We start from the raw sequence: 230686 nt of genomic DNA on the forward strand, positions 1-230686 counted from the left end.
TCATGGCGACATTGCCAAGTCTATCCGTTTCGGTGCTAGCATGGTCATGATTGGTTCCCTTTTTGCAGGACACATCGAAAGCCCAGGGAAAACGATTGAAGTCGATGGCGAACAGTTCAAAGAATACTATGGTTCAGCTTCTCAATACCAAAAAGGAGCTTATAAAAATGTAGAAGGAAAACGCATCTTACTTCCTGCCAAAGGGCATTTGCAAGACACTCTTACTGAGATGGAGCAGGATTTGCAAAGTGCCATTTCCTACGCAGGTGGACGCAAGGTAGCTGACCTCAAGCACGTTGATTATGTTATCGTGAAAAACTCTATCTGGAATGGGGATGCTTCTCACTAATGGACGCTTAGTCCATCCATAAAAAACTTGTTATTAGAGCAAATTTCTGTTATAATAAAACAAGTTTCCACCCTTAGTGTAATGGATATCACGTAAGATTCCGGTTCTTAAGATGGGGGTTCGATTCCCTCAGGGTGGATGTAAACAGCCTAAAAAAGCCTTTAAATAAGGCTTTTTTCTTTATATTGCCTCCAAAATTGGAAATTTTTTTTCAAAAACTACCCAAATCTTTCCTAGTTCCGTTTTAAAGTGACTCAGAGTTTTTTTTTTGTTATAATAGAAAAGATCGTAATTATTAGAAAGAGGTTGGTATGAAAGAATTACAAACTGTACTGAAAGACCGTTTTGCAATCGAATTTGCAGATAAAAAGCTACTAGAAACTGCCTTTACTCATACGAGTTATGCCAATGAGCACCGCCTCTTAAAAATTTCACACAATGAGCGCTTGGAATTTTTAGGAGACGCTGTTCTGCAATTATTGATTTCAGAATATCTGTATAAAAAATATCCTAAGAAACCAGAGGGAGATTTGTCTAAACTCCGTGCCATGATTGTACGAGAGGAGAGTTTGGCTGGTTTTGCGCGTGATTGCCAGTTTGATCAGTTTATCAAGCTAGGAAAAGGAGAAGAAAAATCTGGTGGGCGCAATCGTGACACCATTCTTGGTGATGCCTTTGAAGCCTTTCTGGGAGCTTTGCTTTTAGACAAGGATGTTGCTAGGGTAAAAGAGTTTATCTATCAGGTCATGATTCCCAAGGTTGAGGCAGGTGACTTTGAGATGATTACGGATTACAAGACACACTTGCAAGAGTTGCTCCAGGTCAATGGAGATGTGGATATTCGCTACCAGGTGACTTCTGAGATAGGACCTGCCCATGATAAGGTTTTTGATGTAGAAGTTCTGGTTGAAGGCAAGAGTATCGGAAAAGGACAAGGACGCTCCAAAAAATTAGCAGAGCAGGAAGCCGCGAAAAATGCAGTGGAGAAAGGGCTGGATTCATGTATTTAAAGGAAATTGAGATCCAGGGATTCAAGTCCTTTGCTGATAAGACCAAAGTCGTCTTTGACCAAGGTGTGACAGCTGTCGTTGGGCCAAATGGTTCTGGAAAGTCAAATATCACAGAAAGTCTGCGATGGGCTTTAGGTGAGTCTAGTGTTAAGAGCCTTCGTGGTGGCAAGATGCCCGACGTTATCTTTGCTGGAACTGAAAGTCGCAAACCGCTCAATTATGCTTCGGTTGTCGTGACTTTAGATAATGAAGATGGCTTTATCAAGGATGCAGGGCAAGTCATTAAGGTAGAACGCCATATCTATCGTAGTGGGGATAGCGAGTATCGAATTGATGGCAAGAAAGTCCGTTTGCGTGATGTACATGATCTTTTCTTGGATACAGGTCTGGGACGGGATTCCTTCTCCATCATTTCTCAAGGGAAAGTTGAGGAAATTTTTAACTCCAAGCCCGAAGAACGCCGTGCTATTTTTGAAGAAGCAGCTGGAGTTTTAAAATACAAGACTCGTCGAAAAGAAACAGAAAGCAAACTGCAACAAACTCAAGACAATCTAGACCGCTTAGAGGACATTATCTATGAGTTGGATAATCAAATCAAGCCCCTTGCAAAACAAGCCGAGAATGCCCGTAAGTTTTTAGACTTGGATGGTCAACGTAAGGCAATTTACTTGGATGTACTGGTTGCCCAAATCAAGGAAAATAAGGTCGAACTAGAGCTGACAGAAGAAGAGCTAACGCAGGTTCAGGAACTCTTGACCAGTTATTACCAAAAACGTGAAGAGTTAGAAGAGGAAAATCAAAGTCTTAAAAAGAAACGCCAGGATCTCCAAGCTGAAATGGCTAAAGACCAAGGGAGCTTAATGGATTTGACTAGTTTGATCAGTGACTTAGAGCGAAAACTAGCCTTGTCTAAACTGGAATCCGAGCAAGTAGCCCTCAATCAACAAGAAGCACAAACCCGTTTGGCGACTTTGGAAGACAAGAGAAAGGCGCTAAGTAAAGAAAAATCTGAAAAAGAAGCGAACTTAGAACAGTTAGAGGAAAGCCTAGCTGAAAACAACAAGGAACTCAATCGTTTAGAAGCGGAATTGCTGACTTTTTCAGATGATCCTGACCAGATGATCGAGCTTTTGCGTGAACGTTTTGTGGCGCTTTTACAAGAAGAAGCGGATGTCTCAAACCAACTGACCCGCATCGAGAATGAGTTGGAAAACAGCCGTCAACTATCTCAAAAACAAGCAGATCAACTTGAGAAATTGAAAGAACAGCTGGCTACAGCCAAAGAGAAGGCTAGTCAGCAAAAAGACGAGCTTGAAACCGCCAAGGAGCAGGTTCAGAAATTATTGGCAGACTACCAAGCTAGTGCCAAGGAACAAGAGGAGCAGAAAGCTTCTTACCAAGCCCAGCAGAGCCAACTCTTTGACCGTCTGGACGCTCTTAAAAACAAGCAGGCTAGAGCCCAAAGCTTAGAAAATATTCTAAGAAATCATAGTAATTTTTATGCGGGTGTTAAGAGTGTTCTTCAAGAAAAAGACCGTCTTGGTGGGATCATTGGTGCAGTCAGTGAACATTTGACCTTTGATGTGCATTATCAAACTGCCTTGGAGATTGCGCTTGGAGCTAGCAGTCAGCATATCATCGTAGAAGATGAAAACGCGGCAACTAATGCCATTGATTTCCTCAAGCGCAACAGAGCTGGTCGTGCAACCTTTCTTCCACTGACGACTATCAAGGCTCGTACGATTTCTAGTCAGAATCAAGATGCTATCTCTGCAAGTCTAGGATTTCTGGGTATGGCAGATGAGTTGGTGTCGTTTGATAAGAGACTAGAAGCCATTTTCAAGAACTTGCTAGCAACGACAGCAATTTTTGATACTGTAGAACATGCACGTACGGCAGCTCGCCAAGTTCGCTATCAGGTTCGTATGGTGACGCTGGATGGGACAGAGTTGCGTACAGGTGGTTCCTACGCGGGTGGTGCCAATCGTCAAAATAACAGTATTTTCATCAAGCCAGAACTAGAGCAATTACAAAAAGAAATTGCTGAAGAAGAAGCTAGTCTGCAATCAGAAGAAGCGAGTTTGAAGACCCTGCAAGATGAAATGGCGGTATTGACTGAAAGATTAGAAGCTATCAAGTCTCAGGGTGAGCAAGCTCGTATTCAGGAGCAAGGCTTGTACCTTGCCTATCAACAAACCAATCAGCAGGTCGAAGAACTGGAAACGCTTTGGAAACTTCAAGAAGAGGAATTAAATCGTCTTTCTGAAGGAGATTGGCAAGCGGACAAGGAAAAATGCCAAGAGCGCCTTGCTACTATCGCCAGTGAAAAGCAAAATCTGGAAGCTGAGATTGAAGAGATTAAGTCTAACAAAAACGCTATTCAAGAACGCTATCAAAACTTGCAGGAACAGATTTCTCAAGCGCGCTTGCTTAAGTCCGAACTGCAAGGACAAAAGCGGTACGAAGTGACTGATATTGAACGCTTAGGCAAGGAACTGGATAATCTGGATATCGAGCAAGAGGAAATCCAGCGCCTCCTTCAAGAAAAGGTTGATAATCTTGAGAAAGTGGATACGGATTTGCTAAGTCAGCAGGAGGAAGAGGCCAAAACTCAGAAAGCCAATCTTCAACAAGGTCTGATTCGCAAGCAGTTTGAGTTGGATGATATTGACGGTCAGCTAGATGATATTGCCAGTCATTTGGATCAGGCTCGCCAGCAGAATGAAGAGTGGATTCGCAAACAAACACGTGCTGAAGCTAAGAAGGAAAAGGTCAGCGAACGCTTGCGCCATCTACAAGGTCAGTTAACAGACCAGTACCAAATCAGCTACACAGAGGCGCTAGAAAAGGCTCATAAACTGGAAAATCTCAATCTGGCGGAGCAAGAGGTTAAGGATTTAGAGAAGGCTATTCGCTCACTGGGTCCTGTCAACTTGGACGCTATTGACCAGTACGAAGAAGTTCACAACCGTCTGGATTTCCTCAATAGCCAGCGTGATGATATTTTGTCTGCGAAAAACTTGCTTCTTGAGACCATCACAGAGATGAATGATGAGGTTAAGGAACGCTTCAAATCAACCTTTGAGGCTATTCGTGAGTCCTTTAAAGTGACCTTTAGACAGATGTTTGGCGGCGGTCAGGCAGACTTGATATTGACTGAGGGAGATCTTTTAACCGCTGGTGTAGAGATTTCTGTCCAACCACCAGGTAAGAAAATCCAATCTCTCAACCTCATGAGTGGTGGTGAGAAAGCCCTATCTGCTCTGGCTCTGCTCTTCTCAATCATCCGAGTTAAGACTATTCCTTTCGTCATCTTGGACGAGGTAGAGGCGGCGCTGGACGAAGCCAATGTCAAACGTTTTGGGGATTACCTCAATCGCTTTGACAAGGACAGCCAGTTCATCGTCGTAACCCACCGTAAAGGGACGATGGCGGCAGCGGACTCTATTTATGGAGTTACCATGCAAGAGTCAGGTGTGTCTAAGATTGTTTCGGTTAAGTTAAAAGACTTGGAAGAAACAGTAGACTAGTTACCAAATGATAGCATCTCTTAGGAGGTGCTATTTTTTAAAACTAAAGTGCTAAATTTTCTCTTGAGGTCAGTTCAGGCGCAAAAAACGACATTTGGGATTTCCTCTTAGCGAAAAGGCTTTCTCTATGATATAATAGTTTCATGATTACAACAGTACCTATTAAGAACGAAAAAGATATTGCAGTACCGGGGAAAACAGTCCTTGTACTAGGTTATTTTGATGGCATCCACAAGGGGCATCAGAAACTTTTTGAAGTGGCTAGTAAGGCCTCGATGAAGGACTATCTGCCAGTTGTTGTGATGACCTTTACAGAGTCGCCAAAACTTGCCTTGCAACCTTACCAACCTGAGCTCATGCTCCATATCGTCAATCACGAGGAACGTGAGCACAAGATGAAGTGGCACGGAGTAGAGGCTCTTTTCTTACTTGACTTTAGTAGCAAATTTGCTAGTTTAACGGGTCAAGAATTCTTTGATACTTATGTTAGAGCTTTAAAACCAGCGATTATCGTAGCGGGATTTGATTACACGTTTGGTTCAGATAAGAAAACTGCGGATGAACTGAAGGACTATTTTGATGGAGAGATCATCATTGTTCCTCCAGTCGAGGACGAAAAGGGCAAGATTAGTTCCACACGGATTCGCCAAGCTATTCTTGATGGAGATGTCAAGGAAGTCAATCACCTGCTCGGTACTCCGCTCCCATCTCGTGGGATGGTCGTTCACGGAAATGCTCGTGGGCGTACTATCGGATATCCAACAGCCAATCTGGTTCTAAGAGACCGAACCTACATGCCAGCAGACGGTGTTTATGTAGTCGATGTTGAGGTGCAACGTCAAAGATATCGTGGCATGGCGAGTGTTGGCAAAAATGTTACCTTTGATGGAGAAGAACCACGTTTTGAAGTCAATATTTTCGACTTTTCAGACGATATTTACGGTGAGACCGTCATTGTCTACTGGTTAGACCGTGTCCGCGATATGGTCAAATTTGACTCCGTAGAGGAACTGGTAGACCAACTCCAGAAAGACGAAGAGATTGCTCGGAACTGGAAGGATGGAGATTCTATCATTCAAGAGTCTCAGGTATAGAAAACGTCTGAAAAAGCTACTAGAAGGATTAGTTGTTTTGGTACTAGTTTTGAGAGCATGATAAAATGATCTTTCAGTTCCCAATTTTAGCAACTACTTATGTTCAGAATATAGACGAGGATTTATTATGCAAACGCAAGAAGAAATGAATATTCTGGTACCTGAAAAATTAGCAGAAATTGAGCGTGATTACGATGTCACAGTTTTGTGGGCTATCGAGTCTGGTAGTCGTGCATGGGGTTTTGAGTCTCCTGATAGTGACTTTGATGTACGATTTATCTACAAACACAAGCGAGATTTTTATCTCCATTTGAATGAACGGCGTGATGTTATCGAGTTACCAATTGACGATACTTGGGATGTGAGTGGCTGGGATTTAGACAAGGCTTTAAAACTCCTTTATAAGTCAAATCCAACACTGTTTGAATGGTTACAGTCTCCAATTGTTTATCAACAAACGGATTTTATCGAGCGCATACGTCCTCTTGCCAACCAGTATTTTTCAGAGAAAAAAATGCTTCATCATTACTTGAACACTGCTAGAACTCAAATGAATAAGTATCTTTCAGGAGACAAGGTCAAACCTAAAAAGTATTTCTATGCGCTGCGTCCTATTTTGGCTTGCCGTTGGATCGAAAAATACCATTCTATTCCGCCGATTTTATTTGATGATTTGGTCAAAGAATTACTTCCGTCCCAAATGCAGGAGCATGTGTCAAGATTGCTTGACATTAAGATAAACGGTCCTGAAGACATGGAAATTGAGCCTATAAAGCCAATTCAAGATTATATTTTAGATAATATCCAAGAACTGGATGCATACGTTCAAAGTGTTAGTGAGGAAAAGAAAGACTGGAAATCTCTAAATCAATTTTTCCTTGAAGAATTAAGGCATGATTGAGGTTGTTTATGGGGAAATGGACATGTAGATGCGGGCAAGCAATGAACGACCATAGGTCGCCCGATCCAAGTGCTTATTCAGTTTATTCGGATGAGTTGTTTGAAGAAATCATGAATAAAGCTGACGACCATAATAAAATTTCTTATGATGATATTTCTGAAGCATCCTTTTATATGTGGAAGTGCCCTGAATGTGGCAGTTTTATGGTTTTTGGCGAAGACGGAGAAACTCATCGTTTTACTTTTTATGAGCGCCAAGAAGCAGAAAAGGTTGAACCTCTCTTTGATCCGAATCAAGAGCTAAATCTCGTTGTTGTTGAGTTTCAGGAGGGAGGGAATGGCTATACTTATATCTGCGATGACCTAAATATCCATATTGGACATGCTGTAGTTGTCCCAGTGGGGAAGGAAAATACTGAAAAAACTGCTCTAGTTGTACAGAAGAATCATGCTCTACCAAAGGATATCACTTTTCCTGTTGAAAAGTTAAAACGTGTCATTCGTAGGTATTCACATTTCGACCCACTCACTTCGAAAATCGTTTGTAGAAATTTAATTAAGCTTGGAAGAATTCTTGATGCTTGTTCTAAAAACGCTAAACCTGCTAATCAGCAATATTATAGTATCAAAACCCCTTTAGGCTATTTCTGGTTAGAACTAAATGGAGTTCCGATTCCAATGAAAATCACACAGATTCAAGTCAGAGATAAAAAGTACCAAGTAGAAGGTGCGTTTTATATTAAGCCTTTAGAGATTAACTGTAGAAGATTCTATGAACTGGAATTATGTGAAGATTTTGATATTGATGCTTCTAGATGGATCGATGTTCTCTCGGATGAAAATGTTTGGGGCAATAGCTGGGAACTAAATGGTCTTCAATTTGGTATTACTGCAGGGGAATCTCCAGAATTTGAAGACGAAGTTGTTGCAAGAAAATATAGTCGTATCCCACTTTATTATGACTGGCACCCTGAATTTCAGGATTATTATGGTTTCAGTTTAGCCTGGAAAAAATACGAGTCTGATAGCGATTTGTCAATAGATTTCTATACAACGTAAGATGCAGGAGAATAAGCATGAATCAAGCATGGGAATTATTGTTTGAGGGCAAGATTGAAGAGGCTAAAAAATTAGTTGAAGCTGATTTTTCTTTGGAAACTTGCACTAATTTTAGTTTATTAAATTTGATGGGCTATATCTATCTTGAAGAGCAAAATTATAACGAGTGCTTAAGTATCTACCAGCGTTATATTGACTTAGCCCGAACTAAAAGTGACCAAGACAATGAACATATAGGCTATCATCAGTTAGCGATGGTTTACCGTGAAATGGGGCATTTTCAAAAAGCTCTACTCTATATCGATCAGGAAATGCAAATTATAAAAAAATATTTTCCCAATGATGCTTTGAAATTTTCTGTTAACAACTATGAACAAGGCTACCTTCGTTTAAAGTTGGGAAATCTAGAAGAGGCAGAAAGCTATATGAAAGAATCCCTAGATTTTGCTTTGACAACTGAGGACTTCATTGCTCAAGCCTGTGCATATAGAGGGATGGGAGAGATTTATCTCAAGCAAAATTCAAATAAATCACGAGATTATTTTTATCAATCTATTCAACTCTTTGAAAAAGCTGAGGATAAAATTGGAGCAGACGGGGTAAGAGCTTTATTACAAAATGGGAAGTAGTCCAACTGAGCTGAAGCAAAACAGTAAAAAGCGGAGATTCATGGTGCAGAAAAGAGGCTAGTTCATAACTTCAACAACTAGAAGTTATGGACTAGCCTCAAAAGTTTGACCCAAAAATCCAGTTATGGGACTTAGTGCATTTATATTATGGCTTCATTTTACAGAAACCGAAAGTAAATAACTACTTTAAATATAAAATTTTGTAACTTATCATAATTTTTTGAAAAAAGCTAGTAATTTGACTGAAAAAAATTTGCAATTCTCCACAAGAAAATATATAATATAGTTGAGATGGAAAAACGTTTTGTAAAAGGAGGTGCACATTATGTTCTTTGGATACTACTTCCGTTTTTGGTTCAGCATTTGGTGGCGTTAATAGAGGTTAGTGGTTGTTAAATTAAACTCAAATAGCTTTATGCCAGTAAGAAACTGAAATATTCAGTTTAATATGAGTTTTATTTTATCTAGTAAATTAACGTTTTCTATCACAACTCTATTGCAGTTAAGCTATGATATGTGATGATTGTCAACCCTATCTTGTTAACATTTTTATGGTCTCGAGAAATCTTATTTCTTGGGACTTTTTCTATTGTTTGAAAGGTTGCATGTTGATTTTGTTGAACTAGGAGAACAAAAAAGACAAGCTACTTTGAAAAGTAATTTGTCTGTTGCTGGGTTACTTTTTATTGAAACACGCGATAAACGTAAGGATTTTCTGGCTTGTCTACTTTTGTGAAACTCTCAACTTCCAGTGTTGGGAGTTTTTGTTTGAGTTCTTTATGGTAGTGGAGAGTGAGAGTTCCTTTGGCAGTAATCCAGGTATTGTCAGGATACTGGCGTGAGTTTCCCTTAGTCAGGAGTCCGTATACTCCAGAGTCGGCGATACAGTGGATGATTCCAAAGCGAAAGAGGAACTGGCTATCTGGATGGCTAGGATCGTTATAAACAAAGCCTGTAAACTCGATTTTCTTTCCTTCAAACTCTTGTGGGTAGTCATAGAGAACTTCCATGACCTCCATATAGTTTTCATCAGTGACTTGAATGGTTGGCTTGGAGAGGTATTTATCAGCTGTAGCCCTCATTTCCTTTTCATAAGCGGATTTGGAAAAATAGGTGCTGGTATCGGGTTTGAGGTATTGACTGGATATTCCTTCGCTTGCCTGAATGGCTGTGTTGATTCCCTCCGCAAGTGGGAAATGATATCCCTTAGCAGATACGGTTCTCGAGTCCAAACTTACTGTCGGAAAGGCAACTCCAATCAACAGAGGTAGTGACAGTAACAGGATGCTGATTTGTCTAGATCGACGACTTTCCAAATGGCTGTGAGAATTGATTTTTTCGATCCAGATATAGAATTGGACCAGAGCCAACAGAAGAGAAAGGACCATAGAGATATAGACTAGATAGGAATAGTGGAGGTTGATGTAGTGGCTGAGCTTGCCAGATAGCTGCAGATACAGGGTCAGAGCAAAATAACCTAGTAGAATGAAAAATCGGATCATAGCATCACTCCTATCATGTAAGAATAAAGTAAGACAAGCACTGCCACGATGCCTATGAATTGCCAGATGAATCGCGCTTTGAGATAGTGTTTCATCATGAGGAGATTTTTGATATCAAGCATGGGTCCAATGACCAGAAAAGCAAGGACTGGCGCTAGGCCGAAGCTCGAGAGGAGAGAAGCGCCGATAAAGGCGTCCGCCTCGCTACAAAGAGAGAGAAGAAAGGCTAGAAACATGAGCAAGAGAATCGCAAGGGTTGGACTAGCACTGATAGAAGTCAGGATCCGAGTCGGGACATAGACCTGCACGATAGTAGCAAAGAGACAGCCAAAGACCAAGTAACGCCCCATATCGAAAAACTCATCAATAGCTTGTATAAAGACCTGCAAAGCTTTTCTAGCAGGATTCAAGTGTGAAAAGTCATGTTCATGACAAGTAATAGAATTCTCTTTTTGAATGGGTTCCTTCCAGAAAAATCCTAGGAAAATTCCAAGCACCAAAGCAATCACAATAGCTCCCAGCGCTCGCAAGAAGGCAAATTTTATTGAATTGCCAAAGGCAGAATAAGTAGCGAAAAGAACGATAGGATTGATGATGGGAGCAGTCACCAGAAAAGGAACGGCCGTGTAGCTGGGCACTTTCTTTTCTAGAAAACGATTGATGATAGGAACGATTCCACACTCGCAGGATGGAAAGAGAAAGCCAATGAAGGTACCAAAAAAGATCCTCCCCCACCGATTGCGAGGGAGAAACTCATAGACCTTGTCAGGTGTGATATAGACTTCAATCCAGCCTGAAATGAGACTCCCAATCAGAACAAAAGGAAGGGCTTCGATTATGATGGAGAGAAAAATAGCTCCCGTTTGTAATACACTAGGAGGAAGAGATTGGAAAATCGTCATCTATTTTTTCTTCTCAACTTTTTCTTTTTTATCTTTGTCATCTGGAAAAGTGACTTGTGTTAAGTCAGGAAGTTTGGCAAATTCTTCAAACATCTTGTCCAAGTCATCCGTTTTTGTAAATTTAACAGCCATGGGCCTACCTCTTTTCTACATTCTACCTCTATTATACTATTATTTTGCGGAAATGGGATTATTTTTATTTTGATAATCAAAGAGGTAATAACAGATAAGACGAAAAAAGCCCAGTCCCTTATGGTATAATAGGTTTATGGATAAAAAATATGAAAAAATTTCCCAAGATTTGGGTGTAACCTTAAAGCAAATCGATACCGTTCTAAGTTTGACAGCTGAAGGGGCGACGATTCCCTTCATCGCGCGTTATCGGAAGGACATGACTGGTAGTCTGGATGAGGTGGCGATTAAGGCTATTATTGATTTGGATAAAAGTCTGACAAATCTCAACGACCGTAAGGAAGCTGTCTTGGCTAAGATTCAAGAACAAGGCAAGCTAACCAAGGAATTGGAAGAAGCTATCTTGGCTGCAGAAAAATTAGCAGACGTAGAGGAACTCTATCTTCCTTATAAGGAAAAACGTCGGACCAAGGCAACCATTGCCCGTGAAGCTGGACTCTTTCCTCTTGCTCGCTTGATTTTGCAGAATGTAGATGGTTTAGAGAAAGAAGCTGAGAAGTTTGTCTGTGAAGGATTTGCGACTGGTAAAGAAGCCTTGGCTGGTGCGGTTGATATTTTGGTCGAGGCCTTATCTGAAGATGTGACTTTGCGTTCACTGACCTATCAGGAAGTGTTGAGACACTCTAAAATCACTTCGCAAGTCAAGGATGAAAGTCTTGATGAAAAACAAGTTTTTCAGATTTATTATGATTTTTCAGAGACCGTTGGTAATATGCAGGGTTATCGTACCTTAGCTCTCAATCGTGGTGAGAAACTAGGTGTCTTAAAAGTCGGATTTGAACATGCGACGGAGCGTATTCTATCTTTCTTCGCTGCTCGTTTCAAGGTGAAAAATGCCTATATAGAAGAGGTTATCCAGCAATCTGTTAAGAAAAAAGTCTTGCCTGCTATCGAACGACGCATTCGGACAGAATTGACTGAGAAAGCAGAAGAAGGGGCTATCCAACTCTTTTCTGACAACCTGCGCAATCTCCTCTTGGTTGCTCCACTGAAAGGGCGCGTGGTTCTAGGATTTGACCCTGCCTTTCGTACAGGTGCCAAGCTGGCTGTTGTTGATGCAACAGGGAAAATGCTGACTACCCACGTCATCTATCCTGTCAAACCAGCCTCAGCTCGTCAAATCGAAGAAGCCAAGCGAGACTTGGCCGACCTGATTGCTCAATACGGTGTAGAAATTATTGCCATTGGAAATGGAACGGCCAGTCGCGAAAGTGAAGCTTTTGTGGCGGAAGTTCTTAAAGATTTTCCTGAGGTCAGCTATGTTATCGTCAATGAAAGTGGTGCTTCTGTCTACTCTGCCAGCGACCTTGCTCGTCAGGAGTTTCCAGACTTAACCGTTGAAAAACGATCGGCTATCTCTATCGCCCGTCGTTTGCAAGATCCCCTTGCTGAATTGGTAAAAATCGATCCCAAGTCAATCGGTGTCGGTCAATACCAGCACGATGTCAGTCAGAAGAAACTGTCTGAGAGTCTAGATTTTGTCGTCGATACCGTGGTGAACCAAGTCGGTGTCAATGTCAATACAGCCAGCCCAGCACTTCTCTCCCATGTAGCTGGACTCAATAAAACTATCTCTGAAAATATCGTCAAATACCGTGAAGAAGAAGGAAAAATCACTTCACGCGCTCAAATTAAGAAAGTTCCTCGCCTGGGAGCTAAAGCCTTTGAGCAGGCTGCTGGTTTCCTCCGTATTCCTGAAAGTAGCAATATCCTTGATAATACAGGAGTTCACCCAGAAAACTACGCTGCGGTTAAGGAGCTCTTCAAACGCTTGGATATCAAGGATTTGAATGAAGAAGCACAAAATAAGCTTAAGTCCCTTTCAGTTAAGGAGATGTCGCAAGAATTGAATCTCGGCCCAGAAACGCTTAAAGATATCATTGCTGACCTTCTCAAACCAGGTCGAGACTTCCGTGATTCCTTTGATGCACCTGTGCTTCGTCAAGATGTATTGGATATCAAAGATCTTGTTGCTGGGCAGAAGCTGGAAGGTGTGGTGCGTAATGTCGTTGACTTCGGTGCATTCGTTGATATTGGGATTCACGAGGACGGTTTGATCCATATTTCCCACATGAGTCGCAAATTTATCAAACATCCCAGCCAAGTGGTGTCAGTTGGAGATTTGGTAACGGTTTGGGTTAAGAAAATCGATACCGAACGTGAAAAAGTCAATCTGTCGCTCCTTGCTCCAGATGAATCTAACTGAGTATGTTAAGCATGTTTCCCTCGAAGACTTTGGTAGACCTTTTACACACCAAGCCCAGTGGAATTCTCGTCTGCGAACGACAGGTGGGCGATTTTTCCCTAAGGATGGGCATTTGGATTTTAATCCCAAGGTGTATAATGAACTTGGTTTGGAAGTTTTTCGCAAAATCGTGCGCCATGAGCTTTGTCACTATCACCTTTATTTTCAGAAAAAGGGGTATCGCCATAAGGACCGAGATTTTAAGGAACTGTTGAAAGAAGTGGATGGCCTGCGCTTTGTTCCCCCTTTGAAAGATCAAAGCACCTACCTAGTCTATCAGTGCCAATCCTGCCAGCAATCCTATCAACGCAAGAGAAGGATTGACACAAAACGCTATCGCTGTGGCGTCTGCCGTGGTAAACTCGTTATCTTAAATCAGCCTATGGACTGATGTTATTGATCCCGTTTTATGCTATACTACTTGTAAGAATACCGAAAGAGGAAACAATCATGAATACAAAATTTTATAAAATGAGACGAAATCGTATGGTGTCAGGAGTTTTAGCTGGTCTATCAGACAAGTGGAAACTTGATGTAACCCTAGTCCGCTTTCTCTTCGCCATTTTTACTATATCAAATTTTGGGATTGGTGTGATTATTTACATCATCCTCGCCTCTATCCTGCCAACTAAGGAAGAGATTGATGCGGAAATGTATGGAACAGGACCACGCAAACGCAAGAAAGCCGAGGCTATTGATGACAATGATGGCTGGTTTTGGTGAGATTTAACAGGAAGTATTTATTATTTGCACTATGTTACTTAAAAGAAGCAGCATAAATGACTGAAAATCCCTTGTGGTTATTTAGCCACAAGGGATTTTGGTATTTAAGTATATTCTTTTCCATCTTGAGAGAGATGAATTACCTGATCAGCCATTTTCCAGATACTAGCATTGTGAGTTGCGATGATAATTGTTCTATTAGCATTACGAAGTTCAAGGAGAATTTCCATAATTTCCTTGGAATTTTTTGGATCTAGCGAGGCGGTAGGCTCATCGGCTAAAATTAAAGGAGGATCTTTCAGGATAATCTTAGCAAGTGCTACGCGTTGAGCCTCGCCACCAGATAATTCATAGATTTTTTGGTTGAGGCTTAGATAATCTAGTCTGACAGCTTGTAGTGCTTGAAGAAGAAGTCTCTCTTTTTCTTGTTTCTTGTTCTGTTTTTTGCCAATCAGTCCCAGCTCAAGGTTTTCTCGAATGGTCTGACTTTCTAATAATCCGAAGTTCTGGAAGAGATAACCTAGCTCGTTACGATAGAATTCCTCATTTTTTAGTGAAGTCAAAGACTTTCCTTTATAAATGATTTCTCCTTTGTCGAAAGTCTCTAGTTTTGCAAGCATATTGAGCAAAGTGGTTTTTCCACAACCACTGTCTCCTATCAAAGCATACACTATACCACTTTGAAAATTCAGATTCAAGTCTGAAAAAATAATACGAGAACCAAATTGTTTCCAAATATGTTGCAATTCAATCATACTATCCTCCTTTGATAATGCTAGCATAGGTTTTACTTTCCTTCTTATCACAAATCTTCAATAGAAGAACGGCTAAACTTGAAAAGCTGAAAAATAGGATCAGGGTAATCCAGATATTCTTAGAAATAATGAAAGCTAGACCACTTCCAAGAAAGAGAGCTATTATTTGAGAAGTGATATATCTATTGTGTAATTCAAAGAAATAATAGCCTGCGATTTTTTTCAAGAATATGGTTTTGCGAAAGGCTTCAAAATAGAGCAGATTTAAACTTGTAAACAGCAAAATTGAAGTCAAAATAGCAAACATAGCACTCGCTAAGTTACTAAAAATTTCTATTTTAATTTTTTGATTTAACTGGAGATAGGTTTCCCTAGCAGACGATAGCCTTGAGACCATATGATCAAGTTGATAGTGTTTTAAAAGTTCTTGTGTCTGGTGGAGGTCTGTAAAATAGAGATATTCTAGATTTGTAAACCAGAAGATGGAGGAAGCCTTACCAAGTGCTTTAGGAGAAAGCACAAGAAAGATGGGATTTGATAACCATTGATCATAAGCAATATGAGCGGTATTATAGAGAAATACATCATTTTTTTGATTGGTATAAGCTATACTAACTTCGACAGTTTGATTAGACTTGCTACTGTATAATCGGTTGGTTAACTCTTGTTGCAAGGTTGATTTTATATCTTTTTCGTTTTTTTGTAGTTCTTCTGGGAGTATGGCAAGGATCTGTCCATCTTTGAGGGTGTTGATTTTTTGAAAGGTTTCTGATGTTAACTTTATACCTTCTTTTTTGAAGTAGTTAGGTGTTACATAGAGAATATTTTTTCCTTCCACACCATAAGGGTTATTTTCAGTTTCATTATGATTTGAGGTAGCTTGCTTAAGAGCTTGCTCAACTAGATTATGTTTAATAAGGAAGGCATTCTCATTATCTATAGCATGCTGAATAAAGTCAAACCATTTATCAGCATTTGTCTGCAGTTCATCTAAATTTTTCATCTGACTGGAGCGCCCTGTTTGAAGAGTAACAACATTGGAGCGTTGTTCCCAAGTAGCTTGTCCAGCCTCATTTTTCTCAAGGATATGATAGTAAGTAGACATACGTCCAAATCCTACAATAACCAGTAGAATGGCAAGTACCTGACCAAAGTAGAGAATGTGTAGGATTGACTTGATTGGTAATTTTCCTTTAATGATAGAGAGAAGATGAACTCTTTTCAAAGAAATAGTAAAAAGAATGGCAATTAGGAGACTAAGTAAGAAAAGTAGGCTATTGTAAAGAATAAAAAGTATTCCTAAAAAAGTTTGAACCTCATAAGGATATCCTAGGGAAATGAGCAAGACACTTGCTATCAGCAAAGCAGGTAGACCAAAAAGAAGGATATCAAGTCCGTCTCTTGCGAGAGAACGAAAGAAGAGATGGCTAAGTTGTTCTCCAGAAATCAATCGAATCCCTGACTGAGAAAGAGATTGAATCTGACCGATAACAATCAAAGCTAAGAAAGTCAGCAAAAAGATTAACATACTGGTAAGCTGATTAGGTTGGGTAAAGAGGGCAAGTACAAAGGATACTCTGTCATTTTCAAATGCATTCGCTTTTTCTAGTCCAAGTTCTTTCAGATGAGTGGCCAATTCTTGACTAGTTAGGGATCCGCTGATAATATTGTAGTTGTTGAGAAGATCGCTCTTGTGAATGCTTTCTTGACTTGCTGGAGGCATCCAGTCTGGGAGTTTCCCATCTCCAAAAACTTCGTAGTAAGTTTGTGATTTTCCATCACTATCTACTTCCCAAATGGTTCTTGCGATAAGACTATTATGTTCTTTAGCAAGACTATCTAATTCTTGTTTGAGGGTAGTATAATCGGCTTGTCCACTGAGTACAGCCACACCTGGAAATAGGCGTTGAGGAAGAGCTTCTTTCCAAAAGGACAGAGTCGCAATGAGAAAGAAAGTTAAAAGAAGATTGCTGATGAAGAGAAAAACACGTTTCATAGGAACCTCTTTCTAAAAAGAGGGGCTGAACCTCCCTCCTTATAGCAGTGATACGAATGATAGTTTAGCACTTTTAAAAATAATTATCAGAAAGCTAATTCTTTTACAAGATGTTAAGGAAAGCCTTTTCATAACTTAATTTTACTATTTTTTTAAGAATAAAACAAGCAATGACAGGACTTCTTATAGTAGCCATTTTCAAAAATATTCTTCAATCTTACAAAAATGTAAGATTAAAGTCTCTTTTGTAAGGTTAGGTTATGGCAGACCTCCTTTTTTTACGATAAACTAGACTCATAAAGAACAAAGGAGCAAAACCATGAAAAGAATCTTACATAAGAAAACAAGAAAACCAAGTCAAAAAGATATCGAGCGTGTTCAACTGGGATGCGCTATGATGCAAGCACAGTTTCAAATGATGGGATATTAAGAAGGAGAAAATCATGACACTTTTAGATGTAAAACACGTTCAAAAAATCTATAAAACTCGTTTTCAAGGCAATCAAGTAGAGGCCCTCAAGGATATTCACTTTACCGTGGAAAAGGGTGACTACGTTGCCATCATGGGTGAGTCTGGTTCTGGGAAGTCAACTCTGCTCAATATCCTAGCTATGCTGGACAAACCAACTCGTGGGCAGGTTTACCTAAACGGAACAGACACAGCCACTATTAAAAATTCACAGGCTTCAAGTTTCCGTCGTGAGAAGTTGGGATTTGTCTTCCAAGACTTTAACTTACTAGATACCTTGTCTGTTAAGGACAATATCTTGCTTCCGTTAGTTCTATCTCGAAAACCTATCACGGAGATGATGAAGAAATTGGTGGTGACAGCTGAAAATTTGGGCATCAACCAACTGCAAGAGAAGTACCCTTACGAGATCTCTGGTGGGCAGAAACAGCGGGTAGCAGTAGCCCGCGCCATCATCACAGAACCTGAAATTCTCCTTGCGGATGAACCAACAGGAGCCCTTGACTCCAAGTCATCTGCAGCCTTACTCGATGTTTTTGACGAAATCAATGAGCGTGGTCAAACCATTCTCATGGTAACTCACTCAACGGCAGCAGCCAGCAGGGCCAAGCGTGTCCTTTTCATCAAGGATGGGATTCTCTACAACCAAATCTACCGTGGAGACAAGACAGAGCGTCAGATGTTCCAAGAAATCTCTGATACTTTGACTGTTATGGCAAGCGAGGTGAATTAGTATGTTCCGATTAACCAATAAGTTAGCGGTATCTAACTTGATTAAAAACCGCAAACTCTACTATCCCTTTGCCTTAGCTGTTCTCTTAGCAGTGACCATCACCTATCTTTTTTACTCGTTGTCACTTAATCCTAACATTGGCAAGATCCGAGGGGGAGAAACTATCTCTATGACCCTCGCTCTCGGTATGGTGGTTGTTACCATCGCTTCTGGAATTATTGTTCTTTATGCCAATAGTTTCGTCATGAAAAACCGTTCCAAAGAACTAGGAATTTATGGTATGCTGGGTCTCGAAAAACGCCATCTAATCAGTATGGTTTTTAAGGAGCTTCTTATTTTTGGTTCCTTAACCTTGACAGCTGGACTTGGCCTAGGAGCTCTCTTTGATAAGCTAATCTTTGCCCTTCTGCTGAAGCTAATGAATATGAAGGTGGAGCTCGTTGCGACCTTCCAACCAACCGTCTTTATCCTAGTTATCCTTATCTTTGGCGCTATCTTCCTAGGTTTGATTTTTATCAATGCCTTTCGTATTGCACGCATGAATGCCCTTCAGCTCTCTCGTGAGAAGGCCAGCGGTGAGAAAAAAGGACGTTTCTTGGGCTTGCAAACGATTCTTGGATTAATCAGTTTGGGTTCAGGATACTACCTAGCAGTGACAGTTGAAAATCCTTTAACTGCACTCATAATTTTCTTTGTAGCGGTCTTGCTGGTAATCTTTGGTACCTATCTCTTGTTTAATGCAGGGATTACAGTATTTCTACAAATCTTGAAGAAAAACAAGCGTTACTATTACCAACCTAACAACATGATTTCCGTATCCAATCTCATCTTCCGTATGAAGAAAAATGCGGTTGGTCTAGCGACGATTGCCATCCTTTCAACCATGGTCTTAGTGACCATGTCTGCTGCAACTAGTATCTTCAAGGCTTCAGAAACCTTCAAGAAATTCATGAATCCACATGATTTTGGAATTACAGGACGAAATGTTGAAAAAGAAGATTTAGATAAACTTTTGAGTCAGTATGCTAGCGATAAGGGATTAACTGTCACCAAAAAAGAAGTCTTTCGTCACAGCAATTTTGGCATCGAGAGTCAAGATGGAACCAAACTCCGTATCTTTAAAAAGGGGAATAACTTTGTCCAACCAAAAACCATTTTCATGGTCTTTGACCAAAAAGACTATGAAATCATGACTGGTCAAAAACTCTCCCTTTCAGGTAATGAAGTTGGGTTATTTACCAAGAGTAAAGAACTTCAAGGGCAGAAAGAACTCACTCTAAATGACCAGACTTACACTGTTAAAGAAGAAATTAAAAATGATTTCGTTCTGGAACATGTGCCAAATCAGTTTAACATTCTCACATCTGACTACAATTATCTTGTTGTGCCTAATCTGCAAGCCTTTATTGATCAATATCCGGATTCCTCTCTCTTTGATCAACTTTATGGTGGTATGAATGTAACAGCTAGTGAGGAAGAACAGCTCAAACTCGCTGATGATTTTTCAAAATTCCTTAATAACTTTAATAGAGAATTAAACAAAGAGGGAAGCTATGTATACGGAAGTAATCTGGCTGATAGCAGTGCACAAATCAGTGCCCTCTATGGAGGTGTCTTCTTCATCGGTATCTTCCTCTCTATTATCTTTATGGTGGGAACAGTCCTCGTTATCTACTACAAACAAATCTCTGAAGGCTATGAGGACCGTGAACGCTTCATCATTTTGCAAAAGGTCGGTCTCGATCAAAAGCAAATCAAGCAAACCATCAACAAACAGGTGCTAACTGTTTTCTTCCTTCCATTGCTATTTGCCTTCCTACACCTTGCCTTTGCCTATCATATGCTTAGCCTCATCCTAAAAGTCATTGGGGTGCTAGATGCGACCATGATGTTGACTGTCACTTTATCCATCTGTGCTATCTTCCTCATCGTCTATGTCTTAATCTTTATGATTACCTCTAGAAGCTATCGCAAGATTGTGCAAATGTAAAAAAAGATACCTCGATATTTGTCGAGGTATTTCTTTATCTTAAATGCTAAAGAGTTGTCCGAACAGGTAAGTCACTCCCATGGTTAGAAGTCCGATACAGAGGTTACGGATCATAGCAGTTTTCGTAGGGGCCTTGCCTAGTTTAGCACTGGTATAGCCAGTGACGAGAAGGGAAAGGGCCACGATAAAAACAGTAGCAGGAATGCGATAGTCACTTGGAAAGATAGTGATAGAAAGCATAGGAGGAAGACTTCCCAGTACAAAGGCGATAAAGCTAGAGATTGCAGCATGCCAAGGATTGGTAAATTCTTCGTACTCGATACCGTATTTTTCCTCAACTAAGGCTTTGAGTGGATTTTTTAAAAAGGCTTTGTTGGTCAAAAGTTGTGCGGACGTTTCACACTCACCATTTTGCAGGTAAGCAGCATAGAGGGATTGTTTTGCAGATTCGATGTCCTTATCCAAGAGCAACTGTTCTCTGGCAACAGCGGCTTCTTCCGTGTCTTTTTGAGTGGATACAGAGACATATTCGCCACCTGCCATAGAAAAAGCACCAGCGAGAATAGCGGCCAATCCTGATAAAAAGATAATCCAGATATTGCTCGTCGCACTAGCAACACCGATAACGACTCCAGCGATGGAAATAATCCCATCATTGGCACCGAGAACACCTGCACGCAGGATATTGAGTCGGCCTGCAAAGTTTGCATCAATTTCATGTTTTATTTCAGTCATAGTCATCTCCTTTCTCTCCATTATAGAGAAAAGAGTAGGGGAATACAAACTTTTTAAACTATCTGAAAAAAGTTCTACGATTCTAATTTTTAAGCGCTTTGAAGTTTCTCCGAAAAAGTATTGCTATCCTACTGTACTAGTCCTTTTTCAGCTTATCTATGGTATAATAGAAGGTAGATTTATCAATTGGAGTATGAAGGATTTTATGATTAAACTTGTAGCAACTGATATGGATGGAACCTTTTTAGATGGAGAGGGTCGGTTTGATATGGAACGCCTCAAAAACTTGCTTATTTCCTACAAGGAAAAGGGGATTTATTTTGCTGTGGCTTCAGGTCGCGGTATCTTGTCGCTGAAAAAGCTGTTTGCGGATGTACGTGATGAAGTGATTTTTATAGCTGAAAATGGGAGCTATGTTGAGTTTCATGGAGAGGATATGTACGAGGCTACTATGTCTCGGGACTTTTACTTGAGCACTTTTGAAGCTTTAAAGAAATCGCCTTATTTTGATGAAAGAAAAATGCTGTTGACTGGGAAAAAAGCTTGTTACGTTTTGGAAACAGTGGATGAGACCTATCTCATGTTTAGCCGTCACTACAATGAGAACATTCAAAAAGTAGCAAGTTTGGAAGATATCAAGGATGAGATTTTTAAATTCACCACTAACTTTACAGAAGATACGATAGAAGCTGGAGAGGCCTGGGTCAACAAAAATGTTTCTGGTGTGAAAGCCATGACCACAGGTTTTGAATCCATCGATATTGTCTTGGACTATGTTGATAAGGGTGTGGCTATTGTTGAGCTGGCAAAAAAGCTGGGTATGACCATGGATCAGGTTATGGCGTTTGGAGATAATCTCAATGACCTTCACATGATGCAGGTTGTGGGGCACCCAATCGCTCCTGAAAATGCGCGACCAGAGATTTTAGAATTAGCAGAAGCAGTGATTGGCCATCATAAAGACCAGTCAGTGATGGCTTATATGGAGGGCTTGTAATGGCAGATATTAAATTGATTGCATTGGACTTGGATGGTACTTTACTGACAACGGATAAAAAGCTAACAAATCGTACCAAGGAAGTCCTCAAAGCTGCGCGTGATCGTGGCATCAAGGTCGTACTGACAACAGGGCGTCCTCTAAAGGCTATGGATTTCTTTCTCCATGAGCTAGGGACTGACGGTCAGGAGGACGAGTACACCATCACCTTTAATGGTGGTCTGGTACAGAAAAATACAGGAGAGATTCTCGATAAAACCGTCTTTTCAATCGACGATGTGGCGCGATTATACGAGGAAACTGAAAAACTCGGACTTCCGTTAGATGCTATTTCAGAAGGTACAGTCTATCAAATCCAGTCAGACCAAGAAAGTCTCTATGCCAAGTTCAACCCAGCCTTGACTTTCGTACCTGTCGCTTTTGAGGATCTATCTAGTCAGATGACGTATAATAAATGTGTGACTGCCTTTGCCCAAGAACCTTTGGATGCAGCGATTCAACAGATTTCTCCAGAATTGTTTGACCAATATGAAATTTTCAAATCGCGTGAAATGCTATTGGAATGGTCACCGAAAAACGTCCACAAGGCAACAGGTTTAGCGAAATTAATTAAACACTTGGGTATCGACCAAGGCCAAGTTATGGCCTGTGGTGACGAGGCAAATGACCTTTCCATGATTGAGTGGGCAGGTCTGGGAGTTGCCATGCAAAATGCAGTTCCAGCAGTTAAGGCAGTTGCCAATGTGATTACCCCGATGACCAACGACGAGGAAGCCGTTGCCTGGGCTATCGAAGAATACGTGCTAAAGGAGAACTAGAATATGGGATTATTTGACCGTCTATTCGGAAAAAAAGAAGAGCCGAAAATCGAAGATATAGTAAAAGAAGCACTGGAAAATCTTGATTTGTCAGAAGAGGTTGAAGAAAACCAAACGTCAGTCGAAGAAACTTCTCAGGAAGAAACAACAAGAGACAAAGTGGAAGAAACACTTGCTCAAGAAGAAATTCCACAGATCTCGACAGAAGAAGTTATTGAATCCGAATTAGTCGAGGAAACTGCTCAGGAAGAGCTTGAGTTAGAATCTGATGAATTGGAACAATTCCAAGAGCCGGAAGAGATTCCAGAAGAAGAGAACCAAGAAACTGAAGAAGAGCTAGCTTCTGAAGTAGTAGAAGAAGAACTTCCTCAGGTTGAAGAAACCGTTCAGGAAAAATATGACCGTAGTCTCAAGAAAACGCGTACAGGATTCGGAGCTCGCTTGAATGCCTTCTTTGCCAACTTCCGTTCTGTCGATGAAGAATTCTTCGAAGAATTGGAAGAACTGCTCATCATGAGCGACGTCGGTGTGCAAGTTGCTTCAAACTTAACAGAAGAACTACGCTATGAAGCTAAACTCGAAAACGCTAAGAAGCCTGACGCACTTCGTCGTGTCATTATCGAGAAATTGGTCGAGCTCTACGAAAAAGATGGCAACTACGATGAACAAATCCATTTCCAAGAAGGCTTGACAGTCATGCTCTTTGTTGGAGTGAATGGTGTCGGGAAGACAACTTCTATTGGGAAACTAGCCCATCGTTACAAACAAGCTGGTAAGAAAGTCATGCTGGTTGCTGCAGATACCTTCCGTGCTGGAGCCGTTGCCCAGCTAGCAGAATGGGGCCGTCGTGTGGATGTTCCTGTTGTAACAGGTCCTGAAAAGGCTGATCCAGCTAGCGTCGTCTTTGATGGGATGGAACGTGCTGTTGCAGAAGGAATTGATATTCTCATGATTGATACAGCAGGGCGTCTGCAAAACAAGGATAACCTTATGGCCGAGTTGGAAAAGATTGGTCGTATTATCAAACGTGTCGTTCCAGAGGCGCCACATGAAACCTTCCTAGCACTCGATGCTTCAACTGGACAAAACGCCCTGGTACAAGCTAAAGAATTTTCGAAAATTACCCCTGTTACTGGTATTGTATTGACAAAAATTGACGGAACTGCCCGAGGTGGTGTTGTTCTGGCTATCCGCGAAGAACTTAATATCCCTGTAAAATTGATTGGTTTCGGTGAAAAAATCGATGATATCGGGGAATTTAACTCAGAAAACTTTATGAAGGGTCTCTTAGAAGGCTTGATTTAATACAAAATAAATATCCTGCAAGTCAATCTTGCAGGATATTTTTGCTATTCTAAACGGCCATCTTCACGATAGGCGATATCTGGTTGCCAGGTCCATTTGGCTCCATACTTCTCAAGTAAGTCAAAGCTCGCTTGTGGTCCCATGCTTCCAGCTTTATAATCATAAAGTGGAGCACCGTTTTCTGCCCAGAGCTCTTCGATACGGTCAATCAATTTCCAAGAAGCACTTACCTCATCCCAGTGGCTAAAGTTGGTAGAGTTGTTGTTCAAGACATCGTAGATTAATTTCTCGTACGGATCTGGTGAGGCCCCAGTAGCAGTAGCATCTGTACGGTAATCCAGAGAGCTTGGTGCCAGGTTGAATTCTTCGCCGACTTGCTTCCCATTTAGGCTGAGAGAGAAGCCTTCAGTTGGTTGGATATAGATGGTCAAGATATTTGGTGCTAATGGTTCTCCAAAGATAGAGTCCATTTGCTTAAAGACGATATTGACATGAGTCCCTTTTTCAGTCAGACGTTTACCAGTACGGAAGAAGAATGGAACACCACGGAAGCGATCGCTGTCTACAAAGAAGGCACCAGATGCAAAGGTTTCTGTTGTAGATTCAGGATCGACATTTGGCTCGCTACGATAAGAAATGTATTTCATGCCATCGATTTTACCAGAGCGATATTGACCACGGATAAACTGTTCTTTCAATTCTTCCTCAGTTGGATGATAGAGGTTTTTAAAGACCTTAATCTTTTCAGCACGAATCTCATCTTTTGTAAAGCTAGCTGGTTTGTCCATGGCTAGAAGAGAGAGAAGTTGTAGAGTATGGTTTTGCACCATATCACGGAGGGCACCAGATTGATCATAGTAGCCGCCGCGTTCTTCAACACCCAAGCGTTCCGCAAAGGTAATTTGAACATTATCTATGTGTTCGCGATTCCAAACATTCTCAAAGATCATATTGGCAAAACGAACAGCAAAGATACTCTGAATCATCTCTTTACCTAGGTAATGGTCAATACGGTAGATTTGCTCCTCATCAAAGGCCGCAAGGAGCTCTTCATTGAGTTTGCTAGCTGTCTCGTAGTCTGTACCAAATGGTTTCTCAACGATCAAGCGCTCAAAACCTTTGCCGTCAACGATATTTTCAGACTTGAGGTGTTTGGCAATGGTACCAAAGAACTGAGGAGCCATTGATAGGAAGAAGAGTTTGTTGTGTTCAGCTTGGTATTTCTCATCAAGCTCAGCCTGTAATTCACGTAAAGCGATGTAATGTTCCGTATCATTCACATCATGGCTTTGATAGTAGAAGTGGCTAGCAAATTCTTGGGCTTGCTCGGTACTATCTGCCAAATCAAGGATGGACTCGACAACTACAGATTCAAAATATTCCTTACTCCAAGGTCTACGAGCTGTTCCGATAACAGCAAAATGCTCAGAGAGATTGCCTGATTTATAGAGTCTGAAAAGGGAAGGGTAGAGTTTGCGTTTAGCTAAATCTCCACTCGCACCGAAAATTGTAACAATAACCTTTGATGACATCTAGCTACCTAATTTCTATATTTTTTCCTAGTTGGACTAGGGATGAGATTTCCTCATTATCATAGTTTTTATTTTATCATAATTTTCAAAAAAAACAAAAAATCCAATACGCAAAAAAGTGTAAGGAGAACCTCACACTTTCGTTTTATACGTTTAAGACCTTGTCCAAAAACTCTTTTAGACGAGGGTGTTGCGGATTGTCAAAGATTTGATCTGGAGTTCCATCTTCCAGGAATTCACCATCAGCCGTAAAGATAACACGGTTGGCTACCTGACGAGCAAATCCCATCTCATGGGTTACGATAATCATAGTCATGCCTTGCTCTGCCAATTCCTTCATAACGTTTAGTACATCTCCGACCATCTCAGGGTCAAGAGCGGAAGTTGGTTCATCAAAGAGCATGATATCAGGATTCATGGCAAGTCCACGAGCGATAGCTACACGTTGTTTCTGACCACCTGATAGGCTATCTGGGTTAGCCTTAGCCTTGTCTGCAAGACCGACTTTCTCCAGCAATTCCATCCCCAATTTTTCAGCTTCTTCTTTGGTCATCCGTTTGTGTTCAATAGGTGCAAAAGTGATATTTTCTAGGACGGACATGTGAGGAAAGAGGTTGAAGTGTTGGAAGACCATTCCCACGTTTTCGCGAACATGGTCGACATTGGTTGATTTTTCAGTCAGATCATAACCATTTACTGTGATGTGACCACTCGTTACCTCCTCGAGAAGGTTAAGGCTACGGAGGAAAGTGGATTTTCCAGAACCGGAAGGACCGATGATACAAACAACATCTCCTTCATAGAACTTAGTCGTAATGCCTTTTAAAACTTCGTTTTTTCCATAATACTTATGCAAATCATTTACATCAATTTTTAGTTTTGCCATTAACGAATCCTCTTTTCTAAGCGTTTCGCTAGTCTAGTCAAAAGCGTGATAATTACAAGATAGAAGATAGCAAGGATTGCATACATCTTGAAACTTTGGTAGTTACGGGCGATGATGATCTTACCAGTTTGGAAAAGTTCAACTAAACCGATAGCAGATACGATGGTTGTATCTTTAAGAGCGATAACGAATTGGTTGACAAAGTTTGGCAACATCAATTTAGTCGCTTGTGGCAAGATAATCTTACGCATGGTTTTTCCATAAGAGATACCAAGACTGCGGCTGGCTTCCATTTGCCCAACTGGAACAGCTTGAATCCCACCACGAACGATTTCAGCGATATAAGCTGCCGCATTAAGTGAGAGGGCAATAGTACCAGCTACAAAGTCATTGATTGGACTTTGTTGGCCTGTAATGGACTCGATGAAGTTTGGAATACCCCAGAAGATGAAGGCTGCAAGAATCATCAATGGGATACCGCGAATAACGTCAACGAAAATCTCAGAGATTAGACGAAGAGATTTGTATGGGCTAACACTAAACATACCAAAGATAATCCCGATGACAATGGCAATTGCAAATGAAATAAGCGCTAGAGCAAGAGTGATTCCAAGTCCACTAAGAAGTTGTTTGTAGTTGTTTTGAAGCAAGCCCCAGATAGTTGTTTCGTCAACCGTACTTGTAGAAGTAGTTGTTGCTCCGCTAGCTAGATACTTGTCGAGAATCTTTTGGAATTCTCCGTTAGCTTTGAGGTTGGCAAGCCCCTTATTGAACATCTGGATCAATTCTGGATTGCTGCCTTTCTTAACTGCAAAGGCTGTTTCACCGATTGGAGTTCCAGCGATTGGTGTTTTCAATTTTTGCCCTTGGCTGATAGAATATTTGAGAACGGGCTCATCATCCATCACGGCATCGATAGCTCCAGTGTTGAGACTGTCATACATAGATGCGCCATCTGAAAAAGTTTTAATCTTGTAGCCGTATTTGCTTTGGTTTTCTGTTAGGAATGTTTGAGAAGCAGTTCCGTTTTTAACACCAACTGTCTTATCCTTGAGATCTTCATAAGAAGCGATGGTACTGGATTCTTTTACACCGAGAATCGTATTAGCAGTGTAGTAGGAATCTGAGAAGTCAAATGTAGCTTTACGAGCATCCGTAACAGACATACCAGCAATGATCCCGTCTGCTTGTCCGGCCTGAACAGCACTGATCGCTGCGTCAAAGCCTGGGTTAGTAATCTCAATTTCAAATCCTTGATCTTTGGCAATAGCCTTGATCAAGTCCATGTCAATACCAGTGTACTCGTTGCTTGAATTTTGAAATACGAAGGGAGCAAAAGATGAATCACTTGCAATAACATACTTAGATTTAACTGTGTCAGCTTTTACTACTCCTAGTGAGAAAATGGGAAATAAAATAAGCAAACATGCTAGGATTTTTTTCTTCATTTTTAGTCTCCTTTCTGAATATTTTTTAATTATAACAGAAAAAAAGCTAGAAGGCAAATTTTAATGATTTTTATGTAAGAAGATATGACATAAGAGTGCAAATTTGCTAAGTCAAGAGATAAAGAATCTAATGGAATTTATGGTAAAATAGAAGAAATAAAAGGCAGGCGAGGCAATTATGATCAATCGAATTACAGATAATAAATTTAAACTAGTGTCAAAATATGAACCATCGGGAGACCAACCCCAAGCGATCGAGCAGTTGGTTGATAATATCGAGGGTGGAGAGAAGGCTCAAATCCTCATGGGGGCGACGGGTACAGGGAAGACCTATACCATGAGTCAGGTCATTTCCAAAGTCAATAAACCAACTTTGGTCATTGCCCATAACAAAACCCTAGCTGGTCAGCTCTATGGAGAGTTTAAGGAATTTTTCCCTGAAAATGCTGTTGAGTACTTTGTGTCCTACTATGATTATTACCAACCAGAGGCTTATGTACCTTCCAGCGATACCTATATTGAGAAGGACAGCTCTGTTAATGACGAGATTGACAAGCTTCGTCACTCTGCGACATCAGCCCTTTTAGAGCGTAATGACGTCATTGTCGTGGCTTCAGTCTCTTGTATCTATGGTCTGGGTTCGCCAAAGGAATACGCTGATAGTGTCGTTAGTCTTCGTCCAGGTCTTGAGATTTCTCGCGACAAACTCTTGAATGACTTAGTCGATATCCAGTTTGAGCGCAATGATATTGATTTCCAACGGGGAAGATTTCGCGTTCGCGGGGATGTGGTGGAGATTTTCCCAGCTTCCCGAGATGAACACGCTTTTCGAGTAGAGTTTTTCGGTGATGAGATTGACCGTATCCGTGAAGTTGAAGCTTTGACAGGTCAGGTACTGGGAGAAGTGGATCATCTGGCGATTTTCCCAGCTACTCACTTTGTGACCAATGATGACCACATGGAAGTTGCGATTGCCAAGATTCAGGCGGAGTTGGAGGAGCAGTTAGCTGTTTTTGAAAAGGAAGGTAAACTGCTAGAAGCCCAGCGTTTGAAACAGCGGACAGAGTATGATATCGAGATGTTACGTGAGATGGGTTATACAAATGGGGTTGAAAACTACTCTCGTCACATGGATGGTCGTAGCGAAGGAGAGCCCCCTTATACGCTTCTTGATTTCTTCCCAGATGATTTCTTGATTATGATTGACGAGAGTCACATGACCATGGGACAAATTAAGGGCATGTATAATGGAGACCGTTCGCGTAAGGAAATGTTAGTAAATTATGGTTTCCGTTTACCGTCAGCCTTGGACAATCGTCCTTTACGCCGTGAGGAGTTTGAGAGTCATGTTCATCAGATTGTTTACGTTTCAGCGACACCTGGTGACTATGAAAATGAACAGACCGAGACAGTGATTGAGCAGATTATCCGTCCGACAGGGCTTTTAGACCCAGAAGTGGAAGTCCGTCCAACTATGGGACAGATTGATGACCTCCTAGGTGAAATCAATGCCCGTGTTGAAAAGAATGAACGGACCTTTATTACCACTTTGACCAAGAAAATGGCAGAAGACTTGACCGACTATTTCAAGGAAATGGGCATCAAGGTCAAGTACATGCACTCGGACATCAAAACCTTGGAGCGAACGGAGATTATCCGTGACCTGCGTTTGGGTGTCTTTGATGTTTTGGTCGGAATCAACCTGCTCCGTGAAGGAATTGACGTTCCTGAGGTAAGCTTGGTAGCCATTCTCGATGCTGATAAGGAAGGTTTCCTTCGTAATGAACGTGGCCTCATCCAGACCATTGGTCGTGCTGCTCGTAACAGCGAAGGGCATGTCATCATGTATGCGGACACCATGACCCAGTCTATGCAACGTGCCATTGATGAAACAGCCCGCCGTCGGAAAATCCAGATGGCTTATAATGAAGAGCATGGTATCGTCCCTCAGACAATCAAGAAAGAAATCCGTGACCTAATCGCCGTGACCAAGGCAGTTGCTAAGGAAGAGGACAAGGAAGTCGATATCAATAGCCTCAACAAACAAGAGCGCAAGGAACTCGTCAAGAAACTAGAAAAACAAATGCAAGAAGCCGTCGAAGTACTTGACTTTGAACTAGCAGCCCAGATTCGTGATATGATGCTAGAAGTCAAGGCGTTGGATTAGATAGGAGAAAACGAATGAAAATTTTAGTCATCAATGGACATCCTGACAAGGGAAGTTTCTGTCAAGAAATTTTTCGAACGATTGTAGAAAATATTGACTCAAATCACCATGAGCTTGAATCTATTAACCTAAATGAGATAGATTTTGATCCTGTATTACGATATGGTTATCGAAAACGGATGGAAGAGGACACTTTCATACTTCGCTCTCAGGAATTAATCCATTGGGCAGATCATTTCATTTTTGTTTATCCAATTTGGTGGAGTAGTATGCCTAGTCTATTGAAAGGTTGGATTGACCGTGTTTTTACACCAGGAATTGCATACTCTGCCAATAATCAGGGAAACTTCATCTGGAACTACTTGAGAGGCCAGCAGTTTAAAAAGTTATTAAAAGGCAAAACAGCTAGTATTTACGCAACCTCAATGGCACCAACATGGTGGTACAAAGTATTTTCAGGTCCGATTAACATTCCAGACAGTTATGGAATATCAGTATTAAAGAATGCTGTATTGAATCATTGTGGCATAAAAACAAAGAGGGTTTCAATCTTAGGAGAGTTAGGACGTGAAGTGAATACAAGTTCAACAAGAGAAAAATTTCTACAAAAAGTAGCAAAGGAAGTCAGACTGTTGGATTAAGGAGAAGAAAATAAATGACGGTTATTATCAAATCAATGGAAACTCCTGAAGAGATAGAAGGTAAATCCCTCGTTCACTGGCAAACGTGGAGAGAGGCTTATGATGACCTTTTACCTGCAGAATTTCAGGAGACGATGACATTAGAAAGATGTCGATTCTTTAGTCAAAAATATCCAGAAAATACATTGATTGCGATGGACAGCATGAAGGTAGTTGGTTTTATCAGTTATGGAAACTTTCGTAATGAGACTATTCAAGCTGGTGAAATTATCGCCCTATATGTTTTAAAAGACTATTATGGAAAAGGTATTGCCCAGAAGTTAATGACGGAAGCTCTGACTACTCTTGAACATTTCTCTGAAATATTCTTATGGGTATTAAAAGAAAATAAGCGAGCCATTGCTTTTTATCAAAAAATGGGTTTTACTGTTGATGGCCAAGAAAAAATACTTGAACTTGGAAAGCCTATCATTGAAATTAGAATGGTATTTAAGAGTTCAACAAAATCAGAGAGTTAAATGCAAGGACAGTTGTGATTTGTTTTCAGATTGCACAATGAACAAATGATTACGTTTTAGAATATATTTTTAAATAGGAAGAAGTTATTGTGAAAGTAAAAGAGACGAAGTATAAGAAGTCATCGGGGCTAGATTCTCATAAATTAGTAGGGTTCTGTCTTATATTTAGTTTGGTATTAGTGATAGGATTTGGTGTTAATCAAATTTTTAATATCTTACCAATTCCATTGCCCTACAAGGAAATCAATTATAGTTTTCCCTTGTATCTGAATCTTTTTTGTCTAGTTTATAGGGTATTTGACTATTTGTTTCTAGACTCGTCTAGAACAAAGGTGACCCTAAAAAAATTTATTGAATTATTTATCTATCTTAATAGTATCGGTTTAATTGTACATCTTTTTATAGGGGTTAGTGGGAAAAACAGTAAGGGTATTCTGCCTTCCCTCTTATCCTTAGATTACCGCTATATCTGGTTTCCAATTTCAACTTACCTGTTCTTTTTCTCCCTTGCTGGCTTAACCGTTCTATTGCAGAATCATATGAAAAAATGAGGAATATACCATGATGAAACATTTAACTTTTTTAGAATGGTCTATCTGATTTTACTAGCATTTGTCCTTATCGATTTTGCCTTTCAATATTTGGTTTATCATTCACCCCCATTCTTTGGGACAGTTGGCTTTTCCTTTTAATTTTTACTCTGTTTATTCACTTTTGGAGACCTTTGGTAATTCTTGATCTTCTTTTTGGGATAGTTGGAATACAATTTATTCCCATAGTATTTAATACAGGGCTCATTTTACCAGTTATTTTGGTTATGGCGCATAATATTTGTGATTATTTTAAGAACCGATATCATCTCTTAGAAGGAATCCGTAGCGCTTTTTGTAGTTTCTATATCTGGTTATTTGTAATTGTCGTTTTCGCCTTTACTCCAAATCCTCCTGTTCCAATCACTATTGATTATGAAGTTCAGGAACAAGAAATCGTCATTCAAAAAGGATATTTGCTTCATGAAGTATATTATTACCATGAACGAATAAATCCCTTCATTATGAAATCTAAAATCAAGTACGAAAAAGTCATTTAATATAGAAAGAGAGTCCTATGTCCTGTTCCAAATTAATGATTTTAGAGAGTATATTGTATTAAGCTCGAAAGATAATGGCAGATATGCTTTATTTGTATACATCAATCTGGCTCCTTTGAAATACTCAAAAGTAATTCTAGGTCCAAAGGTTACGGATGCAGACTATATTGCTCCTTATCTCAAACTTGCCAATCCTGATATAGAGATAGAAAGCTCGAAAATCCCTTATCGTTAAGTTTAGAAAAAATTAAAGCTTCAAAGAAATTATAATCTTTTTATTAATAAGGAGAAGCAAGTAATGAAAAAAATTTTACTGTTAATTTTCTTCATTGTAAATATTGTCCCTTTATTCTTTATTCTACGTTTTGCCTTCCTTATCTTTACAACAACTTATGATATTTTTCCTGAAGCAAATCAAGCGGAAGTAGAGACAGCAGTAAGAAGAACCCTTGATTTGTATGGTTTTAAAGGAGATATGAAGGTTACGAGGTTTTCTAGAGATAAATGGACTTCTGAAAAATACAAAATTGAATACAATTATAGTGAAGAAGTTGATGGAAGTAGAATCACTGTGAGTCATGCCTTGTTTTATCGTCCAAAGTCCTCAAAATACAATCCCCAAAAGACTGATGAAGAACTAGCCTATGATGGAACTACGAAAACCATGTTACAAGAATTTTCAGACATGGCTCATAAACTACTCAACCAGCATCCTGTCAGTGTCTCTAATAAAGACAAGGTAGAGAGTTTTTTTAAGCAATATGAAAATCCAAATCTAGAATATGTGAATAGTTACTGGAGTGTCGATACTGAATCTGAAAATATCCAAGACTATTATGCTCTCATTGAAAAGAACCGTAAGGAAGGGAAAGCTTTTCAAGGTTTATATGATCTCCCTATTGATGAATTCTTGGAAAAAGAAATGATTAAAGGATACATCATCTATCGCGATATTGTTTTAGAAGAGGGTGAGAAAGATTATTTTGATAGTGAAGGTGGACTGACAGAATTTATTTCAAATGGGATAGATAATGCCGAGTTGCCAGATGCCTTTTATGAGGTTTCTTACTACTATGGTGCTAAAGGATATCGTTCGGGCAGTAGTGTCCCTTTAAAGGTTCAAAACCATAAGATGCTCTATTATGGAAGTAATTTTAACTAAAAATTTTATATGTAATAATTTGTGTTAAAATAATAGACGAGATAATTTAAAAGTGATAGATATTAGTCATTAGTTAGTAGTTTGAATTTAAAGGAGAAATAAATAGTGAAAAATTCGAGTACTTTTAATAAGCTTATTTATATCGTCCTATTTTCCTTACTGATAGCATTTGTTACTGTTCATGTCCTATTATGGTCATTTGGTTTATCATTTACTCCTATTATTTGGAATATTTGGCTCTTTCTTCTAATTTTTACTCTATTTATTCGCTTTTTGAGGTCCTTTGCAATTCTTGATCTTCTATTTGGGATATTTGGACTACAATTTATTCCCATAGCGTGGAATACAGGGCTTTTTGTTCCAATTATCCTCTCTATTTCGCATATTTTTATTTACTTTTTAAAGGGGAAATATCGCTTCCTTGAAGGAGTACGTAGTGCGATTTGTAGTTTTTATATCTGGTTATTTGTAATTGTCGTTTTCGCCCTTATTCCAAATCCTCCTGTTCCAATCACGATTGATTATGAAGTTAGGGAACAAGAAATTGTCATAACAAAAGGATATTTACTTCATGATGTATACTATTATCATGAGTTGATTAATCCCTTTATCATGAAATCTGATATTAAATTCGAAAAAGTCATATAACAAATTAGAAAGTGAGTAAATTTATGTCCCGTGCGCAAGCAACCATTTTAACCAATATCTGTCTGATTGAAGACATTGAAACCCAGCGCGTGGTTATGCAGTATCGCTCTCCTGAAAAGAATCGCTGGTCTGGTTATGCCTTTCCTGGAGGTCATGTAGAAAATGGCGAGGCTTTCGCAGAGTCTGTCATTCGTGAAATCTATGAAGAAACAGGATTGACTATACAAAATCCCCAACTGGTTGGTATTAAAAATTGGCCTCTGGATACAGGCGGGCGCTACATTGTCTTTTGTTATAAGGCGATCAAGTTTACTGGAGCTCTTCAATCATCCGATGAAGGAGAAGTTTCTTGGGTAGAAAAAAACCAGATTCCTAACTTGGATCTGGCCTATGATATGCTACCATTGATGGAAATGATGGAAGCGCCTGATAAGTCGGAGTTTTTCTACCTCCACCGTACTGAAGATGGCTGGGAAAAGAAAATCTTCTAGTCTTTTACTAAATAACCTAGCTGATCCAAGGCCTCCTCGATATAGTGGAGGTCTTGTTGTGTTTCAGCTTCAACAAGGTGGTAATGGATGCCATCCGTCAATTCTGAAAGTGGTCTAAAGTCTGAATTCTCGACTTGTTCTAGAAAATGCTGGACATCTCGACGACAGGTAAGTTTGAGCAGGGTCTCAATTTCTCCATAAACTGGATGGTCAATCAAAGTATTCTGAACACGTCCGCCATTATCTACAATGGCTAGAAGTTCCTGCCCGATTTCTTCCAGTTCATGTTTCACTTTAAAGAGTTTGTGAACGTAGGGGCTGGCATCATTTTCTTTGTAGATATAGCCACGATTGGTGGATAGGATAGGAGCCCCATCTGCTCGAAGAATGGCGATGTCCTGTACAATGATCTGACGAGTGACATGGAAGTGCTCGGCCAAGGTTTGACCATTGAGGGCTTTTGGTGACTCTTTTAAAAGTTTGAGAAGAGCTTGTTTGCGGTCCTTTGTCATAGTTTTTCCTTTTAGCGACGTTTTCGAAGCACTTTATAGACAGCTAGTGCTAATGTATAGTCTACCATACTGTGGATAATTGTGCCAAATCCAACTAGGACAAAGAGGACATAAAACATATTTTCAATGTTTGTCCCTGAGGTAGCATAGAAGATGATACAAGCTAGTACTTCAGCGATAGCATGAACAACACCTAAAACAAAGTTAAAAATCCAAGACGCCTTTGGTTTATCCAAGGTTTCAGGAAATTTTTTCAAGTAAAATGCTCCCAAAGTACCGAAAACAATGTGAGAAAAAGCGCGCAGGACGATAACCATGGGATAGCCTGCCATCAGGAACCCGAGACTAGAAGCGATGATCACAAAACCAGCCATCAAAGGTGATAGGAACATGGCGATAAAGATGGCGATATGACTTCCCAAGGTATAAGAAGCGGGTGGGATGACGATTTTAAAAGGCATAATGATTGGAATCAAAATCGCGATTGCAGTGAGTAGGGCAGTCATGGTCATAAACTGCGTTTTTTTCCGTATATCCATAAGAACCTCCATTTAACTGTATATACACAAGTATAGTACAATAAATAGATAGACATGTCAAGAATTTATTTTGATTTTATTGAAAATTTTCAAAAGTATAGGTGATAGCTTCAAAGGATTTTCATATATTTTCAAAATTTTGAACTACTGACTCCTTGGTAAATAACCATTTATGAATAGAAGATGAGTCTTTACTGGTGAAAACTAAAACTCCACCTTCAAGACTGAAAGTGGAATTATGTTTATTTCTTCAAGGTTTCGAGACGTGGGACAATTGCTACTGTTAGAACTGCAGAGATGACAAGCTCAGCAATTGAGTTTGTAGAAATAACTGTTGCCAGGAGTTTTTGGATATTTCCATCGAAGACATTTCCAAAAAGAAAGAAGATTCCCCCAAGTACAAAAACTGTATTTGTAAGTGAACCGAGAGCACCAGCAATGATGAGACCCGTTCTGTTTTTCAATAATTTATAAACTAGGTAAGGAGTCAGACCAATCAAAATGCGAGGTAGGATGGCGATCATTGCGGAATAGATGTTTCCGTTTGGTACAAAAGGTGAGAATAGATAGCTGGTTGGAAGGATGGTAATCGTGTTAACCGTCAAGCTAAGTAGCCCCATCAAGAAACCAAGTGTAACACCAACTCGTGGGCCGTAAATAATACTAGCAATGATTACTGGAATATGAACGATAGTTGGTTTAATTGGAAATGGGAAAAGATTAAATAGGAGAGAGCTCAAAAAGTGGATAACGAGCATAACTGCAAAAAAGATAGCAATTGGAGCAATGTTAGAGCGTTTGTTCATTGAGAGATTCCTTTATTCTTTCTAAAATAATATCCAGGTCTGCCAAAGCTCCCCTTCCGTAGTCTCGGCAAGCTAGAAGGGATTCTTTAGGATAGATAAGCTTGTAGCCAAATGTTTCTAATGTCTTCAGGTTTGACTGAGTGGCTGGATGATCATACATTTTTGTATTCATAGCAGGAGCAATTAGTTTAGGAATGTTTTGGGGTAAAGCTAACGCTGTACTTGTCACCATGTTGTCCGCAAATCCATGGGCTAGTTTTGCAATGGTGTTAGCTGTAGCAGGGACTACGATAAAAAGATCGGCTTCCTTTCCACGTTCGATATGATTGACTTGATCAGGATAGGGTTCCTGCATGACATCAAGGTGGACTGGATTCTGTGAGAGCACCTGTAGTGTCAAAGGCTGGATAAACTCTCTCGCCGCCTCAGTCATTAAGACAGTGACATCGTGGCCTTGTTTTTTTAAAGAACTGACGAGATCAGATGATTTATAGGAGGCGATGGAACCTGTCACTGCGATCAGAATGTTTGCCATGGCTTTCCTTTCTATGAATCGTATGCTTGAATTTTCTCAAGGAGGAGTTTTGCAATTTCCTCTTTAGTTTGGACAATTTGAAGCTGATCTTTTTCAACAAAGATAGCTCGGTGCTGGTTTGCTGAGATTTGAGTAAGGTCATTTGCTATGATTAAGTCTGCCTGATTTTTGACAAGACTCTGTCTAGCTACCTCAATAAGATGCTCTTCAGTAACATCAACCAACAGTTTGAAACCAATCAGATGAATTGAAGAATTCCACTCTTTGACTAGAGAGATAATCTTGGGTGTTTTTTTCAAAAACAAAACCTGCACCTCATCAGTTGAAGAGATCTTAGCTTGATGATTCTGCTTGCTTAAAAATTCTTCTAAATTGGAGCTAGCCTGAACTTCCTCCAACCCTGTCATATAAACAGGAGTGTAGTCGGACACAGCCATCGAATGGATCAAGACCTGATAATCCGGAACATGCTCTTTCATCTCTAAAAGAAGATCATTCGTATTTTTGATTTCTAGAATGGTTAAATGGGGATGAGGTTCTGGTTTAAGAGCTCTGTTAGTAGTAATCAAACAAACCTCATGTCCAGCAGCAAGTAGGGTTTCGGTGATAATTTTCCCCAAGCGACCCGTAGAATGGTTCGTGATAGAGCGGACGCTATCGATAGCTTCACTGGTACCACCTGACGTAACTAAAATTTTCATAGGACTATTGTACAAAAAAATAAACGGTAAGTAAAATGAAAGCGATAAATTTTTTCTAAAACGAAGGAATACTATAGTCTAAAACTATAAAAGCATATAAAATTTTAAAAAGCACTATTATATCCCCTAAAATATTGATATTTACGAACGTTTTCAGAGTTTAAGGGTGTTAAAAATCTTATTTTGTGTTATAATGAATTATCACATTAGAGGTTAGAGGAGTTTGTTATGAAAACAGATATTGAAATCGCACAGAGTATTGAGCTAAAGCCAATCGTTGATGTTGTAGAGAAACTTGGTATTTCTTACGATGACTTGGAGCTATACGGAAAGTACAAGGCTAAGCTTAGCTTTGATAAAATTCGTGCAGTTGAGAACAATCCAGTTGGTAAATTGATCTTGGTTACTGCCATCAACCCAACTCCTGCTGGTGAAGGAAAATCAACCATTACCATTGGACTGGCAGACGCCTTGAACAAGATTGGTAAAAAAACCATGATTGCCATTCGTGAACCGTCTCTTGGACCAGTAATGGGGATTAAGGGTGGTGCCGCTGGTGGTGGTTATGCGCAAGTTCTTCCTATGGAAGATATCAACCTCCACTTTACTGGAGACATGCATGCCATTACAACTGCTAACAATGCCCTTTCTGCTTTGATTGACAACCACTTGCATCAAGGAAATGAGCTTGGAATTGACCAACGTCGTATCCTCTGGAAACGTGTTGTTGACTTGAACGACCGAGCTCTTCGTCATGTGACCGTTGGTCTTGGTGGTCCTCTAAATGGTATTCCACGTGAGGATGGTTTCGATATTACCGTTGCTTCTGAGATCATGGCCATTCTGTGTTTGGCGACTGATATTGAAGATTTGAAACGTCGTTTAGCAAATATCGTTATCGGCTATCGCTACGACCGTACCCCTGTCTCTGTAGGTGATTTGCAGGTTGAAGGTGCTTTAGCATTAATCTTGAAAGATGCTATCAAACCGAACTTGGTTCAGACAATTTATGGTACACCTGCCTTTGTACATGGCGGTCCATTTGCCAATATTGCCCATGGATGTAACTCTGTTTTGGCAACAAGCACAGCCCTTCGCTTGGCTGACTATACAGTTACGGAAGCTGGTTTTGGTGCAGACCTTGGCGCTGAGAAATTCCTTGATATCAAGACACCAAACTTGCCAACTTCTCCAGATGCGGTAGTCATCGTTGCAACCCTTCGTGCCCTCAAGATGAATGGTGGTGTAGCTAAGGATGCTCTTACAGAAGAAAATGTGGAAGCAGTTCGTGCCGGTTTTGCCAACTTGAAACGTCACGTTGAGAACATCCGTAAGTTCGGTATTCCAGCAGTCGTAGCTATCAATGAATTTGTAACTGATACAGAAGCTGAAATCGTAGCTTTGAAGGAACTTTGTGCCTCAATCGATGTACCAGTTGAGTTGGCTAGTGTCTGGGCTGATGGAGCAGAAGGTGGAGTAGCGCTTGCCGAAACGCTTGTCAAGACAATCTCAGAAAATCCATCCAACTATACTCGCCTATATGACAACGACCTTTCTGTCCAAGAAAAGATTGAAAAGATTGTCACTGAAATCTACCGTGGTAGCAAAGTAAACTTTGAGAAGAAAGCTCAAACGCAAATCGCTCAAATCGTTCAGAATGGTTGGAACAAATTGCCAATCTGTATGGCTAAAACTCAGTATAGTTTCTCAGACAACCCAAATGCACTTGGAGCTCCAGAAAACTTTGAAATTACCATTCGTGAGTTGGTACCAAAATTGGGTGCAGGTTTTATCGTTGCCTTAACAGGTGATGTTATGACCATGCCAGGTCTTCCAAAACGACCAGCGGCTCTCAATATGGATGTTGAAAGTGATGGAACTGTTCTAGGCTTGTTCTAAGATTTAGATGATATTAAAAGAGTTTGGAAATGCTATCCAAGCTCTTTTTCATGTCAAAGAATAACCTCAACTTCATTTGAAAAATACATGTTTTGTAAGCACTGATGAAAATTTTGCTTGTCAAAGTGTTCTCTGTTAAGTTTCTATTTTACCTGATTTCTGATATAATAGAAACATTGACTTCAAGAGTAAGGAAGAGAAAATGAACGCATTATTGAATGGAATGAATGACCGTCAGGCTGAAGCGGTGCAAACGACAGAAGGCCCCTTGTTAATCATGGCGGGGGCTGGTTCTGGAAAGACTCGTGTTTTAACTCACAGAATCGCCTACTTGATTGATGAAAAGATGGTCAATCCTTGGAATATCTTGGCCATTACCTTTACTAACAAGGCTGCGCGTGAGATGAAAGAGCGTGCATATGGTCTCAATCCAGCTACTCAGGACTGTCTGATTGCGACTTTTCACTCCATGTGTGTTCGTATTTTGCGTCGCGATGCGGATCATATCGGCTATAATCGTAATTTCACCATTGTAGATCCTGGTGAACAACGTACCCTTATGAAACGAATCCTCAAGCAGTTGAACTTGGATCCGAAAAAATGGAATGAACGAACAATCTTGGGTTCCATTTCCAATGCTAAGAATGACTTGATTGATGATATGGCCTATGCTGCCCAGGCGGGTGATATGTACACGCAAATCGTGGCCCAGTGTTACACGGCCTATCAGAAAGAGCTTCGTCAGTCTGAGTCCGTTGACTTTGACGACTTAATCATGTTGACCCTGCGTCTTTTTGATCAGAATCCTGATGTTCTGACCTACTACCAGCAAAAGTTCCAGTACATCCATGTTGATGAGTACCAGGATACCAACCATGCTCAGTACCAACTAGTCAAACTTTTGGCATCTCGCTTTAAAAATATATGTGTGGTTGGGGATGCAGACCAGTCTATCTACGGTTGGCGTGGTGCGGATATGCAGAATATCTTGGATTTTGAGAAAGATTATCCTCAAGCTAAGGTTGTTTTGTTAGAGGAAAATTACCGTTCAACTAAAACCATTCTCCAAGCTGCGAATGATGTCATTAAAAACAATAAAAACCGCCGTCCTAAGAATCTCTGGACTCAAAACGCTGATGGGGATCAAATCGTCTACTACAGAGCTAACGATGAACAAGATGAGGCTGTTTTTGTTGCCAAAACCATCGATGAACTCGGTCGCAGCCAAAACTTCCTTCACAAAGACTTTGCAGTTCTTTATCGGACTAATGCGCAATCTCGTACTATTGAGGAAGCCCTGCTCAAGTCAAACATTCCTTATACTATGGTTGGTGGGACCAAGTTCTACAGCCGTAAGGAAATCCGTGATATTATCGCCTACCTCAACCTCATTGCTAATCTGAGTGACAATATCAGTTTTGAGCGTATTATCAACGAGCCAAAACGTGGAATTGGACCAGGAACTGTTGAGAAAATCCGTGACTTTGCTAATATGCAAGATATGTCTATGCTAGATGCTTCAGCCAACATCATGTTGTCTGGCATCAAAGGAAAAGCAGCCCAGTCTATCTGGGATTTTGCCAATATGATTCTGGATTTGCGGGAGCAACTGGATCAATTAACCATTACAGAATTGGTTGAGGAAGTTTTAGAAAAAACTGGCTACATGGATATTCTGAATGCCCAAGCGACCTTGGAAAGCAAGGCTCGGGTTGAGAATATCGAAGAGTTCCTATCTGTTACTAAGAATTTTGACGACAATCCTGATAGTCAAGAAGAGGAAACAGGTTTAGATAAACTCAGTCGTTTCTTGAATGACCTAGCCTTGATTGCCGACACAGATTCTGGCAGTCAGGAGACATCTGAAGTAACTTTGATGACACTCCATGCAGCTAAAGGACTGGAGTTTCCGGTTGTCTTTATCATCGGGATGGAGGAAAATGTCTTTCCTCTTAGTCGAGCAGCTGAGGATCCTGATGAGCTGGAAGAAGAACGTCGTTTGGCCTATGTAGGTATCACGCGCGCTGAAAAGATCCTCTATCTGACCAATGCCAACTCTCGCTTGCTTTTCGGTCGTACTAGCTATAATCGTCCAACACGTTTCATCAATGAAATTAGCTCTGACTTGCTTGAATATCAAGGCTTGGCTCGTCCAGCTAATACTAGCTTCAAGGCATCTTATAGTAGTGGTGGAATTGCCTTCGGTCAAGGAATGAGTTTGGCTCAGGCGCTTCAAGACCGTAAACGCAAGGCTGCACCAAGCTCTATCCAGTCAAGTGGTCTCCCATTTGGTCAATTTGCAGCAGGCGCAAAATCAGCGTCTAGCGAGACAAATTGGTCCATTGGTGATATTGCCCTTCACAAGAAATGGGGAGAAGGCACTGTTCTGGAAGTGTCAGGTAGCGGTGCTACGCAGGAACTAAAAATCAATTTCCCAGAAGTGGGGTTGAAAAAGCTGCTTGCTAGTGTAGCTCCAATTGAGAAAAAAATCTAATTATCCATCCTTCTCACGAATAATAAAGTGAGGAGGATTTTTATGTACAGTATTTCATTCCAAGAAGATTCACTTTTGCCGAGAGAAAGATTGGTTAGAGAAGGAGTAGAATCTCTGAGCAATCAAGAATTGTTAGCTATACTACTCAGAACGGGAACGCGTCAGGCAAATGTTTTTGAAATTTCCCAGAAAGTCTTGAACAGTCTCACAAGTCTAACTGATTTGAAAAAAATGACCCTGCAGGAATTGCAGAGTCTGTCTGGTATTGGACGCATTAAAGCCATTGAACTACAAGCAGTGATTGAACTGGGGCATCGCATTCACAAGCATGAAACCCTTGAGATGGAAAGTATTCTCAGTAGTCAAAAGCTAGCTAAAAAAATGCAACAGGAACTTGGTGATAAAAAACAAGAGCACCTAGTGGCGCTCTATCTTAATACTCAAAATCAAATCATTCATCAACAGACCATTTTTATTGGAACTGCGACACGAAGCATTGCTGAACCACGGGAAATCCTTCACTATGCCATCAAGCATATGGCCACTTCTGTGATTCTCGTTCATAATCATCCATCAGGCGCTGTATCACCTAGCCAAAATGATGATCATGTAACCAAGTTAGTAAAGGAAGCCTGTGAACTGATGGGACTGGTATTTCTGGATCATCTGATTGTCTCGCATTCCGATTACTTTAGTTACCGTGAAAAGACGGATCTGATTTAAAGTTCGTTTACGACATAGTCAAACAATGTTTTATCCTTGGGGCGATTTTCAAATAGAAATTCTGGATGCCATTGAACACCAAGATAAGGGAAGCCATCTGTAGTTGTAACAGCCTCGATTATCTCATCCTTGGGATCAAAGGCCACAACCTTTAAATTTGGGGCCAAATCCTTAATGCTCTGATGGTGGAAGGAGTTGATATGAGAGATTTCTCCGTAGATTTCTCTGAGAACGGTATCTGGTTCGGTAGCAAGGCGTTGTGTTGTGTATTCGGCTGAACAGTCCTGCCAGTGGTCTTCGATATCTTGATGAAGTGTGCCTCCCATGGCGACATTGAAAAGCTGGGTACCTCGACAAACAGAGAAGACTGGCTTTTTCTGCTTAATGGCTTCCTTGATAAGAGCTAATTCAAACTGGTCTCTTTGAAGGTGGTAGTCATCGCTGTCAATTGTTTTGGGTTCACCATAGAATTTTGGATCGACGTTTTGCCCACCTGTTAGGATGAGTTTATCAATCATCGTGATGTAATGGCTTGCCATTTCTTGATCACCAATCGGTAGGATGATTGGAATTCCACCAGCGTTCTTGACCCCTTCAACAAAGCTTTTTGCTGCATAGCTCATCATGATGTCATCATCTGGATGAGCTTTTTCATTTCCTGTAATCCCAATAACTGGTTTATTCATAAATGCTTTCGCTTTCTAATCCTCTTTCCGCATAAAATAGAGGAGGGTTTGGAGTTCACTTGTCAAATCGACATACTGAACGACCACATCTTTTGGGAGGTGAAGGTGAACAGGGGAAAAGCTGAGAATGCCTTTTATACCTGCATCGACCAAAAGATTGGCAACTTCTTGTGATTTAACACTTGGAACAGTTAGGATAGCAGTTTTAACATCTGCGTCCTTGATCTTTTCCTTGATTTGAGATATACCATAGATGGGAATCCCGTCAGCAGTCTGAGTACCGACTTCAGGATGGTCATCCAGGTCAAAGGCCATGATAATCTTCATCTTGTTGCGCTCATGGAAACGGTAGTGGAGAAGGGCATGCCCCATATTACCAATCCCAACCAACATAACATTGGTGATAGAGTTATCATTAAGGAGGTCAGCAAAAAATGTCATCAGTTTTTTGACATCATAGCCAAATCCACGACGTCCAAGTTCACCAAAGTAGGAAAAATCACGGCGGACAGTCGCAGAATCAATACCAATGGCCTCTGCAATTTGCTTGGAGTTGGCACGTTCAATTTTTTCTGCATGAAATCTCTTGAAGATTCGATAGTAGAGAGAGAGTCTTTTTGCTGTTGCTGTTGGAATAGCAGACTGTTTAATTTTCACAAAATCACAACCTTTCTATTCTTCTATTTTATAGAAACATTGTGAAAAAATCAACAAAAACTAAGAAAATTCTTAGTTTTTGTCTGAAAAGTTAGTTTGTGATAGAAAACGATAGAGATTTCCGACTAATCCTCGGTAGATTGCTTTATCATTGAGGGTTAGTGAGGTTACCAAAAATGTATCAGGTATGGTCACGCATCCTGATAGGGCTAGCATAAGCTCTTCGTAATCGGCAAATTCAAGTGTGCGTTCTACTTGATAGCTATCTTTATATGTGAGATGATACATAGCAAATTATCTTTCTTCTTTTGTGAAGATTCCGCGTTCTACAAGACTGTCCATGAGGAAGTAGAACTTCTCTTGGTGGATATGGTGTTCTTCAGATTTAAAGATATTCACCAAACGAAGACCTGATTTGTCAGTGATATTAATTTTAACACCTGTAAGCTCTTTATTGATGATAATTTTCAGTTGGAAACCTTCACCACTGTTAGGAACTTTTTCAAGTAAACGAGTCAGTTCGTAGTTTCCTACTTTTGTTTCAAAGAAAGTATTGTCTTTTAGTGTAAACTTTTTGACAGATGGACTAAGTGTATAGTCGTAGCGGCAGTTTTGTAGTTTAATGGTTTTTTCGAATGCCATTAGGTTAATCTCCAATAATATTTTTTAAGGTTTGTGCCAGTTGTTTCAGTTCTTTCTCGGTATTAAGAGGAGAAAGACTGATACGGACAGACTCTTTTAAACGATGGGAATCGGGCCCATAGAAAGCTTCGAGTACATGACTGGTCTGCACAATACCAGCAGTACAGGCTGAACCAGTTGAAATTGAAATTCCTTCAAGGTCTAATCGGAGCAAGAGCAAATCATTTTTTTGACCAGGGAAACCGATATTGAAAACATAAGGCAGTTGTTCTTGACCTTCATTAAGATAATAGTCCAAATCTTCAATCTCTTCTAGAAAAGCAGTTTTTAATCCCTCTAGTTTTTGGTAATGCTCGGCTTGATGATCCAAGTCTTCTTTGAGAGCAGCAACCATGCCTACAATGGCAGCGAGATTTTCTGTTCCAGCCCGTTTCTTTTGTTCTTGGTCTCCACCGTGAAGGTAGGAATCAAAGTCCGCGGAAGATGCATAAAGAAAGCCGATTCCTTTTGGTCCATGGAACTTGTGAGCAGAAGCACTGAGGAAATCAATTCCTAATTCTTCTGGATGGATAGGGATTTTTCCGATAGCTTGAACAGCATCAACATGATAAGCAGTAGGATGGTCTTTTAAAACCTGTCCAATCTCAGCGATAGGTAAGAGACCACCCGTCTCATTATTAGCATACATAGTTGAAACGAGAATGGTATCGTCACGTAAAGCTTCTTGAATCTGCCCCGCTGTAATCTCTTGATTTACTGGTTGGATGATGGTAGCTTCAAAGCCAAAATGTTGAACAAGATAATCGATAGTTTCAAGGACAGAATGGTGCTCAATAGCTGTCGTGATGATATGTTTTCCTCTTTCTTGATGGCGGAGACAATAGCCGATAATAGCTGTATTGTTACTTTCTGTCCCTCCAGATGTGAAAAAGATATGTTGGGGCTTGGTTCCTAGTAAGTGAGCTAACTCCTGACGGGCTTCACGGAGCAGTTTGCCAGCATGGCGACCATGACCGTGAATACTTGAAGGATTCCCATGGGTTTCCTGCATGACCTTGGTCATTTCTGCGAGAGCTACTGTTGACATTGGAGTAGTAGCAGCATTGTCTAAATAAATCAAAGAATCACCTTATTCCTTTTTATTATATGCAAAGAGTGGGCTAACTGGTTTTCTTTCGTGGATACGGACGATGGCATCACCAATCAATTCGCTAGCGGTGATATAACATACATTTTCTGGAGTTCTTTCTTTGGTTGCTACAGAGTCTGTCACAAGGATTTCTTTAATGTTAGTCGCGTCTAGAAGTTCAGCAGCTCCTTCTACAAATAGTCCGTGACTAGATACGGCATAGATCTCAGTAGCACCTCCGCGTTCGACGATTTTTGCTGCTTCTGAAAAAGTACGTCCAGTATTTAGGATATCATCAATCAAGATGGCCTTCTTGCCTTCAACATCACCGATGATATAGCCTTGGCTACGCTCTGAATCGTCTTGAGCATAGTCAATGATCGCGATTGGGGCATCTAAATATTCAGCTAAGCTACGGGCACGTTTGACACCAGAGTTTTTTGGACTAACAACAACGACATCTGATCCCAGCAACCCTTTATCGCTGTAGTGTTTAGCAAAGAGAGGAATTGTATAGAGGTTATCTACTGGAATGTCAAAGAAACCTTGAACCTGAACAGCGTGGAGGTCAAGCGTTAGAACACGACTTACACCGGCCTTGACAAGCATATTTGCAACCAGTTTTGCAGTGAGGGGTTCGCGAGAAGAAGCGATACGATCCTGACGAGCATAACCAAAGTAAGGAAGGACAACGTTTATACTATGAGCACTTGCACGTACACAAGCATCAACCATGATTAACAACTCCATCAAGTGGTTGCTAACAGGGTAGCTGGTTGATTGGATGATGTAGACATCGTAACCACGGACACTTTCTTCAATGTTGACCTGGATTTCACCATCAGAAAATTGGCGAGAAGATAATTTTCCGAGAGGTACCCCAACTGTTTCCGCGATTTTTTGTGCAATTTCATGATTGGAATTAAGTGCAAAAAGTTTCATGTTGTTTCTATCTGACATTATAGACCGTCCTCTGTAAACTCTAAATATTTTATCTCCATTATTCTACCAAAAAATGGAGATTATTTCAGCATTTTTTCATGCTTTTAATAAAACGAATTAATTTTGAAGGAGCTTTTTGGTAAGTGATACCATTTTCTGAAAGAAATTGCTGAAAATCTCGTTTTCCTTTCTCGTGATCAGTGACTTCTAGCTCCAGTTCGTAGTCTGTATGATCAAAGTAGTGACTTTCATCTAGTGCCATTAGACCAATCGACGTTTCCATTTCGTAACGAATAGTTGCAAGACAACCCAGAACAAACCAGTCATGACTTTCAATGCCAATCTCAGCAAGTTTCTCCATAACCATCCCTTGAGGTAGGATCTGTTTTTCTAAATATTGTTCAGCTTCTGGAAGAGTCATTTTTTGATTGTATTCCATATTGCCAATAGTTTGAGGAACTTTCAAGGTCAACTCCGCCCAATCTGAAAAGGTGCGAATGCGCATGGCAAGCTTTTTTTCACGCAATTGGAAATCAGGTGTATCAATGTAGTAGTTTTTCTGTAGGACGGGTTGGATATGGGAAAACTGTTCTTTTAGATGATCATATTCCTCTTTTTTCAGTAGTGTTTTCAGTTCAATTTCTAAATGTTTCATTTTTCTAACCTTTTTTTTATCTTTGAAAGCGATTTATGGTATAATGGACAATGTATTTATTGTATATGATTGTAGTGAAAAAATCAAAAATTTTCAACAACACAATCACATACCAAAAGGGAGAAAATATGACCTTAGAATGGGAAGAATTTTTAGATCCTTACATTCAAGCTGTTGGTGAATTGAAGATTAAACTTCGTGGGATTCGCAAACAGTTTCGTAAACAAAACAAGCACTCTCCGATTGAGTTTGTTACTGGACGGGTGAAGCCGATTGAAAGTATTAAGGAAAAAATGAATCGCAGAGGGATTGGCTACGATACTTTGGAACATGACTTACAGGATATCGCGGGTTTGCGGGTCATGGTGCAGTTCGTCGATGATGTTCAGGAAGTTGTTGCGATTTTACGCAAACGCCATGATATGAGAGTAGTACAGGAACGTGACTACATCACGCATCGGAAGGCTTCGGGCTATCGCTCCTATCATGTGGTGGTAGAGTATACAGTTGACACCATCAGTGGTGTTAAGACGATTCTGGCTGAAATTCAAATCCGGACTTTAGCCATGAATTTTTGGGCTACGATTGAGCATTCGCTCAATTATAAGTATCAGGGGGATTTCCCAGAGGAGATCAAGAAACGCTTGGAGATTACAGCTAGAATTTCCCATCAATTGGATGAAGAAATGGGGAAAATTCGTGATGATATTCAGGAAGCACAGGCGCTCTTTGATCCTTTGAGTAGAAAACTAAACGACGGTGTAGGAAATAGTGACGATACAGATGAAGAATACAGGTAAACGAATTGATCTGATTGCAAATAGAAAACCGCAGAGTCAAAAGGTTTTGTATGAGCTGAAAGACCAGTTGAAAAAACATCATTTTATACTCAACGACACCAATCCTGACATCGTCATATCAATTGGTGGGGATGGGATGCTTTTGTCTGCATTTCACAAGTACGAGAATCAGTTAGATAAAGTTCGATTTATTGGCGTACATACAGGACATTTAGGATTTTATACGGATTATCGTGACTTTGAGTTGGACCAGTTGGTTACCAATCTCCAACTGGATACTGGTGCCAAGGTTTCCTATCCTGTTTTGAATGTCAAGGTGACACTTGAAAACGGAGAAGTTAAGACCTTCCGTGCATTAAACGAAGCCAGCATCCGCAGGTCTGATCGCACCATGGTTGCGGATATCATTATTAACCACGTTCCATTTGAACGTTTTCGTGGAGATGGTGTGACTGTTTCAACCCCGACCGGAAGCACTGCCTATAACAAGTCCTTGGGTGGAGCTGTCTTGCATCCTACTATTGAGGCCTTGCAGTTGACAGAGATAGCAAGTCTTAACAACCGAGTCTATCGAACACTTGGTTCTTCGATAATCGTTCCGAAGAAAGATAAAATTGAGCTTTTACCGACTCGTAATGACTATCACACGTTATCGGTTGACAATAGCATCTATTCTTTCCGAAATATAGAACGGATTGAGTACCAAATCGACCATCACAAGATACACTTCGTAGCGACGCCAAGTCACACTAGTTTCTGGAATCGTGTCAAAGATGCCTTCATCGGCGAGGTGGATGAATGAGGTTCGAATTTATCGCAGATGACCACGTCAAAGTCAAAACTTTCCTCAAGAAACATGAGGTTTCCAAGGGACTTTTGGCTAAGATTAAGTTTCGAGGCGGTGCTATTCTGGTCAATGATCAACCTCAAAATGCGACTTATCTCTTAGATGTTGGAGACCGCGTTGCCATTGATATTCCAGCTGAGGAAGGCTTTGAAACTCTTGAAGCCATTGATCGTCCTCTAGATATCTTGTATGAGGATGACCATTTTCTGGTTTTGAATAAGCCTTATGGAGTTGCTTCCATCCCCAGTGTCAATCATTCCAATACCATTGCAAATTTCATCAAGGGCTACTATGTCAAGCGGGAATATGAAAACCAGCAGGTTCATATCGTGACTAGGCTTGATAGAGATACATCTGGTTTGATGCTCTTTGCCAAGCACGGCTATGCCCATGCACGTTTAGACAAGCAACTGCAACGAAAGTCTATCGAAAAAAGGTATTTTGCACTGGTTAAAGGAGATGGTGCCTTGGAGCCAGAAGGGGAGATTATTGCCCCGATTGCGCGTGATGTGGACTCCATTATCACGAGACGAGTTGCCAAAGGTGGGAAATACGCCCATACATCTTACAAAGTTGTGGCTTCTTATGGGAATATTCACCTAGCCGATATTCGCCTGCATACTGGTCGAACTCATCAGATCCGAGTGCATTTTTCTCACATCGGCTTTCCTTTGTTGGGAGATGATCTCTATGGTGGCAGCCTAGAAGATGGTATTCAACGCCAGGCTCTGCATTGCCATTTCTTATCCTTTTATCATCCCTTCTTAGGGCGTCAGCTGGAGCTGGAAAGCCCTTTGCCAGATGATTTTAACAATCTTATTATTCAGTTATCAACTAATACTCTTTAAAATCTATTTTGAGTATAATTAATTATCTTAAAGGAGAAACTCATGGAAGTTTTTGAAAGTCTAAAAGCCAGTTTAGTTGGCAAAAATGCTCGTATTGTTCTACCTGAAGGGGAAGAACCACGTATCCTTCAAGCAACGAAACGCTTGGTAAAAGAAACAGAAGTTGTTCCCGTTTTGCTCGGAAACCCTGCAAAAATTAAAATTTATCTTGAAATCGAAGGGATCATGGATGGTTATGAAGTGATTGATCCACATCATTATCCTCAATTTGAAGACATGGTGGTTGCACTCGTAGAACGTCGTAAAGGAAAAATGTCGGAAGAAGAAGCACGTCAGGTCTTACTAGAAGATGTCAACTACTTTGGTGTTATGCTTGTCTATATGGGCTTGGTAGATGGAATGGTATCAGGTGCTATTCACTCAACAGCTTCAACAGTTCGTCCAGCTCTTCAAATTATCAAAACGCGTCCAAATGTAACTCGTACTTCAGGAGCTTTTCTTATGGTGCGTGGTACAGAACGTTACTTGTTTGGTGACTGTGCCCTTAATATTAATCCTGATGCAGAAGCTTTGGCTGAAATTGCTATTAACTCAGCAATTACTGCCAAAATGTTTGGGATTCAACCCAAAATCGCTATGCTAAGCTATTCTACAAAAGGTTCTGGTTTTGGTGATAGTGTTGATAAGGTGGTTGAAGCAACTAAATTAGCACACGATCTACGTCCAGACCTTGAGATTGATGGGGAATTGCAATTTGACGCAGCTTTCGTCCCAGAAACAGCAGCACTAAAAGCTCCAGGTAGCAATGTAGCAGGTCAAGCAAATGTCTTCATCTTCCCAGGTATCGAAGCAGGAAATATCGGCTACAAAATAGCTGAACGTCTAGGTGGTTTTGCAGCTATCGGTCCCGTTCTACAAGGATTGAATAAACCAGTCAACGACCTATCACGTGGATGTAACCCAGATGATGTTTACAAATTAACGCTCATCACAGCAGCTCAAGCAATCAATCAATAAGAAATGGAGTCTCTTCTACTAAAGGAAGAGGCTTTTTTAGCACAAAGAAAAGGACAGTTAGAAGCTTCTATGTTATACTAGATATATGTTAGATTTGAAAGAATACGGTGTTGACATGTGGCCGGAGGAGAAGATTTCCTCTTTCCGTGAGAAACTCCTCAACTGGTACGATGAAAACAAACGGGATTTACCATGGCGTAGAAGTAAAAATCCTTATCATATCTGGGTTTCTGAAATTATGCTTCAACAGACTAGAGTAGACACAGTTATTCCCTACTATGAACGATTCTTGGACTGGTTTCCAACTGCTGAAAGTCTGGCGAATGCGCCTGAAGAGCGTTTGCTAAAAGCATGGGAGGGGCTGGGCTATTATTCTAGAGTGCGTAATATGCAGGTTGCGGCCCAGCAGATTATGACTGACTTTGGTGGTCAATTTCCAAACACCTGTGAAGGAATTTCTAGTTTAAAAGGGATTGGTCCTTATACTGCGGGAGCAATTTCCAGTATCGCTTTTAATTTACCTGAGCCCGCGGTCGATGGCAATGTTATGCGGGTTTTGGCACGTTTATTTGAGGTTAATCATGATATAGGAGTTCCCAGCAATCGAAAGATTTTTCAGGCTATGATGGAAATCTTGATTGATCCAGAACGGCCAGGTGACTTTAACCAAGCTCTGATGGATTTAGGCTCTGACATAGAGGCTCCAGTTAATCCTCGACCAGAAGAAAGCCCTGTTAAGGAATTTAGCGCAGCCTATCAGAATGGAACTATGGATTCTTATCCAATTAAAGAACCCAAGAAAAAGCCTCTCCCAATCTATCTCAAGGCTTTGGTTGTGCGCAATAATCAAGATCAATATCTACTCGAGAAAAACGAAAGTGAGAAACTGCTAGCTGGTTTTTGGCATTTCCCCTTGATAGAAGTAGAGGAGTTTTCACAGGAAGAGGAACAGCTGAATCTGTTTGCTCAGGTCGCTGAAAAAAGCGTTACTTTCGGTCCAACACCCCAAGAAAGTTTTGAGCAAGATTATGATTTAGAAGTTGATTGGTCTTATCAAGTATTTGATCAAGTCAAGCATGTATTTAGTCATCGTAAATGGCATATTCAAATCCTAGCGGGTCAGGTAACAGATTCGAAACAGTTTGATGACAGAGAAATTCGCTGGATCTCCCCTCAGGAATTTTCTGATTATCCATTTGCTAAACCTCAACAAAAGATTTGGCAGGCTTATAAAACAGTTCTTGAAGATGAAGGCTGGAATTAGCCATTTGTGCCTTCTTTACATTTTTTTGTTATAATAGATAGAGAAAAGGTGAACATATGAAAAAAATATTAGTTGTAGATGATGAGAAACCAATCTCAGATATTATTAAGTTCAATATGACCAAGGAAGGCTATGAGGTTGTAACAGCCTTTAACGGCAGAGAAGCCATCGAGCTATTTGAGGCGGAGCAACCTGATATTATTATTCTAGATTTGATGCTTCCTGAGATCGATGGTTTAGAAGTTGCTAAGACCATTCGTAAGACTAGCAGTGTGCCTATCATTATGCTCTCGGCTAAGGATAGTGAGTTTGACAAGGTTATCGGTTTAGAACTTGGGGCAGATGATTATGTCACAAAGCCCTTCTCAAACCGTGAATTGCAAGCGCGTGTGAAGGCCTTGCTCCGTCGTACAGACCTCGCTTCAGTGGATAGTCAAGAAACTGATGAAAAGAAATCCCAACCCCTACAGATTGGCGATTTGGAAATCGTTCCAGATGCTTATGTAGCTAAGAAATATGGTGAGGAATTAGATTTGACCCACCGTGAATTTGAACTTTTGTACCACTTGGCCTCTCATATTGGTCAAGTTATTACGCGTGAGCACTTGCTTGAAACTGTCTGGGGTTATGACTATTTTGGTGATGTTCGTACAGTGGACGTGACCATCCGACGTTTGCGTGAAAAAATCGAAGACACTCCAAGCCGTCCAGAATACATCCTAACACGTCGTGGTGTGGGTTACTATATGAGAAATAATGATTGAAGATATTAGACAAACGATTCTGACCAGTGATTTTATCTTTATCCTGATTTTACTTGGCTTTATCTTGGTGGTAACCTTGTTGTTACTGGAAAATCGTCGGGATAATATTCGTCTAAAGCAGATTAATCAAAAGGTCAAGGATTTGATTGCAGGGGATTATTCTCGAGTTTTGGATATGCAAGGAAGCTCTGAAATCACCAACATCACCAATAACCTCAATGATTTGTCTGAGGTCATTCGTTTAACACAGGAAAATCTGGAGCAAGAAACAAAAAGGCTTAACAGTATTCTTTCTTATATGACAGATGGAGTTCTTGCAACCAATCGCCGTGGTCAAATTACCATGATTAACGATATGGCCAAGAAACAGCTGGGTGTCGTAAAAGAAGAAGCATTGAACAAAAGCATCCTAGAATTGCTTAAGATAGAGGATGAATATGAACTGCGTGACCTCATTACACAGATTCCTGAATTGATGATTGATTCCCAAAATGCTAATGGAGAATATCTTAGTCTTCGTGTGCGTTTTGCACTCATTCGTCGTGAGTCTGGATTCATCTCTGGTTTGGTTGCCGTTTTGCACGATACGACTGAACAGGAGAAGGAAGAGCGTGAGCGGAGACTCTTTGTTTCTAACGTCAGCCATGAGTTGCGGACACCTTTGACTAGTGTTAAGTCCTATCTTGAAGCCTTGGACGAGGGAGCCTTGTATGATCCTGTAGCCCCTGATTTTATCAAGGTTTCGCTCGATGAAACCAACCGTATGATGCGGATGGTGACAGATCTCTTGCATCTCTCTCGTATTGATAATGCGACCACTCAATTGGATGTGGAATTGATTAATTTTACAGCCTTCATTACCTTTATCCTCAACCGCTTTGATAAGATGAGAAGCCAGGATGACGAGAAAAAATATGAACTTGTTAGAGATTACCCTATTAATTCAGTTTGGATCGAGATCGATACTGATAAGATGACTCAGGTGATTGATAATATTCTCAACAATGCCATCAAGTACTCACCAGATGGTGGGAAAATCACTGTCAGCATGAAAACCACTGATGACCAGATGATTTTATCCATCAAAGACCAAGGTCTAGGTATTCCAAAGCAAGATTTGCCGAAGATTTTCGACCGCTTTTACCGTGTGGATCGTGCAAGAAGTCGTGCCCAAGGTGGAACTGGTCTAGGTCTGGCTATTGCCAAGGAAATTATCAAACAACATAATGGCTTTATTTGGGCCAAAAGTGAATACGGTAAGGGGTCAACCTTTACCATCGTGCTCCCTTATGATAAGGATGCCGTAAAAGAAGAAATATGGGAGGACGAAATAGAAGACTAGAATGAGTGAAGAAGGCTTTAAATACAGTATTTTAGCATCAGGTTCCAGTGGAAATTCCTTTTATCTGGAAACCCCAAAAAAGAAAATTTTAGTGGATGCAGGCTTGTCTGGTAAGAAAATTACCAGCCTCTTGAGTGAAATCAATCGTAAACCTGAAGATCTGGATGCGATTTTGATTACGCATGAGCACTCAGACCATATCCACGGAGTCGGTGTCTTGGCTCGTAAATATGGCATGGATCTTTACGCCAATGAAAAGACCTGGCAGGCTATGGAAAATAGTAAGTATCTCGGTAAGGTAGACTCTTCGCAGAAGCATATCTTTGAAATGGGCAAAACCAAAACCTTTGGCGATATCGACATTGAGAGTTTTGGAGTTAGCCATGATGCGGCAGCACCCCAGTTTTACCGCTTTATGAAAGACGACAAGAGCTTCGTCATGTTGACCGATACAGGTTATGTCAGTGACCGTATGGTTGGAATAGTCGAAAATGCAGACGGTTATCTCATCGAGTCCAACCACGACGTAGAAATCTTGCGAGCAGGATCTTACGCTTGGCGTCTCAAACAGCGAATTCTATCGGATCTCGGTCACCTCTCTAACGAAGACGGTGCTGAGGCCATGATTCGTACAATGGGAAATCGAACAAAGAAAATCTATCTTGGGCATTTGTCCAAAGAGAACAATATTAAGGAGCTGGCTCATATGACTATGGTCAACCAGCTAGCCCAAGCGGATCTGGGAGTCGGAGTAGACTTTAAAGTTTACGATACCTCTCCCGATACCGCAACACCACTGACAGATATATAAAAAGGGACGCCGAGAGGTGTTCCTTTTATATTTTTTAAGATTTAAGTTGTTTTCAAAGAAATATAATACTTTTTGATTTTCTTTTTGTTATAATAAAAAGAGTAGAAATAAAATTTATCAACAAAAATAGGAAGTTGCAATGAAAGTAAAAAATATAAAACTTAAAAATTTTAGATGCTTTGAAGAGTTAGATATTGTTCTTAATGAAAGATGTAATGTTATTGTAGGAGTTAATGGTGCAGGAAAATCCACAATTTTAGATGCTTTAGCAATTTCTATTGGAACTTATTTTGCTAAAATACCAACTGCTTACTCTCTCCCAATTCAAAAAGAAGATATTTTAAGAAAATCATTTTTAACTGGAAGTATCATTAGTACGGAGTATCAATTTCCTGTTGTTATATCTACAAAAGGGATTGTTTGTGATGAGCATATAGAATGGGAACGTGAAATAAATGGCTTAAAAAATAAGACAACAGTAAAAAATGCTAGTAGTCTAATTAAGATTGGTCATACACAACAGCAAAATATTCAGAATGGAAATACAGATACTATTCTTCCAATAATTGCATATTATGATACTGGTAGACTATACAAAAAAAAGAATAATAGAAGTTCTAAGGAAGGAACAAAAAAAAGTTCAAGACTAGATGGGTATACAGATGCGTTATCTTCAGGAACTAATGAAAAACAATTATTACGTTGGTTTGAGGATATGACGTTAATAAAAATTCAAGAAGATCGTGAAATTCCAGAATTAAAAATGGTTAAAACTGCTATAGAAAAATGTTTTGAAATTGGAAACAAGGATGTTACAGATGTATCTATAAATTATTCTGTGAAATCGAAAGATATCGAAGTATCATATCGTAAAAACAATGAGATTGAAAAATTACCGCTACACATGTTTAGTGATGGAATTCGAATCACTTTAACAATGGTTGCAGATATTGCTACTCGAATGGCAAAATTGAATCCACAACTACTTGATAATGTATTAGAAACTCCAGGAGTAATTTTAATAGATGAAATAGATATGCACTTACATCCATCATGGCAGAGTAAGATTATTACTAGTTTATTAGAAACTTTTACTAATGTTCAAATTATTACAACAACTCATTCACCTATTGTTATTTCTAATATAAAATCAGAATATTTAAGGATATTAAAAAATAACGAAATCATGAATCCACCTATTAACTATAATAGAGAATTGGATGACATAGTTAATAACATTATGGAGACTGACTATAGACCGGAAGAGGTTAGAAATTTAATTAACCAAATTAATCAAAACATTGATAATGAAGACTTAGAAGAAGCAAAAGAACTGTTAGACAATCTAAAAAATATACTTGGAGAGACAGATTCAGAAGTTGTATCAGCTAGAAATTCTATAGAGTTAGAGGAATTTTTTAAGGAGTTGGAATGATTCATATCTTGAAAAATCGTGAACCCCGATCTTTTACTACGTACCGATTGACTCAAGATGCTAGCTACGCTAACATTCCTAGTACTGTAAAAAATGATCTAAAAAAAAGTTTATTAAAAGAACAAGGGGAGCTATGTGCTTATTGTATGTCTAGGATTAGTTTAGAGAAAATGAAAATAGAGCATTTTTTTCCTCAATCTAAATTTCAAAGTAAGGCCTTAGAATACTCAAACTTATTAGCAGTTTGTCGTGGATATGAAGGACAATGTTTACAAGATCAGACTTGTGATACAAAAAAATCAAATCAAATAATTACTATAGATCCCTTAAATCTAGCTCATGTAAATAATATTACTTATTCTCGTGATGGGACTATTAATTCTAATTCTTATCAGGATGATTTGGATGAAATTTTAAATCTAAATTTATTTAAACTAAAAAATAATAGAAAAAATGCATTAAGTAGTTTTCAAAAAGAACTTTGTAAGCAGAAAGATAATAAAAAAATTCCAAAAGAAACTTTTCTAAAATTACTTAAAGAGTATGAGGAGCGTGAAATAAAGCAGGAGTATGATGGAATAATAATAAATTATTTAAAAAAGAAATTAGAATTAATATAATATTCCTATCTTTATGACTTATTATTGATTGTCGTAAAACCCTGTTTTAAAAACGCAATTTTGATTATACAAAAACCACTCGAAGAGTGGTTTTTTACAATCCAGCAAATTCTTTGATTTCTTGTGCTGACATTGAAGAGTCGCAACGGACATTGATTTGACCATCTGCAACGTGGACAAAACCTGGTACAGTTGGAATTCCATAACGTGAACGGAAATCTTGTAAGGCTTCCAATTGGCTAGGTTCTTCACTGTTGATGAAGTAGATGTGTGCTTTGGTTTCAGCTACGACACCTGCCAATGTGCCAGCAAATTTACGGCAGTAAGGGCAAGTTTTGCGACCGATGAAGAAGGTTGCTGTTTCTTTTTTATCAAGTGCTTCTTGCGCGCGCGAAACTGTAGTCACTTCAAGGGCTTTAATATCTTCTAAAAACTGATTCATAAGAATACCTCTCTTTTTTGATAAAACTAGTATGCCATAAAGTTTCTAAAATTGCTTAGATTTGATACGAAAAAAAGATGAGAGGGGTTCGTCTCATCTTTTATCTTGCTTATTTAACGAAGGCATTGATTTCTGCTTCGATGTTTGCAATCTTAGTTTGTGAATCTTCGTTGCTTTCACCCACAACGGCAATGTAGAATTTGATCTTAGGTTCTGTACCAGAAGGGCGAACTGCAATCCAAGAACCATCCGCAAGAGTGTATTTCAATACATCACTTGGAGGAGTTGTCAAGGCTGTTACAGTACCGTCAGCAGCAGTAGCAGTTTGAGCCTTGAAGTCTTCTACAACAGTGATAGCTGTTGCGTTCCATTCTTTTGGAGCATTGTTACGGAACTTAGCCATAATCGCTTTGATTTGTTCAGCTCCATCAACCCCTGAGAGAGTTACAGAGATAGTCTTTTCAGCGTAGTAACCATACTCCTTGTAGATTTCTTCGATACCATCAGCAAGTGTCAAACCGCGTGAACGGTAGTAGGCAGCAAGCTCAGCAACGACAAGAACGGCTTGGATGGCGTCTTTATCACGTACGAATGGTTTGATCAAGTAACCAAAGCTTTCTTCAAATCCCATCATGTAAGTGTGATTGTGTTTTTCTTCAAATTCTTGGATTTTCTCTGCGATGAATTTGAAACCAGTCAAGACGTTGAACATGGTTGCGCCGTAGCTTTCAGCAATCTTCGTTACCAAGTCAGTTGATACGATAGACTTGCAGAGGGCTGCATTTGCAGGAAGTGTTCCAGCGTTTTTATGGGCTTCCAAGATGTATTTAGCCATGATGGCACCGATTTGGTTACCTGAAAGGTTGAGGTAGCTACCATCTTTTTGAAGAACTTCGACACCGACACGGTCAGCGTCAGGGTCAGTTGCGACAAGCACATCAGCACCAACTTGACGACCAAGTTCTTCAGCAAGGGCAAAGGCTGCTTGGCTTTCTGGGTTTGGAGATTTTACAGTTGAGAAGTCTGGGTCAGCAGTTGCTTGCGCTTCCACGACTTGAACTGAGTCAAATCCTGCTTGAGCAAGAGCGCGACGAGCCAACATTTCACCAGTACCATGAAGTGGTGTGTAGACAATCTTCATGTCTTTACCAAATTCTTCGATCAAGGCTGGGTTGATGTTAACATCTTTGACTTCTTTAAGGTATTCTACATCGACAGCTTCACCAATGACTTCAATCAGGCCAGAAGTTTTTTCAGCTTCCACATCAGCAACTTCAACTGCGAATGGATTTTCGATTCCACGGATATAAGTAGTCAAAGCGTCCGCGTCATGTGGAGGCATCTGTCCACCATCTTCACCGTAAACCTTGTAACCATTAAATGGAGCTGGGTTGTGGCTAGCAGTGATCATAATACCTGCGAAACAGTTGAGGTGACGAACTGCAAATGAAAGTTCTGGAGTTGGACGGAGGCTTTCAAATACGTAAGATTTGATACCATGTTTTGCAAGAACTGCAGCAGATTCAAAGGCAAATTCTGGAGAGAAGTGGCGACTATCGTAGGCAATTGCCACACCGCGTTCTTTTTCATTTCCACCTTTTGACTCAATCAAACGAGCCAAACCTTCAGTTGCTTGACGAACAACATAGATATTGATGCGGTTTGTACCAGCTCCGATCAATCCACGCATACCAGCAGTACCAAATTCAAGATTGGTATAGAAGGCATCTTCCTTTGTTTTTTCATCCATATTTTCCAAATCTCGACGAAGGTAGTCTGGAAGGTCAGCAAAATCGACCCATTTTTGATAATTTTCTTGGTAAGTCATAAAGTGTCTCCTTTTTTGTAAATTCTTTTAATCGCTTTCATTATATCACGATTTATCATTTTAGTAAAACGTTAGCATAACTTTCTGAAAAAGCTTGAAATGAAATGGATTCTATAGTCTTGAACCCCTTAGGGAAACATGCTATACTACCTATATGATTATTTTACAAGCTAATAAAATTGAACGTTCATTTGCAGGAGAGGTTCTTTTTGATAATATCAATCTGCAAGTAGATGAACGAGATCGGATTGCCCTCGTTGGGAGAAATGGAGCGGGTAAGTCTACTCTTTTGAAGATTTTGGTTGGAGAAGAGGAGCCAACTAGTGGGGAAATCAATAAGAAAAAAGATATTTCTCTGTCTTATCTAGCCCAAGATAGCCGATTTGAGTCTGAGAATACCATCTACGATGAAATGCTCCATGTCTTTGATGATTTGCGTCGGACTGAGGAACAACTTCGTCAGATGGAACTGGAGATGGGTGAAAAGTCTGGCGCTGAATTGGATAAACTGATGGCGGATTATGATCGTTTGTCAGAGAATTTTCGTCAGGCTGGTGGCTTTACCTACGAAGCTGATATTCGAGCGATTTTGAATGGATTTAAGTTTGATGAGACTATGTGGCAGATGAAAATTGCTGAGCTTTCTGGTGGTCAAAATACTCGTCTGGCTCTAGCAAAAATGCTCCTTGAAAAGCCTAATCTCTTGGTTTTGGACGAGCCAACCAACCACTTGGATATTGAAACCATAGCCTGGTTGGAAAATTACTTGATAAACTATAGCGGTGCGCTCATTATTGTCAGCCACGACCGTTACTTTTTGGACAAGGTTGCGACGGTTACACTGGATTTGACCAAGCATTCTTTGGATCGTTATGTGGGCAATTATTCTCGTTTTGTTGAGTTAAAGGAGCAAAAGCTAGCTACTGAGGCAAAAAACTATGAAAAGCAACAGAAGGAAATCGCGGCTCTAGAAGACTTTGTCAATCGAAATCTAGTCCGAGCTTCAACGACCAAACGTGCTCAATCTCGCCGTAAACAACTGGAAAAAATGGAGCGTTTGGAAAAGCCTGAAGCTGGCAAGAAATCAGCCAATATGACTTTCCAGTCTGAAAAAACGTCGGGAAATGTTGTTTTGACTGTTGAAAATGCAGCCATTGGCTATGATGGGGAAATACTCTCAGAGCCTATCAACCTAGACCTTCGTAAGATGAACGCTGTTGCGATCGTTGGTCCAAATGGTATTGGTAAATCAACCTTTATCAAGTCTATTGTGGACCATATCCCTTTTATCAAGGGAGAGAAGCGTTTTGGTGCCAATGTTGAGGTTGGATACTATGATCAGACTCAAAGTAAGCTAACACCAAGCAATACTGTACTCGATGAACTCTGGAATGATTTTAAACTGACACCTGAAGTTGAAATCCGTAACCGTCTTGGTGCCTTCCTTTTCTCAGGAGATGATGTTAAAAAGTCAGTCGGGATGCTGTCTGGTGGTGAAAGAGCTCGTTTACTGCTTGCCAAACTTTCAATGGAAAACAACAATTTCTTGATTCTTGACGAGCCAACCAACCATTTGGATATTGATAGCAAGGAAGTTTTGGAAAATGCCCTGATTGACTTTGATGGAACCCTTCTTTTCGTCAGTCACGACCGTTATTTCATCAACCGTGTAGCCACTCATGTTTTGGAATTGTCCGAGAATGGTTCGACCCTCTATCTAGGAGATTATGACTACTATGTTGAGAAGAAAGCAGAAGTAGAAGCAAGCCAGACAGAGGAAGCTTCAATGAGTAATCAAGCAAAAGAAGCAAGTCCAGCTAATGACTACCAGGCACAAAAAGAAAGTCAAAAAGAAGCCCGCAAGCTCATGCGTCAAATCGAGAGTTTGGAAGCTGAAATCGAAGAGCTAGAAACTCAAAGTCAAGCCATTTCTGAACAAATGCTGGAAACCAACGATGCTGAAAAGCTCATGGAATTGCAGGCTGAACTGGACAAAATTAGCCATCGTCAGGAAGAAGCTATGCTTGAGTGGGAAGAATTATCGGAGCAGGTGTAAGAAATGGAACATCTTGGAAAGGTATTTCGTGAATTTCGAACAAGTGGGAAATACTCCTTAAAAGAGGCGGCAGGTGAATCATGTTCAACCTCTCAATTATCTCGCTTCGAGCTTGGAGAGTCTGATCTAGCAGTTTCCCGTTTCTTTGAGATTTTGGACAATATTCATGTGACTATTGAAAATTTCATGGACAAGGCTAGGGATTTTCAAAATCATGAACATATTGCCTTAATGGCACAGATTATTCCGCTTTACTACTCAAATGATATTGCAGGTTTTCAAAAGCTTCAAAAGGAACAGCTTGAGAAAGCAAAGAGTTCGACCAATCCCCTCTATTTTGAGCTGAATTGGATTCTGCTACAAGGTCTGATTTGTCAAAGAGATGCTCATTACACGATGAGTCAGAGTGATTTGGAAAAGGTAGCAGATTATCTTTTTCAAACAGAAGAATGGACCATGTATGAGTTGATTCTTTTTGGAAATCTCTATACTTTCTACAATGTGGACTATGTGGCTCGGATTGGCAGAGAAGTTATGGAGCGAGAAGACTACTACAAGGAAATTGGTCGGCATCGTAAACTTGTTTTGATTTTAGCTCTTAACTGTTACCAGCATTGTTTGGAGAACCGTTCCTTTGCGGATGCGGACTATTTTGAGGGCTATGTGGAGAAGTTGATTGGAAATGGTATCAAGCTTTATGAGCGCAATATCTTCCACTATCTCAAAGGTTTCGCTCTCTACCAGAGAGACTTGAAAGAAGAAGGTTGTAGTCAGATGCAGGGAGCCATGCATATTTTTGATGTGCTTGGACTTCCAGAGCAAGTGGCCTATTATCAGGAACATTATGAAAAATTTGTAAATCCTTAAATTTCCCAAATAAGGGAAAATCGAAGGGACTCCTTTCAGTTTTGATACAATAGTTTCAAAATTTGAGAGGAGCTTTTTATATGAATCGACATGCAATCCAGTTGATTAGTCGTGGTGCTATTAATAAGATAGGAAATATGCTCTATGATTATGGAAACAGTGTTTGGTTGGCATCAATGGGGACGATAGGACAGACTGTTCTTGGGATTTATCAAATTTCTGAACTCGTCACATCGATTCTAGTCAATCCCTTTGGCGGAGTCGTTTCAGACCGTTTTTCTCGTCGTAAGATTTTAATGGCGGCAGACCTTGTTTGTGGGATTCTTTGTCTGGCTATTTCTTTTATAAGGAATGACAGCTGGATGATTGGTGCTTTGATTGGGGCTAATATTGTGCAGGCGATTGCCTTTGCATTTTCTAGACCAGCAAATAAGGCCATTATAACTGAGGTTGTAGAGAAAGACGAGATTGTGGCCTATAATGCTCGCTTAGAGCTCGTTTTGCAGGTTGTAGGTGTTAGCTCCCCTGTACTTTCTTTCCTCGTTTTACAATTTGCCAGTCTCCATATGACGCTCGTTTTAGATGCCATTAGTTTTTTCATCGCATTTACATTAGTAGCTTTTCTCCCCAAAAAAGAGACTCAGGAACAAGAGAAAAAGACTTTCAGCTGGAAAAATATTTTTGCTGATATGAAAGAAGGAATTGGCTATATCTGGCGCCAGCAAGAGATCTTTTTCCTTTTGTTAGTAGCTTCTAGTGTTAATTTCTTTTTTGCAGCCTTTGAATTTCTCCTCCCCTTTTCAAATCGACTTTACGGCGTAGAAGGAGCCTATGCAAGCATTTTGACTATGGGGGCAATTGGTTCCTTTATTGGAGCTCTTCTTGCTAGTAAAATAAAGGCAAGTGTTTATAATCTTTTGATTCTATTGGCCTTGACTGGAGTTGGAGTTTTTATGATGGGGTTACCGTTGCCAACTTTTCTTTCCTTTTCTGGAAATTTAGTTTGTGAACTATTTATGACAATGTTTAATATTCATTTTTTTACTCAGGTTCAAACCAAGGTTGAAAGTGAATATTTGGGCAGGGTATTGAGTACTATTTTTACTTTAGCTATTCTCTTTATGCCGATTGCAAAAGGCTTTATGACAGTGCTACCAAGTGTACATCTTTCTTCTTTCCTGATAATTGGAAGCGGGGTCGTTATCCTGTCTTGTCTATCCCTTGTTTACGTACGAAGTCGTTTCGAAAAAGAGTCATAACCTCACTATCTTTAGAAAATATTTCAATACTAACCATTTTTCAGTCCTTCTCTATTGTGAGGAGGGCTTGATTTGTGGTAAAATGGTTTTATGAATGAAAGAATGAATGAGTTAGTTGCCTTGCTCAACCGCTATGCGACCGAGTACTATACGAGTGATAATCCCTCGGTGTCAGATAGCGAGTATGATCGCCTCTACCGAGAGTTGGTCGAGTTGGAAGCTACCTATCCAGATCAAGTTTTAGCGGACAGTCCGACCCATCGTGTTGGTGGTAAGGTTTTAGATGGTTTTGAAAAATACAGTCATCAGTATCCTCTTTATAGTTTGCAGGATGCTTTTTCACGTGAAGAGTTAGAAGCTTTTGATGCGCGTGTTCGTAAGGAGTTAGCCCATCCCACTTATATCTGTGAGCTGAAAATCGATGGTTTGTCTATCTCACTTACGTATGAAAAGGGGATTTTTGTCGTTGGGGCGACACGTGGAGATGGTTCTATTGGTGAGAATATCACAGAAAACCTCAAGCGTGTCAAGGACATTCCTTTGACCTTGCCAGAAGAACTTGATATTACCGTTCGTGGGGAGTGTTACATGCCACGCGCTTCTTTTGACCAGGTCAACCAAGCTCGCCAAGAAAATGGAGAGCCTGAATTTGCCAATCCTCGTAATGCAGCAGCAGGAACCCTCCGTCAGTTGGATACGGCAGTAGTAGCTAAGCGCAACCTTGCGACTTTTCTCTATCAAGAAGCTAGCCCTTCTACTCGTGATAGTCAAGAAAAGGTCTTGAAGCATCTTGAACAGCTTGGCTTTGTGGTTAATCCTAAACGAATTCTGGCTGAAAACATAGATGAGATATGGGAGTTCATTCAAGAAGTAGGACAAGAACGGGAGAAACTACCTTACGATATCGATGGAGTGGTCATCAAGGTCAATGACCTAGCTGGTCAAGAAGAACTTGGTTTTACAGTTAAAGCGCCTAAGTGGGCAGTAGCTTACAAATTTCCTGCTGAGGAAAAAGAAGCTCAACTGCTCTCAGTTGACTGGACAGTAGGTCGTACGGGTGTTGTGACCCCGACTGCCAATCTAACACCTGTTCAGCTTGCTGGCACAACTGTAAGTCGTGCAACTCTTCACAACGTAGATTATATTGCTGAAAAAGATATCCGCAAAGATGATACGGTTATCGTCTATAAGGCTGGAGACATTATTCCTGCTGTTTTGCGTGTGGTAGAGTCTAAGCGGATTTCTGAAGAAAAACTAGATATTCCGACTAACTGTCCAAGTTGTGATAGTAAATTGCTTCATTTTGAAGATGAAGTAGCTCTTCGTTGTATCAATCCTCGCTGTCCTGCTCAAATCATGGAAGGTTTGATTCACTTTGCCTCTCGAGATGCCATGAATATTACAGGACTTGGTCCTTCCATAGTTGAGAAACTCTTCGCTGCCAATCTAGTCAAGGATGTGGCAGATATTTACCGTTTGAAAGAAGATGATTTCCTCCTTTTGGAAGCTGTCAAGGAAAAGTCTGCTTCTAAACTATATCAGGCCATTCAAGCATCTAAGGAAAACTCTGCTGAAAAGCTCTTGTTTGGTCTGGGAATTCGCCATGTTGGAAGCAAGGCTAGTCAGCTCTTGCTCCAACACTTCCACTCTATTGAAAATCTAGCCCAAGCAGACCCAGAGGAAGTGGCAAGTATCGAGAGCTTGGGTAGTGTGATTGCTCAAAGTCTTCAGACTTATTTTGCTACAGAAGGATCGAAGATTCTCTTAGATGAGTTGAAAGAAGCTGGAGTCAATCTGGACTACAAAGGACAGACAGTAGTAGCAGATGCGGCCTTGTCAGGTTTGACCGTTGTACTCACGGGGAAATTGGAACGTCTCAAACGCTCAGAAGCAAAAAGTAAACTCGAAAGTCTAGGTGCCAAAGTAACAGGCAGTGTATCTAAGAAAACGAATCTTGTCGTAGCAGGAGCAGATGCAGGAAGCAAACTCCAAAAAGCTCAAGAACTTGGTATCGAAGTTCGAGACGAAGCTTGGTTGGAAAGTATGTAATGATAGTAGAAAACTAGGTGTCAGATAATCTGAAACTGTCTCTCCTGATGTGTTTTGAAATGGTTAAAATCTGTTGTCCATCGTGATGAAATGCCAACTGAATCCATCAACACCAAATAAAATTAAAATAGAAATTAGAAATTAGGAAAAAACATGTACAATTATCCCGTTCTACTCCATTTTCATAGAAAAAATGGAGATTATACAGCTTGCTCATTTAGCACAGACCGAGATGAAAACAAAAGCTCTTTAACTTCAGAGACCACTTATTTTGGTCTTCAGTTTTCTTTTACCGTGACCAGTCAGGAAAAGGTGGATAGTTTCACCTTCAAAGCCGAGATAGATGGTGTATTAAAAGAATATCTTGTACGTTTTAACTACTATCCCTTGCTGACAGAAGCATGGATTTTAGAGGGAGACGAGACTGTGTATTATTCAGAAAATCCAGCTATTGCTAGTCCATATTATAAGGATCAGAATCCATTTGCCTTTGATAAAGCCATCCATAGCGCAAGCTTTGATCATCACTGGGGATATCAGGGAGACTTGGGCTGCCAAGGATCTGATTCCCAGACCAGTTTTAAACTCTGGGCTCCAACAGCTACAGCTGTTCAGGTGGTTGTCTATGAAAACACTAGTAACGATGCACCGATTTGGAAAACCTTTAATCTAGAGCGTGGTAATAGCTATTCATACAGCCATAAGTACAATACCATTGGTGTGTGGAGTGTAGACTTGGATGAAAATCTTGCTGGTAAGGCTTATCAGTATCAAATTGAATTTCCTCACCACCAGACTTTGACGAGAGATCCTTACACGATTGCCACAAGTCCTGACGGAAAACGTTCCGTAATTCTTTCTCATCAAGACAGACAAGTAGAAGGATTCAAAGTCAAACATGGGACAGAAGCTCCATGGCGTTTGGAGAATCCATGTAAAGCAGTTATCTGTGAAATGCATATTCGTGATTTTACCAAATCGCCTACATCTGGTGTTCCTGAAGAACTCCGCGGAACCTTCTTGGGTGCTGCTCAGACTGGAACGGTTAACCAATACGGCCAAGCAACCGCCTTTGACTATATTAAAGAACTTGGTTGCAACTATGTTCAACTTCAACCGATCTTTGATCGACACAAGGAATATGACGAGGAGGGAAATGTAACCTATAACTGGGGTTATGACCCTCAAAACTATAATGCGCCAGAAACAAGTTTCTCTAGTAATCCAGATGATCCCGGACAAGTTATTCGAGACCTCAAGACCATGATTCAGGCTTATCATGATGCGGGAATCGGTGTCATTATGGATGTGGTTTATAACCATACCTTCTCAACAGTGGACGCTCCATTCCAGACAACTGTTCCCGATTATTTCTATCGTATGAATCGTGATGGAACTTTTCAAAACGGTACGGGGGTAGGAAATGAAACTGCAAGTGAACATGAGATGTTCCGCAAGTATATGATTGATTCCATTCTCTATTGGGTGAAAGAATACAATATTGACGGTTTCCGTTTCGACTTGATGGGCATTCATGATGTCAAAACTATGCAGGCAATTCGTTGGGCACTGGATGAGGTTGATCCGCGTATTCTCACTTATGGAGAAGGCTGGGATATGGGAACAGGTCTTGCTCCTTATGACAAGGCTAAGAAGGATAACGCCCACCAGATGCCAAATATAGGTTTCTTCAACGATAATCAGCGTGATGCGATCAAAGGAGGAGAAGTTTATGGAGCAATCAAATCAGGATTTGTGAGTGGTGCTGCTACAGAACCAATCGTCGCCAAGGCTATTCTTGGTAGCCGAGAGTTGGGATCTTATCTCAGTCCAAACCAGGTTCTCAACTATGTTGAAGCTCATGACAATTACAATCTTCATGACTTGCTAGCAACCCTTCATCCTGATAAGAGTTCCGACCAGATTATGCGCAAGGTTGAGACAGCGACAGCTATGAATCTTCTCATGCAAGGTATGTCCTTTATGGAACTTGGTCAAGAGTTTGGACGAACTAAGTTGATTCCAACTGGTGAACATGGAGAACTAACTCCTGCAGACCGAGAACGTGCTATGAATAGCTATAATGCTCCGGACAGTGTTAACCAAGTCAACTGGGATCTGATCAATGAACGCCAAGACAGTATCGAGTTTATTCGTCAGATTATCCGCCTAAAAACGCAAATCTGTGCCTTCTCTTATCCAACATATGAAGAAATTTACCGTCATGTCTTTGTCCACACGGCTGCTGAAAATAGTGGCTGGATTGTTTACGAGATTCACGGTGGATCAGAACATCTATTAGTGGTATTTAATGCTAAGGGAACCTCCTTCTACTTTGAAAATGCAGGTAAGCTTGAAATGTTCCTTACCAACAGTCGTTCAAAACAAGAAAATGTTATTGATGATATTAGTGTCGCAGTTTTAAAAGTGCTCTCATAAATTAATGTAGTAAAAAGGGTTAGATTATCTAATCCTTTTTGTCATTTATGAGGTTTTTAATGAAGAGTAGAATTAAGTTTCAAATAATTTGAAGGATCAAGATTGTGAAAATAATCTCAATTTTTTCACAAAAAGGGTTGTAATTTTCTGAAAATTTGATAAAATAAGTCTTAATCATTTTCAGGAGGAAGAGAATTTGACAAATTATCAGAATTTAGTAAATGGAAATTGGAAATCATCTGAAAAGGAAATTACAATCTATTCACCCATTAATCAGGAAAAGCTGGGAACAGTACCAGCTATGAGTCAAGCTGAAGTAGATGAGGCTATGAAGGCTGCGCGTGCAGCTCTCCCAGCATGGCGTGATTTAGCACCAGTTGAGCGTGCAGCCTATTTGCATAAGACAGCAGACATTTTGGAACGTGATAAAGAAAAAATTGGTACAATTCTTGCCAAAGAGGTTGCTAAAGGGATAAAAGCAGCCATTGGAGAAGTAGTACGTACAGCAGATTTGATTCGTTTTGCTGCAGAAGAAGGTCTCCGTATCACTGGACAAGCAATGGAAGGTGGCGGTTTTGAAGCTGCAAGTAAAAACAAACTAGCCGTTGTCCGTCGTGAGCCAGTTGGTGTCGTTTTAGCTATCGCGCCATTTAACTATCCAGTTAACCTTTCTGGATCTAAGATTGCTCCGGCTTTGATTGCAGGAAATGTCGTCATGTTTAAACCACCAACACAAGGATCTATTTCTGGTCTCTTGTTGGCTAAAGCATTTGACGAAGCAGGAATCCCAGCAGGTGTCTTTAACACCATCACTGGACGTGGTTCTGAGATTGGGGACTACATCATCGAACACAAGGAAGTGAACTTCATTAACTTTACAGGTTCAACACCGATTGGTGAGCGTATTGGTCGTTTAGCTGGTATGCGCCCGATTATGCTTGAGCTTGGTGGGAAAGATGCAGCAATTGTCTTAGAAGATGCAGATTTAGAAAATGCAGCTAAGCAGATCGTAGGTGGTGCCTTTAGCTACTCTGGTCAGCGTTGTACCGCTATCAAACGTGTTTTGGTTGTGGAAAGTGTAGCGGATAAATTGGCTGAATTACTTCAAGCAGAAGTTGCTAAGCTAACCGTTGGTGACCCATTTGACAATGCTGATATCACACCTGTTATTGATAATGCTTCAGCTGATTTTATCTGGGGATTGATTCAAGATGCTCAGGAAAAGGGTGCCAAAGCGCTCAGTCCAATCAAACGTGAGGGCAATCTCATTTGGCCAGGACTTTTTGATTATGTCACAAGAGATATGAAATTAGCATGGGAAGAACCGTTTGGACCTGTTCTCCCAATTATCCGTGTTGCTGATGCGGATGAAGCGGTAGCAATTGCCAATGAATCTGAGTTCGGTCTTCAATCCTCTGTCTTTACAAATGACTTTAAGAAGGCATTTGAAATCGCTGAAAAGCTTGAAGTCGGTACTGTTCATATTAATAACAAAACACAACGTGGACCAGATAATTTCCCATTCCTTGGTGTAAAGGGTTCTGGTGCAGGAGTGCAAGGGATTAAATACAGCATTGAAGCAATGACAAATGTCAAATCCATTGTTTTTGATGTGAAATAATTTCTAAAATCAGGAAATAACATTCCTGATTTTTATTTTTACTAAAAAATCCAGTTAAAAATTGAAAAATAACGAATGTTTTGATATTATACTAAGAAAATATATGCAAATCGTTTATTTTTTCAACAATTAAATGAAAAATTATATAATGTTAAGATATATTTTCTAAAATTTTCAAGATATTTTTTAAGAAATTCCGTAAACTGCTTGAAAGTTCTTTTAAAAGATAGTATAATAGAATTATAGAAAACGCTTACAAAAAGAAAGGGGATTGGATGAATAATCAAGAAGCATTGAGAACCTTCACTACTGGAGAAAATTTTCATCTCCAGCACTATCTAGGAGCACATAAAGAGGAAAAAGACGGAGAAATTGGTTTTACTTTCCGTGTTTGGGCACCTAACGCTCAGGCTGTGCACTTAGTTGGTGATTTTACAAACTGGACAGAGCACCAAATTCCTATGGTACGGAATGAATCGGGTGTTTGGGAAGTCTTCACAAGTCTGGCTCATGAAGGGCAGATTTATAAGTATCATATCACGCGTGCAAATGGGCACCAGATTATGAAAATTGATCCATTGGCGGTTCGTTTTGAAGCCCGCCCAGAGACTGGAGCCATCCTGACTGATATTCCAGAGAAAAAATGGAAAGATGGTCTTTGGCTAGCTAGGAGAAAACGCTGGGGCTTTTTTGAGAGACCAGTCAATATTTATGAAGCCCACGCTGGATCTTGGAAGAGAAATCCAGATGGTAGTCCATACAGCTTTGCACAACTCAAGGAAGAACTCATTCCATACCTTGTTGAGATGAATTACACTCACATCGAGTTTATGCCTTTAATGGCTCACCCGCTTGGATTGAGTTGGGGCTACCAGCTTATGGGTTACTTTGCTATGGAGCATTCTTACGGGCGACCAGAGGAATTCCAAGATTTTGTTGAGGAATGTCATTTAAACAATATCGGTGTAATTGTGGATTGGGTTCCAGGTCATTTTACCATCAATGATGACGCTCTTGCTTATTACGATGGAACACCAACTTTTGAATACCAAGACCACAACAAGGCCCATAACTACGGTTGGGGAGCTCTTAACTTTGACCTTGGGAAGAATGAAGTCCAGTCCTTCTTGATTTCTAGCATTAAATTCTGGATTGAATTTTATCATTTAGATGGTATTCGAGTGGATGCAGTCAGCAATATGCTCTACCTAGACTATGATAATGCTCCTTGGACTCCAAACAAAGACGGTGGCAATCTCAACTACGAAGGCTACTATTTCCTTCAACGTTTGAACACTGTTATCAAGTTAGCTCATCCAGATGTGATGATGATTGCAGAAGAAAGTTCATCAGCAACAAAGATTACTGGTATGAAAGAAATGGGCGGTCTAGGATTTGACTACAAGTGGAATATGGGGTGGATGAACGACATTCTCCGTTTCTACGAGGAAGACCCGATTTATCGTAAGTATGATTTTAATTTGGTAACCTTCAGCTTCATGTACGTTTTCAATGAAAACTACCTCTTACCTTTCTCACACGATGAAGTCGTGCATGGTAAGAAAAGCATGATGCACAAGATGTGGGGAGATCGATACAATCAATTTGCAGGTTTGCGAAATCTCTACACTTATCAAATTTGTCATCCAGGTAAGAAACTCTTGTTCATGGGAAGCGAATATGGTCAGTTCTTAGAGTGGAAGTCTGAGGAACAGTTAGAATGGTCTAACTTGGAAGATCCAATGAATGCTAAAATGAAATACTTCACTTCTCAACTCAATCAATTCTATAAAGAGCATCGTTGCCTTTGGGAAATTGACACCAGCTACGACGGCATCGAAATTATTGATGCGGATAATAGAGATCAGAGTGTCCTTTCCTTTATTCGTAAGAGTAAAAAGGGTGAAATGCTAGTCTGTGTCTTTAATATGGCGCCTGTTGAACGAAAAGACTTTACAATCGGACTTCCTGTCGCGGGAGTTTATGAAGAAGTTTGGAATACAGAATTGGAACAATGGGGTGGTGTCTGGAAAGAATACAACCAAACGGTTCAAACTCAAGAAGGATTATGGAAGGATTATGAGCAGACCTTGACCTTCACCTTGCCAGCTATGGGGGCAAGTATCTGGAAGATTAAACGTCGCTTGAAACCAACTAAAACTGTCACAAATAAAACCCAAAAAGGAGTAGAAAATGAAGAATGAAATGCTAGCTTTGATCCTTGCCGGTGGGCAAGGAACACGTCTCGGAAAACTCACTCAAAGCATTGCCAAACCAGCAGTGCAATTCGGTGGGCGCTACCGTATCATTGACTTTGCTCTTTCCAACTGTGCTAACTCTGGGATTCACAATGTCGGTGTGATTACACAATACCAGCCTCTTGCCTTGAACAACCACATCGGAAATGGTTCGAGCTGGGGACTAGATGGCATTAATACAGGTGTTTCTATCCTTCAACCCTACTCTGCAAGTGAAGGAAACCGTTGGTTTGAAGGGACTAGCCACGCTATCTACCAAAACATTGACTACATCGACAGTGTTAACCCAGAATATGTTTTGATCCTTTCTGGTGACCATATTTACAAGATGGACTATGATGACATGCTTCAGTCTCATAAGGACAACAACGCCAGCTTGACAGTAGCTGTTCTAGATGTGCCTCTCAAAGAAGCTAGTCGCTTTGGTATCATGAATACAGATGCCAATAATCGTATCGTTGAATTTGAAGAAAAACCAGCTCAACCTAAGTCTACTAAAGCTTCTATGGGGATTTATATCTTTGATTGGCAACGTCTCCGTAATATGCTAGTAGCCGCTGAAAAGAACAAGGTAGATATGTCAGACTTTGGTAAAAACGTTATTCCAAATTACCTTGAGTCTGGAGAAAGCGTTTATGCTTATGAATTCAAAGGCTACTGGAAAGACGTTGGTACTATCGAGTCTCTATGGGAAGCAAATATGGAATACATTGATCCAAATAACGCTTTGGATAGTCGTGATCGTCAGTGGAAAATCTACTCACGGAACTTGATTTCACCACCAAACTTTATTGGAAAACACGCTCATGTAGAAGATTCTTTAGTTGTGGATGGCTGTCTCGTGGATGGAACTGTTAAGCATTCTATTCTCTCAACAGAAGCGCAAGTACGTGAGGGTGCTGAAGTAGTAGACTCTGTAATCATGAGTGGTGCCATTATCGGAAAAGGTGCAAAAATTAAACGTGCCATCATTGGTGAAGGTGCTGTTATTTCTGAAGGTGTCGAAATTGATGGAACAGACGAAGTACAAGTAGTAGGATATGATGAAGTAGTGGGGGTAGCAACAGATGAAGATTGATAAATATTCAGCCATTTTAGGAAACACCGTTGGTTTTCACGATATGTCAACTTTGACAGATCATCGTCCAGTAGCCAGCTTGCCATTTGGAGCAAAATATCGTTTGATCGACTTCCCTCTCTCTAGCCTTGCAAATGCTGGTGTTCGTAGTGTCTTTGGAATTTTCCAACAAGACAATATCAGTTCAGTCTTTGACCACATTCGTTCAGGACGTGAGTGGGGCTTATCTACCCTTCTCAGTCACTACTATCTAGGTATTTATAATACGCGTGTTGAAAGTAGCACAGTTGGGAAAGAATATTACCAACAGCTTCTCACTTATTTGAAACGTTCAGGATCAAATCAGACGGTTGCACTTAACTGTGATATCGTGGTGAATATTGACCTCAATCAAGTATTCCATTTACATACTACTGCCGGTCGTCCGATTACAGTTGTTTATAAGAAATTACCTAAAAAGGATATTTCAGATGTTAATGCCATCTTGGAAGTCGATGAAACAGACCGTGTTCTTTCTCATAAACTTTTTGATGCCAAATCAACAGATGAACTTTTCAACATGTCTACAGATATATTCGTCGTTGATACTCCGTGGTTGATTAAGCGTTTGGAAGAAGAAGTTCAAAAAGAATACCCAGAAAAATTACGCTATGTTTTACGTGAGTTGGCAGCTAAAGAAGGTGCTTTTGCTTATGAATACACTGGCTACCTAGCCAATGTTCACTCTGTTCAATCCTATTATCAAGCCAATATTGATATGCTGGAGTCTCAAAAATTCTACTCTCTCTTCTCACCTAACCAAAAAATTTATACCAAGGTTAAGAATGAAGAACCAACTTACTACTCAAACACCTCTAAGGTAAGTACTTCGCAGTTCGCCTCTGGTAGTATCATAGAGGGTGAAGTAGTTCAGTCGGTCCTATCACGTAATATTCACGTTCATAAGGATAGTCTAGTTAAAGACAGTCTTCTCTTCCCACGTGTTGTGATTGGTCAAGGTGCCCAAGTTGAGTATGCAATCTTGGACAAAGGGGTTGAAGTTGCTGACGGTGTCGTTATTCGCGGTACTGCAGAACACCCAGTTGTAGTCAAAAAAGGCGAAAAAGTTACAGAGGATATTCATTCATGAAAATTTTATTCGTAGCAGCAGAGGGTGCGCCCTTTTCAAAAACAGGTGGTTTGGGAGACGTCATTGGCGCTCTTCCCAAATCACTGGTAAAGGCAGGGCACGAAGTTGCGGTTGTTTTACCTTACTATGACATGGTAGAGGCTAAGTTCGGCGACCAGATTGAGGATGTTCTTCACTTTGAAGTGAGTGTAGGATGGCGTAGACAGTACTGTGGTATTAAGAAGACCGTCTTGAATGGTGTTACCTTCTACTTCGTAGACAATCAAACGTATTTCTTCCGAGGTCATGTTTACGGAGATTTCGATGATGGTGAACGTTTTGCCTTCTTCCAACTGGCTGCTCTTGAAGCCATGGAGCGAATTGATTTCATTCCAGATATTCTCCATGCCCATGATTATCACACCGCTATGATTCCTTTTCTCTTGAAGGAAAAATACAGATGGATTCAGGCATATCAAGGAATCAGAACCGTCTTAACTATTCATAATTTAGAATTCCAAGGTCAGTTTTCTGAAGGGATGTTGTGGGATTTGTTTGGAGTCGGTTTTGAACGTTACGCTGATGGGACCCTTCGTTGGAATGACTGTCTTAACTGGATGAAAGCAGGTATTCTCTACGCGGATCGTGTCTCAACAGTATCTCCTAGTTATGCACATGAGATTATGACCACTCAGTTCGGTTGCGGTTTGGACCAGATTCTTCGCATGGAGTCAGGTAAGGTTTCAGGTATTGTCAATGGTATTGACGCAGATCTTTATAATCCTCAAACAGACCCACTTTTAGACTATCATTTTGATAAGGAAGATTTGTCTGGAAAAGCTCAAAACAAAGCAAAATTGCAAGAGAGAGTTGGTCTACCTGTGAGAGCAGATGTTCCTCTAGTTGGGATCGTCTCTCGTTTGACGCGCCAAAAAGGTTTTGATGTTGTGGTAGAAAGCTTGCACCGTTTCTTACAGGAGGACGTTCAAATAGTCCTTTTAGGAACAGGTGACCCGGCTTTTGAACATTCTTTCTCTTGGTTTGCTCAAGTCTATCCTGACAAGCTATCAGCAAATATCACTTTTGACGTCAAACTTGCTCAAGAAATCTACGCAGCCTGTGATCTATTCCTCATGCCAAGTCGTTTTGAACCATGCGGCTTGTCTCAAATGATGGCTATGCGTTATGGAACTCTACCATTGGTTCATGAAGTGGGTGGATTGCGTGATACTGTTCAAGCTTTCAATCCGATCGAAGGAACTGGTACTGGATTTAGCTTCGACAATTTAACACCATACTGGCTTAACTGGAGTTTCCAAACAGCCTTGGATGTTTATAAGAACCAGCCGGACGTTTGGAAAAATCTACAAAAACAAGCTATGGAATGCGATTTCTCATGGGATACAGCCTGCAAATCTTACCTGGACTTGTACCATAGTTTAGTCAACTAATAGATAAAATCGTATGATTCTTTCATACGATTTTTGGGCTGTTTAGAGAAGAGGAGAAGTAATGACGCAAGTAAAAGGCCTCTGTATCATGGATGTTGATGGCACCCTGATAGCAGAGGAAGTGATTGATCTTTTAGGAAGAGAAGCAGGTTGCGAAGAAGAAATATCGCAGATTACAAGACAGGCAATGCGAGGTGAACTGGACTTTGAAAGGAGTTTGCGAGAGAGAGTCGCTTTGTTAAAAGGTCTTCCGATCTCGGTCTTTGATAGAGTTTTCAAATCCATCCATCTGTCCCAAAATGTTCAAAAATTTATTTCCATACTTCAAAACAAGGGCATTCTAGTCGGTCTAGTGTCTGGTGGATTTAGTCCGATTGTTGAGAGATTAGCAGAATCCCTTGGTATCTCCTATTTCTCTGCCAACCAGTTGGAAGTCAAAGACGGCTTTTTAACAGGTAAATTAGTTGGTGACATTGTGACAGCCCAAGTAAAACAAGCTATTCTTGAGAAATGGAGAAAGGAATTAGGACTTTCCAAAGAAAGAACGATTGCCATCGGTGATGGAGCTAATGACCTCTTGATGTTAAAGTCAGCAGGTCACGGTATAGCCTTTTGTGCCAAGGAGGTCGTAAAAGCTGAGATAGCTTGTCATGTAGATACGAGGGATCTTTTAGAAGTTCTTTATCAGATTGAATTCTTAGATTGAGAGGGAACTATGAAAATTGTAATTGCACCCGATTCTTTTAAAGAAAGTTTGACGGCTGAACAGGTCGCTCAAGCTATAAAAAAAGGCTTCGAACAGTCAATAGCGGATGTAGAATGTCTGCTTTGCCCTGTAGGTGATGGTGGGGAAGGAACCGTAGATGCTATTCGACATTCTCTTGAACTCGAAGAAAAATGGCAAGAGGTTACGGGATCTTTTGGTCTAAATGAAGCAATGCGTTACTTTCAAAAAGGTCAAATAGCGCTCTTTGAAGTTGCTGACTTGGTTGGTCTTGGAAAGATTCCGCATGAGAAACGAAATCCTCTTCATATCCAAACCAGAGGTATTGGAGAGCTGATTCGCCATCTCATTGATCAAGGAATGAAGGAAATCTATATCAGTGTAGGTGGTACGGCTAGTAATGACGGTGGGATAGGCATTGCTGCTGGTTTAGGTTATTGTTTTTATGATAAGAATGGAAAAGAATTGCCAGCTTGCGGTCAGACTTTGCTTGAGTTCGAGTCAATTTCAGACAGCGACTTGTATAGGATTCCTGAAGATGTGAAGATTCGCATTTTAGCAGATGTCGTGAGCCCTCTATGTGGTCATCAAGGGGCAACCTATACATTTGGAAAACAAAAGGGCTTAGATCCTGCTTTGTTTGAGACAGTAGATCTGACTATACAGCGGTTCTATGAAAAAGTCTCACCTGCAACATTAAAACTTATAGGAGCAGGAGCTGGGGGTGGCATTGCGGCTGGGCTCTGCGCCTTTGCTGAGGCCAGTATCGTATCTGGGATTGATACTTGCTTGGATTTGATTGACTTTGACAAGAAAGTTGCAGGTGCTGACTTGGTTATAGTTGGAGAAGGGAGACTGGACAGTCAAAGCCTTGCTGGAAAAGCTCCCATCGGTGTAGCAAAAAGAACCCCTAACGGAGTTCCTGTTATTGCTATTTGTGGTAGTCTTGCTGACGATTTGCCTCCCCTACCATTCGAAAATATACAAGCCGCCTTTTCCATTTTAGAGAAAAGTGAACCTTTGGAAGACAGTTTGAAAAATGCAAGTCTCTATTTGGAGCACACAGCTGCTAATATTGGTCGTTTATTAAAGTTGAGGAAGGATTAACCAAACCATTTTTTCCAGATGGATTTTTTAGGTGGCTCTGCCTTTTTCTCTTCCCAGAGGCTTGAGAATGCAAGTCTGATGTCCTTTTCATCTACTTGAACAGGTTCATTTGTATGAATGACAAGGCCAAAAGGAGAGGTGATATGATCGTCTGAAACAATAGTCGCCTGGCAGTTGCTTTCCTTTGCTTGTTTTAAGTAAAAGACCTGTTTGTCAAACTCGATATTTGGAGAGATCTTCACAAAAAGTGCCTCTACCTTTTCTTGAAAACCCTCTAAAATAGAGAAAAATCCATGTTCTAATTCAGGACTATTGGCAGTACTGATATCCGCGTAGCCAAGAACTCTTTCCTCGAAAGTCCCGAGATATCGGCGTTGTTCGTCAGGGTTTAATTTCGGTCCACCATGAGCTTTTTCTAGTAGTCGTTTTGATAAATCTGTCATAAAAACAGTATATCACAAAAATCGCAAGAAAACAGACAAAAGAAAGCGATTACTTTATAAAGTTAAGGAAAATTTGCACAAAGATAACGTTTTTTCTTGAAAAACGCTTATTTTTAAGGTATCATAGAGGTGTAAAAAATTTAACTCAAAGGAGAGTAAAAAATGTCAATTATTACTGATGTTTACGCTCGCGAAGTCCTAGACTCACGCGGTAACCCAACACTTGAAGTAGAAGTTTATACTGAATCAGGTGCTTTCGGACGTGGTATGGTTCCATCAGGAGCTTCTACTGGTGAACACGAAGCAGTTGAACTTCGCGACGGTGACAAATCTCGTTACGGTGGTCTTGGTACACAAAAAGCTGTTGACAACGTAAACAACATCATCGCTGAAGCTATTATCGGCTACGATGTACGTGACCAACAAGCTATTGACCGTGCTATGATCGCACTTGACGGTACTCCTAACAAAGGTAAATTGGGTGCAAACGCAATCCTTGGTGTGTCTATCGCTGTAGCTCGTGCTGCTGCTGACTACCTTGAAATCCCACTTTACAGCTACCTTGGTGGATTCAACACTAAAGTTCTTCCAACTCCAATGATGAACATCATCAACGGTGGTTCTCACTCTGACGCTCCAATCGCTTTCCAAGAATTCATGATCGTACCTGCTGGTGCACCATCATTCAAAGAAGCTCTTCGTTGGGGTGCTGAAATCTTCCACGCTCTTAAGAAAATCCTTAAATCACGTGGTTTGGAAACTGCCGTAGGTGACGAAGGTGGATTCGCTCCTCGTTTCGAAGGAACTGAAGACGGTGTTGAAACTATCCTTGCTGCGATCGAAGCTGCTGGATATGTTCCTGGTAAAGACGTATTTATCGGATTTGACTGTGCTTCATCAGAATTCTACGATAAAGAACGTAAAGTTTACGACTACACTAAATTCGAAGGTGAAGGAGCAGCTGTACGTACTGCTGCAGAACAAATCGACTACCTTGAAGAATTGGTAAACAAATACCCAATCATCACTATCGAAGATGGTATGGACGAAAACGACTGGGATGGTTGGAAAGCTCTTACTGAACGTCTTGGTGGTAAAGTTCAATTGGTTGGTGACGACTTCTTCGTAACAAACACTTCTTACCTTGAAAAAGGTATTGCAGAAGGTGCTGCTAACTCAATCCTTATCAAAGTTAACCAAATCGGTACTCTTACTGAAACATTCGACGCTATCGAAATGGCGAAAGAAGCTGGTTACACTGCCGTTGTATCACACCGTTCAGGTGAAACTGAAGATTCAACAATCGCTGACATCGCAGTTGCAACAAACGCAGGACAAATCAAGACTGGTTCACTTTCACGTACAGACCGTATCGCTAAATACAACCAATTGCTTCGTATCGAAGACCAACTTGGTGAAGTAGCTGAATACCGTGGATTGAAATCATTCTACAACCTTAAAAAATAAAATAGTTCAGTGAACTATTTTATCCCGAACCTTGAAATTCAAAAGTTCGGCAGTTGATTTAACAACGTTTGAAGCCCCTCGGATTTTATCCGAAGGGCTTTTTGTGTGCAATACTCAAAAATGAAAAATAACTTATGGTATAATAGACAAAAACACTTGTATTAGAAAGAAACTATGTCTAAAGAAATTGATATCGAGTATTACCACCAGTTAGCCTTGCAAAAGCAAAAGGAGCACCGAAAAGTGTTAGCCGATCTAAAGAAAAAACCTCCTAAAAACTTAGATAAGATAGCTCAGCAAATTCACCAAGAAGTTTTTTCTGAGATTGATTGCACTGCCTGCGCGAACTGTTGCAAGACCTTGGGACCCGACTTTAAGGAAGCCGATATTACTCGCATTGCTAAGTATTTCAAGATGAAATTACCAGCCTTTGAAGCTGAGTTTTTACAGGTAGATGAAGATGGGGATAAGGTTTTTAAATCTATGCCTTGCCCCTTTCTAGGAGGAGACAATCTCTGTTCTATCTATGATGTTCGTCCAAAGGCCTGCCGAGAATTTCCCCATACAGACCGTAAAAAGATCCATCAAATCAACCATTTGACGATTAAGAACACCTTGACCTGCCCAGCAGCTTATCTCTTTGTTGAGAAATTAAAGGATAGGTTATAGAAATATACACCTCTGAATCTTGTACAAATATTCTAGGGCGGAAGTATCTGATATCTGATAGACTATAGATAGAATTGAACATGGCCTAAAAGCTGTGTGAAAAAGATAAAATTTCCTAGGACCAGAAACTCCAGCGTCAATTTTCCTATTTTCACTTTGCTTTTAACGTCTTTTGTATCTTGTGGAGGTAAGAAGAAACGAATATGATGCATCAATTCAATCAAACCATGGATTATTTGGAGCAGCAACTGACTTCAGAAGTGGATATGAAAAGATTTCAACAGCTATCTGGCTATTCTTATCCTCTCTTTAGCAGGCTCTTTTCCATCCTAGCAGATATGACTTTAGCAGAATATTTGCGCAATCGCAGGCTGTCAGAAGCTGTGACAGACTTGCGGGAAAGCACTGAGAAAGTCATTGACATAGCGCTGAAATACGGCTATGACTCTGCGGATGCCTTCAGCGCAGCCTTTAAGAAATTCCATGGTGCGACCCCCTCAGAAGTTCGAAATGGAAAACCTTATCGGGTCTTTCCTAGACTTCAATTATCCTTAAAGATTACAGGAGGAAAGAACATGGATATCAAGATTCAAAAGAAACCTGCTTTTACCGTGGCAGGCGTTCTATTGGAAGCTATTGACAATAGCCAATGCCCGTCTGCATGGGAGCAGCTTTATGCAAATCACAGCTTTGAAAGTCTAGAGAGTCTGGGAAGTGGCCAATCCTTTGGTCTCTGCTCGGATGTGAAAGAAGGCGAAATCATTAACTACATGGCGGCTTATGATGTGACGGATAAAGCGAAAGCAGAAGAACTAGGTCTGTCAATCAAAGACATCCCAGCAGCTGAATATGCTATCGTCCCAGTCAAAGGTCCTATACCAGCTAGCATTCACAATGCTTGGAAGTATGTTTTGGAGGTTTTTTTCCCAGAAACAGGCTATCGCCACTCAGGAGCGCCAGATTTTGAAGTCTATACTGAAGGAGATATGTCGTCACCAGACTATCAAATGGAACTCTGGATACCAGTAAGCAAGGACTAGATAATTTTCTATTTTTTATAAAGATGGAAAGCTGACTCTGTAGAAGGTATCTTTTACAGAGTTTTTCTTTGTTTGAGAAATAACTTATGCAAAAAAGAATTACAATTTAATTTAAATTTAAGTATAAAGAAATTCATGTCTATAAATCAAACATACCATAATTTTTGTTTGGATTTTATGGGGCATACGAATAGTTTTCTCGGTATAATAGTCCCATAGAAGATAAGGAGGCAGGAATATGCAGATGTATTTTGGAGATGTGTCGCTTTGCTATAGCTATTCATTGGCAATGGCACTAGAAACCTATGGTTATGACTTTAAAGCAGAGTTTTTAGAGGCAATTATGGTGATGGGAAATGGCGCTAGTATCGTGAAGGAAGATGAGGTGCACCCTTTAGTATTCTTTGATAATGGAATGCCAGACCTTTCCATCTCTCATTCCTTAAAAATACTTGGGTTTGACTTTGAAGAATTCTATCTAAAAGATGGAGCGGAAGTAGATTTGGAAGAGGTTAAAGGAAAGTTGGAAACGTTTCTGTCTAATGGACCTGTCGTACTGGGTCCTCTTGATATGGGCCATTTGACTTACAATCCCAATCACACAATCCTTTATGGTGTAGATCACTTTGTAACTGTGTATGCTGTTGATGGTCAGCATCTCTATTTGCATGATCCAGCTGGTTTTGCCTGTATGAAGGTTACTTTTAATGACATTTTAGAAGCTTGGAAGGCGGAAGCTATTGACTATAAGCGTGGAGCATACTCCATGTGGGGAAATTTTAAGAAGGTCAAGAGTCCTAGTCAGACTGAAATCTATCAGGAAACAGCAAGGATTATGAAGAACCGATATCTGAATGGTCAAAACGGTGTTTTGGAATGCTATGCAAAAGCAGTTGCTGAAAACGGCTTAAATACGGAGCAAAAGCAATTGCATCAGTATTTCAGCTTTAAACTTGCTGCTGTTCGAAATCTCTATCTCAGTAAATTCTTAAAAAACCATGATCCCGAAGGGGTAAGGTTAAAAGAAGAATTGGCTACTCTATTTGGTCAAGCCCACCTTTCGTGTTTAAAAGAAGATTACCAAGGACTGTCCCACTTGCTCTATCAGATAGCTGAAGTGGATGACCGCTTTAGAGATTTATATGTAAAGTAGTGACTATAAGCATTAAAAAATAGTTAGTAAAAGCAGTTTTTCGTAAAATGAAGAACTGCTTTTTGATTATGGTTATGGTATAATGAAGTAAGAAAATACCTCAACCTACTAGAAAATGAAGGGAGAACGCCTATGCCAAGACCAAGAACAAAAGAGGAGCTAATGCTAGCCTCTAAGGAAAACTATGAAAAGCTCAATCACTTTATCTCTAAATTAAGTGAAGAGGAACTACAGACTCCTTTTGATTTTTCAAAAGACCAAAAGAAAAAAGAAGCTCACTGGAAAAGAGATAAAAATCTACGGGATGTCCTGATCCATCTCTATGAATGGCATCAGTTACTTTTGACCTGGGTACATTCCAATCAAAAGGGTCATGAAAGACCTTTTCTCCCTGAACCTTATAATTGGAAAACTTATGGGGGAATGAATGTCGCATTTTGGAAGAAGCACCAGAAAACGTCTTTAGAAGAAGCGACTAGACTACTAGAGCAATCGCATGAAGAGGTTTTAGAGTTGTTGGAAGGCTTCAGCAATGACGAATTGTTCACAAAAGGTGTCTATAAGTGGACGGGTGGGACAAGTCTTGGCTCCTACTTTGTGAGTGCCACTTCCAGTCACTATGACTGGGCTCTAAAAAAACTCAAAGCTCATCAGAAAAATTGTAAGAATAGCTAGTTGAAGTGCTATTGAAATTCACTAAAGGTTCTTCTAAGCTTCGAATAGCTTAGTTCTCGTGATTTTAGAGCTCTTCTAGCTTTAGAATCCTTCAAAAATTAAAATTTAAGGCTATCATAGACTTAGAATAGGTCTAAAACATATATATAAATGCAATTCTAAACTTAGAATTGCATTTATATTAAAGTAATTGGGCTGTTCGACGCTTAGAATGCCTTGATTCTAAGAAATGTTGACTAGAAAATGCTTAAATTAACTTTTTTCTGATATAGGATGATAGATAGGTGAGATGATGAACATACAAAAAGAGAAAGTTAGAAAAGAGTTGGTGTCCCTCTGTTTGGGAGAGCTTTCAGCCGTCCTATCCTTTTGGTTTTGTTTTTTCCTTTTGAAAAATCGGCTTGGTGATTGGAATAGTCTGTTCTCCACTCTCTATCCTTTGACTTTACTGACATTTATATTGCTTCAAGGTTCAATCTATTGGGCGATTTTGATTAGAAGACTGTCGAATCCTCAGTTCGGAAGTGTAAACGTTCCTAGAATATATGGTGGGCTCAGAATACTAGACCTCCTTTTACTTATTTCAGGCTTTCCGTTTATTGTCTGGAATACCCAGAGTATCCTAGGGACTATCCTAGCCACACTGATACAACTTTTTGCCCTTATCGAATGGGTTAATTATTACCTCGTACGCCTATCTTATAGTTTGAACCCACTTGTTTTATGGAAACGAATTGCAAAGGGAAAACTTGAAAAAAGCAGAATAGCCAAGGAGTTGGGGTAGGGGAGAATGAAGAGTTTAGTAATTCATTTTACAATATGCTATAATTAAGCTATCAAATTTTTTAAAACAACTACTTAAAGTGAGATGAGTATGCGAATAAACTCTAGAAAACAGAAATCAGATATTGTTATTTCTAAACCGTCAGCCAGTGAAGTAGAAAAATACTTGAAATCGTGGAAAAATCTTAAAAATTATAAGTTGCAAGAAGATGCTTTAGATAAATTATTTTTTGAGCTATTACCAAGTAATGAAGAAATTTCTGACATCTTATTAAAGGTTGCTACGTTGAATGATTTTTATAGCACAAATATTTTTTCAGTTTATCCAGTTGCAGAACATATACTGAGTCTTAAAATTGACGAGAGGTTGAGACAAGGTGATGTAACTTTAGTCAATGAAATTCAAAATGTTACTATCAATGGTGTAACTAGAAAGTTCTATTCTTTTTCTACTAAATACTGTTCCCATCATAATCCTAAAGAATACCCTATTTATGATAGCTATGTAGAAAAGGTATTGAAATACTTTAGAAAAACAGATAAATTTTCTAAATTTAAGAATTCAGACCTAAAAGATTATCAAAAATTTAAAAATATAATTATTGCTTTTAGAGAATACTACGGATTAGAAGAATTTAATCTTAAAGAAATTGATCAGTATTTATGGCAGTTGGGAAAAGAATATTTTCCAAATAAATACTAGCGACTTATTTTCACTCAGAAAGGAAACTTAATGCCCTACAAATTTCTACTCTTTGACCTTGACCACACCTTGCTTGATTTTGATGCTGCTGAGGATGTGGCTTTGACGCAACTTCTAAAAGAAGAAGGGGTTGCGGATATTCAAGCCTATAAAGACTATTACGTTCCCATGAACAAGGCTCTCTGGAAGGACTTGGAGCAAAAGAAAATTAGTAAACAAGAGCTGGTTAACACGCGCTTTTCTCGTTTATTTGCCTATTTCGGACAGGAAAAAGACGGTATGTTACTTGCCCAGCGTTACCAATTTTATCTCGCACAGCAGGGGCAAACTCTTTCGGGCGCTCATGAGCTCTTAGACAGTCTCATCGAGCGAGATTATGAATTGTATGCTGCGACAAATGGTATTACTGCCATTCAGACAGGACGTTTGGCTCAATCAGGTCTGGCTCCCTATTTCAACCAAGTCTTTATTTCCGAGCAGTTGCAAACGCAAAAACCTGATGCACTATTCTATGAAAAAATCGGTCAGCAAATTGCTGGTTTTGATAAAGAAAATACGCTGATGATTGGAGATTCTCTAACTGCCGACATTCAAGGTGGGAATAATGCTGGCATTAATACTATCTGGTACAATCCCCATCATCTGGAAAATAAGACGCAAGCCCAACCGACTTACGAAGTTCATTCTTATCAAGACTTGCTGGATTGTTTAGATAAATTGTAAAAAGTGGTTTAGATAGCCACTTTTTGCTATAATAGAGGCAGTAAAAACGAAGGAGTTGGCTATATGCAACACTCATCTTGGCATGCTTTAATTAAGGAGCAATTACCTGAAGGTTATTTCGGGAAAATCAATCAGTTTATGGATCAGGTCTATGCTCAGGGAACTGTTTATCCACCCAAGGAAAAGGTTTTTCAGGCTTTATTGACAACACCGCTTGAAGAGGTTAAGGTGGTGATTCTAGGGCAAGACCCCTATCACGGGCCAGGTCAGGCTCAGGGCTTGAGTTTTTCTGTTCCTGACTCTATCCCAGCTCCGCCATCCTTGCAAAATATCTTGAAAGAATTGTCAGATGACATCGGCGTTAAGAAGTCCCATGATTTAACTGCTTGGGCTGAACAAGGAGTCTTACTTCTCAATGCTTGTTTGACCGTTTCTGCTGGGCAGGCCAATGGTCATGCTGGGCTAATATGGGAGCCATTTACAGATGCTGTGATTCGGGTTGTCAATAATCTAGACAGACCTGTAGTCTTTGTACTCTGGGGTGCTTATGCACGCAAGAAGAAGGCCTTGGTTACCAATTCTCATCACTTGATTATTGAATCAGCCCATCCAAGTCCTTTATCTGTTTACAGAGGATTTTGGGGTTCCAAGCCTTTTTCCAAGGCCAATGCATTCTTAACAGAGACAGGACAAGAGCCAATCGATTGGCTTAGATAAGGAGAAAATATGCCTCAGTTAGCGACGATTTGCTACATTGATAACGGGAAAGAACTGCTCATGCTCCATCGTAATAAGAAGCCTAATGATGTCCATGCGGGTAAATGGATTGGTGTGGGTGGTAAGCTAGAGCGAGGAGAGACACCTCAGGAGTGCGCAGCGCGTGAAATCCTCGAAGAGACAGGCCTCAAAGCCAAGCCAGTTCTAAAAGGTGTCATCACTTTTCCAGAATTCACGCCAGATTTAGACTGGTACACCTATGTTTTTAAGGTGACAGAGTTTGAGGGTGACTTGATTGACTGCAATGAGGGGACGCTAGAATGGGTTCCCTATGATGAAGTTTTGAGCAAGCCAACTTGGGAGGGTGATCACACTTTTGTTGAGTGGCTTTTAGAGGACAAACCCTTCTTTTCAGCCAAGTTTGTTTATGATGGGGATAAATTGTTGGATACCCAAGTTGATTTCTATGAATAAAGGAGAAAGCAGATGCTACTAATCAAAAATGGTCGTGTAATGGATCCCAAGTCTGGTTTGGATCAAGTGTGTGATGTTTTGGTCCAAGACGGGAAAATTGTCAAAATTTCCCCTGAAATCAAGGAAGAAGGAGCAGAGATGCTTGATGCTACGGGTCTTGTTGTTGCGCCTGGACTAGTTGATATTCATGTCCATTTCCGTGAACCTGGTCAAACCCACAAGGAAGATATCCATACTGGTGCCCTAGCGGCTGCTGCAGGTGGATTTACAACGGTTGTCATGATGGCTAATACCAATCCAACCATCTCAGACGTGGAGACTTTGCAAGAAGTTCTCCAGTCTGCTGCCAAGGAAAAGATTAACGTCAAAACGGTTGCAACTATTACCAAGAACTTTAATGGCCAAGACTTGACTGATTTTAAGGCACTTTTAGAAGCTGGAGCCGTTGGTTTTTCAGATGACGGTATTCCACTTGAAAGCAGCAAGGTTCTCAAAGAAGCCTTGGAAACTGCTAAAAAACTTGGCACCTTTGTTTGTTTACACGAAGAAGATCCCGGCTTGAACGGCATTCTTGGATTTAACGAAAACATAGCTAAAGATCACTTCAAAATCTGTGGAGCGACAGGGGTAGCAGAATACGCCATGATTGCGCGTGATGTCATGATTGCCTACGCAACTAAGGCACATGTTCACATCCAGCATTTGTCTAAAGAGGAAAGTGTCAAGGTGGTGGAGTTCGCTCAAGGTTTGGGTGCCCATGTCACAGCAGAAGTAGCACCGCAACATTTCTCTAAGACAGAAACCCTCCTCTTGACTCAAGGAAGCAATGCCAAAATGAATCCTCCACTTCGTTTGGAGTCAGATCGTCGTGCCGTGATTGAAGGTCTCAAGTCGGGTGTTATCTCTGTGATTGCCACAGACCATGCGCCTCACCATGCGGATGAGAAGAATGTAGAGGATATCACTAAAGCACCATCTGGTATGACTGGTTTAGAAACCTCTCTATCTCTCGGCTTGACTTATTTGGTGGAAGCTGGTGAGCTAAGCTTGATGGAATTGCTAGAAAAAATGACTGTTAATCCTGCTAAATTGTATAACTTTGAAGCAGGTTACTTGGCTGAGAATGGTCCAGCTGATATCACTATCTTTGATGATAAGGTTGATCGTACTGTTGGTCCAGACTTCGCTTCAAAATCATCAAATTCTCCATTTATCGGGGAAACATTAAAAGGGCAGGTCAAATATACTATCTGTAAGGGACAAATCGTCTACCAAAACTAGATGGGACTCTGCTCTTAAATTGAAAAGAATAGAGAGCGTTCATGTATCCAACCCATCAATTTAAAGATAAGTTTATCTTATTTCTTAAGATATTTTTTCCTATCCTAATTTATCAGTTTGCCAATTATTCTGCCTCTTTTGTTGATACAACCATGACGGGACAGTACAATACCATGGACTTGGCTGGTGTTTCAACTGCAACGAGTCTATGGAATCCTTTTTTCACCTTTTTAACAGGGATTGTTTCGGCCATGGTGCCCATCATCGGCCATCATCTGGGACGGGGCAAAAAAGAAGAAGTGGCATCTGACTTTTACCAATTTATCTACTTGGCTTTCGGACTGTCTTTGGTCTTGCTTGGAATGGTAGTATTCTTAGCACCCCCAGTCTTAAACCATATCGGGCTAGAATCCCAAGTGGCGGCAGTTGCAGTTTCTTATCTTTGGTACTTGTCTATCGGAATTATTCCCTTGTTGCTTTTCAGTGTTATCCGATCGCTACTTGATTCACTCGGTCTGACCAAGCTATCTATGTACCTCATGCTTTTACTGCTACCTTTAAATTGTGGATTTAACTATTTGTTGATCTACGGAGCCTTTGGGTTTCCAGAGTTAGGGGGAGCAGGAGCAGGCTTAGGTACTTCCCTAGCTTACTGGTGCCTACTGGGAATTTCCATCATCATCTTGGTCAAGCAGAAAAACCTAAAAGAATTTCATTTAGAACGACGCGCCCCTCTGAATTTAGAGAGAATCATGGAAGGAATTCGCTTGGGCTTACCAATCGGTGGAACTGTTTTTGCTGAGGTTATTATTTTTTCAGTCGTTGGTTTGATTATGGCTAAGTTTTCGTCTATGATTATTGCCAGCCACCAGTCAGCCATGAACTTTTCGACGCTCATGTATGCTTTTCCCATGAGTATTTCTTCTGCCATGGCCATCGTTGTTTCTTATGAGGTAGGAGCTAAGCGCTTTGATGATGCTAAGACCTATATCAAACTTGGACGTTGTATAGCACTGATATTTGCAAGCTTTACATTGAGCTTTCTCTATATTTTGAGAGATGTCGTAGCCAGTTTATATGGAAATAATCCTGATTTCATTGATCTAACATCTACCTTCCTAACTTATAGTCTATTTTTCCAGCTAGCTGACACCGTTGCAGCTCCTTTACAAGGAATTCTCAGAGGTTATAAGGATACGGTTGTTCCCTTTTATCTTGGAGTAATTGCTTACTGGGCGGTGTCCATTCCACTAGGCTTATTCCTAGACCAAGTAACAACTTTGGGAGCCTATTCTTACTGGATTGGTTTAATAGCGAGTTTGGTCGTTAGTGCTATCCTCTATCAATGGCGTTTGCAAACAATTATGAAAAGATTTGAAGTTTCCAATGTCAAATAAACTTTGTGAAAAAATAATCTAACTAAAGAAAATCCCTGTTAAAACGGGGATTTATTTTTTTACCTTGTGAAATTTTATCGGTCATATACTTTGACAGTGTATACTAAAAAAGGTAAAATAGTAAGGTAAGTACAAAGTTAGAAAGGCAAGATTATGTCAACTTTAGATAAGAATCTTTTGCTAGAGATGTTCCGTAAGATGGAAGAAATCCGTCGCATGGACTTAAAAATTGCTCAGTTAGTGAAAAAGGGGAAAGTTCCCGGTATGACTCACTTTTCTGTCGGAGAGGAAGCTGCTAACGTCGGAGCTATGTTGGCTCTCAATCCAGATGATCTGATTACCTCAAATCACCGTGGACACGGGCAAGCTATTGCTAAGGGGATTGACCTTAACGGAATGATGGCTGAAATCCTCGGGAAATACACTGGAACCTGTAAAGGAAAAGGTGGTTCTATGCATATTGCAGACCTGGATGCTGGTAACCTTGGTGCCAATGGTATCGTAGGTGGTGGTATGGGAATCGCTGTCGGTGCAGCCCTCAGTCAGCAAATGCAACATACTGGTAAAATCGTTGTCTGCTTCTTTGGAGATGGTGCGACCAACGAAGGTGTTTTCCACGAAGCAGTGAACATGGCTTCTATTTGGAAACTTCCTGTTATTTTCTACTGCATTAACAACGGTTATGGAATCTCTGCGGATATCAAGAAAATGACCAATGTGGAGCACATTCATCAACGTAGCGCTGCATATGGAATTCCTGGAATGTTCATTGAAGATGGCAACAATGTCATCGATGTCTATGAAGGATTTAAGAAAGCTGTAGATCATGTTCGTGGTGGCAATGGCCCAGTCTTGATTGAAAGTGTAACTTATCGCTGGCTTGGTCACTCATCATCTGACCCTGGTAAATATCGTACCCGTGAAGAAGTGGAATTGTGGAAACAAAAAGACCCAATCGAAAACCTTCGCAAGTACCTCGTTGAAAATAATATTGCGAGTGCCGAAGAATTGGAAGAAATCCAAGCGCAAGTTAAGGAAGCAGTAGAAGATTCTGTTAAATTTGCAGAAGAAAGCCCATTCCCACCGCTTGAATCAGCCTTTGAAGATATTTACGCAGACTAAGGAGAAAGAGATAAAAATGGAAACAAAAACAATGTCGTTCCGTGACACCATCATCCTTGCTATGTCTGAGGAAATGCGTCGCGATGAAAATGTATTCTTGATGGGAGAAGACGTCGGTGTTTTCGGAGGGGACTTCGGAACTTCTGTTGGAATGCTTGAAGAATTTGGTCCAGAACGTGTTCGTGACTGTCCTATTTCTGAAGCTGCCATCTCGGGAGCAGCAGCAGGAGCAGCCATGACAGGACTTCGTCCAATCGTTGATATGACCTTTATGGATTTCTCAGTCATTGCTATGGACAATATCGTCAACCAAGCTGCTAAAACACGTTATATGTTTGGTGGTAAAGGCCAGGTTCCAATGACTGTACGTTGTGCAGCTGGTAATGGAGTTGGTTCTGCAGCCCAGCACTCGCAATCACTAGAGTCTTGGTTTACTCACATTCCTGGACTTAAAGTTGTAGCACCAGGTACACCTGCGGACATGAAAGGATTGCTCAAGTCTTCTATCCGTGATAACAACCCAGTTATTATTCTTGAGTACAAGTCCGAATTTAACCAAAAAGGGGAAGTTCCAGTTGATCCTGACTACACAATCCCACTTGGGATTGGGGAAATCAAACGCGAAGGTACAGATGTAACAGTTGTTACTTATGGTAAAATGCTTCGCCGTGTGGTTCAAGCAGCTGAAGAATTGGCAGAAGAGGGAATTTCAGTTGAAATTGTGGACCCACGTACCCTCGTTCCACTTGATAAGGATATCATCATTAACTCAGTTAAGAAGACTGGTAAGGTCGTTCTGGTTAACGACGCCCACAAAACAAGTGGCTATATCGGAGAGATTTCAGCAATTATTTCAGAATCAGAAGCATTTGACTATCTAGATGCACCAATCCGCCGTTGTGCAGGAGAAGATGTGCCAATGCCTTACGCACAAAATCTAGAAAATGCAATGATTCCAACAGTTGAAAGCATCAAAGATGCTATTCGGAAGACATATAACAAAGAATAATACATAACATAAGTTATGTAAATCAAATAAAGTAGACGAGAAACTTTGTATCTTTTAGGTGCAGAGTTCTCTACGTCCTTAATATCTTATATTCGAACACGGGCTAAAAGCTCGGAAAAAAGATAAATCTCCTTGGCTTCATCGAAGCCAGCGTCGATTTCCTATTTTTCAGTCGCTTTTAACGCCCTTTGTATCATAAATAGAATTGGAGAGGTCATGGCTGATGATAAGCTAAGAGCGACTCCTGCGGCTAGAAAGTTAGCGGATGATCTAGGGATCAACCTCTACGACGTTTCTGGCTCAGGTGCAAACGGTCGTGTCCACAAAGAAGACGTGGAAACTTATAAAGACACAAACGTGGTTCGCATTTCGCCACTTGCAAAACGAATTGCCCTCGAACATAACATTGCTTGGCAGGAAATCCAAGGAACGGGTCATCGTGGTAAGATTATGAAGAAGGACGTTTTGGCCTTGCTTCCTGAAAATATCGAAAACGACACCATCAAATCTCCTGCTCAAATCGAAAAAGTGGAAGAAGTTCCAGACAATATCACTCCTTATGGTGAGATTGAGCGCATTCCAATGACACCAATGCGTAAGGTTATCGCCCAACGTATGGTTGAATCCTATCTAACTGCGCCAACCTTCACACTCAACTATGATGTCGATATGTCTGAAATGCTGGCTCTTCGTAAGAAGGTTCTTGAACCAATCATGGAAGCAACTGGTAAGAAAATTACGGTTACGGATCTTCTTTCACTAGCTGTTGTTAAGACATTGATGAAACACCCTTACATTAACGCTTCATTGACTGAAGACGGCAAGACTATTATCACTCACAACTATGTCAACCTTGCGATGGCAGTTGGAATGGATAATGGATTGATGACACCTGTTGTTTACAATGCTGAGAAACTAAGTCTGTCAGAGTTGGTAGTCGCATTTAAAGACGTTATTGGTCGTACCTTGGATGGGAAATTGGCTCCAAGTGAACTTCAAAATTCAACATTCACAATCAGTAACTTGGGAATGTTTGGCGTTCAATCCTTTGGTCCGATTATTAACCAACCAAACTCAGCAATCCTTGGGGTTAGCTCAACTGTTGAAAAACCTGTAGTTGTCAATGGTGAGATTGTTATTCGTCCTATCATGAGCCTAGGATTAACTATTGACCACCGTGTTGTAGATGGTATGGCTGGTGCTAAGTTTATGAAAGACTTGAAAGCCTTGATTGAGAATCCGATCTCAATGTTGGTTTAAGTCAGCTATTGTTATTTTAGAGATTTAGAAGGAAGTAAGACATGGCCTTAGAAGTAATTATGCCAAAAGCCGGCGTGGATATGACAGAAGGACAAATCGTCCAATGGAATAAAAAAGTCGGTGAATTTGTAAAAGAAGGAGAAATCCTTTTGGAAATCATGACTGACAAAGTCAGCATGGAATTGGAAGCTGAAGAAGATGGATACTTGATTGCTATCCTTAAAGGTGATGGTGAAACAGTTCCGGTTACAGAAGTTATCGGTTACCTTGGTGAAGAAGGGGAAAACATCCCAACAGCTGGAGCGGCAGCGCCAGAATCAAAACCTGCACCTGCAGCTAGTGCCTCAAACGACGACGGCAAGAGCGATGATGCCTTTGATATCGTTGTGATTGGTGGAGGTCCTGCTGGATATGTAGCGGCCATTAAAGCAGCCCAACTCGGTGGTAAGGTTGCCCTTGTTGAGAAATCTGAACTCGGTGGAACTTGCTTGAACCGTGGCTGTATCCCAACTAAGACCTACCTTCACAACGCTGAAATCATCGAAAACATCGGTCATGCAGCAAACCGTGGTATCGTCATCGAAAATCCAAACTTCACTGTAGATATGGATAAACTCCTTGAAACCAAGTCTAAGGTTGTCAATACTTTGGTTGGTGGGGTTGCAGGTCTTCTTCGTAGTTATGGAGTTACTGTACATAAGGGAATTGGTACCATCACTGAAGACAAGAATGTCTTGGTAAATGGTTCTGAATTGCTTGAAACCAAGAAGATCATCCTTGCTGGTGGTTCAAAAGTCAGCAAGATCAACGTTCCTGGTATGGAATCTCCACTCGTGATGACAAGTGACGACATTCTTGAAATGAACGAAGTTCCAGAAAGCCTTGTTATTATCGGTGGTGGAGTTGTCGGTATCGAACTCGGTCAGGCCTTCATGACATTTGGTTCAAAAGTGACTGTTATCGAAATGATGGACCGTATCGTTCCAGCTATGGATGCGGAAGTGTCTAAGAATCTTCGCTTGATCCTTGAACGTAAAGGAATGACCATCTTGACAGGTACAAAACTGCAAGAAATCATCGAGGAAAATGGTCAACTTCGTATCAAAGTTGAAGGAAAAGACGATATCATCGCAAGCAAAGCTCTTCTTTCAATCGGTCGTGTGCCAGATCTTGAAGGTATTGGCGATGTTGAGTTTGAATTGGATCGTGGTCGCATCAAGGTCAACGAATACATGGAAACTTCTGTTTCAGGTATCTATGCACCAGGTGACATCAATGGTACTAAGATGTTGGCCCACGCAGCCTTCCGTATGGGTGAAGTTGCCGCTGAAAATGCCCTTAAAGGAAACCACGTCGTAGCGAAACTCAACTTGACTCCTGCAGCCATTTATACTCTTCCAGAAGTAGCAGCAGTAGGTTTAACAGAAGAGCAAGCTCGGGAGAAATACGATGTTGCCATCGGTAAATTCAACTTTGCGGCTAATGGACGTGCTATTGCTTCTGATGCGGCTCAAGGTTTCGTTAAAGTCATTGCAGATAAGAAATACGGAGAAATCCTTGGTGTCCATATCATCGGTCCTGCAGCTGCAGAATTGATCAACGAAGCGTCAAGCATCATCGAAATGGAAATTACTGTTGAAGAAATGCTGAAGACCATCCACGGACACCCAACCTACTCTGAAGTTATGTACGAAGCATTTGCAGATGTTCTAGGAATGGCCATCCATTCACCTAAGAAAAAATAAATTGAGGATAGATTAGACTGGAAAGGTATTTTCCAGTCTCTATCGTATAAAGGGATATCATGAAATATATTATCAATCATTCAAACGACACTGCCTTTAATATTGCCTTGGAAGAATATGCCTTTAAACACCTTTTGGATGAGGATCAAATCTTCCTTCTTTGGATTAACAAACCTTCTATCATTGTAGGTCGTCACCAGAATACTATTGAAGAAATCAATCGTGATTATGTTCGAGAAAATGGCATTGAGGTAGTTCGCCGTATCAGTGGTGGTGGAGCTGTTTACCACGATTTAAACAACCTCAACTACACCATCATTTCAAAAGAAGATGAAAACAAGGCCTTTGACTTCAAGAGCTTCTCAACTCCAGTTATCAATACCTTGACTCAACTAGGCGTTAAAGCTGAGTTTACAGGCCGTAATGACCTTGAGATTGATGGCAAAAAATTCTGTGGCAATGCCCAAGCCTATATCAATGGACGTATCATGCACCACGGTTGCTTGTTATTTGACGTTGATTTGTCGGTCCTAGCAAATGCCCTTAAGGTTTCAAAAGATAAATTTGAATCAAAAGGTGTGAAATCTGTCCGTGCCCGTGTAACCAATATTATCGATGAATTACCAGAAAAAATCACAGTTGAAGAATTCCGTGATTTGCTATTGGAATACATGAAAAAAGAGTATCCAGAGATGACTGAATACGTTTTTTCTGAAGAAGAATTAGCTGAAATCAATCGTATCAAGGATACCAAGTTTGGAACTTGGGACTGGAACTACGGCAAATCACCTGAATTTAACGTCCGTCGTGGAACAAAATTCACCAGTGGTAAGGTTGAAATTTTTGCCAACGTCATTGAATCAAAAATCCAAGATATCAAGATCTATGGTGACTTCTTTGGTATCGAAGACGTTGCAGCTGTAGAAGATGTCCTTCGTGGCGTGAAATATGAACGCGAAGATGTCCTTAAGGCCTTAGAAACTATTGACATTACACGCTACTTCTCTGGAATTAGCCGTGAAGAAATCGCTGAAGCAGTAGTGGGGTAAGGAAAAAGAATCCATTTATGATGGATTCTTTTATTATGTGACTATTAGTCCGTCTCGCTCCGTTAGATGCGAGACAAATAAACCACCCGCTATGCGGGTGCGCATCGAAGGTTATACCAAAAAAACTCCAAACGCGATACAATAAAGGTGTTCAAGCCAATTGTAAAGCGAAAGGAGAAAAATATGGCACAAAAGGCACATAGTTTATCACACACAAAGTGGATGTGTAAATATCACATTGTGTTCACCCCTAAGTATAGACGAAAAGTGATCTATAATCAATATCGAAGTAGTTTAGGCGAAATATTTCATCGTTTGTGCAGCTATAAAGGTGTTGAAATTATCGAAGGTCACTTGATGCCTGATCATGTACATATGTTAGTAAGTATTCCACCGAGGATAAGTGTTTCAAGTTTCATGGGATATTTAAAAGGTAAAAGTGCACTCATGATGTTTGATAAACACGCTAATCTCAAGTACAAGTTTGGAAATCGGCATTTCTGGGCAGAAGGTTATTATGTGAGTACAGTGGGACTTAATGAAGCCACAATTAAGAAATATATTCAAGAGCAGGAAAAGCATGATATAGCACTAGATAAATTAAGTGTAAAAGAATATGAGGATCCCTTTAGGGATAGTGGTAAGTAATGCGAACACCTCTTTGAGAGGTTTGTGAAGAGTCAAGAGCAATGAGGCTTGAACAACGTGAAAGCCAGCGTCTTTAGGCGCTGGCTGGTAATTTGGGCTTATAGCCCTGGTGCAAACCACCCGTTAGACGGGTGGTTATGATTAGGGTTAAACTTAATAATCATGCTGATTAGATTATAATAGAGATGAAAAATGAAAAGGAGTTATTCATTAATGTTAGAAATTCCAGTAGAAAGCCTTAATCTATTTGAACAGTTAGACCGCAATGTTGTTGCTTTCTATAGAAATGAAGAAATTTCCCAAACAGAAAGTTTAAATATAAGTGTCACACAAGAACATTATGATAAGAAAAATAAAGAGCTGCAGCCTTTAGGATACCAAGCTGTTCAAATACCTTTAGGAATGGCTTTAGATAATGTAATCCAGCAAGCCTATTTCCAAAATCTTATAATTGGCGGTCTTCTTCCCGATGAAATCAAAGTAAAGAAAGAGGACTTAATGCCTTTGAAAGACATTGTTGATAGTTTTTGTATTATGTACGCTGCAGCAAATAACCGACTGGAAAATGGTAAAGCTTATGAACTGATGAAGGATAAGACAGTGTATTTTATTGGTAAACTGTTGACTGACAGTCTTAAAAAAGGTGACGAAATTTCGTATATGGGAATCGAAAGAGAATCAGCTGATGGAACTTCTTATGAAGCAGTAAAATGCTTTCTAACTAAAGAGAGCGCTGAGCAATATAATGATGCAAAAAGATCAGTAAGCCACGCAAATTTAGCTTATCTGAAAGCCTTTTTGGGGTAATCCAGTAATAATCGAGCCCCATCGTAACTACTGGATTGAGTTTAAATAAACAAAAAACGAAAGATAATAGGAATTGGTCTTTCGTTTTTAAGTAATCTTTAATTTACATAATTTATTTTATGTATTTCACAAACTATCCAAAGCATTCTTTTGCTCATCATTAACGATATGGGTATAGAGGTCAGTGACTTGTGTGCTGGCATGTCCTAGCTGATGGCTAACCAAAACTTGCGATTTAGTTGCATCATAGAGTCTAGTTGCTAGCGTATGGCGCAGTTTGTGGGGAGTTACTCGGACTTTGAAGTCCTCAGAGTACTTAGCAACCATCTTTTCAACACTAGAAGCATCGATACGATTGGGAACACCACGATATAAGGTCAGAAAGAGTGCTGTATCCGTCTTTTCCGTCTTATAGCGTTGATTTCGAATGGCTAGATAATTTTCTAGATAAGGCTTGGCAAAGGCAGCGACATTGACAGAATCGCGTTTTCCGCCCTTACGTGTGACATCAATGACCATCATTTTGAGATTAAGATCTCTTAAATCTAGATTAACAGCTTCAGATAAGCGGACACCAGACGCCAAGAGAAGGGCAATTATGGCTAAATCACGTTCCTTATTTTTATTGAATGACGATAGAGCGCGATTTGAGAGTTGTTGTGGGTACTCCTGATCGATATAAGTTAGAAAACCTTCTGTTTCATCACCTAGAAAGAGTTTTTGTTTGATATTTTCAGCTCTGGCAGCAAGGGTTTCTTTCTTTTTCTTAGTTGAAACTTTCTTCATTACATTACGATAGAAATAAGGTTCTCCCTGGTCGTTTTCAACTTCCTCGGTTAGATACTTGTAAAGACTAGAGAGTGCTGACAAGGTCCGATTGATAGTCGTCTGAGAGACACCTTGTTTGGTTGTATTGGCATTCAGCAAAGGTCGTTCTCGTAGATATAGGATAAAGGATTCCATGTCTTTTTTTGTCATATGTTCTAAGACAGATAAAGGGATATCGGCCATTGTATCAACGTTTGAAATGCCAGACTCCAAAACCCAGCTGAAAAAACGATCGTATTCCTTGAGGTATTCGTACAAGGTTGTAAAACTGTAGGGAACAGCAAGCTTAGATTGGTAGTATTCCAAAACATACCAGGGCATGATTTGTTTTAGTTTGTCAATTCGTTCCAGTAAAATCTCACGTTTCATGTATTTTCTCCATAATTAAGTCTACTAGTAGTATAGCATAGACTCATATATTTTTCAAGAAAATTATAGTTTTTCGGAAAGATGTTGCAGGTGTTACAGATTTTAGAAAAAAACAAAGACCTGGTTCTTATGATTGCAGAACCAGGTCTTTGTGTGTATGTAATCTGGCAAAATGATAATAACTTATGCTTGTTTGTCAATTTCTCTATAATATTTCAATTGCCATTTTTGTGTTGCTAGAGCTGTTTTATTTAAATTTGTGCACCAAGGAGGATAAAATCTCATAGACATTTTTCCTTTGCAATTTGTTGTTGAGAGAATTTTTTTATGAATAGCCACCTCTTTTGGAATAATAAATAGTCCCACCTTATCTTTATCGATGACAACGATAATCAGCTCAGTCCCAAGATCTTCATTGGTATAAGGAACGTTCTTGTTATCCTGGTCTTTTTTCCAGAAAACGGTAAAATATCCTTCTTTTTTCGGTGTTTTCTTTGCTAAGCGGCATCTTTTATATCCTTGCTCTTCCTGTATCTTGATAAGAATGCCTTCGTATTTTTCATTCCATTTTTCTTTAATAAAATCAAAATCACCATAAAATTTATATAAGATATCGAGGATTTTCATTATGATGTATGTCCTTCCTGATCAAAATCAACAAAATTTTCACGACATGAGTATTACATAATAAAAATTATGTAATATAAATTCTTAATCTACAACAACAAATCTTTTACTTTTCCAATTTCACTTTTTGGAATGACTAAATGTATCATATCGCCCAGGTACATTCTGGTTGAGCCATTAACTGTTTGGCTTTTACCATTATGAACTTGGGTGGTGATGAGTACGTTATGTGGCAAGTTGAGTTCGTGAACCTGTTTTCCAGCGATTTTATCTGATACAGGAATTTCAATGAGGGTGACTTCTCCTTCGTCTGTTGCTTCTTCTGGTAGCATTTTTTCCAGCATGGCCTCATAGACTGGAGCACCCTTGAGCAGATCCATGACGATATAGGCTACCAAGGTCACTAAGCCAAGTGGCATGAGGTTGCGAATATCTCCTACCATTTCGGTTACGAGAATCATAGCGGTTAAGGGAGCCTTGGAAATTGCCCCAAAGTAGCCACTCATTCCTAAAATGACAAATATAGGGAATTGCTCCTGACTGACAAGTCCAAAATTCACACAAATAACACCAACTAGGGCACCAAGCAAGGAACCAAGCGCCAGAATGGGAAGGAAGATTCCTCCTGGGAGGCCACTTCCATAGCTAATCATGCTCCAAACAAAGCGAATCAGAAAGTAAGCTAATAAAACCTGAAAACTAAAATCTTGCTCAGTCAAAGAAAGAACGACCTGATTTCCACCACCGAGAATTTGTGGCAAGAAAATCCCGACTGGTATGATAAGAACAAAGGCCAAGATTGGATAATAAGCTCTATCCAAATGGATTTTTTGACCAATCCAGTCATAAATTCGACCAACATTGAGTACAGCTTTCTCATAGAGAAAACCAGAAAGCCCGAGAAAAACTCCCATAAGGAGGTATATCCAATACTGGTCTAGGGTCATGAGAGGAATATTGTCTGGCATATCCAGCACAGGTGTTAGGCCAAATATGAGTAGTGAGACAAAGTTTGCTACGAGACTGGCTGCTAGAGTTGAGACCCAGAAAAAGCGTGAAAAATGGTGATAGACTTCCTCTACAACAAAGAGGAGACCTGCAATCGGTGCATTAAAGGCAGCGGCTAAGCCTGCAGCAGCTCCACTGGCAATCAGGGAGCGTTCCTCTACTGGGCTAGATTTTAGCCACTTGGCAATACCTTTACCACCAACAGCTCCAAGTTGAATACTTGGCCCTTCTCGACCTAGCATGAGGCCACTTGCAATAGCAAGAATACCTAGAATATATTTTTTCCAGAGGACACTCCACCAGTTAAGAGTCATGAGTCCCTTTAGTTCGGCTTCAACTTGAGGAATTCCTGAACCCTTGATATCTTTTTCTGACCGAGTTAGTTTCGCACTAAGCCAGCAAACTATTAAATAAAATAGGCCAATGATAAAAAGATTGCGCACTAGGTGCGCTTGATCTTGATAGAGTCCTTGTATCAGGTGGAAGCCCTTTTCGATTAAGAAACGAAAAGATCCGACGATTAGCCCGACGACGAGACCAACAATGATTCCTCGTCCAACTTGGGATAATATAGTGCTTGAGGCAAAGGCAAATTCTTTCTTGGAACTGAGTGTTTCTGACTGTTCCTCCATAATCATTTCCTCTTACTTGTCTTTCTTGGTTGAAACCAGTGTTTTGACTGGTTCAAAACTGGTTCGGTGAATTGGGGTGACACCTAGTTTTTCCAGTCCTTCTAGATGTTTAACTGTTCCATAGCCTGCATTAGCCGTGAAATCATAGCCAGGATATTGGTTATCATAGTCCTTCATAATATTATCCCGTGTCACCTTGGCCACTATAGATGCAGCTGCGATCGAGAGGGAGTTAGCATCTCCTTTGATAATGGAGGTTTGTGAAATTGGTAACTCCAGTTTCATGGCATCTATCAAGAGGTGCTCAGGTTGCGGACTGAGCTGTGAGATTGCTTCCTTCATGGCCAGTTTGGTTGCCTCGTAGATATTGACTTGGTCAATGACCTGATTATCCATGATACCAATCCCGATTGCCAAGGCTTGGTCTTGAACGGCTTGATAAATTTCCAAATGTTTCTTTTTAGGGATCTTCTTGCTATCGTTGAGGCCTCTGATTTTACAGTCTTTCGGCAGGATCACCGCTGCAGCGACTACAGGTCCAGCAAGAGGACCACGTCCGACCTCGTCAACACCTGCTATTAAGGTCAATCCTTGCTTATAAAGTTCTTTTTCATAGGAAAGCATGTTTTCTAGACGAAGATTTTCCTCGCGTTCAGCCTGAATGGATTTTTTACGCTTGCTGATTTCTTTTTGAACTCCAGAACGAGGATCCTTTTCCAGTTCAAGAAAAAGGGGATTGTCTAAGTCTTTGACAGTTGCAAGAAGTTCTTTAATTTCTTTAATCGTCGTCATCGATGTCGTCCAATGTATCTAAGGTGTAGTTACCGAGTTTTCCATCACGAATTTCCTTCACGAAGAGGCTGTAAAAGCGGTCGTAGTCATCTCGGAAACCGAGGGCACGTGTCATATCCATAATGATAACAGGTGCTTCTTCTTCAATTTTCATTTGTTTGAAGCGTTCAGCTAGCTTATCAGGATAATGTTCTTTGAAATAATTGAGACCAAAAATGGTCACCTCATCCATAGGAAGCAACTGGTCTTTAATGGCCCCTGTTAGGGCTAGTTTCAAAGCGACGGTTTCATCTTCGAACTTAGGCCAAAGAATCCCTGGTGTGTCTAGGATTTCAAGGTCTTTATTGGTTTTGAGCCACTGTTGCCCCTTGGTAACACCTGGTTTATTGCCGACCACCGCAATCTTTTTCCCAGCCAAACGGTTCATGAGAGTTGACTTACCGGCATTTGGAATTCCGATAATCATGGTACGCAAGGTTTCAATTTTTATACCGCGTTCTTTCTGGCGTGCAATCTTATCAGCCATGAGCTTTTTCGCTGCATCTGTCACAACTTTTACGGTCACTTGCTCTTTGGAATTGATAGCCAGTGTTTGAATCCCCTGTGATTCAAAGTACTGACGCCATTCTTTGGTCATTGCTGGGTCAGCCAGATCTGCCTTGTTTAAAATCAGAAGTTTTGGTTTGTCACCCACAATCTTGTTTAACATAGGATTTTGACTAGATAATGGTAGGCGAGCGTCCACCAAAATCGTCACAAAATCAACAAATTTTAGATTCTCCTGAACTTGTCTCCGAGCCTTAGACATGTGGCCCGGAAACCATTGAATAGTAGCCATAATATTTTCCCCTTCCGACTAAAAAAACGTAATAAAACGTTTTCTCTCACCATCTATTTTATCATAAATTAAGTGCTTTTGCACAGGCTTTGACTATAATAAAATTATGCTATGATACATAACTTAGTTTATGTAAATTTGTGTCTACTTGACTTTTTTTGCTGTTAGGTATATACTTAGTGTATACAAATTTGCGGAGGTAGAGCGATGAATACAGTAAAGACTCGGAAGGTGGGAAATTCTCTCACTGTGACTATTCCTAAAAATTTGGGTATGACGGAAGGTCAGGAAATGGTTGTCTACAAAGGAGTTGATGGAGTCATTGTCTTAGCTCCAAAACTGAAAGATCCTTTTGATGGGATTACTGATTTAAGAATGACAAACGATTTTGAAGGGGTAAGATCACTTGATAGCGAAATCTGACTATATTCCTGAAAAGCAGGATATCATTTGGCTGGACTTTGATCCATCAGTCGGTCGAGAAATCCAGAAACGGCGACCTGCCCTGGTAGTTTCTAGGAGAGAATATGCTTTGCAAACTGGCTTTGTTGCTGTCTGTCCCATCACTCATGGCCAACATCGTTTGGCAGAAAAAGGCTTGCTCGTTCCTGTCTCGTCGGATAAGGTAGATGGTGCCGTCAATCCATTTCAACTGTATACCTTTGATTTTCGGATGCGCAATGCTCAAAAAATAACAAGAATGGATACGCAACGTTTTCAGAAAGTCGTCCAACTTTACCAGTACATCTTCGGAGATACATAAATCCTACCATGCATAGACAAGGTAGGATTTTTTCTATATGAGCAATCTATCTAAAAATGGGTCAAGGCAGTTTGTCAAAATCCCTCTAATCCAGCTTTCTTGGGCTGATGATAGATGTTCTGCCTGAAGGCATTCTTTTAGAAAATCTCGGACTCGTTCTGGTGCAATCTCAAACTCAAAGGTCTTCATCTTGTAGAAAAAATCGATGAGATGCTCAGATAGGTAATCATTTGAAAAGGGTACTTCACCACTTTTTCGATACTCTAGTAAGAGACGAGAAAATCTAGCTTTTTCATCCGGCAAATCCCGAAAATAAGAATTAAGAAGCCAAATCTGCTTCTGCTTTCGTTCAATAGGATCTTGATTTGCAATTCGTTGATCTTTTTCCAGCTCCTTTTGGTTTTGTTTAGCCTTGATAGCCCGTTCGTCTCTATTCTTACCAAAGAGGATTTTTTCCCACTTTCGTTCTTCTTGTGTGAGAGTTTCTGTAAAGCCAAAGTAATCTTGATAGGCTCGTTCTGCAGGACCCATGGCAAGAATGAGATTGTCTGCGTATTGCTTAGCGATTTTATCTCTTTTCTTGCGTTCTTTCTCTGCTTGAATCCGTAAATGCTGCTCGTAGTCGACTTTCTCCTTGCCTAGTTTGACAAGGTAGAGTTGGTCATCGGTCTTACCAAGTAAAAAAGGTTTGATACACTTTTCCAGCACTTCTTCCATACGAGCCTTTTTCTTTGGCTCTGCCTTGGTCCAACTTCCACCTTGAAAGACTTCTAGGAAGAGCTGGTAATCTTTCTCAGGTGAGAATTGATTGCCACGATTGGCTTTGAAAACACCTTTTTCCCAAAACCATTTTAGAAGTCGTTCATCAAAGTCGCTTTTATTGACCTTGATTTTTCCTTTTTTTTGAGCCTTTTTGGTTAAATTTTCAACTTTTCTGAGCAATTTTTCTTCCTCTTCGAGTTGCTGATCGAGGCTAATACGATAAAAATGGCGAACACAGTCGCTTCCGATAGGAAAGAGACGTTGACCAGTGACATTGTTAAAGAGTTCGTAAGCGTATTTAATCGCATTTCCGCAGACACAATTACTACGGCCAATGCCATTAAAAATCAAGGAAACTTCATTCCATTCCTTGGTAGCTTGTTCCCAAGTATCAGCCTTTGAAGCCTGTAAAACTGCATCGTGCAGGGATTTTCTAACTGGAAGTGGCATGAGGTCTCCTTTCTAGGTTATACTTTTACAACTTGAACCTCGTCTTTGCCGAGTAAAATCAAGTATTTTTCTATGTTTTCAATCGAATAAGCTCGTGATAAGGCCTCACCATATAGGGCTAACTGCCCACGATAGCGTTCAATAAGCTGATTTGCTTCATCATAACGGTCAGTCTTATAGTCAAAAAGAACGATACGATCCTCGAAAAGCAGATATCCGTCCAAGATTCCACGAACAACGAAATCTTCCTGACTTTTTTGGTCTCGTTTGAGCATGGAGAATGGTTGCTCTCGATAGAGATGGTTTGTATTGGCGAGAATTTCTTGACCGAGTGACGTATCAAAGAAAGCTAGGATTTTAGAAAGATTGATCTTGTCTCTAACAGCTGGACTCGTTTGAACTTGTTTGAGAGTATCTTTCAGGCTAGCAAGTGTTGGTTGCTGACTGAGGTCAATTCTCTGCATCAGTTCGTGGGTAGCACTACCAATTTCTGCACCAGTTACCTTTTCTTTGCTTGAAAAATCTGGTAAATCGAAGCTGATTTTCTTTTCCGGTGATTTGGTTTGGTTAGCAACTTGTACCCCTTCCATATCCATTACTGGTTCGTAGAATTTCTTGATTTGGCTAGGAGTTTGGACGCTAGGAAGTTCAATAGCCGCACGGTGAAGAGTATTATAGACTTCTACTTCTTTTAGCATTTCAAGGGCTTCTTTGATGATCTCTGACTGACGGTTGTCCGCTTGGGAACTATCTTGTAGAGGGCTCTTGTTTTCCAATTGACCAATAGCTTCTCTGGTCAGCTGGTCTTCACCAACAAAATGATAGCTAAAGTTGAGATGATCTTTGGCAAATACTTTAGTGATAGCCCAGATCCAATCTTGGAAATTTTTGGCTTGAAGTCTGGTATTTTTATCTAGTTTTCCGTTTTCAGATCTTGGATATTCCTTGGCTTCTAGCTTTTCACGAGAACCCTTACCGACAAGATAGAGCTTTTTCTCAGCCCGTGTCATGGCAACATATAGCAGACGCATCTGCTCTGAATAGCTAGCCAGTTGCAGTTCTTCTTCATTCTGCGTATAAGTAAGGCTAGGAATGGAGAGTTTAATGGTTTTAGGATAGTGAGCTTCTACTTCTCCCGTTTCCACCTTGGCAATGTATTTGACACCAAGCCCATTTTTACGACTGAGAATAACGTCTGACATCGAGTCTTGCTTATTAAAGTCCTGATCCATATTGAGGATAAAGACATAAGGAAACTCCAATCCTTTGCTCTTGTGAATGGTCATGAGTTCCACGGCATCTTTTGGCGGTGCGACGGCTACGCTTGCGAGATCGTGCTGGGCTTCTAGGACTTGGTCAATCATACGAATAAAACGAGACAAGCCTTTGAAATTACTCTTTTCAAACTGGTCTGCTCGCAGAGCTAGGGCATAGAGATTGGCTTGTCTAGCAGGACCGTTTGGCAAAGCTCCGACATAATCATAGTAAAAACGGTCGTTGTAAATCTTCCAAATCAAGTCATAGAGAGTGTGGGTTTTGGCATATAAGCGCCAAGAATCCAAAATATCCATGAATTGATTGAGTTTTTCATCTAAAGCTGTGTGAATTAATTCTTTCCGCTCAGTTGTTTGTTTTTGAGCATGAAGCAGTTTCTCATAAAGATTCTCTTGGACTTTATCAGCTGCTTTTTGAAGGGACAAACGTGCCAGCTCGTCCTCATCGAAGCTAAACATTGGAGACTTCATAAGGGCAACCAAGGCATAGTCTTGCAGGGGATTGTGAATGACACGCAGGGTGTCCAGCATGACTTGTACTTCTAGGGATTGGAGATAATTGTTTTGCTCACCGTCGGTTTTAACTGGAATTCCGTACTCAGACAGGGCAAGAAGAATCTGGTCATTACGACTGCGGCTGGAAGTCAAAAGGGCTATTTCTTTAAAGGCAACACCTTTTTCCTGATGAAGTTTCAAGATTTCCTTGATGACCAGGCGCATTTCACCAGTGAGCTTCGTTTCTGCTTGGCTCTCTTCGTCCTCTTGCCCACTATCGTCCTTATCGTAGAGGAGAAATTCTGCCTTGTTCTCTGGATTAGGAGTTAGTTTGGTATTGGCAAAAACAAGCTTGTGCATGCTGTCATAATTGATTTCACCGACCTCTTGGTCCATAAGGCGTGCAAATACATCATTGGTTGCAGACAGCACTTCTGAACTACTACGGAAATTTTCCTTGAGGAGAATCAGCTTTCCTTCTTGAGGATTTTGCGCATATCGTTGAAATTTTTCATTGAAAATTTGGGGATCTGCCTGACGGAAACGGTAGATGGACTGCTTGATATCTCCCACCATAAAGCGATTGTGGCCATTAGACAGCAATTCCAGCATTCGTTCTTGAATGTGGTTGGTATCCTGATACTCATCGACCATAACTTCGTGGAAGCACTCCTGATAAGTCTCGCGAACTTGTGGGAAATTCTCTAAAATCTCGATGGTATAATGACTGATATCAGCGAATTCAAAGGCATTTTCTTGGCGTTTACGTTCGCGATAAGCCTCAACAAAATCACTCATAAAGGTTTGGAAGGTTTTAGCTAGCTCCCAAGTATCTTCATGATAATGTTCTTGGTAGTCGAGAATCGTTATCTGGTCCGCCAGTTGTCCTAGTTTAGCAAACTGGGTCTTTCTCTCATCGTTATAGGCATCAGCCAGTGGTTTTAAATCGGCCTTACGACTGGAGTTAGCCAGAGCTCGACCATTTTTCTCCTTCGAGATGGCGACAACACGAGCAAGCACTGCTTGATAAGCCTGGCTATCGGACTCTTGATTTAAGAAGCCAATTTGATCCAGAACCTGTTGAACAGCATCTAAATAGGCAGCTTTTGGAAACTCTTTGGCATCATTATCCAGATGATAACGGAAAAAGCTTTCCAAATCCCAAAGCGCCTGCTTGATTTGCTCAGTTAGTTTTTCTTTTTCACTGGTAAAATCAGCTTCTTCAAAGCCTTTGAGAAAAGATTCACTCAGCCATCTCTGAGGATTACTGGTGGATTGAAGGAAGTCATAAATTTTGTAGACTTGCTGGCGCAGACCTCGTTCATCCTTGCCACGCCCTGCAAAGTTCTTCACCAAACGACTAAAGTTCTCTTTGTTTTCACCTTGGTAATGGTCTTCAAACACCTGATGAAAAACCTCGTTTTTTAAGATTAACTGCTCGCTTTCATTTTGTAGAATACGGAAATTTGGTGCAATATCAATCAGATAGCCATGTTTGCCGAGGAATTTTTGTGTGAAAGAGTCCATGGTTCCGATGGCCGCGTTTGGCAGATCTGCCAACTGTCGTCCCAAGTGTTGTTTGAGATCAACATCATCGGTTTCTTGGATTTGCTGGCTGATTTTTTTCTCCAAGCGTTCCTTGAGTTCAGTCGCAGCCTTGACAGTAAAGGTTGATATAAAGAGTTGACTGATTTCCACACCACGTGCCAATTGGTCCAAAATACGCTCTGCCATGACAAAGGTTTTCCCAGAACCAGCAGACGCTGAGACTAGGATGTTCTGACCTGCAGTATAAATAGCTTCGATTTGCTCGGCTGTTTTCTTCTGTTCCTTGCTCGAACCCGCTTCTGCTACTTGCAGTTTTTGAATCTCTTCCTCAGTTAAAAAGGAAATAGGCTTCATCGATTCAACTCCTCTCTCATTTTTTCAAACCAAGCTTGCTTGAGTTTTTCTCCGACCAAACGTTTGCCATCGGCTAGGTCTAACTTTTCTAGGAAACGAGCTTGACCTAAATGGTAATTAGCTTCAAATCCTGTGATAGCTTGATGTTGCTGGACGTATGGGGCAATACTTCTTCCATTCTCTGTGTATGGATTGATGGCGAACTGGCCTTCTAAAATCCTCTCAGCTGCTTTCTTGTAAAGATGAGCATTATAGTCCAGTAAGAGCTGGAATTCTTCATCGGTCAGCTGATTGGCCTTGTTTTTGTTGTAAAATTCGCCCAAATGACTGCTTTCTTTTTCTAAAAAGAGGCCTTGGTATTTCATTGACTTGCTGGCTTCTACTACTGCTCCTGCCAAATTCTTAACGGTGAGCAGAGATTGGACAGGCTCTGCCATTTCCAAGTACATGGCGCCGAAAAAGTTCTGCTCCCCCTCTCTTTTTAGGGCAGCAAGATAGGTTGGCAATTGGGAATTAAGCCCGTTAAAGAAATGAGGAAACTGGAACTGAGTCAAACTAGACTTGTAGTCTACTACTCCTAGCGCTCCATCAGCTTTCAAACGGTCAATGCGGTCCACCTTGCCTCGCACATGGACACTGCGACCACTATCCAATTGAATAAAGGCCTGGTCTTTCCCGCCAAATGTTGCTTCCTCTTGGATGGTTTCGATGGCTGGATTATGGCGAAGGATGTGACCAGTGGTCCGCGCGACATCAAGCAGAACTTCCTTGGTAAACTGGGCTTCCAAACTTTCTTGATAAATGGCTTCAAATTCCCGTTCCTGACTGGTTTCCTTAATAGCTTGCTCCAGACGTTGGTCAAACGGATTTTCAGCAGGCAATTTCAAGGCACGTTCAAAAATACGGTGCAAGAAATTCCCATGACTGCGAGCATCTGGACGCAGGCGCAATTCTTCCTGCAAACCTAAGACATAACGGAGGAAATAACTGTATTCATTTCGGTAAAACTCTGTCAAACCAGAGGTAGACAGGTAAAACTCCTTGTCAGCAGGATAGAGAGCCTGCAAGGTATCCTTTGCTAATGGCTTGCTGCTTGGGCTGGTTGGGAGGGCAGGATTTGCAAGGCCTTTTTGGTCAAGTTTTTTCCCCATGACACGCGCTAAGACCGTGACAAAGGTCACATCTTGTTCATTTTCACTAGAAGCAGCTTGCTGATGATAAGCAACTAGACTGGACAAGAGACTGTGATAAGAACCCATATCTTCTTTGCTAAGATTTTTATGGTTCATCCTCTTTTCTCTTCGGCTAAATCCAAAACTCACCAGTTCATGAAGATAGGCAGATTCCTTGCTCTCATTTTCATTGAGAAGACTTGGTGCTGACAAAATCAATTGTTTACGAGCGGCATTGACTAAGGAAAGCATGGTATAGCGATTTTTCTTTAGGTTTTCACTGCTTGCAATCAGCAGTTGAGCCCCCTCTTCTGTCGCTTGGTTTAAGGTCTCTCTCTCTTCATCTGTCAAAAGGCTGGTATTTTGAGCGATTTTTGGTAAATGATCCTGAGTGAGTCCGATGGCATAGACAAAGTCAGCAGTCAGTGGTGCAATCAAATCGTAACTCTGCACCAGAACAGTATCCACTGTCGCCGGAATGGTTCGATACTGAGATAAAGTCATCCCTGAGTGGAGCAAGGCTAGGAAGTCCTCCAGACTAACTTGTGAACCATCAAAAACGGTCGCAAATTGTTTTAAAACATGACAGAAAGCTTTCCAAACTTCGGCTTGTCTCTCCTGTTCTATGGCTTCCATAGGGGATGTTAAACCTTGCATCTGCTTGCTTAATGCAGCATTTTTTAGAAAAGTACTCCACTTTTGCAAGAAATTTTCAGCCTTCTGTTTCCGACTGGCAAACAAGGTTTCAAGAGGAGCCAAGACTCGTAAACGAATGGCATTCAAACGTTCCAAATCAAACTTTCCATGGTGGGATTTGGTGAAGGTTTGTTGAAAGGCTGGCAAGCCATTGATTCCAAGATAGAGGAGATATTGCTCAAAAGCATCAATTTCAGTTTGACTGAGGTCAGTATACAAGCCTGTTTTGAGAAGATTAATCAAATCCTCCTGACGGAAACGGTGGCGTTTTAATCGTAAAATAGACTCCACATACTGGGTCAAGGGATGATGAGCCATGGATTCGCTTTTTCCTAGATAGAATGGAATCTGGTACTGGTCAAAAATGGTCTTTAAGGACAACTGATAAGAAGCCACATCTCCTAACAGAATCCGAAAATGCTTGTAACTCAGTTCTGGATTGTCATGTAGTTTTTGACGAATGCTACGGGCTACCAACTCCAACTCTTCCTTTTGTGTCAAGCAAGAGCAGATTTGCAGATTTTCACGGTCCTTGTCATCGATATCTAAGGCGACTTCTGAAAAGTCATAAGAAGACTCAAGCAAACGAGAGGCCTTGTCGAAGCTATCTATCTTCTCATGTGTCTGAGAGCGGTCTTGAGCAGGCGTCTGGTATTTCGCACCTAAATGATGAAGAAATTCTACACTGGCTTGGTAGAGATTGCCTTCAGCGAAGGGACTGGTATAAGACTTCTTACTTGCATAAGCGCCAATGACAATCTCAACACCTTTTCGATGAAGCAGATCCACCACGTGCTCCTCCTCGGCGGAAAATCGGGTAAAACCGTCGATAACCAAGGCAAGTTGACTAAAATCACTACTTACCTTGTCATTCTCAATAGCCTCAATCAAATGGGACAACTGACTTCCCTGAGACAACTGGCTTTTATTGAGATAGGCCGTTACTTTCTCAAAAATCAAAAGTAAATCTGCTCGCTTGTCCTCATCGGTCAAACTTTCCAAGTCCAAAAAACTCATCTGAGCAGTCGTCATCTCGTGATAAAGTTCAATCAACTGCTGGATAAATTGAGGATCTTGTTTAATAGCACCATAAACTCGTAACTCTTTGGGATCAAGTTCAGCCAGGCATTTATAAAAGGCCATCCCAAGACCGATGTCATCAAGACTGGTCTTTGTAGGCAAATCATTTAAAACCAGGTAACGAGCCATTTGAGCAAAGCGCGTGACGGTAATCGCAAAAGAAGCCTGCTGGAACAAGCATTCCAGCACGGCACGTTCCTTTTCAAATGAAAGAGAGTTGGGGGCAATGTAGAAGACCCGTTTGCCAGCAGCAACTAACTCCTCCGCCTCTCTGGTTAGAATTTCTGTCAAAGAAGTCCGAATATCAGTATAAAGTAATTTCATCTCTGCCTCGTTTGGTTTCTCAAAGTTTCTTACTCTATTATAGCAAAGTTCGCTTCACAGTCCAAATCCAAAATTCTTGTTGACAATCATTTAACTAGCAAATCAATCAAGCTTCATCATCCACTTTCATATGATGAAAGATATAGAGGAAAAAGTCTTTGGAAACTTCAAAATGCCCATAACGAAGCCTAGAAGCATAGTCTTTCCATTCAGGATGTTGTCTGGTTATTTCTATTGAGCAATCTTTGACTGGTAGATAATACTCGACATTTCGTCTAAAGGGAAAGAATCCTTCAAACTGCTCTACTTGATAGGCTTTGTCATCTATAATTTTACCTACGGCCACAAAAGCCTGTAACTTATCTTGACCATTCATATCGTATTGTGGGCTATAGTATAAAAGATAATCGCCTTTTTTCATACGGTTTAAGGGGCCGCCCTTTCCATGACAGACCTGACAAAAATTCCCCTCAACTCCTCTTAAAACATGATTCTTTGAAACAACTCCGACCCAATATCTAGGCATTTTTATCCTCCAACTCTGCTAACATGCGATTGAAACTTTCTCTATCGTTAGAAAGTTTTTCAAAAAATTCTTCATCAACCCCTTCTACTAAGGGTAAAGCTTGATTGACTTTCTCCACACCAGACTTCGTCACTAAGACCAGTTTTGCCCGACTATCCTTTGGATGTTGATCGCGTCTAATGTAGTCTTTCTTCTCTAGTAACCGGACGATCTGAGAAACCGTCATGACATCCATACCTGTGAAATGAGCAATATCAACTTGTGTTACATATTCCTCTCTATTAGTCAGAAACAAGAGTGAAGTCAAAACAATAAATTGGGGCAAAGTAAGACCAACTGATTTTAAAACTCTTTTCAAGTTGCTTTCCCATTTGTTACAGACTTTGATGAAAAGAAGGCCTGTAGACTCTGTTTCATCATTTTTGTAAATCGAATTAAACTGATAGATTGACATTTTTTCTCCTTGAATATTAAGTGTACATATTATAAAATAATTTATTTTATTTTTCAAGAAAAGGAAGCTTGAATGTTACAATTCTGTCAGACATTTTATGTTCTATATGCTATAATAAAAGCAAAACACCTAGAAAAGGAAGTCTTATGATTAAACTACTAGCCTTGGATATGGACGGAACTCTCCTAAATGAAGCCAAGGAAATCCCACAAGCCCACATTACTGCCATTCACCAAGCTATTGAAAAAGGCGTCAAACTGGTTCTCTGTACAGGTCGCCCGCTTTTCGGTGTTCTTCCTTATTACAAAAAACTGGGACTGGACCTCCAGAATGAGTATGTCATTGTCAATAACGGGTGCTCAACCCACCAGACTAGTGACTGGGGTCTAGTTGACTGGCAAGAACTTAGTCCAGCTGACATCGAATACCTCTATGACCTAGCTGAAAAAAGCGATGTTCAGTTGACTCTTTTTGATGAAGAACATTATTTTGTCCTTGGTGGCAAGCCAAATCAAATCATTCAAAACGATGCCAAACTAGTCTTTTCAGACCTGACTGAAATTTCCCTTGAGGAAGCCACCAGTTGTAAGTATCGTATGTTCCAAGGAATGTTTTTAGGCACTAAAGAACAAACAGATGATTTTGAAGAGCGTTTTGCTGAGGAACTCTGCCAAAGATTCAGCGGCGTTCGTTCGCAACCTGTCATTTATGAAGCCATGCCACTTGGAACCACAAAGGCTACTGCTCTTTCACGACTAGCTGAGATTTTGCAGATTGAACCGTCAGAAATTATGGCCATGGGGGATGCTAATAACGATATCGAAATGCTCCAGTTTGCAGGCCTTGGTATTGCAATGGGAAATGCTAGCGACCATGTCAAATCCCTAGCTGATGATGTTACAGCCAGCAACGAAGAAGACGGCGTCGCGCGTGCCATTGAGAAGTATATTTTATAGAGAAAATTCCCAGTTAAATCCTTAACTGGGTTTTTGACATTTTAAAAATCTGAAAACTTTAGAAACTCTTTAGAAATACTTGAGCTTTCTTTGATTTCTATACCTTATACTAAAGTTAGTAAAACAAATCAAAAGGAGAAAATCATGAAAACAGTACTCGAAATTCATGGACTGACCAAACAATTTGGCCAACAAGCTATTCTTCAAGATCTTAGTCTAACGATAAAAGAGGGAGATATTTATGGTCTAATTGGAAAAAACGGGGCTGGTAAAACCACCTTGATAAAAATCATTACGCAACTACTGTTTTCGGATACAGGAACTGTTTCCCTCTTTTCTAGTCAATCGGAAAATGAGTGGATCAAGTCCCTATCTCGAGTGGGTTCGGTTATCGAATCACCTGTAGCTCATAATCACTTAACAGCCTATCAAAATCTGAAATATTATTGTATGATTCGCCATATTCCAAATGCTGATAAAGTCATTCGAGAAACACTGGATTATGTAGGTTTGTCTGATACAGGTAAGAAAGTCTTTCGTGATTTCTCGCTAGGAATGAAACAAAGACTAGGCATTGCCATTGCACTCCTATCTAAACCCGACTTCCTTATTCTTGATGAACCCATTAACGGTCTCGATCCGATTGGAATCAAAGAATTTCGCCTCATGATCCAGCGACTCAATCAAGAAAAAGGCATAACTATCCTCATTTCTAGCCATATCTTGTCAGAACTCTATCTCTTAGCTAATCGCTTTGGTATTCTGGATCAAGGTAAGATTATCCGTGAAATCAGTAAAGCTGAGTTTGAAACACTGAGTGAGGATTATATTGTGCTTAAAACAAGCGACAAAGAAAGAGCTTGTCAGGTATTGAAAGAACAAATCCAGCTTCAGTTTAAGGTAGTAAATCCTGAAAATGAAATTCATATCTTTGGTAATGAGCAAGATGTCAAACAGATTCTTAAGCAACTAACTTTGGCCGATGTTGCTATTGATGAGATTTACTTTGCCCGTCAAAACCTAGAAGAATACTTCACACAATTGGTAGAATAGGAGAAAAATCATGATACATACCATTCAAGCAGATTTTTACCGTCTTTTCCGCTCCAAAGGATTCTGGATTACAGAATTCATTCTCTTTGTCCTCTTGCTAATGGGTGCTACTATCGGGGCTACAGGACATCTAATGTCAGTTCAGCCAGCACCACCTGAGACTCCTACCCATGGTTGGAATGGGATAGAAGCTCTAATCAACGCGTCAAATAACGGCTCAAACCTTTTCCTCTGTATTATTCTAGTATGTTTAGTTCTTGGGGTCGATCTAATCGGCAAGCTTTATAAAAATAGTTTGACAGTCGGCGTTTCTCGTACAGAGTTTTTCTTCGCTAAATCCTTTGTACTAGCAAGCATCGCTCTCTTGCAACTCATCGCCAGCCTTGTGATTGCCTTTATTCCCGCGACTCTTCTAAACGGACTTGGTACGATACCTGATGGTTTTATTGCCAATCTCCTCTTGACGATTTCCCTTCAATTTCTCTGCCTTCTCGCTTGGCTTTCGATTGTTTCCTTTATTCTCTACCTGACTCATTCTTATCTTGCCGTATTTATTGGTTATCTGATTAGCTCTATCGTCCTTTCTATTCCAATGCTTGTTTTCCCAGACATTGAAATTCTACGATATTTAATTCTAGATTTTGCCTATGCTATGACCACTAACAGTCAAGCTATTCTCTATACCATCACGGTTTGCGTAACAGTCATACTTTTCTTCTCTTTCAGTGGACTGACTATTTTCAAAAAGAAAAGCTTATAAAAAGGACCTCCTCTAGGATATAGAGGAGGTTTCTTCTGTTAAAAATAAATGAAAACCGACAACCACTGACCATCTGTGCTTAGTTTCATCTCTGCACCGAGAAGATGAACTAATTCCTCGGTAATATAGAGACCTAAACCAGAGGATTCTTCCGTGTCTGATAGATTTTCAGAATAAAAACGATTGCTGAGATTGTCTATATTCTTGATAGGTTTTTTGACAAGATTATCAATTTCCAAAACAAGCCCTTTTTCTCCCTTTTTCAAAGAAAGTCGAGCTTGTTCCTTGCCGTGCTTAAGAACATTTCCAAGGAGGTTTTGTAAAATTCTATCAAGCAAGTCCTCATCAGTCGTCGTTTTCAATCCTGGTTCAACGTTAAAATCAAGAACAATCTGTGAAGATTGAAAAACGTCGTAATAAGTTAAAGTCTTCTTCGTTATAAAAGTTGATAAATCAAGCTCTTCCAGTTTCGGTTTGACTGCTCCTTCCATCAAATGACGGTATTCGAGGAGAGCCTCCAACCGTTTGGAAACCAAATCAAGGTGATGGGCTATTTTGCTTAAAGTTTCCTGACTATTATCGGGGTGTTTTATCAGTTGCTGAGTATATCCAGAAGCGATTGTTAAAGGTGTCCGAATATCATGAGCGATGTTACTGATTGCCATATCTAGGGTGTGTTTTTCACGCTTCATGATTAGCTGATTCTGTTCCACTTCTTGAAATAGATTCTCAATTTGGTTATGTAGACGCAAAATGGTCTTTGAAAAGAAATTTACCCCGATCCTCGTCATGCTACCCGATCGAATCTTTTCTTCGATTTGTCTGCTTAAATCTCTAATTGCTATATGATAGCGAATCAAAGAAATCGCCAAAATAATGTTAGTAAGGAGTAATATTGATATCAAAATGTAATTCATTATTTGTCTCCTTTTAATCGTACACCAACTCCCCAAATGGTTTCGATGTATTCGTGATTTGGATCCAGTTGATGCAGTTTTTTACGGAGATTGCTTAGATGAGTGTTAAGCGTATTATCTCCAGACAGGTAGCTTTCTTCCCAAATCAATTCATAGAGTTCTTCCTTGGTGAAGATCTTTTTAGGATGATGGAGCAACATTTGGAGAATTTGACACTCTTTCTTTGCAAGCCGAATGGTTTCAGTATAGTTACTTATTTCAAAACTATCCGCATTAAACTGGATATTTTTTAAGTTATGTGTCAGATTTTCGTTTTTTTCTATTTCCATAGGCTGTTTTTCTGCACTTTGGCGTAACTGTACAGTGACTCTGGCAAAGACTTCGTCCAAATCAAAAGGTTTTACTACATAATCATTGGCACCATCTAGGAGATATTGGCTGATGAGCTTTTTATCACTCAAAGCAGTGAGCATGATGACCGGAGTCTGACTAGTTTGTCGAATAGCTTGCAAAACTTGGTCGCCATTTTTTCCTGGAAGCATGATATCTAGCAGAACGAGATCAATGCCACCTTTATCAAATTGCATGATACCTTCCGTACCAGAAAAGGCTTGGATCACCTCGTGTTCTTCAGTAAGAAGTGTTCGCAAAATTTCTTGGATTTCATTATTATCTTCAATTACAAGTATGCTCGCCATAAACATCGTCCTTTCTAAAACTATTATAACATGTTTTGTTAGGATTTCCAGACACAGAAAAGCTCCTCTCACATTATAAGTAAGAAGGAGCTAATGGATATTGAATCTACTTAACCAAATAAGCAATCAAGGTTATGAGCCATAAATGAGCTGGGTAGAAAATATAAAAGAAATACTTATTCCATATAGTTTGTTCACCACGTTCCCCATTATACAAGGCCATAAAAGGAAAGACAGTGATAAAAAGCCAGTCAGAGTTGTAAAGCATCATTTCCAATGTTTGGTCCCAAGTGTCATAGATTTGGATGGAAGTCACTAATAAGAAGGCCCAAAGGAGAGTATAGAGGAGATTTCGCAATCCCTTGCGATTCCGACAAGAGTAACTAATCAAGAGAAATGGTAGCATGGTGATGCCACCCTCAGTAAAAAGACAACCGAAGATCAATAGTCCAGCAGTCCCAATCCGACGCCACAACTTCTCTTTTTGATCCAGCTCTTTTCTGGGGAATACAAGCCAAAGCATGGTGACACCGATAGCCAAAGTCAAGAAAATGTTGTTATTAACCATTACTCCCTTAGAGGAAAACAGGGCATTGAGCAGACTATTTCCTGCGAACATGATAAAAGCCCAACTCCAGAGACGGATGAGATAGTCTTTCAGATTTCGAGTATGGATGAATCCTTCCATAGCCATATAGGCAAACCAGACTCCCACACAACGAGTCATAGCGTGAAAGATACCTTCCCACATAGGCGAAACGATTCCTGTGATATGAGGGATATGGTCTAGAATCATTACTGCTGCCATCAAGTACTTCAACTGCGTCGCATTCCATTTTTTCATAATAAACCTCTTTCTTTTTGATCTACATTGAGTATAGCATACATTTCCACGCATAATCGTACACCCATCTTACATTTAAAAAACCTATCTTACATTTTTGTAAGACAGGCGTGAATATCAAAAGTTTATTATGAAAGTTACCTTCTAGTCCGTAATTCGTTGGTACATTTCTGGTCTTCTATCACGAAACAGGCCCCAGTTGAGGCGTTCACTTGCTCCCTTGTCAAGGTCATAAGTTGCTAACAGAACAGCTTCACCTTGTCTTTCAGCTCGCTCTAGAATAGCTCCTGTTTCATCCGTCATAAAGGAAGAACCGTAGAAGTCAAGACTAGAACTCTGTCCACCATTTTCCTCACTAGGAGTGACTTCTTCCAAACCGTAACGATTGGCTGCAATGACTGGAACAATATTTGCTGCTGAGTGTCCTTGCATAGTACGTTGCCAGTGACCACAACTGTCTGTATCCAAAATTGGCTCTGAACCGATGGCTGTTGGATAAAAGAGTAATTCAGCACCATTCAATGCAAGACAGCGCGCTGTTTCAGGAAACCATTGATCCCAACAGATGCCAATCCCAATCTTAGCATAGCGAGTATCCCAGACCTTGAAACCTGTGTTACCAGGCGTAAAATAAAACTTTTCTTGGTAATAATGGTCATCTGGTATGTGGGTCTTCCGATAAACTCCTAACACTTCCCCATCTGCGTCAATGACAGCGATAGAGTTATACAAGACATTGCCATCTTTTTCATAAAAACTGATGGGTAAAACGACTTTTAGCTCCTTGGCAATGGTTTTAAAATGCTGAATAGCTGTATTTTCTGTCACGGACTGGGCATACTGGTAGTAATCATACTGGCGTTCCTGACAAAAATAAGGACGTTCAAACAACTCAGGCAAGAGAACGATTTGTGCGCCTTTCTCTGCAGCTTGGCGAACTAAACGTTCAGCTGTTTGGATATTTGTTGCCACATCCTTAGCACATTGCATCTGGATCGCTGCAACTCTTACATTTCTCATCTTTTTCTCCTATTCTGGAATTTGTTGGGTGATACAGTGGATATTGCCACCACCTAAGAGAATATCTCTGGCTGCTATTCCGACAACTTTACGGTCTGGAAAACACTTGCTGAGGATATCTAAGGCCACTTGGTCGTTTACATCCTCAAACTGTGGAACCAAGACAGCCTTATTGGCGATGTAAAAATTTACATAGGAAGCTGCTAGACGTTCCCCAGCATAGCGCTCCTCTTCCCCCTCTTCATAGGTATAGCCTGGTAAATCCTCTTTAGTGACAACCTGACGAATAGCTGGTATAGGAAGCTTATGAATAGTGAAAGGGCGACCTTTCGCATCTGTTTCCTTCTCTAAAAGGGCAAGGTCAGCTGCAGACATGGCATACTGAGGATCGCTTTTGTCGTCTGTCCAAGCTAGAACAAGCTCTGCAGGACCAACAAAGGCAGCAACATTGTCAACATGTTCATTGGTTTCGTCCTGATAAATACCATAAGGAAGCCAGATAACTTTTTCAGCACCAAGGCTCTCTAATAAGGTATTCTCGATTTCCTCTTTAGTCAGGTGAGGATTGCGACCAGGACTGAGCAAGCAGCTTTCGGACACGAGAATCGTTCCTTGACCGTCGCTATGTATCGCGCCGCCTTCTAGTACAAAAGGTTTAGCATCGTAAACAGGCATTTCCAAGGCCTCAGCAAAACGACTGGCTACTTGGTCATCATCTTCATAATCTTGGTAGAGACCATCTACAGCACCACCCCAGGCATTGAAAGACCAATCAACTGCCAACTTTTCTCTTTTATCATTGACAAGAATGGTCGGACCAGTATCACGCGCCCAAGCATCATTGGTGGGAATGTCTAAATAAACAACGCTATCTCCTAAGTAGAATTGGGCTTCAGGTAGATGGTCCTGCTCCACCAAAAGGTAAACCCTTTCCCCTTCTGCTATGGTCTCGATTATCTGAGTAAATGCTGTTTTAGCAGCTTTTCCTTGAAAAGGCCATGATCCTGGCCGAGTCGGCCATATCATGAGGGTGCCATGATGGGGTTCGTACTCTGCTGGCATACGAAAGCCTAATTTTTTGGGACTGTCCATCATGATAATCTCCCTTTAAAGTCTTGATAGCCGAAGGCTTTGACTAAGCTGCAGTCTCCCTGCTCGTCCATAAGATAGAGACTTGGCAATCCAATACCGTTAAAGGTATTATTTTTAACAAATGAGTAAATAGCCATGTCTTCAAAATAAAGTCTATCACCGATTTGGATTGGATTTTCAAAGCTATAATCACCAATCACATCACCCGTCAGGCAGGTATTAGAAGAAAGTCTGTAGGTATGGGCTTTTTCCTGAGCTTCAAAGCCATTTCTCAAAGGTGGACGATAGGGCATCTCAAGTACATCAGGCATATGACAGGTCGCAGAGGCGTCTAAAATCAAGATCTCCATACCGTTTTCTACAATATCCAATACTTCAGTTGCTAGATAACCCGCATTTAACGCAATGGCCTCACCCGGCTCGATATAGACGTCAAGATTGTAAGTTTTTCGGATACGCTTGATTTCAGAAATCAGCAAATCCACATCGTAGTCGTCTCTTGTGATGTGGTGTCCGCCACCCATATTGAGCCATTTTACCTCATGTAAATAAGGACCAAACTGCGCTTCAACTGCTTTCAAAGTTGTCTCTAAATCATCTGAACCCTGCTCGCAAAGGGTATGAAAATGAAGACCGTCCACTAAATCCAACAAATCGCTAGGAATTTTATCTAGTGTCACTCCAAAACGAGATCCAGGAGCACAAGGATCATAGAGCGCGTGGTCACCCTGAGTTGAACATTGAGGATTGAGACGCAAACCAACACTGACACCAGCCTCCTGACAACGAGTCCCATGCTTACGCAATTGTCTCTCCGAGTTAAAAACGATATGGTCTGTTATCTCAAGCAATTCCTCCAAATCCGCATCCTTAAAGGCTGGCGCGAATACATGGACTTCCCCCGGGAATTCTTCTCTTGCTAACTTGACCTCGTAGAGACCACTAGCCGTCGTACCAGATAGATACTGGCTAATCAAGGGATAGGTTTTGTAAAGGGAATATGCCTTCTGGGCGAGCAAAACCTTGCAACCAGACTTTTCCTGAACCTCTTGTAAAATGCGGCAGTTGGCTTCTAACTTTGCCAAGTCAATGACATAAGCTGGTGTTGGTACTTGTTCTAGCTTCATTAGTCCACCATTTGTGGATTTTCAACCACAACCCAAGGTAAACCATACTCATTCAAAGCTTCCATAAATGGATCTGGATCCAATTCTTCAAGGTTGTAAACTCCAGGCTGTTTCCAAGTTCCGTTCATAACCAATTTTGTCCCAATCATGGCTGGAACGCCTGTAGTGTAAGAAATAGCTTGTGAACCAACCTCTGCGTAGCATTCCTGATGGTCGCAAACATTGTAGATGTAGATGGTCTTTTCAACACCATCTTTGACACCTGTAAAGATACATCCGATATTGGTTTTACCAACAGTGCGTGGCCCGAGGCTGGCTGGATCTGGAAGCAAGGCTTTTAAGAATTGAATCGGAACGATTTCTTGTCCGTTAAAATTAATCGCATCTGTACGAAGGAGACCAACGTTTTCCAAGCATTTCATGTGAGTTAGATAAGATTGACCAAAGGTCATAAAGAAACGAATCCGTTTGACGCCTGGAATGTTTTTAGCCAATGATTCGATTTCTTCATGGTGAAGGAGATACATGTCTTTTTGACCAACCTGAGGGAAATCATACTCACGTTTGATAGACATAGCTTCGACTTCTACCCACTTTCCATCTTCCCAGTAAGAACCTGGTGCAGAAACCTCGCGGAGATTGATTTCTGGGTTGAAGTTAGTCGCAAATGGATAACCGTGGTCACCACCATTACAGTCTAAAATGTCGATATAGTGGATTTCATCAAAATAGTGTTTGAGAGCATAGGCTGAAAAGACACTAGTCACACCTGGGTCAAAACCAGATCCAAGCAGAGCTGTTAAGCCTGCCTCTTTGAATTTCTCCTGATAAGCCCACTGCCATGAGTAGTCAAAGTAGGCTGTAAAACCAAGTTCCTTGCAACGTTTTTCATAAATGGCACGCCACTCAGGATCTTCTGTGTCCTCAGCTTCGTAGTTAGCTGTGTCGATATAGTGAACTCCAGTCGCTAAACAAGCATCCATGATAGTTAAGTCTTGGTATGGCAGAGCTACGTTCAAAACAGCTTCTGGCTTGTAGCTTTCAATCAAGGCAATCACTTCTTCAACCTTGTCAGCATCAACAGCAGCTGTTTCAATCTTTGTACTTGTTTTGCCTTCCAGTTTAGCCTTCAAGTCATCACATTTTGACTTGGTACGACTAGCAATCATAATCTCTGTAAAGGTTTCGCTATCTTGACAAATCTTTGAAATAGCAACTTGGGCAACGCCTCCACATCCGATAACTAATAGACGACTCATTTTTTCCCTTCCTCTTCTTCTAAAATGTCTTCTACATACTTAGGCAACATAAAGGCTCCCACATGTAAGTTTGCAGTGTAGTATTCTGTGAAAAGCTGGCGTTTTTTCCAGCCTTCCTTATCAAAATCTTTGACCGGATGGTATTTTTTCGACGCAAATCCAAACAACCAATAGCCCGCTGGACTGGTCGGAATATGGGCCTGATAAACCCGGCTGATTGGAAATGCTTGATTGACCTTGCGGTGCATGCTACGACAAGCTGACTCATCCTCGTCAAAGAAGGGACTCCCATGCTGATAAATCATGATGCCGTCTTCTTTCAAGGCTCTGTAACTATTTCCGTAAAATTCCTTGGTAAAGAGCCCTTCCGTATGCCCAAATGGATCTGTCGCATCGTTGATGATAATATCATAGTCATCTTCACAGTTTCGCAAAAAGCGTAGCCCATTTTGGTAGTAAATGGTAACACGAGGATCATCTAGCCCTGCAGCAAAGTCTGGAAAATACTCACGACAGACCTCAACCAACATCTCATCTGGTTCCACAATATCGATTTGCTCCAGTTCAGGATAAAGAGTTAATACTTGGGCAACACCACCGTCACCACCCCCAATAACCAAAACTTTCTTGGGATTGGGATGCACAGCCATGGGAACGTGAACGGTCATTTCGTTGTATACGAAATCATCCGCATCTGAGAACAAGACGTGCCCATTTAAAATCAGTATTTTCCCAAAAGCTGGTGTATCCAAGACTTCGATATCCTGCCATTCACTTTTTCCAGCATAGAGTTGCTTAGCAGTTCTCAGGGATAATTTCACATCTGGAGTATGAACTTCAGAAAACCATAAATCCATCTAGTTCTCCTTTCTCTTAATGACGTTGATGTGATTGACCTCTGGATCTTCCGTCCCTTGGAGGGAGCAACCACGTTCCTTGGCAAATTGGATATAGTCTACAATTTCTCGTGTAATGCGTTCACCTGGAGCCAAGATAGGAATTCCTGGAGGATAGCACATGACAAATTCTCCACAGACCTGTCCAACAGAATCATCCAAGGTTAAACTTCTTCTCTCTGAATAGAAGGCTTCCTGAGGAGACAGCACTAACTCGGGCTGAATATATTCTCCAGCAATCAAGTCCTTTCCATCTCTTGAATAGAGTCTCTTAATATCAGCCAAAGCACCGACCAGACGCTCTATGTCTTGGATGCGGTCGCCGATGGAAATATAGGCCAATATATTGCCGATATCACCAAATTCAATTTGAATATCGTATTCGTCTCGTAGGAGATCATAAACCTCGATACCTGTTAAGCCAATACCCTGAGTGTAAACTGACAGCTTTGTCACGTCAAAATCACAAACGGACACTCCGTCTATTAACTCTTTTGAGTAGGCATAGTAACCACCGATAGCATTGATTTCACGACGAGCATACTCAGATAACTCAATGACTTTCTCAAACGACTCTTTACCACGAAGGGCTAGATTGCGACGTGAAATATCCAAACTAGACATTAACAAGTATGAGGCGGATGTTGACTGGGTCAAGTTGATGATCTGACGAACGTACTCAGGATTCATCTGCTCCCCGATAAGTAAAATGGAGCTTTGGGTCAAACTCCCACCAGACTTATGCATAGAGACCGCTGCCATATCAGCGCCAGCATCCATAGCAGAAATTGGGAGTTTATCAGTAAAATGTAAATGAGCTCCATGGGCTTCATCCACTAAAACAAGCATGCCAGCTTCATGAGCCATTTCCGTCAAACCTTTAAGATCTGAACAAATTCCATAGTAAGTAGGGTTGTTGATTAGGATAGCCTTAGCATCTGGATGTTCCTTTATAGCTTGAGCTACTCGGTCATTTTCAAGACCTAAAGCGATGCCAATTTTAGGATCTACACTCATCTCGATATAGATGGGAATGGCACCACATAGAACCAGCGCATTGATAGCAGATTTGTGGACATTACGCGGCAGAATAATCTTATCTCCAGCCTTGCAGGTAGAAAGAATCATGGTTTGAACAGATGATGTTGTTCCCCCAATCATTAAGAATGCGTGGGCTGCTCCAAAAGCATCAGCTGCTAGCTCCTCTGCATCCCGAATAATCGAAATGGGATGGCCTAAATTATCCAAGGGTTTCATAGAATTGACATCAATGCCAACACATTTTTCTCCCAACAATTCAACAAGTTCTGGATTTCCCCGTCCGCGTTTGTGACCTGGTACATCAAAGGGAACAATCCGTTTCTTTCTTAGCTTAATCAGACCTTCATAAATAGGTGCCTGATTCTGATCTAACTTTTTCAAGACATACTCCTTTACCGTATTTTTAGCTCCTCAAAAAGATGAGGGCAATCAAAGGTTGACTTATGAAAAAAGAGCAGGTTTTCACCTGCTCTGCAATCTTCTGACGTTTTTATTTTGGTTTCTGTTGAGTATGTCTGTTCCTGATGTTTCCTAACTCTCTAGTAGCAAATATTACGTACTTTATTGATCGTTTCACAAGATGACGTGTGCTTTCACCACACTAAAAATTTATGAATTAGGACAAGCGTCCTAACATCAACTTATAAAAGTAGGCTTTTAACCCTATCAATAATGTGGCTTTTCAACCACGCTTCGGCATTCAACCCTGCCTGTCCGTAGGCATTTTTTACTCGGGTTTATATTTGCTAGAAAACATCATCTCATTTTCTAAGCCTTATAACTATATCATGTTTACAAGAACTTGTAAAGTGTTTTTTAAAGATTTTTTAAATCTTTGTTCGTAAATAGCCAAAATATCGTCAATAAGTTACATTTCATATAATTGAAAACGGTTATAAAAGGAACTAATTCTTGTAGTTCCTTTCAACATTATTTTATTCTATGCTTATTCATTTTTTCTTGAAAAATATCTGTAATGATTTGGCGCAATTCTTCTCGTTCCTTCTCAGGAATCTCACCACTTCTCTTGGCAACTGCGTAGAGCTCTGGATATTCAATAGAAATTCGCTTTATTGTCCGAGTTGTTGCGTGTTTTCGCACGAAAAAGGGAATGCGTTTGATCCATTCCTGAGGCACTAGGGCAAGGATTTTCGCAGCGGTTTCCTTATCGCTAATTTCAGATGTTGTCAGTCCCTGCTTTATCATGTCCTGTTCTTTTTCAGTAAAATCTTTTAATTCCATGATTCTTCTCCTAGTTAGTAAATGACTCTATGATAGATTATATACTAATCCTGACCGAAGTACAAATAGAATAACATCAAAAAAACTTAGTAGGTCTTTATTTCACTAATCATCACGCGCTACTTCTCCAACTAGCTCAAAATCTACCATATGGTAGTTTTCATCCAAGCGAATTAAGGAGAAAAATTCATTCCAAAACAGGTGGTCACTGGGACTTTTCCACTGGATACCATACCATAGTTGGGTCGAGTCTACAGGATGGGCAGGCGGGACAGACCATAATTTATCACCAAAGGTAGTTCGCATGGCTCCTTCATCAATACTAGCTAGTAAATCCACACCATCCAGCTTATAGGAGATAGCTTTTGATTTTGCTGCTGAAATACGGTCTTCATCCAGCTTAAACTGGATAATTTTACAGTCCTCTAAGACAGTTTCTTTTATTTCATCTCCGTATAAGGCAATACTTCCAAGGATTAAACCATCTTTGCCAAGAAGATAGGGAGCATACGACACAGCATTACTATCTCGATGAAAACCTTTTTCGATAAAAATACTCTTATCAGCCTGATATTTCTTGATTTTCCCAGCAGAAAGAGCCTCATCATAATCATTACTAAAGCTGTCATTCTCCCTGATATAGATGTCAAAACCTTCTTTTAGAAGGTCACTCACACTTGTTTGGGTTAGCGTGATCGACTTGTCATCTATTTTTAGTTCAGGCGCTTTGGGAGGTGAACCGATCTGACCGTATGCAATCATAACAAATAAGGCCACCATAAAAGAAACCACAAGCGCAAGCATGGCTTTGCCCGTGCGTTTTCTGGCATTAAAAAGTGCCATAATCGGCGGTAGGATCACAATTCTTGCCAAGATAGCATTACCAGTTCCTCCCCTACTCATTATTTGCACTACAAAAACGCCAGCAATCGCAATTATCGACAAGTAAACTAGAAGTTCGCCAAGCCCCATCTTATCTGTACGAGTTTGCTCATTTACTGGCTCGTCTAAGACGGATTTTCCATTCACTACCAGCCTTTTGAGGAAGAAATACATTCCGAGTCCAATCCCCAAAAATGCCAATGCAAGAAAAGCCAGCGAACTGATTACAACTATTCTACCCATCTCAATTTTCTCCTTAGTTGATACATTCGATCCTTAATTTCTTTTTCAAGGTTCTATTCGCAATCAGTAGCACAAGCAAAAAAAAGGGCGCCCCATTAAGAACAAATATGGGGAAAGCCTTGATAGCAATCCATAAGATCGTCCCTTTTTTCTCAATCCAACTACTCCCCCAATCACCATTAATCAATGGAAATAATGATTCTATATAGCCTTGATACCATAGAAAAAATGAATTTTGGGAGCAATTCGCATTCAGCCAGATAATTATCAAGCAAAACAGAATCAAATAGACCAGACCGACAAATACACAAATTCGTCTGGTGGTCTTTGTTGCCTGATGACAGATTCTTTCTTTAGTCTCTTGATTGATCCCTTCAAGACCACTATTATTGCAAGCTTCCTTTTCAAACCGATAGAGTAGATACCGATAGAGGTAATCTTTTCGCTTATGACCTTTCATATCAAACCTCTTCTAAGTCTTGGACAACAAATTCAAAATCATTGTTTAGATTTCTAATCTCAAGGAATTGCAGTCTAGATAATTTGTGATTATTGGCGAAGGGAACATAGGGCTCTTGTTCAGAGCATATCGACATACCATGTTTTTTCATCGCCAAAACAATAGAATTTCTCATCAAGGACAGATTTTCTCTTCTCCCTCTTCAAAAGCACCAGTAGTCAGACGTGTATTTCTAAATAATTGATCCCTAATGCTTACTTAGAAATCTAATAGCAGATTTTTGAGCCTTTTCTATTTTTTCAAGATCCATATTTTCTACTGCAGAAGATGGTATCCATCTCTTGCCAAATAATAGTTGAGCTGCTTCTATCATCAAACCACAAGCATAAGGATCTTTTTCTTCGGTAATAGCTTGAATAAAACTGGCCTTTGCTTCTTTACATATGGTTTCTATTTTTACTCTATGAAAGGACAGCTGCATGAGACTTGTTGCCGCCCATGCACGACAAAGGGCATCTCCATCATCAAGCATTTGTCTTGTCAAAAGATCAATTTCTTTTTCTGTTCCTACCCAACCTAAAGCTATGACTACCTTTTGACGAAAAATAGGATTCTTTAAATCTAAAAGTGAAATGAGAATAGGAATCAGTCGGTCACAAAATGAGCTATAAAAATCTCGATGCTTTGATTTAGAAAGGATTTCCGCTATAAGATATGCAGTCAATACACTTTGTTTTTCATCTTTAAATTCATCTAACTGATTAAATAAAAACTCGAGTCCATCTCTTCCGTGTCTATCAAAGCTACCTTCTAAATGCAGATTTCTACCTTCATTCCAATCTTTGCAAATCAATTCGTAATGATATGCGATTTCTTGGGAACTACCCAAATCAGCTGCAAATTTGATTCTTTTACCAGAAGGAAAGCCTTCTTTTTCCAAGTCAAGGTATGCTTTTTGTAAATCTTCTTTATCCATTTTTTGCCTCAAACTATTTTATTCTTTTAGAAACGTTTAATAAACCTTTTAACAAATAGTAACCATGACATTCCCATTGAGCTCTAAAATATTCTTGTAAAACTCTTTCATCGCTTGGAAATAATCGCAGATTTCTTCTTTAATCTCTTCCTCTTCGTCATCAAAATCCCAAATATCAGGATAAAGATCTGCATTTTTACAAGCTTGCATACTAAAATGAGCCATGGCTTCTTCCATATCAAAGTTTTCCAAAGCCGAACAAATCTCTGACACTTTTGATTTTTCTGTATAAGCAATATATTCCGCAACATTTTCAAGTGGCGCCACACCCAAAACAGCCACGCTCAAAGGAGCATTCCGACTAGGGTTTGAACTTCCAACCCCTGTAAGCACAAAATGGAGAACATCCCACATTTTGTCTATATCAAGTAGAAGTTCTGCTTCCTCTTCTACTACCTCAAACTGATCATCTCCTTCACCATTAAAGGCCTTCAGTTGATGTAAATACTGATCGTTTATATATTGATAATTAGCAATCATTCCCATTTGTTTTTCCTCCAAAATTTCTATGTTGAATGACAATATTTATATTTTATAAAAGCTTATTATCGCTAGGGTGTAATTCCTATCTGATGAATAGTATCTTCAGATGTTTTCCCTATAAAGTGTTATAATAAAGGTGTATCCAAAATGTGGATTATAGTTTGAAAAGGAGAATAGCGATGGGCTTTTTTATATTTGCTTTGACTTTTTATTTTATTTTTTTCCTATTCTTAGTCTGTACGATTTATCTCTATTTTAAACTGGCGAGTGCTGTTAGCGCTGGCGAAGAAGTTCCTAAGTGGATGTATCAGTTTGGACAAGGTTTTCAAGGACGCTACCATGTTGAATATGAAGATATCACTAATAGGAACGCTCTCAAAGAAGTAAACCTATTTATTTTCTATTTTATTCTGGCTAATATCCTCACTTTAGCTGTACTGTATGTTAAAATGGACAATTTTGCAGCAGCCCTCTATACTTGTTTAAAGTCTCAATTCGCCATTGTTGTAGCGAGCATGTTGTTTAGACAGTTTGTCAACTTGGTAATATTTATAGTAAGCCGTTCAAAAAAAGATCGTGGTCCCTATTCATCAACCAATGCTGTCATTGGTGCTATCTGCTTGACCACCTTAATCTTTATGTTCTGTATCATGATAACTGGTGTCCCCGCCCAACCTATTCCAGTTCAAATCGACAAGACCAGTGTGGTGGTCGGAGAAACAAGAGCTTCAGAATTACTGGATCAGGGATTCAGCTTTACTGGAAAAAATCCTGAGAGCGAGATTGTGAACAAACGCAATGACCATTTCTATTATGGAGAACTGCTCGAAATAGTCCGAGATGGTCAATCTTATGGCCTTATGAGCATTACACCAAAGTGGAAAGACACTGATAAACTCGAGAACTGCGTCGTCACATACTATGAAATCTCAGCAGACAGCCCACAACTATCCAAAGTTAAAATCAACGGCCAAGACCTCTCCAAACTCACAATCACTGATTTTAAAACGAAAAACTTAACAGATATCTTTTCACTAAAACCTGCTGATGCTAAAGAAGTGAAACAGGACACCTACTTCAGTCTGAGGCTGCAAACTGCCGACTATGTACTATGGAACAGCTATCAATTTGTGGCGAATTTCAATAGTGATCAGTCCCCCAATCGATACGGAGTAAGAGCTCAGAATACAATCTGGGAGTGAAAAAATCCCTACTCCTGATAGGATAATGTAACGCTGTCTATCTCTTTGAAATAGGACTTCATCTTAAATAAAACTCTTATATTTTTATAGGGAACTCCGTCGCTCTCCTCTTCACTAGTGGAGGGCCTTTTTGTTCCAAGCATATCATATAAATCAGCGGTTAATTCTTTTCTTTTATCAAATTCAAAATAGACATCTCCAATATACATACTTGCCGGATCAGAGATGATAGCCTTCACCAACGTTCCATCTAAAACAGAACATTCCTTATCACTTAGATTTTTTACCTGCACCGTAACTTTTGTATAATACTCCATACTATTATCATTATAGTCTTTGGACAATATATAGTTTTCGCTATTTTCTCCAGGTTGCAACTTGATCTTTTGAAGTTCTTCTACTGTGGTAGATGATAATTCGAAATGCTTATATAAGCAATCATCAAGCGTATCGCTTCCCAGTACAAAGGAGGTCGTGTTTACTACAAATACAAATCCCTTTGAATTCTCAGGGTGTGTTCTTAGTTGGGGTTCCAATTCTTGACGAATTTCCTCAAAAGATGTTATGTTTAATTTTCCATTTTCTGCATTGCAAACTTGTCGATAAATACTGGTATCGATTGACCCATCAAGATTCCTCCTCGATCTCTTTAATCGAATACCACTGATATCCATTCGTACCCCGAAACAATCAGTTTCTACTAAAATAGGATACTTCAGGCTAGTATAGTTGATAAAGTCCAACATCTTGTCATAGGATTCTTTTAGTTGATCTAAATTTGTTACTTCTGTAGAATAGACAAAATTTACGGGATGCAGATAGGACAGGACATCATCACCTAGATTATGATCTTCTTTATACTCCGCAAGGGCTCTTGTACAAAATGTTTCTTCAAAATCAGAATGAATAAAAGGTGACCCCATTGCTAGCCAATCATAGGACACACTACAAGTAAAAGAAATATCAGGATAATCCTTCAATGTCACAAACCAATAATAGGAATGCTTGGGGTCTTCTTTCATCTCATAAGTATTTTCTCCATAGACCTTATTGAGATATCGAACTAGTCGCTCTTTGTCTTCTTTATGCGAGGTACAGGCACTTAGTAGAAGGGCGCCAACTATAATAATAAATAGACAGGAAATTTTTTTAAATAGTTTCATTTTTTCCTCTTCCTTGCTATCTAATCAATATTCTCTACGATAAAGGGACTTTTATAAGTTGAGTTCTTTAATTCGCTTCCTTCTAATGATAGTATGAGTGGATAATAAATTCTTCACTTCTTCAATACTAGCTTGACTATTTAAATTCGAGTAAGTTGCACTAGATTGAGTAAACTCAGATTTGACTGGACTCCTCTCTAAACCTTTCTGTGATTGAGAGCAACATACTAATGTCAGTACAAAAGCTGTACATAATCCTAACTTTAATATTCTATTGTATTTTTTAATACTTTTCTTCTTTCATTAACTGTAACTCACCGCACTCTATCATCTGCAACCTCTGTGATCTAAAATACTCTCATCAAATAAATTTGCTCAAATCGTTAAATGAATAATCTTTATAGATTTGATTTGGTTTAAGTACAGAATCAGTTGTAACAGGCAAGTTTTCCAGTAATGTTTCCGCATTTAGTCCTTCTGGTAAGGAAATCAGCTCTCCAGAAATGTTTTCCTGTCTATGCACAGTAAATAGAAACTCCCCTTTTTCCCAATCTATTGCAAAATCATTCATCACTTCAGATTTGGATATGTCTAACAATTCTTCCTGTTGTGCTATAAAGTTTTTATAGATAAATTCATAAAGTGCTTCTTTATCTATTTTTACAACTCTAAGTATGTTAGCGTCCATTGATTTTCATACTCCTTTTAAAGCGAGAGCAAATTATTGTTTTAACATGAATTGACTTGATAACTAACATTATAATAGCTCAACTTCAATGCCAGCCGCATCGAAGATTTCTTTCACGCTCTCAAAATTGCTGCTTAAAATAGTTGCTTCTTTTAAGTTTGGAAATTGTTGCAATTCGGATAAGCTGAGTTCATTCAAATCAAATGTTTCATCCTCTCCATCCCATTGTGGAATGATATTCATATAAATCTCATTTCCACCATCCATATAAATTTCTTTGACCTCTTCAGCATATTTCTTAGGAATAGATAATGTTTCAAAATACTCAAGAGCAGGCCTTATAACTTCCATGCTTTCAGTATCAATCTCTTCTTCACTGTATTGATCAGCAAAAACATCTATATCAAAGGATGGTTTCAATACTTGTAAATCGTACATTAAGACCTGAATGACGGCCAATTTAAAATTCAAATGATCAAAATGGAGGATTTGTTCAGAATCCACATTTGCTTCATCATTTTCTACATCAAGTTTCTTTTCAGAAACAGCCTGATTTTCTTTAGCCTTGTCATGTGACTCCTGATTGAACCACTTGTTTCTTTTTCGCTTAAAAAAACTAAACATGATTTCTCCTTACTAAGTTTCATCTAAATAAATTTTTACTTTGAGGTATTCCTTTTCTTTAGCATCGGCAAAGACCTCAGAGTTTCGAATATAATTAAAGATGTTTTCATCAAGATTTTCGTTCCATATAGACTCACTAAACTCTGCATTCTCACTAGTCGGCTTATAGAAAATATCTAAAAAGACTGGATTAGATGGTTCATCGTTCTCTTCTTTCTAAGGGTTTACCTCTGGTATTTCCTTTATTATACTACATAAACAGAAAAAAGACTGGAACGAATGGTCCCCCATCATTACAGTCTTTCTCTTCTCATTTTTTATTCAATCACAAATCCTTTTGGTAAGATGACAAGTTGATTGTCTCGCTCTTGACAATGACTGGCTAGCGCTACAGAATCACTAACTACAAGATAATTTTCTGCTGATTGGTTAAAAATTGCTCGGACCTTTTGGCCATCATAATCCCATGCCAGAGATAGTACATCCGGCTTGATTTCTTTCAGACTATAAGTTCCATGTTGGATAATGTCTGAAACATTCTTGCGAAGCTGAATCAATTCCTTCATGAAATGAAGCATGTCATTGCTTTCGGAGACACGTTCCCAAGGCATGGCACGACGACAATCTGGGTCTGGTCCTCCATCTAACTCTAACTCGGTTCCGTAGTAGAAACACGGCGTCCCTCTTTGCAAAAAGAGGCAAGCAAGGGCAGACTTAACAAGTTGAACATCTCCCTTGGCAGTAGCTAGAATGCGCTCCGTATCGTGAGAATCCAGAAGATTAAACATCACTTCCGAAATCTGCTGTCTATAGTACATAGACTGGCTATTGATCTCATTGATAAATTGACTTGTCTTCTTAACCCCGCGCAAGAAATAATCCTTGATACTGTCAGAGAGAGGATAGTTCATGACCGCGTGGAATTCATCGCCATTTAACCAAGGCTGAGAAGTATGCCAGACTTCTCCAAGAATATAAAGGTCAGGCTTTTTAGCCAAGACAGCCTTCCGGAAATCTCTCCAAAATTGGTGATCGACTTCATTTGCCACATCCAGGCGCCAAGCATCGATATCAAACTCTTCAATCCAGTAGGTCGCAACGCTCAACAAATAGTCTCTCACTTGATGATTTGCCGTATTGAGCTTAGGCATATAGCTCTCAAAGGCAAAGGTGTGGTAGGATAGTTCTCTTTTATTAACAAGATTTTCTTTAACGACTGGAAAGTCTTGAATATGGAACCAGTCTTTATAAATAGAATCTTCACCATGTTTGAGAACATCCTGCCACTGTGGAGCTTGGTCTCCGATATGGTTGAAAACAGCGTCCAGCATGATTTTCATGCCTCTCTGATGGGCTTGATCTACCAATTTACGGAAAGTTTCCTTGTCTCCAAAATGATGGTCAATTTCGAAATAATCCGTCGTATTGTACTTGTGATTGCTTGGGGATTCAAAAATCGGACAGAGATAAAGACCTGTAATCCCTAAGTCTTGCAAGTAATCCAGATGGTCAATAATCCCCTGTAAATCCCCACCAAAGAAATCGCTCGTCTTTGGTTTAATAGACGAATCCCAAGCTAGCGAACCTTCTGGAGAAATCACAGGATTCCCATTAGCAAAGCGTTCTGGGAAAATCTGATACCAAACTGTATCGGCCACCCAGTCAGGAACATGGCAAGCATCAACCTCATGGATATACGGGATTTTAAAGCCGTTTCCTTCGTAATGAAGATTTTCAAGTGTGTTTTCAACACATCCCTTATCGCCATATAAGATACTCTGACCTTGCTTATCCTTGAGTTCAAAGAGATACTGGAGTCGTGCATAGCCAACTGTAATCTCCACTTGCCAGTAATCAAACAAAGCATCGGAGGTAACTTTGATCATCTCCTTGATTGCTTCATAACGATCCTCTATAAAGATAAAAGGATCTCCATAATGTAAGTTGATACTTTCGATATCTCCTCTTTTCGTTCGGATACGAATGTGCATTGTCTTATCTTTATAAAGATAAGCATACTCCGACTCTGGTCTGTGGTAAATGGCTGTTAATTCCATTGTTTTGTCTCCTAATTTACTTTAATTCACTTATAACGCAAACGCTTTCATAATCATAACTCCAGTATACTACTTTAAAATTTTATTTGCAAGGCTCGTTTGTATTTTCCAATAGTTTGTTTATGAAAATAAAAAAGCAGTAAATCTCACAACTTACTACTTTTTAAATGATGATTTACAAATGTCTTTCCAGCCATTCAATCTTCTTAAAATCTTTATTGCTATTTTGATTGTTTCGATAGGAGTCTTGAGAAGATGCTTTGTAAATACTTAGATACTGTTCCAGACTTGGAACACGAAAAGTGATGTTCTCAAGATGAATAAGCTCTATATCCGATTCCGAAACTCCTGCAAAATCAGGTAAGGAATCGATACTTCCAAATTCAACACTCAAGCCATCTTTTTGGAATTCATGCTCATGAATATCTATTAAAGTGTAGCCCAAGTGGTTCATAACTTTCATTATCTTGTCCCAGTCATAAATCCTGAGATGATCAGGCGCTTCCCATCCTCTTGGATCGCCAGGCACATGAATGTCAATATCAGACGGCTTCCAATCTTCATTTGAACGGTATTCAAACCCCAAAGACCCCATAAGCGTCGGTGTAATTCCGACTTGGTTTAAATGAGAACAAATTACTCGAAATTCATCAAATAGAGAATTCATTCCTCCTCCAATCGTTGATATAAAACTTAAAGGATAAACTAGTTTTCCTTCTACTCTTTCGGTTGTGAAAAGACTTCAATATGCTGGCCTAGTACCTTAATCTCTACAGGTAGGTTATCCGACTTATCGCCGTCAACATCAGACTCCAACTCACTATCTGAAGAGATCTTAATATTACGCGCTCTGATATACTCAATATTATCATTTCCGACAACATCCCCTTTTAGTAAATCAGGAATGACAGATAATTTAGAGAATATTGAAGCATCTTTTAGAATCAAAATATTGGCATAGCCATCTTTATTTTCTTCAAAGATTTTCTTATCAGCGAAGTAATTTGTCAAGAGAACCAAAACATGACTTGCTTCACCATCATAATTTCCATTTTCTGTCTCAATCTTAATGTTAAAGACCTGATCCGTCATCACAGACTTCATAGTATTTACAGCATAAGCTAAAATACCGAATTTTGTCTTGTCCTCGATCTCCACATTGTGAATCGCCTCAGGCAGAGAACCGATACTAAAGATATAACCAAAATAGTTGTCATTTGCTTTACCAATATCAATCTTATTGGTTAAATTAAAATCGAGTTCATCAATCGCGCCATTGATGTCTTGATTGATTTCCAAAAGTTTCGTAATGAGGTTGCCTGTACCGCCAGGGATAATCCCTAACTTCGGAGTGTAGTCTCTCTCAGCAATACCTGAAATGACTTCATTGACAGTCCCGTCTCCACCAAACACAACCACTGCATCGTACTGCTCACGAGACGCTTCCTCAGCAAAATGTGTCGCATCTAGCGCTTTTTCAGTAATTTTGGTTTCCACATGCTCAAAATAATCCTTGGCCTTATTCTCCAGCTTGACCTTATAATCCAAGGCCTCTTCCCCACCAGAGGTAGGGTTGATAATTACCATTGCTTTTTTCATTGATTTTAATCCTCAAAATTTAATTAAATATTTATTATCTGTTGAATGGGAACGCAACTATAGCAAAAATATATACAAAAGGAGTCCCTATCAACAAAATATTAATAGGTCTTCTTTATCTTGAGCTCATCAGTTCAACTTCCCTTTTTTATCATATTTTTTGTTACAATTACTACCATTATTCTTTACTTCTTCAACTCTGCTAAGTACTATTCTTAGCAATTCACTTTTTGTCTTAGTACTTGTATAACATCTTTTTGTAAAACAATTGTAATTATTTTTTCTTACTTCATCCAAAATTGCTTGATAAAATACAGCAGCAGCAGTCACTGGAAATAGTGCATCTGAGTCAAACATATATAAATGACTATAAAATTTATCATAGTAATAATCTGAGAGTAAAGCTATTTCTTCCCACAGACGAACTATTTTATCACTTACCTTAAGACTAGGTTTAAAAAATGAATACCCTTTGTTAAAAGAATTTGGTACGACGGATAGATTTTCCAATTCTTCTTTTGTAACACCATATTTTTTCATTAAAGATTTTGGTAGATAAATTCTGTTTCTGTTTCTTAAATCCTCACCGACATCTCTTAGAATGTTTGTAATCTGCATCGCAATCCCCAAGTCTTCACAAATTGACTCATAACGCTCATCAGCTTTCTCACCTTTAAGCATAGGTGCTAGCATAAGCCCCACAGTGCCAGCAACTTTTTTACAATAAAGTATTAAGTCGCTCTTGTCCCCAATCTCCTCAAAATTAAAATCACTTTTCTGACCATCTATCTGTTCAAGTAATGCGTCAAGGGAGATTTTGCGTAGTCGAACAGCATTTTCAAACGCAAACCACCAGGCATATTTTTTATAATTATCACTTTGATTACTACCCATGTACAAAGACTTCACGTCTTCTTCTAATAGGTTTAAAAGTTGAAGCCGTCTCGCCTCGCTCTGCGATTCTGTATCTGCCAAATCATCAGCATACCTACAGAAAGCATAGATAGCTGCTATATCTAAAAATTTTGCATGCTCAATCTTCTTAAAAGCTGCATAAAAACTTGATGCATTTTTTCGCATTACCTCTTCAGCAGCCTGGTATGATAAGTCTAAATTCATGAGAAATCAGCTCCTTCCAAATCGCGACGAAGCTCCTCTGCACATATTTTGCCACTCTGCATGACAATCGGTACACCGGCTCCCGGGTGTGTGCTACTGCCGGCAAAATACAGCCCTTCACAAGAAAGACTCTTTGCCTGAGGTCTCAGATGATTGCTTTGCGTTAAAGTAGGTTGTAGCCCAAAAGTCGCACCTCGATAGGCATTGAAAGAATTCATAAAATCACGAGGTGTAAAATATCGTTCGGAAGAAATGTTATCTCTCAAGTTTTGCAACGAAGGCAACTTCTCCAATGTTGAAATCGCATGCTCCCTATAATAATTTACAGTCTCATCATCCCATTCATACTGCGATGCCTCCACATCGGAGACTGGGATCAGTAGATAAAAAGAAGATTTACCCTCAGGAGCCATTGTAGCATCAACGTTTGAAGGAATGTGAAGATATACAGACGGCTCTTTAATCTTACTTCCGTCAAAAATACTTGTCAAATTTGAATCTAAATCATCTGCGACCACAAACGTATGGGCAGCAAGGTCAGGATAGACACCTTCAACTCCCCAATAGAATACAAGACAAGAACAAGAATAATCCATTGAATCAATCTTAGCGGAATGATACTTTCCTTTGTCGGAATCATTCTTAATCAAATTTTTCATAGCATAAGGGAAATCTGCATTACAAATCACGGCATCTGCCAAAATTTCTTGCCCTGAAACTGAAATACCTTTCACCTTATTATTTTTAGTAATAATCTCTTCAACAGGCATCTCATAATAAATTTTGCCACCAAGTTCTTCAAAAAGCTTAGCCATCTAGCTAGCCATCGTAAACATTCCTCCCTTTATAAACCAAACTCCGTAAAGTAACTCAATCATGGGAATGATATTGTATAATGAAGGTCCTTTTTTCGGAGAAACCCCAATATATAAGGTTTGGAAGCTGAGCATCTGTTGAAAGTCTTTGTCTGGTATAAATTTCGACATCATTTGATCCGCACTGTCAAACGTTTTCAATTTTAATGCATTCCAAAGAACCTTGGGATTATAAAAATCGCGTTTATGTCGGAAAGGTTTTTTAATAAAATGCTCTAAAGCAATCTGATAGCGCTTATAAATCGAACTAAGATAATCATATAATCCCATCGAATTTTCAGAACCTTTACTTTCAAAAATCTTATGCAATTCTTGCAAATCATTCGAAATGGAATAGGATCTTAAAGGAGACGAATTGAAATATACATCATACATCGGGTTCAATTTAACCATAGGAATATAATCGTCTGGATTACGCCCCGCAATTTCAAAAATTTCCCGATAAATTGACGGCATCATCACCAAGGTTGGTCCCACATCAAAAGAATGACCATCAAATTCCAATCGATGCATTTTCCCACCCGGCATAGCATTTTTCTCATAAATTTCAACTTGATAACCGGCATTTTGAAGACGAATTGCTGCAGAAAGTCCCGCAATACCAGCACCTATAACCAATACTCTTTTCATAATTATCCTTTCACAATGGTTTTTATCCACTTAAGAAACAACTACAAGAATCATTGGCTCGTGTCTCCCCTTTCGGGGACAATGAATTGTAGTAGGGGTAAAAAACAAAACTTTTCTAGTTTTAATTTTACTTTTTTCGCAATTTTTCATGCACTAAACTAAATATGCGTTACTATAAATATTTGTGAATTGGGTTATCTATAATTCTTATTTCTCCTTTCTACAGATACCTTATGCCATCTTTTTAACATCAATCTGTTTCTATAATATCTCAGTATTTATACAAACTAAAAGAGTTTTAAATCTACAACTCTCATTATACCATTTAAAGCCTAACTAATAAACTTATAGCTAGTATGTTGGAATCTTATAATTCTACTATTTATCAGTAACAGGGATTTGTTAATCACCGTAGGATTTGAAATTTTAATTTGTCAAAATAGCTTTTTCAGTTCATCATTCCTTTTTAAGTTATTAGTTGAATGGAGGTTTTAAATTCTAAATATTATTTATCTTCCTTATTGAGAATAACATCCAACAAGAATCCATATACTATAAATGACAACATGGAGAGAATATTCCATATATAGAAACCGAAAACTTTTATCAACTCGCGTATCATACTATTACTTTCAAGTAAATTTAAAAGGGGATTTAGACCAATTAAAATAATATTCATATCATCATTTCTGGTTATGCTAATGACATTTACAATAACACCAATAACTACAAACAAGAATAGAAATTTTTTTATTAGTTTTTTCATCCACGCCCCTCCTTTATGGTGTTTTGGCTGATTCAAAACTATTTTTTGTAAGTATAGAACAGAACAAGAGCTTTGTGGATTTTATTCTAAGGTCTTATTTTCAGAGATTATAATATCCCCATTGTCGCTTACATCAAAAAAGCCGACATTATATACTGCTTTTTATCTTGTAGCATAATATGAAACGATTGGCTATCTAGATTATATCGTCGGCAGCTATTACACTGCACATACAACGGCTTCCAAGGATATAAAATCTGTAATTCTTTCCTTTCGAACATAAATTAATTCATTTTTTGTCACATTTTTTCTAAACTGAGTGACTACCTGTTAAATTATAGAAAATTGTTGTTTGATTTCAGACAGTTCTTGTAACTTTCTTTCCAAAACCACTAGATTCATTCCATTTTGAACTGCAATTTCATAATACTTATCAAACTCAGGATGATTATTTTGTTTTACAACTGCTAAAAGTTCTGCAAAATATCCCCAAACATTATTATAGCTCCTTGTTGAAGTATAATCTTCTCTTTTCGGCATCCACTGCAGTTTTACAAAATATTTGTAAAGTATCTTGCTCCATGTTTCTATATCATCGTCATAGCAAAAAAACTTGGCTTCAAACAAACTGCCGAAACGCTTATCCCAAAATTTTACATTATCAGGTAAATACCATGTATTACGGGTGTCACGACATATCAATTCTATTGCTATTCTTTCAAGTATTACAGCCGGATCTCCACCTACACAGTCATAACTTCCATCAACCATGCTTTGTGCGGCTTCTTCTTTTAATTCTTCATAGGCTGTCTTGCTGTCAAGTAAGACCAAGGCAATTTTGGCACGGTGACCGAATGCTTTTCCTGCACTCAATATTCGATACTTCTCAATTTGGTTCATAGTTCCTCCCGCAATTATTTTTCCTTATGTTGATTCATCTTTTTATAACAATTCCTTATACAGATATCACAATCCTCTCTAAGATTGATTTCTCTTAGTTGCTTTTGTTGAATAAAATTATTTTCTTGATTGATAGAATTCCTTGTACTTTGGATCGTCAGACTGGAAATATCGGTTGCCTACACCTTTTTGTTTGAGCAGATTCTTCCATAGTTCAAATGCTTCGTCTAAGTTTCCTAGTTCAAATTCATACTTTGCCTTCATGTGTTCAACCTCAGAATCAAACAAGTGCAGCTCATCATTGTTTTCGATCATTCTGTCCAACCAAGATTTTGCTATCACCATATCTCTATTTCCGATCGCATGCTTGAAAAAGCTTTTCGCATAGTTGTATCCCTGATTCCATTTTGCTCCCGACTCTGGAAAAGCGTTCCAACCTTGTTCTGCAAGAACGAATCCCTCCTCGATCTTGTTTTCGCCTATCTTGGTTACAGCTTCCTTACCATAAGCAATAACCTCTGCATATCTTTCATCATCCAACAACATCCTACATTCCTCCTCAAATTTTTATTGTTATGTTATCTTTTCAGTCACATGAATGCATTCGTTTTTATCTTAGCAAATACGAATCTAAAAGCAAACTGATTATCGCGAAGTAAAAACATCGTAAATCTTACTATTGTCATCCTATTTTGCACAGTGCAACTTCTTTTAACCCTCTGTTATAAAGCGAAGTAATGCAACTATCTCCACTGATATTTTGCACCTTATGCTTGCTCATTCCTCTCGGAAGACCGATATCAAAATATTTTCTTACAGTAAGTGAAAAAAGTTTTTGCTTTCCCTTCCACTCATCTGTCTTAAAAAGAGGTGTCATTACTACGTAGTCGGAATCGGTGAACACTCCGTTCACACCGCCTTTTTTACTGGATTGTTTCAAATTGTCCGATTCTAAAAACTTTTCAACTACTGTTCCGTCTGCAGAGATTTTGGCAAGTGCATAGTAATCCATGCCCCATTTATTTACCGATGTTGTACTTTCTCCCGAAAGAAAAGCATAGATTTCTCGGTTAGCTATTTTCAGACTGTCTATTTTTGGTGTCTCATCTCTTCTGTCATCACGATGTGTGAATGCCTTTTTATCAATATTTGAAAAAGATTTCCATTCGGCATATTTTTTAGTAATATCAAATTCCAAAAGAGCAAAACATCTTGCATCTCCGTAATACACGTTATTTTCAAAGCAAACCGGAATCAGCGAACTGTCCGATGTAACCTGAAAATATCTCTGTTGAGCTTTTTTAGGCACTATATTTTGTAAAACTGAATCACCGTTCTTTATGGATAATCGTTCAGGTGAGGAAAAATCACCAGTATAATATTCGCATTGTTGTCCTTTTTTTATGATTCCAAAACCGTCTTCAAAACGGAAAAGTACAGGGTAATTTCTTCTATCTTCAGAACAATTACAAATCTCTATTTTTTTGATATCTGAAGAAGACAATACAAGAACACAATATTTATCACTATCATCTGTTTCACTTGTCAGAATCAACACTCTACCGTCAGAAAGTAGAGCTGAACTATGCACAAAGCTATACTGCTCAGGCAGTTTCCATTTTTGTAAAAGACTTAATTTTATTTTCTCCATCACTCCTCCTACGAACCACTTGACTCTTCTGCAAATTTTTTCACTATCATTACTTAGACGAATTTCAGGCAAGGCGCTTTGTAAAATTCCGTTTCCAACCTGTAATGTTTTCGAATATTTATAAAGCAGCTTGCCTTTTGGAAACTATTTTTTCTATCACCTTTCTTGATAATAATCTTCTCTCATTTTAGGTATGATTCGAAATATTCTTCCAACTGATGATATATCTGCATATCTTCATCTGAGCTGTCACATAAAACCACGAACTCCTTCCGCTTCTCCGCATTGATAAAAACAAAATTATGTTCACCAAAATAAATCTGATACCCTATATCTACTAATGACCAAAGTTCTCCCTTTTTAAAACTAAAAATATCTTTTTTTACAAGATAAGTTTTCCCTACTTCCATTTTCATAATAGCCCTTCTCCTTAAAATACTAAACTATCTTTTACACATTTAAAATAAATGACTTCAATGCTCCTCTAACATTAGCCTATCTAAGCGTTAAATTATCCATCATATTTTCTTATAATTATATCATTTTTAGAACATTTTATCAGCTGTGCTTAAGACTAGTTTCATCCTGTATCTTTATATTTATCCGAAAGATATTCTTCATTTTCTCTTACTCCTATTTTTATAAAGAAAAAACAGCAAACTTATTTTTATTTGCTGTTTCTGGAATTATCAGTATTATTCTTGTTCATATACCAACCAGGAATGATTTATTTCATATCATCATACCATTCCAAAATTTCCTTTGCTTGATTTTGCATTACTGATACTTCTTCTTCTCCATAAGGAATAGCCCATGGAAGAGCTCCAATTAAGTTACTTAGAATGTAAACAGCAAGAAGTATCCAAAATGAATCAGGGACCTTATCATCAAAGTATCCATCTATCATACCAGATGCGAAAGCGGGAGATACTTGAGTTCTATCTTTTAAAAATTTACGAACTCCAAGAGAAGCAACTTTTTCCATAAAATCAAATTCAATTTTCTTAGAATCTAGCTTCTCTTTATCAGAAACACGCATAGCATAAACTTCCTCCCTGTGAACTATTGGTTTATACTGACATTTCTACTTGCCATACTCTTTTATTTTATCAGCATATTTAGTCAAAAGATTATTTGAATAAATTTTTTCATTTTTTGAATTTCTAACTTCTTTCCAAAGAATAGAAGCTACTTTTAGTTTATTCGAGTAGTTGCCACTATTTTCGTCTGCACAGAAATCCTTTAAAAATTGATTCCATTGACAAACCGAATGGTCATACTTGGCATAATCTGAATCTCCATAATAAACTTTTAGCATATCTTGGATTGTAAAACTCAAATCATGTTCTCTTTTGACCTTTCTCCAAGCAGTGGCCATATCAGCATTAAATTTAAAGAGCGAAACACCTGTTAAAGTTGAGAAATATTCTCTAAAGTTTGCATTAAATGAGAATCCACATTCAAGTAAGGACGTATCTAAAGTAACGACTTCTACTTGTTTCTTCTTGCTTTTTATTGATGATTTTTTAATCAAATTCCCCTTAAAGTACTGCTCAATAATATCATTGAGTTCCTGTTTTGTACCTCTATTTTCAAGCCCTAATGACTTGCATATATGTGAGAGTTCATCACGATACCAATAGTATTTACTGAACTCATCAAAGGATTCGATTTTATCAAACTCAGGTCTGCTTTCTATCAATATTTCACCTCCTTAAAAACAGTTTAGGTTTTCATCTAAAAATAATGGAGTTTTAGTTTCTTTATTTTAAGGATTAACTACGTTTCACTAACAAGCTTACCCATTCAGCGGTTCGGACTTACCGTACCATCCGTGAAAAAACAATCCTCACAAAATAAAGGAAAGTCCTTCGTTTTGATATTGTTCCATTCGTAAACAGAACCTACAATGTCTCCAACTATTGCTCCTAGCATCCGTTTCCTCCTTATGGCATATCAGATTCGTTACACATTTCTAATGAATCACTCTTTAAAAATGGCACCACCAAATCAATCCACTCATAAGGCAAGTAAGCTGATAAATAGCCGTGGTTATAGCCCTTTGCTTCATACAAAATTGTATTTGAATGTAGCAGATGAAATAATTTCGCTGATTCTTTCACACAGTTCAATTCTTTTTCACCATAGATATACAGAACCTGAGCCTTGCTAGCAGAAATCATATCTTTCAGCTTGTAACATCCCATATAGTTTTTGTAAATGGTCACCAACGTTTTGATAGGCGTCCTTGGCAAATCCTCCAAATAATAAGCTTTTATTTCCTCTGGATAAGCCAGTTTAGGATAGAGTTTGTTCATCATGCTTAACTGAAGTTTGCAAGAGAATTTACTGAACGTCAGTTTACCAAATAGACGTACCAGAAAAATGCTGATTTTAGCTAACCTTGGTTGAGGAATACAGAGGCTTCCATCTATGATGGCCTTCTCAGCAATTTCACTGTCTAAAGACAAAAGCTCCATGGCAATTTGACCACCAAGTGAAACACCACCGATTGCAAACAATTTCCCACCACAGTTTGCTTTGATATAGTCTAGAATCTCCAAAGCAGAATCTTCAGTAGAAACATAATCAAGTTGATATTCCTCGCCGTGGCCATTCAAAGTGGGTAGAATAATACGGTATTCTTCTGACAAGATTCGTGCTTGACGAAGATAATTCCACCAAGAACTGCCACCACCATGTATCAGTAAAATAGGAGGCAAATTCTTATCACCAAATTCATGGAATTTCATGTTTAAACTCCTTACTGTAGGACTTTCACTAGCTACATCCTTGTTAATCTATTTGAACAAGCAGTGATACCGCCTCAACATGGTGCGTTTGTAGAACTCAAAAGCTTCTGGGAGTTCAAAGCTCCACTGGAGCTTTGAAGCCTCTCACCCTAAAATGAGAAAGCGAGAATTAACTATGTTTCTCTAACAAGCCTACACACTCAACATGATGCGTTTGAGGAAACAGATCCACCGGCTGGACTTTCTTCAATTCATATCCCAATTCTTGGTAGAGTTTGATATCACGCGCCATGGTAGCAACATTGCAGGAGATGTAAGCAATTCGGTTAGCTCCTGTTTGGCTACTTGCTTTGATGAAGCTTTCGGTCAAGCCCTTGCGTGGTGGGTCAACAAGAATGGCAGTTGGTTGAATACCTTCCATGAGCCAATTCTTCATGGCATTTTCAGCTGTATCACAAACATAGTGAGCATTAGTAATATTGTTCAAAGAAGCATTTTTCTGGCTATTCTCTACTGCTTCTGGAATCACTTCAACACCGTAGACTTCCTTGACATGTTTCGCAACGGAGAGTCCAATCGTCCCAATCCCTGAGTAGGCATCGATAACCACGTCATCTTCTTTTAACTCCGCAAAGTCAATGGCTGTTTGATAGAGTTTTTCAGCCATTTCTGTATTGACTTGGTAGAAAGCTGGCCCAGATATTTGGAAGTCATTTCCCAACATCTGATCGGTAATGTAATCTTGACCATAAAGAGTCTTCCACTCCTTACCAAAAATCGCATTGGTATTTCGGTCGTTGATATTTTGCATGACAGACACAATCTCTGGGAACTGCTTGATAAGTTGTTCAATCAACTGCTCCACTCGGAAAACTTTAGGACGTGTAGTCACTAAGATAACCATGATTTGTCCTGTATAATGCCCACGTCTCACCACAAGGTTCCGAATCAAGCCAGACTGCTCCTTTTCGTCATAAGGTTTCAAATCAAAACGACGAAGCAAATCTCGAAGAACTACCACAATTTCGTCAATGACAGGATCCTGGATAAAGAAATCTTCAAGGGGCATGAGATCGTGCGAATTTTTACGGAAAAAACCAGTTTCCAAGACACCATTCACTCGACGAACGGGCACCTGTGCCTTATTTCGATACTTGACTGGATGTTCCATACCTAGCGTTTCAGAAACCTCTACATCGGTAATTCCAGCAATCTTGTAGAGACTGTCTTTGACTTGCTTGGTTTTAAACTTGAGCTGCTCTGGATAAGCAAGATGCCCCAAATCAGCGATGCCTGAACGCAGGTAAGCCAAATCTAGATCTTGATTACGATAAGGTGACTGAACAAGATATTCTTCAACCTTCCCAAAGCCAATCTTTTTATTGACCTTAAGGACTCGCATGAGGATTTTCTCAGTTGGTAGAGCATTTTCTACAAAGAAAACCAAACCATCTACCTTAGCAACCCCAGCACCTTCATGGGTCAAATCAACAATCTCAACTTCTACAATATCATTTTTCTTTAACATATTTTTCACTTTCTATCGGCCGACAAAAAAAGACGGCAACATTTCTGTTACCATCTATTATATCATGAAATGACCTAAGCACCAAAACTCTTGAAGAAGTTGACAATGGCCTGCCAAAGGGAGCTAAAGAAGTTGCCCCCTTCTTCTAGCGCTTTATTGGCATCAAAGTTGAGATTGATATTTTTAAAACTATCTCCAGCTTGGGAAACAATGCTTTGCTTGAGGTCATTTAGGGTTTTAGTGAAATCAGCATTGTTCAAAATGTCACTCTTCGAGAGGTTAAGTGCAAAATTGATGATGATATTGACCTGGTTTCCTGTTATAACCTGATCGAGTTTGTAGTTTTTTAGTGTGTCTTCTACAATTTTGCGGACATCTTCTTCTGTCAGATTGCCTTTGGCTTCTTTTGCTTTGGCGATTCCTGCCTTGATATCTGCCAAAGCGACATTGAGTTTATTGGCATCGTAGCCTGACTTGTCTTTGTTTTCAGCATTGATATCTGATAAGGCTTTTAGCTCCTCTTGAGCCAAGTCTTTATTGGCTTGCGGTACTTTAGCACCATTGGCTTCTAACGAGTAGTAAATCCCTGCTAGGGCACTCTCTCCTGTAACTGGAATGGGTGCCGCAACTGTGATTTTGGCATGCTCCACTCCCAGTGTCACTGCTGCGTTACGGTACATATCCTGCGTCACCTTGGTGATATTTTCAGGCGTTTCAATCTTGACTTCTAGAGGCGACTTGTCCCCCAGCTTTTGAATCTTGGCTGACGAATAGAGCTGTAGGCTAGCATCATTAGCCACATTCATGATTTTCGAGTAGATATCTGGTGTCATAGTTTTGATATCTTTGGTGTCTTTTGATGCATTATAGCCAAGTTTGCTAAGAGTTTGATTTTTCTGGTCTTCAGATAGAGAAGAACCTAGGACATATTCGGGTTGTACATAGGTTTCATCGATTACTTTTTGAACATCTGTTGCTGCGTGGGCACTCGTCATAGCTGTTGCAGCCCACAATACTGCAGCACTTGTTAGAAAGAATTTCTTTCTCATGGGATATTCCCTCCTTTACCTTTCTAGGGTAATAAAACAATCTTAAAGAAAACTTATAGCAAAAAAACACCTGGTCTAGCCAGATGTTTAGAAAAAATTAAAGAATTTCATAATATACAGATTAAAGCGTACTTGTCTAGAATAGTAATAATTTCCACCATTTACATAGAGTTCAGCTCCGTGAAAGATAGAAATGGGGTTGATATAGGTGTAGGTTTTCCCAGTGGTATTTCCAAGAATTGGAGCGACGGTTTCACGAGAATATTGTTTGGCTAATGCTAGAGTATTTTCCTTGCCATTCTGAGCGATAAAATCGATATAAGCGGGGCCAAAATTATAGGCTTGCACGGCTGTCCAGACATCAACGCCCTTTTCCTGAGCTAGGTAGAGATTATCAGTCAATGTCTGAATTCCCTGACGAATGCTCGTCACATTGTCATTGATAGTATTTGTGGTACCGCTAGCAGACTCGCTAGACTGCATGACATCGCCTTCTTTTCCTTTCGTTTCGGTATAAATCATGGCGAGCACCAACTCTTCATTGGCTGGAGTATCTCTTTCACTCAGGATTTCTCGAACCATGGGTTGGTAGGTCATGACTTGCTTCACATCTTGATGGATATGATAGACTTTATAGACAGCGAAAAGGAAGACTGCTAGCACTAGCACTCTTCGTAGTAATTTAAACATTATTTACTTTGAATATCCTCGATATTTTTGATTAAGATAGAATAGGTTCCATTGTCATTTTGGATAAACTCAACTGACTCCGCATCTTGGTAAACATTATTGGGAACGATAAGTTCGATTCCGTTTGACAAGGAAAGTTTTTGATTTTCAAATTTCTTGAGCTGACGACTGGCATCGATTTCATCAAACTGGACTGGTTCTGGTACGGCTTCCTTAACCTGGTCAATAAAGCTCAAACGAGCTGTCAGATTGTTGTCAAAAAGGTCATTGGCCAATTTTTCAGGTGACAGTTCATTGCTTTCTTCTAGATTGTTGAAAATAGCTGATTTGACCTTGGATTGAAACTGAAAATCATCTGTGTTAAAGGACTCTGCAATTCTCTGGGCCGTTTTTTCCAATTCCTTGATGGATTTCTTTGGTGAAATCTTGGGAGCAACAGCTAGGAGATTTTCTGAAAAATAATTCAAGAAAGTTCCATTATACTTGATTCGTTTTTCGATGAGATGGTACTTGCGACTTTGAAGATTAACCACCAAGGCCTCATCCGCCCCCGTTCCAAATCCAGGTAGGTTATTCTGAGTTAGCTTGATTGGGTTATCAACTTCTCCACCGAGATGGGTCAAGGTCTCACGTAGAGCAATTCGCAAGAAAGCGAAATGTTCAACACCTTCTTTAGAAAACTGAACAAAAACCAAGTCATTGGTCTTAAGATTTTCAGAAATGCTGAACTCCTCTTTCCAGAGATTAGCCAGTGTGACTGATGTCTCCAACAAATCGTCTGTGATGTGATTGAAGAAGGGATTTTCTTCTTCGAAAATCCCAGTCTTGGCTTCATCTGAATACACACGTTCGATTTTCTTGCGCAGGTATTCTTCAATTTTTGGAGTGATATTGAGAAACTTATCCGCTAAGAACAGCTCGGTATCATCTGGGCTGAACTGATGGATAATAGCTTTCTTAATATAAATGTCCATAAAAGTATTAGTCCTCGTATAGTGGGAAGGCATCTGTCAACGCTTTGACTTCACTTCTCACTTCTTCTAAGACAGCTTCATTTTCTGCATTCTTAAGGGTTTTAATGATGAGTTCAGCCACTTTACGGCTTTCTTCTTCACCAAACCCACGTGCAGTGATAGCTGCAGATCCGATACGAATCCCACTTGTCTTGAATGGTGATAAGGTTTCGTATGGGATTGAGTTTTTATTTAGGGTAATATTGACTTCATCCAGCAAGTTTTGAGCAACTTTTCCGTTTTCTACAACCTTAGTCACATCCACTAGGAAGAGGTGGTTTTCAGTCCCTCCAGAAATGATACGGAAATCAGGGTCTTGCAAGAAGACTTCTACCATAGACTTGCTGTTTTTGATGACATTAGCAGCATATTCCTTGAAGGCTGGGTCCAAAACTTCTTTGAATGAAACCGCCTTAGCTGCCACAACATGCTCCAAAGGACCACCTTGAATACCTGGGAAAATAGCTGAGTTGATTTTCTTAGCTAGGTCCTCATCATTTGTCAAAATTAAGCCACCACGTGGGCCACGAAGGGTTTTATGAGTCGTTGTTGTAGTGATATGAGCGTATGGCACTGGACTCGGATGAAGACCAGCTGCAACCAAACCAGCGATATGGGCCATATCTACCATGAGCTTAGCCCCAACAGCATCAGCAATTTCACGGAATTTTGAAAAGTCGATAATTTGAGAATAGGCTGAAGCACCAGCTACGATCAATTTTGGTTTTACTTCTTGGGCTTGTTTCAAGATCGCATCAAAGTCCAAGAGTTCTGTTTCAGGATCTACACTATAAGAAACAAAGTTGTAGGTTTGGCCAGAGAAGCTAACTGAAGCTCCGTGGGTCAAGTGTCCACCTGCTGCCAAATCCATTCCCATAACCGTATCTCCTGGCTCAATCAAGGCCATGTAAGCCGCGCAGTTGGCTTGGCTTCCTGAGTGTGGTTGGACATTAGCAAATTTAGCACCGAAAATTTCTTTCGCGCGTTCAATAGCAAGAGTCTCTACTACGTCTACTACATCAGTTCCACCATAATAACGGCGTCCTGGGTAACCCTCGGCATATTTGTTGGTCAAGATAGACCCTTGAGCAGCCATTACAGCCTTGGAAACAACGTTTTCCGAAGCAATTAACTCAATGTTGTTTTGTTGGCGTTCTTCTTCTTTGGCAATAGCATTCCAGAGATCAGCATCGTATGCTTTAAAATCATCTTTGTCAAAAATCATAGGTCTTCTCCTTTATAGTGTGACTGGTCCTTTAGTTTGTTTTTACAAAATAAACTAAAAGATGCGAATAAACCGTTTCTGCACTTTATCACAAGTATAACCAACTTTTTCATAAAATGCATGAGCTCCCAGACGATGATCAGCAGAGTTTAAGCGGATAAACCCATAACCCCGTCTTTTTGCTTCTTGATCCAACCCTTGTAGTAAGCCTTTACCGATACCTTGACCTTGTACTTGAGGTGAGACTGCCAAGGCTAAGATATTAAATCCTGCTTTGGAATAAAGAGATTCATAGACCTCAGCATGGACATATCCAAGTAAGACATGACTAGCTTCATCCTCATAGCCAAGTAGGAAATGATGTGCGTCTTGAGATAGTTTAGCTAGTTGATTAGCTGTTTCCTCTGGACTAAAAGAATATCCCAAAGCCTCTTGATTGATCTCACATATAGCTTTCACATCTGTTTCTTGCAAACCTCTTAGCATCTCATTCCTCCTCAAAAGAAATCTCTGGCAACTGAGCAAGAATATCTTCTCGTTTAATTGCCCCCTGGCGTAAGATTTTCACCTTGTCTCCAGACAAATCCAAAATAGTCGAATCCTGTCCAGTTAGAAAAGCGTCGTCCTCCAGACCCAAAACCTCTTGGTCAAAATCTTCAAGGATTTGCTGAAAGGTCACTCCACTTGCCTGACCTGAAATATTGGCAGACGGCCCAATCAAGGGACCAGTCTCTCGAATCAAATCAAGTGTAATGGGGTGACTCGGCATCCGAAATCCCACCGTTGCAAGACCAGAATTGACCCAATAGGGAACTCTGTCATTTGCTTCGAGGATAATGGTCAAGGGACCTGGTAAAAAGCTCTCTACAAGCTTTTGTAGATAAGTTGGCTGATTCTTTGAAAAGTGCAAGATGTCCTCTAGAGAAGCGACATTAAGATTGAGCGCCTTATCTCTAGGACGACGTTTGAGTTGGTAAACATGGTCGACAGCTTTTTCGTCTAAGGCCTTAGCAAAGAGACCGTAAACTGTCTCTGTAGGTAGAACGACAGCTCCGCCCTTTTCCAACTCTTGTCTAATCCTGTCCATCATCAGCTACAACCATCCTATCTTGACCAAAATGGTCCTTGAGTGTTCGTACTCGTTTTTCAGGAAGATGTTTCCTAAAAAGCGCAGGAACACTTTGACCTTGCTTGTATCCAATTTCAAGGTAAATCTTACCACCATCTGTGAGATAGTCTTTTGCATTTTCCACAATTCTACGGTAAATAGCTAGGCCATCCTCATCTGCAAAGAGAGCTAGATGAGGTTCTGAATGCAAAACATTCAAACCAACCTCTGACTCATCTTCACGAGAGATATAGGGTGGATTGGATACAATTATATCATATTTTTCAGAAATTTCTGTAAAACAATCAGATTTTTTTAAAAATATCTGTAGATTCTGAACTTTAGCGTTTTCAGATGCCAAATCTAGTGCATCCTGTGAAATATCAACTGCTGTCACTGACCAATTTGGTCTATCTTTTGCTAGGGCGAGGGCAATAGCACCACTTCCCGTACCGATGTCCAAGACCTTGAGATTTTCTTCAGGATTTTCTGTGAGGATGAGTTCCACCAACTCTTCTGTTTCTGGACGAGGAATCAAAACCCGTTCATCCACTTTTAGCTTCATTCCATAAAAATCTGCGTAACCAATGATATACTGAGCTGGTTTGTGAGCTGCTAACTGCTGGTAAATCTCTTCTACAAATTGTCTTTCTTCCTCTGTTACCTCTTGCTGAAGGTCAAAGACAAAGTCTGTAAAAGAGAGATTTTTTAAACTTCTATAGACAAAAGAGAGGCTTTCTGCTTCCTCTCCTTGTCTTATCAACTCTTCTTCAAAGTCTGAAAATAATTGAGCTAATTTCATTATTTGTTTAATTCTTCTAATTTTTGCGTTTGGTCATAGAGTACCAAGGCATCTACAACTTCGTCCAATTTACCAGACAAGATGGTATCTAGTTTTTGAAGGGTCAAGCCGATACGGTGGTCTGTGACACGGTTTTGTGGGAAGTTGTAAGTACGGATACGTTCTGAACGGTCACCAGTACCGATAGTAGACTTACGCTCAGCGTCTTGTTCATCTTGGGCAATTTGTGCAAAGTGGTCAGCAACACGCGCACGAATGATTTTCATGGCCTTCTCGCGGTTTTTCTGCTGGGTACGTTCTTCCTGCATCTCAACCTTGATATTGGTTGGCAAGTGAACGATACGAACGGCAGTTGCAACCTTATTGACGTTCTGTCCACCAGCACCAGATGCGTGGTAGATGTCGACACGAAGGTCTTTTGGATCAATATCGTATTCTACTTCTTCCACTTCAGGCATGACAAGAACTGTCGCAGTCGAAGTATGTACACGACCTTGGCTTTCTGTCACAGGGACACGTTGCACACGGTGGGCACCAGATTCATACTTAAGCTTAGAATATACAGATTGACCCGAAACCATGGCAACCACTTCTTTAAAACCGCCGACACCATTCATGGAAGCTTCCATGACTTCAAAGCGCCAGCCTTGGGCTTCCGCATATTTTTGATACATAGTTAGAAGGTCTCCGGCGAAAAGTGCCGCTTCGTCACCACCAGCTGCTCCACGGATTTCAAGGATGATGTTCTTGTCATCGTTTGGATCCTTTGGAAGGAGCAAAATTTTCAATTTTTCTTCATACTCTTCTTTTTCAGCCTTGGCATCTTTGAGCTCTTGCTTGGCCATTTCTTCCAAGTCCGCATCTCCACCTGATTCCTTAATCATTTCTTCGGCATCGATGATGTTTTGAAGGACCTGTTTGTATTCACGGTAGGCTGTTACGGTGTCACGAGTGGAAGCTTCTTCTTTTGAAAGCTCCATGAAACGCTTGGTGTCTGAGACGACATCTGGGTCACTAAGCAACTCTCCTAATTCTTCATAACGGTCTTCTACAGCTTGTAGTTGATCATAGATGTTCATTTTTTCTCCTTATTTCTCAATTGTTAAATCATAGATTGCTACTACTTCGTTCTCAAATATTTCCCCAGTTTCTTTAAATCCGTAACTGAGGTAACAAGATCTTGCATGTTCATTTTCTGGTTCATAAGACAACCAAAGTTTATTGCCTAAACCTGCTGACGCTGTCCGAACATAGTCTAGCACTTTATCCATAATTGGTTTAAAATATCCTTGATTTTGAAAATTCTTATCAATCATAAAACGAAATAGTAAATAATTTCCATTACTAATTCCGATCTTTTTATCATAAGCTATCATCACGAAACCTATAAGTGCATCATTATCATAAACTGCCAATGGAGCTACAAAATCTCCATTTTTAGTGTAGACATATGCTTCAGCTAAACTAATTGCGTTGGTTGCAATGAATTGTTTTTGATATTCCTTGACATCCAAATTCAAAACATCAAAATAATTTTCCATTGTAACATCTCTTAGTTCAATTGTCATAGTTGTGCTCCTTGTTAGATGTTATCATTGGCGCAAAATAATGTTTACGGCAAACCGAGATATAGGTTTCATTACCACCAATTTGAATTTGTTCGCCATCATAGACTGGCACACCATCGTGCGTACGCAACACCATAGTCGCCTTTTTCTTACAGTACTGACAGATCGTCTTGATTTCTTCAATCTTGTCTGCTAAGAGCAAGAGGTGTTTTGAACCTTCGAACAACTCATTGCGAAAGTCATTTTTCAAACCAAAAGCCATGACAGGTATGTCTAACTCATCAACAACACGAGCTAGGTCGTAAACATGGTGACGCTTGAGAAACTGTGCCTCATCGACCAACACACAATATGGTTTCTCAGGTAAGTCTTGGATAAAGCCAAAGATATCCGTCGTTTCCTCAATCGCAATGGCTGGGCGTTTCATGCCAATCCGACTAGATACATAGCCAACACCGTCACGTGTATCCAGAGCTGAAGTCATAATCACAACTCCCTTTCCTTGCTCCTCGTAGTTATAGGCCACCTTGAGAATCTCAATTGTCTTACCAGAGTTCATGGTCCCATAACGATAATACAACTGTGCCATGCTATTATTTCACGTCCATTTCTAAATTTTTGCTACATTCTAGTATATCATAATTTTCTGAAGCTTTAAACGGCAAAATGTGGTAAAATAGAAGAAATCAAAAACTAGTGGAGGAAGCTATTATGCCATTTGTACGCATCGATTTATTTGAAGGTCGCACGCTCGAGCAAAAGAAAGCTCTTGCTAAGGAAGTAACGGAAGCTGTTGTCCGCAACACTGGGGCACCTCAATCTGCTGTCCATGTCATCATCAACGACATGCCAGAAGGAACTTACTTCCCACAAGGTGAAATGCGCACCAAATAAACTAGCTTAAGCAGAAATGCTTAGGCTTTTTCAATCTCCAAGTGGCATCCATTGAAGAAATAGTCTAATTTTGTTACAATTTGAAGAGATGCTTGGATACCATATCCTAAGAAAAGAAATACAAAAGGAATTAGTATGATTACACGTGAATTTGATACCATCGCTGCGATTTCTACTCCACTAGGTGAAGGGGCCATTGGTATTGTCCGCCTGAGTGGAACTGACAGTTTTGCCATTGCACAAAAAATCTTTAAAGGTAAAGACTTGAGTCAGGTTGCTAGCCACACTCTCAACTATGGTCACATTGTTGACCCTCAAACTGGTAAGGTCATGGACGAGGTTATGGTTGGAGCCATGAAGTCCCCAAAGACTTTCACTCGTGAGGATATTATCGAGATTAACACCCACGGTGGGATTGCGGTAACTAATGAAATTCTCCAACTAGCTATCCGTGAAGGAGCTCGGTTGGCAGAACCAGGTGAATTTACCAAACGTGCTTTTTTAAATGGTCGTGTGGATTTAACGCAAGCTGAGGCGGTAATGGACATCATCCGCGCTAAGACTGACAAGGCCATGAATATCGCAGTCAAACAATTGGACGGTTCTCTTTCTGATCTTATCAATAATACTCGCCAGGAAATCCTCAATACACTTGCCCAAGTCGAGGTCAATATCGACTATCCTGAGTATGACGATGTTGAGGAAGCCACTACTGCTGTTGTCCGAGAGAAAACTATGGAGTTTGAACAATTGCTAACCAATCTGCTTCGGACAGCCCGTCGCGGTAAGATCCTTCGCGAAGGAATTTCCACTGCTATCATCGGACGCCCCAACGTTGGGAAATCGAGCCTCCTAAACAATCTCCTGCGTGAAGACAAGGCTATCGTAACTGACATCGCTGGTACCACCCGTGATGTCATCGAAGAATACGTCAACATTAACGGGGTTCCTCTCAAATTGATTGATACAGCTGGAATTCGTGAAACAGATGACATCGTGGAACAAATCGGTGTTGAGCGTTCGAAAAAAGCCCTCAAGGAAGCTGACTTGGTTCTACTGGTGCTAAATGCCAGTGAACCACTAACCGCCCAAGATCGCCAACTCCTAGAAATCAGTCAGGATACTAATCGCATTATTCTACTTAATAAAACTGACCTGCCTGAAGCGATTGAAACTTCAGAACTCCCTGAAGATGTCATCCGTATTTCAGTCCTTAAAAACCAAAACATCGATAAGATTGAAGAGCGCATCAATAACCTCTTCTTTGAAAATGCTGGTTTGGTTGAGCAAGATGCTACTTACTTGTCAAACGCCCGTCATATTTCCTTGATTGAAAAAGCAGTTGAAAGCCTACAAGCTGTTAACGAAGGTCTTGAGCTGGGTATGCCAGTTGATTTGCTTCAGGTTGATTTGACACGTACTTGGGAAATCCTCGGAGAAATCACTGGTGATGCTGCTCCAGATGAACTCATCACCCAACTCTTTAGCCAATTCTGTTTAGGAAAATAAGAAATCCATGATCGTTCATTCGGTCATGGATTTTATTGTCTTTATTAGTAATCTGGTCTTAGGACACCTGTTACGGTTGCCTTAGTTGCTTCGTAGTCACCATCTACGACAACCTTGATAATGCGTTTGGCATCTTCTTCTGGCGCTGGAACTAGAGGTAGACGAGTTGGTCCAGCTTCAAATCCCATGTAGTTAAGTACTGCCTTAACTGGAGCAGGACTTGGATAAGAGAAGAGCGCATTGACCTTAGGAATGAATTTACGCTGAATAGCCGCAGCCTTCTTCATATCGCTTTCTGCAATGGCAGTGAACATCTCGTGCATTTCATCCCCATTTGTATGGGATGCAACAGAGATAACCCCATCTGCACCAAGATTCATGGCATGGAAGGCATCTCCATCCTCACCAGTATAGATCAAGAACTCTTCTGGCTTGTGCTCAATCAAGTAAGCCATATTAGCCAGGCTAGTACATTCCTTGACACCGATGATGTTTGGATGATCAGCCAAGCGAAGCATGGTTTCTGGAGTCAATTCGACAACCACACGCCCTGGAATGTTATAAATGATAATAGGCAAATCTGAGGCGTCTGCAATAGCTTTAAAGTGCTGGTACATCCCTTCTTGTGAAGGTTTGTTGTAGTACGGTACGATAGCAAGTCCAGCAGCGAAACCACCAAATTCTGCGACTTCTTTGACAAACTCGATAGAGTCACGCGTATCATTGGTACCTACACCCGCAATCAAAGGAACGCGTCCATTGACAACCTTTTGCACAGCTGCAAAGAGTTCCAACTCTTCATCGTGGGTCAGAGTCGGACTCTCAGCAGTCGTTCCAGCTAGAAGAATTCCATCTGTGTGATGGGCCAACAAATGCTCAATCAAGGCTGGAATAGCATCAAAATTGATAGAACCATCCTCATGGAAAGGGGTAATAAAGGCTGTGATGATTTTACACTCTTTTAAATCTTGATAAGACATGAGAAACACCTCTCTATTTCAAAGAAGGAGTTCATTCGAACTCCTAAACCATTATTTCAATTCAAATTTCAGCTCAGCTGTTGGACGGACCAAACCACGCTCATGAAGCGTTTCTGCGATCTGTACAGAGTTCCAAGCAGCACCTTTGAGAAGGTTATCTGAAACAACCCACATGTGGATTCCTTTTTCAGCATCCAAGTCTTTACGGATACGACCAACAAAGGTATCACGTGATCCGACAGCATTGATGGCTTGCGGGTAGACTTGGTTAGCCACGTCATCCTCAAGAACAGCACCTGGGAAGGCTGAAATAGCTGCTTTCACTTCTTCGATTGGAGCCACTTCTTTTGTTTCGATGTAAACAGACTCAGAGTGAGCTGACAAGACTGGAATACGCACGCATGTTGCAGACACTGCGATGCTATCATCTTCCATGATTTTCTTAGTTTCCTTGGTCATCTTCATCTCTTCATAAGTGTAATCGTTGTCAGTAAAGACATCGATTTGTGGAAGAGCGTTAAAAGCGATAGGATAATGTTTCTTGTCACCACCTGAAGGCAAGATTTCCGCTTGCAAATCACGTGGATTGACACCATCATTTAAAACTTCACGAAGCTCACGTTGTGTTTCAAGAATCGCTCCCATACCAGCACCTGAAACCGCTTGGTAAGTTGAAACGATGATACGGTCCAAGCCCCATTTTTGACGAACAGGCTCAAGAGCCACCATCATTTGGATTGTGGAACAGTTAGGGCAGGCAATGATTCCGTTGTGGGCATCAAGTGCATGAGCATTTACTTCTGGGACAACCAATGGTACATCTGGGTTTTGACGGAAATAAGATGTGTTATCTACTACTACCGCTCCAGCTTGAACTGCGTATGGTGCATACTTAGCTGATGTCGAACCACCTGCTGAGAAGAGTGCAATATCAACGCCCTCAAAGGCTGTTTCAGTTGTTTCCTCAATCGTAATGTCCTGGTCTTTAAATTTCAGAGTCTTGCCTGCTGAACGTGAAGAAGCAAGGTAACGAATTTTATCGATTGGAAGTGTTGATTCTTCCAACATTTTTATCATCTGAGCTCCGACAGCACCTGTCGCGCCGACTACAGCAACTTTATATCCCATAAATAACCTCTTTCGGAATTTTCTAAAAATTTCTATAATAGGAATATTATACTACTTTTTCAATGAATTGCAAAGTATTTTGAGGCTATATTTTCTGAAAATTAAAAATCCCTAGCCATTCGACTAGGGACTAAGAGGCATCTTCATGTGATGAGCAGGTTCACACAACTCATCAAGGTCCGCTCCTGCGTTATGACCTCCTTATGCTCAATAGTAGTCCGAAGACTACCTATCGACTCATCGCAACTACTATTCTACTAGATAGAGTCACTTTTGTCAACTGTCAAAACTCTTTAGCTTCATTTTCACAGAAGTATAAGAAAAACCTTGGTCTCCCAAGGTTATTTTGTTTCTATCATGCTAATTGCCGGGATTGAACCGGCGACCTCATCCTTACCATGGATGCGCTCTGCCAACTGAGCTAAATCAGCCTACCTAAAAAGTATACTATAGTTCTATGTTCTTGTCAAGCGCTCTATTTTAATTTTCTGGAATGAAAAAAGCTAGATTTAGCAAGAATCTAGCTTATAAACTTCTTATTTTGTAAGATCGATTCGTTGTCCCAGTTTATTGATCAAAATCGCACCTACGATAAGTGATGCAAACTCACCAATTCCAGTAGAAAACCATGTCAAGAATAATGGAGCTTCTGCGACAATATAGAGTTCTGCTGCAATGGTAATCATTGAAATGGAGAAGAGGATTGAAAAGAAGAAATGATCTTTTCGAATCAAACCATTGAACAGATAGTCTTTCTTGTACTTGCTAAATAGCCATACACCTAGACTAAGGAAAACTAGGGTAGATCCCCCACCGACAAAGACATCTATTAGACCGAAGCTAAAGAAATTAGCAATCATACATCCAATCGTCACACCGATGATATATTTGGGATTGTAAAAGGCCAAGAAATTCATCATCTCAGAAATACGGAACTGGTAGGCACCGTAGCTAATGGCATTAAGGGGTGGGGTGATGGTCAAAACCACATAGATAGCAGCAACGATAGCAATATCTGCCATATCACGAACAGTTAATTTTTTCATGTTTTCTCCTTTGGCGGTTTCCCGCGTAAAATATGCTTGGTGAAAGAAGCTAAGCACCAAGGGTTGAGATTATCAACCTTACCAGTATAGCACAATAGCCAGCTTTATGCTATACTAAAATCATGAAAAAACTAATAAGAGCATTCTTTGATAACGAAATCCTATCCTACCTATTTTTTGGTGGTGCTACTACTCTAGTATCTATCCTGTCACGTTTATTTATCTACCATATCAGTCACCAGGAAATCCTAGCAACCGTACTCGCAAATATCATTGGGATTCTCTTTGCTTTTATCACAAATGATACAATCGTCTTTAAACAAGAGAGAAGAAATTGGCCGACTCGCCTGGCTAAGTTTTTCTTAGCTCGTCTCTCTACTCTTGGTCTTGACGTTCTTTTAACTTATATCTTTGTTACATCTTATCCCGATATTATCGGGCAATTTGTCAACGATCAACTAGATCAGGTCAATACCATCGAAACGCTAATTGCGCAGGTTTTGATTATCATTCTTAACTATATTTTTAGTAAAGTATACGTTTTTTATAAATGAAATGGATGTCATTAAGCATTAAGGTTGCAATATCTAGGTATTTCAGGTACAATTAAGATTAGTTTTTGAAAGGAAATTATGAAAATGTTAAAAGATCTTAAAGAATTTTTGCTTCGCGGTAATGTCGTTGACCTCGCTGTCGGTGTGATCATCGCCTCTGCTTTTGGTGCCATCGTTACTTCACTTGTAAATGATATCATCACTCCACTTATCTTGAACCCAGCTTTGAAAGCTGCGAACGTAGAACGTATCGCTGAACTTTCATGGAATGGTGTTGGTTATGGTAGCTTCTTGAGTGCTGTTATCAACTTCTTAGTGATTGGCACTGTTCTTTTCTTCGTTATCAAAGCTGTTGAAAAAGCTCAAAACCTTACTAAGAAAGAAGAGCCAGCTGAAGATACACCTGCTGCTCCAACTGAACTTGAAGTTCTTCAAGAAATCAAAGCCCTTCTTGAGAAAAAATAAGACAAATAAAGGATCTAGGCTTCATGCTAAATCCTTTTTCTTTACTCTTTACTCTTTCGGCAATTTACCAGCCTTTTCGAGCATTTTCTTAATCAAGTAAGGCATCTTCACATTTTCACGGCCTTTTTTCTCAATCAGTTTTTTCACAAATTCTGGCATCTGAAGGTCATCTGTCTCCTCCATAATATCCTTGGTGGTTGCTGAAGGTGCTAACTCATCAAAGGTTTCTTCTTCTGGGAGAAATTCCTTAAATTCTTTGTGTTCATTGGCTCTTACAGTATCAACTAAAGCGTCAATTAAACGAGAATCTGTGTTTGGCATAGGTGGTCGATGATAGGTTATACCTAATTCTCGACATAATTCATAACATTCTACATCGTTATCAAAAAGAACTTCAATATGCTCACTGATAAAGCTAATTGGTACAAAAATATAATGCTCTGGATGTTGCTTTTGTTCTCTCAAATACTCGAGTACATCTGGCTTAATCCAAGGGATTCCAATATCACTCTCGCTCTGCCAAGTATTGGTATACTGATCTGCTGTTAGACTGAGTTGCTCTGCTATCAACTTGCTATTATCAAAAATCTGATCGATATATGGATCTCCAAAGTCCAAGGCAAAAATGGGAACACTGTGGGCTGAGAAGATCACCTTAAAAGAATCTTCTCTCACATCGTTTCGTAAAATTTTGCTAATCTCATCTGACCAAAAGTCCAGCAAAGACTGTTGCTGATACCAGTCCTTAATGACTAAAAATCGGATTTGCTGACTTTCCAGAAACTTCTCATACCCCATAACCGAGTAGAAGGAATAATGGGGTTCTAAAATCAAACAAATACACTCTTCAACGCCATCAGCCTCCATCTGCTTGATTATATCAGGAATAAAGGGGCGAGAAAATTTGTTAGCAAAGTAGATGCCATACTCTTCTCCTAACCGTTCCTTGACTAGACTGACCTCCTCACGTGTAATCCTCTGCAGGGGCGTACCACCTATACGAACATAATTATCATAAAGAGTCTGAATCTCGTGATCTTTGGGTCTAACTCCACGACGAATATTGGTAAAAAAATCCGCCACACTCTCAAAGGTAATCTCTTCTGGCGAACCGAATGTCATCATTAAAATTGCTTTTTTCATCGATATGTCCTTGTGATATTTTTTTCAATTACCATTTTACCATGAAATATATAATAAATAAACGCTTTCATTCATTTTATTTTTATTTACTCCCCTTTGTCTTTCTCTCCATTCTATGATACAATGAAAAAAATGATATTAAAGGAGTTTTTATGACTTATCCCAACCTTTTAGAGCGTTTCTTGACCTACGTTAAGGTCAATACGCGTTCTGATGAACACTCGACTACTACTCCAAGTACGCAAAGTCAGGTAGATTTTGCGACCAATGTTCTTATTCCTGAAATGAAACGTGTCGGCCTGCAAAATGTTTACTACCTCCCAAATGGTTTCGCCATTGGTACCTTACCAGCTAATGATCCGAGCTTGACACGCAAAATCGGGTTCATCTCCCACATGGATACAGCTGACTTTAATGCTGAGGGAGTTAATCCGCAAGTTATCGAAAACTATGATGGTGGAGTTATCGACTTGGGTGATTCTGGATTTAAACTGGATCCAGCTGACTTTAAGAGTCTTGAAAAATATCCAGGCCAAACGCTTATCACAACAGATGGCACGACCTTGCTGGGTGCTGATGACAAGTCAGGTATTGCCGAGATTATGACTGCTATTGAATACTTGACTGCTCACCCTGAAATCAAACACTGTGAGATTCGAGTTGGTTTTGGACCAGATGAAGAAATCGGTGTTGGAGCTAACAAGTTTGATGCTGAAGATTTTGACGTTGACTTTGCCTATACTGTTGACGGTGGTCCGCTAGGAGAACTTCAGTACGAGACTTTTTCAGCAGCTGCTGCTGAACTCCATTTCCAAGGCCGCAATGTCCACCCTGGTACTGCTAAAGGTCAAATGGTCAATGCTCTTCAGCTAGCAATTGATTTTCATAATCAACTTCCAGAGAGTGACCGACCTGAACTGACAGATGGCTACCAAGGTTTCTATCATCTTATGGATGTGTCAGGTAGTGTCGAGGAGGCGCGTGCAAGCTATATCATCCGTGATTTTGAAAAAGATGCCTTTGAAGCACGTAAAGCAGCTATGCAAGCCATTGCTGACAAGATGAATCAAGAGCTTGGGAATGATCGCGTGACCTTGACTCTGACAGACCAGTACTACAATATGAAGGAAGTCATTGAGAAAGACATGACGCCTGTTACCATTGCTAAAGCTGTTATGGAAGATCTAGGTATCACGCCAATTATCGAACCAATTCGTGGTGGGACAGATGGCTCTAAGATTTCCTTTATGGGTATCCCAACTCCTAATATCTTTGCAGGTGGTGAAAACATGCATGGACGTTTTGAATATGTTAGCCTTCAGACTATGGAGCGTGCAGTGGATACCATCATTGGTATTGTAGCTTATAAAGACTAAAAAAGACGAGGTAGCTCAGCTACTTCGCCTTTTTTTATTCGTTTGGTTGAGCACTTGGCTCAGACTCACTTTGCGCTTGCTTTTCTGTCGCTTGAGAAGCAGCTGTTTCACTGTCTTTTTCAGACTTAGATTGGCTATCAGTTTCACTTGCTTTTGAACGGAGTTCCTGGTTCAAGCTAATGATCTCTTTAGCTAGAGTAAGGAGACCTTCTTTATCGCTGCTTTTGGCTGCAAGTTGATCAAATAGGGCATCAACACGTTCAAAGTCAGCATCGGATCCTTTGTTATCCTCTAAGTACTTGTGAAGAGAGAGCAAGACATTATAGAGTTTTTGGTAGATAATCACCGTTTGTGGATCTTGTTCTGCTTCTTTTTCCTCTCGTTGGATAGTTGCTGCAATACGATTCAAAAGATCCTCAAGCTGGGTTTTAGCTTCGTCAAGGTCTGCATTTTCCTTTTCAGTAGCCGCTTTGATATTAGCTACTTCTTCAGCTAGGGATTGTTTGACCCCGTCTTCTTTGACACGCGCTAGGAGTTGGGCAGCTTTTGTTAGAAGAGCATCCACTTCTTCCTTCTTAACATGGCTAACCCGTTCTTCTGGCATAAAATCACCGTAGAGTTCTTTTAGGAATTCATAGATGGCGGTCTTAGCAGTTTGACTATCTACTTTTTCCGTATCTAGAATAGTCTTACCAGCTTTTGTAGATACGGGTTCTTCTTTGAGAGCTTCTTCTACTTCTAGCTTAGTTTGGTAAATAGTTGGGAATAACTTGTTCAAGTCGGTTGCTTTGAGGAAAGATTGTGACTGGTAAAGTTCCCATGTCAACTGGGCAACACGGTTCCGAAGTTCTTCTCTCAAACGACCATCAGATACATGTTCATAGAAATACTTGATGTACTCTACTGTTGTAACCCCTGTTCGATCTCTGAAATCTTGCAAGGCCTGAAGTTTCGCTTCAATGGCAGCCAACTCTGTCTCATCCTGTGCTAGCTTAGCTTCCTGCAAATGTACCAAAAGATCTTTCTTAGGCAAGCCATAAGTATCTGTATCCAGTGTATTGATCTTATCTACTAGGGATTGATACTTCTTATCTAAAGGTGAAGTTTCAACTGGTGCCACACTTTGATCCACATGGATATACTGTTTATCAAAGAGATCCAAGGCTGCTAGATATCCAGCAGTTGAGTTTGTTGCCAGTTTTTTCATATTTTCGGTGAACTGCCCCAAAGCAAGTTCAACACGTCTTTGCATGATTGGCTGGTCTTTGTAGAGACTTCTGCTATCTGCTAACAGTTGATCCACTTTAGATAGAACAGTTTGTTCATCAAAAGTCCCAGGTTGATAGGTCGATTGTAGGGCCGGAATCTTGTTTTTCAGAGCTACTTCATAGCCTTTGGTTTGAACCTTGATGTAGTGATTGTGGTCTCCGTGAGGAATCACAAAACTACCACTTTCTACCTGTAAACTATAAGGAGACACCCCATCACGTAGGGCAGTCGTATAAAGTTCATTTAGGAAATCAAGTTCTGGATTTCCAGTTTGGAGAGGAATACGAACATGTTCTTTTCGAACAGCATAGGGATGGATATGGGTTGGATCATAGGCTTGATCCGGATTTCCAAAGACAAAGAAGCCGTTTGAAATGCGAATCGCTTCGAGCGGAACCCCGTAGGTCTGTGAGATATACTTGATTTTTTCATCATCACTAGCATCTCGTGAGAAACTTTCCACAGTCTTTGCAAGTGGTTGAACGTGCTGGGGCTGATGATTTTCTTTCAAGTGATTTTGGGCTGCTTTGATTTGGGCTGCAGTCAAGTCCTTCTTAAAGAAATAATGAGCGTGATCTTCATGTGACACTACAAAACCTTGCTCATCCTCACTGATGACACGGTCAGCTGAAAAGCCGTGATCATGGTCTTCATCATGATGTGAAGGAGCTACTGGTACAGGCCTTGTGGTATTGTTTGGCAAGGATTGAGGTCCAGTTGTAAGTGATGACTTAGGGATGTAATGGAAATGATTCCCGTGTCTTACAATATAGGCGTTCCCAGTATCTTCCACTACATCATTTGGATTAAAGACATAACCATCATCTGTTGAGTAAGTTCCTGTATTTGTAGAATGATTTTCTGCTCCTCTGTTAAACAGTGGAGTCGAAAGTAGCTGATCGACTTTAGTTGTTTTTACAGATGGAGAAAACGTAGAATTACCATCACTCAACTGAACCATACGTGCAATCTTTTCTTCCAAGGCAGAAAGCTTTGTATATGGAATGAAATGATAGTGATTTCCATGAGGAATCGCTACTCCATTTGCAGTTCTACTAATAATTTTTGTTGGATCGAAGATAACACCATCTGACTCTGTATATCGTTGTTCACGCGGAATAGCATAGAGCTGTTGCAATAGACTCTGTAAGCTCTCTTCTGGATTGATTGATCTTTCAGCTTCTTGACTCAGATTGCTAGTTTGACTAGTTGCGTTTGGATTCGGACGATAGTCAGTCACACTTGCTTGTTTTCTAGTTCCAGAGAGGTAAGCTTGCGCAGCTGCCAATTCGCTAGCAGACAAGGAACTCTTTGGAATATAGTGGTAATGTCCACCATGAGGGACAATATAAGCATCACCAGTATCCTCTATAATATCAGATGGATTAAAGATGTACCCATCATCGGTGGTATAGCGACCTTGAGATTGAGCAAGCGCCACTGCACTGTTTGAAGTTGGCGCATCATGAGTATGGCCTTGTTTTTGGCGCTCAATTTCGTCCTTCGTACGAACATTATCAGCATGAGCCGCATCTTTAAGGTAGACATAATACTTACCATCCACCTTGATAATGTAGCCACCTTTGATTTCGTTGACAATGTCAGCATCTTTCAGTTGATAATTGGCATCTTTCATCAACAGTTCTTCACTGAAAATCGCGTCAAAAGGAACTTTACCATTGTAATAATGGAAATGATCACCATGTGAAGTCACATAACCTTGATCGGTAATTTTCACAACAATTTGTTCTGCCTGAATATCTTCTTTTTTGCTAACTTGATCTGGTGTCTGAGTCTCTGTTTTTTGAGAGTCTTGCTTCCCATCGACATAAGACACACGGTTATTATCTTTGTTTCCTTCTACCTGGTGTTGATTCAATGCATAGATGCAAAGGCTTAGGGAAAGGACAAGAGCCGATCCTGCTGCAAGGTACTTTTTCTTCATTTTCATCATCTCCTCATTTTAATTCTTCTGCAAGAACATTCATATTTTCTTCTAGGTTTTCTAAGTAAGTTTTGTCATTTTCAGGATCTGCTTCTAAAGGATTGAGTGTCTTTAGGCTAACTCCTGTTGATTTGACCAAGGTCTCAGCGACTTTAGAAGAAGCATTGCTCTCAGTAAAGATGGTTTTGACCTTATAGGTTTTGACAAATTCTTGGATTTCTGTCAACTGTCTCGGACTTGGTTCTTGTTCAGGGGAAATCCCTGCTATACCAAGTTGTTTCAAGCCAAAGCGTTTAGCGAGATAAGAAAAGGCAGTATGTTGTGTAACAAAAGTCTTTTGACTCGCTTTTTCAAAAATAGGTTGGTACTTCTTAGTCAATTCTTGTGCTTTAGCGATAAAGTTTTTGGCATTCTTTTGATACGTTTCCTTATTAGCACTATCAAGCTCCGAAAGTTTGTCCGTAATAATCTGTGCCTCTTCACCTGCTTTTTCTGGATCTAACCAAGTGTGAGGGTCGTAGAGTGTTTTTTCATCAATACCGTCACCAGCTTCTACATCTTCTAAGCCCGGTACACGCTCCAAAGTCATTCCTTCAGAAGCTTCTAAAACTTTAACTTTTGAGTTTTTCAAGTTAGGATCTAGACTTCCCGCCCAAGATTCGAGCGTATGAGAATGGTAGACAAAGACATCCGCGTCATAGATAGCAGCAATGTCATTTGCTGACGGTTCAAAGGAGTGAATCCCACTACTTGACTGAATCATCCGTACATCATTCAAGTCCCCCGATACCTCTTTGACCATGGCATAGATTGGGTAAAAACTTGTTACAATCTTCATTCCTTTTGCTTCTTGTTTTTCTTTTTGACTACATGCTCCTAAGACAAGAATCAACAGACTGGCCATTAATAATAGAAATGTTCTTTTTTTCATCATTACTCCTTAACTAGTATTTAACCATTTAATTAACTAGTAAATAGTTTATCTTTATTTATACTATATGTCAAGATATTTTGCACATTTTCATGAAAAAAATGAGAACTAGAACTCGCATTCTGTTCTCACTTTCTTTTTTAACTTTTCTAGTTCTCCTATCCTGTTTTTAGGAGCTAGAAAATGCTACTACCTTTACTTACTCTCCTTTAATAATGCCAACAACTTTTCAGCTTCAGACATAATGGTATTGTTGTCCTGCGCACCAAATAGCAGATTATTTTTCAAACCTGTGAGAGTTTCTTTGGCATTGGACTTGATAATGGGGTCTTGGATCTTTGCAAGTAGCTCTTCAGCCTCTCTCAACTTCGCTTCAACCTTTTCAGTCTCGACCTGAGGTTCTTCTGGTTCCTCTGGTGATTCTTCTTCCGGCTCCTCGGTTAGTTTTGGAGATTCTGGTTTCTCACTTTGAGGCTTCTCTTCGTGAGGTTTTTCTTCCTCAGGTTTGTCTGTCCGAGGTTTCTCCTGTGATGGTTTTTCCGTTTGATTGGTATCAGCTTGGCCATTTTGGTTTCTTTGAACATGGTCACTTGCATTTCCCCAACCACTATCTGAATGCGGACGTTCGTTTGGATGTTCGACATAGTACTTGACAGTCGCAAAGAGATCTTCTAGACTATACCCCTTAGGTGCCTCATAAAGCCCTTCGTCAAACCACTCAAATTTGATGTTATGGTAATGGTCATAATGAGGAATGATTAAACTACCGTTTTTGACTTCCACAGTATGTTGGAGATTATATGGAATACGATCAAGGGGCACCTTCTTAGCTGCTTTCACGCGGTTGTAGATTGCTTCTGCTCCTTTAGCCTCTGTATTTCCTGAATCCTGATGGTCTGTTGAAGGAGGAGTCAAACCTTTCTCTTTAGCATAAGCCTGGGCTGCCGCTCTTTCAGCTTCAGACAAACTATCTTTCTTAATCCAATGACTATGGGTCATATGTGGAGTTACATAGGCATCCCCCTCATCACTGGTGATATCACGAGGATCAAAGATATAGCCATCTTCTGTTGTATACTTGCCTGCCAACTTGGCTACTTGAATCTCATCATCAGTATAGGCAATTTGCGCATTTGGTTTTCCTAGACGTTCTGGATGACGAATCGGTGCTAGGAAGGCCAGGATATCATCCACCAACTTGATTTTATCACTTGAGGCATCATTGAGACGTTCCAACAGTTTATCCAAAGCGTCAAAATCAGCTTGACGCCCTTTATTAGCAAGTAAGTCTTGATGAACTCTTGCTAGCAAGTCATAAGCCTTATTGTAAAATCCTCGATTAGCAGATGGGAGGTTGGTTTTCTTAGCTTCGAGTTTATGAGCTAAACTTTCTTGCTTGGCGAGTTTACTATCAATGGCTGCAGCAGTTTCTGCTGAAAGTTCCTTAGCAGGAATATAACGAGAGGTTCCATTCTCTTCAAATACATAGCCATCAGCTACTTTTCGAATTGCCTGTTTGACCAATTTTTCGTCAATTGGATTGCTTGGAGATGGTTGAGGATTTGGTGCAGGTTGCGGGCTTGGACTAGGTTCCGGAGTCTGTTGTGGACTTGGTTCTGCTGGTCTTGAATCCGGCACCCAATGGTTCGAACTGTACTGTAGAGGAATAATACGAGCGATTCGTTCTTCCAATTCAGACATTTGTTCGTAAGGGATGAAATGGTAATGGTTCCCATGAGGCACAGCAACTCCTCTGGCTGTTCGACTTGTGATTTGTGCTGGGTCGAAAACAAGACCATCAGATTCTACGTGTCGTTGGCTGAGTGGCAAGGCATAAAGTTGTTTCAGAAGGCCATCAATATCCTCATCACTTTGACTTACTTGGCTATCGTTGCTACTGTTGTTAGCTGTGTTCGTGTGCGTATAGCCACTGCCTTGGTTATTATAGGATGGGGTCCATCTATCTACATCGCTGCTAGCACTGTTGTTATTGGTACGGCGATAAGTAGGCGTATTTGATTGGCCACTTCTACCAGATAGAAAGGCTTCTGCTGCAGCCAATTCGCTGGCTGATAACTCACTCTTAGGAATGTAATGGTAATGGTCGCCATGAGGAACGATATAAGCATCACCAGTATCTTCAATGATATCAGAGGCATTAAAGATGTAACCATCATCTGTAGTATATCGTCCTTGCGAACGTGCCAAGGCTAGAGCACCATCGTTTCTTGGAGTCCCACCTTCACGATGTTGACTATGCTCTTGTTTTTGCCGATTGATTTCTTCTTTTGTACGGACATTATCTGCATGGGCTGCATCCTTAAGGTAGACATAGTATTTTCCATCCACCTTGATAACATAACCACCCTTGATTTCACTGACAATATCCTCATCCTTGAGCTGGTAGTTTGGATCCTTCATCAGCAACTCTTCACTGATGATAGCATCATAAGGAACCTTCCCATTGTAATAATGATAGTGGTCTCCATGTGAAGTGACATAACCTTGATCAGTTATCTTGATGACGATTTGCTCGGCATTGATGCCTTCTTTTTTGCTGACCTCATCAGGAGTCAGATTCTCCGTTTTCTGCGTCGCCTGTTTTCCATCTATATAGGAAACACGATTATTTTCCTTGACCGTTCTAGCTTGATAAAGTCCCAACTCGTAAGAGCAAACACTTAAAATTAAAGCTGCCGCAGAACCAGCAAGGTATTTTTTATTAATTTTCATCGAAACTCTCTTTCTTTTTTATATTTCTAGTTGCAATTCATTTCTAAATTGCAGAAACTCCTCTCTATTACTTAACTGGTTAACAGTTTACTCCTAAATTCGCAGCTTGTCAAGAATTTTATAAACCAGTTAAGTATTTTTTATTCTGCACCACTACTTTTTCTTTAAAAGGGTTCATGTAATCAGCTTTCCTGAAATTTCTTTTAAAAATACCAAAAAAAGTCCCTGCAACTTAGTTACAGGAATCTTTCGATTAATCAAAATTAACGTATTCTTTTTGAAGTTCAAGAACTTCTTCCATTGTTGAGCATTCTGTAAGAGCACGGTTTGCGTACTCTTCCATCTTAGCTGTGTCGAGTTTTTTCATCAAGCTGCGTGTACGAAGTACAGATGTTGCTGACATAGAGAACTCATCCAAGCCCATTCCGACAAGGAGTGGAACAGCTTGTTGGTCACCAGCCATCTCACCACACATACCAGCCCATTTACCTTCAGCGTGAGCTGCTTTGATAACATTGTTGATCAAGCGTAGGATTGATGGGTTATATGGTTGGTAAAGGTATGAAACTTGCTCGTTCATACGGTCTGCTGCCATTGTGTATTGGATCAAGTCGTTTGTACCAATTGAGAAGAAGTCAACTTCTTTAGCAAATTGGTCTGCAAGCATAGCCGCTGCAGGAATCTCGATCATGATACCAACTTGGATATTATCCGCAACTGCAACACCTTCAGCAAGAAGGTTTGCTTTTTCTTCGTCAAAGACTGCTTTCGCTGCACGGAATTCTTTCAAGAGCGCAACCATTGGGAACATGATACGCAATTGACCGTGAACAGACGCACGAAGAAGGGCACGGATTTGTGTGCGGAACATAGCATCTCCAGTCTCAGAGATAGAGATACGAAGGGCACGGAATCCAAGGAATGGGTTCATTTCGTGAGGCATATCGAAGTAAGGAAGTTCCTTATCTCCACCGATATCCATTGTACGAACGACAACAGGTTTACCGTTCATTCCTTCAAGTACAGCCTTGTAAGCTTCGTACTGCTCGTCTTCTGTTGGGAAGTCTTGAGAATCCATGTACAAGAACTCTGTACGGTAAAGACCGACAGCTTCAGCGCCATTGTCATTGACACCTTCAACGTCTTTTGGAGTACCGATGTTGGCAGCCAATTCGAAGTGTTTGCCATCAGCAGTTACTGTTTTAGCATCTTTCAAGAGAGCCCATTCAGCTTTTTGCTTCGCATAAGCTTCACCAGCTGCCTTAAATTCTGCTGCTTGCTCATCAGTCGGGTTGATAATTACTTCACCAGTGATACCGTTAACGGCGAGAATATCACCATCTTTAACGATTTCAGTGATGTTGTTTGTACCCAATACTGCCGCAATTTCAAGCGTACGTGCCATGATAGCTGAGTGGCTTGTACGTCCACCGATGTTGGTTACAAAAGCTTTAACAAAGTTTTTGTCCAATTGAGCTGTATCTGAAGGAGTCAAGTCATGTGCAATCACGATCACTTCTTCATTGATAGAAGCTGGGTTTGGCAATTTCTTACCAAGAAGATTAGCCAATACACGTTTTGTCACGTCGCGGATATCCGCTGCACGTTCTTGCATGTATGGGTTGTCTTCCATGCCTTCAAAGATAGTGATAAACATGTCTGTCACTTCTTTCAGACCTGCTTCTGCATTCACTTTCTTAGCACGGATAGTTTCTTTAATTTGGCTGATCATTTCAGGATCAGCAAGCACCATTAAGTGAGCGTCAAAAACTTGAGCAGCTTCTTCCCCTAGCGTACCTACTGCTTTCTCACGGATAACAGAAAGCTCGTCTTGTGATGCTTGTAAAGCGGCATCAAGGCGAGCTTCTTCTGCGTTTGTATCTTCGACTGTAACAGTCTCGAATGACAAATCCGGTTGAACGAGTAGATATGCTTTTGCAACTGCAACACCGTCAGATGCTGCGATTCCTTTAAGCATTTCTGTCATTTCCTTATGCCAATCCTTCTTTTTCCATTGTTTCAGAGATAGCAGCGATTGCATCGTCAGCATCTGCACCTTCAGCTGAAATTGTAACATCAGCACCTTGGCCAACACCAAGACTCATAACACCCATGATAGATTTAAGGTTTACTGATTTACCTTTGTACTCAAGAGTGATATCTGAAGCAAATTTGCTAGCTGTTTGAACCAACAATGTTGCTGGACGTGCGTGAATACCTGTTTCTGCCACTACGTGGAAATCTTTAGAAGCCATAGTTTGACTCTCCTTTAAGTGTTTTCTATTTGAGTTATAAGTGATAACCCTTACAATAGTGTATTATATCACCTTCAAGATAATTTTTCAAGTGTTTTATGGACTTTCTTCAATTTCCTTTCAGATAACTTGCTGAAAATCTTCTATATAAATTACCAACATACAGGATATAGTTTTTTTGTTTTAATAAACTTTGATAGTTCAATGAAAGTCAAAGCTCATGTTTTAAAAAAACACTATATCTTGTATTTAGTTTTTAAAACTGTAACTTTTAGGCACAAGATTTAGTTTAAAAAATTTGACAAAGTTTTTTTTTCTGATATACTAAGAAAGTAATCAAATTTTATGAGGAGTTACGAAAATGGTAACGGTTTATTCTAAAAATAATTGTGTACAATGTAAAATGACCAAACGTTTCTTGGATAGCAACAATGTCGCTTATCGTGAGATCAATCTCGACGAGCAACCAGAGTACATCGATCAAGTTAAAGAGCTCGGTTTCAGCGCAGCTCCTGTTATCCAAACACCAACTGAAGTCTTTTCAGGCTTCCAACCAGGAAAACTGAAACAATTAGCATAATCTTAGTACATCATCCAGAAGAGATTGCTTCTAGGGCTAACTTAGAGGCCTTTCTTTTGTAATTAGATAAAGGAAATTTTATGGGATTAAAACATCTTGAGGACGTAACTTACTTCCGTCTCAATAACGAAATCAACCGTCCTGTCAATGGACAAATCATGCTTCATAAAGATAAGGAAGCCTTGGATGCCTTCTTTAAAGAAAATGTAGTTCCAAATACCATGGTTTTTGATTCAATTACTGATAAAATCAACTACCTTATTGAACATAACTACATCGAAACTGCATTTCTCAAGAAATACCGTCCAGAGTTTTTGGAAGAATTGCATCAATTTATCAAGGACCAAAACTTCCAATTCAAATCATTCATGGCTGCCTATAAGTTTTACAACCAGTATGCCTTGAAGACTAATGACGGTGAATATTACCTTGAAAGTATGGAAGACCGTGTCTTCTTTAACGCGCTTTATTTTGCTGACGGGGATGAAGCGATTGCGACTGATATTGCCAATGAAATCATCCACCAACGCTACCAACCAGCTACTCCTTCCTTCTTAAATGCTGGACGTGCTCGTCGTGGGGAGTTGGTATCCTGTTTCTTGATTCAGGTGACTGATGATATGAACTCTATCGGACGTTCTATCAACTCTGCTCTTCAACTTTCACGTATCGGTGGTGGTGTGGGAATTTCCCTCAGCAACCTTCGTGAAGCGGGCGCACCTATCAAAGGTTATGAAGGAGCAGCTTCTGGTGTCGTACCAGTTATGAAGCTTTTTGAAGACAGCTTCTCTTACTCAAACCAACTCGGGCAACGTCAAGGTGCTGGTGTTGTCTACCTCAACGTCTTTCACCCAGATATCATCGCTTTCCTTTCCACTAAGAAAGAAAATGCCGATGAAAAAGTTCGTGTTAAGACCCTTTCGCTTGGTGTTGTGGTGCCCGATAAATTCTACGAATTGGCTCGCAAAAATGAAGAAATGTATCTCTTTAGCCCATACTCTGTAGAGCTTGAATATGGTGTACCGTTCAACTACATCGACATCACGGAAAAATACGATGAATTGGTTGCAAATCCAAACATCCGCAAGACAAAAATCAAAGCGCGTGATTTGGAAACTGAAATCTCTAAATTGCAACAAGAGTCTGGCTACCCTTATGTAGTCAACATTGATACGGCTAACCGTGCAAATCCTGTTGATGGAAAGATTATCATGAGTAACTTGTGTTCTGAGATTCTTCAAGTTCAAGAACCAAGCTTGATCAACGATGCTCAAGAATTCCTTCAAATGGGAACAGATGTTTCATGTAACCTTGGATCAACAAACGTGGTCAACATGATGACCTCACCTGACTTTGGTCGTTCTATCCGCGCTATGGTTCGTGCTTTGACTTTCGTTACAGATAGTTCGCACATCGTAGCTGTTCCTACTATCGACCACGGAAACAGTTTGGCTCACACCTTTGGTCTTGGTGCCATGGGACTTCATAGTTACCTTGCCCAACAACTCATCGAGTATGGATCAGCTGAGTCAGTTGAATTTACAAGCATCTACTTTATGCTTATGAACTACTGGACCTTGGTGGAATCAAATAATATCGCACGCGAACGTGGTATCACCTTCCACAACTTTGAAAAATCAGACTATGCTAACGGTAGCTACTTCGACAAGTATGTGACAGGCGAATTTGTTCCAAAATCAGATCGTGTCAAAGAGCTTTTCAAAGACGTCTTTATCCCGAGTGCTGCTGACTGGGCTGAACTTCGCGAAAAGGTTCAAGCAGATGGTCTTTATCACCAAAACCGCCTTGCTGTAGCTCCAAATGGTTCTATCAGCTACATCAACGACGTTTCTGCTTCTATCCACCCGATTACGCAACGTATCGAAGAACGCCAAGAGAAGAAAATCGGTAAAATCTACTATCCTGCTGCAGGCTTGTCAACAGATACTATCCCTTACTACACTTCTGCTTACGACATGGATATGCGTAAAGTGATTGATGTTTACGCTGCTGCGACTGAGCACGTAGACCAAGGACTATCACTCACTCTCTTCATGCGTAGTGATATTCCAAAAGGACTTTACGAATGGAAGAAAGAAAACAAACAAACGACACGTGACTTGTCTATCCTTCGTAACTATGCCTTTAACAAGGGAATCAAGTCTATCTACTACGTCCGTACCTTTACAGACGACGGTGGGGAAGTTGGTGCTAACCAATGTGAAAGCTGTGTGATTTAACGAAGTCTCACTGAGGTAATCAACATGAAAAATTTGATTTTAGAATCTATTAAAATTATAAAAGATGTTAAATGGGATTATGCTACAATGGCTCAACTTACAAAGTTATGGGGTGGACCTAAAAAAGCAACTACTATACTTATTTCTTTGGGGACTGTTCTAGGTGCAATAACTACTCTCAGTTTTCAAAAACTATATAAACATTTTCTTTCTAAACTCCAAACTAGCAAGAAAAAAAACTCATCAAACAACGAAATCAACCAAATTATTCAACAAAAAACAGAAAATTACTTAGTCGAAGTACAAAATAGAAAAGAAAATAATCAAAGTACAGAAGATATTGATGAGGAATATGACAATTATATAAAACAACTTTTAAATACAACTGAGAATGAATAATTCAAAAGGATTTTTATAACATGGAAACTTACTACAAAGCCATTAACTGGAATGCCATCGAAGATGTCATCGACAAATCAACTTGGGAAAAGTTGACGGAGCAATTCTGGCTCGACACGCGTATCCCCTTGTCAAATGACCTTGACGACTGGAGAAAACTATCAAACAAGGAAAAAGACTTGGTAGGAAAAGTCTTTGGTGGTTTGACCCTTTTGGATACCATGCAATCAGAAACAGGGGTTCAGGCTCTTCGTTCAGACATCCGTACACCGCATGAGGAAGCTGTTTTTAACAACATCCAATTTATGGAATCTGTCCATGCAAAATCCTATTCTTCTATCTTCTCTACCTTAAACACCAAGGCTGAGATTGAAGAAATCTTTGAATGGACCAACACTAACCCCTACCTACAAAGAAAAGCGGAAATTATCAATGAAATCTATCTCAATGGTAGCCCACTAGAAAAGAAAATTGCCAGCGTTTTCCTTGAAACTTTCCTCTTCTACTCTGGTTTCTTTACCCCACTCTACTATCTCGGTAACAACAAACTGGCCAACGTTGCGGAAATCATCAAACTGATCATCCGTGATGAGTCTGTTCACGGAACTTACATTGGTTACAAATTCCAACTTGGTTTTAACGAATTGCCTGAAGAGGAGCAAGAAAAACTCAAAGAATGGATGTACGACCTGCTCTACACCCTCTACGAGAATGAAGAGGGCTATACAGAAAGCCTCTATGATGGTGTTGGTTGGACCGAAGAAGTCAAAACCTTCCTTCGTTACAATGCCAATAAAGCTCTCATGAACCTCGGACAAGATCCCCTCTTCCCAGATTCAGCTGATGATGTCAATCCTATCGTCATGAACGGTATTTCAACAGGGACTTCTAACCACGACTTCTTCTCTCAAGTCGGAAATGGTTACCTCCTTGGTGAAGTTGAAGCTATGCAAGATGAGGATTACAACTACGGTTTGGACTTAATTTGACCAATCATTCAAAATATCATGGTTTGTTTAAAACAACCATGGTATTTTTGTTTTTGTTTTATTTTGTTTTTTTCTATTTGATTGATTGAGCGTTTTATGGTAAGATAATAATAGTAGAAATCGAGGTGATAAGGATGCTAAAGCAAGAAAAACTAGATAGTATTCTAGAAGCAGTAAACACAAAAGGCACTATTACTGTAAAAGAGATTATGGAGAGTCTTGATGTGTCAGATATGACAGCTCGCCGCTACTTACAAGAATTGGCAGATAAGGATTTGCTTGTTCGTGTGCACGGTGGCGCTGAAAAACTTCGTACAGGTTCTCTCTTAAACAACGAACGCTCAAATGTTGAAAAACAAGGCTTGCAGATTGCTGAAAAACAAGAAATTAGCCGTTTTGCAGGTCATTTGATTGACGAAGGTGAAACCATTTTTATCGGGCCAGGAACAACCTTAGAATGTTTTGCTCGTGAACTCCCAATTGATAATATTCGTGTTGTAACAAACAGTCTTCCTGTTTTTCTCATCCTAAACGAACGAAAACTAACAGATTTGATTTTGATTGGTGGAAATTATCGCTCTATCACTGGTGCTTTTGTGGGGACACTCACCTTGCAGGATTTGACCAACCTTCAGTTTTCTAAGGCTTTTGTTAGCTGTAATGGCATTAAGGATAAGGCTATTGCCACTTTCAGTGAGGAAGAGGGCGAAGCCCAACGAATTGCCTTGAATAATGCCAATAAAAAATACTTACTGGCAGATCACAGTAAGTTTAATAAGTTTGATTTTTACACTTTCTACAATATCTCAGAGATTGATACAATCGTTTCAGATTCCAAACTGAGTCAGGAGACATTTGAAAATCTATCGAAACAAACAACCATTCTTTTATCAAAACCATAAAAAATTCCCCTGCCACTTGGTGGGGAATTTTTTTGTTAGTTTTAGTCGATAATCTGCGTCTCAGCTAGTTTCTTGTACCAATGAGCCGATTTCTTTGGATAACGCTCCTGGGTTTCAAAATCAACATAGAAGAGGCCATAACGCTTTTCATAGCCATTTGACCAAGAAAAGACATCCATCAGCGACCAGATAAAGTAGCCTTTTACATTGGCTCCATCGGAGATTGCATCTGCAATCACTTCCATATGTTTCTTAACATAATCAATCCGTCCATCATCGTAGACTGTTCCATCCACAAACTCATCTTTGTATCCGAGACCATTCTCTGTGATGTAGATTTTCTTGTAATTTGGGTAATCTTTCTTCACGCGCATGATTTGATCATACAAACCTTGAGGATAGATAATCCAATCCCAGTCCGTACGTGGCACATAATCTGGAGCTACTCGACGTCCAACTCCCTTAATCTGATACTTAGAGCTTCCTTTTTCACCCTTACCGTTATGAATGATTTCTGTTTCGCCATCAAAGGCTTGCATCCAATCACTCATGTAGTAGTTAATTCCAAGGAAGTCATTCAGGTCTTTTGCAGCTTCTAGCACAGCGAAGTCTTCTTCACGCAGATCTAAACTTCCACCATTGACTGCTAAGATATGGTTGACACCTTCCATGGTTTCGTCGGAATAGCGTCCTAGATAAGTCGCATCTAGGATAAACTTGTTATGGATAATATCTTCTAACTCAGCTGCACGAATATCTGCAGGATTTTCAGGATCCAGAGGATACTTAGTAGGCAGTGCATGAACCACACCAATTACACCCTTATATCCCTTATCCTTGAAAAGTTTTACTGCACGCGCATGCGACACCATCATATTGTGATGAGATTGGAAGACTTTGGCAAGGTCGTACTGAATACCTGGAGGGAATTTCCCAACCAAATACTGGCCATCCCCTATCGGCCCAATTTCATTAAAGGTTGTCCAAAAGTTAACTTCAGGAAATTCTTCAAAACAGAAAGCTGCATAATCCACAAAGTGATCAATGTTTTCTCTGTTTAGGAAATCTCCGTTTGAATGAAGCGCCTCTGGCGTGTCAAAGTGATGAAGAGTCACGAATGGCTCAACATGCCGTTTGTGGCACTCTGCAAATAATTTATGATAGAACTCAACCCCCTTGTCATTAACCTTCCCATAACCAGTTGGAAAGATACGTGACCAAGCGATTGAAATACGGATACCATTGACACCATACTCTTCTGCAAGTTTGAGGTCAACTGGGTATTTGTGATAGAAATCACTGGCTGGTTCAGCAGTGTACCAGTAGTTATCTTTGAGGTATTTGTCCCAGGCGACTGGCCCTTTACCATCAGTATGTGTAGCACCTTCTGCTTGGTAGGCTGCTGTTGCTCCGCCAAAAATAAAGTCTTTTGGAAGTGTTTTTGTCATTTGATTCACCTTTCAAGAAATAGAACTGAGATGGGGATATAGTTGGGAGGAGTTCCTCCATCTCACTTCTTTGGTATTTACATTTTATTCTTCAAACTGCGCTTGAACGAAGGCAAGAGCGCCTTTTCCATCACGAGTCAGTTTAATGTATTGGCCACCTTCTGTCTTAGCAAGTTTGATACCAAGTTTGTCGGTTTCGGCCTTCATGTCTTCAAAGTTTGAAGCAACTTGAGGAGCAAGGATAACCAGATCAAACTCAGGCAACATTTCACGGTGAGCTCCATAGCCACCAGCTGCTGCCTTGACAGGGACATTGTACTCTGCAGCTGCTTTGTTTAGAGCATTTGCAAGGAGACCACTTGTACCTCCACCAGCACAGAGAACGAGGACATTTGTTTCTTCAGTGATTGTGTTTTGCGCTGCTTCTACACCTGCTTTTTCAAGAATAGCATCTGCTTTGGCAGTATTGAAGTTTGCTGCTACTTTTTCTTTCAATTCATCATTGACTTTACCAGAACGCTCTTCTTCAAGGATTTGTTCATCATAGACTTTAAGGAATGGATAGTAAATGACAATGTCAACAACGATTAGAAGGGCAGCAAGAATGAACGATAGAACTTGGAAGTTTGTACCGAGAACAATACCGAGCGGACCTGGTGTTGTCCAAGGAAGGTTGGCTGTAAATGAGTTCATGCCAAGCGTCTCAATGAAGAATTTAAAGATCCATACGTTGGCAATTGGCGCAAAGATAAATGGAATAAAGAAAATCGGGTTCAATACAAGCGGTGCACCAAACAGAATTGGTTCATTTACACCAAAGAAAGTTGGAACTACTGAAGCACGTCCGATTGCACGGTTACGTTTTGATTTTGTTAACCACATGAACATGAATGGAACAACCAGTGTCGCACCCGTACCACCCATGGTAACGATAAACATTTGTGTACCTGAAGTAAGGATCTTGTCTGCATGCATCCCTTGTTGAAGAAGGTTTAAGTTGACTTCAGCATTTGCATAGGTAATAGCTGCGATTGCTGGCTCGACGATTGAAGGACCGTGGATACCAACAAACCAGAAGAAGGCAAAGGCACCAAAGATAATGGTAATACCTAGATAACCATCAGCAGCAGAGAATAATGGTGCAAAGAATTTACCGATTGATTCAGCTACGCTTGCACCAACAAAATGACGAGCTAGTAAATCAAGAGCATAAAGAGAAACCACTGATAGAGTGAATGGAATCACATCTTTAAAGACTTGTGAGATATTTGGTGGAACTTCGTCAGGCATACGAATAGTGACGTTGTTCTTAACACAAACCTTATAGATGGCTACAGTAACAAAGGCAGCAAGGAAGGCTGAAAGCAACCCTTTTGTTCCAAGGAAACCTGTTGCAAAGCCACCTTCAATCGGATCAGCTGCCAACATCAACAAACCAACAATCGCAGCCAAAAGTGTTGACATATAGTTGATTTGGTTGGTTTTCTCCATGCTACGGTTTACTGAGTCGGTCAATGACTTAGCTGTTGTACCAGCTACCAAGAGAGCTAGAATCCCCATTGAATAGCTATAAGGTTTCATGAGGAGATTAACAACATCATCAGACCATTTAAAGCCCCATGAGTTTGGTACAAAAGCAATCAAGATAAAGATACTTGAGAAGAGAATAACAGGCATCCCTGCAATGAAACCATCACGAATAGCACGAAGGTAGATATTACGAGATAATTTCTCAAAGAAAGGTTTTCCTTTCTCAATAAATGCAATTAGTTTGTTCATTACTTAACTCCTCTCTTGTAGAGTTCGATTAAATGGTGCATCAAATCTTTTAACAAAATGGTAGTCATCAAGTGGTCTTGACCGTGCATCATGGTTACACTATAAGCTAAGTCCTCACCAGCTGCCTCCTTGGTCAATAGACTTGTTTGCGCGTGGTGAGCCTCTGCAATGCAAGAACCAGCTTCCTCGACTAAGCTATCTGCTTTCGCAAAATCGCCAGCTTCAGCAGCCTTCAAGGCTTCCAATAGCTTTGAACGAGCATCGCCAGCATAGGCTACGATTTCAAAACCTAACAATGTTACTTCTTCTCTATTCATGATAGAATTCTCCTTATGTATTTTTAATTAAATTTTTATGACAATAAACGTTGGATATGTAGAACTAGATAAACTCGTTCACTTTTATACAAATCAAGACCCGTATGTTGCGTAATCACATCATAGATCTTGGAACCAATCTCGAACGCTTTTGGATAGGATTGTTTAATATGATCTTCCATATCCAGAAGTGATTGATTATCATCTCTGGAACGGTCTAAATAATCCAAAAAATAGTTGAGATGAATCATAAAACGATCATAGAAATGATTATTCTCTTTGGTTCGTTGAATTGCATAACCCTTTAGCACTTCTTCAACATTCCTGAGAATTTCTTTCCTCTTATCAATCGACTCAACAACTTCCACTTCATTCTCACCTTCGGCATTGATAAAATGATAAGCAATCCGAATAATTTCGTCTTCAGGGAAATTTTCTGTCAACTTCTGACGATAGATTTCAAAGGCTTCCTTTGCGATTTGAAAAGCGACAGGATACTTAGTGGAAATATCTGGCAGATTACTATCCTTGTACCTTCCTTGTGCTAGAGCTTGGTAAGAGCAGTAAATATGATCTGTCAAGGTTACGTAGAGATACTCTTGAATCGGATAATGATATTTCTTTGATAGCTTATCAATGATTTCATAAGTCACTGTGATAAAATCAAGCGGAACATCTTTGAGGAGAGCCATAAAGTTTTCTCTTGACTCTTCGGTCTTCATCCGAAAGATTTTCTCAACCTGATTTTCAGCAATCAAATCCCCCTTCTTCTTTCCGAATGCAATCCCCTTACCAATTACAATCACTTCTTCTCCCTTATCATTTCTGACAAGAGAGACGTTGTGATTCATTGGATTTAGAATTCGATACATGGCAACCTCCTTTTATCTCTTAATGGTATATGAGTATAAAAAATGACCACAAATGAACTAGAAAATCTTTTGATCTCTAATTCACCTGTGATCATGCCTAATATTACTTAGTAACACTCACCTTGTATTAACTTGTGATTTAAGTATAGCACAAGTAAGTTTTTTTGTAAACCTTTACATTCAACTTTTTTTAAATTTTTTAGATTTATGTTCCTAAACTAGGAGGAGCTTCTTACACGCGTTCAGTCCATGAAGTCGCTGTGGTTTGGAGAACCTTGTTAAGTTCGTCAATGTTCTCAAATCCAGTTGTACGCAACCATTCACGAGCTGCTGCCTCACCATCTTTAATGTAAGCTTCAACTGATCCAGCCCATGTTGCACGGCCACAAAGAACTCCGTTGAAGTTTGCACCTGATTCGTGGGCAAAGACAAGGGTTTCTTGGAAGAGTTTAGCTGAAACTCCCGCACTCAAATAGATGTATGGCAAGTTAGTTGCTTCATCTTGCGCTTTGAAGAAGGCTGCTGCTTCTTCGCGTGTATGAACGATTTCGCCATCGCCAAAGCCTTCAACGTATTTAACATTGACTGGAACTTCTACTTTCAAGACATCGATGTTGAAGCGTGGGTCTGAGAAGACTTTCATCGCACCGATAACTTTGTGTGGTTTCACTTTTGCGTATTCTGCAGAACCTGCGTCAGCGATTTTTTCATCGTAAGCCAAGATTTCAAGGAAGAATGGAATATCTTCCGCCACACACTCAGAACCAATACGTTCGATGTAGGCTTGTTTTTCTTGGTTGAGTTCATCAGCGCTGTCTACGTCATAGTAAAGCAAGAACTTAACAGCGTCTGCACCTTGTTCTTTGATGCGTTTTGCAGACCAAACATCCAAGCAGTCAGGCAAGCGTTTGGTGCTTGTTGTGTCGTAGCCAGTTTTCTCATAAGCAAGGAGAAGACCAGCATTGGCATCAAGCGCTTTTGTAGCTGGAAGACCATACTCAGGGTCAAGGAGCATAGATGATGCATATTTTGTCAATTCATCTGCAACCAAGACTTTGAGCTCTTCCATTTGAGCTACTGTTGGCTCTTCTGTTTGGTATTGAGCCATGAGGCGTTTCAAAGCACCACGTTGGTCAAAGGCAAGAGCTGAGATAATGCCGTTTTCGTCAGAGAGTTTTTCCAAATATTTGCGTTTTTGTTCTGTTAAAGCCATTTTATACCTCTTTTACGATTAGTTGGTCGTATAGACCTTGATAGTTAGCCATATTGACATGACCTGTCATCTTTTCTTGAGCATTGAGCATACCAAGGACATTTGCCTTGATAAGAAGTACTTGATCAGATTCCTTATGAAGAAGTCCTGATGAAATACCTGCAACAGTAGAATCTCCAGACCCGACAGGATTGACTACCTGAATTCTAGGAATATCTACCTTGTAGAAAGTGTCCCCATGTTTTGCAAAAGCACCATTTGCACCAAGTGACACGATAATCCACTCAATCCCTGCAAATAAAGGCTCTTGAAGAACTTCTTTTAATTCATCCAAATCCTCAGAAACTTCTTTCCCAAGAAGCTGAGACAATTCTTCGTTATTGGGTTTAATAACTGTGGGTTTATGTGGTGATTCAAGAACCGCCTGAAGGGCAGCACCTGAGCAGTCTAGAACAACTGGTTTCCCTGCTTGATTAGCAAGCTCTACCAATCTCGCATAATAATCAACTGGAAGACCTGCTGGCAGACTACCAGAGATAGCAACTACTTCCACTGTGCCAAGAAGATTCTCGAAATGAGCCAAGAAATCTTGCCCTTCTTGTTCCAGAACTTCAGGCCCTTTTTCAAGGATTTCTGTTTGGTTGTCTCCGTGCAGAATAGCGATACAGTTACGAGTCTCTCCTTGAATGGAGAAGAAACGTTTCGATACTTTATCGTCGATATGCTCTACTAAAAACTCACCAAGTTTACCACCGACCAAACCAGTAGCAGCAACAGAATCACCAAATTCTGAAAGAACTCGTGTAACATTGAGCCCTTTACCACCAGCTGTCTTGGTCACGTCCACCACACGGTTGACAGTGTCAATTTTCAATTCATCCAAAGGATAAGAAATATCAATGGATGGATTCATTGTGACTGTTAAAATCATGCGTCACCTCTTAGTCGTGGTATTCACCGCGATCCCATTTTTCAAGGAATTCTGTAAAGAAGTTTGCGTCTGCTTGATGAGCATTGTGAGTTTCAACGTGCTCAATTTTCGCAATCAATTTTTTGTTTTCTTCTGATGGTTTGTATTCAGCATTGATGAAAGCTTCAATGATGTCGCACATGAGCAATTCGCCAGTGATTTTACCACCAAAACCGATAACGTTAGCGTTCAATTGTTCTTTAGCGTAAAGCGCTGTTGTCATATCACGAACCAAGGCAGAACGGACACCTGGAACTTTGTTGACAGCGTTGTTGATACCAACACCAGTACCACAGATACATACCCCAAGATCAGCTTGACCGCTTGTAACGGCTTCACCAACTTTTTTACCAAAGATTGGGTAGTGAGTACGTGTGTGGTCATAGGTACCAAAGTCGATGACTTCATATCCTTTTGATTTCAAAAATTCTGAAACCGCCATTTTTTCATCTGTTACGATGTGGTCACATCCAATTGCAATTCTCATTTTTATCTTACCTTTCTTACCATAATCTAATTAGCACATTTTGTTCAACATATCGACCCGAATTTGGTGACGACCACCGTCGTATTTGCCGTTAACAAAACCTTTAGCAATGTTTTTCGCCAATTCATCACCAACGATTTCTGCACCCATAGTAATCATACGTGAGTTGTTGTGTCCACGAGTCATATAAGCAGAACGTTCATCTGAAACTTCTGCAGCAACCATTCCTTTGATTTTAGTTGCGACCATAAATGGACCAGCTCCATAGGCATCAATCACGATACCAAGATTTTGTTCTTCTTTGTTTACTTCTGCAGCAACAGCAAGAGTCACATCAACAAAATCTTGACCTTCAGCTGTAACATCCACAACGTGGAAGTTTTCTTTTTCCAAGAAGTCTTTCACAACTTCTTTTAATCTCAAACCTGCAGCATCTGCACCGATAACAATAGACATATTGTTTACTCCTTTTTATTATTCTAGGCCAGTAAAGACTTTTATAGCTAGCAGTTTACCTACAAAAGACTTTCTAGCAGTTTATTGACAAATTTGATTGAATAAGCTGTTCGATAGCCTATTCAAGTCTAGGAAATAAAGTTCCTAGAAATAAACTTTCTCCTCGAAAGAGAATATAACAAGTGATTATTTGTTTGTTACAAACATCATTTGTTGCTTACAAACATAATATACTCCTATTTATAGAAAAAGTCAACAGTAAATGTTTGTTTTTGTGTTTTATTTTTTTATCTAAAAGATTTGAATATCAAAGTCAATCTGTTCTACTTGACCGGGGTTTAAGAGACGAACGTTTTTCTTATCTTCTAAATGATCTCCTTCTTCAAGAGATGTTGACAAGCCAGACCATGGTTCAAACGCGATGAAAGGACCTTTATTTAGAGTTGACCAAACGATGAGATTTGGGAACTCTTGGAAGTGTACTTTTAATCCCTTCTCATGCTTGCGCGAACGAAGCGCAATTGTTCTAGATTGTAACTCATCAAGTGTCACTGCATCAACACTAAACAGATCATAACTGAGATCCACTACCTTTTGCGAATCCAACCATGGACTTCTATCTTGTAAGTCTAACATTCCTGTTTCTGGGAAAGGACGTGGAACAGAGCAAGTCTCTTCTTTTTCAAACTCTAAATAGTAATCTTCATAAGTTTCGCCATCTAGCAGAGGGCAATTAAATCCTGGATGTCCTCCTATAAAGAATGGCATTACTTTATTAGTTTCTCTATTGAAAACTTTGTATTGAGTACGAACAGTCTTGCCAATCACTAGATAAGTGATTTCAAGGCGGAAATGATAAGGATAGTTTTGATAAGTATTCTCATCATCTTTGATAGCAAAGGTTACACTGTTTTCTGTTTGATCAACTAAGTCAAATTCTTTTTTACGGACTAAACCATGACGCGGAATGCTTCCTTTCGTCTCCGTTCCATCTTCGTGGCTATAGAAGGCTGTATCCTCTCTCAAAGAGCCACAGATTGGAAAAAGTACTGGCGCTTGTCCACTCCAGTAAGTGGGATTTCCTTGCCACAGATACTCAATGCCATCTAGATCCTTGATTGATGACAAGGCGCCACCAAAAGTTTTAAATTGGACCGTCAATTGGTCTGATTTGATTTCAATTACCATTATTTTCTCCGATTTCTTGATAGTTTATAAAAAACTAGGTTGCCACTCCCAATGTCGGAAATTGACAACCTAGTTTTCACAATTTACATTTTATAGGAGCGAATTATTTAGCATTTGCTGCGTACTCTTCGTTACGTTTGATCATTTGTTTTCTATACCAAGCAAAGATACCTACATAGAATACAAGGAAGGCTGCTGCACCAAGGATTGCTTTAATATCACCTGTTGTAGCATTACCGATTGCCCAACCAAATAGTTTTTCAATTGGTCCTTCAAGAGTTGAGTGAGTAATCAATTGAGTTTGACTCACACCTTCTGGGAAGGCACCTACACCCTTAGCAAGTTCAGTTGCAAATGGAGCGATAAGAGTCCCTGAAAGAAGGAAGAGTGGCAACAAGAGTGTTCCGAAGATAATCATACGGAGCAATTTACCACGTGTAACAACCAAGAGAGCTGGAGTCACACCCATAGCGATGATACCTGCAAGTGGCAAGATACCATTTCCGACATTTGAAAGAAGCACTGCTTCTACTAGCATGATTGGAGCAAGCACGTTGGCACAAGCCCAGATTTCAGCACGACCAGCGATGAAAGGCCAGTCAAGACCGATGTTGAATTTACGTCCTTGAAGACGTTTAGTAGCAACGTTTGTAATACCTTGTGAAAGTGGTTCTACAGCTGCGATGAACCAAGATCCGATAAGTGAGAAGAGCTCCAAGCAGACACCGGCAGTCAAACCAAGGCTCAACCAACCTTTAATAACAAGTTCCCATTTATCAGCTCCTTCTACACCAGCAACTGGGTGTGGAGTTCCCATCAAGCCAATAACGATACCAAGAATAAATCCGATAAAGAATTTAGAACCCCAGAAACCGATTTTTTTGTTCAATTTTGCAGCGTCAAAGTCATATTTATCAAGACCTGGCAATACTTTATCGAAGATCTTATCCAAGACCATGATAACTGGGTTCATCATGTAGTTCATGTGAGTTGAAGTCATTGGTGATGAACTTGGTGCATTAAGAAGGTCGTCGAATGTTGGTTTCATCAAGTCAGAGTTGATGATTTTCAAAACACCTACAAGGACAACTGCTGCAGTTGCGATGAAGAGTGAAACCCCTTGGCTTACACCGTTGTTGTCTGCATACCATTTAATCAAAAGACCAGTGATTGACAAGTGCCAGATATCGAAGATATCGACGTCAAGTGTGTCCGTTTTCTTCATTGCAAGCATCACAACGTTGACAATCAGCATCACAAGTAAGAAGTAAAGTGTCCATGCAGAACCCCAAGTGATGGTTGCAAGTGGTGCCCAACCAACGTCAGTGATGTTCAATTGAATACCAGTGTTTTCAACGAATTTCGCAAGAGATGCTGAGAAAGCTCCGTTGAGCATACCGATGATAGCACCGATACCAGTAAGAGCGATGGCAAGTTTGATACCACCTTCAAGCGCTTTGGAGAATTTCACTCCAAAAAGTAGAGCCAATACTGTCAAGATGATCAGCATGATGATAGGACCACCCATTTCCAAGACTGGCTTGAAAATCTTATTGGCTAGTTCGATAATGACATCCATAATAGTTCCTCCCTTTATTTTTATGGAATCTTACAAAATAATAATTAGCTTAGTCCGTGTTCTTTGATAGCTGCCTCAATATTGTCAAATACTGGAGCGCTCATTGCTGGAATACGGAACAAGATTGGTCCAGCTTCGATAACTGGAATACCTGGTTCAAAGCCAAGATCTGTTGCAGCGATTGGTGTAAAGATATCGTAGCCTTTGATAAGGTCTTCGTTTACATCTTTTACCATAACTGCATCGCAGTGAACATCGTAACCGCGATTTGCGAGTTCTTCTTCAAGGGCACTTTTAATTTGGTGACTTGAGTTAACACCTGCACCGCAGGCAGCAAGAATTTTAATCATTTGGATTTCCTCCGATTTATTTTTTATAATGTACGATTTAAGCTGTTGCTTCAGAGATATAGGAATACAAGGCTTCTGGTTCAGAAATATTTGATAAATCTTCTAGATGACCATTCCCTGTAAAGAAGTCCATCAACTGAGCAAGAATGTTGGTTTGACTCGAACTTGAATTGTTAATGATAAAGAAGAGTAAAGAAACTTCCACTTCCTTATCAGGAGCAATCATATTGTGAAAAGTTACTGGTTTTTCTAATCGAACAACCACCACTTTCTCAGCCAGATTATGAACAATATCTGTATGAGGAATCGCTACGTTTGGCAAGTCCTTCCCCAGAAATTCCATATCTAAGCCAGTCGGAAATGACTTTTCACGCGTGATCAAGGCTTCACGATAAGTTGGAGTTACTATTTTTCGTTCTTCCAACAAACTTGCAACCTGATTAAAGAGTTGTTCTTGATTATCCGCTTCTAAGCAAAACACGAGGTCTTTGTCAAAGAAATGATCTAATCCCATAACAGTTTCCCTTCTTTCAATTAACTTTTACGTTATAAGTATAACACTATATGAAATCGTTGTCAATACTTTTTGTTTTATTTTGTTTCTTTTTTGTTGATTGTGTTTTGTTAATTAATTACAATCATTATCAAACAATCTTTTTAAATTCTATTTTCTTGCATTTCAAACAAAAAAAGACCAACATGGGTCTTTTTGTTACTAATTCTAATGTTATTTAATTAATGGAAGATAAAATTTCTTCTAGCTTTTGATAGTCCTTAACACTATCGATTTCATAGATGCTGTTGCCTTCTAATTCTTCGACATAGACATCTAATTCTTTGATATTATCCTTAACCATATTGTCCCAATAGAGATCAACAAATTCGCCGCTTGCATAGGCTTTGTCAATAAAACCAACAATCTTTTCTGCAGTTGGAGCATCCCAGAATGATACGCCGCTCAGAATACGACCAGCCTTGCTATCAACGATGATGTCTTGAACTTTATAGTCATCACCATAAACCAAGAACCATTCATTCTCACAGTCTTCACGATAAACACTGAAATAGGTAGAACGTTCAAGATTATTTCTAAACATATTTTTGAAAAGATAATTATCCGCATCAATAACATAGCTGTTAGCTAAATCTTCTTTTACAAGGTAAAGTGAGTAAAAGTTGTTGTAATCAGCATACTTGTCGTTGAAGACTAAACGAACACCATATTTTTCTTTTAGGTAGTCAAATTGTTCTTTGAGGTAGCCAACAACGATAATAATCTCATCAATTCCTCTCTCTTTCAAAAACTCGATTTGGTATTCTACCAAAGGTTTTTGGTTGACCTTAACCAAGGCTTTGGGGGTATTTTCAGTCATAGGACGCAGACGAGTTCCCAACCCCGCTGCCAAGATAATTGCTTTCACGCTATTCTCCTTTATTCTTTAATAATAATATAAACACCAGCCATGACAACAAGCGATGTAATAATGGTCACCATATCGAGTGGTGTTCCTAAAAGCATTGCTGAGAACAATACTGTCCAAACGACATAGCTTACGTTCAAACCAGTTGCTTTTGCTGGCTGCAGACGATTGATAGCAATATAGTAAGCTAAGTAAGAAATCATATTACATGCTGCAAAGACTAACATCAAACCCAGCAATTGTCCATCTGCCACTTCTGCAAATGAATGGTGAGAAAAGAGCACAATCACAAGATAGGACAAGAATGAAGTTACTTGACGGATTAGTAAGGCTTCAATTTCACTTAATTCACTTTCCATAGCATAGGAGCTGAGGACACTTTCACTTCCCCAAGCGATGGCACAAACTAATGCACAAAGAATTCCGATATAAAAAGAATTAACCTGCTCAACTTTGTAAGTCTGGGCAATAATACCTGCGATAATCAACAAAATACCAAACACAGTATTCTTAGATACCTTGTGTTTCAAAATGAAAAATGCTAGTAAAACAGAAACTGCTGGGTAGATAGCTGATACTGAAGATGCAAGAGAACTACCGATATACTTAACCGCATAAAGATTGGCCTGCATGCCAATGGGACCAGCTAGCAAGGCTCCGATAATAACACTGACATTTCGAATATTTAGAAAAATCGAGAGTCGAACTTTTCCTTCTTTTACCAAAAGAAAAGCTAATAGAATAAAGATACTCAAAAAGTCATGTGCCGCTGCCACTACAAAAGGGGAAAGATTGGTAAAAATTGAAAAGATATAAGAACTAATTGTCAGACCTAGTCCCCAGAAGATACCCGAGAGCAGACCGAAAGAGACACCATTTTTATTCTTCATCCAAACCTCCATAATAAGTCAGACCGTCAACAGCTCTTTTGTAACGACTCACACCATAATCTCCAAAGTCAGCGCCTTGATCTTCTTTGTACACTGTCCACAAACTCCAGATAGTATCTTGCAAAATTTTATAGATTCGAATCTTTTCACGAGATACTGGAGTTTTGTCACTCTCATAGTAGGTTAGGAAATCTTCTTCTTCCTGATTTGTAAATTCAGACTCTAAGAAAAGAGCTGCCAAATCCCACATTGGGTCATTCATAGAAGAGTATTCCCAGTCAATCAAATACAAACGACCTTGTGGTGACTCGATAAAGTTTTCTGGTACCAAATCGATGTGACAGGACTTTCTATCAACACCCAAATCAGCCAATCTCTTTTCTAGTGAAAATACATCTTTTCTTACAGCTTCATAGTTTTCATAAGGGATAGCTCCCTCAATCAAGGATTCATATTTGCTGATTTCCTCAAAAGGAGCAAACTCTCCTCTTAATTCTTTCCCTGAAGCGTGGATGGTTTGTAAAATTGGTGCAATCTTTTCAAACTTGGACTTAATTGATGTTGAATCTAGAGTTACTGCTGATTCGATGTATTCATTTACTTTGATCCCTGACTCAATATCAAAGAGATAATTTTTAACATCTAAATCTAAATCCTCTAAAAGTTCAAGATTATACTTTTCATTTTGACGATTGATGAGTTTTTCAGTCCCTTTACCAAAAAATTTCACAATATACTGTTTGTTGGTTGTTTTGACCAAATAGTTTTGGTTGGTCATGCCTCCCAACTGTTCAACACTGAGTACTTCCTCTTCATCAGATAGTAAAGAAGAAATTTTTTCTTTGATGAGTTTCTCCACAATTAACCTCCATCTTCTACACTTCCCACTTAAATACTGTTTTAAAAGCAGTATTAAGGTCTGTAGCAAAGACACGGTGAATGTCCTTGATTTCTCTCACAGGCTCTTCAATATAAAGGATATTCTTCAGACGATTTGCAAACTTTTTGACTTCCATCATTTGAATAGCCTTCTCAAAATCGACGCGTCCTGAACGAGATGAGCCTACTAATAACAATCCTTTTTCCAAAGCATCTCGTGTATTGATATTAACCTTGTATTCGCTCACTCCCATCATGAGAATCGTTCCCTGTGGACGAATATAGCGAATCAAGTCATTGATAGCTGGACCTGTGCCATCACCACCGCAACACTCAAATCCATGATCAAAGGTCAAATCCTCTGGGATATTATCAGTAATGTAGCACTCTTTTGCAAAAGAGAAGAGCTCCAGTTTTTCCCAATGGCGACCAATAACGATAATCTCTGCTTCCGGTAGTGTGTAATTGATAATATTGGCAACCACAAAGGCCAAACTACCATCTCCAATAACAGCGATGCGCTCTCGCTTGCTATGAGCAAGATGCAGGAATCGATCCACAGCATGCATACCAACACTTACAAACTCTGTAATGGCTGCAACTGTGTCCTCAATGTCATTATAAGAAACGACTCGGTCTTTTGGAAGAGAGACAAATTCTCGCATAAAACCATCGTGACCACTAGATAGGAAGTAGGTTCCTGTCATGTAGTTCTCGTAGAATTCCTTGTCACTCTGCATAGGCGGTTGATTGGGAATCATAACTACCTTTTGACCGACTTCATAAGTCCCAGTTGGATCGGAAATAACAGTCCCACAAGATTCGTGAATCATGGCCATTGGGAGCTTTTTAGCCAATATCTTTGGATCGCGTTTCCCTTGATAGTAACGTTGATCCGCATGACAAACCGCCATATAATTTGGACGAATAAGGATATGATTCTTCTGATCAATGTCTTCTTCTTGATATTTTACATTGATAAACTTTGGTTTGGTCAGTTGATAAATTTGATTAATCATAGCCTTAGTCTTTCTCAATCATGCTTTTCGCGATTTTCAAGTCTGTTACTGTTGTGATTTTAAGGTTTGAATACTCCCCTTTAGCTAGGGCAACATCCTTCCCTTTGATAACAAAAATCTTACATGCATCCGTCAGGATTTCCTTTTCTTGATCAGATAGGGAACCATACAAATCCATGAAATCCTTACAACGGAAAGTCTGAGGTGTTTGGCCTTGATAAAGGTGAGCACGATTTGGAATATCAGTGATAAACTGACCATTGGTACTTTCAACAATGGTATCAACCGCTTCTACTACTGTGTCAACCGCATCATGATCTTGAGCAAGCTTGATATTGTCCTGAATCATGCGAAGTGTGATAAATGGACGAACAGAGTCGTGGGTAATCACAATATCTTCTGGAGTGATTGGACGATAGGCATCAATAGCTTCAATAATCTTCTCGATACTGGTATTTCGATCAGCACCACCCTTGGTAATGATGATGCGATCCTTGTGGAGAGAAAGATACTTGTCAACTAGGTCCTCAGCGTGTGACACCCAATCTCCATGAACTCCAACTACAATTTTTTCAATACTTGGTTCTAAGACGAATTTTTCAATTGTGTGGATCAAAATAGGTCGATCACCCAACTCCAAGAATTGTTTTGGTAAATTACTGATTCCCATGCGTGTGCCAGTTCCTCCGGCTAGGATTCCTGCATAGATCATATATATTCTCCTTTAGTTTATTCTAAAAAACTCATTACCATCTATTATATCACAATCTGCCTCTATCATGAAGAAAAGACCGAAAACTATCTATTTGAGAAATAAAATTAGATTTCCCTCTATATTTTTTTACTCAACATTCGGTTAATATAGAGTTCTTCAGAGTATAATACAAACCTTAAAGAAAACTTAAAATCACTTTTAAGAATACAATAAAAAGCTAGGAAACTGCTCACCTAGGCCTAAACAGCTACAGTTCCTAACTTTCTTGTTTTTATTTATGATTATGGAATAGATTACTTTTCCTGATCTTGGTCACCAACTCCTTTAACTGCCTTTTTAAACTCAGACAGCATTTTACCGATTGATTCACCAAGTTCTGGTAATCGTTTTGGTCCAAAGATTAAGAGTGCACCTAGAACAATGATAATCAATCCTGGAGCACCGATATCACGTAAGATTCCCATTCTTTTCTCCTTTCATTTTTTTCTTTATAATACTCTTGCTAATTGCAATACTAAGCTCATAGAGCGAGATTAAAGGAACAGTCATAGCTAGATCGCTGATAAAATCAGCGGGTGTCAAGATAACAGCTAGTACCAATAAAATAAAGTATGCATAACGGCGATAGGTAACTAAGAAACCTGGTCCAATCAAGCCAATCGACGTTAAAAAAGCGATGATGACAGGCAATTCAAAGATGAAACCCAAGGGTAGGGTTGTTTGAAAAACAAAGGCTAAGTAGTTCTGCGCCGTTAATTGAGTTTCAAATAATCCTTCCCCAAGACCTAAAAGCACTTGAAGTAAGGCTGGTGTCACAAAGTAGAATCCAAAGGCTAGTCCAAGTAAAAAGCAAATAAAACTAGCTGGAATATAAGCAAAAATTGCTCTTGCTTCTTCTTTTTTTAATCCTGGTTTGATAAAACTCCAAATCTGGTATACTGTAAAAGGTAGCGTAATAGTAAAGGACATCAGACTCGCCAAGCGCAAATAAATCCACAGAATGTCATTTGGACCTAATACAATCAACTTTTGATTAAAGGACTGAGTCAGGTAGTAATAAAGCTGATCAGCAAACAATAAAGCTCCACAAAAGACTATAGAAAAGCAGGCTATAACAGCAATGAACCTCTTTCTAAATTCTATCAGATGTTCAACGATTGTCAATTCTTTTGTATCCATCTACTTTTCACCCTGTCTCAATGTGACAACCAAAACAATTATCAAAAATACTAGCTGACTTCCCAAACCTTCCCAACTTGGATAGATGCCAAATAGGTCGATAGTTGGGAAACTTGATAGCAGGTGATTTGGTGCCATATTTGTCAGCTGCAGAGCATGCACACTAACTCCAAGCATCTTGAAGGCAAGAGCATAAATCATCCACGTCAATATGAAGAAGACCTTATGAGGTAGGAAGAATTGACTCGCTTTGTTCATCAGAAATGCAATAATCAGCAAGACTAACAAAGCTAGAGAAATACCTAGGATAAACTCAAAACGAGATATTCTCGGTAAAATTCCTACGTAAAATAGAATGGTCTCTGCTCCTTCACGGAAAACAGCTAGAAAACTAAGAGCAAACATGGAAATGAATGAACCTGTCTTGGTCACAGTTTTCATTTGATTATCCATAAAATCATTCCATTTTTTGACCGAGGATTTACTGTGAAGCCAGATACCAATCAAAATCATCATAACGACTGCAAAAATACCAACAACTCCTTCGATGATTTCTCGATTGGCCCCTGATGTTACTGCAGGAAAGGCAATTTGTAGTATAAATGCAATCACTAGACTCGCAGCTATTCCTGATAGTGCTCCACCATATACCCACTTGAGTCCTTTGCGCATCTTGGCTGATTTTAGAGTTGTGACTAAGGCCATGACGATTAAGAGGGCCTCTACTCCTTCACGTAAGAGAATGAGCATGGCATCAAAAGCATTGTAGCTTGCAGTCGTATCAATTTGAGATAAATCCGCAATCAGTTTTTCTAATTTTTCTTGATATTCCTTCTCACTTCCCTTGACCATGATTACAGGACTTTCGCTTTCGACTCGTGTATAGAGGGAAGGATTGGTCGTGCTAACAGAACCCTCAATCGTTGGCCAGATAGTAATAAACTCTTTCATGGCAGCTGTCCCTGCCGTCAGGTTTCCAGCTTTAAATTCTTCCAAGGCTTTTTTGAGAAGGGAAATGCCATCTTTGAGACTTAGATTAGAGGAACTTGTCGCCACTTCTTTACCAGCCACGAAGTTATCGATGGCAGTTTTTAAGTCATTAAAAGAAGACTGGATAGCGTCATAATCTGTCGGCTCCATTTCAATACTACTGCGTAAGAAAGAGATAGCAGTTTCTACTTGACCGTAATGTGTTGTACTGTTGTTGCGGACGACACTTTCATTGATCGTCCAAGTTGAATTCATTTTTTTATAGGCTTCTCTGACTTGCTCTATATCTTTTGAAGAAATTGCCTTATCCAAAGTCTCAAAACGTGGTCTTAAGCGACTGACAAGTTTTTCCTTTTCGGCATCAAGATCTACTGGATTTTGCTCTTTTTCAAAAGCTAGAAGAGCAGAGGAGATCTGTGTCAGATTTTCTTCACTAATCTCTCCTGACAGGGCAAGTTTTTCCTTAACAACCTTTCCAGCATCTGAATCAGCATGTTCTACTTTTTCAAAATCCGTCGCCATTTCTCTAACTAGGGCCTTGGCTTCTGCCTGATTTCCATTTTTTACAGCCTGAGAGGCATCGGTAATCTTTACAAAATAAGAACTCAGACTTTCCTTCGCACCGACAGGAGAACTAGCTAACAAGAGAAAAGACAAAGCCAAGAAACAAATGTTAATCTTCCAATAATTTCTGACCAATATAGCCTCCTTTCTCTACTCCACCAAAGCAGGCAAAAAGACCGCTACCGATGTGGGTTACATACTCATTCATCTTGTCTGTAGCTCCGAGGTTGGTTTGAACCTTGACAAAATGATCTGGATCCTTTTGGAAAGAGATAAAGAGTAAACCTGTGTCAAATTGTCCAGTCTTATCATCAATGCCATCTGAGTATGAATAGGATCGTCGTAAGAGTGGCTTATCTACCTCTTTGGCTAATCGAACATGCGAATCATCTGGTAAAAGGCTCAAATCTACTTCATCAAACTCATTCTTCTTACCAAAGGGAGCGCCACTTTCCTTGTAGCGACCAAAGGTATTTTCTTGCTCTTCAAGATTGGTTCGGTCCCAGGTATCGAGAAACATCTGGATGCGACGAACGGCCATATAGGATCCATTTTCCATCCAGTCCTTGCTGTCGGCCCAGACAACACGATCAAAATCCTTTTCTTTGGTCACATTAGCTGTTCCATCTTTGAAACCAAAAAGGTTGCGTGGTGTCTCCATACGATCCCCAATAGCAGCAAATCCAGATTGGCTCCAACGGAGGGTCACTGCATTTCTCCCTTTACGAATGAGGTTGCGAATAGCATGAAAAGCAACTTGCTCGTCATCTGCACAGGCTTGGATAACAATATCTCCCCCAGTATATTTTTCACGCAGTTGCTCCTTTGGAAAGGGTGGAAAATCCCTAAAAAGTTGAGGACGCTTGTTCTCCAAATTCATCTTTTTCAGGAAACTAGCAGACACACCAAAAGTCAGCGTTAAACGATGTGGATTTAGCCCCACGGTTTCTCCAGTATCACTAGGAGGCAAGAGGGCATTCTGACCATCTTTTTTTACCAATTCTCCTTCTACCAACTTGGCACTATAATCCGTCCAATCCTTAAAAAGCTGGATAATCTTATCTTTATCTGTAGTATGCAAATCTAGGACAACAAAATAGATATTCTTCTGCATAGGGGTCGTGATACCCGCTTGGTGTTTCCCATAAAAGTCAATCTTTTCATTACCGTACGAGATTTTTTCCTGCTTGTCTAGCTTAGGCGCTAAAAAAGCGGAGGCACCAGAGAGACCAAGTGCTAGACCAGCACCTCCAATACCCGCTTTTTTTAGAAATTCTCGACGGTCCATTTTTTTCTCAAAAAACTTTTCGTCTTTCTTAGTCATACTGCTTATTCTCCATCAAGAAATTTGCCCATTTGTGATAGAGGTTCACCAAGTTTTGTCACGGCTTCAGCCAATTCTTTGGTATCTTCTTTTGTCAAATCTGTATAGAGTTTATAGTGTTCCTTGTCTGTCATATGTTTGTCCAACAAGCTATTAACAGATTTGAAATCAGCTTCTAATTCTTTAACTAAAGCAGCATCTGATTTTTCTAGTAAAGGTTTAAAGAGTTGGAATATCTTTTCAGCTCCCTCGATATTAGCGCGGAAGTCGTACAAATCTGTATGAGAGTAGATTTCCTCTTCACCCGTAATCTTGCTTGTCGCCACTTCGTTAAGCAAGTCAACTGCTCCAGTCAACATAATCTTGTGATCTACTTCAACAGTCGCTACCTTAGCCTTCAACTCTTTGATATCATTGACAAGCTGATCACCATAACTTTCGGTTCCCTTAGTTGTGTTTTCTTCCCAGAGGATCCGTTCGATACGGTGGAAACCTGACCAACCTTCCTCGGTCTTATTTTCATCCACATAGTCTGCTAGACGAAAGTCAATCTTAACATCAGATTCACCAAAACTCTCAGCGATTGGCTCGGAGCGTTCGTAAGCCATACGAACAAGCGGATAAGCTTTCTTGGCTTCCTCCAATTTTCCGTCTTTTAAAAGCTGGACAAATCCTTCTGTATCCGTTAAGAGTTTGTCAATTTGTCCTTGAACAAAAGTCTTATAATCTGCGGTTGCCTTATCAAGCAATTTTTGTTTGTCATCTGATAAAGCTGTCACCTTAGAGGAATCATTTTTCTCGGTTGATTTTTCAAAACGGACTGCACATGCTGTCAATAGCAAGGCTGAAGATAAAAGGACAACACCTAGTTTTTTCATTAGTTACTCCTATTGGTTCAGGAAGCCTGAATTTATTTTACGTTCCATTATACCATCCTTTCCTTAGTTTTTCAACAAATTGTCAGAAAATTTAATATTAGCTATCTAAAACTAATAATAGACTTTTACCCCTAAAATTGATAAAATAAAAAAAGAAAATAATAGAAAAAGGAAACTGTAAATCACTATGATGAACATGCAAAACATGATGCGTCAAGCACAAAAACTTCAAAAACAAATGGAACAAAGCCAAGCAGAACTCGCTGCTATGCAATTTGTTGGAAAATCTGCTCAAGACCTTGTCCAAGCGACCTTAACTGGAGATAAAAAAGTTGTTAGTATTGACTTCAGTCCAGCAGTTGTAGATCCAGAAGATCTAGAAACCTTGTCTGATATGACCGTTCAAGCCATCAACGCTGCTCTAGAACAAATCGACGAAACGACTAAGAAAAAATTAGGTGCTTTCGCTGGAAAATTACCATTCTAATCACCTACAGAAAAAGGAGGAAGGTTCACTTCTCCTTTTTTTCTCTGTTAGAAATTAAAGAACTCCGTAGCTTTTTTCAAAAGGAGATCGGTGTATTCTGGATCTTCCTGAGCTGCTGCTAAAGTCTCCTGTAGCATTTCCATGTCATCTGTAATCATCCCATCCACTGACAACTGCAACGATTTATCAAGTGCGTCAGAGCTATTGATGGTCCATACGTAAAGCTTTTGTTCTGTATACCAAAGTTTAGTGACAAAATATTCATCCAATGTTGAATACTCCATAGTATAGCCCGTTGCCTTGGTTTTTGGGAAAATACTATTATAAGGCAAGATGAAATAAGCTGGAATAGTCGAATCATATTTCAAAACTTGGTCAATCACATGATAGTCTAGTGATTGCATCTGATGACCATACTGCTTGATAATCGTTCCATACTTCTCTAGAAAACGTTCCATCATTTGTGGACTGTCTTTTTTACTGGTTTTGATTTCAATCAACAATCTTTGATGAAGTTCATTCGCGCGATTGAGATAGTCATCAAAACTAGATATTTTGGTTCGATAGCCATTTTCAGAAATATCTAACCCTGTCAACTCCTCCAAAGTCAAGTCTTGAGGTCTGGCATTGATACCTGCTAAGTTCTTAAGATTGGCGTCATGCATCATCACAAACTGACCATCTTTGGTCTCCTGTACATCCATTTCAATCAAATCTGGTTTCAGTTGCGCTGTTTTTTCCAAAGACTGTACAGTGTTTTGTACACCATTTTTATTTGAAACACCCCTATGTGAAATGACTAAAGGGGTATTTGTCACAGGAGCTTCCAGATAGATATAACCTTCCAGCGCAAAAAAGATACTAGCGCAGCCCATAACTCCCCATCTCATCAAATGGTCTTTTTTTCTTCTTGGCATAATCTCCAGTTCCTCACCTGTCAAAAAGGAGACAAACTTAACAAGGAAATAGGTCAAGGCCATATAGTGGATGTTTTTTATCAAGACAAAGTTGATAACTCCAAGAATCAGTGATTCTTTCTGTGTTAAATTGTCAATTACAATCTGTCCTATTAGCAAGGGAGTCAAGAGAAGGAAGAAAAAGAGATAGGTTTTAATAATAATGAGTAGCAAGTTCCAAGCATAAAAGAGAACTTGTTTTTTTGTCTTTTGTAGGCTATATTTTACTCCTTCTCTCACAGTCCTCTTTTCAAAGAGAATCTTCGGAAGGGCAAACATGAGTCGGACAGACACATAGAGCAAAATCCAAGCAGATGCAAAAATCATCAAGCCTACTAGCCAGTGCTTGTCTTCCAGATAAGTCACGATAAAGTCTGGAATAACGATTTTATTTAAGTAATAAATTTTTAAAATTTTCCTGATGAAAGGAAAGAGCATGGCTACGTAGAAGAATACAAAGGCCATCTTACAGAAGCTCAAGCGTTTCATGAATAGAAAACTTTGCTGGAAAACTTTGCGACTGTACTCAATCAAGGTTCTCTTTTCGTGGTAGAGAAGGTGACGCGCCCCAATAAAGAGGAGGCAAATCTGGAAATAGGCCACCAAAAAATTGATTACAATCAAGACGAGAAAAGCCAGACTGATTAAAGGAGAACTCGTGATGATAGCAAAAATATTATTGTAAGAAATAAACAAATAGCCCGTCTGGCTGAGTAAAAGACCAGCAAGCCAAGAATTGAGAGGTAACCACAGATATTCCACCATCATGAAAATTAAGAAAAAGAGGAAGAGAACTTTATCTAGGTTGAGGTAAATTTTCCTAAAACCTAGTTTTTTAGGTTTTTCAGGTTTCATAGGCACTCCTAGTCTAGAAATTGAGATAAGTCTAGCCCACCAAAGGGATTCATGGATAGATTACTCTGTTCTTCTAATAATAGTTTTCCTTCGTCAGACTCCAAAAAGGCTTCATAAACACGCGCTGTCATGCGAGCATCTTCTAAACTATTATGCGATTGACCTTTAAACCCTAAAAAATTCGCCACAGTTTGCAGTTTGAGATTAGCTATGCCGTGTAGGTCGGAACTACGACGTTCAAAAGCCTCATCATATAGGTCGACCTTGTACTGGTCACGATAGTCCAAGCCATGCTCCAAGAGAATAGGTAAATCACTCTTGGATGCATTGTATCCAACGATAGGTGAATTGCCAACAAAAGCCTGAAAGTCTTTTAAAACTTTTTCTACTTTTGGCGCATCTTTCAAGGTTTCAGCTGTGATTCCAGTCAAACCATTGATAAAACTCTTTAAAGGCACGCTACTATGGACATAAGAATCAAAGGCATCTATTTCATGACCATCTTGAAAGCGAACTGCTGATACCTGAATTAAATGGGTAACCCCTTCGTGTTGATTGAATTCTAAGTCAAAGGCGATATAGTCTCTTAATTTTTCCATCATTTACCTCAATTTCGACTCAATTTAAACTATAAATAAGAAAAGAAGCTATTAGGTTAGTGAATAACCCAGACAGCTTCTTTATTTTCCTCCAAACAGGCGAGCAAAAAAGCCTTTTTTGGTTGCTTGGACTTCTTCTTTTGCTTGGTCCAACTCGAGTTTCAAGCTTTCTTGATCCTTCATAGCTTGAAGAGTCAACTGTTGCTGTTGGTCCAATTGTTTGTCCTTTTCTGCAATCTGGCGGTCTTTGATGCGCATCTGCTCATCTTTTTCTGCCAGTTGCTGATCCTTGGCCTTGAGTTGCTCGTACAAACGAAGAATTTCAGCATTTTTCTCATCGACCAAGATTTCCATCAGTTCGCGTTGTTTAACATCATCACTGACTGGTTCATCTTCAAAAATTGTTTTTTTATAGATTTCTTCTAGCTTGATTAAGCCACTTCGAGTAACTACTGTTACACCTTTGTCATTTTTTTTCGTGTCCTCTTCTGGAAGTTCTTTGACACGATTGTTGATTGCCTGACGAGATAGTCCTAAGACCTCTGCAATCTCGCTGACGGTCATTTCAATACTCATAATATCCTCTGAAACGTTTTCTAGCTTTTCTTTATTTAAATCTTATCATAAGCTAGATAAACTGTCAAATTTCCGCTTAATTCAAGGCCTTTAAAAAGGCTAGTAAGACTTGGGCCGAACGACGCCCAGCTTCGATAATAAACTCATCAAAAGAGATAGAGGCTTCGTGATTGGCATTGTCACTCATGGCACGAATGACTAGAAAAGGTAGGTCAAGAGCCTGAGCCGCTTGTGCAATAGCAGCCCCTTCCATTTCAACTGCTAAAACATCAGGGAAGTGGGATTTGATACTAGCAATCTTATCATCTCCAGCTATAAAGCTATCTCCGGTAGCAATCAAGCCTAGGTGCCAGGTCTGTTCTAACTGAGATAAGTTTTCTTTAATCCTATCGATAAATTTCTTATCTGATTCAAAGTAAAGAGGTTGACCAGCCATTTGGCCATAGGCATAACCAAAAGCAGTCACATCCACATCATGGTAAGCTAGTCTATCTGCAATCACGACATCACCAACAGCAATCCCTTCAGCAAGAGCACCTGCTGATCCTGTATTGATGATAGCTTCTACCTGAAAATAGTCAGCTAGAACAGCTACACTCATAGCTGACATGACCTTCCCAATCCCACTCTGAACTAGGACAACTTGAGTATTGCCAACAGTACCAGTATAGTAAGTATTTCCGAGGACTTGGACTTCTTGAGGTTTATCCAAATTCTGAGTCAAATATACGAGTTCTTCTGGCATGGCAGCAATGATTCCAATTTTCATTTCAAGTCCTTTCAATTACAAGAGTTTCATCGCTAAAATTAACAAAATCAAAAGTAGGATGACTGCAAACAAGATACGATTGAGTTTCGAATTAAAAACATTTCTCTTGGTATTCTCAATGCGGCGACTCTTATGAATCGTTGGCTCTACTTCGATTGTAAGTGTATCTTGACTAAAACCGTGGTCTCTAGAACGTGAATAACCAAAATGTTGTGAAGATGTTGGTAGGATCTTGGTTTCCTCATCATCTTGAAGAGGTGGTCCTGAGATTTTCTCACCTCGGTTGGCACGTTCAATCATTTCGTCTGTTAATAAAGGTTTTCCCATGGGTTGCTCCTCTATTTCTTTTGTAGTTCCCAGTACTGAATCGCCATAATGGTCTTGGCATCACAGATATGACCTGACTGGATCAGATCCTTGGCTTCCTCTAGACTGACTTCTAAAACTTCCAAGGTTTCATCATCATCTTGTGGGCGAGGATTTTCCACCTTGACCAAATCACTAGCGAGGTAGAGTTTTAGTTTTTCATTACAAAATCCAATCGCAGAATAGAAATCATATAAAAGCTCTAACTTAGCAGTGTAGGCAACCTCTTCTTCCAATTCACGAAGGGCAGCTGCCATTGGATCTGCATTTTCACCAGTTTCCAGTTTTCCTGCGGGAATCTCATAAGAGACAGCCTCAATAGCCTTTCGGTATTGCTTAACGAGGACAATTTTATCCTCAGTTGTCACGGCTAGAACACAAACAGCCCCATTGTGAAAAATCAAGTCACGTTGGGCAGTACCCTTTCCTTCTGGTAGTTCCACCTGGTCTTGTACTAGTTTGAAAATAGGACCTTGATAGATTTCCTTCCGACTAATCGTTTTTTCTTCAAATTCCATGATCGACTCCTACTGGTTCTTAGGATGATGAGGTAAGCGTGTTGCGTACTCGTCTTTGTTAACTTGTCGTCCACGACCAATCGCAATGGCATCAGCTGGAACATTCTTGGTAATGGTTGAACCAGCTCCAACGAGAGAATTGTCACCTAATTCAACTGGAGCAATAATGGTTGAGTTTGAGCCAACAAAGACATTGTTACCGATAACAGTCTTGTATTTGTTTTTCCCGTCGTAGTTGACTGTAATCGTACCTGCACCAAAGTTAACATGGCTACCCACTTCACAGTTTCCGATATAGGTCAAATGACCCGCCTTGGTATTTTCACCGATTGAAGAGCCTTTAACTTCAACAAAGTTTCCAATGTGAACTTGAGTACCAAGACTTGAACCTGGACGAATGTGTGCATAGGGGCCGACTGTCACACCGTCCGCAACACTACTTTCCTCAATCATAGAATTCGTAATCACAGCTCCAGCTCCAATGGTGCTATCCACGATATAAGTCCCATTTGTTAAAATAGTCTCCGCCCCAATCTTCGTTTGACCTTTCAAGGTAACGTTGGATTCAATTTGGACTTCAGGAGCAATCTCGACATCAATGTCGATGTAAGTTGCATCTGGATTAACAAAGCTGACACCATTGACCATATGTTTTTGATTGATACGGCGGCGCATCACTGCTTCCGCAGTCGCAAGAGCTACACGGTCATTTACTCCAAGACTTTCGTCAAAGTCTTTCAGAGTATAGGCTCCAACCTTCTCACCCGCATTACGGAAAATGCCAATTACATCAGTAATATAGTATTCTCCTTGGGCATTGTTGGTGTTGATATTTTTAAGGGCTTCAAAAAGACGTTCATTGTCAAATACATAAGTTCCCGTATTGATTTCCTTGATTTGCTTTTCAAAGTCTGTGGCATCTTTCTGCTCAACAATACGAAGAACTTCAGCGTTATCGTTACGGACGATACGACCATACCCAAAAGGATCTGCCGCTTCAGCCGTTAAAATGGTAGCCACATTTTTGTGATTGATATGGAAATCCAAGAGATTTTTCAAGCTTTCACCTGTAATCAGAGGAGTATCCCCAGCGATAACCAAGGTGTGGCCGGTACGATTTTGGAGAATGGGCTCTGCCATCATGACAGCATGCCCTGTTCCTAGTTGTTCTGATTGGGTAACAAAGTCTGTCTGACCAGCCAAGACTTGCTCAACTAACTCAGCCTTGTGTCCCACTACGGTAACTGTCTTTTCAGGTTGAATAGCTCCAACACTACGAAAAACATGTTCCAACATCGAAATTCCTGCTACTTTATGAAGTACTTTGGGAAGATCTGACTTCATGCGAGTACCCTTACCCGCTGCTAAAATAATGGCATAATTTGACATACTATTCTCTTTTCTGTAAAAATTCCCTTATATTATACCATAATTTTACTTTTAAAGAACAAACAAACAGGTGCTTTCCTGAAAATCTCCCCTACTTGTCTACATTTCTAAACTGTTTCCTTTGATTTTTTTAAATTTTTACGATAAACTAAATAAATATGAGAAAACAAATTCATCCTGCTATTATTTTTAGTTTATTTGGAATTTTCATAGCGATTTTACTCCTCAACAAACCAAGTTTTGAGGACCATCCTATCAAAACTAAACCAAATTCTCTTCAAGTTGAAACACAAGCCTTGCATAATCTTGACAAGCCCATTATCGATGTCTCTGGTTGGCAAAGACCTGAGGAGATCAACTACGACACCTTATCTCAAAACATTTCTGGTGTTATCGTTCGCGTGCACAATGGGGCTCAGCACACTGAAACAAATGATGCTGCCTTTATCAATGGTGTCGATAAAGCCTATAAAAATCATATAGCAGAATTTCAAAAACGGAATGTCCCTGTGGGGGTTTATGCCTATGTAGCTGGAAAAAATAAGGAAGAAATGGAGAAGGCTGCTGAAGTCTTCTACAACGCTGCTTCTCCTTACAATCCTAGCTACTACTGGTTAGATGTTGAAGAAAAAACAATGTCCGATATGAATGAAGGTGTTGAAGCCTTTCGTTCCAAACTAGCAACTCTCGGCGCTAAAAACATCGGTATCTACGTTGGGGTTTACTTCATGCAAGAGCATAGTATCAATACAGATAAGTTCACTGCTATTTGGATCCCTTCCTATGGGACTGACTCAGGTTATTTTGAAACGAAACCAAATACTGATCTGGACTACGATCTCCACCAGTACACTTCTAAGGGGAGAATTGCAGGATTTGAACATCATTTGGACATCAATCTGATTTCTACTGACAAAGACAAGGAAGAAACCTTCAGAAAACTATTTTTAAGGCCATAAGACAAGTGAAAATAACAAACTTTTTCACTTGTTTTTTCATTTTCTCCCCGTCTGTGTTATAATTGATAGCATAGAGAAAGAATTTTATGAAATTGAGGATTTTATTATGTTTTCATGGATTGCACGAGTTATTAAAGGAATCGTCATCGCATTAGGATTTATCCTACCTGGAATTTCTGGCGGTGTTTTAGCAGCTATTTTGGGTATTTACGAGCGAATGATTGGCTTTCTGGCTCACCCCTTTAAAGATTTTAAAGAGAATGTCCTATACTTTATTCCAGTAGCTATCGGGATGTTGCTAGGCATTGGTTTGTTTTCCTATCCAATCGAGTATTTGCTAGAAAACTATCAAGTCTATGTTTTGTGGAGCTTTGCGGGAGCTATCATCGGTACAGTTCCTAGCCTCCTTAAAGAATCTACTCGAGAATCTAATCGTGATAAGATTGACCTAGTCTGGTTCTGGACTACCTTTATCCTTTCAGGATTGGGCCTTTACGCTCTCAATTTTGTCGTAGGTTCACTCAGTGCTAGTTTTGCAAACTTCATCTTGGCAGGTGTTCTTTTAGCTCTTGGTGTCTTGGTGCCTGGTTTAAGTCCGTCAAATCTACTTTTGATTTTGGGACTGTACGCTCCAATGCTCACTGGTTTTAAGACCTTTGATTTGTTTGGTACCTTCCTTCCTATAGGGATTGGTGCAGGAGCAACCCTCATTATCTTTTCAAAATTAATGGATCACGCCTTGAACAACTACCACTCCCGTGTTTATCACTTCATCATTGGGATTGTGCTATCAAGCACCCTCTTAATTTTGATCCCAAATGCTGGAAATGCTGAAAGTATCCAATACACTGGGCTTTCTATTGTGAGTTATGTTCTCATTGCCTTCTTCTTTGCGCTTGGCATTTGGCTTGGTATCTGGATGAGCCAGCTGGAGGATAAGTATAAATAATGGCAAAGAAAGTTAAGATTAAAAAAACCTTGGTCGAGCAGATCTTGACCAAGGCAGGTATTGACCATACTGGTATTCAAATCAATGCGCTTGAAGGAGAACTTCCTCCTGAATACGACCGAAAACAGATTTTTAAAACCTTGGCTCTGCTGGGTGACAAGACAGGACCGATCATCGGAATTGTTCCCATAACGGAACACCTCGCCGAGAAAAAACTAGCAAAGGTTTCTGGTAGTAAAAAAGTGAGCATGATTCCACAGAAGGACTTGGAAAAAACGACAGGCTATGTTCATGGGGCTAATAACCCTGTCGGTATTCGTCAGAAACACAATTATCCCATTTTTATTGATCAGACAGCTTTGGATTTGGATAAAATCATCGTCTCTGCTGGGGAAGTCGGGCATAGTATCATCATCCGACCTCAAGACTTGGCCAGCTTTGTAAAAGCGGATTTTGCTGATATCTTGGAGGAAAGTAAGTAATGAAACTCTATTTTGTTCGTCATGGCCGCACTCTATGGAATCTTGAAGGACGTTTTCAAGGTGCTAGTGGTGACTCTCCCCTTCTTCCAGAGTCTATTGATATCCTAAAGCAACTTGGCCAGTATCTCAAGGAAATACCTTTTGATAAGATTTATTCAAGTGATTTACCTAGAGCGATTAAGTCTGCTGAAATTATCCAAAGTCAACTCCAGGCTCCTTGTACTTTAAAGAGCATTCCTGACCTGCGCGAATGGCAACTTGGAAAACTTGAAGGTTTGAAAATCGCAACGCTCAATGCCATCTATCCACGACAAATCAAGGCCTTTCGCTCTAATCTGGCTCAATTTGATACGAAGATGTTTGAAGCTGAATCCCTCTACTCTACGACTCAGCGTACTATTCAATTTATCAAATCTCTGAAAGAAAGTCCGGCTGAAAACATTCTAATCGTCGGTCATGGTGCAAATTTCACTGCTAGCCTACGTACTCTTCTAGGCTATAAAGAGGCTCATCTTCGCAAAGATGGAGGCTTGGCCAATGCCAGTCTTACAATTTTGGAGACCGAGGATTTTGAGACCTTCATTCTAGAAAGATGGAATGACACTTCCTATCAAAGAAAATAATGGAACTTGATCCCAATGGTCAAGTTCTTTTTAGTTTTCAAAGAATATCCGTGAATTTCTCTGCTATTTATGATAAAATGGGAGTATCGCAACAAAATGACTCATCGTATCAAATTTTGAGTAAAATTAGGAGGAACCCATGTCTACAGAACATATGGAAGAACTAAATGACCAGCAGATCGTTCGCCGTGAAAAAATGGCTGCGCTCCGTGAACAAGGAATCGATCCCTTCGGAAAACGTTTTGAACGTACTGCTAACTCTCAAGAACTAAAAGACAAATTTGCAGAACTTGATAAAGAACAATTACATGAATTAAACGAAACTGCTACTATCGCTGGACGCTTAGTAACTAAACGTGGAAAAGGAAAAGTCGGCTTTGCCCATCTTCAAGACCGAGAAGGTCAAATCCAGATCTATGTTCGTAAAGACGAAGTCGGTGAAGAAAACTACGAAATCTTCAAAAAGGCTGACCTCGGTGACTTCCTTGGTGTTGAAGGTGAAGTGATGCGTACTGATATGGGAGAACTCTCTATCAAGGCGACTCACATTACACACTTGTCTAAGGCACTTCGCCCACTTCCAGAGAAATTCCATGGTTTGACAGACGTTGAAACGATTTACCGTAAACGTTACCTTGACTTGATTTCTAACCGTGAAAGCTTTGAACGTTTTGTCACTCGTTCAAAAATCATCTCTGAAATCCGTCGTTATCTAGACCAAAAAGGTTTCCTTGAAGTGGAAACACCTGTTCTTCACAACGAAGCTGGTGGTGCTGCTGCTCGTCCATTTATCACTCACCACAATGCCCAAAACATTGACATGGTACTTCGTATCGCGACTGAGCTTCACTTGAAACGCTTGATCGTTGGTGGTATGGAACGCGTTTATGAGATTGGCCGTATCTTCCGTAACGAAGGAATGGACGCCACTCATAACCCTGAGTTCACTTCTATCGAAGTTTATCAAGCTTATGCTGACTTCCAAGATATCATGGACTTGACGGAAGGTATTATCCAACACGCTGCTAAGGCAGTTAAGGGTGATGGTCCAGTAAACTATCAAGGAACTGAAATCAAGATCAACGAACCATTTAAACGCGTTCACATGGTGGATGCTATCAAGGAAATTACGGGTGTAGATTTCTGGCAAGACATGACCTTCGAGGAAGCCAAAGCTATTGCTGCTGAGAAGAAAGTTCCAGTTGAGAAACACTACACTGAAGTCGGTCACATCATCAATGCCTTCTTTGAAGAGTTCGTTGAAGAAACCTTGATTCAACCAACCTTTGTCTATGGACATCCAGTAGCTGTGTCTCCACTCGCTAAGAAAAATCCTGAAGATGAACGCTTTACTGACCGTTTTGAGCTCTTCATCATGACCAAGGAATACGGTAATGCCTTTACTGAGTTGAACGACCCAATCGATCAGCTTAGCCGTTTTGAAGCCCAAGCAAAAGCTAAAGAACTTGGGGACGATGAAGCAACGGGCATCGACTACGATTACATCGAGGCTCTTGAATACGGTATGCCACCAACAGGTGGATTGGGAATCGGTATTGACCGTCTCTGCATGCTCCTCACAGATACAACTACTATCCGTGACGTTCTACTCTTCCCTACAATGAAATAACCCCTTATCCTCTGGTTTTGCCAGAGGATTTTTTGATAAGAAAAGAGACTCAATTTTGGGAAAAAATTTAGAAAATCTTTCCAGAATATAGTGAAATGAAATATGAACAAATTGATTGGGAAAGTCAAATCAATTTCTAGCAATGTTTTAGAAGTCACAGTATACTATTCCAGATTTAATCCGCTATATTAAATGGCTACTATGTTCTTCCCCAATTGATAAAAAGACTACGTTTTGCTAATCAAAACGCAGTCTCGTCCACTATTTTATTTCACTTTCCTTCTTGTACTTCTTTGGTTGCCACATCTTCTCCAAACCATTTTTGACTAATTTCTTGGAACTTACCATCCTTGTAAAGACTAGAAAATCCTTCATTTATCTTATTAACCAGGGTTGTATCTTCCTTACGTGCTCCAACTGCAAAAGCTTCTGTTTCTAGTCCAACTGTAAAAACATTATAATCGTTTAAAATGCCTTCTGCTTCTAAATAATAGTTTGCATAGACACGATCAATCAATAGGCCGTCAATTCGATCGTTTTTCAAATCAATCAAGGCTTCATTAAAAGTTTGGTATTGATTCGCTTCATTATTAGCGACAATATCCTTCAAAATCGCTGGCTTTCCTTCAAAGTCCGCATAACCAGATGAACCAGCTTGAGCTCCCAAAGTCTTTCCAGTCATATCTTTTGCAGTCGTGATACCTGACGATTTCTTAGTAACCAATACCTGCTCATTCTTCATATATGAGTTACTGAATGCTACCTTTTCACGACGTTCATCTGTAGCGGAATAGCCATTCCAAATCAGATCAATCGTTCCTTTTGTCAATTCAGCTTCTTTCAAATCCCAATCAATCGGTTGCCAATTTACCGTAATTCCGTATTTTTCAAAAACAGCTGTAGCTAAATCAATATCAAATCCCGCATAGGAACCATCTTTCTGAGCAAATCCCATTGGAACAAAAGTACTATCAAACCCAATAGTAATAGACTTGTTAGACTCGTACTTAGACCAATTATCTCCACTAGTTTCACTAGAATTTTTCCCACAAGCTGCTAAGAACAAAGCAGTCATTAGACTGACTAATACAAGCATCAATTTTTTCATCATTTTTCCTCCTATTTAGGCTCTACTTTTAATAATACATCTGCAATATTTTCAGCGAATTGTAAATCGTGGGTAACCACAATTTGCGTCATCCCAAGTTCCCTATTTTGCAAAATCAGTTTTTCCACTTCCAAGCGTAATTCTGGATCCAAGGCAGAAGTTGGTTCATCGTAACCAATGATTTCTGGGTCAATCATCATGGCACGCGCCAAAGCCACTCGCTGCTTTTGCCCACCTGATAGTGAGAAGGGATAAGCATCTGCGTGCCCTGCTAGTCCTAACTGTTCCAAGAGTCCACGCGCCTTCTTCTCAGCCTCTTCCTGCTTCATTCCCATAGTTTTCACAGGCGATAGGGTCAGATTGTCCAGAACTGATAAATGAGGGAAAAGTTGAAAATCTTGGAAGACAAATCCTAGTAGGTTGCGCTTTTCTAGTTCGTCTAAAGCTAGAGATTCACCGTTATAGTAGATTTCTCCAGAATCGATAGTTTCCAGTCCGGCTAACATACGTAATAAGGTTGTTTTTCCGCCTCCTGATGGACCTACGATTGCCAGGATTTGCTTTTCAGGAATTGATAGGCTGAAATTAGTTAAGATTTGTTTGCCACCAAAGGCCTTGTTGATGTTTCGTAATTCTAACATAGCAACCTCCTATCTATAGTAACTGTACTTCTTCTCAACTTTTTTGGCAAGGATAGTCACAATACCAATCAAAATCAAGTAAATTGCTCCTGCCAAGAACATAGGAATCAGACTGGCATCTCGATTGGCTGCTGTCCGACTAGCCAAAATCAAATCTGAAATCCCTAGAGCATAGACCAAAGAAGTATCCTTGACCAAACTCATGACTTCATTAAATACACTAGGAAGAACAATCTTGGTCACCTGTGGTAAGATAATATAGCGCACTGTGGCAAAAGGGCTAAACTTCAAGACCTTAGCAGCCTCATATTGCCCCTTAGGAATGGTATCAATCCCCCCACGGAAGATTTCAGCAAAGTAAGCCGCATAATTCAAAACAAAGGCAATAATAGCCGCAGGAAGGCGATCCAAACGAATTCCAATATTTGGGAGTACATAATAGATAAAGATCAATTGCAAGAGCAAGGGTGTTCCCCGCATGATCCAGATATAAATGTTAATCAGATAATGGAGGAGCTTCCAATGGACTTGCAAGGCAAAGGCAATCAAAACGCCCAAGGGAATAGAAAAAATCAAGACCAGTGCAAAAACCTGTAAAGTCATGCTTGCACCGCTCAATAAACTCGGTAATATCTCAAACAAATAAGACATACTGCACCTCCTAAAAATTATTGTTCCTATTATAGCATAAATAAACAATTTAGCAAGGTTTTTTTGTAAAAAAATTCTATTTCTTTCAAAAAAACGTATCTGCCAAATTGACGGATACGCTCTTTTAGAGAGATAACTTTTAAAGTGTTTCTAAGAGTTCTTGCATTTGAACATCATCTGGAACGAGTTTTAAATAAGCTTCGGCTTGCACTTTGGCTTCTTCAAAATATCCCAATTCACGTAAGAGATAGCTATACTGCTCCAGAAACTCGGGATTGTCCTTGAGGTCAGACGATAGTTCTTGATAGAGCTCATAGGCCTTATCTAAATCCTCGATTTCCTGATAAGAGCGTGCAATCATCCACTTGGTCAAGAGGTTTTCAGGTTCTTGACTTTGGAAAGCGATAATATCCTCAAACCGCTCTTGTTCCATATAAATGGTTGCGAGACGAAGGAGAATCTCTTCTGTATCTTCTGCATCTTCTTTGGCAGTAAGGAGAAATTGCTCTGCAGCACTAGCATCATGCAATTCATATGAAAACTGTGAGGCTGCTAGCAAGAGCCGAGTTTCAAATGGATTTTTCTCCAAACCTTGTTTAGCGATACGAAGGGCCTCCTCCACCTGATGTTCCTTGTGTAAGGCTTGACTATAGCCATATTCATATCCTTCAAAATCAGGTGAAATAGTATCAATCTGCTTAAAGTAAAGAACAGATTTTTGATACTCTTCTTGGTCAAAGTAAAGACTAGCCAGTTCAAAGGCAGTTTGGTCATCGTATTCTAATTCTAAAGCTTTTTCTAAGAATTCTGTAGCAGCTTCAAACTTACCTAACTGGGCATAAGCGTAGCCGATTCGCTGATAGGTTGAGACACCCGTTTGCTCGTAGATGGAGCGATTGTCTAATTGAGCATAGCCCTGAATGGCTTCCTGATAATTTCCTAACTCACTATCCAACTCAGCCAGACCAAAAACTAATAAGGGATCATCTGAGTATTTTAGGGCTTCCAGTAACTTTTCATGCGCTACATCTGTCAATCCCTCCAACTGATAGAGGTCTGCCTTCAAGGCCAAAGCCGATACATACCAGTCACTTTCAGGTGTGATTTCCTCAAGGTAAGCAAAGGCTTCCTCAACATTGCCATCCTCGCTAGCAATGCTAGCTAAGTTCAGATTCACTTCTGGAAATTCTGTAACGATATGTTGGTAAATTTCTTTTGCTTGAGGATAAAAGCCAATTCCCTCTAGATAGCTTGCTAGTTCATAGAGAACCTCACTTGAATCTGTTTCAAGGGCTTTGTGAAAATACTGATCCGCTTTGCTTAAATCCTGTTCATCCAAAGCCTGGAGCATGCGTTGACTATTGTTCACTCTTGATTTCCTCCCCTTCTTCTTCATACAGACCGCTGACTTTTTTATACCAGTTAAAGATAGCTGAGATAACGACCTTGGCAGAGGCATAGACTGGAATTCCCAGTAAGACTCCCCAAATACCAAACATAGATCCTGAAGTTAGGAGAACAAAGAGAACATTGATCGGATGGATGTTCAGTTGACTACCTAAAATAAGTGGAGAAACGAAGCGACCTTCAATCGTTTGTTCAACAATAAAGACAATAATCACTTTCAAAAGCATGACAGGCCCCGCTATTAAGCCCAAAACCAAAGCAGGCAACATCGCTAGAAAACTACCTAGATAAGGTACTAGATTAAGGATACCAGCCGTGATACCCAGAGTCACAGCATATCTGAGACCAATAATCTTAAAGAAGATAATAAACATAATTGCCACGATAATAGCAACTGTAACCTGTCCTCTAACGTAGTTTGACAGCTGTTTATTGACATCCGATAGGACTTCACCCGCAGGTTCTTTTAACTTCGTTGGAATAAACTTAGTCAAATAATCTCGCAAGCCTTTTCCATCGCGCAAGAGATAGAAGAGCATAAAGGGTACGATAATGACCGCTACAATCACCTGAGAAACACTACTGATAAAGGCGCTGACCCAGTTGACGGCTTGAGAAGAAATTTTGCTGGCCCATATCGTTGCTTCTGTAGAAACATTTGCAAGAACCTGCTCCAACTGAGGTCTAAAATCATCTGGCAAGCGTTTGGTTACAAGGTCATTGATAACCATATCAGCATCCTTAAGATATGTCGGTACATTCTTTGCAAAATTTAAGACTTGGCGTTGCAGATTTGGAATAGCGACTGCCAGACCCCAAATGATAAAAAGTCCAATAATGACAAAAACTATACTGATAGCAAGAACGCGATTGATCTTGTGTTTCTCCATCCAGTCAACAATCGGATTGAGGAGATAATAAAGTAAACCAGATAAAATAACTGGCAACATGACAACCCCTAAAAAATCCAAAACGGGTAAAAAGATAAAACTAATCTTACTTAGAATGAAAATGTTTAGCCCCAGTAACAAGGTTACTAAAAATACAGTGATAGCTTTGTTATCTAAAAACCACTTGAAAAACCAAGATAGGCTAAAATGTTTCTCTTTATGTTCCATAAATACATCCTTTCTGTCATTCTCTCATTATACCATTTTTAATTTAAAATAACTCTTATTAAAGTGCTTACATAGATTAAATGAACACTTCCAGACTGTCATTTTGTGGTATAATGAACTTATCATTATTAAGAGGTATGGACATGAAAGAAACTGTTTATTTTGGAACTTATACTCGTCGCTTATCTAAAGGGATTTACAAGGCAGATTTTGATACAGAAACAGGTCAGCTTGCAAATCTTGAACTCTTTGCTGCTGAACCAAGTCCGACCTACCTTGCCTTTGACCAACAACAACACTTATACACCGTAGGGAGTCAGGATGGCTTGGGTGGAATCGCTGCTTACAAGACCGATGGTACTTTGTTAAATCATGTGGTTGAAGAAGGCGCTCCCCATTGTTATGTGGCAGTGGATGAAAAACATAGTCTCGTTTACGGAGCCAATTATCATAAAGGTCAAGTTCTGGTTTATCAGCGTCAAACGGATGGTAGTCTCATCCAAACAGATCTGGATCAGCATAGCGGACAAGGTCCTCATGAAAACCAAACTTCCCCACATGTACACTTTACGGATCTAACACCTGACCAGTATCTCGTCACATGTGATCTAGGCACGGATGAAGTAACGACCTACGATGTTAGCCCAGAAGGAAAACTAAGTAAACTCTACACTTATCACAGCCAAGCTGGAGCAGGTGCTCGCCACATCGTTTTCCATCATCATTATAAGATTGCCTACCTCATTTGCGAACTAAATAGTACCATTGAAGTCTTGATTTACGATGGGGTTGGTGAATTTGAACGCATGCAAGTTATTTCAACCTTACCAGATGGCTATGAGGGATTCAATGCTACTGCAGCTATTCGTCTTTCAAAAGATGGTAAATACCTTTATGCATCCAATCGAGGCCATGATTCCATTGCAGTCTATACGATCCTCTCTGATGGCAGTCTGGAATTATTAGAGATAGTACCAACACATGGACAAAATCCACGTGATTTCGACCTAACTCCTGATCAAGAGTTTCTTATTTCTGTTCACCAAGATTCTGATAATGCAACCGTCTTTAAGCGCAATCCTGAAAGTGGCCGTCTTGCGGAGCTTTCTAACGACTTCCATGTTCCTGAAGCAGTTTGCATCAACTTCCCACATTAAAAAAATGAACTTGAAATTCAAGTTCATTTTTTGATTATAGTTTATTTCCGACATTGATACGGTTAATGGCACGTTGAAGAGCAATCTTAGCGCGTCGTTCTTGGTCGATTAAGTGCTTGTCTTGAGCTTCTTCGATTTCACGTTCAGCGCGAAGTTTCGCACGTTCTGCACGACTGATATCGATATCACGAGCGCGTTCTGCTGAGTCTGCTACGATGGTAATGATGTCATTGGCAATCTCGATAATCCCTCCGTTCACTGCAATCCAGTTCACATGAGTATCATCATCGATTCGTTTTACCTTTACTTCATCAACCGCTAAAACCGCAATCATATTTTCATGTCGTGGCAAGATCCCCATCTCACCATCCAGAGTTCGTACCGATACAAAGCTGGCATGGTGGTCATAGACGAGGCCATCTGGTGTCACGATCTGGACAGTTAACTGAGCCATAGATCACCTCTTAAAATCCCATTTTCTCTGCCTTAGCAATGACGTCTTCGATTGAACCAACTCCACGGAAGGCATCTTCTGGCAAGTGGTCATGTTTACCATCAAGGATTTCCTTGAAACCACGAACTGTTTCTGCTACTGGTACATAAGAACCAGGTTGGCCAGTAAATTGCTCCGCAACGTTGAAGTTTTGTGACAAGAAGAATTGGATACGACGAGCGCGCGCAACCAAGGTCTTTTCTTCATCAGAAAGCTCATCCATACCAAGGATGGCAATGATATCTTGCAATTCATGGTAACGTTGAAGGACACGCTTGACTTCAGCAGCAACTGCATAGTGCTCCTCTCCAACAATCTCAGGAGAAAGAGCTCGAGAGCTTGAAGCCAGAGGGTCAACGGCTGGATAAATCCCCAATTGTACCAACTTACGCTCCAAGTTGGTCGTTGAATCCAAGTGAGCGAAGGCTGTTGCTGGCGCTGGATCAGTATAGTCATCCGCTGGCACATAGATAGCCTGGATAGAGGTTACAGAACCTTTCTTAGTTGATGTGATACGTTCTTGTAATTGACCCATTTCCGTAGCAAGTGTTGGTTGGTAACCAACGGCTGAAGGCATCCGACCCAAAAGGGCAGATACTTCTGAACCAGCCTGAGTGAAACGGAAAATATTATCGATAAAGAGAAGCACATCTTGGCCTTCTACATCACGGAAGTATTCGGCGATTGTCAAACCAGTAAGGGCAACACGCATACGTGCTCCTGGTGGCTCATTCATCTGACCAAATACCATGGCTGTTTTCTCGATAACGCCTGATTCTTTCATTTCCCAGTAAAGGTCATTCCCTTCACGAGTACGTTCCCCAACACCGGTAAATACTGAAATACCACCGTGTTCTTGGGCAATGTTGTGAATCAATTCTTGGATCAAGACAGTTTTACCAACTCCGGCACCACCGAAAAGTCCGACTTTCCCACCTTTAAGGTAAGGGGCAAGAAGGTCGATAACCTTAATCCCTGTTTCCAAGATTTCAGATGAGGTAGACAATTCATCAAAAGTTGGAGCTTTCTTATGAATTGGCTGACGCTCAGCGTCTTCAGCGAAAGGAGCATCCAAGTCAATGGTATCTCCCAAAACATTGAAGACACGTCCCAAAGTTTCTTTACCCACTGGTACAGAGATTGGACGACCTGTGTCCAAAACTTCCATTCCACGAGTCAAACCATCTGTTGATTCCATGGCGATAGTACGGACCATACCATCACCCAACTCCAAGGCTACTTCAAGGACGATTTTTGTTTTTCTTTCGTCATTTTTGTAGACGACAAGTGCATTGTTAATCTCAGGAAGTGTTTCCCCTGCTGCAAACAAGACGTCTACAACGGGTCCGATAACCTGAGCAATTTTACCTGAACTCATCTCCTTCTCCTATTCTATATAAGATACTGTCGGTTCCTAGTTCTCCTAGGGCCTAAGTTCATTTTGATACGTACAGGGTAGAGCCTTATTCTAAGGCACTAGCCCCCGCTACGATTTCTGTAATTTCTTGTGTAATCGCCGCCTGTCTGGCACGGTTATACTGGATTGTCAAATCATTAATGACCTTCTTAGCATTATCAGTCGCTGTTTGCATGGCTGTCATACCTGCAGCATTTTCAGCTGTCTTGGCATCGATAATAGCCCCGTAAATCATACTTTCGGCATACTGTGGCAACAACTGCTCTAGAATCTCATCACGGCTCGTTTCTAACTCAAAGGTCAAGCTATACTCTTCATCCGCTTCATTTGGATCCAAGTCAACAATCGGAAGCATTTGTTCCACACGCATTTGACTTGTAAGAGTATTAACATGATGGTTGTAGCAGACGTACAATTCATCAAAAAGTTCGTTTTGGTACATCTCAATCGTTTTTGAAATAATTTTACGAACTTCATCAAAACTAGGTTGATCTGCCAAACCACGTAATTCATAGATTGGTTGAATACCACGAGCCTTAAAGAAATCAGCTCCCATACCACCAATACAGATTATCTCAAAATCTTTACCATCTGGATGGTATTCTTCTTTCAACTCCATAACGGCTTTAAGGATGGAAGCATTATAACCTCCAACCAAGCCACGATCTGAAGTGATGACAATATAGCCTGTCTTTTTGACTGGACGACTAATCAACATAGGGTTGGTTGAACCACCAGCTCCATTTCCATGAAGGATATCTGTCAATAGTTTACGAACCTTTTGAGCGTAAATTTGAAAGTTACGAGCTGCTTCTTCAGAGCGGCCTAACTTAGCCGCTGACACCATTTGCATGGCATTAGTGATTTGACTCGTATTTTTGGTTGAGGCGATTTTTGTTTTAATATCATTTAGAGATACTGCCATCTGACACCTCTATTCTTATTGGAAGCTGGATTGATTGAGAAACTCTGTAATCGCAGCATCCAAGACTGCTTCTTCTGGCAAGTCTTTTGTTTCACGAATGGTTTCCAAAATCTCTGGATGTTGTGCATCAAAGAAATCATGGAACTCTTCCTCAAAACGAACAATGTCATTCACTGGAACTGTATCCAAGAATCCGTGTGTCAAAGCATACAGAATGGTTACTTGTTTCTCAACAGGCAAAGGCTTGTGAACTGGTTGTTTCAATACTTCTACCGTACGACGTCCACGGTTTAACTTAGCCTGTGTTGCTGCATCCAAGTCAGAACCAAACTTAGTGAAAGCTTCCAACTCACGGTATGAAGCAAGGTCGATACGGAGTGTACCAGCAACTTTCTTCATGGCTTTGATTTGTGCCGAACCCCCTACACGGGATACAGATGAACCCGCATCAATGGCTGGACGAATACCCGCATTGAAAAGACCATCACCAAGGAAAATTTGTCCATCTGTAATTGAAATTACGTTGGTTGCGATATAGGCAGAGATATCTCCTGCTTGCGTTTCGATAAATGGTAGGGCTGTGATTGAACCACCACCAAGCTCGTCAGAAACTTTAGCTGAGCGCTCAAGCAAACGGCTGTGGAGGTAGAAAACATCCCCTGGGAAGGCTTCACGACCTGGTGGACGACGAAGTAAGAGGGAAAGCTCACGATAAGCTACCGCTTGTTTTGAGAGATCATCATAAACAATCAAAACATGCTTGCCTTGGTACATAAACTCTTCTGCCATAGCAACCCCAGCATAAGGAGCTAGGAAGAGCAACGGAGAAGGCTGTGATGCAGAGGCTGTCACAACGATTGTGTAGTCCAAGGCACCGTACTGACGAAGTGTTTCTACTTGTGTACGAACGGTTGATTCTTTTTGTCCAATTGCAACATAGATACAGATCATATCTTGACCTTTTTGGTTCAAGATGGTATCGATCGCAATGGTTGTTTTCCCAGTCTGACGGTCACCGATGATCAACTCACGCTGACCACGACCAATCGGTACAAGGGCATCAATAGCTTTCAAACCTGTTTGCAATGGTTCTGATACAGACTTACGCTCCATAACACCAGGAGCTGGTGCTTCTACTGGACGAGTCTTGTCAGTATGGATTTCTCCGAGACCGTCAACTGGACGACCAAGTGGATCCACAACACGTCCAATCAAGTTATCACCGACAGGAACTTCCATGATTTTACCAGTGCGGCGGATTGTATCGCCTTCACGGATATCAGTAAATTCACCAAGGATGATAATCCCAACGTCTGTTGATTCCAAGTTTTGAGCCATACCATAAGAGCCATTTTCAAAAATCAAGAGCTCTCCGCTCATGGCATTTTCAAGACCATGAGCACGCGCAATACCGTCCCCGATATAGGTTACAACACCTGTTTCAGTCACATCAAAATTGGGTTTGAAATTTTCAATTTGTTGCTTAATTAAAGCGCTGATTTCTTGTGCGTTAATTGCCAAAAGAACACCACTTTCTATTTCAAATTTTCCTTAACAACTTTAAGTTGTTGTTTAATACTCACATCAATTGTCTTGTGATTGGCGATAATGACAAAACCACCGATTAAACTATCATCGATTTCTTCTTTAATGCTACGCACTTTTAAAGACATCTTTTTTTCTATAATAGGAAGTAGACGTTCTTTCTGCTCGTCAGTCAGTGGATGAGCAGAAAGAATTGTTACTTCAAAACGATTCGTCTCTCTCTCAAGACGGTTTAAACAATCTACAATCACATCATAAAAAAGATTTGATCGATGATTGTACAACAGAACTTGAATGAAGTTTTGTACTAATGGTGATGCAGAGTCTTTGAAGTAACTTACTGTTTTTTCCTTATCAGACTCATCAACATCTACCTGAGCCAAAAAAGAAGGTAAGTCTGTTTCTTCAGCAACTTGTTTGATTTGAGTCAAGTCTGAAAAGATACGGTCTTCTTCTCCTTTTTCAATCACCAACTGGACAAAAGGCATGCTGTATTTTTCAATTACCTTTACTGTCTTTTTGTCCATTAAGCTTCTCCTAGCTGATCAATATACTGATCAATGAGTTCTTTGTGGGCATGACCATCAAGATTTTGTGAGATAATTTTTCCAGCTAAACTTACTGTTAAATCTGCTACCTCGCCCTTAACACTTTGCAAAGCTTCTGCTTTATTTTGTGCAATTTCTTGGTTTGCTTTATCTTTTAAGCGTCCAGCTTCAAGCTTGGCTTCTGCTAGGATATCAGCTTTACTTTTCTCAGCTGTTTCCTTTGCATTATCAATGATGGTCTTAGCTTCCTTACGACTTCCAGCCAATTCATCTTCACGCTTTTGAGCAAGAGTTTCTGCCTTTTGACGAGCTTGTTCAGCTCCATCAATATCAGCAGCGATTTTTTCAGCCCGTTCTTCGAAGATACTTGTCAAGTTTGACCATGCGAATTTTTTGACTAAGACGATCAAAAGGATAAAGGAGCCAGCAATTAAAATAAAGTTACCAATTAATTCACCTACTGTTACGTGCATCAGTTACTCCTTTCTACTCTTCTTCATCATTTATTTTATGTCCCAAATACATAGAAGACAATACTGTGAACACATAAGCCTGTACACAGGAGATGAACACAGAAAATGCCGTCCAGACAAGATTGGTAACAAATGCGACTGGATACCAATACAGTGCCTGATGAGAAAGAATAATTAGCAAGCTTGCCATCACTTCTCCGGCAAAGATATTCCCAAACACCCGCAAAGCAAGTGATAAGAAATTCGTGACTTCTTCAAGGAGATTCATCGGAGTCATAAAACCTGGGGTTACAAAACCTTTCAGATATTGTTTAACACCACGGCGACGAATCCCTTCAATATGGGTCATCAGGATAATTCCAAATGACAAGGCCAAGTCAAACTGGAGATTTGCTGTTGGCGAAGTCCAAAGGTTTGTCCCATCTGTAGTTTGAAGTTTTGCCATCAAACCAAGATTATTTGCGATGACCATAAAAAGAAACAAACACAAATAAAAGAGTGAGTAATCTTTCATGTACCGTGAACCTACGTTAGGTTCTGTAAAACCGACTACAAAGTCGTAGAGATACTCTAGTACATTTTGCTTCCCCTTGGGTTTGACAGTCATGTTGCGACTTGCCCAATAGATAAAGCCAAAAATAACTGCCACAGACAACAAGGTCAAGGCTGTTAAGGTTAAATCAAAGGTAACAGGACCAATATTGATGGTTGGATTGATACTTTCTTCCATCTAAAATCCTCCCTTTTCCAATTTATACTTCTTTTTATTTGATGATAAATGAAAAGACAAGAGTTACAAAGAAAGTTCCTTCGATAAAGGCAATCCCCATGATCATCAAACTACGCAATTGAGGGATGATATCAGGTTGGCGAGCTGCTGATTTAAACAAACCGTTCATCAACATACCTTCTGCAAGGGATACCCCCATACAGGCAAGACATAGACCAAAAAATGTTAAATTCATAATGAATTCTCCTTTTATTTAATTTTTACTTACTTAGTTTAGTCCTAAAATTTTGATTTGTCAACTTTTTACTAATGTTGAAAGCGTTTCAGATGATTTATTTCTAATTTTACTATTTTTAGTACTATTATATAGAAAATTTTTTCCTTTAATTGTGAGAAAATCCGTATTTTTACTAATTTTTCTGAAATAAAATGAAAGACCCAAGCTTAAAAACTTGGATCTATTTTTGTCTATTTGAAATAAAATGAATGATGAAGTTTGCAACCGGGATTAAATGGAGATGAGCAGAATGGACAAGCTATCTGTTTTTGATATTCTTGAAATGTCATAGTCCTCTTACAAGCCCCACATAAAATCGGTCGATCCTCAGAAAGCGCTAAGGGGTAGGGAGAAAATAAATGTGTCTCCATCGCATTGTGACACTGATAGCATGCATAGTATTTCTTGCATTCATAACACTGGAGGGAAACGATATCCTTTACACTATGATAATGAACACACCTACTTTCATCATCTACCAATAAACCTTGTGCTTGAATCATTCCCTTTTCCTTATCTAGGCACGAACTGTGACACTTGTTCCGTCTTCCTTATAGAGATTGATAAGACCTTCCTTGAGAGCGCGAACCATGTCCCCTGCTTGAACAGGTTGTGGAACCTTAATGGTCAAAAGTTCCATTGGATTTGGAGCGCGGTCGATTTTATTTCCTTTAGAATCATGAAGATCTTCAATATAGGTTTCAAAATGACGGAAACCTGGGCCGTAAAACTCAACTTGGTCACCTTCGTTGATTACATTCCGTTGACGAATGGTTGCCGTTTGAGTCGCATCATCATACGCAACCACTTCAGCGACAAACTTGTATTCAGGGATTTTACGACGTGCACCAAACAACTGTTCATTTTCTGTCGGTGTACCGTAGTAGAAACCTGTTGCCAATTCACGTTGGGCAACCTTCCACATCTCATCCACCAAGTCTTGTTTGATGGCTTCAAATTTCTCAGGACTTTCAAGGTATGCATCCACAGCCGCCTTGTAACAGTTGGTCACAGTTGAAACATAGTGAATAGACTTCATACGACCTTCAATCTTGAGACTGTCTACACCGTTTTCGATCATATCTGGAATATGGTCAATCATAGACATGTCAACGGCTGACATTGAAAATTCTTCTGGAATTTCACCTTTAAGACTCTTACGTTCTTGACCAAAAGGCATGTCGTAGAGGTCGTATTTCCAACGACAAGACTGAGAACAACCACCACGGTTGGCATCACGCATACTCATGTGGTTTGAAAGCGTACAGCGTCCTGAGTAGGAAATACACATAGCTCCATGGACAAAGGCTTCGATTTCAACGTCTGTACGTTTGCGAATCTCTGCTAATTCTTCCATTGAAACTTCACGAGCCAAGACCACACGGGTCAAACCAAGTTCTTTCCAGAACTCTAGAGTTTCATAGTTGGTCGCACTGGCTTGGGTTGAAAGGTGGATTTCAAGACCTGGTGCTTCTGTTGCTGCAATCATAATCAAGGCCGGATCTGACACGATAACTGCCGCAATCCCGATGTCACGCAACTTACGGAACCATTCTCCAGCACCAGCTTCGTTTCCTTCGTGCATAACCATGTTAGCAGCCACATAGACCTTGGCACCATACTTAGCAGCGAACTGTACACCTTCTTCCATCTGTTCAAAGGTGAAGTTTCCAGCACGGCTACGAAGACCATAAGCTTGTCCACCGATGAAGACTGCGTCCGCACCATATTGAACAGCTACTTTCAGTTTTTCTAAAGTCCCTGCAGGTGAAAGAACCTCAGGACGTTTTAATGTTTTTGTCATTTTTTCTCCTATTTGCAATATAAAAGTTTGACGTTTTTCCTTCCCATTTTATAGTAAATAATAGATAAAATCAAGCCTAGACAGATTGTTTTGACAATTCTAATCTTTTAAGAAAACAAAAAACTAGCCTTTCTAGACTAGTTATTTTCAAGATAAAATTCAAAGCGTTCGCCCACGTATTGACTCTTTACATACTCGAAAGCCGTCCCATCTTCAAGATAAGAGACCTGAGTCAAGGCTAAAATGGCATGCCCTTTTTCAACTTCCAGATAGTGAGCTATCTTTTCCTTAGCCAATCTCGCATAAATGGTCTGTTGGGATTTGCCAATTCGGTAACCATGTTCCTGCAAGGTTTGAAAGAAGTGACTAGTTACCTCTTCTTTTTTGAAGTCCTTAATAAATTTCTCAGGTATAGACGCTACTTCATAGACTAACGGAACTTGATCAGCATAACGTACCCGTTCCATACGGATGATATTTTCAGTTGGTGAAATGCCTAGCTTTGCCACTTCCTGCTCGTTGGGAATGGTTCTTCTATAAGAAATGAGTTGACTGGAAGGAACTTTCCCCTGAGATTTGACAATCTCCGTAAAACTGGTCGTCCCCCGCATTTTTTCTTGGACCCGAGTACTAGAAACAAAGGTTCCACTTCCTACACGACGCTCCAAAACTCCTTCCTCAACCAAGAGAGAGATAGCTTGTCGCAAGGTCATCCGACTAACCTGAAACTGTTCCGCTAAATCTCGCTCACTTGGAAGTCTCTCTCCGATTTTCCAATGATGCTCATCTATATCCTTCTTTATCTGGTCATGGATTTTCATATAAGCTGGTAACATGATTTTCACTTCTTTTCTATATTTTCTCTATTGTACCGTATTTGCTAAGAAAAAGTCAAACTTTGTCTTGTTTAGTTGGTAATTCACCCCTATTTGTGATAAAATATTGAAAAAGGTATTTCTTTTGAGAAAGGAAAAAGATGAGCAACATTTCAACTGATTTGCAAGATGTCGAAAAAATCATCGTGCTGGACTATGGTAGCCAATACAACCAGCTGATTTCACGCCGTATTCGTGAAATTGGTGTTTTTTCAGAGCTAAAAAGTCACAAAATCTCAGCTGCAGAGGTTCGTGCGATTAACCCTGTAGGAATCATCCTCTCTGGTGGACCAAACTCTGTATACGAAGATGGTTCATTTGATATTGACCCAGAAATCTTCGAACTTGGTATTCCAATTTTGGGAATCTGCTATGGTATGCAACTTCTTACTCACAAACTTGGAGGTAAGGTTGTACCTGCGGGTGATGCTGGAAACCGCGAGTACGGGCAATCCCCACTTACTCATACTACTTCTGCCCTCTTTGAAGGAACTCCTGAAGAACAGATTGTTTTGATGAGCCACGGTGATGCTGTTACAGAAATTCCTGCTGACTTTATTCGTACAGGTACTTCTGCTGACTGTCCTTACGCAGCCATTGAAAATCCCGATAAACATATCTATGGTATCCAATTCCACCCAGAGGTTCGCCATTCTGTATACGGAAATGATATTCTTCGCAACTTTGCCCTTAACATCTGTAAAGCTAAGGGTGATTGGTCAATGGACAACTTTATCGATATGCAGATCAAGAAAATCCGTGAAACTGTAGGTGACAAGCGTGTTCTTCTCGGCCTATCAGGTGGTGTTGACTCTTCTGTTGTTGGAGTTCTTCTTCAAAAAGCAATCGGTGATCAATTGATCTGTATCTTTGTAGACCACGGTCTTCTCCGTAAGGGAGAGGCTGACCAAGTTATGGACATGCTTGGTGGTAAGTTTGGTTTGAATATCGTCAAAGCAGATGCTGCAAAACGTTTCCTTGACAAACTTGCCGGCGTTTCTGACCCTGAACAAAAACGTAAAATCATCGGTAACGAGTTTGTTTATGTCTTTGATGACGAAGCAAGCAAGCTAAAAGATGTGAAATTCCTTGCCCAAGGAACGCTTTACACTGACGTGATTGAGTCTGGAACTGATACAGCTCAAACCATCAAATCACACCACAATGTTGGTGGTCTTCCAGAAGACATGCAGTTTGAATTGATTGAACCATTGAACACTCTTTATAAAGACGAAGTCCGTGCCCTCGGTACAGAGCTTGGTATGCCAGACCACATCGTATGGCGCCAACCATTCCCAGGACCAGGTCTTGCGATCCGTGTCATGGGTGAAATCACTGAAGAAAAACTAGAAACTGTTCGTGAGTCGGATGCCATCCTTCGTGAAGAAATCGCCAAAGCTGGTCTTGACCGCGATATTTGGCAATACTTCACTGTCAACACAGGCGTTCGTTCAGTCGGTGTTATGGGTGATGGTCGTACTTATGACTACACAATCGCCATTCGTGCCATCACTTCTATCGATGGTATGACAGCTGATTTTGCCAAGATCCCTTGGGAAGTCCTTCAAAAGATTTCAGTACGAATCGTAAATGAAGTGGATCACGTTAACCGTATCGTCTACGATATTACAAGTAAACCACCCGCAACCGTTGAGTGGGAATAGAGTTAATGAGCTAAAAAAGCCCTAGAAATCAATATTTCTAAGGCTTTTTATTTTGCTTTAACAACAAATACTAAAATTCTTCCTCTAAACTATACTCAGCTTTTATACGTTGGAGAATATGTGGTAAACTGAGTCATAGTAATAAATCTCTTTCTAGTAATGTGTTATAACTCTACTATATGTGTTATAACTCTACTATAACGGATTTATTCCTTTTTGTATTTATACAACTTATTTTACGCTACCTTTATTTTTGTGATATAATGTCAAATTATAAAGTGGAGGTAATTTAAAATGATTAATAGAGTAATTGAACAATATGAAAAACAAGATAATCTTGACATTAGAGTAAAACTACATAAGAAGTATTCAAAAAATAAATTGGGCTTTAATAATTGGATTTTTTCTAACTACCAAATTACTGATGAAATTAACGTTCTAGAATTGGGATGCGGCACAGGAGAACTGTGGAAAAGTAATCTTGATTCTATAGACAAGATGAAGCAATTGGTAATTACGGATTTTTCTAGTGACATGGTAGAAACTACTAGGGCAGTGATTGGAAATAGAGACAATGTCAACTATGAAATAATGGATATCCAAAATGTTTCTTTTGAGAAAGAAACGTTTGATATTGTTATTGCTAATATGCTTCTACATCATGTAAATAACATTCCTAAAGCTCTCTCTGAAGTGAATAGAGTTTTAAAAAACGGGGGCATTTTTTATTGTGCTACATTTGGTGAAAATGGAGTTGTAGATTATTTGGCAAGCTTATTTAAAGATGAGGTTGTTCAAGATTTAGAAAATAAAACTTTTACTTTACAAAATGGAAAGACTTATTTAAATAGGCATTTTGACACTGTGGAAAAATTAATTTATGATGACGAGCTACAGGTAACAAGTATAGACGATCTAGTTCAATATATTCAATCCTTGAAAGGAATTTCAGAAATAGGTTCACTAGAAGAGGGAATTATTCGTAAAAGATTGGAAAGGGAGTTTAATAATGGTGTGTTAGTCATTCCTAAAGAATATGGCATGTTTATAGCTCGAAAAGAAAATTAAGGGAACTAAATTGTGAAACATTAAAGAGAGCTTTTCGATATTTTAGAAAATTAATCGGATATTCTTTAAGCATGCTGTAGCTGATTCTATATCAAAATCTCAACTTTTTAGATTTGAAAGGGAGAAAATGAAATTTCTATTTCAACATTTTTTGAATTATTAGGAATCAAAAGTTTAATCAGATCGACCTCATTAGTCAGACAAAACTTTAGATCGAATCTTTTTAATATACTGATTGTAATTAAATTTACTCTTTCTGATATTATTATCACTCACCACTACTTTTCCAGCCATTCTGGTTACTTCTTCTCTCATAGCATTTGCTTTTAAATTGGAGTATCTTCCGAGACTCCTTTTTTAAATCCCTAAAACCATGCTATAATATAGTAAGTATAAGTCCAATAATCTGACTATAAATGCCAGCGATAAAGATTTCTTACATCATCCGTAAGTGTTATTCTACTCTGATTCATATTATAATGAAAGTAACAAAAGATGGAGGTGTCTCACATGGAAACAATTTTACGAGTAGAATCATTAACAAAGCATTATGGAAAAGAGCCGAATATCACCAAAGCCTTGAACAGTATATCTTTTAAAGTTGTCAAAGGTGAGTTCTTAGGGATTATGGGGAGCAGTGGTTCTGGGAAAACAACCCTTCTTAACTGTCTCGCCACTATCATAAAGCCAACTGACGGCTCCATTCAAATGCAAGAAAAGGATTTAGGTCAGTTAAAAGGTAGTCAGTTAGCTGATTATCGTGGCAAGGAAATTGGCTACCTCTTTCAGAATTTTGAGCTTTTGGACAATTTGACAGCCAAAGAAAATATTTTACTTCCCTTGTCTTTGCACAAGGTCGATGCTAACGAAAGCAAGGTTCGGTTAGAATTGCTTTCCCAATATCTGGATATTTCTGAACTTCTGGATAAGTTCCCATCTCAATTATCAGGTGGTCAACGGCAAAGGGTAGCTGCTGCACGCGCCTTGATTTTAGACCCTAAGATTGTATTTGCGGATGAGCCCACAGGGGCTTTGGATTCAAAAAATGCAACCATTTTGATGCAAAAATTATCCGAAATGAATCAAGTGGAAGAAACCACCATTCTCATGGTGACCCACGATTCCGTCGCAGCCAGCTTTTGCAACCGCATCTTGTTTATCCAAGACGGAAAACTATTCCATGAAATCCGACGCGATTATCCAAGAGAAAGTCAAGAAGATTTTTACCACAGAATACTAAAGGTCATGGCTGCACTGGCTGGAGGTGATGGCAATGTTTTCTAAATTAATCTCAAGAAATAGCAAGAGAGATCGAAAGAATAATGGCTTGTACTTCAGTTCCATGGTTCTTTCTATTATTTCCTTTTACATCATCCTTTCTTTGTCCCATCAAGATGTGATGGTATTTCTAAAACAAATAGAGAGTCATGCTGTAGATAAACTCTTTAGCATGATTCCCATTCTTTATGTTGCAACGCTCTTTATTCTCTTTTTTCTAGTCTACTTCGCAAGCAGTATGCAGATGGAAAGAAGAAAACATGAATTTGGTGTCTATCTCACACTAGGTATGCGAAGAAGCAAACTGTTCTTGCTGCTCCTGCTCGAGGATTTGAGAAACAGTGTCCTTGCCCTTGGAATAGGTCTTCCTATTTCCATCTTGATTTCAGAACTGATCAGCCTAATAACCGCTAAAATTGTGGGACTAGGTATTATTGAGCATCAATTTTCTCTATCTACTACAGCTCTACTCTATACAGTCATTGGCTTCCTAGCCGTAAAATTAGCTGTTTTTGTCCTTTTAAGTGCAAAAACAGCCAATAAGGAAATCGGAAACCTGCTTGCCTATTCACCCTCTGGAATGAAGAAACTACTCCCCAAGGGTGTGTACCTTCTTGCTTCCGTCCTCGGAATTTTGCTTCTAGGAACAGCCTATTACATGGGTATGAGTGGACGAGCTTGGGAGAGTGTCATAACCATGGGCATCACTGTTTTCTTGGGGACTCTAGGAACTATCCTCCTCTTCTTTGGTATGCGTTTGTTTATAGACTTTTTGGTCAAACTTGGAAACAATCGAAAACTTCATGCCTATAATTTTAGACAGATTCAGGAATTAGTTATCCAGCGCTCAACTATACTGGCTATCTGCTCGCTCTTAATCTTCTCTGCCTTGTGCCTCTTTGGAGCAGGTGTTGCCATTGCAAGTGGCAATTCAGGCAATCAAATCCACGTATTGGATTATACATTTAGAGACAACAAGCAGGAAACAGATGAAAATCTTGATGTAAATACAGTAAAAAAAGAGCTTGAAGCTGCTGGTCTAGCATCACAGTTTTCAAAGATTCTACAAATCAAAGTGGGCATGCCTAAAGAACACGAGTCCGTGTCCTTCGAAGAGGTCATCAAGGAGTTGAAAAAGCAAAAAGGCAGCAAGAACAAGGAAATTTTGCTCCATAAATTTAAACAGTCTACTACTTCTCACCTCATACCAGTTTCCGAATACAATGAACTTAGAAAGGCTGCCAATCTCCCTCCTCTAGAATTAACTAGCAAGGAAGCCTACTTGTATATGGGGAAAGATTTTCTCCCGGATGAGAATCTCGTCAACTCTGTTCTGAAGACGAAGCCTCAAATCAAAGTCATGGAAAATGATGTAAAATTGATTGGAGAGGTGGAGTCTTTACCGATTGTAACGGATCGTGAAATCACCCTCTCTGTTGCCCTCATAGTCCCAGATGAAGTCTTTATGAACTATACAGACGGTCACTACTCGAACTATGTCAGCGGTATCTTGGCTCCTGAGCTAGTCAAAGAAAAAGGTCTGATGAGAGCTATCTCAGATACCAATGAAAAGCTAAATCAAGCCTCTCTTGGCTATGAAAGCTATATACAAAATATGGGAAGACAACTATTTTACATTATCTCTGCCAGCTATATCACTATCTATCTAGCTATCATCTTCCTTGTTGTGGCAAATACAATCATTGGCGTTCAATTTTTGATGGGACAAAGACAATCCTACAGACGATACCAAACCTTGATCCATCTCGGAGCCAACTACGAAACTCTTTGTAAATCGTCAGAAAAGCAAATCAATTGGTATTTCGGTCTGCCAATAGCCCTTGCACTTATCAGTAGTAGCTTCGGAGTGGGCTCCCTCCTCACAGGAATAGTACCAGCCAGTGCAAGAATGGTCATGGGGCAAAAATTTATCACAGCCATGCTGATAGTACTGCTCTTAGCAGGCTTTGAAGTCATCTATATCAGAATTGTAAAGAAAAATAGCAATAAGTACTTGTTGTCCTTAATGGAACCCAAAAGAGATGAATAAGGTAGAATAAATTAAGAAAAGGAGGAACCGATATGAAGCATATTCTGGTTATTGAAGATGAAGCCTTGATTCGAGATGAAATTGTCATTTTGTTAGAGAAAGCGGGTTATCAAGTTGATAAGTTGACTGACTTCAAAGATACAAGCCAGCAAGTGCTGCAATACGATACGGATCTAATCATACTGGATTTGAATTTGCCGGGAGAAACAGGTTTTCAAATTTGTAAAAATCTCAAGTCAAAACGCTCTGTGCCCATATTGGTTCTCACCTCCCGTGAACAACTAAAAGATGAGATCTACGCCCTAAAATTAGGGGCAGACGAGTACTTAACAAAACCTTTCAAAAAAGAAAGATTCTTGGCTCGTATAGAAAATATCTTGAAACGCTATGAAGGTAGACAAAATTTGCTTGAAAAAGATAATTTCCTGCTGGATAGAAATACCTATACCCTTTATATCAACGGACATTCGATTTTACTCCCTCAAAATCAAGGGAAATTGTTAGAAACCTTATTAGTGGCAACTGATTCTGTCGTCACAAAAGAAGAATTGAGCATGAAACTGTGGAATACAACTGAGTTCATCGATGAGAATGCCCTTCAAGTAAATATTGCAAGGCTCAAAAAAGTGATGAAGCAGGCTGGCATTGCCCTTCAAGTCAAATCCGTCAGAGGTATTGGTTACAAGCTAGAAGAGGTAAGCCCAGATGAAACAGAATCTTAAATATCTAGCTACTTATCTGCCTTGGTTACTTGTTCTCTTAGCATTTGATCTATTTACAGCTGTCCTGCTTTGGCTTTCAGATGTGAGAATGTTTCAGGCCCTCATCCTTCTCTATATTTTAGCTACTGTCCTGCTTTTTTTCATCCTATCTTTCTTACTTATAGGAAAAGAAAGAAAAAAAGCCTCTACCTATAAAGCCTTCATAGCCAATCCCAAGACGAATACCGAACTTGAATTATTGCATTTATCAAGTGCCTCAGAGAAAGAAAGCATTGAACAAATGGCAGATACACTTTATCAAAAGCAGTCTGAAATAGGAAAACTCAACTCATTACTAGCCGAGTACGAGGACTATGTTGAAAAATGGGCACATGAGATTAAACTCCCTCTATCGCTTCTTTCCCTCCTTTTGGACAACCAAAGTGACCAGTTACCTGAAGATACAGCTTTTAAGTTAGACTATGTGAGAAATCAAATACAAGAAAATGTATCACAGATCCTATTCTACTACAGGGTGAAAAGTGAGAAAAATGATTTTCTATTTGAAGATCTTGATCTAGAAGAATGTATCCAAGATCTATTGGAAAATTTTGATCCCTTACTCAAAGAAAAGAATTTTACGATTCAGCTAGAAAATATACAAGGAACCTGCTACACCGATCAACGCAGTTTTGAATTTATCCTCTCCCAAATCCTCGCCAACGCCCTTAAATATAGCTCTGACAAGCCCAAACTCAGCATTTCTATGTCAAAAGACAAGGGACGTACAAGTCTGATTATTAGGGATAATGGTTGCGGAGTTAAAGCTTGCGACCTCCCTCATATCTTTGAAAAAGGCTTTACAGGTGATTCAGGAGAGACAAGGAAAAAATCAACAGGCATGGGACTCTATCTGGTCAAACAATTAGCAGATGCTTTAAAAATCGACATCGCAGTAAAATCCGAATGGATTCAAGGATTTGAAATCACTCTTTCTATTTAATCAATTTTTCGATTAAGAAAATTGCCTAATCATAGAAAGTACATATTTTATATAAAAAAGGAAAGCACTTCTGCTTTCCTTTTTTATTTGCG

The 230686-nt window shown here is 39.9% G+C and carries 223 protein-coding genes, 2 tRNA genes, 4 pseudogenes and 1 riboswitch (2 of these 230 cut by a window edge); of the genes and pseudogenes, 97 read left to right on the plus strand and 132 right to left on the minus strand.

Translation table 11 applies throughout. From position 1 onward, the window contains the following. The 8 genes from HT680_RS03140 to HT680_RS03175 form a co-directional block, all read left to right on the plus strand. A protein-coding gene (locus HT680_RS03140) for a GMP reductase (protein WP_000931163.1) crosses the window boundary here: on the plus strand, window positions 1-349 show its 3' end. Its footprint begins 638 nt before the window's first position; 349 of the gene's 987 nt are visible here — the last part of the coding sequence; its start codon lies off the left edge, out of view; the stop codon is at window positions 347-349. 67 nt (window positions 350-416) lie between these two features. Next, window positions 417-488, plus strand: a tRNA-Arg gene (locus tag HT680_RS03145). Window positions 489-660: 172 nt separating this feature from the next. Then, a complete protein-coding gene (rnc, locus tag HT680_RS03150) occupies window positions 661-1359 on the plus strand; it encodes a ribonuclease III (RefSeq protein WP_173258162.1) in 699 nt (232 codons plus the stop codon). Continuing rightward, window positions 1350-4889: a chromosome segregation protein SMC gene (gene smc / locus HT680_RS03155; protein ID WP_173258164.1), complete on the plus strand. Its 3540-nt coding sequence runs from the start codon at window positions 1350-1352 to the stop codon at window positions 4887-4889. The genes rnc and smc overlap by 10 nt, the downstream gene beginning before the upstream one ends. 143 nt (window positions 4890-5032) lie before the next feature. Further along, window positions 5033-5983 carry a bifunctional riboflavin kinase/FAD synthetase gene (locus tag HT680_RS03160; RefSeq protein ID WP_173258166.1) on the plus strand — a complete coding sequence of 317 codons (951 nt, stop codon included), beginning with the start codon at window positions 5033-5035 and terminating at the stop codon, window positions 5981-5983. Window positions 5984-6110: 127 nt separating this feature from the next. After that, window positions 6111-6884 carry a nucleotidyltransferase domain-containing protein gene (locus HT680_RS03165; RefSeq protein WP_173258169.1) on the plus strand — a complete coding sequence of 258 codons (774 nt, stop codon included), beginning with the start codon at window positions 6111-6113 and terminating at the stop codon, window positions 6882-6884. 8 nt (window positions 6885-6892) lie between these two features. After that, entirely contained in the window at window positions 6893-7942 is a 1050-nt protein-coding gene (locus HT680_RS03170; protein ID WP_173258171.1) for a hypothetical protein, read from the plus strand. 17 nt (window positions 7943-7959) lie between these two features. Beyond that, window positions 7960-8571: a tetratricopeptide repeat protein gene (locus HT680_RS03175; protein ID WP_173258173.1), complete on the plus strand. Its 612-nt coding sequence runs from the start codon at window positions 7960-7962 to the stop codon at window positions 8569-8571. Between the two features lie 683 nt (window positions 8572-9254). Here the strand turns inward: HT680_RS03175 and HT680_RS03180 are convergent. The 3 genes from HT680_RS03180 to HT680_RS09230 are packed head-to-tail and all read right to left on the minus strand — an operon-like array spanning window position 9255 to window position 11107. Continuing rightward, window positions 9255-10073 (minus strand): TIGR03943 family protein, encoded by an 819-nt coding sequence (locus HT680_RS03180; protein WP_173258175.1) that lies wholly within the window; start codon window positions 10071-10073, stop codon window positions 9255-9257. Beyond that, entirely contained in the window at window positions 10070-10975 is a 906-nt protein-coding gene (locus HT680_RS03185) for a permease (protein WP_173258177.1), read from the minus strand. The genes HT680_RS03180 and HT680_RS03185 overlap by 4 nt, the downstream gene beginning before the upstream one ends. Continuing rightward, window positions 10976-11107, minus strand: a complete 132-nt coding sequence (locus tag HT680_RS09230; protein ID WP_000268696.1) for an SPJ_0845 family protein — start codon at window positions 11105-11107, stop codon at window positions 10976-10978. It lies immediately after the preceding gene. A 136-nt stretch (window positions 11108-11243) separates the two neighbouring features. On the opposite strand from HT680_RS09230, the gene HT680_RS03190 reads away from it, so the two are divergent. From HT680_RS03190 to HT680_RS03200, 3 genes are read left to right on the plus strand one after another with little or no spacing between them, the layout of a single operon-like run. Further along, window positions 11244-13373 (plus strand): Tex family protein, encoded by a 2130-nt coding sequence (locus tag HT680_RS03190; protein WP_173258180.1) that lies wholly within the window; start codon window positions 11244-11246, stop codon window positions 13371-13373. Next, the gene (locus HT680_RS03195; protein ID WP_173258644.1) at window positions 13360-13803 is read left to right on the plus strand and encodes a SprT family protein; all 444 of its coding nucleotides are present in this window, start codon (window positions 13360-13362) and stop codon (window positions 13801-13803) included. The genes HT680_RS03190 and HT680_RS03195 overlap by 14 nt, the downstream gene beginning before the upstream one ends. 59 nt (window positions 13804-13862) lie before the next feature. Continuing rightward, on the plus strand, window positions 13863-14135 hold the full coding sequence (locus tag HT680_RS03200) for a PspC domain-containing protein (RefSeq protein WP_173258182.1): 273 nt from the start codon (window positions 13863-13865) through the stop codon (window positions 14133-14135). A gap of 104 nt (window positions 14136-14239) precedes the next feature. On the opposite strand, the gene HT680_RS03205 is transcribed toward HT680_RS03200, so the two are convergent. Beyond that, complete coding sequence (locus HT680_RS03205; RefSeq protein WP_173258185.1) at window positions 14240-14890, minus strand: ABC transporter ATP-binding protein; 651 nt, start codon at window positions 14888-14890, stop codon at window positions 14240-14242. A 1-nt stretch (window position 14891) separates the two neighbouring features. Continuing rightward, the gene (locus HT680_RS03210) at window positions 14892-16886 is read right to left on the minus strand and encodes a DUF1430 domain-containing protein (RefSeq protein WP_173258187.1); all 1995 of its coding nucleotides are present in this window, start codon (window positions 16884-16886) and stop codon (window positions 14892-14894) included. Window positions 16887-17329: 443 nt separating this feature from the next. Here HT680_RS03210 and HT680_RS03215 point away from each other — a divergent pair, with 443 nt between their 5' ends. Both HT680_RS03215 and HT680_RS03220 read left to right on the plus strand, forming a co-directional pair. Beyond that, a complete protein-coding gene (locus tag HT680_RS03215) occupies window positions 17330-18088 on the plus strand; it encodes an ABC transporter ATP-binding protein (protein ID WP_000173369.1) in 759 nt (252 codons plus the stop codon). 1 nt (window position 18089) lies between these two features. Beyond that, window positions 18090-20078, plus strand: a complete 1989-nt coding sequence (locus HT680_RS03220; RefSeq protein ID WP_173258189.1) for an ABC transporter permease — start codon at window positions 18090-18092, stop codon at window positions 20076-20078. A 39-nt stretch (window positions 20079-20117) separates the two neighbouring features. Here the strand turns inward: HT680_RS03220 and HT680_RS03225 are convergent, their stop codons facing one another. Beyond that, on the minus strand, window positions 20118-20813 hold the full coding sequence (locus tag HT680_RS03225; protein WP_173258191.1) for a VIT family protein: 696 nt from the start codon (window positions 20811-20813) through the stop codon (window positions 20118-20120). Between the two features lie 205 nt (window positions 20814-21018). Between HT680_RS03225 and HT680_RS03230 the strand changes: the two genes are divergently transcribed. Genes HT680_RS03230 through ftsY form a run of 3 tightly spaced genes read left to right on the plus strand, consistent with a single transcriptional unit; the run spans window position 21019 to window position 23933 of the window. After that, window positions 21019-21810, plus strand: coding sequence for an HAD family hydrolase (locus HT680_RS03230; RefSeq protein ID WP_173258193.1), 792 nt, complete (start codon window positions 21019-21021; stop codon window positions 21808-21810). Then, a complete protein-coding gene (locus HT680_RS03235) occupies window positions 21810-22628 on the plus strand; it encodes a Cof-type HAD-IIB family hydrolase (protein ID WP_173258195.1) in 819 nt (272 codons plus the stop codon). The genes HT680_RS03230 and HT680_RS03235 overlap by 1 nt, the downstream gene beginning before the upstream one ends. Window positions 22629-22631: 3 nt before the next feature. Beyond that, entirely contained in the window at window positions 22632-23933 is a 1302-nt protein-coding gene (ftsY, locus tag HT680_RS03240) for a signal recognition particle-docking protein FtsY (RefSeq protein ID WP_173258197.1), read from the plus strand. A gap of 44 nt (window positions 23934-23977) precedes the next feature. Here ftsY and zwf read toward each other — a convergent pair whose 3' ends face one another. The 3 genes from zwf to HT680_RS03255 form a co-directional block, all read right to left on the minus strand. Continuing rightward, window positions 23978-25465, minus strand: a complete 1488-nt coding sequence (zwf, locus tag HT680_RS03245; protein WP_173258199.1) for a glucose-6-phosphate dehydrogenase — start codon at window positions 25463-25465, stop codon at window positions 23978-23980. Window positions 25466-25610: 145 nt separating this feature from the next. After that, complete coding sequence (locus HT680_RS03250) at window positions 25611-26351, minus strand: amino acid ABC transporter ATP-binding protein (protein ID WP_001096336.1); 741 nt, start codon at window positions 26349-26351, stop codon at window positions 25611-25613. Beyond that, window positions 26351-27799: an amino acid ABC transporter substrate-binding protein/permease gene (locus tag HT680_RS03255; RefSeq protein WP_173258201.1), complete on the minus strand. Its 1449-nt coding sequence runs from the start codon at window positions 27797-27799 to the stop codon at window positions 26351-26353. The genes HT680_RS03250 and HT680_RS03255 overlap by 1 nt, the downstream gene beginning before the upstream one ends. 178 nt (window positions 27800-27977) lie before the next feature. Between HT680_RS03255 and uvrB the strand changes: the two genes are divergently transcribed. From uvrB to HT680_RS03290, 8 genes and pseudogenes are all read left to right on the plus strand, one after another. Next, window positions 27978-29966 (plus strand): excinuclease ABC subunit UvrB, encoded by a 1989-nt coding sequence (gene uvrB, locus HT680_RS03260; protein WP_049505868.1) that lies wholly within the window; start codon window positions 27978-27980, stop codon window positions 29964-29966. Window positions 29967-29980: 14 nt separating this feature from the next. Beyond that, window positions 29981-30607, plus strand: a complete 627-nt coding sequence (locus tag HT680_RS03265; protein ID WP_173258203.1) for an NAD(P)H-dependent oxidoreductase — start codon at window positions 29981-29983, stop codon at window positions 30605-30607. Between the two features lie 14 nt (window positions 30608-30621). After that, on the plus strand, window positions 30622-31125 hold the full coding sequence (locus tag HT680_RS03270) for a GNAT family N-acetyltransferase (protein ID WP_173258205.1): 504 nt from the start codon (window positions 30622-30624) through the stop codon (window positions 31123-31125). Window positions 31126-31942: 817 nt separating this feature from the next. Continuing rightward, window positions 31943-32215 carry a hypothetical protein gene (locus HT680_RS09115; protein ID WP_240146449.1) on the plus strand — a complete coding sequence of 91 codons (273 nt, stop codon included), beginning with the start codon at window positions 31943-31945 and terminating at the stop codon, window positions 32213-32215. Between the two features lie 34 nt (window positions 32216-32249). Next, window positions 32250-32450 (plus strand): annotated as a pseudogene (locus tag HT680_RS09120) (hypothetical protein); the annotation flags it as partial. A gap of 63 nt (window positions 32451-32513) precedes the next feature. Continuing rightward, window positions 32514-33377, plus strand: coding sequence for a hypothetical protein (locus HT680_RS03280; protein ID WP_173258207.1), 864 nt, complete (start codon window positions 32514-32516; stop codon window positions 33375-33377). Window positions 33378-33482: 105 nt separating this feature from the next. After that, window positions 33483-34025 carry a hypothetical protein gene (locus tag HT680_RS03285; protein WP_173258209.1) on the plus strand — a complete coding sequence of 181 codons (543 nt, stop codon included), beginning with the start codon at window positions 33483-33485 and terminating at the stop codon, window positions 34023-34025. Window positions 34026-34048: 23 nt separating this feature from the next. After that, a complete protein-coding gene (locus HT680_RS03290; protein WP_173258211.1) occupies window positions 34049-34516 on the plus strand; it encodes an 8-oxo-dGTP diphosphatase in 468 nt (155 codons plus the stop codon). On the opposite strand, the gene HT680_RS03295 is transcribed toward HT680_RS03290, so the two are convergent. From HT680_RS03295 to coaB, 5 genes are all read right to left on the minus strand, one after another. Then, window positions 34513-35028 (minus strand): transcription repressor NadR, encoded by a 516-nt coding sequence (locus HT680_RS03295; RefSeq protein ID WP_173258213.1) that lies wholly within the window; start codon window positions 35026-35028, stop codon window positions 34513-34515. The genes HT680_RS03290 and HT680_RS03295 overlap by 4 nt on opposite strands. 11 nt (window positions 35029-35039) lie before the next feature. Then, on the minus strand, window positions 35040-35567 hold the full coding sequence (locus tag HT680_RS03300; RefSeq protein WP_173258216.1) for an ECF transporter S component: 528 nt from the start codon (window positions 35565-35567) through the stop codon (window positions 35040-35042). 242 nt (window positions 35568-35809) lie between these two features. Continuing rightward, window positions 35810-36373 carry an ECF transporter S component gene (locus HT680_RS03305; protein ID WP_173258218.1) on the minus strand — a complete coding sequence of 188 codons (564 nt, stop codon included), beginning with the start codon at window positions 36371-36373 and terminating at the stop codon, window positions 35810-35812. Then, complete coding sequence (coaC, locus tag HT680_RS03310) at window positions 36357-36908, minus strand: phosphopantothenoylcysteine decarboxylase (protein WP_173258220.1); 552 nt, start codon at window positions 36906-36908, stop codon at window positions 36357-36359. The genes HT680_RS03305 and coaC overlap by 17 nt, the downstream gene beginning before the upstream one ends. An 11-nt stretch (window positions 36909-36919) precedes the next feature. Beyond that, entirely contained in the window at window positions 36920-37609 is a 690-nt protein-coding gene (gene coaB / locus HT680_RS03315) for a phosphopantothenate--cysteine ligase (RefSeq protein ID WP_173258222.1), read from the minus strand. 228 nt (window positions 37610-37837) lie between these two features. On the opposite strand from coaB, the gene HT680_RS03320 reads away from it, so the two are divergent. The 3 genes from HT680_RS03320 to radC all read left to right on the plus strand — a co-directional run bounded on the left by HT680_RS03320 (window position 37838) and on the right by radC (window position 42725). Next, window positions 37838-39508 (plus strand): formate--tetrahydrofolate ligase, encoded by a 1671-nt coding sequence (locus tag HT680_RS03320; RefSeq protein WP_173258224.1) that lies wholly within the window; start codon window positions 37838-37840, stop codon window positions 39506-39508. Between the two features lie 202 nt (window positions 39509-39710). Continuing rightward, a complete protein-coding gene (gene pcrA, locus HT680_RS03325) occupies window positions 39711-42002 on the plus strand; it encodes a DNA helicase PcrA (RefSeq protein ID WP_173258227.1) in 2292 nt (763 codons plus the stop codon). Window positions 42003-42044: 42 nt separating this feature from the next. Next, window positions 42045-42725 (plus strand): DNA repair protein RadC, encoded by a 681-nt coding sequence (gene radC / locus HT680_RS03330; RefSeq protein WP_173258229.1) that lies wholly within the window; start codon window positions 42045-42047, stop codon window positions 42723-42725. Here radC and HT680_RS03335 read toward each other — a convergent pair. From HT680_RS03335 to HT680_RS03365, 7 genes are all read right to left on the minus strand, one after another. Continuing rightward, window positions 42722-43411, minus strand: coding sequence for a gamma-glutamyl-gamma-aminobutyrate hydrolase family protein (locus HT680_RS03335; protein ID WP_173258231.1), 690 nt, complete (start codon window positions 43409-43411; stop codon window positions 42722-42724). The two genes, radC and HT680_RS03335, sit on opposite strands and share 4 nt — an antisense overlap. A 15-nt stretch (window positions 43412-43426) precedes the next feature. Further along, window positions 43427-44068: a redox-sensing transcriptional repressor Rex gene (locus tag HT680_RS03340; RefSeq protein WP_173258232.1), complete on the minus strand. Its 642-nt coding sequence runs from the start codon at window positions 44066-44068 to the stop codon at window positions 43427-43429. Between the two features lie 72 nt (window positions 44069-44140). Next, window positions 44141-44356, minus strand: a complete 216-nt coding sequence (locus tag HT680_RS03345) for a DUF4649 family protein (protein ID WP_173258234.1) — start codon at window positions 44354-44356, stop codon at window positions 44141-44143. Between the two features lie 6 nt (window positions 44357-44362). Next, window positions 44363-44710 carry a DUF1831 domain-containing protein gene (locus HT680_RS03350; RefSeq protein ID WP_000863521.1) on the minus strand — a complete coding sequence of 116 codons (348 nt, stop codon included), beginning with the start codon at window positions 44708-44710 and terminating at the stop codon, window positions 44363-44365. 4 nt (window positions 44711-44714) lie between these two features. Beyond that, window positions 44715-45830 (minus strand): cysteine desulfurase family protein, encoded by a 1116-nt coding sequence (locus tag HT680_RS03355; RefSeq protein ID WP_173258236.1) that lies wholly within the window; start codon window positions 45828-45830, stop codon window positions 44715-44717. Window positions 45831-45839: 9 nt separating this feature from the next. Beyond that, window positions 45840-46799, minus strand: a complete 960-nt coding sequence (locus HT680_RS03360; protein ID WP_173258238.1) for a ribose-phosphate diphosphokinase — start codon at window positions 46797-46799, stop codon at window positions 45840-45842. 67 nt (window positions 46800-46866) lie between these two features. Further along, complete coding sequence (locus tag HT680_RS03365) at window positions 46867-47436, minus strand: CYTH domain-containing protein (RefSeq protein ID WP_173258240.1); 570 nt, start codon at window positions 47434-47436, stop codon at window positions 46867-46869. A gap of 128 nt (window positions 47437-47564) precedes the next feature. Between HT680_RS03365 and HT680_RS03370 the strand changes: the two genes are divergently transcribed. The 10 genes from HT680_RS03370 to HT680_RS03415 all read left to right on the plus strand — a co-directional run bounded on the left by HT680_RS03370 (window position 47565) and on the right by HT680_RS03415 (window position 57184). Beyond that, window positions 47565-48236 (plus strand): GTP pyrophosphokinase family protein, encoded by a 672-nt coding sequence (locus tag HT680_RS03370; RefSeq protein WP_173258243.1) that lies wholly within the window; start codon window positions 47565-47567, stop codon window positions 48234-48236. After that, the gene (locus HT680_RS03375; protein WP_084975455.1) at window positions 48220-49038 is read left to right on the plus strand and encodes an NAD kinase; all 819 of its coding nucleotides are present in this window, start codon (window positions 48220-48222) and stop codon (window positions 49036-49038) included. Before HT680_RS03370 ends, HT680_RS03375 begins: the two co-directional genes overlap by 17 nt. Continuing rightward, window positions 49035-49931 carry an RluA family pseudouridine synthase gene (locus HT680_RS03380; protein WP_084975453.1) on the plus strand — a complete coding sequence of 299 codons (897 nt, stop codon included), beginning with the start codon at window positions 49035-49037 and terminating at the stop codon, window positions 49929-49931. The genes HT680_RS03375 and HT680_RS03380 overlap by 4 nt, the downstream gene beginning before the upstream one ends. Window positions 49932-49973: 42 nt before the next feature. Then, window positions 49974-50948 carry a phosphate acetyltransferase gene (gene pta, locus HT680_RS03385; RefSeq protein WP_000451592.1) on the plus strand — a complete coding sequence of 325 codons (975 nt, stop codon included), beginning with the start codon at window positions 49974-49976 and terminating at the stop codon, window positions 50946-50948. Between the two features lie 85 nt (window positions 50949-51033). Further along, entirely contained in the window at window positions 51034-52212 is a 1179-nt protein-coding gene (mutY, locus tag HT680_RS03390; protein WP_173258245.1) for an A/G-specific adenine glycosylase, read from the plus strand. Window positions 52213-52268: 56 nt separating this feature from the next. Then, window positions 52269-52976 (plus strand): response regulator YycF, encoded by a 708-nt coding sequence (gene yycF / locus HT680_RS03395; RefSeq protein ID WP_000723165.1) that lies wholly within the window; start codon window positions 52269-52271, stop codon window positions 52974-52976. After that, window positions 52969-54318: a cell wall metabolism sensor histidine kinase VicK gene (gene vicK, locus HT680_RS03400; RefSeq protein WP_173258247.1), complete on the plus strand. Its 1350-nt coding sequence runs from the start codon at window positions 52969-52971 to the stop codon at window positions 54316-54318. The genes yycF and vicK overlap by 8 nt, the downstream gene beginning before the upstream one ends. A 1-nt stretch (window position 54319) precedes the next feature. Beyond that, the gene (locus tag HT680_RS03405) at window positions 54320-55129 is read left to right on the plus strand and encodes an MBL fold metallo-hydrolase (RefSeq protein ID WP_173258249.1); all 810 of its coding nucleotides are present in this window, start codon (window positions 54320-54322) and stop codon (window positions 55127-55129) included. Window positions 55130-55268: 139 nt separating this feature from the next. After that, complete coding sequence (locus HT680_RS03410; protein ID WP_173258251.1) at window positions 55269-56564, plus strand: AAA family ATPase; 1296 nt, start codon at window positions 55269-55271, stop codon at window positions 56562-56564. Further along, a complete protein-coding gene (locus tag HT680_RS03415) occupies window positions 56561-57184 on the plus strand; it encodes a retron system putative HNH endonuclease (protein ID WP_173258253.1) in 624 nt (207 codons plus the stop codon). Before HT680_RS03410 ends, HT680_RS03415 begins: the two co-directional genes overlap by 4 nt. A gap of 94 nt (window positions 57185-57278) precedes the next feature. Here the strand turns inward: HT680_RS03415 and HT680_RS03420 are convergent, their stop codons facing one another. After that, window positions 57279-57626: a GxGYxYP domain-containing protein gene (locus HT680_RS03420; protein ID WP_173258255.1), complete on the minus strand. Its 348-nt coding sequence runs from the start codon at window positions 57624-57626 to the stop codon at window positions 57279-57281. A gap of 109 nt (window positions 57627-57735) precedes the next feature. Beyond that, a complete protein-coding gene (locus tag HT680_RS03425; RefSeq protein WP_173258257.1) occupies window positions 57736-59454 on the minus strand; it encodes a phospho-sugar mutase in 1719 nt (572 codons plus the stop codon). A gap of 154 nt (window positions 59455-59608) precedes the next feature. On the opposite strand from HT680_RS03425, the gene HT680_RS03430 reads away from it, so the two are divergent. The 12 genes from HT680_RS03430 (at window position 59609) to HT680_RS03485 (ending at window position 77471) form a co-directional block, all read left to right on the plus strand. Next, complete coding sequence (locus HT680_RS03430; RefSeq protein ID WP_173258259.1) at window positions 59609-61510, plus strand: ABC-F family ATP-binding cassette domain-containing protein; 1902 nt, start codon at window positions 59609-59611, stop codon at window positions 61508-61510. A 3-nt stretch (window positions 61511-61513) separates the two neighbouring features. Beyond that, a complete protein-coding gene (locus HT680_RS03435; RefSeq protein ID WP_173258261.1) occupies window positions 61514-62377 on the plus strand; it encodes a MutR family transcriptional regulator in 864 nt (287 codons plus the stop codon). Between the two features lie 80 nt (window positions 62378-62457). Further along, on the plus strand, window positions 62458-63636 hold the full coding sequence (locus HT680_RS03440) for an MFS transporter (protein WP_173258263.1): 1179 nt from the start codon (window positions 62458-62460) through the stop codon (window positions 63634-63636). Window positions 63637-63726: 90 nt separating this feature from the next. Beyond that, the gene (gene ligA / locus HT680_RS03445; protein WP_173258265.1) at window positions 63727-65685 is read left to right on the plus strand and encodes an NAD-dependent DNA ligase LigA; all 1959 of its coding nucleotides are present in this window, start codon (window positions 63727-63729) and stop codon (window positions 65683-65685) included. A gap of 153 nt (window positions 65686-65838) precedes the next feature. Beyond that, window positions 65839-68124 (plus strand): type I pullulanase, encoded by a 2286-nt coding sequence (gene pulA, locus HT680_RS03450; RefSeq protein ID WP_173258267.1) that lies wholly within the window; start codon window positions 65839-65841, stop codon window positions 68122-68124. A gap of 196 nt (window positions 68125-68320) precedes the next feature. Further along, window positions 68321-69745: an NADP-dependent glyceraldehyde-3-phosphate dehydrogenase gene (locus HT680_RS03455; RefSeq protein ID WP_173258269.1), complete on the plus strand. Its 1425-nt coding sequence runs from the start codon at window positions 68321-68323 to the stop codon at window positions 69743-69745. A gap of 275 nt (window positions 69746-70020) precedes the next feature. Then, entirely contained in the window at window positions 70021-71949 is a 1929-nt protein-coding gene (gene glgB / locus HT680_RS03460; protein ID WP_038806126.1) for a 1,4-alpha-glucan branching protein GlgB, read from the plus strand. Then, window positions 71939-73081: a glucose-1-phosphate adenylyltransferase gene (locus HT680_RS03465; protein ID WP_061416830.1), complete on the plus strand. Its 1143-nt coding sequence runs from the start codon at window positions 71939-71941 to the stop codon at window positions 73079-73081. The genes glgB and HT680_RS03465 overlap by 11 nt, the downstream gene beginning before the upstream one ends. Further along, window positions 73071-74210, plus strand: a complete 1140-nt coding sequence (gene glgD / locus HT680_RS03470; protein ID WP_000687022.1) for a glucose-1-phosphate adenylyltransferase subunit GlgD — start codon at window positions 73071-73073, stop codon at window positions 74208-74210. Before HT680_RS03465 ends, glgD begins: the two co-directional genes overlap by 11 nt. Continuing rightward, on the plus strand, window positions 74207-75640 hold the full coding sequence (gene glgA, locus HT680_RS03475) for a glycogen synthase GlgA (RefSeq protein ID WP_173258271.1): 1434 nt from the start codon (window positions 74207-74209) through the stop codon (window positions 75638-75640). Before glgD ends, glgA begins: the two co-directional genes overlap by 4 nt. 61 nt (window positions 75641-75701) lie before the next feature. Next, complete coding sequence (gene serB, locus HT680_RS03480; RefSeq protein ID WP_173258274.1) at window positions 75702-76346, plus strand: phosphoserine phosphatase SerB; 645 nt, start codon at window positions 75702-75704, stop codon at window positions 76344-76346. Between the two features lie 9 nt (window positions 76347-76355). Beyond that, window positions 76356-77471: a glycerate kinase gene (locus HT680_RS03485; protein ID WP_173258276.1), complete on the plus strand. Its 1116-nt coding sequence runs from the start codon at window positions 76356-76358 to the stop codon at window positions 77469-77471. On the opposite strand, the gene HT680_RS03490 is transcribed toward HT680_RS03485, so the two are convergent. Next, window positions 77468-77914 carry a DUF1694 domain-containing protein gene (locus HT680_RS03490; protein WP_173258278.1) on the minus strand — a complete coding sequence of 149 codons (447 nt, stop codon included), beginning with the start codon at window positions 77912-77914 and terminating at the stop codon, window positions 77468-77470. The genes HT680_RS03485 and HT680_RS03490 overlap by 4 nt on opposite strands. A 162-nt stretch (window positions 77915-78076) precedes the next feature. On the opposite strand from HT680_RS03490, the gene eno reads away from it, so the two are divergent. The 19 genes and pseudogenes from eno (at window position 78077) to HT680_RS03580 (ending at window position 96685) form a co-directional block, all read left to right on the plus strand. Then, on the plus strand, window positions 78077-79381 hold the full coding sequence (gene eno, locus HT680_RS03495; protein WP_000022821.1) for a surface-displayed alpha-enolase: 1305 nt from the start codon (window positions 78077-78079) through the stop codon (window positions 79379-79381). A 174-nt stretch (window positions 79382-79555) separates the two neighbouring features. Further along, entirely contained in the window at window positions 79556-80050 is a 495-nt protein-coding gene (locus HT680_RS03500) for a YkgJ family cysteine cluster protein (RefSeq protein ID WP_173258280.1), read from the plus strand. Window positions 80051-80253: 203 nt separating this feature from the next. Continuing rightward, the gene (locus HT680_RS03505; RefSeq protein WP_000972223.1) at window positions 80254-81090 is read left to right on the plus strand and encodes an AraC family transcriptional regulator; all 837 of its coding nucleotides are present in this window, start codon (window positions 80254-80256) and stop codon (window positions 81088-81090) included. 238 nt (window positions 81091-81328) lie between these two features. Beyond that, entirely contained in the window at window positions 81329-82243 is a 915-nt protein-coding gene (locus tag HT680_RS03510; protein ID WP_001178528.1) for a hypothetical protein, read from the plus strand. A gap of 132 nt (window positions 82244-82375) precedes the next feature. Next, the gene (locus HT680_RS03515) at window positions 82376-82918 is read left to right on the plus strand and encodes a ClbS/DfsB family four-helix bundle protein (protein ID WP_038806122.1); all 543 of its coding nucleotides are present in this window, start codon (window positions 82376-82378) and stop codon (window positions 82916-82918) included. A gap of 280 nt (window positions 82919-83198) precedes the next feature. Beyond that, window positions 83199-83702 (plus strand): hypothetical protein, encoded by a 504-nt coding sequence (locus HT680_RS09125; protein WP_232234259.1) that lies wholly within the window; start codon window positions 83199-83201, stop codon window positions 83700-83702. A gap of 90 nt (window positions 83703-83792) precedes the next feature. Further along, window positions 83793-84404, plus strand: coding sequence for a hypothetical protein (locus HT680_RS03520; protein ID WP_038806121.1), 612 nt, complete (start codon window positions 83793-83795; stop codon window positions 84402-84404). Window positions 84405-84434: 30 nt separating this feature from the next. Further along, a complete protein-coding gene (locus HT680_RS03525) occupies window positions 84435-85127 on the plus strand; it encodes a YjjG family noncanonical pyrimidine nucleotidase (protein ID WP_038806120.1) in 693 nt (230 codons plus the stop codon). A 63-nt stretch (window positions 85128-85190) separates the two neighbouring features. After that, window positions 85191-85844 carry a uracil-DNA glycosylase gene (locus HT680_RS03530; protein ID WP_038806119.1) on the plus strand — a complete coding sequence of 218 codons (654 nt, stop codon included), beginning with the start codon at window positions 85191-85193 and terminating at the stop codon, window positions 85842-85844. A gap of 9 nt (window positions 85845-85853) precedes the next feature. Beyond that, window positions 85854-86318, plus strand: a complete 465-nt coding sequence (locus tag HT680_RS03535; RefSeq protein WP_001135756.1) for an 8-oxo-dGTP diphosphatase — start codon at window positions 85854-85856, stop codon at window positions 86316-86318. Window positions 86319-86330: 12 nt separating this feature from the next. After that, window positions 86331-87599 (plus strand): dihydroorotase, encoded by a 1269-nt coding sequence (locus HT680_RS03540; protein WP_038806118.1) that lies wholly within the window; start codon window positions 86331-86333, stop codon window positions 87597-87599. Window positions 87600-87640: 41 nt separating this feature from the next. Continuing rightward, window positions 87641-88996: an MATE family efflux transporter gene (locus HT680_RS03545; RefSeq protein WP_038806117.1), complete on the plus strand. Its 1356-nt coding sequence runs from the start codon at window positions 87641-87643 to the stop codon at window positions 88994-88996. 153 nt (window positions 88997-89149) lie between these two features. Next, window positions 89150-90118 carry a thiamine pyrophosphate-dependent dehydrogenase E1 component subunit alpha gene (locus tag HT680_RS03550; RefSeq protein ID WP_038806116.1) on the plus strand — a complete coding sequence of 323 codons (969 nt, stop codon included), beginning with the start codon at window positions 89150-89152 and terminating at the stop codon, window positions 90116-90118. Window positions 90119-90134: 16 nt separating this feature from the next. Further along, window positions 90135-91127 carry an alpha-ketoacid dehydrogenase subunit beta gene (locus HT680_RS03555; RefSeq protein ID WP_038806115.1) on the plus strand — a complete coding sequence of 331 codons (993 nt, stop codon included), beginning with the start codon at window positions 90135-90137 and terminating at the stop codon, window positions 91125-91127. A 216-nt stretch (window positions 91128-91343) separates the two neighbouring features. Then, window positions 91344-92387, plus strand: a complete 1044-nt coding sequence (locus HT680_RS03560) for a dihydrolipoamide acetyltransferase (RefSeq protein WP_173258282.1) — start codon at window positions 91344-91346, stop codon at window positions 92385-92387. A gap of 41 nt (window positions 92388-92428) precedes the next feature. After that, window positions 92429-94132, plus strand: coding sequence for a dihydrolipoyl dehydrogenase (gene lpdA, locus HT680_RS03565; RefSeq protein WP_275690358.1), 1704 nt, complete (start codon window positions 92429-92431; stop codon window positions 94130-94132). A 59-nt stretch (window positions 94133-94191) separates the two neighbouring features. Then, on the plus strand, window positions 94192-95181 hold the full coding sequence (locus tag HT680_RS03570) for a lipoate--protein ligase (RefSeq protein WP_173258284.1): 990 nt from the start codon (window positions 94192-94194) through the stop codon (window positions 95179-95181). Between the two features lie 183 nt (window positions 95182-95364). After that, the gene (gene tnpA, locus HT680_RS03575; protein WP_000057440.1) at window positions 95365-95829 is read left to right on the plus strand and encodes an IS200/IS605 family transposase; all 465 of its coding nucleotides are present in this window, start codon (window positions 95365-95367) and stop codon (window positions 95827-95829) included. 213 nt (window positions 95830-96042) lie between these two features. Further along, a pseudogene (locus HT680_RS03580) lies at window positions 96043-96685 on the plus strand (hypothetical protein). Between the two features lie 77 nt (window positions 96686-96762). Here the strand turns inward: HT680_RS03580 and xerS are convergent. From xerS to ylqF, 5 genes are all read right to left on the minus strand, one after another. Then, entirely contained in the window at window positions 96763-97833 is a 1071-nt protein-coding gene (xerS, locus tag HT680_RS03585) for a tyrosine recombinase XerS (protein ID WP_000817873.1), read from the minus strand. A gap of 183 nt (window positions 97834-98016) precedes the next feature. Further along, on the minus strand, window positions 98017-98460 hold the full coding sequence (locus tag HT680_RS03590) for a MepB family protein (protein ID WP_173258286.1): 444 nt from the start codon (window positions 98458-98460) through the stop codon (window positions 98017-98019). Window positions 98461-98549: 89 nt separating this feature from the next. After that, a complete protein-coding gene (locus HT680_RS03595; RefSeq protein WP_173258288.1) occupies window positions 98550-100100 on the minus strand; it encodes a ClC family H(+)/Cl(-) exchange transporter in 1551 nt (516 codons plus the stop codon). Between the two features lie 12 nt (window positions 100101-100112). Then, a complete protein-coding gene (locus HT680_RS03600) occupies window positions 100113-100892 on the minus strand; it encodes a ribonuclease HII (protein ID WP_173258290.1) in 780 nt (259 codons plus the stop codon). After that, window positions 100879-101730: a ribosome biogenesis GTPase YlqF gene (gene ylqF, locus HT680_RS03605; RefSeq protein WP_173258292.1), complete on the minus strand. Its 852-nt coding sequence runs from the start codon at window positions 101728-101730 to the stop codon at window positions 100879-100881. Before ylqF ends, HT680_RS03600 begins: the two co-directional genes overlap by 14 nt. Before the next feature lie 207 nt (window positions 101731-101937). On the opposite strand from ylqF, the gene HT680_RS03610 reads away from it, so the two are divergent. Then, window positions 101938-102153: an AbrB family transcriptional regulator gene (locus tag HT680_RS03610; RefSeq protein ID WP_084948075.1), complete on the plus strand. Its 216-nt coding sequence runs from the start codon at window positions 101938-101940 to the stop codon at window positions 102151-102153. Continuing rightward, entirely contained in the window at window positions 102137-102493 is a 357-nt protein-coding gene (locus tag HT680_RS03615; RefSeq protein WP_173258294.1) for a type II toxin-antitoxin system PemK/MazF family toxin, read from the plus strand. The genes HT680_RS03610 and HT680_RS03615 overlap by 17 nt, the downstream gene beginning before the upstream one ends. A gap of 33 nt (window positions 102494-102526) precedes the next feature. On the opposite strand, the gene HT680_RS03620 is transcribed toward HT680_RS03615, so the two are convergent. The 5 genes from HT680_RS03620 to HT680_RS03640 form a co-directional block, all read right to left on the minus strand. Beyond that, a complete protein-coding gene (locus tag HT680_RS03620; protein WP_173258296.1) occupies window positions 102527-103705 on the minus strand; it encodes a hypothetical protein in 1179 nt (392 codons plus the stop codon). Window positions 103706-103722: 17 nt separating this feature from the next. Continuing rightward, a complete protein-coding gene (addA, locus tag HT680_RS03625; protein WP_173258298.1) occupies window positions 103723-107376 on the minus strand; it encodes a helicase-exonuclease AddAB subunit AddA in 3654 nt (1217 codons plus the stop codon). Beyond that, window positions 107373-110648, minus strand: a complete 3276-nt coding sequence (gene rexB / locus HT680_RS03630; RefSeq protein WP_173258300.1) for an ATP-dependent nuclease subunit B — start codon at window positions 110646-110648, stop codon at window positions 107373-107375. The genes addA and rexB overlap by 4 nt, the downstream gene beginning before the upstream one ends. Window positions 110649-110754: 106 nt before the next feature. Then, window positions 110755-111174, minus strand: a complete 420-nt coding sequence (locus tag HT680_RS03635) for an EVE domain-containing protein (RefSeq protein ID WP_173258302.1) — start codon at window positions 111172-111174, stop codon at window positions 110755-110757. After that, window positions 111167-111628, minus strand: coding sequence for a MarR family transcriptional regulator (locus tag HT680_RS03640; protein WP_173258304.1), 462 nt, complete (start codon window positions 111626-111628; stop codon window positions 111167-111169). Before HT680_RS03640 ends, HT680_RS03635 begins: the two co-directional genes overlap by 8 nt. A gap of 146 nt (window positions 111629-111774) precedes the next feature. Here HT680_RS03640 and HT680_RS03645 point away from each other — a divergent pair, with 146 nt between their 5' ends. From HT680_RS03645 to HT680_RS03655, 3 genes are all read left to right on the plus strand, one after another. Beyond that, window positions 111775-112584: a Cof-type HAD-IIB family hydrolase gene (locus HT680_RS03645; protein ID WP_173258306.1), complete on the plus strand. Its 810-nt coding sequence runs from the start codon at window positions 111775-111777 to the stop codon at window positions 112582-112584. A 144-nt stretch (window positions 112585-112728) separates the two neighbouring features. Continuing rightward, a complete protein-coding gene (locus HT680_RS03650) occupies window positions 112729-113637 on the plus strand; it encodes an ATP-binding cassette domain-containing protein (protein WP_173258308.1) in 909 nt (302 codons plus the stop codon). A 10-nt stretch (window positions 113638-113647) separates the two neighbouring features. Beyond that, a complete protein-coding gene (locus HT680_RS03655; RefSeq protein WP_173258310.1) occupies window positions 113648-114397 on the plus strand; it encodes an ABC transporter permease in 750 nt (249 codons plus the stop codon). Between the two features lie 38 nt (window positions 114398-114435). Here the strand turns inward: HT680_RS03655 and HT680_RS03660 are convergent, their stop codons facing one another. The 14 genes from HT680_RS03660 to HT680_RS03725 form a co-directional block, all read right to left on the minus strand. Further along, the gene (locus HT680_RS03660; protein ID WP_173258312.1) at window positions 114436-115314 is read right to left on the minus strand and encodes a HAMP domain-containing sensor histidine kinase; all 879 of its coding nucleotides are present in this window, start codon (window positions 115312-115314) and stop codon (window positions 114436-114438) included. Next, window positions 115314-116012, minus strand: coding sequence for a response regulator transcription factor (locus HT680_RS03665; protein ID WP_173258314.1), 699 nt, complete (start codon window positions 116010-116012; stop codon window positions 115314-115316). Before HT680_RS03665 ends, HT680_RS03660 begins: the two co-directional genes overlap by 1 nt. 106 nt (window positions 116013-116118) lie before the next feature. Continuing rightward, window positions 116119-116856, minus strand: coding sequence for a TraX family protein (locus HT680_RS03670; protein WP_173258317.1), 738 nt, complete (start codon window positions 116854-116856; stop codon window positions 116119-116121). A 144-nt stretch (window positions 116857-117000) separates the two neighbouring features. Next, window positions 117001-117876, minus strand: a complete 876-nt coding sequence (gene aguB, locus HT680_RS03675) for an N-carbamoylputrescine amidase (RefSeq protein WP_173258319.1) — start codon at window positions 117874-117876, stop codon at window positions 117001-117003. A gap of 9 nt (window positions 117877-117885) precedes the next feature. Beyond that, on the minus strand, window positions 117886-118971 hold the full coding sequence (gene aguA, locus HT680_RS03680) for an agmatine deiminase (RefSeq protein ID WP_173258320.1): 1086 nt from the start codon (window positions 118969-118971) through the stop codon (window positions 117886-117888). Continuing rightward, window positions 118968-120095 (minus strand): carboxynorspermidine decarboxylase, encoded by a 1128-nt coding sequence (gene nspC / locus HT680_RS03685; RefSeq protein ID WP_173258322.1) that lies wholly within the window; start codon window positions 120093-120095, stop codon window positions 118968-118970. The genes aguA and nspC overlap by 4 nt, the downstream gene beginning before the upstream one ends. Continuing rightward, window positions 120095-121354: a saccharopine dehydrogenase family protein gene (locus tag HT680_RS03690; protein ID WP_173258324.1), complete on the minus strand. Its 1260-nt coding sequence runs from the start codon at window positions 121352-121354 to the stop codon at window positions 120095-120097. The genes nspC and HT680_RS03690 overlap by 1 nt, the downstream gene beginning before the upstream one ends. Continuing rightward, on the minus strand, window positions 121351-122211 hold the full coding sequence (gene speE / locus HT680_RS03695; protein WP_000366713.1) for a polyamine aminopropyltransferase: 861 nt from the start codon (window positions 122209-122211) through the stop codon (window positions 121351-121353). Before speE ends, HT680_RS03690 begins: the two co-directional genes overlap by 4 nt. Continuing rightward, window positions 122212-123672, minus strand: coding sequence for an aminotransferase class I/II-fold pyridoxal phosphate-dependent enzyme (locus tag HT680_RS03700; protein ID WP_173258325.1), 1461 nt, complete (start codon window positions 123670-123672; stop codon window positions 122212-122214). 549 nt (window positions 123673-124221) lie between these two features. Beyond that, complete coding sequence (locus tag HT680_RS03705; RefSeq protein ID WP_000420548.1) at window positions 124222-124533, minus strand: hypothetical protein; 312 nt, start codon at window positions 124531-124533, stop codon at window positions 124222-124224. Window positions 124534-124638: 105 nt separating this feature from the next. Beyond that, on the minus strand, window positions 124639-125658 hold the full coding sequence (locus HT680_RS03710; RefSeq protein ID WP_173258327.1) for a hypothetical protein: 1020 nt from the start codon (window positions 125656-125658) through the stop codon (window positions 124639-124641). A gap of 13 nt (window positions 125659-125671) precedes the next feature. Then, window positions 125672-126118 carry a hypothetical protein gene (locus HT680_RS03715; protein ID WP_173258329.1) on the minus strand — a complete coding sequence of 149 codons (447 nt, stop codon included), beginning with the start codon at window positions 126116-126118 and terminating at the stop codon, window positions 125672-125674. A 247-nt stretch (window positions 126119-126365) separates the two neighbouring features. Beyond that, window positions 126366-127094, minus strand: a complete 729-nt coding sequence (locus HT680_RS03720; RefSeq protein WP_173258331.1) for a HEAT repeat domain-containing protein — start codon at window positions 127092-127094, stop codon at window positions 126366-126368. A gap of 48 nt (window positions 127095-127142) precedes the next feature. Beyond that, window positions 127143-127640, minus strand: coding sequence for a YfbM family protein (locus HT680_RS03725; protein WP_173258333.1), 498 nt, complete (start codon window positions 127638-127640; stop codon window positions 127143-127145). A 176-nt stretch (window positions 127641-127816) separates the two neighbouring features. Between HT680_RS03725 and HT680_RS03730 the strand changes: the two genes are divergently transcribed. Further along, complete coding sequence (locus HT680_RS03730; RefSeq protein WP_173258335.1) at window positions 127817-128839, plus strand: hypothetical protein; 1023 nt, start codon at window positions 127817-127819, stop codon at window positions 128837-128839. Window positions 128840-128847: 8 nt separating this feature from the next. Here HT680_RS03730 and HT680_RS03735 read toward each other — a convergent pair whose 3' ends face one another. The 28 genes and pseudogenes from HT680_RS03735 to HT680_RS03865 form a co-directional block, all read right to left on the minus strand. Beyond that, window positions 128848-130002 (minus strand): hypothetical protein, encoded by a 1155-nt coding sequence (locus HT680_RS03735; protein WP_173258337.1) that lies wholly within the window; start codon window positions 130000-130002, stop codon window positions 128848-128850. A 361-nt stretch (window positions 130003-130363) separates the two neighbouring features. Then, window positions 130364-130690, minus strand: a complete 327-nt coding sequence (locus HT680_RS03740; protein WP_173258339.1) for a hypothetical protein — start codon at window positions 130688-130690, stop codon at window positions 130364-130366. A gap of 69 nt (window positions 130691-130759) precedes the next feature. Then, complete coding sequence (locus HT680_RS03745; RefSeq protein WP_173258341.1) at window positions 130760-131314, minus strand: hypothetical protein; 555 nt, start codon at window positions 131312-131314, stop codon at window positions 130760-130762. 317 nt (window positions 131315-131631) lie between these two features. After that, on the minus strand, window positions 131632-133371 hold the full coding sequence (locus HT680_RS03750; RefSeq protein WP_173258343.1) for a glycoside hydrolase family 13 protein: 1740 nt from the start codon (window positions 133369-133371) through the stop codon (window positions 131632-131634). 175 nt (window positions 133372-133546) lie between these two features. Next, entirely contained in the window at window positions 133547-134038 is a 492-nt protein-coding gene (locus HT680_RS03755; RefSeq protein WP_173258345.1) for a phosphoribosylanthranilate isomerase, read from the minus strand. A 50-nt stretch (window positions 134039-134088) separates the two neighbouring features. Further along, window positions 134089-134970 (minus strand): diacylglycerol kinase family protein, encoded by an 882-nt coding sequence (locus tag HT680_RS03760; RefSeq protein WP_173258347.1) that lies wholly within the window; start codon window positions 134968-134970, stop codon window positions 134089-134091. Window positions 134971-135099: 129 nt separating this feature from the next. After that, entirely contained in the window at window positions 135100-136089 is a 990-nt protein-coding gene (locus HT680_RS03765) for a phytoene/squalene synthase family protein (RefSeq protein WP_173258349.1), read from the minus strand. Then, a pseudogene (gene crtI, locus HT680_RS03770) lies at window positions 136086-137594 on the minus strand (phytoene desaturase family protein). The gene HT680_RS03765 and the pseudogene crtI overlap by 4 nt, the downstream one beginning before the upstream one ends. Window positions 137595-138099: 505 nt before the next feature. Then, the gene (locus tag HT680_RS03775) at window positions 138100-138360 is read right to left on the minus strand and encodes a hypothetical protein (RefSeq protein WP_173258352.1); all 261 of its coding nucleotides are present in this window, start codon (window positions 138358-138360) and stop codon (window positions 138100-138102) included. Between the two features lie 330 nt (window positions 138361-138690). Beyond that, window positions 138691-139260 carry a hypothetical protein gene (locus HT680_RS03780; protein WP_173258354.1) on the minus strand — a complete coding sequence of 190 codons (570 nt, stop codon included), beginning with the start codon at window positions 139258-139260 and terminating at the stop codon, window positions 138691-138693. 117 nt (window positions 139261-139377) lie between these two features. Further along, window positions 139378-139806 (minus strand): hypothetical protein, encoded by a 429-nt coding sequence (locus HT680_RS03785; protein WP_173258356.1) that lies wholly within the window; start codon window positions 139804-139806, stop codon window positions 139378-139380. A 136-nt stretch (window positions 139807-139942) separates the two neighbouring features. Further along, window positions 139943-140911: a hypothetical protein gene (locus HT680_RS03790; protein ID WP_173258358.1), complete on the minus strand. Its 969-nt coding sequence runs from the start codon at window positions 140909-140911 to the stop codon at window positions 139943-139945. Window positions 140912-141093: 182 nt separating this feature from the next. Then, the gene (locus HT680_RS03795; RefSeq protein WP_173258360.1) at window positions 141094-141327 is read right to left on the minus strand and encodes a phosphohydrolase; all 234 of its coding nucleotides are present in this window, start codon (window positions 141325-141327) and stop codon (window positions 141094-141096) included. A 311-nt stretch (window positions 141328-141638) separates the two neighbouring features. After that, window positions 141639-141845: pseudogene (locus HT680_RS03800) on the minus strand (phosphotransferase family protein); the annotation flags it as partial. 150 nt (window positions 141846-141995) lie between these two features. Then, on the minus strand, window positions 141996-142613 hold the full coding sequence (locus HT680_RS03805) for an SAP domain-containing protein (protein ID WP_173258361.1): 618 nt from the start codon (window positions 142611-142613) through the stop codon (window positions 141996-141998). A gap of 104 nt (window positions 142614-142717) precedes the next feature. Next, window positions 142718-142846: an ADP-ribosylglycohydrolase gene (locus HT680_RS09130; protein WP_223327869.1), complete on the minus strand. Its 129-nt coding sequence runs from the start codon at window positions 142844-142846 to the stop codon at window positions 142718-142720. A gap of 11 nt (window positions 142847-142857) precedes the next feature. Then, entirely contained in the window at window positions 142858-143664 is an 807-nt protein-coding gene (locus HT680_RS03810) for an alpha/beta hydrolase (protein WP_173258363.1), read from the minus strand. Between the two features lie 169 nt (window positions 143665-143833). After that, complete coding sequence (gene rlmD / locus HT680_RS03815; RefSeq protein WP_173258365.1) at window positions 143834-145192, minus strand: 23S rRNA (uracil(1939)-C(5))-methyltransferase RlmD; 1359 nt, start codon at window positions 145190-145192, stop codon at window positions 143834-143836. A gap of 74 nt (window positions 145193-145266) precedes the next feature. Then, entirely contained in the window at window positions 145267-146241 is a 975-nt protein-coding gene (locus HT680_RS03820; RefSeq protein ID WP_173258367.1) for a DUF1002 domain-containing protein, read from the minus strand. An 87-nt stretch (window positions 146242-146328) separates the two neighbouring features. Continuing rightward, complete coding sequence (locus HT680_RS03825) at window positions 146329-146931, minus strand: lysozyme family protein (protein ID WP_173258369.1); 603 nt, start codon at window positions 146929-146931, stop codon at window positions 146329-146331. Next, complete coding sequence (locus HT680_RS03830) at window positions 146931-147905, minus strand: nucleoid-associated protein (RefSeq protein ID WP_000356115.1); 975 nt, start codon at window positions 147903-147905, stop codon at window positions 146931-146933. Before HT680_RS03830 ends, HT680_RS03825 begins: the two co-directional genes overlap by 1 nt. 7 nt (window positions 147906-147912) lie before the next feature. Beyond that, on the minus strand, window positions 147913-149169 hold the full coding sequence (gene glyA / locus HT680_RS03835) for a serine hydroxymethyltransferase (protein ID WP_173258371.1): 1257 nt from the start codon (window positions 149167-149169) through the stop codon (window positions 147913-147915). Between the two features lie 54 nt (window positions 149170-149223). Beyond that, entirely contained in the window at window positions 149224-149655 is a 432-nt protein-coding gene (locus HT680_RS03840) for a GNAT family N-acetyltransferase (protein ID WP_173258377.1), read from the minus strand. Between the two features lies 1 nt (window position 149656). Next, window positions 149657-150259, minus strand: coding sequence for an L-threonylcarbamoyladenylate synthase (locus tag HT680_RS03845; RefSeq protein WP_173258379.1), 603 nt, complete (start codon window positions 150257-150259; stop codon window positions 149657-149659). Then, window positions 150243-151079 carry a peptide chain release factor N(5)-glutamine methyltransferase gene (prmC, locus tag HT680_RS03850; protein ID WP_173258381.1) on the minus strand — a complete coding sequence of 279 codons (837 nt, stop codon included), beginning with the start codon at window positions 151077-151079 and terminating at the stop codon, window positions 150243-150245. The genes HT680_RS03845 and prmC overlap by 17 nt, the downstream gene beginning before the upstream one ends. Next, window positions 151079-152158, minus strand: a complete 1080-nt coding sequence (gene prfA / locus HT680_RS03855; RefSeq protein WP_001028810.1) for a peptide chain release factor 1 — start codon at window positions 152156-152158, stop codon at window positions 151079-151081. Before prfA ends, prmC begins: the two co-directional genes overlap by 1 nt. A 9-nt stretch (window positions 152159-152167) precedes the next feature. After that, window positions 152168-152647, minus strand: a complete 480-nt coding sequence (locus HT680_RS03860; protein ID WP_173258384.1) for a GNAT family N-acetyltransferase — start codon at window positions 152645-152647, stop codon at window positions 152168-152170. Continuing rightward, the gene (locus tag HT680_RS03865; RefSeq protein ID WP_173258386.1) at window positions 152637-153236 is read right to left on the minus strand and encodes a thymidine kinase; all 600 of its coding nucleotides are present in this window, start codon (window positions 153234-153236) and stop codon (window positions 152637-152639) included. The genes HT680_RS03860 and HT680_RS03865 overlap by 11 nt, the downstream gene beginning before the upstream one ends. 122 nt (window positions 153237-153358) lie before the next feature. Here HT680_RS03865 and HT680_RS03870 point away from each other — a divergent pair, with 122 nt between their 5' ends. Together HT680_RS03870 and mnmE are read left to right on the plus strand one after the other, a co-directional pair. Continuing rightward, on the plus strand, window positions 153359-153541 hold the full coding sequence (locus HT680_RS03870; RefSeq protein WP_001117401.1) for a 4-oxalocrotonate tautomerase: 183 nt from the start codon (window positions 153359-153361) through the stop codon (window positions 153539-153541). A gap of 135 nt (window positions 153542-153676) precedes the next feature. Further along, the gene (gene mnmE, locus HT680_RS03875; protein ID WP_060628282.1) at window positions 153677-155050 is read left to right on the plus strand and encodes a tRNA uridine-5-carboxymethylaminomethyl(34) synthesis GTPase MnmE; all 1374 of its coding nucleotides are present in this window, start codon (window positions 153677-153679) and stop codon (window positions 155048-155050) included. 44 nt (window positions 155051-155094) lie between these two features. Here mnmE and dapA read toward each other — a convergent pair whose 3' ends face one another. From dapA to HT680_RS03895, 4 genes are all read right to left on the minus strand, one after another. Continuing rightward, window positions 155095-156030, minus strand: coding sequence for a 4-hydroxy-tetrahydrodipicolinate synthase (dapA, locus tag HT680_RS03880; RefSeq protein ID WP_000121621.1), 936 nt, complete (start codon window positions 156028-156030; stop codon window positions 155095-155097). 51 nt (window positions 156031-156081) lie between these two features. Beyond that, complete coding sequence (locus tag HT680_RS03885) at window positions 156082-157158, minus strand: aspartate-semialdehyde dehydrogenase (protein ID WP_173258388.1); 1077 nt, start codon at window positions 157156-157158, stop codon at window positions 156082-156084. A 358-nt stretch (window positions 157159-157516) separates the two neighbouring features. After that, window positions 157517-157589: transfer RNA gene (locus tag HT680_RS03890), tRNA-Thr, on the minus strand. Between the two features lie 105 nt (window positions 157590-157694). Next, window positions 157695-158204 (minus strand): QueT transporter family protein, encoded by a 510-nt coding sequence (locus HT680_RS03895; protein ID WP_173258390.1) that lies wholly within the window; start codon window positions 158202-158204, stop codon window positions 157695-157697. Further along, window positions 158202-158298: riboswitch (PreQ1 riboswitch) on the minus strand. (Overlaps the previous gene by 3 nt.) A 28-nt stretch (window positions 158299-158326) precedes the next feature. Here HT680_RS03895 and HT680_RS03900 point away from each other — a divergent pair. Both HT680_RS03900 and mscL read left to right on the plus strand, forming a co-directional pair. Continuing rightward, complete coding sequence (locus HT680_RS03900; RefSeq protein WP_173258392.1) at window positions 158327-158758, plus strand: GtrA family protein; 432 nt, start codon at window positions 158327-158329, stop codon at window positions 158756-158758. Between the two features lie 84 nt (window positions 158759-158842). Next, the gene (gene mscL / locus HT680_RS03905) at window positions 158843-159223 is read left to right on the plus strand and encodes a large conductance mechanosensitive channel protein MscL (RefSeq protein WP_000910209.1); all 381 of its coding nucleotides are present in this window, start codon (window positions 158843-158845) and stop codon (window positions 159221-159223) included. 48 nt (window positions 159224-159271) lie between these two features. On the opposite strand, the gene hemH is transcribed toward mscL, so the two are convergent. Then, window positions 159272-160366: a ferrochelatase gene (gene hemH, locus HT680_RS03910; protein WP_173258394.1), complete on the minus strand. Its 1095-nt coding sequence runs from the start codon at window positions 160364-160366 to the stop codon at window positions 159272-159274. A 152-nt stretch (window positions 160367-160518) separates the two neighbouring features. Here hemH and pepT point away from each other — a divergent pair, with 152 nt between their 5' ends. Further along, window positions 160519-161742, plus strand: a complete 1224-nt coding sequence (gene pepT, locus HT680_RS03915; RefSeq protein WP_173258396.1) for a peptidase T — start codon at window positions 160519-160521, stop codon at window positions 161740-161742. A gap of 34 nt (window positions 161743-161776) precedes the next feature. Here the strand turns inward: pepT and HT680_RS03920 are convergent, their stop codons facing one another. From HT680_RS03920 to HT680_RS03940, 5 genes are all read right to left on the minus strand, one after another. Further along, complete coding sequence (locus HT680_RS03920) at window positions 161777-164956, minus strand: pneumococcal-type histidine triad protein (RefSeq protein ID WP_173258398.1); 3180 nt, start codon at window positions 164954-164956, stop codon at window positions 161777-161779. A gap of 13 nt (window positions 164957-164969) precedes the next feature. Continuing rightward, entirely contained in the window at window positions 164970-165887 is a 918-nt protein-coding gene (locus HT680_RS03925) for a metal ABC transporter substrate-binding protein (protein WP_173258400.1), read from the minus strand. A 195-nt stretch (window positions 165888-166082) separates the two neighbouring features. Next, on the minus strand, window positions 166083-168620 hold the full coding sequence (locus tag HT680_RS03930) for a pneumococcal-type histidine triad protein (protein ID WP_173258402.1): 2538 nt from the start codon (window positions 168618-168620) through the stop codon (window positions 166083-166085). A gap of 253 nt (window positions 168621-168873) precedes the next feature. Further along, a complete protein-coding gene (ptsP, locus tag HT680_RS03935) occupies window positions 168874-170607 on the minus strand; it encodes a phosphoenolpyruvate--protein phosphotransferase (protein WP_049477716.1) in 1734 nt (577 codons plus the stop codon). A 4-nt stretch (window positions 170608-170611) separates the two neighbouring features. Beyond that, window positions 170612-170875 carry a phosphocarrier protein HPr gene (locus HT680_RS03940; protein WP_000146947.1) on the minus strand — a complete coding sequence of 88 codons (264 nt, stop codon included), beginning with the start codon at window positions 170873-170875 and terminating at the stop codon, window positions 170612-170614. A gap of 361 nt (window positions 170876-171236) precedes the next feature. Between HT680_RS03940 and nrdH the strand changes: the two genes are divergently transcribed. The 5 genes from nrdH to HT680_RS03965 all read left to right on the plus strand — a co-directional run bounded on the left by nrdH (window position 171237) and on the right by HT680_RS03965 (window position 175985). Beyond that, the gene (nrdH, locus tag HT680_RS03945; RefSeq protein ID WP_000259240.1) at window positions 171237-171455 is read left to right on the plus strand and encodes a glutaredoxin-like protein NrdH; all 219 of its coding nucleotides are present in this window, start codon (window positions 171237-171239) and stop codon (window positions 171453-171455) included. Between the two features lie 80 nt (window positions 171456-171535). Continuing rightward, window positions 171536-173695 (plus strand): class 1b ribonucleoside-diphosphate reductase subunit alpha, encoded by a 2160-nt coding sequence (gene nrdE, locus HT680_RS03950; protein WP_000523273.1) that lies wholly within the window; start codon window positions 171536-171538, stop codon window positions 173693-173695. A gap of 24 nt (window positions 173696-173719) precedes the next feature. Continuing rightward, window positions 173720-174094 (plus strand): hypothetical protein, encoded by a 375-nt coding sequence (locus HT680_RS03955; RefSeq protein ID WP_173258404.1) that lies wholly within the window; start codon window positions 173720-173722, stop codon window positions 174092-174094. Between the two features lie 20 nt (window positions 174095-174114). Next, complete coding sequence (gene nrdF, locus HT680_RS03960) at window positions 174115-175083, plus strand: class 1b ribonucleoside-diphosphate reductase subunit beta (RefSeq protein WP_000451377.1); 969 nt, start codon at window positions 174115-174117, stop codon at window positions 175081-175083. A gap of 134 nt (window positions 175084-175217) precedes the next feature. Then, complete coding sequence (locus HT680_RS03965; RefSeq protein ID WP_000917582.1) at window positions 175218-175985, plus strand: DeoR/GlpR family DNA-binding transcription regulator; 768 nt, start codon at window positions 175218-175220, stop codon at window positions 175983-175985. Between the two features lie 41 nt (window positions 175986-176026). Here HT680_RS03965 and lacG read toward each other — a convergent pair whose 3' ends face one another. The 22 genes from lacG to efeO all read right to left on the minus strand — a co-directional run bounded on the left by lacG (window position 176027) and on the right by efeO (window position 196503). Continuing rightward, window positions 176027-177433 carry a 6-phospho-beta-galactosidase gene (gene lacG / locus HT680_RS03970; RefSeq protein ID WP_173258406.1) on the minus strand — a complete coding sequence of 469 codons (1407 nt, stop codon included), beginning with the start codon at window positions 177431-177433 and terminating at the stop codon, window positions 176027-176029. 84 nt (window positions 177434-177517) lie between these two features. Continuing rightward, on the minus strand, window positions 177518-179212 hold the full coding sequence (locus HT680_RS03975) for a lactose-specific PTS transporter subunit EIIC (protein WP_001037309.1): 1695 nt from the start codon (window positions 179210-179212) through the stop codon (window positions 177518-177520). Then, complete coding sequence (locus tag HT680_RS03980) at window positions 179212-179529, minus strand: PTS lactose/cellobiose transporter subunit IIA (RefSeq protein WP_001078323.1); 318 nt, start codon at window positions 179527-179529, stop codon at window positions 179212-179214. The genes HT680_RS03975 and HT680_RS03980 overlap by 1 nt, the downstream gene beginning before the upstream one ends. Window positions 179530-179564: 35 nt before the next feature. Further along, window positions 179565-180401, minus strand: a complete 837-nt coding sequence (locus tag HT680_RS03985; protein ID WP_049500740.1) for a transcription antiterminator — start codon at window positions 180399-180401, stop codon at window positions 179565-179567. Window positions 180402-180633: 232 nt separating this feature from the next. Further along, complete coding sequence (gene lacD / locus HT680_RS03990; protein ID WP_173258408.1) at window positions 180634-181614, minus strand: tagatose-bisphosphate aldolase; 981 nt, start codon at window positions 181612-181614, stop codon at window positions 180634-180636. 1 nt (window position 181615) lies between these two features. Then, the gene (locus HT680_RS03995; RefSeq protein WP_173258410.1) at window positions 181616-182545 is read right to left on the minus strand and encodes a tagatose-6-phosphate kinase; all 930 of its coding nucleotides are present in this window, start codon (window positions 182543-182545) and stop codon (window positions 181616-181618) included. Window positions 182546-182555: 10 nt separating this feature from the next. Then, the gene (gene lacB / locus HT680_RS04000; protein ID WP_001216921.1) at window positions 182556-183071 is read right to left on the minus strand and encodes a galactose-6-phosphate isomerase subunit LacB; all 516 of its coding nucleotides are present in this window, start codon (window positions 183069-183071) and stop codon (window positions 182556-182558) included. Window positions 183072-183101: 30 nt separating this feature from the next. Beyond that, window positions 183102-183527, minus strand: coding sequence for a galactose-6-phosphate isomerase subunit LacA (lacA, locus tag HT680_RS04005; protein WP_000029276.1), 426 nt, complete (start codon window positions 183525-183527; stop codon window positions 183102-183104). Between the two features lie 291 nt (window positions 183528-183818). Then, a complete protein-coding gene (locus HT680_RS04010; protein ID WP_173258412.1) occupies window positions 183819-184715 on the minus strand; it encodes an aldose 1-epimerase family protein in 897 nt (298 codons plus the stop codon). A 103-nt stretch (window positions 184716-184818) separates the two neighbouring features. After that, window positions 184819-186294: a PTS galactitol transporter subunit IIC gene (locus HT680_RS04015; protein WP_000382509.1), complete on the minus strand. Its 1476-nt coding sequence runs from the start codon at window positions 186292-186294 to the stop codon at window positions 184819-184821. Between the two features lie 44 nt (window positions 186295-186338). Next, entirely contained in the window at window positions 186339-186644 is a 306-nt protein-coding gene (locus HT680_RS04020) for a PTS sugar transporter subunit IIB (RefSeq protein ID WP_000590545.1), read from the minus strand. A gap of 37 nt (window positions 186645-186681) precedes the next feature. After that, window positions 186682-187158 carry a PTS sugar transporter subunit IIA gene (locus HT680_RS04025; RefSeq protein ID WP_173258414.1) on the minus strand — a complete coding sequence of 159 codons (477 nt, stop codon included), beginning with the start codon at window positions 187156-187158 and terminating at the stop codon, window positions 186682-186684. A 217-nt stretch (window positions 187159-187375) separates the two neighbouring features. Next, window positions 187376-188065: a sugar phosphate nucleotidyltransferase gene (locus HT680_RS04030; RefSeq protein WP_000643953.1), complete on the minus strand. Its 690-nt coding sequence runs from the start codon at window positions 188063-188065 to the stop codon at window positions 187376-187378. A gap of 11 nt (window positions 188066-188076) precedes the next feature. Then, complete coding sequence (locus HT680_RS04035) at window positions 188077-188955, minus strand: DMT family transporter (protein ID WP_038805329.1); 879 nt, start codon at window positions 188953-188955, stop codon at window positions 188077-188079. After that, the gene (locus HT680_RS04040; RefSeq protein ID WP_173258416.1) at window positions 188945-189814 is read right to left on the minus strand and encodes a phosphotransferase; all 870 of its coding nucleotides are present in this window, start codon (window positions 189812-189814) and stop codon (window positions 188945-188947) included. The genes HT680_RS04035 and HT680_RS04040 overlap by 11 nt, the downstream gene beginning before the upstream one ends. A 16-nt stretch (window positions 189815-189830) precedes the next feature. Then, window positions 189831-190853 carry a ribitol-5-phosphate dehydrogenase gene (locus HT680_RS04045; protein ID WP_000609914.1) on the minus strand — a complete coding sequence of 341 codons (1023 nt, stop codon included), beginning with the start codon at window positions 190851-190853 and terminating at the stop codon, window positions 189831-189833. A 4-nt stretch (window positions 190854-190857) separates the two neighbouring features. Beyond that, window positions 190858-191565: a 2-C-methyl-D-erythritol 4-phosphate cytidylyltransferase gene (locus tag HT680_RS04050; RefSeq protein ID WP_084867179.1), complete on the minus strand. Its 708-nt coding sequence runs from the start codon at window positions 191563-191565 to the stop codon at window positions 190858-190860. Window positions 191566-191861: 296 nt separating this feature from the next. Beyond that, window positions 191862-192032, minus strand: a complete 171-nt coding sequence (locus HT680_RS04055; protein WP_038805334.1) for a twin-arginine translocase TatA/TatE family subunit — start codon at window positions 192030-192032, stop codon at window positions 191862-191864. Next, window positions 192016-192747, minus strand: a complete 732-nt coding sequence (gene tatC / locus HT680_RS04060) for a twin-arginine translocase subunit TatC (protein ID WP_173258418.1) — start codon at window positions 192745-192747, stop codon at window positions 192016-192018. Before tatC ends, HT680_RS04055 begins: the two co-directional genes overlap by 17 nt. Beyond that, window positions 192748-194436 carry an FTR1 family protein gene (locus HT680_RS04065; protein WP_173258421.1) on the minus strand — a complete coding sequence of 563 codons (1689 nt, stop codon included), beginning with the start codon at window positions 194434-194436 and terminating at the stop codon, window positions 192748-192750. It abuts the gene before it with no gap. Continuing rightward, complete coding sequence (efeB, locus tag HT680_RS04070) at window positions 194411-195625, minus strand: iron uptake transporter deferrochelatase/peroxidase subunit (protein WP_173258423.1); 1215 nt, start codon at window positions 195623-195625, stop codon at window positions 194411-194413. The genes HT680_RS04065 and efeB overlap by 26 nt, the downstream gene beginning before the upstream one ends. Before the next feature lie 5 nt (window positions 195626-195630). Beyond that, window positions 195631-196503, minus strand: a complete 873-nt coding sequence (efeO, locus tag HT680_RS04075) for an iron uptake system protein EfeO (protein ID WP_173258425.1) — start codon at window positions 196501-196503, stop codon at window positions 195631-195633. A 187-nt stretch (window positions 196504-196690) separates the two neighbouring features. Between efeO and HT680_RS04080 the strand changes: the two genes are divergently transcribed. Further along, the gene (locus tag HT680_RS04080; protein WP_000981527.1) at window positions 196691-196990 is read left to right on the plus strand and encodes a YbaB/EbfC family nucleoid-associated protein; all 300 of its coding nucleotides are present in this window, start codon (window positions 196691-196693) and stop codon (window positions 196988-196990) included. 47 nt (window positions 196991-197037) lie between these two features. Here HT680_RS04080 and HT680_RS04085 read toward each other — a convergent pair whose 3' ends face one another. From HT680_RS04085 to glmU, 7 genes are all read right to left on the minus strand, one after another. Then, window positions 197038-198801: a glycerophosphodiester phosphodiesterase gene (locus tag HT680_RS04085; RefSeq protein WP_173258427.1), complete on the minus strand. Its 1764-nt coding sequence runs from the start codon at window positions 198799-198801 to the stop codon at window positions 197038-197040. An 8-nt stretch (window positions 198802-198809) separates the two neighbouring features. Beyond that, window positions 198810-199400: a 3'-5' exonuclease gene (locus HT680_RS04090; RefSeq protein WP_173258429.1), complete on the minus strand. Its 591-nt coding sequence runs from the start codon at window positions 199398-199400 to the stop codon at window positions 198810-198812. A gap of 81 nt (window positions 199401-199481) precedes the next feature. Continuing rightward, on the minus strand, window positions 199482-199976 hold the full coding sequence (rocS, locus tag HT680_RS04095) for a chromosome segregation protein RocS (protein WP_000021247.1): 495 nt from the start codon (window positions 199974-199976) through the stop codon (window positions 199482-199484). 76 nt (window positions 199977-200052) lie between these two features. After that, on the minus strand, window positions 200053-200745 hold the full coding sequence (locus HT680_RS04100; protein ID WP_173258431.1) for a 5'-methylthioadenosine/adenosylhomocysteine nucleosidase: 693 nt from the start codon (window positions 200743-200745) through the stop codon (window positions 200053-200055). Between the two features lie 15 nt (window positions 200746-200760). Beyond that, on the minus strand, window positions 200761-201072 hold the full coding sequence (gene macP / locus HT680_RS04105) for a cell wall synthase accessory phosphoprotein MacP (protein ID WP_000517872.1): 312 nt from the start codon (window positions 201070-201072) through the stop codon (window positions 200761-200763). A gap of 11 nt (window positions 201073-201083) precedes the next feature. Beyond that, the gene (locus HT680_RS04110) at window positions 201084-201629 is read right to left on the minus strand and encodes an NUDIX hydrolase (protein WP_173258433.1); all 546 of its coding nucleotides are present in this window, start codon (window positions 201627-201629) and stop codon (window positions 201084-201086) included. 9 nt (window positions 201630-201638) lie between these two features. Next, window positions 201639-203018, minus strand: a complete 1380-nt coding sequence (gene glmU, locus HT680_RS04115; protein ID WP_173258435.1) for a bifunctional UDP-N-acetylglucosamine diphosphorylase/glucosamine-1-phosphate N-acetyltransferase GlmU — start codon at window positions 203016-203018, stop codon at window positions 201639-201641. Between the two features lie 158 nt (window positions 203019-203176). On the opposite strand from glmU, the gene HT680_RS04120 reads away from it, so the two are divergent. The 5 genes from HT680_RS04120 (at window position 203177) to lysS (ending at window position 207661) form a co-directional block, all read left to right on the plus strand. Continuing rightward, window positions 203177-203977 (plus strand): glycoside hydrolase family 25 protein, encoded by an 801-nt coding sequence (locus tag HT680_RS04120; RefSeq protein ID WP_173258437.1) that lies wholly within the window; start codon window positions 203177-203179, stop codon window positions 203975-203977. Between the two features lie 106 nt (window positions 203978-204083). Beyond that, the gene (locus tag HT680_RS04125) at window positions 204084-204926 is read left to right on the plus strand and encodes a DUF368 domain-containing protein (RefSeq protein ID WP_173258439.1); all 843 of its coding nucleotides are present in this window, start codon (window positions 204084-204086) and stop codon (window positions 204924-204926) included. Then, the gene (locus HT680_RS04130; protein WP_125426082.1) at window positions 204926-205408 is read left to right on the plus strand and encodes an aminoacyl-tRNA deacylase; all 483 of its coding nucleotides are present in this window, start codon (window positions 204926-204928) and stop codon (window positions 205406-205408) included. Before HT680_RS04125 ends, HT680_RS04130 begins: the two co-directional genes overlap by 1 nt. Continuing rightward, window positions 205408-206031, plus strand: coding sequence for a histidine phosphatase family protein (locus HT680_RS04135; RefSeq protein WP_173258441.1), 624 nt, complete (start codon window positions 205408-205410; stop codon window positions 206029-206031). Before HT680_RS04130 ends, HT680_RS04135 begins: the two co-directional genes overlap by 1 nt. Window positions 206032-206170: 139 nt before the next feature. Continuing rightward, window positions 206171-207661 (plus strand): lysine--tRNA ligase, encoded by a 1491-nt coding sequence (lysS, locus tag HT680_RS04140; RefSeq protein ID WP_000102438.1) that lies wholly within the window; start codon window positions 206171-206173, stop codon window positions 207659-207661. A gap of 271 nt (window positions 207662-207932) precedes the next feature. Here the strand turns inward: lysS and HT680_RS04145 are convergent, their stop codons facing one another. The 5 genes from HT680_RS04145 to HT680_RS04165 all read right to left on the minus strand — a co-directional run bounded on the left by HT680_RS04145 (window position 207933) and on the right by HT680_RS04165 (window position 212586). Beyond that, window positions 207933-208769 carry an amino acid ABC transporter substrate-binding protein gene (locus HT680_RS04145; RefSeq protein WP_173258648.1) on the minus strand — a complete coding sequence of 279 codons (837 nt, stop codon included), beginning with the start codon at window positions 208767-208769 and terminating at the stop codon, window positions 207933-207935. A gap of 11 nt (window positions 208770-208780) precedes the next feature. Further along, on the minus strand, window positions 208781-209410 hold the full coding sequence (locus HT680_RS04150; protein WP_000891749.1) for an amino acid ABC transporter ATP-binding protein: 630 nt from the start codon (window positions 209408-209410) through the stop codon (window positions 208781-208783). A gap of 9 nt (window positions 209411-209419) precedes the next feature. After that, window positions 209420-210061, minus strand: a complete 642-nt coding sequence (locus tag HT680_RS04155) for an amino acid ABC transporter permease (RefSeq protein WP_038805144.1) — start codon at window positions 210059-210061, stop codon at window positions 209420-209422. Between the two features lie 139 nt (window positions 210062-210200). Beyond that, window positions 210201-211430, minus strand: a complete 1230-nt coding sequence (locus HT680_RS04160) for a tetratricopeptide repeat protein (protein WP_173258443.1) — start codon at window positions 211428-211430, stop codon at window positions 210201-210203. After that, window positions 211420-212586 carry an AI-2E family transporter gene (locus tag HT680_RS04165; RefSeq protein WP_173258445.1) on the minus strand — a complete coding sequence of 389 codons (1167 nt, stop codon included), beginning with the start codon at window positions 212584-212586 and terminating at the stop codon, window positions 211420-211422. The genes HT680_RS04160 and HT680_RS04165 overlap by 11 nt, the downstream gene beginning before the upstream one ends. Window positions 212587-212729: 143 nt before the next feature. On the opposite strand from HT680_RS04165, the gene HT680_RS04170 reads away from it, so the two are divergent. Beyond that, the gene (locus HT680_RS04170) at window positions 212730-213743 is read left to right on the plus strand and encodes a lactonase family protein (protein ID WP_173258447.1); all 1014 of its coding nucleotides are present in this window, start codon (window positions 212730-212732) and stop codon (window positions 213741-213743) included. Between the two features lie 34 nt (window positions 213744-213777). Here the strand turns inward: HT680_RS04170 and HT680_RS04175 are convergent, their stop codons facing one another. The 11 genes from HT680_RS04175 to HT680_RS04225 form a co-directional block, all read right to left on the minus strand. Next, window positions 213778-214197 (minus strand): F0F1 ATP synthase subunit epsilon, encoded by a 420-nt coding sequence (locus HT680_RS04175; protein WP_000068036.1) that lies wholly within the window; start codon window positions 214195-214197, stop codon window positions 213778-213780. Window positions 214198-214207: 10 nt separating this feature from the next. Then, window positions 214208-215614: a F0F1 ATP synthase subunit beta gene (atpD, locus tag HT680_RS04180; RefSeq protein WP_173258449.1), complete on the minus strand. Its 1407-nt coding sequence runs from the start codon at window positions 215612-215614 to the stop codon at window positions 214208-214210. An 85-nt stretch (window positions 215615-215699) separates the two neighbouring features. After that, complete coding sequence (locus tag HT680_RS04185) at window positions 215700-216578, minus strand: F0F1 ATP synthase subunit gamma (protein WP_173258451.1); 879 nt, start codon at window positions 216576-216578, stop codon at window positions 215700-215702. Between the two features lie 15 nt (window positions 216579-216593). Then, window positions 216594-218099 carry a F0F1 ATP synthase subunit alpha gene (gene atpA, locus HT680_RS04190; protein ID WP_173258454.1) on the minus strand — a complete coding sequence of 502 codons (1506 nt, stop codon included), beginning with the start codon at window positions 218097-218099 and terminating at the stop codon, window positions 216594-216596. A gap of 14 nt (window positions 218100-218113) precedes the next feature. Beyond that, window positions 218114-218650 (minus strand): F0F1 ATP synthase subunit delta, encoded by a 537-nt coding sequence (locus HT680_RS04195; protein ID WP_173258455.1) that lies wholly within the window; start codon window positions 218648-218650, stop codon window positions 218114-218116. Beyond that, window positions 218650-219144 (minus strand): F0F1 ATP synthase subunit B, encoded by a 495-nt coding sequence (atpF, locus tag HT680_RS04200; protein ID WP_173258457.1) that lies wholly within the window; start codon window positions 219142-219144, stop codon window positions 218650-218652. Before atpF ends, HT680_RS04195 begins: the two co-directional genes overlap by 1 nt. Window positions 219145-219157: 13 nt before the next feature. Further along, window positions 219158-219874, minus strand: a complete 717-nt coding sequence (gene atpB, locus HT680_RS04205) for a F0F1 ATP synthase subunit A (protein ID WP_125847345.1) — start codon at window positions 219872-219874, stop codon at window positions 219158-219160. A gap of 34 nt (window positions 219875-219908) precedes the next feature. Continuing rightward, a complete protein-coding gene (locus HT680_RS04210) occupies window positions 219909-220109 on the minus strand; it encodes a F0F1 ATP synthase subunit C (protein WP_001054555.1) in 201 nt (66 codons plus the stop codon). 233 nt (window positions 220110-220342) lie between these two features. Then, window positions 220343-220654 (minus strand): CHY zinc finger protein, encoded by a 312-nt coding sequence (locus HT680_RS04215; protein WP_173258459.1) that lies wholly within the window; start codon window positions 220652-220654, stop codon window positions 220343-220345. Between the two features lie 14 nt (window positions 220655-220668). Next, a complete protein-coding gene (locus HT680_RS04220) occupies window positions 220669-221955 on the minus strand; it encodes a U32 family peptidase (RefSeq protein ID WP_173258461.1) in 1287 nt (428 codons plus the stop codon). A 137-nt stretch (window positions 221956-222092) separates the two neighbouring features. Further along, window positions 222093-222791: a GntR family transcriptional regulator gene (locus tag HT680_RS04225; protein WP_084946139.1), complete on the minus strand. Its 699-nt coding sequence runs from the start codon at window positions 222789-222791 to the stop codon at window positions 222093-222095. A gap of 140 nt (window positions 222792-222931) precedes the next feature. Here HT680_RS04225 and guaA point away from each other — a divergent pair, with 140 nt between their 5' ends. From guaA to HT680_RS04255, 6 genes are all read left to right on the plus strand, one after another. Continuing rightward, the gene (gene guaA / locus HT680_RS04230) at window positions 222932-224494 is read left to right on the plus strand and encodes a glutamine-hydrolyzing GMP synthase (RefSeq protein WP_173258463.1); all 1563 of its coding nucleotides are present in this window, start codon (window positions 222932-222934) and stop codon (window positions 224492-224494) included. A gap of 294 nt (window positions 224495-224788) precedes the next feature. Beyond that, window positions 224789-225562: a class I SAM-dependent methyltransferase gene (locus HT680_RS04235; protein ID WP_173258464.1), complete on the plus strand. Its 774-nt coding sequence runs from the start codon at window positions 224789-224791 to the stop codon at window positions 225560-225562. A gap of 510 nt (window positions 225563-226072) precedes the next feature. Next, the gene (locus tag HT680_RS04240) at window positions 226073-226846 is read left to right on the plus strand and encodes an ABC transporter ATP-binding protein (protein ID WP_173258465.1); all 774 of its coding nucleotides are present in this window, start codon (window positions 226073-226075) and stop codon (window positions 226844-226846) included. Then, complete coding sequence (locus tag HT680_RS04245; RefSeq protein ID WP_173258466.1) at window positions 226836-228890, plus strand: FtsX-like permease family protein; 2055 nt, start codon at window positions 226836-226838, stop codon at window positions 228888-228890. Before HT680_RS04240 ends, HT680_RS04245 begins: the two co-directional genes overlap by 11 nt. Before the next feature lie 32 nt (window positions 228891-228922). Continuing rightward, the gene (locus HT680_RS04250; protein WP_173258467.1) at window positions 228923-229612 is read left to right on the plus strand and encodes a response regulator transcription factor; all 690 of its coding nucleotides are present in this window, start codon (window positions 228923-228925) and stop codon (window positions 229610-229612) included. Continuing rightward, a complete protein-coding gene (locus HT680_RS04255) occupies window positions 229596-230594 on the plus strand; it encodes a sensor histidine kinase (protein ID WP_173258468.1) in 999 nt (332 codons plus the stop codon). The genes HT680_RS04250 and HT680_RS04255 overlap by 17 nt, the downstream gene beginning before the upstream one ends. Before the next feature lie 83 nt (window positions 230595-230677). Here HT680_RS04255 and ffh read toward each other — a convergent pair whose 3' ends face one another. Next, a protein-coding gene (gene ffh / locus HT680_RS04260) for a signal recognition particle protein (RefSeq protein ID WP_173258470.1) crosses the window boundary here: on the minus strand, window positions 230678-230686 show its 3' portion. Its footprint extends 1563 nt past the window's final position; only the last 9 of its 1572 coding nucleotides appear in the window; its start codon lies off the right edge, out of view; it ends in the stop codon at window positions 230678-230680.

The sequence above is a fragment of the Streptococcus sp. 5905 genome (genome assembly GCF_013276505.1).
Taxonomy (GTDB): Bacteria; Bacillota; Bacilli; order Lactobacillales; family Streptococcaceae; genus Streptococcus.

What these genes read in the sequence shown, in the direction of transcription:
- rnc (WP_173258162.1), top strand. Translation starts at nt 661, where the DNA reads ATGAAAGAATTACAAACTGTACTGAAAGACCGTTTTGCAATCGAATTT.
- smc (WP_173258164.1), top strand. Translation starts at nt 1,350, where the DNA reads ATGTATTTAAAGGAAATTGAGATCCAGGGATTCAAGTCCTTTGCTGAT.
- HT680_RS03160 (WP_173258166.1), top strand. Translation starts at nt 5,033, where the DNA reads ATGATTACAACAGTACCTATTAAGAACGAAAAAGATATTGCAGTACCG.
- HT680_RS03165 (WP_173258169.1), top strand. Translation starts at nt 6,111, where the DNA reads ATGCAAACGCAAGAAGAAATGAATATTCTGGTACCTGAAAAATTAGCA.
- HT680_RS03170 (WP_173258171.1), top strand. Translation starts at nt 6,893, where the DNA reads ATGGGGAAATGGACATGTAGATGCGGGCAAGCAATGAACGACCATAGG.
- HT680_RS03175 (WP_173258173.1), top strand. Translation starts at nt 7,960, where the DNA reads ATGAATCAAGCATGGGAATTATTGTTTGAGGGCAAGATTGAAGAGGCT.
- HT680_RS03180 (WP_173258175.1), bottom strand. Translation starts at nt 10,073, where the DNA reads ATGATCCGATTTTTCATTCTACTAGGTTATTTTGCTCTGACCCTGTAT.
- HT680_RS03185 (WP_173258177.1), bottom strand. Translation starts at nt 10,975, where the DNA reads ATGACGATTTTCCAATCTCTTCCTCCTAGTGTATTACAAACGGGAGCT.
- HT680_RS09230 (WP_000268696.1), bottom strand. Translation starts at nt 11,107, where the DNA reads ATGGCTGTTAAATTTACAAAAACGGATGACTTGGACAAGATGTTTGAA.
- HT680_RS03190 (WP_173258180.1), top strand. Translation starts at nt 11,244, where the DNA reads ATGGATAAAAAATATGAAAAAATTTCCCAAGATTTGGGTGTAACCTTA.
- HT680_RS03195 (WP_173258644.1), top strand. Translation starts at nt 13,360, where the DNA reads ATGAATCTAACTGAGTATGTTAAGCATGTTTCCCTCGAAGACTTTGGT.
- HT680_RS03200 (WP_173258182.1), top strand. Translation starts at nt 13,863, where the DNA reads ATGAATACAAAATTTTATAAAATGAGACGAAATCGTATGGTGTCAGGA.
- HT680_RS03205 (WP_173258185.1), bottom strand. Translation starts at nt 14,890, where the DNA reads ATGATTGAATTGCAACATATTTGGAAACAATTTGGTTCTCGTATTATT.
- HT680_RS03210 (WP_173258187.1), bottom strand. Translation starts at nt 16,886, where the DNA reads ATGAAACGTGTTTTTCTCTTCATCAGCAATCTTCTTTTAACTTTCTTT.
- HT680_RS03215 (WP_000173369.1), top strand. Translation starts at nt 17,330, where the DNA reads ATGACACTTTTAGATGTAAAACACGTTCAAAAAATCTATAAAACTCGT.
- HT680_RS03220 (WP_173258189.1), top strand. Translation starts at nt 18,090, where the DNA reads ATGTTCCGATTAACCAATAAGTTAGCGGTATCTAACTTGATTAAAAAC.
- HT680_RS03225 (WP_173258191.1), bottom strand. Translation starts at nt 20,813, where the DNA reads ATGACTGAAATAAAACATGAAATTGATGCAAACTTTGCAGGCCGACTC.
- HT680_RS03230 (WP_173258193.1), top strand. Translation starts at nt 21,019, where the DNA reads ATGATTAAACTTGTAGCAACTGATATGGATGGAACCTTTTTAGATGGA.
- HT680_RS03235 (WP_173258195.1), top strand. Translation starts at nt 21,810, where the DNA reads ATGGCAGATATTAAATTGATTGCATTGGACTTGGATGGTACTTTACTG.
- ftsY (WP_173258197.1), top strand. Translation starts at nt 22,632, where the DNA reads ATGGGATTATTTGACCGTCTATTCGGAAAAAAAGAAGAGCCGAAAATC.
- zwf (WP_173258199.1), bottom strand. Translation starts at nt 25,465, where the DNA reads ATGTCATCAAAGGTTATTGTTACAATTTTCGGTGCGAGTGGAGATTTA.
- HT680_RS03250 (WP_001096336.1), bottom strand. Translation starts at nt 26,351, where the DNA reads ATGGCAAAACTAAAAATTGATGTAAATGATTTGCATAAGTATTATGGA.
- HT680_RS03255 (WP_173258201.1), bottom strand. Translation starts at nt 27,799, where the DNA reads ATGAAGAAAAAAATCCTAGCATGTTTGCTTATTTTATTTCCCATTTTC.
- uvrB (WP_049505868.1), top strand. Translation starts at nt 27,978, where the DNA reads ATGATCAATCGAATTACAGATAATAAATTTAAACTAGTGTCAAAATAT.
- HT680_RS03265 (WP_173258203.1), top strand. Translation starts at nt 29,981, where the DNA reads ATGAAAATTTTAGTCATCAATGGACATCCTGACAAGGGAAGTTTCTGT.
- HT680_RS03270 (WP_173258205.1), top strand. Translation starts at nt 30,622, where the DNA reads ATGACGGTTATTATCAAATCAATGGAAACTCCTGAAGAGATAGAAGGT.
- HT680_RS09115 (WP_240146449.1), top strand. Translation starts at nt 31,943, where the DNA reads ATGGCGCATAATATTTGTGATTATTTTAAGAACCGATATCATCTCTTA.
- HT680_RS03280 (WP_173258207.1), top strand. Translation starts at nt 32,514, where the DNA reads ATGAAAAAAATTTTACTGTTAATTTTCTTCATTGTAAATATTGTCCCT.
- HT680_RS03290 (WP_173258211.1), top strand. Translation starts at nt 34,049, where the DNA reads ATGTCCCGTGCGCAAGCAACCATTTTAACCAATATCTGTCTGATTGAA.
- HT680_RS03295 (WP_173258213.1), bottom strand. Translation starts at nt 35,028, where the DNA reads ATGACAAAGGACCGCAAACAAGCTCTTCTCAAACTTTTAAAAGAGTCA.
- HT680_RS03300 (WP_173258216.1), bottom strand. Translation starts at nt 35,567, where the DNA reads ATGGATATACGGAAAAAAACGCAGTTTATGACCATGACTGCCCTACTC.
- HT680_RS03305 (WP_173258218.1), bottom strand. Translation starts at nt 36,373, where the DNA reads ATGAACAAACGCTCTAACATTGCTCCAATTGCTATCTTTTTTGCAGTT.
- coaC (WP_173258220.1), bottom strand. Translation starts at nt 36,908, where the DNA reads ATGGCAAACATTCTGATCGCAGTGACAGGTTCCATCGCCTCCTATAAA.
- coaB (WP_173258222.1), bottom strand. Translation starts at nt 37,609, where the DNA reads ATGAAAATTTTAGTTACGTCAGGTGGTACCAGTGAAGCTATCGATAGC.
- HT680_RS03320 (WP_173258224.1), top strand. Translation starts at nt 37,838, where the DNA reads ATGAAAACAGATATTGAAATCGCACAGAGTATTGAGCTAAAGCCAATC.
- pcrA (WP_173258227.1), top strand. Translation starts at nt 39,711, where the DNA reads ATGAACGCATTATTGAATGGAATGAATGACCGTCAGGCTGAAGCGGTG.
- radC (WP_173258229.1), top strand. Translation starts at nt 42,045, where the DNA reads ATGTACAGTATTTCATTCCAAGAAGATTCACTTTTGCCGAGAGAAAGA.
- HT680_RS03335 (WP_173258231.1), bottom strand. Translation starts at nt 43,411, where the DNA reads ATGAATAAACCAGTTATTGGGATTACAGGAAATGAAAAAGCTCATCCA.
- HT680_RS03345 (WP_173258234.1), bottom strand. Translation starts at nt 44,356, where the DNA reads ATGTATCATCTCACATATAAAGATAGCTATCAAGTAGAACGCACACTT.
- HT680_RS03350 (WP_000863521.1), bottom strand. Translation starts at nt 44,710, where the DNA reads ATGGCATTCGAAAAAACCATTAAACTACAAAACTGCCGCTACGACTAT.
- HT680_RS03360 (WP_173258238.1), bottom strand. Translation starts at nt 46,799, where the DNA reads ATGTCAGATAGAAACAACATGAAACTTTTTGCACTTAATTCCAATCAT.
- HT680_RS03365 (WP_173258240.1), bottom strand. Translation starts at nt 47,436, where the DNA reads ATGAAACATTTAGAAATTGAACTGAAAACACTACTGAAAAAAGAGGAA.
- HT680_RS03370 (WP_173258243.1), top strand. Translation starts at nt 47,565, where the DNA reads ATGACCTTAGAATGGGAAGAATTTTTAGATCCTTACATTCAAGCTGTT.
- HT680_RS03375 (WP_084975455.1), top strand. Translation starts at nt 48,220, where the DNA reads ATGAAGAATACAGGTAAACGAATTGATCTGATTGCAAATAGAAAACCG.
- HT680_RS03380 (WP_084975453.1), top strand. Translation starts at nt 49,035, where the DNA reads ATGAGGTTCGAATTTATCGCAGATGACCACGTCAAAGTCAAAACTTTC.
- pta (WP_000451592.1), top strand. Translation starts at nt 49,974, where the DNA reads ATGGAAGTTTTTGAAAGTCTAAAAGCCAGTTTAGTTGGCAAAAATGCT.
- mutY (WP_173258245.1), top strand. Translation starts at nt 51,034, where the DNA reads ATGTTAGATTTGAAAGAATACGGTGTTGACATGTGGCCGGAGGAGAAG.
- yycF (WP_000723165.1), top strand. Translation starts at nt 52,269, where the DNA reads ATGAAAAAAATATTAGTTGTAGATGATGAGAAACCAATCTCAGATATT.
- vicK (WP_173258247.1), top strand. Translation starts at nt 52,969, where the DNA reads ATGATTGAAGATATTAGACAAACGATTCTGACCAGTGATTTTATCTTT.
- HT680_RS03405 (WP_173258249.1), top strand. Translation starts at nt 54,320, where the DNA reads ATGAGTGAAGAAGGCTTTAAATACAGTATTTTAGCATCAGGTTCCAGT.
- HT680_RS03410 (WP_173258251.1), top strand. Translation starts at nt 55,269, where the DNA reads ATGAAAGTAAAAAATATAAAACTTAAAAATTTTAGATGCTTTGAAGAG.
- HT680_RS03415 (WP_173258253.1), top strand. Translation starts at nt 56,561, where the DNA reads ATGATTCATATCTTGAAAAATCGTGAACCCCGATCTTTTACTACGTAC.
- HT680_RS03420 (WP_173258255.1), bottom strand. Translation starts at nt 57,626, where the DNA reads ATGAATCAGTTTTTAGAAGATATTAAAGCCCTTGAAGTGACTACAGTT.
- HT680_RS03425 (WP_173258257.1), bottom strand. Translation starts at nt 59,454, where the DNA reads ATGACTTACCAAGAAAATTATCAAAAATGGGTCGATTTTGCTGACCTT.
- HT680_RS03430 (WP_173258259.1), top strand. Translation starts at nt 59,609, where the DNA reads ATGATTATTTTACAAGCTAATAAAATTGAACGTTCATTTGCAGGAGAG.
- HT680_RS03435 (WP_173258261.1), top strand. Translation starts at nt 61,514, where the DNA reads ATGGAACATCTTGGAAAGGTATTTCGTGAATTTCGAACAAGTGGGAAA.
- HT680_RS03440 (WP_173258263.1), top strand. Translation starts at nt 62,458, where the DNA reads ATGAATCGACATGCAATCCAGTTGATTAGTCGTGGTGCTATTAATAAG.
- ligA (WP_173258265.1), top strand. Translation starts at nt 63,727, where the DNA reads ATGAATGAAAGAATGAATGAGTTAGTTGCCTTGCTCAACCGCTATGCG.
- pulA (WP_173258267.1), top strand. Translation starts at nt 65,839, where the DNA reads ATGTACAATTATCCCGTTCTACTCCATTTTCATAGAAAAAATGGAGAT.
- glgB (WP_038806126.1), top strand. Translation starts at nt 70,021, where the DNA reads ATGAATAATCAAGAAGCATTGAGAACCTTCACTACTGGAGAAAATTTT.
- HT680_RS03465 (WP_061416830.1), top strand. Translation starts at nt 71,939, where the DNA reads ATGAAGAATGAAATGCTAGCTTTGATCCTTGCCGGTGGGCAAGGAACA.
- glgD (WP_000687022.1), top strand. Translation starts at nt 73,071, where the DNA reads ATGAAGATTGATAAATATTCAGCCATTTTAGGAAACACCGTTGGTTTT.
- glgA (WP_173258271.1), top strand. Translation starts at nt 74,207, where the DNA reads ATGAAAATTTTATTCGTAGCAGCAGAGGGTGCGCCCTTTTCAAAAACA.
- serB (WP_173258274.1), top strand. Translation starts at nt 75,702, where the DNA reads ATGACGCAAGTAAAAGGCCTCTGTATCATGGATGTTGATGGCACCCTG.
- HT680_RS03485 (WP_173258276.1), top strand. Translation starts at nt 76,356, where the DNA reads ATGAAAATTGTAATTGCACCCGATTCTTTTAAAGAAAGTTTGACGGCT.
- HT680_RS03490 (WP_173258278.1), bottom strand. Translation starts at nt 77,914, where the DNA reads ATGACAGATTTATCAAAACGACTACTAGAAAAAGCTCATGGTGGACCG.
- eno (WP_000022821.1), top strand. Translation starts at nt 78,077, where the DNA reads ATGTCAATTATTACTGATGTTTACGCTCGCGAAGTCCTAGACTCACGC.
- HT680_RS03500 (WP_173258280.1), top strand. Translation starts at nt 79,556, where the DNA reads ATGTCTAAAGAAATTGATATCGAGTATTACCACCAGTTAGCCTTGCAA.
- HT680_RS03505 (WP_000972223.1), top strand. Translation starts at nt 80,254, where the DNA reads ATGATGCATCAATTCAATCAAACCATGGATTATTTGGAGCAGCAACTG.
- HT680_RS03510 (WP_001178528.1), top strand. Translation starts at nt 81,329, where the DNA reads ATGCAGATGTATTTTGGAGATGTGTCGCTTTGCTATAGCTATTCATTG.
- HT680_RS03515 (WP_038806122.1), top strand. Translation starts at nt 82,376, where the DNA reads ATGCCAAGACCAAGAACAAAAGAGGAGCTAATGCTAGCCTCTAAGGAA.
- HT680_RS03520 (WP_038806121.1), top strand. Translation starts at nt 83,793, where the DNA reads ATGCGAATAAACTCTAGAAAACAGAAATCAGATATTGTTATTTCTAAA.
- HT680_RS03525 (WP_038806120.1), top strand. Translation starts at nt 84,435, where the DNA reads ATGCCCTACAAATTTCTACTCTTTGACCTTGACCACACCTTGCTTGAT.
- HT680_RS03530 (WP_038806119.1), top strand. Translation starts at nt 85,191, where the DNA reads ATGCAACACTCATCTTGGCATGCTTTAATTAAGGAGCAATTACCTGAA.
- HT680_RS03535 (WP_001135756.1), top strand. Translation starts at nt 85,854, where the DNA reads ATGCCTCAGTTAGCGACGATTTGCTACATTGATAACGGGAAAGAACTG.
- HT680_RS03540 (WP_038806118.1), top strand. Translation starts at nt 86,331, where the DNA reads ATGCTACTAATCAAAAATGGTCGTGTAATGGATCCCAAGTCTGGTTTG.
- HT680_RS03545 (WP_038806117.1), top strand. Translation starts at nt 87,641, where the DNA reads ATGTATCCAACCCATCAATTTAAAGATAAGTTTATCTTATTTCTTAAG.
- HT680_RS03550 (WP_038806116.1), top strand. Translation starts at nt 89,150, where the DNA reads ATGTCAACTTTAGATAAGAATCTTTTGCTAGAGATGTTCCGTAAGATG.
- HT680_RS03555 (WP_038806115.1), top strand. Translation starts at nt 90,135, where the DNA reads ATGGAAACAAAAACAATGTCGTTCCGTGACACCATCATCCTTGCTATG.
- HT680_RS03560 (WP_173258282.1), top strand. Translation starts at nt 91,344, where the DNA reads ATGGCTGATGATAAGCTAAGAGCGACTCCTGCGGCTAGAAAGTTAGCG.
- lpdA (WP_275690358.1), top strand. Translation starts at nt 92,429, where the DNA reads ATGGCCTTAGAAGTAATTATGCCAAAAGCCGGCGTGGATATGACAGAA.
- HT680_RS03570 (WP_173258284.1), top strand. Translation starts at nt 94,192, where the DNA reads ATGAAATATATTATCAATCATTCAAACGACACTGCCTTTAATATTGCC.
- tnpA (WP_000057440.1), top strand. Translation starts at nt 95,365, where the DNA reads ATGGCACAAAAGGCACATAGTTTATCACACACAAAGTGGATGTGTAAA.
- xerS (WP_000817873.1), bottom strand. Translation starts at nt 97,833, where the DNA reads ATGAAACGTGAGATTTTACTGGAACGAATTGACAAACTAAAACAAATC.
- HT680_RS03590 (WP_173258286.1), bottom strand. Translation starts at nt 98,460, where the DNA reads ATGAAAATCCTCGATATCTTATATAAATTTTATGGTGATTTTGATTTT.
- HT680_RS03595 (WP_173258288.1), bottom strand. Translation starts at nt 100,100, where the DNA reads ATGGAGGAACAGTCAGAAACACTCAGTTCCAAGAAAGAATTTGCCTTT.
- HT680_RS03600 (WP_173258290.1), bottom strand. Translation starts at nt 100,892, where the DNA reads ATGACGACGATTAAAGAAATTAAAGAACTTCTTGCAACTGTCAAAGAC.
- ylqF (WP_173258292.1), bottom strand. Translation starts at nt 101,730, where the DNA reads ATGGCTACTATTCAATGGTTTCCGGGCCACATGTCTAAGGCTCGGAGA.
- HT680_RS03610 (WP_084948075.1), top strand. Translation starts at nt 101,938, where the DNA reads ATGAATACAGTAAAGACTCGGAAGGTGGGAAATTCTCTCACTGTGACT.
- HT680_RS03620 (WP_173258296.1), bottom strand. Translation starts at nt 103,705, where the DNA reads ATGCCACTTCCAGTTAGAAAATCCCTGCACGATGCAGTTTTACAGGCT.
- addA (WP_173258298.1), bottom strand. Translation starts at nt 107,376, where the DNA reads ATGAAGCCTATTTCCTTTTTAACTGAGGAAGAGATTCAAAAACTGCAA.
- rexB (WP_173258300.1), bottom strand. Translation starts at nt 110,648, where the DNA reads ATGAAATTACTTTATACTGATATTCGGACTTCTTTGACAGAAATTCTA.
- HT680_RS03635 (WP_173258302.1), bottom strand. Translation starts at nt 111,174, where the DNA reads ATGCCTAGATATTGGGTCGGAGTTGTTTCAAAGAATCATGTTTTAAGA.
- HT680_RS03640 (WP_173258304.1), bottom strand. Translation starts at nt 111,628, where the DNA reads ATGTCAATCTATCAGTTTAATTCGATTTACAAAAATGATGAAACAGAG.
- HT680_RS03645 (WP_173258306.1), top strand. Translation starts at nt 111,775, where the DNA reads ATGATTAAACTACTAGCCTTGGATATGGACGGAACTCTCCTAAATGAA.
- HT680_RS03650 (WP_173258308.1), top strand. Translation starts at nt 112,729, where the DNA reads ATGAAAACAGTACTCGAAATTCATGGACTGACCAAACAATTTGGCCAA.
- HT680_RS03655 (WP_173258310.1), top strand. Translation starts at nt 113,648, where the DNA reads ATGATACATACCATTCAAGCAGATTTTTACCGTCTTTTCCGCTCCAAA.
- HT680_RS03660 (WP_173258312.1), bottom strand. Translation starts at nt 115,314, where the DNA reads ATGAATTACATTTTGATATCAATATTACTCCTTACTAACATTATTTTG.
- HT680_RS03665 (WP_173258314.1), bottom strand. Translation starts at nt 116,012, where the DNA reads ATGGCGAGCATACTTGTAATTGAAGATAATAATGAAATCCAAGAAATT.
- HT680_RS03670 (WP_173258317.1), bottom strand. Translation starts at nt 116,856, where the DNA reads ATGAAAAAATGGAATGCGACGCAGTTGAAGTACTTGATGGCAGCAGTA.
- aguB (WP_173258319.1), bottom strand. Translation starts at nt 117,876, where the DNA reads ATGAGAAATGTAAGAGTTGCAGCGATCCAGATGCAATGTGCTAAGGAT.
- aguA (WP_173258320.1), bottom strand. Translation starts at nt 118,971, where the DNA reads ATGATGGACAGTCCCAAAAAATTAGGCTTTCGTATGCCAGCAGAGTAC.
- nspC (WP_173258322.1), bottom strand. Translation starts at nt 120,095, where the DNA reads ATGAAGCTAGAACAAGTACCAACACCAGCTTATGTCATTGACTTGGCA.
- HT680_RS03690 (WP_173258324.1), bottom strand. Translation starts at nt 121,354, where the DNA reads ATGAGTCGTCTATTAGTTATCGGATGTGGAGGCGTTGCCCAAGTTGCT.
- speE (WP_000366713.1), bottom strand. Translation starts at nt 122,211, where the DNA reads ATGGATTTATGGTTTTCTGAAGTTCATACTCCAGATGTGAAATTATCC.
- HT680_RS03705 (WP_000420548.1), bottom strand. Translation starts at nt 124,533, where the DNA reads ATGGAATTAAAAGATTTTACTGAAAAAGAACAGGACATGATAAAGCAG.
- HT680_RS03710 (WP_173258327.1), bottom strand. Translation starts at nt 125,658, where the DNA reads ATGGGTAGAATAGTTGTAATCAGTTCGCTGGCTTTTCTTGCATTGGCA.
- HT680_RS03715 (WP_173258329.1), bottom strand. Translation starts at nt 126,118, where the DNA reads ATGAAAGGTCATAAGCGAAAAGATTACCTCTATCGGTATCTACTCTAT.
- HT680_RS03720 (WP_173258331.1), bottom strand. Translation starts at nt 127,094, where the DNA reads ATGGATAAAGAAGATTTACAAAAAGCATACCTTGACTTGGAAAAAGAA.
- HT680_RS03725 (WP_173258333.1), bottom strand. Translation starts at nt 127,640, where the DNA reads ATGGGAATGATTGCTAATTATCAATATATAAACGATCAGTATTTACAT.
- HT680_RS03730 (WP_173258335.1), top strand. Translation starts at nt 127,817, where the DNA reads ATGGGCTTTTTTATATTTGCTTTGACTTTTTATTTTATTTTTTTCCTA.
- HT680_RS03735 (WP_173258337.1), bottom strand. Translation starts at nt 130,002, where the DNA reads ATGAAACTATTTAAAAAAATTTCCTGTCTATTTATTATTATAGTTGGC.
- HT680_RS03740 (WP_173258339.1), bottom strand. Translation starts at nt 130,690, where the DNA reads ATGGACGCTAACATACTTAGAGTTGTAAAAATAGATAAAGAAGCACTT.
- HT680_RS03745 (WP_173258341.1), bottom strand. Translation starts at nt 131,314, where the DNA reads ATGTTTAGTTTTTTTAAGCGAAAAAGAAACAAGTGGTTCAATCAGGAG.
- HT680_RS03750 (WP_173258343.1), bottom strand. Translation starts at nt 133,371, where the DNA reads ATGGAATTAACAGCCATTTACCACAGACCAGAGTCGGAGTATGCTTAT.
- HT680_RS03755 (WP_173258345.1), bottom strand. Translation starts at nt 134,038, where the DNA reads ATGAATTCTCTATTTGATGAATTTCGAGTAATTTGTTCTCATTTAAAC.
- HT680_RS03760 (WP_173258347.1), bottom strand. Translation starts at nt 134,970, where the DNA reads ATGAAAAAAGCAATGGTAATTATCAACCCTACCTCTGGTGGGGAAGAG.
- HT680_RS03765 (WP_173258349.1), bottom strand. Translation starts at nt 136,089, where the DNA reads ATGAATTTAGACTTATCATACCAGGCTGCTGAAGAGGTAATGCGAAAA.
- HT680_RS03775 (WP_173258352.1), bottom strand. Translation starts at nt 138,360, where the DNA reads ATGAAAAAACTAATAAAAAAATTTCTATTCTTGTTTGTAGTTATTGGT.
- HT680_RS03780 (WP_173258354.1), bottom strand. Translation starts at nt 139,260, where the DNA reads ATGAACCAAATTGAGAAGTATCGAATATTGAGTGCAGGAAAAGCATTC.
- HT680_RS03785 (WP_173258356.1), bottom strand. Translation starts at nt 139,806, where the DNA reads ATGTTGTTGGATGATGAAAGATATGCAGAGGTTATTGCTTATGGTAAG.
- HT680_RS03790 (WP_173258358.1), bottom strand. Translation starts at nt 140,911, where the DNA reads ATGGAGAAAATAAAATTAAGTCTTTTACAAAAATGGAAACTGCCTGAG.
- HT680_RS03795 (WP_173258360.1), bottom strand. Translation starts at nt 141,327, where the DNA reads ATGAAAATGGAAGTAGGGAAAACTTATCTTGTAAAAAAAGATATTTTT.
- HT680_RS09130 (WP_223327869.1), bottom strand. Translation starts at nt 142,846, where the DNA reads ATGCTAGGAGCAATAGTTGGAGACATTGTAGGTTCTGTTTACGAATGG.
- HT680_RS03810 (WP_173258363.1), bottom strand. Translation starts at nt 143,664, where the DNA reads ATGAAATTCCATGAATTTGGTGATAAGAATTTGCCTCCTATTTTACTG.
- rlmD (WP_173258365.1), bottom strand. Translation starts at nt 145,192, where the DNA reads ATGTTAAAGAAAAATGATATTGTAGAAGTTGAGATTGTTGATTTGACC.
- HT680_RS03820 (WP_173258367.1), bottom strand. Translation starts at nt 146,241, where the DNA reads ATGAGAAAGAAATTCTTTCTAACAAGTGCTGCAGTATTGTGGGCTGCA.
- HT680_RS03825 (WP_173258369.1), bottom strand. Translation starts at nt 146,931, where the DNA reads ATGTTTAAATTACTACGAAGAGTGCTAGTGCTAGCAGTCTTCCTTTTC.
- HT680_RS03830 (WP_000356115.1), bottom strand. Translation starts at nt 147,905, where the DNA reads ATGGACATTTATATTAAGAAAGCTATTATCCATCAGTTCAGCCCAGAT.
- glyA (WP_173258371.1), bottom strand. Translation starts at nt 149,169, where the DNA reads ATGATTTTTGACAAAGATGATTTTAAAGCATACGATGCTGATCTCTGG.
- HT680_RS03840 (WP_173258377.1), bottom strand. Translation starts at nt 149,655, where the DNA reads ATGCTAAGAGGTTTGCAAGAAACAGATGTGAAAGCTATATGTGAGATC.
- HT680_RS03845 (WP_173258379.1), bottom strand. Translation starts at nt 150,259, where the DNA reads ATGATGGACAGGATTAGACAAGAGTTGGAAAAGGGCGGAGCTGTCGTT.
- prmC (WP_173258381.1), bottom strand. Translation starts at nt 151,079, where the DNA reads ATGAAATTAGCTCAATTATTTTCAGACTTTGAAGAAGAGTTGATAAGA.
- prfA (WP_001028810.1), bottom strand. Translation starts at nt 152,158, where the DNA reads ATGAACATCTATGATCAACTACAAGCTGTAGAAGACCGTTATGAAGAA.
- HT680_RS03860 (WP_173258384.1), bottom strand. Translation starts at nt 152,647, where the DNA reads ATGACAATTGAACTAAGAGATGTTACAATGGAAAATTATTTTGATGTT.
- HT680_RS03865 (WP_173258386.1), bottom strand. Translation starts at nt 153,236, where the DNA reads ATGGCACAGTTGTATTATCGTTATGGGACCATGAACTCTGGTAAGACA.
- HT680_RS03870 (WP_001117401.1), top strand. Translation starts at nt 153,359, where the DNA reads ATGCCATTTGTACGCATCGATTTATTTGAAGGTCGCACGCTCGAGCAA.
- mnmE (WP_060628282.1), top strand. Translation starts at nt 153,677, where the DNA reads ATGATTACACGTGAATTTGATACCATCGCTGCGATTTCTACTCCACTA.
- dapA (WP_000121621.1), bottom strand. Translation starts at nt 156,030, where the DNA reads ATGTCTTATCAAGATTTAAAAGAGTGTAAAATCATCACAGCCTTTATT.
- HT680_RS03885 (WP_173258388.1), bottom strand. Translation starts at nt 157,158, where the DNA reads ATGGGATATAAAGTTGCTGTAGTCGGCGCGACAGGTGCTGTCGGAGCT.
- HT680_RS03895 (WP_173258390.1), bottom strand. Translation starts at nt 158,204, where the DNA reads ATGAAAAAATTAACTGTTCGTGATATGGCAGATATTGCTATCGTTGCT.
- HT680_RS03900 (WP_173258392.1), top strand. Translation starts at nt 158,327, where the DNA reads ATGAAAAAACTAATAAGAGCATTCTTTGATAACGAAATCCTATCCTAC.
- mscL (WP_000910209.1), top strand. Translation starts at nt 158,843, where the DNA reads ATGTTAAAAGATCTTAAAGAATTTTTGCTTCGCGGTAATGTCGTTGAC.
- hemH (WP_173258394.1), bottom strand. Translation starts at nt 160,366, where the DNA reads ATGAAAAAAGCAATTTTAATGATGACATTCGGTTCGCCAGAAGAGATT.
- pepT (WP_173258396.1), top strand. Translation starts at nt 160,519, where the DNA reads ATGACTTATCCCAACCTTTTAGAGCGTTTCTTGACCTACGTTAAGGTC.
- HT680_RS03920 (WP_173258398.1), bottom strand. Translation starts at nt 164,956, where the DNA reads ATGAAGAAAAAGTACCTTGCAGCAGGATCGGCTCTTGTCCTTTCCCTA.
- HT680_RS03925 (WP_173258400.1), bottom strand. Translation starts at nt 165,887, where the DNA reads ATGAAAAAAAGAACATTTCTATTATTAATGGCCAGTCTGTTGATTCTT.
- HT680_RS03930 (WP_173258402.1), bottom strand. Translation starts at nt 168,620, where the DNA reads ATGAAAATTAATAAAAAATACCTTGCTGGTTCTGCGGCAGCTTTAATT.
- ptsP (WP_049477716.1), bottom strand. Translation starts at nt 170,607, where the DNA reads ATGACAGAAATGCTTAAAGGAATCGCAGCATCTGACGGTGTTGCAGTT.
- HT680_RS03940 (WP_000146947.1), bottom strand. Translation starts at nt 170,875, where the DNA reads ATGGCTTCTAAAGATTTCCACGTAGTGGCAGAAACAGGTATTCACGCA.
- nrdH (WP_000259240.1), top strand. Translation starts at nt 171,237, where the DNA reads ATGGTAACGGTTTATTCTAAAAATAATTGTGTACAATGTAAAATGACC.
- nrdE (WP_000523273.1), top strand. Translation starts at nt 171,536, where the DNA reads ATGGGATTAAAACATCTTGAGGACGTAACTTACTTCCGTCTCAATAAC.
- HT680_RS03955 (WP_173258404.1), top strand. Translation starts at nt 173,720, where the DNA reads ATGAAAAATTTGATTTTAGAATCTATTAAAATTATAAAAGATGTTAAA.
- nrdF (WP_000451377.1), top strand. Translation starts at nt 174,115, where the DNA reads ATGGAAACTTACTACAAAGCCATTAACTGGAATGCCATCGAAGATGTC.
- HT680_RS03965 (WP_000917582.1), top strand. Translation starts at nt 175,218, where the DNA reads ATGCTAAAGCAAGAAAAACTAGATAGTATTCTAGAAGCAGTAAACACA.
- lacG (WP_173258406.1), bottom strand. Translation starts at nt 177,433, where the DNA reads ATGACAAAAACACTTCCAAAAGACTTTATTTTTGGCGGAGCAACAGCA.
- HT680_RS03975 (WP_001037309.1), bottom strand. Translation starts at nt 179,212, where the DNA reads ATGAACAAACTAATTGCATTTATTGAGAAAGGAAAACCTTTCTTTGAG.
- HT680_RS03980 (WP_001078323.1), bottom strand. Translation starts at nt 179,529, where the DNA reads ATGAATAGAGAAGAAGTAACATTGTTAGGTTTTGAAATCGTAGCCTAT.
- HT680_RS03985 (WP_049500740.1), bottom strand. Translation starts at nt 180,401, where the DNA reads ATGTATCGAATTCTAAATCCAATGAATCACAACGTCTCTCTTGTCAGA.
- lacD (WP_173258408.1), bottom strand. Translation starts at nt 181,614, where the DNA reads ATGGCTTTAACAGAACAAAAACGCAAATATTTGGAAAAACTCTCTGAC.
- HT680_RS03995 (WP_173258410.1), bottom strand. Translation starts at nt 182,545, where the DNA reads ATGATTTTAACAGTCACAATGAATCCATCCATTGATATTTCTTATCCT.
- lacB (WP_001216921.1), bottom strand. Translation starts at nt 183,071, where the DNA reads ATGAGAATTGCAATTGGATGTGACCACATCGTAACAGATGAAAAAATG.
- lacA (WP_000029276.1), bottom strand. Translation starts at nt 183,527, where the DNA reads ATGTCTATTGTTATCGGTGCAGATGCTGCAGGTTTGAGATTAAAAGAA.
- HT680_RS04010 (WP_173258412.1), bottom strand. Translation starts at nt 184,715, where the DNA reads ATGGTAATTGAAATCAAATCAGACCAATTGACGGTCCAATTTAAAACT.
- HT680_RS04015 (WP_000382509.1), bottom strand. Translation starts at nt 186,294, where the DNA reads ATGGATGTCATTATCGAACTAGCCAATAAGATTTTCAAGCCAGTCTTG.
- HT680_RS04020 (WP_000590545.1), bottom strand. Translation starts at nt 186,644, where the DNA reads ATGATTAAAATTCTTGCTGCCTGCGGTGCAGGTGTTAACTCAAGTCAC.
- HT680_RS04025 (WP_173258414.1), bottom strand. Translation starts at nt 187,158, where the DNA reads ATGGGATTAGATCATTTCTTTGACAAAGACCTCGTGTTTTGCTTAGAA.
- HT680_RS04035 (WP_038805329.1), bottom strand. Translation starts at nt 188,955, where the DNA reads ATGAAGAATAAAAATGGTGTCTCTTTCGGTCTGCTCTCGGGTATCTTC.
- HT680_RS04045 (WP_000609914.1), bottom strand. Translation starts at nt 190,853, where the DNA reads ATGATTAATCAAATTTATCAACTGACCAAACCAAAGTTTATCAATGTA.
- HT680_RS04050 (WP_084867179.1), bottom strand. Translation starts at nt 191,565, where the DNA reads ATGATCTATGCAGGAATCCTAGCCGGAGGAACTGGCACACGCATGGGA.
- HT680_RS04055 (WP_038805334.1), bottom strand. Translation starts at nt 192,032, where the DNA reads ATGGGAATCTTACGTGATATCGGTGCTCCAGGATTGATTATCATTGTT.
- tatC (WP_173258418.1), bottom strand. Translation starts at nt 192,747, where the DNA reads ATGGATACAAAAGAATTGACAATCGTTGAACATCTGATAGAATTTAGA.
- efeB (WP_173258423.1), bottom strand. Translation starts at nt 195,625, where the DNA reads ATGACTAAGAAAGACGAAAAGTTTTTTGAGAAAAAAATGGACCGTCGA.
- efeO (WP_173258425.1), bottom strand. Translation starts at nt 196,503, where the DNA reads ATGAAAAAACTAGGTGTTGTCCTTTTATCTTCAGCCTTGCTATTGACA.
- HT680_RS04080 (WP_000981527.1), top strand. Translation starts at nt 196,691, where the DNA reads ATGATGAACATGCAAAACATGATGCGTCAAGCACAAAAACTTCAAAAA.
- HT680_RS04085 (WP_173258427.1), bottom strand. Translation starts at nt 198,801, where the DNA reads ATGAAACCTGAAAAACCTAAAAAACTAGGTTTTAGGAAAATTTACCTC.
- HT680_RS04090 (WP_173258429.1), bottom strand. Translation starts at nt 199,400, where the DNA reads ATGGAAAAATTAAGAGACTATATCGCCTTTGACTTAGAATTCAATCAA.
- rocS (WP_000021247.1), bottom strand. Translation starts at nt 199,976, where the DNA reads ATGAGTATTGAAATGACCGTCAGCGAGATTGCAGAGGTCTTAGGACTA.
- HT680_RS04100 (WP_173258431.1), bottom strand. Translation starts at nt 200,745, where the DNA reads ATGAAAATTGGAATCATTGCTGCCATGCCAGAAGAACTCGTATATTTG.
- macP (WP_000517872.1), bottom strand. Translation starts at nt 201,072, where the DNA reads ATGGGAAAACCTTTATTAACAGACGAAATGATTGAACGTGCCAACCGA.
- HT680_RS04110 (WP_173258433.1), bottom strand. Translation starts at nt 201,629, where the DNA reads ATGGAATTTGAAGAAAAAACGATTAGTCGGAAGGAAATCTATCAAGGT.
- glmU (WP_173258435.1), bottom strand. Translation starts at nt 203,018, where the DNA reads ATGTCAAATTATGCCATTATTTTAGCAGCGGGTAAGGGTACTCGCATG.
- HT680_RS04120 (WP_173258437.1), top strand. Translation starts at nt 203,177, where the DNA reads ATGAGAAAACAAATTCATCCTGCTATTATTTTTAGTTTATTTGGAATT.
- HT680_RS04125 (WP_173258439.1), top strand. Translation starts at nt 204,084, where the DNA reads ATGTTTTCATGGATTGCACGAGTTATTAAAGGAATCGTCATCGCATTA.
- HT680_RS04130 (WP_125426082.1), top strand. Translation starts at nt 204,926, where the DNA reads ATGGCAAAGAAAGTTAAGATTAAAAAAACCTTGGTCGAGCAGATCTTG.
- HT680_RS04135 (WP_173258441.1), top strand. Translation starts at nt 205,408, where the DNA reads ATGAAACTCTATTTTGTTCGTCATGGCCGCACTCTATGGAATCTTGAA.
- lysS (WP_000102438.1), top strand. Translation starts at nt 206,171, where the DNA reads ATGTCTACAGAACATATGGAAGAACTAAATGACCAGCAGATCGTTCGC.
- HT680_RS04145 (WP_173258648.1), bottom strand. Translation starts at nt 208,769, where the DNA reads ATGAAAAAATTGATGCTTGTATTAGTCAGTCTAATGACTGCTTTGTTC.
- HT680_RS04150 (WP_000891749.1), bottom strand. Translation starts at nt 209,410, where the DNA reads ATGTTAGAATTACGAAACATCAACAAGGCCTTTGGTGGCAAACAAATC.
- HT680_RS04155 (WP_038805144.1), bottom strand. Translation starts at nt 210,061, where the DNA reads ATGTCTTATTTGTTTGAGATATTACCGAGTTTATTGAGCGGTGCAAGC.
- HT680_RS04165 (WP_173258445.1), bottom strand. Translation starts at nt 212,586, where the DNA reads ATGGAACATAAAGAGAAACATTTTAGCCTATCTTGGTTTTTCAAGTGG.
- HT680_RS04170 (WP_173258447.1), top strand. Translation starts at nt 212,730, where the DNA reads ATGAAAGAAACTGTTTATTTTGGAACTTATACTCGTCGCTTATCTAAA.
- HT680_RS04175 (WP_000068036.1), bottom strand. Translation starts at nt 214,197, where the DNA reads ATGGCTCAGTTAACTGTCCAGATCGTGACACCAGATGGCCTCGTCTAT.
- atpD (WP_173258449.1), bottom strand. Translation starts at nt 215,614, where the DNA reads ATGAGTTCAGGTAAAATTGCTCAGGTTATCGGACCCGTTGTAGACGTC.
- HT680_RS04185 (WP_173258451.1), bottom strand. Translation starts at nt 216,578, where the DNA reads ATGGCAGTATCTCTAAATGATATTAAAACAAAAATCGCCTCAACCAAA.
- HT680_RS04195 (WP_173258455.1), bottom strand. Translation starts at nt 218,650, where the DNA reads ATGGACAAAAAGACAGTAAAGGTAATTGAAAAATACAGCATGCCTTTT.
- atpF (WP_173258457.1), bottom strand. Translation starts at nt 219,144, where the DNA reads ATGCACGTAACAGTAGGTGAATTAATTGGTAACTTTATTTTAATTGCT.
- atpB (WP_125847345.1), bottom strand. Translation starts at nt 219,874, where the DNA reads ATGGAAGAAAGTATCAATCCAACCATCAATATTGGTCCTGTTACCTTT.
- HT680_RS04210 (WP_001054555.1), bottom strand. Translation starts at nt 220,109, where the DNA reads ATGAATTTAACATTTTTTGGTCTATGTCTTGCCTGTATGGGGGTATCC.
- HT680_RS04215 (WP_173258459.1), bottom strand. Translation starts at nt 220,654, where the DNA reads ATGATTCAAGCACAAGGTTTATTGGTAGATGATGAAAGTAGGTGTGTT.
- HT680_RS04220 (WP_173258461.1), bottom strand. Translation starts at nt 221,955, where the DNA reads ATGACAAAAACATTAAAACGTCCTGAGGTTCTTTCACCTGCAGGGACT.
- HT680_RS04225 (WP_084946139.1), bottom strand. Translation starts at nt 222,791, where the DNA reads ATGTTACCAGCTTATATGAAAATCCATGACCAGATAAAGAAGGATATA.
- guaA (WP_173258463.1), top strand. Translation starts at nt 222,932, where the DNA reads ATGAGCAACATTTCAACTGATTTGCAAGATGTCGAAAAAATCATCGTG.
- HT680_RS04235 (WP_173258464.1), top strand. Translation starts at nt 224,789, where the DNA reads ATGATTAATAGAGTAATTGAACAATATGAAAAACAAGATAATCTTGAC.
- HT680_RS04240 (WP_173258465.1), top strand. Translation starts at nt 226,073, where the DNA reads ATGGAAACAATTTTACGAGTAGAATCATTAACAAAGCATTATGGAAAA.
- HT680_RS04245 (WP_173258466.1), top strand. Translation starts at nt 226,836, where the DNA reads ATGTTTTCTAAATTAATCTCAAGAAATAGCAAGAGAGATCGAAAGAAT.
- HT680_RS04250 (WP_173258467.1), top strand. Translation starts at nt 228,923, where the DNA reads ATGAAGCATATTCTGGTTATTGAAGATGAAGCCTTGATTCGAGATGAA.
- HT680_RS04255 (WP_173258468.1), top strand. Translation starts at nt 229,596, where the DNA reads ATGAAACAGAATCTTAAATATCTAGCTACTTATCTGCCTTGGTTACTT.